209 protein-coding genes and 14 pseudogenes (2 of these 223 only partly in view) are annotated in these 230686 nt (G+C 69.7%); 106 read left to right on the forward strand and 117 right to left on the reverse strand.

Translation table 11 applies throughout. The features are described 5' to 3' along the window. From OG870_RS05575 to OG870_RS05585, 3 genes are all read left to right on the forward strand, one after another. Positions 1-435: the end of an FAD-dependent oxidoreductase gene (locus tag OG870_RS05575; RefSeq protein ID WP_269652471.1), read on the forward strand. The gene continues 996 nt to the left of window position 1, outside the view; 435 of the gene's 1431 nt are visible here — the last part of the coding sequence; its start codon lies beyond the left edge, outside the window; it ends in the stop codon at positions 433-435. A 14-nt stretch (positions 436-449) separates the two neighbouring features. After that, entirely contained in the window at positions 450-800 is a 351-nt protein-coding gene (gene fdxA / locus OG870_RS05580; protein WP_266586726.1) for a ferredoxin, read from the forward strand. Positions 801-867: 67 nt separating this feature from the next. Beyond that, complete coding sequence (locus OG870_RS05585) at positions 868-1062, forward strand: ferredoxin (protein WP_266586724.1); 195 nt, start codon at positions 868-870, stop codon at positions 1060-1062. A 29-nt stretch (positions 1063-1091) separates the two neighbouring features. Here the strand turns inward: OG870_RS05585 and OG870_RS05590 are convergent, their stop codons facing one another. The 6 genes from OG870_RS05590 to OG870_RS05615 all read right to left on the reverse strand — a co-directional run bounded on the left by OG870_RS05590 (position 1092) and on the right by OG870_RS05615 (position 8267). Continuing rightward, positions 1092-1913 carry an NAD(P)-dependent oxidoreductase gene (locus tag OG870_RS05590; RefSeq protein ID WP_266586722.1) on the reverse strand — a complete coding sequence of 274 codons (822 nt, stop codon included), beginning with the start codon at positions 1911-1913 and terminating at the stop codon, positions 1092-1094. Between the two features lie 38 nt (positions 1914-1951). Beyond that, a complete protein-coding gene (locus OG870_RS05595; RefSeq protein WP_266586720.1) occupies positions 1952-2788 on the reverse strand; it encodes a mycofactocin-coupled SDR family oxidoreductase in 837 nt (278 codons plus the stop codon). Between the two features lie 53 nt (positions 2789-2841). Next, on the reverse strand, positions 2842-4086 hold the full coding sequence (locus tag OG870_RS05600; RefSeq protein WP_266586718.1) for an NAD(P)/FAD-dependent oxidoreductase: 1245 nt from the start codon (positions 4084-4086) through the stop codon (positions 2842-2844). 49 nt (positions 4087-4135) lie between these two features. After that, the gene (locus tag OG870_RS05605) at positions 4136-5362 is read right to left on the reverse strand and encodes a CaiB/BaiF CoA transferase family protein (RefSeq protein WP_266586716.1); all 1227 of its coding nucleotides are present in this window, start codon (positions 5360-5362) and stop codon (positions 4136-4138) included. Between the two features lie 89 nt (positions 5363-5451). After that, entirely contained in the window at positions 5452-6930 is a 1479-nt protein-coding gene (locus OG870_RS05610; RefSeq protein ID WP_327690683.1) for an aldehyde dehydrogenase family protein, read from the reverse strand. Between the two features lie 272 nt (positions 6931-7202). Beyond that, the gene (locus OG870_RS05615) at positions 7203-8267 is read right to left on the reverse strand and encodes an enoyl-CoA hydratase/isomerase family protein (protein WP_266586712.1); all 1065 of its coding nucleotides are present in this window, start codon (positions 8265-8267) and stop codon (positions 7203-7205) included. A gap of 37 nt (positions 8268-8304) precedes the next feature. Between OG870_RS05615 and OG870_RS05620 the strand changes: the two genes are divergently transcribed. Both OG870_RS05620 and OG870_RS05625 read left to right on the forward strand, forming a co-directional pair. Continuing rightward, a complete protein-coding gene (locus OG870_RS05620) occupies positions 8305-9582 on the forward strand; it encodes a CoA transferase (RefSeq protein WP_326670783.1) in 1278 nt (425 codons plus the stop codon). After that, positions 9579-11009, forward strand: a complete 1431-nt coding sequence (locus tag OG870_RS05625; RefSeq protein ID WP_266586708.1) for an amidohydrolase family protein — start codon at positions 9579-9581, stop codon at positions 11007-11009. The genes OG870_RS05620 and OG870_RS05625 overlap by 4 nt, the downstream gene beginning before the upstream one ends. Positions 11010-11447: 438 nt before the next feature. Here OG870_RS05625 and OG870_RS05630 read toward each other — a convergent pair whose 3' ends face one another. After that, positions 11448-12140: a TetR/AcrR family transcriptional regulator gene (locus tag OG870_RS05630; RefSeq protein WP_327690684.1), complete on the reverse strand. Its 693-nt coding sequence runs from the start codon at positions 12138-12140 to the stop codon at positions 11448-11450. Between the two features lie 148 nt (positions 12141-12288). Between OG870_RS05630 and OG870_RS05635 the strand changes: the two genes are divergently transcribed. From OG870_RS05635 to OG870_RS05650, 4 genes and pseudogenes are all read left to right on the forward strand, one after another. Then, positions 12289-12960, forward strand: a complete 672-nt coding sequence (locus OG870_RS05635) for an SDR family NAD(P)-dependent oxidoreductase (protein WP_327690685.1) — start codon at positions 12289-12291, stop codon at positions 12958-12960. A gap of 41 nt (positions 12961-13001) precedes the next feature. Beyond that, positions 13002-13469 carry a methylglyoxal synthase gene (locus OG870_RS05640; RefSeq protein ID WP_266586702.1) on the forward strand — a complete coding sequence of 156 codons (468 nt, stop codon included), beginning with the start codon at positions 13002-13004 and terminating at the stop codon, positions 13467-13469. Between the two features lie 13 nt (positions 13470-13482). Continuing rightward, positions 13483-15693 carry an MMPL family transporter gene (locus tag OG870_RS05645; protein WP_269648611.1) on the forward strand — a complete coding sequence of 737 codons (2211 nt, stop codon included), beginning with the start codon at positions 13483-13485 and terminating at the stop codon, positions 15691-15693. A 251-nt stretch (positions 15694-15944) separates the two neighbouring features. Continuing rightward, a pseudogene (locus tag OG870_RS05650) lies at positions 15945-16343 on the forward strand (DDE-type integrase/transposase/recombinase); the annotation flags it as partial. Between the two features lie 233 nt (positions 16344-16576). On the opposite strand, the gene OG870_RS05655 reads toward OG870_RS05650, so the two are convergent. Beyond that, positions 16577-17191, reverse strand: coding sequence for a TetR/AcrR family transcriptional regulator (locus tag OG870_RS05655; RefSeq protein WP_327690686.1), 615 nt, complete (start codon positions 17189-17191; stop codon positions 16577-16579). A 50-nt stretch (positions 17192-17241) separates the two neighbouring features. Here OG870_RS05655 and OG870_RS05660 point away from each other — a divergent pair, with 50 nt between their 5' ends. Continuing rightward, positions 17242-17655, forward strand: a complete 414-nt coding sequence (locus OG870_RS05660) for a limonene-1,2-epoxide hydrolase family protein (RefSeq protein WP_266531529.1) — start codon at positions 17242-17244, stop codon at positions 17653-17655. 363 nt (positions 17656-18018) lie between these two features. On the opposite strand, the pseudogene istB reads toward OG870_RS05660, so the two are convergent. The 3 genes and pseudogenes from istB to OG870_RS05675 form a co-directional block, all read right to left on the reverse strand. Continuing rightward, positions 18019-18813 (reverse strand): annotated as a pseudogene (gene istB / locus OG870_RS05665) (IS21-like element helper ATPase IstB). A 315-nt stretch (positions 18814-19128) separates the two neighbouring features. Further along, positions 19129-19323, reverse strand: a pseudogene (locus OG870_RS48100) (hypothetical protein); the annotation flags it as partial. A 32-nt stretch (positions 19324-19355) separates the two neighbouring features. Further along, positions 19356-20876, reverse strand: a complete 1521-nt coding sequence (locus OG870_RS05675) for an MFS transporter (RefSeq protein ID WP_266586696.1) — start codon at positions 20874-20876, stop codon at positions 19356-19358. Between the two features lie 962 nt (positions 20877-21838). On the opposite strand from OG870_RS05675, the gene OG870_RS05680 reads away from it, so the two are divergent. Beyond that, entirely contained in the window at positions 21839-22465 is a 627-nt protein-coding gene (locus OG870_RS05680; protein WP_266586694.1) for a TetR/AcrR family transcriptional regulator, read from the forward strand. Positions 22466-22583: 118 nt separating this feature from the next. Then, positions 22584-22766, forward strand: a pseudogene (locus OG870_RS05685) (hypothetical protein); the annotation flags it as partial. On the opposite strand, the gene OG870_RS05690 reads toward OG870_RS05685, so the two are convergent. From OG870_RS05690 to OG870_RS05700, 3 genes and pseudogenes are all read right to left on the reverse strand, one after another. Beyond that, positions 22756-23235, reverse strand: a complete 480-nt coding sequence (locus tag OG870_RS05690; RefSeq protein WP_327690687.1) for a DUF2637 domain-containing protein — start codon at positions 23233-23235, stop codon at positions 22756-22758. The pseudogene OG870_RS05685 and the gene OG870_RS05690 sit on opposite strands and share 11 nt — an antisense overlap. Before the next feature lie 845 nt (positions 23236-24080). Beyond that, a pseudogene (locus OG870_RS05695) lies at positions 24081-25852 on the reverse strand (IS481 family transposase). Positions 25853-26005: 153 nt separating this feature from the next. Continuing rightward, positions 26006-26254 (reverse strand): DUF2637 domain-containing protein, encoded by a 249-nt coding sequence (locus OG870_RS05700; protein ID WP_266586692.1) that lies wholly within the window; start codon positions 26252-26254, stop codon positions 26006-26008. Positions 26255-26685: 431 nt separating this feature from the next. On the opposite strand from OG870_RS05700, the gene OG870_RS05705 reads away from it, so the two are divergent. Continuing rightward, positions 26686-27930 (forward strand): IS110 family transposase, encoded by a 1245-nt coding sequence (locus OG870_RS05705; protein ID WP_266586690.1) that lies wholly within the window; start codon positions 26686-26688, stop codon positions 27928-27930. Positions 27931-28415: 485 nt separating this feature from the next. Here OG870_RS05705 and OG870_RS05710 read toward each other — a convergent pair whose 3' ends face one another. Genes OG870_RS05710 through OG870_RS05725 form a run of 4 tightly spaced genes read right to left on the reverse strand, consistent with a single transcriptional unit; the run spans position 28416 to position 32067 of the window. Then, positions 28416-29828 (reverse strand): amidase family protein, encoded by a 1413-nt coding sequence (locus OG870_RS05710; protein ID WP_327690688.1) that lies wholly within the window; start codon positions 29826-29828, stop codon positions 28416-28418. Next, positions 29825-31033 (reverse strand): MAB_1171c family putative transporter, encoded by a 1209-nt coding sequence (locus tag OG870_RS05715; RefSeq protein ID WP_266586686.1) that lies wholly within the window; start codon positions 31031-31033, stop codon positions 29825-29827. Before OG870_RS05715 ends, OG870_RS05710 begins: the two co-directional genes overlap by 4 nt. Continuing rightward, on the reverse strand, positions 31030-31542 hold the full coding sequence (locus OG870_RS05720; protein WP_266586684.1) for a hypothetical protein: 513 nt from the start codon (positions 31540-31542) through the stop codon (positions 31030-31032). The genes OG870_RS05715 and OG870_RS05720 overlap by 4 nt, the downstream gene beginning before the upstream one ends. A gap of 42 nt (positions 31543-31584) precedes the next feature. Further along, a complete protein-coding gene (locus OG870_RS05725; protein WP_266586682.1) occupies positions 31585-32067 on the reverse strand; it encodes an XRE family transcriptional regulator in 483 nt (160 codons plus the stop codon). Between the two features lie 1108 nt (positions 32068-33175). Between OG870_RS05725 and OG870_RS05730 the strand changes: the two genes are divergently transcribed. From OG870_RS05730 to OG870_RS05775, 10 genes are all read left to right on the forward strand, one after another. Beyond that, on the forward strand, positions 33176-34081 hold the full coding sequence (locus tag OG870_RS05730) for a helix-turn-helix domain-containing protein (RefSeq protein WP_266586680.1): 906 nt from the start codon (positions 33176-33178) through the stop codon (positions 34079-34081). 5 nt (positions 34082-34086) lie between these two features. Beyond that, positions 34087-34779 carry a zinc finger domain-containing protein gene (locus tag OG870_RS05735; RefSeq protein WP_327690689.1) on the forward strand — a complete coding sequence of 231 codons (693 nt, stop codon included), beginning with the start codon at positions 34087-34089 and terminating at the stop codon, positions 34777-34779. Positions 34780-34925: 146 nt separating this feature from the next. After that, the gene (locus tag OG870_RS05740; RefSeq protein WP_327690690.1) at positions 34926-35561 is read left to right on the forward strand and encodes a WhiB family transcriptional regulator; all 636 of its coding nucleotides are present in this window, start codon (positions 34926-34928) and stop codon (positions 35559-35561) included. Further along, positions 35558-37264: a hypothetical protein gene (locus OG870_RS05745; protein WP_327690691.1), complete on the forward strand. Its 1707-nt coding sequence runs from the start codon at positions 35558-35560 to the stop codon at positions 37262-37264. The genes OG870_RS05740 and OG870_RS05745 overlap by 4 nt, the downstream gene beginning before the upstream one ends. Beyond that, positions 37261-37452: a hypothetical protein gene (locus tag OG870_RS05750; protein ID WP_327690692.1), complete on the forward strand. Its 192-nt coding sequence runs from the start codon at positions 37261-37263 to the stop codon at positions 37450-37452. Before OG870_RS05745 ends, OG870_RS05750 begins: the two co-directional genes overlap by 4 nt. Before the next feature lie 120 nt (positions 37453-37572). Then, entirely contained in the window at positions 37573-37788 is a 216-nt protein-coding gene (locus OG870_RS05755) for a hypothetical protein (RefSeq protein WP_327690693.1), read from the forward strand. 128 nt (positions 37789-37916) lie between these two features. Beyond that, a complete protein-coding gene (locus OG870_RS05760) occupies positions 37917-38447 on the forward strand; it encodes a plasmid mobilization protein (protein ID WP_327690694.1) in 531 nt (176 codons plus the stop codon). After that, a complete protein-coding gene (locus tag OG870_RS05765; RefSeq protein WP_327690695.1) occupies positions 38444-40168 on the forward strand; it encodes a relaxase/mobilization nuclease domain-containing protein in 1725 nt (574 codons plus the stop codon). The genes OG870_RS05760 and OG870_RS05765 overlap by 4 nt, the downstream gene beginning before the upstream one ends. An 82-nt stretch (positions 40169-40250) precedes the next feature. Beyond that, positions 40251-40688, forward strand: a complete 438-nt coding sequence (locus OG870_RS05770) for a hypothetical protein (RefSeq protein WP_327690696.1) — start codon at positions 40251-40253, stop codon at positions 40686-40688. Positions 40689-40783: 95 nt separating this feature from the next. Beyond that, positions 40784-41476: a hypothetical protein gene (locus OG870_RS05775; RefSeq protein WP_327690697.1), complete on the forward strand. Its 693-nt coding sequence runs from the start codon at positions 40784-40786 to the stop codon at positions 41474-41476. Positions 41477-41555: 79 nt separating this feature from the next. Here OG870_RS05775 and OG870_RS05780 read toward each other — a convergent pair whose 3' ends face one another. From OG870_RS05780 to OG870_RS05795, 4 genes are all read right to left on the reverse strand, one after another. Beyond that, positions 41556-42629: a hypothetical protein gene (locus OG870_RS05780; protein ID WP_266586660.1), complete on the reverse strand. Its 1074-nt coding sequence runs from the start codon at positions 42627-42629 to the stop codon at positions 41556-41558. 179 nt (positions 42630-42808) lie between these two features. After that, positions 42809-43495 (reverse strand): DUF317 domain-containing protein, encoded by a 687-nt coding sequence (locus OG870_RS05785; protein ID WP_327690698.1) that lies wholly within the window; start codon positions 43493-43495, stop codon positions 42809-42811. 78 nt (positions 43496-43573) lie between these two features. Next, positions 43574-43855: a hypothetical protein gene (locus OG870_RS05790; protein WP_266588548.1), complete on the reverse strand. Its 282-nt coding sequence runs from the start codon at positions 43853-43855 to the stop codon at positions 43574-43576. A 104-nt stretch (positions 43856-43959) separates the two neighbouring features. Beyond that, on the reverse strand, positions 43960-44331 hold the full coding sequence (locus OG870_RS05795) for a DUF317 domain-containing protein (RefSeq protein WP_266586656.1): 372 nt from the start codon (positions 44329-44331) through the stop codon (positions 43960-43962). Positions 44332-44644: 313 nt separating this feature from the next. Between OG870_RS05795 and OG870_RS05800 the strand changes: the two genes are divergently transcribed. Together OG870_RS05800 and OG870_RS05805 are read left to right on the forward strand one after the other, a co-directional pair. Next, positions 44645-45403, forward strand: a complete 759-nt coding sequence (locus OG870_RS05800) for a hypothetical protein (protein ID WP_266586654.1) — start codon at positions 44645-44647, stop codon at positions 45401-45403. A 120-nt stretch (positions 45404-45523) separates the two neighbouring features. Further along, entirely contained in the window at positions 45524-46858 is a 1335-nt protein-coding gene (locus tag OG870_RS05805; protein WP_266586652.1) for a hypothetical protein, read from the forward strand. A 373-nt stretch (positions 46859-47231) separates the two neighbouring features. Here OG870_RS05805 and OG870_RS05810 read toward each other — a convergent pair whose 3' ends face one another. From OG870_RS05810 to OG870_RS05920, 23 genes and pseudogenes are all read right to left on the reverse strand, one after another. Continuing rightward, positions 47232-47507 carry a hypothetical protein gene (locus tag OG870_RS05810; RefSeq protein ID WP_266586650.1) on the reverse strand — a complete coding sequence of 92 codons (276 nt, stop codon included), beginning with the start codon at positions 47505-47507 and terminating at the stop codon, positions 47232-47234. 438 nt (positions 47508-47945) lie between these two features. Continuing rightward, positions 47946-48944 (reverse strand): SpaA isopeptide-forming pilin-related protein, encoded by a 999-nt coding sequence (locus tag OG870_RS05815; protein ID WP_266586648.1) that lies wholly within the window; start codon positions 48942-48944, stop codon positions 47946-47948. An 818-nt stretch (positions 48945-49762) separates the two neighbouring features. Then, entirely contained in the window at positions 49763-50308 is a 546-nt protein-coding gene (locus tag OG870_RS48105; protein ID WP_353962334.1) for a DUF317 domain-containing protein, read from the reverse strand. 147 nt (positions 50309-50455) lie between these two features. Further along, positions 50456-50791, reverse strand: coding sequence for a DUF317 domain-containing protein (locus tag OG870_RS05830; RefSeq protein ID WP_266586638.1), 336 nt, complete (start codon positions 50789-50791; stop codon positions 50456-50458). 47 nt (positions 50792-50838) lie between these two features. Continuing rightward, on the reverse strand, positions 50839-51711 hold the full coding sequence (locus tag OG870_RS05835) for a DUF317 domain-containing protein (protein WP_327690699.1): 873 nt from the start codon (positions 51709-51711) through the stop codon (positions 50839-50841). A gap of 45 nt (positions 51712-51756) precedes the next feature. Continuing rightward, positions 51757-52408: pseudogene (locus OG870_RS05840) on the reverse strand (HAD family hydrolase). Next, positions 52405-53568 carry an MFS transporter gene (locus tag OG870_RS05845; RefSeq protein ID WP_327690700.1) on the reverse strand — a complete coding sequence of 388 codons (1164 nt, stop codon included), beginning with the start codon at positions 53566-53568 and terminating at the stop codon, positions 52405-52407. The pseudogene OG870_RS05840 and the gene OG870_RS05845 overlap by 4 nt, the downstream one beginning before the upstream one ends. Next, the gene (locus OG870_RS05850) at positions 53565-54785 is read right to left on the reverse strand and encodes an ATP-grasp domain-containing protein (RefSeq protein WP_327692296.1); all 1221 of its coding nucleotides are present in this window, start codon (positions 54783-54785) and stop codon (positions 53565-53567) included. Before OG870_RS05850 ends, OG870_RS05845 begins: the two co-directional genes overlap by 4 nt. Before the next feature lie 93 nt (positions 54786-54878). Then, positions 54879-55142 (reverse strand): annotated as a pseudogene (locus OG870_RS48110) (hypothetical protein). Beyond that, complete coding sequence (locus OG870_RS05855) at positions 55139-56377, reverse strand: MFS transporter (RefSeq protein WP_327690701.1); 1239 nt, start codon at positions 56375-56377, stop codon at positions 55139-55141. The pseudogene OG870_RS48110 and the gene OG870_RS05855 overlap by 4 nt, the downstream one beginning before the upstream one ends. Next, positions 56374-56889, reverse strand: a complete 516-nt coding sequence (locus OG870_RS05860; protein WP_327690702.1) for a hypothetical protein — start codon at positions 56887-56889, stop codon at positions 56374-56376. Before OG870_RS05860 ends, OG870_RS05855 begins: the two co-directional genes overlap by 4 nt. Then, positions 56886-57776: a winged helix-turn-helix transcriptional regulator gene (locus tag OG870_RS05865; RefSeq protein WP_327690703.1), complete on the reverse strand. Its 891-nt coding sequence runs from the start codon at positions 57774-57776 to the stop codon at positions 56886-56888. Before OG870_RS05865 ends, OG870_RS05860 begins: the two co-directional genes overlap by 4 nt. A gap of 30 nt (positions 57777-57806) precedes the next feature. Further along, positions 57807-58226 (reverse strand): hypothetical protein, encoded by a 420-nt coding sequence (locus OG870_RS05870; protein ID WP_266586626.1) that lies wholly within the window; start codon positions 58224-58226, stop codon positions 57807-57809. An 11-nt stretch (positions 58227-58237) separates the two neighbouring features. Beyond that, a complete protein-coding gene (locus OG870_RS05875; protein WP_327690704.1) occupies positions 58238-58681 on the reverse strand; it encodes a hypothetical protein in 444 nt (147 codons plus the stop codon). After that, on the reverse strand, positions 58678-59133 hold the full coding sequence (locus OG870_RS05880; RefSeq protein WP_327690705.1) for a hypothetical protein: 456 nt from the start codon (positions 59131-59133) through the stop codon (positions 58678-58680). Before OG870_RS05880 ends, OG870_RS05875 begins: the two co-directional genes overlap by 4 nt. A gap of 114 nt (positions 59134-59247) precedes the next feature. Then, the gene (locus OG870_RS05885) at positions 59248-59574 is read right to left on the reverse strand and encodes an SH3 domain-containing protein (protein ID WP_327690706.1); all 327 of its coding nucleotides are present in this window, start codon (positions 59572-59574) and stop codon (positions 59248-59250) included. 199 nt (positions 59575-59773) lie between these two features. Then, positions 59774-60496: a hypothetical protein gene (locus OG870_RS05890; protein WP_266586618.1), complete on the reverse strand. Its 723-nt coding sequence runs from the start codon at positions 60494-60496 to the stop codon at positions 59774-59776. 56 nt (positions 60497-60552) lie between these two features. Next, entirely contained in the window at positions 60553-61242 is a 690-nt protein-coding gene (locus tag OG870_RS05895; protein WP_266586616.1) for a hypothetical protein, read from the reverse strand. Further along, a complete protein-coding gene (locus OG870_RS05900; protein WP_266586614.1) occupies positions 61239-61712 on the reverse strand; it encodes a GNAT family N-acetyltransferase in 474 nt (157 codons plus the stop codon). Before OG870_RS05900 ends, OG870_RS05895 begins: the two co-directional genes overlap by 4 nt. Positions 61713-61741: 29 nt before the next feature. Then, a complete protein-coding gene (locus OG870_RS05905) occupies positions 61742-62476 on the reverse strand; it encodes a DUF3631 domain-containing protein (RefSeq protein WP_327690707.1) in 735 nt (244 codons plus the stop codon). Next, on the reverse strand, positions 62473-62958 hold the full coding sequence (locus OG870_RS05910; protein WP_266586610.1) for a hypothetical protein: 486 nt from the start codon (positions 62956-62958) through the stop codon (positions 62473-62475). The genes OG870_RS05905 and OG870_RS05910 overlap by 4 nt, the downstream gene beginning before the upstream one ends. After that, complete coding sequence (locus tag OG870_RS05915; protein WP_327690708.1) at positions 62955-63605, reverse strand: DUF4913 domain-containing protein; 651 nt, start codon at positions 63603-63605, stop codon at positions 62955-62957. Before OG870_RS05915 ends, OG870_RS05910 begins: the two co-directional genes overlap by 4 nt. Positions 63606-63774: 169 nt before the next feature. Beyond that, positions 63775-64530: a DNA-methyltransferase gene (locus OG870_RS05920; RefSeq protein ID WP_054243551.1), complete on the reverse strand. Its 756-nt coding sequence runs from the start codon at positions 64528-64530 to the stop codon at positions 63775-63777. Positions 64531-65057: 527 nt separating this feature from the next. Between OG870_RS05920 and OG870_RS05925 the strand changes: the two genes are divergently transcribed. The 39 genes from OG870_RS05925 to OG870_RS06115 all read left to right on the forward strand — a co-directional run bounded on the left by OG870_RS05925 (position 65058) and on the right by OG870_RS06115 (position 94953). Next, positions 65058-66173 (forward strand): C40 family peptidase, encoded by a 1116-nt coding sequence (locus OG870_RS05925; protein WP_266586606.1) that lies wholly within the window; start codon positions 65058-65060, stop codon positions 66171-66173. A 142-nt stretch (positions 66174-66315) separates the two neighbouring features. Then, positions 66316-66681: a hypothetical protein gene (locus tag OG870_RS05930; RefSeq protein ID WP_266586604.1), complete on the forward strand. Its 366-nt coding sequence runs from the start codon at positions 66316-66318 to the stop codon at positions 66679-66681. 254 nt (positions 66682-66935) lie between these two features. Continuing rightward, positions 66936-67244, forward strand: a complete 309-nt coding sequence (locus tag OG870_RS05935) for a DUF6112 family protein (RefSeq protein WP_033530972.1) — start codon at positions 66936-66938, stop codon at positions 67242-67244. Then, positions 67244-67927 carry a hypothetical protein gene (locus OG870_RS05940; RefSeq protein ID WP_327690709.1) on the forward strand — a complete coding sequence of 228 codons (684 nt, stop codon included), beginning with the start codon at positions 67244-67246 and terminating at the stop codon, positions 67925-67927. Before OG870_RS05935 ends, OG870_RS05940 begins: the two co-directional genes overlap by 1 nt. A 39-nt stretch (positions 67928-67966) precedes the next feature. Beyond that, the gene (locus tag OG870_RS05945; protein ID WP_327690710.1) at positions 67967-69328 is read left to right on the forward strand and encodes an SCO6881 family protein; all 1362 of its coding nucleotides are present in this window, start codon (positions 67967-67969) and stop codon (positions 69326-69328) included. 87 nt (positions 69329-69415) lie between these two features. Further along, positions 69416-70888, forward strand: coding sequence for an SCO6880 family protein (locus tag OG870_RS05950; protein ID WP_327690711.1), 1473 nt, complete (start codon positions 69416-69418; stop codon positions 70886-70888). A gap of 56 nt (positions 70889-70944) precedes the next feature. After that, entirely contained in the window at positions 70945-71415 is a 471-nt protein-coding gene (locus OG870_RS05955; protein WP_327690712.1) for a DUF6238 family protein, read from the forward strand. A 24-nt stretch (positions 71416-71439) separates the two neighbouring features. Further along, complete coding sequence (locus OG870_RS05960; protein ID WP_327690713.1) at positions 71440-71979, forward strand: hypothetical protein; 540 nt, start codon at positions 71440-71442, stop codon at positions 71977-71979. A gap of 46 nt (positions 71980-72025) precedes the next feature. Next, positions 72026-73540 carry an ATP-binding protein gene (locus OG870_RS05965; protein ID WP_033530967.1) on the forward strand — a complete coding sequence of 505 codons (1515 nt, stop codon included), beginning with the start codon at positions 72026-72028 and terminating at the stop codon, positions 73538-73540. A 44-nt stretch (positions 73541-73584) separates the two neighbouring features. Further along, on the forward strand, positions 73585-74037 hold the full coding sequence (locus OG870_RS05970) for a hypothetical protein (protein ID WP_327690714.1): 453 nt from the start codon (positions 73585-73587) through the stop codon (positions 74035-74037). Positions 74038-74070: 33 nt separating this feature from the next. Beyond that, entirely contained in the window at positions 74071-74376 is a 306-nt protein-coding gene (locus tag OG870_RS05975) for a hypothetical protein (protein WP_327690715.1), read from the forward strand. A 61-nt stretch (positions 74377-74437) separates the two neighbouring features. Then, the gene (locus tag OG870_RS05980) at positions 74438-74854 is read left to right on the forward strand and encodes a hypothetical protein (protein ID WP_327690716.1); all 417 of its coding nucleotides are present in this window, start codon (positions 74438-74440) and stop codon (positions 74852-74854) included. 23 nt (positions 74855-74877) lie between these two features. Further along, complete coding sequence (locus OG870_RS05985; RefSeq protein ID WP_327690717.1) at positions 74878-75417, forward strand: hypothetical protein; 540 nt, start codon at positions 74878-74880, stop codon at positions 75415-75417. Between the two features lie 301 nt (positions 75418-75718). Then, positions 75719-76516, forward strand: a complete 798-nt coding sequence (locus OG870_RS05990; RefSeq protein WP_327690718.1) for a hypothetical protein — start codon at positions 75719-75721, stop codon at positions 76514-76516. Between the two features lie 32 nt (positions 76517-76548). Continuing rightward, positions 76549-77067, forward strand: coding sequence for a hypothetical protein (locus OG870_RS05995; protein ID WP_327690719.1), 519 nt, complete (start codon positions 76549-76551; stop codon positions 77065-77067). A gap of 310 nt (positions 77068-77377) precedes the next feature. Further along, a complete protein-coding gene (locus OG870_RS06000) occupies positions 77378-77650 on the forward strand; it encodes a hypothetical protein (protein WP_327690720.1) in 273 nt (90 codons plus the stop codon). A gap of 77 nt (positions 77651-77727) precedes the next feature. Further along, positions 77728-78465 (forward strand): glycosyltransferase family 2 protein, encoded by a 738-nt coding sequence (locus OG870_RS06005; protein ID WP_266586577.1) that lies wholly within the window; start codon positions 77728-77730, stop codon positions 78463-78465. A 151-nt stretch (positions 78466-78616) separates the two neighbouring features. Beyond that, a complete protein-coding gene (locus OG870_RS06010; protein WP_327690721.1) occupies positions 78617-79018 on the forward strand; it encodes a hypothetical protein in 402 nt (133 codons plus the stop codon). Further along, positions 79015-79365: a hypothetical protein gene (locus OG870_RS06015; RefSeq protein ID WP_266586575.1), complete on the forward strand. Its 351-nt coding sequence runs from the start codon at positions 79015-79017 to the stop codon at positions 79363-79365. The genes OG870_RS06010 and OG870_RS06015 overlap by 4 nt, the downstream gene beginning before the upstream one ends. Before the next feature lie 324 nt (positions 79366-79689). Continuing rightward, positions 79690-80442: a hypothetical protein gene (locus OG870_RS06020; RefSeq protein ID WP_266586573.1), complete on the forward strand. Its 753-nt coding sequence runs from the start codon at positions 79690-79692 to the stop codon at positions 80440-80442. A gap of 119 nt (positions 80443-80561) precedes the next feature. Next, positions 80562-81059, forward strand: coding sequence for a hypothetical protein (locus OG870_RS06025; RefSeq protein WP_269654463.1), 498 nt, complete (start codon positions 80562-80564; stop codon positions 81057-81059). Positions 81060-81168: 109 nt separating this feature from the next. Further along, on the forward strand, positions 81169-81591 hold the full coding sequence (locus tag OG870_RS06030; RefSeq protein WP_266586569.1) for a hypothetical protein: 423 nt from the start codon (positions 81169-81171) through the stop codon (positions 81589-81591). A gap of 547 nt (positions 81592-82138) precedes the next feature. After that, positions 82139-82357 carry a tetratricopeptide repeat protein gene (locus tag OG870_RS06035; protein WP_266586567.1) on the forward strand — a complete coding sequence of 73 codons (219 nt, stop codon included), beginning with the start codon at positions 82139-82141 and terminating at the stop codon, positions 82355-82357. Beyond that, positions 82354-83259 (forward strand): hypothetical protein, encoded by a 906-nt coding sequence (locus OG870_RS06040; protein ID WP_327690722.1) that lies wholly within the window; start codon positions 82354-82356, stop codon positions 83257-83259. The genes OG870_RS06035 and OG870_RS06040 overlap by 4 nt, the downstream gene beginning before the upstream one ends. A 21-nt stretch (positions 83260-83280) precedes the next feature. Beyond that, positions 83281-83991, forward strand: a complete 711-nt coding sequence (locus OG870_RS06045; protein ID WP_327690723.1) for a hypothetical protein — start codon at positions 83281-83283, stop codon at positions 83989-83991. 30 nt (positions 83992-84021) lie between these two features. Continuing rightward, on the forward strand, positions 84022-84780 hold the full coding sequence (locus OG870_RS06050) for a hypothetical protein (RefSeq protein ID WP_327690724.1): 759 nt from the start codon (positions 84022-84024) through the stop codon (positions 84778-84780). A gap of 44 nt (positions 84781-84824) precedes the next feature. Beyond that, positions 84825-85445, forward strand: a complete 621-nt coding sequence (locus OG870_RS06055) for a hypothetical protein (RefSeq protein ID WP_266586560.1) — start codon at positions 84825-84827, stop codon at positions 85443-85445. 20 nt (positions 85446-85465) lie between these two features. Next, complete coding sequence (locus OG870_RS06060; protein WP_266586558.1) at positions 85466-85888, forward strand: hypothetical protein; 423 nt, start codon at positions 85466-85468, stop codon at positions 85886-85888. A gap of 25 nt (positions 85889-85913) precedes the next feature. Further along, positions 85914-86285 (forward strand): hypothetical protein, encoded by a 372-nt coding sequence (locus tag OG870_RS06065; RefSeq protein ID WP_266586556.1) that lies wholly within the window; start codon positions 85914-85916, stop codon positions 86283-86285. 306 nt (positions 86286-86591) lie between these two features. Beyond that, entirely contained in the window at positions 86592-86984 is a 393-nt protein-coding gene (locus OG870_RS06070) for a hypothetical protein (RefSeq protein ID WP_327690725.1), read from the forward strand. Next, positions 86981-87787 (forward strand): DUF317 domain-containing protein, encoded by an 807-nt coding sequence (locus OG870_RS06075; protein ID WP_327690726.1) that lies wholly within the window; start codon positions 86981-86983, stop codon positions 87785-87787. The genes OG870_RS06070 and OG870_RS06075 overlap by 4 nt, the downstream gene beginning before the upstream one ends. Before the next feature lie 164 nt (positions 87788-87951). Further along, positions 87952-88305 (forward strand): hypothetical protein, encoded by a 354-nt coding sequence (locus tag OG870_RS06080; RefSeq protein WP_266586550.1) that lies wholly within the window; start codon positions 87952-87954, stop codon positions 88303-88305. After that, positions 88302-89120, forward strand: a complete 819-nt coding sequence (locus OG870_RS06085) for a DUF317 domain-containing protein (RefSeq protein ID WP_327690727.1) — start codon at positions 88302-88304, stop codon at positions 89118-89120. Before OG870_RS06080 ends, OG870_RS06085 begins: the two co-directional genes overlap by 4 nt. 68 nt (positions 89121-89188) lie before the next feature. Then, on the forward strand, positions 89189-89791 hold the full coding sequence (locus OG870_RS06090) for a hypothetical protein (RefSeq protein ID WP_266586546.1): 603 nt from the start codon (positions 89189-89191) through the stop codon (positions 89789-89791). Then, complete coding sequence (locus OG870_RS06095) at positions 89788-90546, forward strand: DUF317 domain-containing protein (protein WP_266586544.1); 759 nt, start codon at positions 89788-89790, stop codon at positions 90544-90546. The genes OG870_RS06090 and OG870_RS06095 overlap by 4 nt, the downstream gene beginning before the upstream one ends. A 48-nt stretch (positions 90547-90594) precedes the next feature. Then, positions 90595-92388 carry a type IV secretory system conjugative DNA transfer family protein gene (locus OG870_RS06100; protein ID WP_266586542.1) on the forward strand — a complete coding sequence of 598 codons (1794 nt, stop codon included), beginning with the start codon at positions 90595-90597 and terminating at the stop codon, positions 92386-92388. Positions 92389-92465: 77 nt separating this feature from the next. After that, positions 92466-92594, forward strand: a complete 129-nt coding sequence (locus tag OG870_RS06105; RefSeq protein WP_266586540.1) for a hypothetical protein — start codon at positions 92466-92468, stop codon at positions 92592-92594. 5 nt (positions 92595-92599) lie between these two features. Beyond that, entirely contained in the window at positions 92600-93838 is a 1239-nt protein-coding gene (locus OG870_RS06110) for a DNA cytosine methyltransferase (protein WP_266588544.1), read from the forward strand. Further along, positions 93838-94953 (forward strand): DnaB-like helicase N-terminal domain-containing protein, encoded by a 1116-nt coding sequence (locus tag OG870_RS06115; RefSeq protein ID WP_266586538.1) that lies wholly within the window; start codon positions 93838-93840, stop codon positions 94951-94953. Before OG870_RS06110 ends, OG870_RS06115 begins: the two co-directional genes overlap by 1 nt. Before the next feature lie 850 nt (positions 94954-95803). On the opposite strand, the gene OG870_RS06120 is transcribed toward OG870_RS06115, so the two are convergent. Genes OG870_RS06120 through OG870_RS06130 form a run of 3 tightly spaced genes read right to left on the reverse strand, consistent with a single transcriptional unit; the run spans position 95804 to position 100939 of the window. Further along, entirely contained in the window at positions 95804-98533 is a 2730-nt protein-coding gene (locus OG870_RS06120) for a TerD family protein (RefSeq protein ID WP_327690728.1), read from the reverse strand. Then, entirely contained in the window at positions 98523-100592 is a 2070-nt protein-coding gene (locus OG870_RS06125; RefSeq protein WP_327690729.1) for a DEAD/DEAH box helicase family protein, read from the reverse strand. Before OG870_RS06125 ends, OG870_RS06120 begins: the two co-directional genes overlap by 11 nt. Then, entirely contained in the window at positions 100589-100939 is a 351-nt protein-coding gene (locus OG870_RS06130; RefSeq protein ID WP_269649217.1) for a hypothetical protein, read from the reverse strand. Before OG870_RS06130 ends, OG870_RS06125 begins: the two co-directional genes overlap by 4 nt. Before the next feature lie 642 nt (positions 100940-101581). Between OG870_RS06130 and OG870_RS06135 the strand changes: the two genes are divergently transcribed. From OG870_RS06135 to OG870_RS06145, 3 genes are read left to right on the forward strand one after another with little or no spacing between them, the layout of a single operon-like run. Further along, complete coding sequence (locus OG870_RS06135) at positions 101582-102013, forward strand: effector-associated constant component EACC1 (protein WP_269649216.1); 432 nt, start codon at positions 101582-101584, stop codon at positions 102011-102013. 6 nt (positions 102014-102019) lie between these two features. Beyond that, positions 102020-105895, forward strand: a complete 3876-nt coding sequence (locus OG870_RS06140; RefSeq protein ID WP_327690730.1) for a caspase, EACC1-associated type — start codon at positions 102020-102022, stop codon at positions 105893-105895. Positions 105896-105950: 55 nt separating this feature from the next. Continuing rightward, a complete protein-coding gene (locus OG870_RS06145; RefSeq protein WP_327690731.1) occupies positions 105951-107423 on the forward strand; it encodes a hypothetical protein in 1473 nt (490 codons plus the stop codon). A 197-nt stretch (positions 107424-107620) separates the two neighbouring features. Here OG870_RS06145 and OG870_RS06150 read toward each other — a convergent pair whose 3' ends face one another. Both OG870_RS06150 and OG870_RS48115 read right to left on the reverse strand, forming a co-directional pair. After that, positions 107621-111214 carry a hypothetical protein gene (locus OG870_RS06150; RefSeq protein WP_327690732.1) on the reverse strand — a complete coding sequence of 1198 codons (3594 nt, stop codon included), beginning with the start codon at positions 111212-111214 and terminating at the stop codon, positions 107621-107623. Positions 111215-111603: 389 nt separating this feature from the next. Then, positions 111604-112210: pseudogene (locus OG870_RS48115) on the reverse strand (IS481 family transposase); the annotation flags it as partial. A 118-nt stretch (positions 112211-112328) separates the two neighbouring features. Here OG870_RS48115 and OG870_RS06160 point away from each other — a divergent pair. Next, on the forward strand, positions 112329-114170 hold the full coding sequence (locus tag OG870_RS06160; protein WP_327690733.1) for an IS481 family transposase: 1842 nt from the start codon (positions 112329-112331) through the stop codon (positions 114168-114170). A gap of 193 nt (positions 114171-114363) precedes the next feature. Here the strand turns inward: OG870_RS06160 and OG870_RS06165 are convergent, their stop codons facing one another. Both OG870_RS06165 and OG870_RS06170 read right to left on the reverse strand, forming a co-directional pair. After that, entirely contained in the window at positions 114364-115809 is a 1446-nt protein-coding gene (locus OG870_RS06165) for an argonaute/piwi family protein (protein WP_269649209.1), read from the reverse strand. Next, complete coding sequence (locus OG870_RS06170) at positions 115806-117104, reverse strand: HNH endonuclease (protein ID WP_269649208.1); 1299 nt, start codon at positions 117102-117104, stop codon at positions 115806-115808. Before OG870_RS06170 ends, OG870_RS06165 begins: the two co-directional genes overlap by 4 nt. Positions 117105-117776: 672 nt before the next feature. On the opposite strand from OG870_RS06170, the gene OG870_RS06175 reads away from it, so the two are divergent. The 3 genes from OG870_RS06175 (at position 117777) to OG870_RS06185 (ending at position 119057) form a co-directional block, all read left to right on the forward strand. Further along, a complete protein-coding gene (locus tag OG870_RS06175) occupies positions 117777-117932 on the forward strand; it encodes a hypothetical protein (protein ID WP_327690734.1) in 156 nt (51 codons plus the stop codon). Positions 117933-118036: 104 nt separating this feature from the next. Continuing rightward, the gene (locus tag OG870_RS06180) at positions 118037-118237 is read left to right on the forward strand and encodes a hypothetical protein (RefSeq protein WP_266586490.1); all 201 of its coding nucleotides are present in this window, start codon (positions 118037-118039) and stop codon (positions 118235-118237) included. A 529-nt stretch (positions 118238-118766) separates the two neighbouring features. Beyond that, positions 118767-119057: a hypothetical protein gene (locus OG870_RS06185; protein ID WP_327690735.1), complete on the forward strand. Its 291-nt coding sequence runs from the start codon at positions 118767-118769 to the stop codon at positions 119055-119057. Positions 119058-119190: 133 nt separating this feature from the next. On the opposite strand, the gene OG870_RS06190 is transcribed toward OG870_RS06185, so the two are convergent. From OG870_RS06190 to OG870_RS06240, 11 genes and pseudogenes are all read right to left on the reverse strand, one after another. Further along, complete coding sequence (locus OG870_RS06190; RefSeq protein WP_327690736.1) at positions 119191-119382, reverse strand: hypothetical protein; 192 nt, start codon at positions 119380-119382, stop codon at positions 119191-119193. A 4-nt stretch (positions 119383-119386) separates the two neighbouring features. Further along, positions 119387-119572: a hypothetical protein gene (locus OG870_RS06195; RefSeq protein WP_327690737.1), complete on the reverse strand. Its 186-nt coding sequence runs from the start codon at positions 119570-119572 to the stop codon at positions 119387-119389. 54 nt (positions 119573-119626) lie between these two features. Further along, on the reverse strand, positions 119627-119845 hold the full coding sequence (locus OG870_RS06200) for a hypothetical protein (RefSeq protein ID WP_327690738.1): 219 nt from the start codon (positions 119843-119845) through the stop codon (positions 119627-119629). Positions 119846-120233: 388 nt separating this feature from the next. Next, positions 120234-120731 (reverse strand): hypothetical protein, encoded by a 498-nt coding sequence (locus tag OG870_RS06205; protein WP_327690739.1) that lies wholly within the window; start codon positions 120729-120731, stop codon positions 120234-120236. 142 nt (positions 120732-120873) lie between these two features. Beyond that, the gene (locus OG870_RS06210; RefSeq protein ID WP_266527036.1) at positions 120874-121341 is read right to left on the reverse strand and encodes a cupin domain-containing protein; all 468 of its coding nucleotides are present in this window, start codon (positions 121339-121341) and stop codon (positions 120874-120876) included. Between the two features lie 347 nt (positions 121342-121688). Beyond that, positions 121689-122603, reverse strand: a complete 915-nt coding sequence (locus OG870_RS06215; RefSeq protein ID WP_266527039.1) for an NADP-dependent oxidoreductase — start codon at positions 122601-122603, stop codon at positions 121689-121691. 199 nt (positions 122604-122802) lie between these two features. Then, on the reverse strand, positions 122803-123360 hold the full coding sequence (locus OG870_RS06220) for an SRPBCC family protein (RefSeq protein ID WP_266586482.1): 558 nt from the start codon (positions 123358-123360) through the stop codon (positions 122803-122805). A gap of 17 nt (positions 123361-123377) precedes the next feature. Next, positions 123378-123931: pseudogene (locus OG870_RS06225) on the reverse strand (oxidoreductase); the annotation flags it as partial. Between the two features lie 42 nt (positions 123932-123973). Next, a complete protein-coding gene (locus OG870_RS06230; RefSeq protein ID WP_266586478.1) occupies positions 123974-124924 on the reverse strand; it encodes an alpha/beta hydrolase in 951 nt (316 codons plus the stop codon). A 269-nt stretch (positions 124925-125193) separates the two neighbouring features. Then, complete coding sequence (locus tag OG870_RS06235; protein ID WP_266841652.1) at positions 125194-126021, reverse strand: helix-turn-helix transcriptional regulator; 828 nt, start codon at positions 126019-126021, stop codon at positions 125194-125196. 153 nt (positions 126022-126174) lie between these two features. Next, positions 126175-126813, reverse strand: coding sequence for an isochorismatase family protein (locus tag OG870_RS06240; RefSeq protein WP_266586474.1), 639 nt, complete (start codon positions 126811-126813; stop codon positions 126175-126177). A 44-nt stretch (positions 126814-126857) separates the two neighbouring features. On the opposite strand from OG870_RS06240, the pseudogene OG870_RS06245 reads away from it, so the two are divergent. Then, positions 126858-127079: pseudogene (locus tag OG870_RS06245) on the forward strand (helix-turn-helix domain-containing protein); the annotation flags it as partial. A gap of 123 nt (positions 127080-127202) precedes the next feature. On the opposite strand, the gene OG870_RS06250 reads toward OG870_RS06245, so the two are convergent. From OG870_RS06250 to OG870_RS06360, 24 genes are all read right to left on the reverse strand, one after another. Then, positions 127203-128141 (reverse strand): NADP-dependent oxidoreductase, encoded by a 939-nt coding sequence (locus OG870_RS06250; protein WP_266586472.1) that lies wholly within the window; start codon positions 128139-128141, stop codon positions 127203-127205. A gap of 117 nt (positions 128142-128258) precedes the next feature. Beyond that, on the reverse strand, positions 128259-129086 hold the full coding sequence (locus OG870_RS06255) for a helix-turn-helix transcriptional regulator (protein WP_266527060.1): 828 nt from the start codon (positions 129084-129086) through the stop codon (positions 128259-128261). 496 nt (positions 129087-129582) lie between these two features. Then, positions 129583-130407 (reverse strand): maleylpyruvate isomerase N-terminal domain-containing protein, encoded by an 825-nt coding sequence (locus OG870_RS06260; RefSeq protein ID WP_266586470.1) that lies wholly within the window; start codon positions 130405-130407, stop codon positions 129583-129585. Between the two features lie 494 nt (positions 130408-130901). Next, entirely contained in the window at positions 130902-131975 is a 1074-nt protein-coding gene (gene hypE, locus OG870_RS06265) for a hydrogenase expression/formation protein HypE (RefSeq protein WP_323179396.1), read from the reverse strand. Then, positions 131968-133095: a hydrogenase formation protein HypD gene (gene hypD, locus OG870_RS06270; protein ID WP_327690740.1), complete on the reverse strand. Its 1128-nt coding sequence runs from the start codon at positions 133093-133095 to the stop codon at positions 131968-131970. The genes hypE and hypD overlap by 8 nt, the downstream gene beginning before the upstream one ends. Then, the gene (locus tag OG870_RS06275; protein ID WP_266527069.1) at positions 133095-133397 is read right to left on the reverse strand and encodes a HypC/HybG/HupF family hydrogenase formation chaperone; all 303 of its coding nucleotides are present in this window, start codon (positions 133395-133397) and stop codon (positions 133095-133097) included. The genes hypD and OG870_RS06275 overlap by 1 nt, the downstream gene beginning before the upstream one ends. 32 nt (positions 133398-133429) lie before the next feature. Then, positions 133430-135826 carry a carbamoyltransferase HypF gene (hypF, locus tag OG870_RS06280; protein WP_327690741.1) on the reverse strand — a complete coding sequence of 799 codons (2397 nt, stop codon included), beginning with the start codon at positions 135824-135826 and terminating at the stop codon, positions 133430-133432. Then, positions 135823-136578, reverse strand: a complete 756-nt coding sequence (hypB, locus tag OG870_RS06285) for a hydrogenase nickel incorporation protein HypB (RefSeq protein ID WP_327690742.1) — start codon at positions 136576-136578, stop codon at positions 135823-135825. The genes hypF and hypB overlap by 4 nt, the downstream gene beginning before the upstream one ends. A gap of 3 nt (positions 136579-136581) precedes the next feature. After that, complete coding sequence (locus OG870_RS06290; protein ID WP_327690743.1) at positions 136582-136989, reverse strand: hydrogenase maturation nickel metallochaperone HypA/HybF; 408 nt, start codon at positions 136987-136989, stop codon at positions 136582-136584. 142 nt (positions 136990-137131) lie between these two features. Further along, entirely contained in the window at positions 137132-137236 is a 105-nt protein-coding gene (locus OG870_RS48120; RefSeq protein WP_373314921.1) for a DUF6893 family small protein, read from the reverse strand. A 10-nt stretch (positions 137237-137246) separates the two neighbouring features. Next, a complete protein-coding gene (locus tag OG870_RS06295) occupies positions 137247-137798 on the reverse strand; it encodes a hydrogenase maturation protease (RefSeq protein ID WP_266586464.1) in 552 nt (183 codons plus the stop codon). Further along, positions 137795-139225: a hypothetical protein gene (locus OG870_RS06300; protein WP_327666598.1), complete on the reverse strand. Its 1431-nt coding sequence runs from the start codon at positions 139223-139225 to the stop codon at positions 137795-137797. The genes OG870_RS06295 and OG870_RS06300 overlap by 4 nt, the downstream gene beginning before the upstream one ends. Beyond that, positions 139222-139905: a DUF6084 family protein gene (locus tag OG870_RS06305; RefSeq protein ID WP_266527086.1), complete on the reverse strand. Its 684-nt coding sequence runs from the start codon at positions 139903-139905 to the stop codon at positions 139222-139224. The genes OG870_RS06300 and OG870_RS06305 overlap by 4 nt, the downstream gene beginning before the upstream one ends. After that, entirely contained in the window at positions 139902-140543 is a 642-nt protein-coding gene (locus tag OG870_RS06310; RefSeq protein ID WP_266527087.1) for a DUF5947 family protein, read from the reverse strand. Before OG870_RS06310 ends, OG870_RS06305 begins: the two co-directional genes overlap by 4 nt. After that, positions 140540-141079 (reverse strand): hypothetical protein, encoded by a 540-nt coding sequence (locus OG870_RS06315; protein ID WP_266586462.1) that lies wholly within the window; start codon positions 141077-141079, stop codon positions 140540-140542. The genes OG870_RS06310 and OG870_RS06315 overlap by 4 nt, the downstream gene beginning before the upstream one ends. Then, a complete protein-coding gene (locus tag OG870_RS06320) occupies positions 141076-142860 on the reverse strand; it encodes a nickel-dependent hydrogenase large subunit (protein WP_266527089.1) in 1785 nt (594 codons plus the stop codon). Before OG870_RS06320 ends, OG870_RS06315 begins: the two co-directional genes overlap by 4 nt. Before the next feature lie 84 nt (positions 142861-142944). Then, the gene (locus OG870_RS06325; RefSeq protein ID WP_266527090.1) at positions 142945-144033 is read right to left on the reverse strand and encodes a hydrogenase expression protein HypE; all 1089 of its coding nucleotides are present in this window, start codon (positions 144031-144033) and stop codon (positions 142945-142947) included. A gap of 137 nt (positions 144034-144170) precedes the next feature. Continuing rightward, complete coding sequence (locus tag OG870_RS06330) at positions 144171-145883, reverse strand: enoyl-CoA hydratase-related protein (protein ID WP_266527091.1); 1713 nt, start codon at positions 145881-145883, stop codon at positions 144171-144173. Between the two features lie 196 nt (positions 145884-146079). Beyond that, entirely contained in the window at positions 146080-146337 is a 258-nt protein-coding gene (locus tag OG870_RS06335) for a hypothetical protein (RefSeq protein ID WP_266527092.1), read from the reverse strand. Next, positions 146324-146638, reverse strand: coding sequence for a DUF6400 family protein (locus tag OG870_RS06340; RefSeq protein WP_266527093.1), 315 nt, complete (start codon positions 146636-146638; stop codon positions 146324-146326). The genes OG870_RS06335 and OG870_RS06340 overlap by 14 nt, the downstream gene beginning before the upstream one ends. A 291-nt stretch (positions 146639-146929) precedes the next feature. Further along, positions 146930-147616: a GntR family transcriptional regulator gene (locus tag OG870_RS06345; RefSeq protein WP_266527094.1), complete on the reverse strand. Its 687-nt coding sequence runs from the start codon at positions 147614-147616 to the stop codon at positions 146930-146932. Between the two features lie 97 nt (positions 147617-147713). Continuing rightward, positions 147714-148427 (reverse strand): aspartate/glutamate racemase family protein, encoded by a 714-nt coding sequence (locus tag OG870_RS06350; RefSeq protein WP_266841650.1) that lies wholly within the window; start codon positions 148425-148427, stop codon positions 147714-147716. Further along, complete coding sequence (locus OG870_RS06355; RefSeq protein ID WP_266527096.1) at positions 148424-149725, reverse strand: dicarboxylate/amino acid:cation symporter; 1302 nt, start codon at positions 149723-149725, stop codon at positions 148424-148426. Before OG870_RS06355 ends, OG870_RS06350 begins: the two co-directional genes overlap by 4 nt. Before the next feature lie 826 nt (positions 149726-150551). After that, positions 150552-151346: a FadR/GntR family transcriptional regulator gene (locus OG870_RS06360; RefSeq protein ID WP_266527097.1), complete on the reverse strand. Its 795-nt coding sequence runs from the start codon at positions 151344-151346 to the stop codon at positions 150552-150554. Between the two features lie 371 nt (positions 151347-151717). Between OG870_RS06360 and OG870_RS06365 the strand changes: the two genes are divergently transcribed. From OG870_RS06365 to OG870_RS06430, 14 genes and pseudogenes are all read left to right on the forward strand, one after another. Further along, the gene (locus OG870_RS06365; RefSeq protein ID WP_266586456.1) at positions 151718-153085 is read left to right on the forward strand and encodes an ABC transporter substrate-binding protein; all 1368 of its coding nucleotides are present in this window, start codon (positions 151718-151720) and stop codon (positions 153083-153085) included. Then, positions 153082-153996 carry a carbohydrate ABC transporter permease gene (locus OG870_RS06370; RefSeq protein WP_266586454.1) on the forward strand — a complete coding sequence of 305 codons (915 nt, stop codon included), beginning with the start codon at positions 153082-153084 and terminating at the stop codon, positions 153994-153996. Before OG870_RS06365 ends, OG870_RS06370 begins: the two co-directional genes overlap by 4 nt. A gap of 73 nt (positions 153997-154069) precedes the next feature. Then, positions 154070-154975 (forward strand): carbohydrate ABC transporter permease, encoded by a 906-nt coding sequence (locus OG870_RS06375; protein ID WP_266527103.1) that lies wholly within the window; start codon positions 154070-154072, stop codon positions 154973-154975. Between the two features lie 105 nt (positions 154976-155080). After that, positions 155081-157102, forward strand: coding sequence for a hypothetical protein (locus OG870_RS06380; RefSeq protein WP_266586452.1), 2022 nt, complete (start codon positions 155081-155083; stop codon positions 157100-157102). Next, on the forward strand, positions 157099-157446 hold the full coding sequence (locus OG870_RS06385; RefSeq protein ID WP_266586450.1) for an L-rhamnose mutarotase: 348 nt from the start codon (positions 157099-157101) through the stop codon (positions 157444-157446). The genes OG870_RS06380 and OG870_RS06385 overlap by 4 nt, the downstream gene beginning before the upstream one ends. Before the next feature lie 50 nt (positions 157447-157496). Further along, on the forward strand, positions 157497-158399 hold the full coding sequence (locus OG870_RS06390) for an amidohydrolase family protein (RefSeq protein ID WP_266586448.1): 903 nt from the start codon (positions 157497-157499) through the stop codon (positions 158397-158399). Then, positions 158396-159439, forward strand: a complete 1044-nt coding sequence (locus OG870_RS06395; RefSeq protein ID WP_266586446.1) for a zinc-dependent alcohol dehydrogenase — start codon at positions 158396-158398, stop codon at positions 159437-159439. The genes OG870_RS06390 and OG870_RS06395 overlap by 4 nt, the downstream gene beginning before the upstream one ends. Then, the gene (locus tag OG870_RS06400) at positions 159436-160197 is read left to right on the forward strand and encodes an SDR family oxidoreductase (protein WP_266586444.1); all 762 of its coding nucleotides are present in this window, start codon (positions 159436-159438) and stop codon (positions 160195-160197) included. Before OG870_RS06395 ends, OG870_RS06400 begins: the two co-directional genes overlap by 4 nt. Beyond that, positions 160182-160826 (forward strand): bifunctional 4-hydroxy-2-oxoglutarate aldolase/2-dehydro-3-deoxy-phosphogluconate aldolase, encoded by a 645-nt coding sequence (locus OG870_RS06405; RefSeq protein ID WP_266923283.1) that lies wholly within the window; start codon positions 160182-160184, stop codon positions 160824-160826. The genes OG870_RS06400 and OG870_RS06405 overlap by 16 nt, the downstream gene beginning before the upstream one ends. Next, entirely contained in the window at positions 160823-161860 is a 1038-nt protein-coding gene (locus OG870_RS06410; protein WP_266841648.1) for a sugar kinase, read from the forward strand. The genes OG870_RS06405 and OG870_RS06410 overlap by 4 nt, the downstream gene beginning before the upstream one ends. 35 nt (positions 161861-161895) lie before the next feature. Then, complete coding sequence (locus OG870_RS06415) at positions 161896-162951, forward strand: aldo/keto reductase (protein WP_266841647.1); 1056 nt, start codon at positions 161896-161898, stop codon at positions 162949-162951. Then, a complete protein-coding gene (locus OG870_RS06420; RefSeq protein ID WP_266527124.1) occupies positions 162948-163799 on the forward strand; it encodes a fumarylacetoacetate hydrolase family protein in 852 nt (283 codons plus the stop codon). The genes OG870_RS06415 and OG870_RS06420 overlap by 4 nt, the downstream gene beginning before the upstream one ends. 109 nt (positions 163800-163908) lie before the next feature. Beyond that, positions 163909-164388: pseudogene (locus OG870_RS06425) on the forward strand (SDR family NAD(P)-dependent oxidoreductase); the annotation flags it as partial. 26 nt (positions 164389-164414) lie between these two features. Then, positions 164415-165272 (forward strand): WD40 repeat domain-containing protein, encoded by an 858-nt coding sequence (locus OG870_RS06430; protein ID WP_266586440.1) that lies wholly within the window; start codon positions 164415-164417, stop codon positions 165270-165272. A 573-nt stretch (positions 165273-165845) separates the two neighbouring features. On the opposite strand, the gene OG870_RS06435 is transcribed toward OG870_RS06430, so the two are convergent. From OG870_RS06435 to OG870_RS06450, 3 genes are all read right to left on the reverse strand, one after another. After that, entirely contained in the window at positions 165846-166409 is a 564-nt protein-coding gene (locus tag OG870_RS06435) for an MBL fold metallo-hydrolase (RefSeq protein ID WP_266527130.1), read from the reverse strand. 93 nt (positions 166410-166502) lie between these two features. After that, entirely contained in the window at positions 166503-167288 is a 786-nt protein-coding gene (gene trpC, locus OG870_RS06440) for an indole-3-glycerol phosphate synthase TrpC (RefSeq protein WP_266586438.1), read from the reverse strand. A 481-nt stretch (positions 167289-167769) separates the two neighbouring features. Further along, complete coding sequence (locus tag OG870_RS06450) at positions 167770-167955, reverse strand: hypothetical protein (RefSeq protein WP_266588667.1); 186 nt, start codon at positions 167953-167955, stop codon at positions 167770-167772. 987 nt (positions 167956-168942) lie between these two features. On the opposite strand from OG870_RS06450, the gene OG870_RS06460 reads away from it, so the two are divergent. Further along, positions 168943-171252, forward strand: a complete 2310-nt coding sequence (locus OG870_RS06460) for a beta-L-arabinofuranosidase domain-containing protein (RefSeq protein WP_266586436.1) — start codon at positions 168943-168945, stop codon at positions 171250-171252. Between the two features lie 45 nt (positions 171253-171297). On the opposite strand, the gene OG870_RS06465 is transcribed toward OG870_RS06460, so the two are convergent. The 12 genes from OG870_RS06465 to OG870_RS06520 all read right to left on the reverse strand — a co-directional run bounded on the left by OG870_RS06465 (position 171298) and on the right by OG870_RS06520 (position 183002). Then, positions 171298-172020, reverse strand: a complete 723-nt coding sequence (locus tag OG870_RS06465) for a FadR/GntR family transcriptional regulator (RefSeq protein ID WP_266527140.1) — start codon at positions 172018-172020, stop codon at positions 171298-171300. Next, positions 172011-173024, reverse strand: a complete 1014-nt coding sequence (locus OG870_RS06470; RefSeq protein WP_266527143.1) for an aldo/keto reductase — start codon at positions 173022-173024, stop codon at positions 172011-172013. Before OG870_RS06470 ends, OG870_RS06465 begins: the two co-directional genes overlap by 10 nt. 47 nt (positions 173025-173071) lie before the next feature. After that, positions 173072-174109, reverse strand: coding sequence for a sugar kinase (locus OG870_RS06475; RefSeq protein ID WP_266527145.1), 1038 nt, complete (start codon positions 174107-174109; stop codon positions 173072-173074). Continuing rightward, the gene (locus OG870_RS06480) at positions 174106-174738 is read right to left on the reverse strand and encodes a bifunctional 4-hydroxy-2-oxoglutarate aldolase/2-dehydro-3-deoxy-phosphogluconate aldolase (protein WP_266586434.1); all 633 of its coding nucleotides are present in this window, start codon (positions 174736-174738) and stop codon (positions 174106-174108) included. The genes OG870_RS06475 and OG870_RS06480 overlap by 4 nt, the downstream gene beginning before the upstream one ends. Continuing rightward, positions 174735-175496: an SDR family oxidoreductase gene (locus OG870_RS06485; protein WP_327690744.1), complete on the reverse strand. Its 762-nt coding sequence runs from the start codon at positions 175494-175496 to the stop codon at positions 174735-174737. Before OG870_RS06485 ends, OG870_RS06480 begins: the two co-directional genes overlap by 4 nt. Beyond that, a complete protein-coding gene (locus OG870_RS06490; RefSeq protein WP_327690745.1) occupies positions 175493-176545 on the reverse strand; it encodes a zinc-dependent alcohol dehydrogenase in 1053 nt (350 codons plus the stop codon). Before OG870_RS06490 ends, OG870_RS06485 begins: the two co-directional genes overlap by 4 nt. Continuing rightward, a complete protein-coding gene (locus tag OG870_RS06495; RefSeq protein WP_266527155.1) occupies positions 176542-176979 on the reverse strand; it encodes an RbsD/FucU domain-containing protein in 438 nt (145 codons plus the stop codon). Before OG870_RS06495 ends, OG870_RS06490 begins: the two co-directional genes overlap by 4 nt. Beyond that, the gene (locus OG870_RS06500) at positions 176970-177872 is read right to left on the reverse strand and encodes an amidohydrolase family protein (protein WP_327690746.1); all 903 of its coding nucleotides are present in this window, start codon (positions 177870-177872) and stop codon (positions 176970-176972) included. Before OG870_RS06500 ends, OG870_RS06495 begins: the two co-directional genes overlap by 10 nt. Further along, positions 177865-179199: an L-fuconate dehydratase gene (locus OG870_RS06505; protein WP_327690747.1), complete on the reverse strand. Its 1335-nt coding sequence runs from the start codon at positions 179197-179199 to the stop codon at positions 177865-177867. The genes OG870_RS06500 and OG870_RS06505 overlap by 8 nt, the downstream gene beginning before the upstream one ends. A 97-nt stretch (positions 179200-179296) precedes the next feature. Then, on the reverse strand, positions 179297-180340 hold the full coding sequence (locus OG870_RS06510; protein ID WP_266527163.1) for an ABC transporter permease: 1044 nt from the start codon (positions 180338-180340) through the stop codon (positions 179297-179299). Then, entirely contained in the window at positions 180333-181895 is a 1563-nt protein-coding gene (locus tag OG870_RS06515; RefSeq protein WP_266586420.1) for a sugar ABC transporter ATP-binding protein, read from the reverse strand. The genes OG870_RS06510 and OG870_RS06515 overlap by 8 nt, the downstream gene beginning before the upstream one ends. 45 nt (positions 181896-181940) lie before the next feature. Beyond that, complete coding sequence (locus OG870_RS06520; RefSeq protein ID WP_327690748.1) at positions 181941-183002, reverse strand: sugar ABC transporter substrate-binding protein; 1062 nt, start codon at positions 183000-183002, stop codon at positions 181941-181943. Positions 183003-183422: 420 nt separating this feature from the next. Here OG870_RS06520 and OG870_RS06525 point away from each other — a divergent pair, with 420 nt between their 5' ends. From OG870_RS06525 to OG870_RS06560, 8 genes and pseudogenes are all read left to right on the forward strand, one after another. Then, entirely contained in the window at positions 183423-185651 is a 2229-nt protein-coding gene (locus tag OG870_RS06525; protein ID WP_327690749.1) for an alpha-L-fucosidase, read from the forward strand. 288 nt (positions 185652-185939) lie between these two features. Further along, positions 185940-187424 carry an RICIN domain-containing protein gene (locus OG870_RS06530; RefSeq protein ID WP_266842265.1) on the forward strand — a complete coding sequence of 495 codons (1485 nt, stop codon included), beginning with the start codon at positions 185940-185942 and terminating at the stop codon, positions 187422-187424. Between the two features lie 391 nt (positions 187425-187815). Then, a complete protein-coding gene (locus tag OG870_RS06535; protein ID WP_266586414.1) occupies positions 187816-190275 on the forward strand; it encodes a SpoIIE family protein phosphatase in 2460 nt (819 codons plus the stop codon). Between the two features lie 152 nt (positions 190276-190427). Beyond that, the gene (locus tag OG870_RS06540) at positions 190428-190682 is read left to right on the forward strand and encodes a hypothetical protein (RefSeq protein ID WP_266923289.1); all 255 of its coding nucleotides are present in this window, start codon (positions 190428-190430) and stop codon (positions 190680-190682) included. A 271-nt stretch (positions 190683-190953) separates the two neighbouring features. Then, a pseudogene (locus OG870_RS06545) lies at positions 190954-191703 on the forward strand (SGNH/GDSL hydrolase family protein); the annotation flags it as partial. A gap of 646 nt (positions 191704-192349) precedes the next feature. After that, positions 192350-192688, forward strand: coding sequence for a hypothetical protein (locus tag OG870_RS06550; protein WP_266586410.1), 339 nt, complete (start codon positions 192350-192352; stop codon positions 192686-192688). Positions 192689-192733: 45 nt separating this feature from the next. Continuing rightward, entirely contained in the window at positions 192734-194245 is a 1512-nt protein-coding gene (locus OG870_RS06555; RefSeq protein ID WP_266923291.1) for a glycoside hydrolase family 43 protein, read from the forward strand. Positions 194246-194435: 190 nt separating this feature from the next. Continuing rightward, positions 194436-196211: a cellulase family glycosylhydrolase gene (locus OG870_RS06560; protein ID WP_327690750.1), complete on the forward strand. Its 1776-nt coding sequence runs from the start codon at positions 194436-194438 to the stop codon at positions 196209-196211. Positions 196212-196267: 56 nt separating this feature from the next. On the opposite strand, the gene OG870_RS06565 is transcribed toward OG870_RS06560, so the two are convergent. Beyond that, positions 196268-197914: a glycoside hydrolase family 27 protein gene (locus OG870_RS06565; protein WP_266527188.1), complete on the reverse strand. Its 1647-nt coding sequence runs from the start codon at positions 197912-197914 to the stop codon at positions 196268-196270. Between the two features lie 403 nt (positions 197915-198317). Here OG870_RS06565 and OG870_RS06570 point away from each other — a divergent pair. From OG870_RS06570 to OG870_RS06580, 3 genes and pseudogenes are all read left to right on the forward strand, one after another. Further along, positions 198318-198896: pseudogene (locus tag OG870_RS06570) on the forward strand (xylosidase); the annotation flags it as partial. Between the two features lie 53 nt (positions 198897-198949). After that, positions 198950-200014 (forward strand): annotated as a pseudogene (locus OG870_RS06575) (endo-1,4-beta-xylanase); the annotation flags it as partial. A 228-nt stretch (positions 200015-200242) separates the two neighbouring features. Beyond that, entirely contained in the window at positions 200243-201154 is a 912-nt protein-coding gene (locus OG870_RS06580) for an expansin EXLX1 family cellulose-binding protein (protein WP_327690751.1), read from the forward strand. A 96-nt stretch (positions 201155-201250) separates the two neighbouring features. Here the strand turns inward: OG870_RS06580 and OG870_RS06585 are convergent, their stop codons facing one another. The 6 genes from OG870_RS06585 to OG870_RS06610 form a co-directional block, all read right to left on the reverse strand. Further along, positions 201251-201967 carry a GH12 family glycosyl hydrolase domain-containing protein gene (locus OG870_RS06585; RefSeq protein WP_266527194.1) on the reverse strand — a complete coding sequence of 239 codons (717 nt, stop codon included), beginning with the start codon at positions 201965-201967 and terminating at the stop codon, positions 201251-201253. 325 nt (positions 201968-202292) lie between these two features. Then, positions 202293-203219: a carbohydrate ABC transporter permease gene (locus OG870_RS06590; protein WP_266527197.1), complete on the reverse strand. Its 927-nt coding sequence runs from the start codon at positions 203217-203219 to the stop codon at positions 202293-202295. Beyond that, complete coding sequence (locus OG870_RS06595; RefSeq protein ID WP_266586401.1) at positions 203216-204295, reverse strand: ABC transporter permease; 1080 nt, start codon at positions 204293-204295, stop codon at positions 203216-203218. Before OG870_RS06595 ends, OG870_RS06590 begins: the two co-directional genes overlap by 4 nt. Then, complete coding sequence (locus tag OG870_RS06600; protein ID WP_266586399.1) at positions 204295-205962, reverse strand: extracellular solute-binding protein; 1668 nt, start codon at positions 205960-205962, stop codon at positions 204295-204297. Before OG870_RS06600 ends, OG870_RS06595 begins: the two co-directional genes overlap by 1 nt. A gap of 359 nt (positions 205963-206321) precedes the next feature. Beyond that, positions 206322-206549: a hypothetical protein gene (locus OG870_RS06605; RefSeq protein WP_266586397.1), complete on the reverse strand. Its 228-nt coding sequence runs from the start codon at positions 206547-206549 to the stop codon at positions 206322-206324. Positions 206550-206737: 188 nt separating this feature from the next. Next, on the reverse strand, positions 206738-208885 hold the full coding sequence (locus OG870_RS06610; RefSeq protein ID WP_266586395.1) for a beta-galactosidase: 2148 nt from the start codon (positions 208883-208885) through the stop codon (positions 206738-206740). 612 nt (positions 208886-209497) lie between these two features. Here OG870_RS06610 and OG870_RS06615 point away from each other — a divergent pair. The 3 genes from OG870_RS06615 (at position 209498) to OG870_RS06625 (ending at position 214343) form a co-directional block, all read left to right on the forward strand. After that, positions 209498-210916, forward strand: coding sequence for a GH1 family beta-glucosidase (locus tag OG870_RS06615; protein ID WP_266586393.1), 1419 nt, complete (start codon positions 209498-209500; stop codon positions 210914-210916). Further along, positions 210913-213195, forward strand: a complete 2283-nt coding sequence (gene yicI, locus OG870_RS06620) for an alpha-xylosidase (RefSeq protein WP_266586391.1) — start codon at positions 210913-210915, stop codon at positions 213193-213195. The genes OG870_RS06615 and yicI overlap by 4 nt, the downstream gene beginning before the upstream one ends. Before the next feature lie 101 nt (positions 213196-213296). Beyond that, positions 213297-214343, forward strand: a complete 1047-nt coding sequence (locus OG870_RS06625; protein ID WP_266586389.1) for a phosphotransferase family protein — start codon at positions 213297-213299, stop codon at positions 214341-214343. 182 nt (positions 214344-214525) lie between these two features. Here the strand turns inward: OG870_RS06625 and OG870_RS06630 are convergent, their stop codons facing one another. After that, the gene (locus tag OG870_RS06630; RefSeq protein ID WP_327690752.1) at positions 214526-215899 is read right to left on the reverse strand and encodes a hypothetical protein; all 1374 of its coding nucleotides are present in this window, start codon (positions 215897-215899) and stop codon (positions 214526-214528) included. A 393-nt stretch (positions 215900-216292) separates the two neighbouring features. Further along, positions 216293-216790 (reverse strand): GNAT family N-acetyltransferase, encoded by a 498-nt coding sequence (locus OG870_RS06635; RefSeq protein WP_266923302.1) that lies wholly within the window; start codon positions 216788-216790, stop codon positions 216293-216295. 26 nt (positions 216791-216816) lie between these two features. Between OG870_RS06635 and OG870_RS06640 the strand changes: the two genes are divergently transcribed. Then, on the forward strand, positions 216817-217338 hold the full coding sequence (locus OG870_RS06640; protein WP_266527231.1) for a CGNR zinc finger domain-containing protein: 522 nt from the start codon (positions 216817-216819) through the stop codon (positions 217336-217338). 58 nt (positions 217339-217396) lie between these two features. On the opposite strand, the gene OG870_RS06645 is transcribed toward OG870_RS06640, so the two are convergent. The 3 genes from OG870_RS06645 to OG870_RS06655 form a co-directional block, all read right to left on the reverse strand. Beyond that, positions 217397-218941 carry a serine/threonine-protein kinase gene (locus OG870_RS06645; protein WP_266923304.1) on the reverse strand — a complete coding sequence of 515 codons (1545 nt, stop codon included), beginning with the start codon at positions 218939-218941 and terminating at the stop codon, positions 217397-217399. A 91-nt stretch (positions 218942-219032) separates the two neighbouring features. After that, positions 219033-219470 (reverse strand): VOC family protein, encoded by a 438-nt coding sequence (locus tag OG870_RS06650; protein WP_266527238.1) that lies wholly within the window; start codon positions 219468-219470, stop codon positions 219033-219035. A gap of 31 nt (positions 219471-219501) precedes the next feature. After that, a complete protein-coding gene (locus tag OG870_RS06655; protein WP_327690753.1) occupies positions 219502-221964 on the reverse strand; it encodes a SpoIIE family protein phosphatase in 2463 nt (820 codons plus the stop codon). 210 nt (positions 221965-222174) lie between these two features. Here OG870_RS06655 and OG870_RS06660 point away from each other — a divergent pair, with 210 nt between their 5' ends. Beyond that, the gene (locus tag OG870_RS06660) at positions 222175-224226 is read left to right on the forward strand and encodes a SpoIIE family protein phosphatase (protein ID WP_266527246.1); all 2052 of its coding nucleotides are present in this window, start codon (positions 222175-222177) and stop codon (positions 224224-224226) included. A gap of 93 nt (positions 224227-224319) precedes the next feature. Further along, positions 224320-224574, forward strand: a complete 255-nt coding sequence (locus OG870_RS06665) for an EF-hand domain-containing protein (RefSeq protein WP_266527250.1) — start codon at positions 224320-224322, stop codon at positions 224572-224574. Between the two features lie 319 nt (positions 224575-224893). Here the strand turns inward: OG870_RS06665 and OG870_RS06670 are convergent, their stop codons facing one another. Further along, a complete protein-coding gene (locus OG870_RS06670; RefSeq protein ID WP_266527253.1) occupies positions 224894-225517 on the reverse strand; it encodes a DUF6629 family protein in 624 nt (207 codons plus the stop codon). A 159-nt stretch (positions 225518-225676) separates the two neighbouring features. On the opposite strand from OG870_RS06670, the gene OG870_RS06675 reads away from it, so the two are divergent. Further along, positions 225677-226909 (forward strand): PP2C family protein-serine/threonine phosphatase, encoded by a 1233-nt coding sequence (locus tag OG870_RS06675; RefSeq protein ID WP_266527256.1) that lies wholly within the window; start codon positions 225677-225679, stop codon positions 226907-226909. A gap of 335 nt (positions 226910-227244) precedes the next feature. Next, positions 227245-228627: an alpha-lytic protease prodomain-containing protein gene (locus OG870_RS06680; protein ID WP_266586379.1), complete on the forward strand. Its 1383-nt coding sequence runs from the start codon at positions 227245-227247 to the stop codon at positions 228625-228627. Between the two features lie 92 nt (positions 228628-228719). On the opposite strand, the gene OG870_RS06685 is transcribed toward OG870_RS06680, so the two are convergent. Continuing rightward, on the reverse strand, positions 228720-229835 hold the full coding sequence (locus OG870_RS06685) for a serine hydrolase domain-containing protein (protein WP_266586377.1): 1116 nt from the start codon (positions 229833-229835) through the stop codon (positions 228720-228722). Beyond that, on the reverse strand, positions 229832-230686 hold the 3' portion of the coding sequence (locus OG870_RS06690; protein ID WP_266527265.1) for a DUF6895 family protein. 66 nt of this gene lie beyond the right edge of the window; the window shows 855 of its 921 coding nt (coding positions 67-921); the start codon falls outside the window, past its right edge; it ends in the stop codon at positions 229832-229834. Before OG870_RS06690 ends, OG870_RS06685 begins: the two co-directional genes overlap by 4 nt.

Genomic DNA, 230686 nt, shown 5'->3' on the forward strand with positions numbered 1-230686 from the left:
GAGGGCCTTCCGCTGGATCCGCACACCGGCGTCCTGCGCAACGTCGCCGGCCGGCTGGTGGGCCCCGACAGCGTGGCCCTGACCGGTGAGTATGTCGTCGGCTGGGCCAAACGCGGGCCCTCGGGGGTGATCGGCACGAACAAGTCGGACGCCGAGAACACCGTCACGGCCCTTCTCGACGACCTGCGCCGGGGACGGCTCAACGGACGTGCGAGTGCCGCGCCGGACGAGGTGCGGGCATGGATCCGCCGTGGTGTTCCGGCCTCCGTCGACTGGAACGCGTGGCTGTCGATCGACCGTCACGAGCGGGCGAGGGGCGAACCGCTCGGGCGACCGCGCGTCAAGCTCACCTCGCTCACCCAGATGCACGACGTCGTCGACCGGGCGCGCGCCGACGCGGTTTCGGATGCGGCGCGGCTCGCGCCACGAACGTGAGGAGGCAGTCCGTCATGCCGTATGTCATCACCACCAGGTGCGTCGACCTCAAGGACCGCGCGTGTGTACGCGAGTGTCCGGTCGACTGCATCTACGAGGGTGCCCGAGCCCTGTACATCAATCCGGAGGAATGCATCGACTGCGGCGCCTGCGCACCGGTGTGCCCGAACGACGCCGTCTACTTCGATCAGGAAGTGCCGGAAGCCCTTCAGGCGTCGATCGCCGACAACGCCGCCTTCTTCTCCCTTCCGCTGGTCGACGGGGCGCCGCTCGGCAATCCCGGCGGAGCGCGGTCCGTGGGTCCGGTCGACGCCGACACCCCCCTCGTCGTGGCGCAGCCACCGCAGGTCGGCGCCGGGGCCTGACCGACTCGAACCTCACCCGGCGCGGGGCCGACACACGCCCCGCCGCCCCCAGGAAAGGACACAGCACATGAAAGCATCCGTCGACTCGGCCAAGTGCAGCGGTCACGCGCGCTGCAACGCGGTCGCCCCGCAGGTCTTCACCGTGGACGACGACGGCTACAGCGACATCGGCTCCGACAAGGCGGTGCCCCCGGAGCTGGAGGCCGCGGCGCGCGCCGGGGCCACCAACTGCCCGGAGCGCGCCATCACGCTCAGCTCCTGACACGCGAATGCGGCCGCCGGCGTCGTCCTTCAGTCGTCGGCGGCCGCGTCGAGCCCGGCGATCGCCGCTCGGGCTGCCGAGAGCAGAAGCCCGCCCTCGCGGGCGGACACCATCGAGTCGGCCAGCAGTGCGACGTCCTTGCCGAGCGTCGGCCGGGCCTGGGACCGGGCGACGGCCGCCAGTCCGCCGGCACGAGCGTACATTTCGACGCCGAAGCTCCGGCCCGAGCCGCCCGCGAGCACCTTTCCGAAGGCCACGGGATCGATCCCGTGGCCTTCGGCGATCCGGAAGGCGTCCGCCGCGAGGGCGAGGTGCGCGGCAAGCATGGCGTTGTTCAGCAACTTGGCGTGCTGGCCCGCACCCACGGGTCCCACGTGCACGACCTCGGCGGAGAACGTCCGCAGCAGCGGCTCGAAGCGGGCGAACGTGCTCTGCTCGCCGCCGACCATCGTGATGAGTTCGCCCGCCTCCGCGCGGATCCGGCCACCGCTGACCGGGGCGTCCAGCAGGTGCAGACCGTACGTCGCGGCCTCGCGGGCCAGTGCCCGCACCTCGTCGGGCGAGATCGTGCTGTGCACCGCGATCGTCGCGCCGGCCGGCATCGCCGGTGCGACACCGGCCGGCCCGAAGAGGACCTCCCATGTGCCGGCCACGTCGAACAGGCAGGTCCCGAGCAGGTCGACGCCCTCGCCGAGGTCGGCGAGGGCGTCGGCCACCCGGGCCGGACCGGCGCGGAAGGGGTCGAGCGTCTCGGGGCGGCGGGCCCACACCGTGCAGTCGACCCCCGCCGCCGCGATGCGCGCGGCGATGGGCGCGCCCTGGTCGCCCAGGCCGACGAAACCGACGCGCATCAGTCCTCCTCCGCGCTGTGCAGCCGGATACCGCTCGATCAGATTTTGAGATGTCCTCCGGCGTCGCAGTTGATGAACTGCCCGGTGATGTAGCGCGACTCGTCCGAGGCCAGGAAGACGATCACCTGGCTGACGTCCGAGGGTTCCACCCACGGCACCGGTATGGCCTGCATCACCGGGAACGCCTCGGTCGCGTCCTCGCGCGTGGGGTGCTCCAGATCCGGCCGGAACGTCTGGTACATGGCCTCGTGGTGGAGCATGTCGGTGTTGCAGTTGGTCGGGTGCACCCCGTTGAGGCGAATGGAGTGGGGCGCCAGCACGAGCGCGAGGTCATGGACAAGCGAGACGAGCGAGCGCTTGGCCCAGGCGTAGGCCACGCCGCCCGGCTCCTTGCTCGGGCCGCCCTTGACCAGGGCGGCGAGGGAACCGGTGACCACCAGCGAGGCACCGGCACCGAGGTGCGGAATCGCCGCGTTGAGGGTGTTGAGCACGCCGCCGAAGTCGACGCCGCTGACGTCCACCCACGCCTGCAGGGGCTGGTCCTTCGTCATCGCGCAGATACCGGCGTTGGCCACCACGACGTCGATCTTGCCGAACTCCGCGACGCCGTCGGCCACCGCCTTCCGCATGGCGGCCCCGTCGCGGACATCGGCCTGGATGGTGAGGATCCGCCGGCCGAGCGCCTCGACCTCCTTCACCGTCTGTTGCTGATCCTCCTGCGTCGCCATCGGGTAGCTGATGGTGTCGAAGGAGGTGAGATAGTCGACCGCGATGATGTCCGCGCCCTCGCGGGCGAGCTGGACGGCGTGACTGCGTCCTTGCCCGCGTGCGGCACCGGTGATCAGTGCGACCTTGCCCGTAACCCGACCTGTCATGTCGTTTCTCCTCGCCGACGGGGCCTCACCTGGACGGTGACGCGCCGTCTTCCTCATGCTGGTGAATTCGTCCGTGACGGCGCCTGCGGGTGCAGTCCGTCGACAACGTCCAGGGCGTCCCCGAGTGCCGTCCGTTCCGTGACCAGCGCCCGCAGCCGCGTCACGACGCGGGCGAGACCGAATCCGAGGACGCCGGTCAGCTCGCCGTGACGGCTGTAGAGGTACAGCGGCCGGTCTCCGCCCGCACCGGTCATCCGTACGGTGATGTCGGCGCCCGCGTCCGGTTCGCCGACGCACTGGATCTTCGTGCCGTACTGGTCGCTCCAGAAGTACGGCACCTCGTCGAGCACCCGGCGCTCGTGCCCGGCGATGCCACTCGCCACGATCGCCGCCTGCTCGGTCGTGGTGGTCCAGTGCTCGATCCGCCGGTGCCGACCGGTGCGTGCATTGACCCAGCGCGCGACGTCGCCGACGGCGTAGACGTCCTCGTGGGACGTCCGCCCGGACGCGTCGCACACGACGCCGTCGTCGACCGCGATCCCCGAGCCCTCGACCCACTCGGTGTCCGGGACGACGCCGAGGCCGACCACCAACGCGTCGAGCGCGACACTCCTGCCGTCGGAGAGCCGGACCGCGGAAAGGTTCTCACCGTCCAGGACGACCTCGTCGATCGTCACCCCGCACCGCAAGTCGACCCCGGCCGCCCGATGGCGTCTGGCGATCTCGGCTCCCGCTTGCGGACCGAGCGCGTGTGACAGTGGCGCCGAGCGGACCTCTACGAGGGTCACGTCGCAGCCCGTCTCCCGGGCACTGGCCGCCACCTCGCACCCGATGAAGCCGGCACCGAGCACGCCGATGCGGCCCCGGCCCGCGACGGCCGCAGCGATGTGGGCGGCGTCCTGTGCGGTGCGCAGGGACCAGACGTTCGCCGCGGCACCGGCGGCTTCCCACCGGCGGGCCCGTGCGCCGGTCGCGATGACGAGCACGTCGTAGGGCAGCTCTCCGCCGCCCTCCAGGTGGACTCGGCGAGCCGTGGTATCCACGCCCCTCGCCACGGTGCCCAGCCGCAGATCCAGTCCGAGGGCGTCCAGTTCCTTCGGCTCGCGCAGCAGTGGCGGGTTGGCGCGCGTGCCCTTCAGTACCTCTTTCGACAGCGGCGGCCGGTCGTAGGGCGGCTCGGCCTCCGCGCCGACCACGACGACGGACCCGCCGAAGCCGAGCCTGCGCAGTTCCTCTGCCACGGTCAGACCACCGAGGCCGGCGCCCACGACCACCACCTGCCGCACGTCGGCCCTCACGTGCTTTCCTCTCCGCTGCACGCCCCGCTGTGGCCGGTGCTCGGTGCGGTCACGTGACCGCACCGAGGAGTTTCAGATCGATGATCTCCTCCTCGGACTTGCCGAGGTCGCGCAGTACGTCGTCGGTGTGTTCGGCGAACTGCGGAGCCCGTCGGCTCTTCACGGGTGTCTCGTCGAACTGGACCGGGTTGGCGACGAGTTCCCGCTCCACCCCGTCGGCGTCGACGACCTTGGTGATGAAGCCGTTCTCGCGCAGCGCCGGGTCCATGCCGACCTCGTAGGCGTTCTGCACGAGTGCCCACTGTCCCTGCGCGCCCTCCATCCGCCGGCACCACTCGTCGAGGGTGATACCGCCGATGATCTCCGCGACGATGTCACCGCCCTCGGCGCCGTGCTCCAGGACGGCGCCGCCCGCGAAGCGCGGGTCGGTCACCAGTTCCGGCCGTCCCATGCGCTCGCAGAACTCGGGCCAGTACCTGGTGGGCTGGAGCATGGTCAGCAGCAGCCAGCGGCCGTCGGCCGTGCGGAAGGACCCGGCCAGCGGGTTCGACGACGAGCCGTGCCGCGGCTCCTGGACCTTGGGCAACGGGCCGCCGACGAGCAGGGCCTGGTTGACGGAGTACTGGGTCGCCCAGGCGCCGAGGCCCAGCAGGGACACGTCCACGACCGACGGCTCGCCGGTCGCCTTGCGGGCGTACAGCGCGGCCGCGATGCCGCCGGCCATGGTCAGGCCGCCCATTGAGTCGCCGTACGCGCCCGACGGCATCCTGGCCAGCCGGTCGGCGCCGACCGGCGTGACGCCGTCGGCGCTCCCAGCCCTTCCCCAGAACGCCGTGCTGTCATATCCGCCCTTGCCCGCGTCCTCGCCCCGGGCGCCGAAGCCGGTGCCGCGGACGTAGATGATGTCGGGATTGACCGCGCGGATGTCGTCGACGTTGATGCGCAGCTTCTCCCGCGCGCTCGGCAGGAAGTTCGTGACGAACACGTCGGCCGAGCGGATCAGCTCGTCCAGCAGCGCACGGCCTTCCGGCACCTCCAGGGCGATGCCGACACTGCGCTTGCCCCGGTTCGGGCCCTCCATGATCGGGAAAAAGGATGTCGTCGGCACGACGTCGAGGCCGAGCAGTTTCACCAGGCCACGCTGCGCGTCGCCGCGGACCGCGTGCTCGATCTTGATGACCTCGGCCCCCCACTCGGCGAGGACCCCGCCGGACGCCGGCACGAACGTGTACTGGGCGACCTCGACGATCCGTACGCCTTCCATGGGACGTTTCACGGGTACTCCTTGCTTGTCCGGTGCCTTGCTTGCCCGGTGCCTTGTCCGGTGCTGAACGCGGGATCTGTGGCGCGGCGGTCGAGGACCGCTCAGCCGATGTACCCGATGAGCTTGGTCTCGAGGTAGGTCTCGAACCCCTCGACGCCGTTCTGCCGTCCGATACCGCTGGTCTTGTAGCCCCCGTACGGTCCGTCGGCGCCGTACCACCTGCCGCCGTTCACCGAGATCGACCCGGTGCGGATGCGGTGCGCGATGGCCATGGCCCGCTCGGGCGAGGCCGAGAAGACTCCGCCGGACAGCCCGTAGCTGCTGTCGTTGGCGATGCGGATCGCGTCCTCGTCGTCGTCGTAGGCGATCACGGTGAGGACGGGGCCGAAGATCTCCTCCTGGGCGATCGTCATGGAGTTGTCGACATTGACGAACAGCGTGGGCTCGATGAAGTAGCCCTTGCCGAGGTGAGGCGGCCGGCGTCCCCCGACGACCAGTTCGGCGCCCTCCTCGACGCCCTTGTGGATGTACGCCAGGACGCGGTCGCGCTGGTTCGCGCTCACCTGCGGGCCCTGGATGTTGCCCGGGTCGGTCGGATCGCCGTACGGGATGTTTTCCATGACCGACTTCAGGATCGCCACGCCCTCGGCATACCGGGACCTGGGCAGCAGGACGCGGGTCTGCAGCGCGCATCCCTGCCCGGCGTGCGAGCAGACGGCTCTGGCGCCCGGCAGCACCTGGGCCAGGTCGGCGTCGTCGCAGACGATCATCGCAGACTTGCCGCCGAGTTCGAGGAACACGCGCTTGAGCGTGGCGGCGCCCTTCTCCATGATCCGCTTGCCGGTGACCGTCGAGCCGGTGAACGAGATCAGGTCCACCCGCGGGTCGAGGGTGAGGGCCTCGCCGACCAGGTGGTCGGAGGACGGAACGATGTTCACCACACCGGCGGGGATGTCGGTGTGCTCGGCGATGAGCCGGCCCAGGCGGGTGGCGTTCCAGGGGGTGTCCGGTGCGGGCTTCACGACGACCGTGTTGCCTGTGGCGAGGATCGGGCCGAGCTTGTTGGCGGTCACCTCGAACGGGTAGTTCCACGGGATGATCGCGCCGACGACACCCTGCGGCTCCTTGACCACCTTCCGCTTGCTGGCCATCCCGAAGGCGTTCCCGTCGGGCAGTTGCCGCTCCCATGGGAACTGCTCGATGTACTTGGCCGGCCAGCGCAGGGCGTCCTCCAGAGGGGAGTCCAACTGCAGCCGGGTGACCGCCACCGGGGTGCCGGCCTCGGCGACGAGCTCGGCGCGCATGTGCTCGCGTTCGGACTCCAGGGCCTCCTGCAGCTGTTCGAGGCAGCGTCGGCGGAAGGCGTGGTCGGTCGCCCAGTCGGTCTCGTCGAACGCCCGCCGGGCCGCGGTGACGGCCTGCGCCATGTCCTCGTGCCCGGCGTCGGCGACGCTGCCCAGCACTTCCTCGGTCGCGGGGTTGATGTTGTCGAAGAGCTTGCCGGACGCCGCTTCGACGAGCTTGCCGTCGATGAGCATGCGGCGTTCCGGTGTGAACGGACCGACGCTGGTCTCGATCATTTGCGCTACCTCTCCGTGGGTGCGGACATCGCGGGTGACGTCACGGTCGGCAACGGCGGGGGGCGGCGCTTGACCGTGGGTACGCGGCGGCGGTCCCCCCGGCAGGGCTCGGCCGACGCCCGGTTCCTGCGGTGACACCGCAGGTCGCAAGGGCGCCAGCCCCTCCGTCCACGCTAACGAAAGGCTTTCCGGAAGCCATATCGTATGGCTTCCAGGCAGGGGTGTCGAGATCCGTGCACGCCTCAGCTCGGCGTGTGTTCCCGTGTTCCGGGTCAGGCGCCGGTCGGGCCGGACGGGCTCAGTTCGTCGACCAGACCCCAGTCCAGGGCGCGTTCGGCGGTGAGCGGGCAGCCGGTCAGCACGAGATGGAGGGTGCGCCAGCGGCCGATGCGGCGCGGAACGCTGACCGTTCCGCCGGCGCCGGGGATCAGGCCCATGCCCAGTTCGGGCAGGCGGAAGACGGCTCCCGGGTCGGCGACGACCCGGGAGGCGAAGGCGGGCAGCTCGATCCCGGCGCCGATGCAGTTGCCGTGGAGGCGGACGGTGACGCGGTCGCGCAGCTTGTGCAGGGGAAGGGCGGCGCCGGCGCGGGTGCGGATCAGATGTGCGGTGTCCAGGTCGCGGGCGACTCCGAATTCGCCGAGGTCGCCGCCGGAGCAGAAGGAGGGCCCGTTGCCGCTCAGGACGACCTCGGTGAGGGTGTCGTCCAGCAGTGCGAGGTCGAGCGCGGCGACGAGGGCGTCGCGCAGTTCCCGGCCATAGGCGTTGTGCCGTTCCGGCCGGTTGAGGGTCACCCGCAGGACGTCCCCGTCCCGGCACACGAGCACGGGATCGGCCGGGGCGGGCGGCGGCGGCCGGCGGGGAGCGCGGGCGGCCTGCCAGCGGGCGAAGCGACGGCCCGCCAGCAGTGTGGAGTAGGCGAGCGACTCGGCGTCGAGGGCCTGTCCTACGGTCAGCCGCGGGCCGGTGCGCAGCAGACGGCCCAGGATGACGGCCGCCTGGGGGCTGTCCGCGGCCGCGCGCACCAGGGTGCGGGCTGTCGCCTCGGGGTCGTCGACTGCGACCAGACGCCGATCGGCGCTGTCGACGGGCACGAGTGTCAGGTCCAGCGCGTCCAGCAGCGGTGGGACGAGGTGGCGTGTGCCGTCGGTCGTGCGGGTGAGGCCCACCAGCAGGCGGTCGCACTCCGCGGCCCGGCGCACCGCCCGGCGCAGCACTGTCTCGTCGGCGGCCGGCTGGTCCAGGTCGACGACGACCAGCGGATCCTCCACGGTCCCGTCCGCACCGAGCAGCTCCGCCTGTGCCGCGCCCGCGGCCAGGTCCTCGACACGGATCATGGTTGGTGCAGCCACCTCCTCGTTCTACCATCCGGGCATGGTCACTGGGGCACCGCAGTCAGCCGCTGCCGCGGCAGACGCCTGGGCACGCAGTGGAGTGATGTGGCTGACCGGGCACGCCGGCGGGACTCCGCTGGTGCCCATGGGCGAGGCGGCCGCTCTCGCCGCGCGCCTGGCCGCGCACATCGGGCGGGCCGGCGCGGAGGCGGGCCGTCCGGTACGGGTGGACGGAGGGCGGCTGCTGGCCGAGCGGGCGGCGCTGACCGGCGCCACTCGCAGGGGGCGGGTCTCGGTGGGCGGCGGGTGCCGGTTGCTGCCCACGGCGGACGGCTGGGCGGCGGTCTCCTGCGTACGCCCGGACGACCCGCTGCTGTGGAGCGCGCTGATCGGGCATGAGCTGGACGAGTGGCTGCCGCGGCGACTGGCCACCTGGCTCGCCGCGCACAGCACGGCCGAGCTGGAGGAGCGGGTGGCGCTGCTGGGACTGGCGGCCGGGGCGGTACGCGGGTGGCCGGGCGGGGGGCTGGAGGCGGATGCCGTACGCGTGCCGCGCCCTGGCCGGCCCCGCTCGGTGCGCGGCATGCTGGTCGTCGACTTCAGCGCACTGTGGGCCGGTCCGCTGTGCGCGCACCTGCTGGGGCTGGCCGGGGCGGAGGTGGTCAAGGTCGAGGTGCCCTCGCGTCCGGACGGTGCGAGGTTCGGCAACCGGGCCTTCTACGACCTGCTGCACGCCGGGCACCGCGCGGTGGCACTGGACCCGGCCGACCGGGCCGACCGAGCGGCGCTGCACGCGCTGGTGCGCGCCGCGGACGTGGTCGTCGAGGCCTCCCGCCCCCGGGCCCTGGCCCGGTTCGGCCTGGACGCGGCGGCCGAGGTGGAGCGCGGCTGCACCTGGGTGTCGATCACCGCCTACGGCCGGTCCGTGGACCGGGTGGGGTTCGGCGACGACGTGGCCGCGGCAGGCGGCCTGCTGGCCACCGACGACCAGGGAACGCCGGTCTTCTGCGGGGACGCGATCGCCGACCCGCTGACCGGTCTGACGGCCGCCGCGCTGGCGATGTCCGAACCCGAGGGCGGTGGCGGAGTGCTGTGGGAGGTGGCGATGGCCGATGTGGTGGCGGCGACGGTACGCGCGCATACGGCCCCCACGGCGCGCGCGCTGCCCTTGGACGGCGGTGACGGCTGGCAGGTGGACACCGGCGCGGGCCTGGTCCCGGTGGCGGCGCCGGTGGCCCGCACGCCCGCCGGTGCCGCGCCGATGCTGGGCGCGGACACCGGTGCGGTGCTGCGCCGGCTCGGGATCGCCGTACCATGACCGGCCTGCTCATCCGCGGCGCGGAGATCGACGGAGAGCTCCTGGATGTGCGGATCGGACGCGGCCGGGTGCTGGAGACGGGCCGCGCCCTGCCGCGCGCGGGCCGTGCGGAGCACGAGCTCCAGGCGCACGGTGGAGCCCTGCTGCCCGGGTTGACGGACCATCACCTGCACCTGTTCGCCACCGCGGCGGACCTCGCCTCCGCCGCGTGCGACCCGGCCACGGTCCACGACGCGCAGGGGCTGGCGCGGGCCCTGCACCGCGCCGGCCCCGACCGGCACGGCTGGGTCCGGGGGGTGCGCTACCACGAATCCGTGGCGGGCGAGTTGGACGCGGCCCGGCTGGACGCGCTGCGCGCTGACGTGCCGGTGAGGGTGCAGCACCGCAGCGGCGCGCTGTGGATGCTCAACTCCCGTGCTGTCGCGGCCGTCGGCCTGGCCACGGCCGATCACGCCGGGGTGGAGCGGGACGCCGACGGCCGCCCGACCGGACGGCTGTGGCGGGCGGACGCCTGGCTGCGCGGTCGCCTGCCGCCCGGCGCCCCGCCCTCGCTGGCCGACCTGGGCCGACGACTGGCCGGATACGGCATCACCACGATCACCGACGCCACGCCCGGCCTGGACGCCGCCACGGTCGCGGCCGTGTCCGAGGCGATGGCCCGCCAAGAACTGCCGCAACGGGTGCATCTGCTCGGCGCACCGCTCACCGGCAGCCCGCCCGAACGGTCCGGTCCGCGATCCGGCCCGTGGAAGATCGTCATCGCCGACTCGGCGCTGCCCGGCTTCGACGAACTCGCCGAAGCCGTCGAGGCGGCGCACCGGACCGGCCGGCCGGTCGCCGTGCACTGTGTGACCCGCGAAGCGATCCTGCTGCTCCTGGCGGTACTGGAGGAAGTGGGTACGCTCCCCGGCGACCGGCTGGAACACGCGTCCCTGACTCCTTGCGAAGTCCTGCCGACCGTACGGCGCCTGGGCCTGCGGGTGGTGACCCAGCCGGGCTTCCTCGCCGACCGCGGCGACGACTACCGGCGCGGCACACCCGCCGACGAGCACGGCGACCTGTACCGCTGCGCGTCGCTGCGGGCGGCCGGGATCCCGGTGGGCCTGTCCAGCGACGCGCCCTACGGGCCCATCGACCCCTGGGCGGTCATGCGCGCCGCCGTGCAGCGGCGCACCGGCTCGGGCGCCGTCCTCGGCCCCGGCGAACGGCTCACTCCCGCCCAGGCAATTACGGGCTACCTCTCCACTGCCCAGCGGCCGGGCGACTCGCCACAGCGGATCCACCCGGGGGCGCCGGCCGATCTGGTGCTGCTGCGCGCCCCCATAGCCCAGGCACTGGCCCTCTTGGACGCCGAGCTGGTACGGCTGGTGCTGATCGGCGGTCGTCCCGTGGCCGGCGATGACACCGGACCCGCACAGGACGCGTGAACAGCTGCGCGGTTCACCGGCGCCGTGGGCTTGATCCGCTTGGACGGACATCCGAGATCAGGAGTTGTGCGCCGGGTGACGCAGCAGAGCACCGGAAAGAAAGCGGCAGGCATCGACGGGGACGTTGCGCTGAGAGGTCGTTTTCCTCTATTTTGTGCAACTTCACGCGCCACAGGCAGGCGCTTGCGTCTCTCACGTATCGGGTTCCTGCGCAGAGCGGCGGGAGTAATCGCTGATATCAACTCCCCTTGGAATGAGACGGGCTTCCTCGGATGAGACGGGCAATGTGGGCCTCCCTCGCGCCCCGTCAATCGCTCCAACCCCTGAGGTATCTCAAGGCCCACTCCGCCGCGGGGACTTGTTGGGATGAAACGTAATCTATAGAGGAAAACGACCTCTTAGGAGTCATTAGAGCCAGACAACGACGCGTGCCGACGGTCAGGCGCCGCAGGCCCCGTTTCCGCCGAGGCTGGTCATGGCGCGGTACAGCTGCTCCCCGGTGAGCGGCGGTGCCGGCAGCGGGTGGGCGCGGTCGGTTCGGAAGCCGTCGAGCAGGAGGTAGAGGTGGCGGCGCCAGGCGTTTGGGGCGATGGCGTGGGTGGCCTCGGTGACGCGGCTGTGCGACCAGATGACGAAGGCGAGGTCCTGGGGGGTGAGGTCGGGGCGCAGGCTGCCCTGCTCCTGGGCACGCTCGACGATGTGTACGCCGAGTTCGCGGATGCGGGTCTGGGTGCCTGCCAGGCAGGCGCTCTCCGGCAGTCGTATGGAGGCCAGGTCGTTGAACCCCCGGTCCTGTGACTGGAGTTCGCACATGGTCTCCAGGAAGTGGCACAGCCCCGCCCAGGCGTCGTCCATGGTGACGGCCTTCTCGGCGGCCTCCCGCCAGGCGGCCAGCTTCCCGGCGAAGGTTGCCTGCACCAGGTCCAGCCGGGTGGGGAAGTGCCGGTACAGCGTGCCGATGGCCAGCCCGGCCCGCTTGGCCACCTGCTCCAGGGATGCCTCCAGGCCCTGCTCGGCGAAGCAGGAGCGGGCCGCGGTGAGCAGGGCCTCGCGATTGCGCTGCGCGTCGCGCCGCAGGGGGCGGGCAGGGGCCGGGTTTTCGGCGGAGGCGGACGGACGGTCGATGGCCATGCCACTCAGCCTATCAACCGGAGGGCAGCCTCATATTCTCTGCTACGCTCCAGAACATGAGGCCGCCCTCGACTTTCAGTCCTGACCGCTGTCGTGGCGAGAGGTGCCCCTCATCCGTCCAGTCCGTCCGACCACAGGAGCACCACCCATGCCCGTCATCGCCGTCATCGGAGCAGGCCCAGGCCTGGGCCTGTCCATCGCCCGCCGCTTCGGAAGGGAGGGTTTCCAGGTCGCCCTGGTCGCCCGGACCCAGGACAAGCTCGACGCGCTCGCCGCACAGCTCGCCGAGGAGGGCATCGAGGCCGCGGGCTTCGCCGCGGACGTGACGCGTCCCGACTCGCTGCAGTCGGCGCTCGCCGCGGTCGCCGACCGGTTCGGCGCCATCGACGTACTGGAGTACTCACCCGCCGACCCCACATTCGCCGGCGCCGCCGCCGTCGACGCCACCGCGCAGGACCTCCACAAGCAGCTCGACTACTACCTGTACGGAGCGGTCGCCGCGGTCCGTCAGGTGCTGCCCGCCATGCTCGAACGCGGCAGCGGCACCCTGCTGTTCTCCACGGGCGCCTCCTCCATCCGGCCGAGCGGCGGCGCGTTCGGCAGCATCGGCGTCGCAGCGGCGGCCCTGCGCAACTACGCCATGGCCCTGGGCATCGACCTCGCCGAGCACGGAGTGCACGCCGCACACGTGGCGATCGGGGTGTACATCGGCAGCGGTCCCGGCACAGAGCCCGAGACCATCGCCGAGCACTACTGGGACGCGTACACCAAACGCGACCAGGCCGAGATCGTCCACACCGCCCCCGGCGGCACCCGGTGAACACCTCCGGCTTACCCGCGGCGAACACGGCCACGCCACCCATGGTGATAGCTCTCATTGCACACGATGCGAAGAAACATGAACTGGCCAAATGGGCCCAGGCGCAACACGCCTGGCTCATGGGGAAGCGATTGGTAGCCACACGTAGTACGGCGCGCGTTGTGACCGAGTCGACGGGGTTACCCGTCGACTCGGTCGAGTCGGGGCCGTTGGGTGGAGACCAGCAGATCGGCGCGCTGGTCAGCACCGGACAGGTGACCTGCCTGGTGTTCTTCTGGGACCCGCTGGGAGTCCACCCGCACGCTCACGACGTGTATGCACTGCTGCGCCTCGCGACCCTGTACGACGTTCCCACCGCCACAAACCCGGCCACGGCACATGCTCTTGCCGACTCGCGGTTCCCCTCGCGGATGCCGCAGCCAGGGCGATTGCAAAATCATGATGATCCGGTCACCGGACCCGGCTCTCGGCGAGAGCGCCTCGGCACCTACCGAACCACCCACCCCTGAACGTGGAGCCCCATTGTCTACTCTCGCACGCTGGTGCTACCAACACCGGGTCGTCGTCGTGCTGCTCTGGCTCGGCCTGCTCGGCGGACTCGTTGCCGCTTCGCAGAGCGCCGGAAGCGCCTACAACAACAGCTTCTCACTGCCGAACAGCGAGTCCAACAAGGCCCTGAACCTGTTGAGATCGTCCTTCCCCGCTCAGGCCGGCGACACGGACACCGTGGTCTGGCATGTCGACTCCGGCTCCGTCCGCGACAGCGCGACGAGGGAGCGGATGACCGACACCCTGGACAAGATCGCCAAGCTGCCCGAGATCAGCGGTGTCACCAGCCCCTACAGTGCGCAGGGCTCGGCCCAGATCAGCAAGGACGGCCGCACCGCCTACGCCCAGGTGAACTTCGCCAAGGTCCAGCAGGACCTCGACGATGCGGACGTCCAGCGGGTGATCGACACCGCTGATGCGGCCAGGACCGACGGCCTGCAGGTCGAACTGGGCGGCCAGGCGATCAAGAGCACCGAGCAGGCACCGCCGGCCACCAGTGAACTCATCGGCGTGTTGGCGGCCGCCGTGGTGCTCTTCATCGCCTTCGGCTCGCTGTTCGCCATGCTGTTGCCGATCCTGACCGCGACAGCCGGGGTCGGCACCGCCATCCTCGCCACGGGCCTGCTCAGTCATGGGATGACCATCGGTGAGATCGCCCCGACCCTGTCCACCCTCATCGGCCTGGGTGTGGGCATCGACTACGCCCTGTTCATCGTCACCCGGCACCGCAAGGGCCTGCAGTCCGGGCTCGACGTCCAGGAATCCCTGGTCAGGGCGGTGAACACCTCGGGACGTGCCGTACTCTTCGCCGGCGGCACCGTTTGCATCGCCCTGCTGGGCATGTTCGTCCTGCAGACCGAATTCCTCAACGGAGTCGCCGTGGCTTCGGCGCTGACGGTGGCGCTGACCGTCCTCGCCGCGGTGACCCTCCTTCCGGCCCTGCTGGGACTGCTCGGCATGCGGGTTCTCGGCCGGCGGGCGCGGCGCAGGCTGGCAGCCGGCGAGCCACTGCCCGAGAACGCCACATCCGGCCCCTGGGTCCGCTGGGCCGCTGTGGTCGAGCGGCGCCCCCGTGTGCTGTCCCTGGTCGCGCTGGTGGTGATGGTCGCCCTCACCCTCCCCGTCTTCTCCCTGCGCCTGGGGTCGTCGGACGCGGGCAACAACCCGGCGTCCACCACCACCCGCAAGGCCTACGACCTGCTGGCCGACGGATTCGGCCCCGGCTTCAACGGGCCACTGCAGCTCGTCGCCCAGGTCCCCTCGGCCGCGGACAAGGCCGCCCTGACGAAACTGTCCGCCCGGCTGGAGAACGTCGAAGGCGTCGCGAGCGTCACCGCGATGCCCATCCGGCCCGGCTCCACGGTGGGCATCGTCCAGGTCTTCCCCACCGCCTCCCCCCAGGACAAGGAGACCTCCGACCTGATCGACCGCCTACGTGACGAGGTGATCCCCACAGCCGAGAAGGGCACCGCCCTCAAGGTCTACGTCGGCGGACCGACCGCGATGTTCAACGACTTCGCGACGGTACTCACCGGCAAGCTGCCGCTGTTCATCGTGGTGATCGTCATCCTCGGCGGGCTGCTGCTCATGCTCGCCTTCCGCAGTCTGCTGATCCCGGTCGTCGCGGGGGTGATGAACCTGCTGGCCGCCGGAGCCTCCTTCGGCATCCTGATCGCGGTGTTCCAGTGGGGCTGGGGCTCGGAAGCCCTGGGACTCGGCAGGGCAGGTCCGATAGAAGCCTTCCTCCCCGTGATGATGATCTCCATCCTGTTCGGACTGTCCATGGACTACCAGGTGTTCCTGGTCAGCCGAATGCATGAGGAGTGGGTGCACACCAAGGACAACGCCCGCTCGGTGCGCGTCGGCCAGGTGGAGACGGCGCGGGTCATCACCGCTGCCTCCGCCATCATGGTCTGCGTCTTCATCGCCTTCGTCTTCGGCGGCCAGCGCACGATCGCGGAGTTCGGCATCGGCCTGTCCGCCGCGGTCGCCCTGGACGCCTTCGTCCTGCGCACCATCCTGGTCCCGGCATCCATGCACCTGTTCGGCAAGGCCAACTGGTGGCTCCCGGCCTGGCTGGACCGCAGGATGCCCCACCTCTCGGTCGACCCACCCGACGAACCCTTCCCGGCCTCCGCACAGGACAGCCCGGCCCCCGAACCCGAGCCGTCCGCGCGTTCCTGAAGCCCGCCCCTGCGCCACAAGGCGGAACAGGCACCCGTGGTGGGGCGTCCCGGAGATCATGAGCCGGGACGCCCCACCAGAAGGCCATAGGCCGTATGAATCTCTGCCCGAGGTGACGGCGCCCCCGTGCCGCGCCCCGCCCGGTCGCACCACTCCCACGCCCCTGCGCCTATGCCGCCGCCGAGGCAGTCGCCTCCGGACGCGCGGGCGTCATACCCAAGATCCACGCCGGCGCCGCCGAGGGACTGCGAGTCCTGCACAACGCCCGCACCTCGGCCGTGAAGGCCAAGCGGTTCTTCCGCCGTCTGCTCAAGGAGTACGAGTACGTGCCCCGGGTGATCGTGACCGACAAACTGCGCTCCTACGGCGCCGCCCACCGCCAGGTCATGCCCTCGGCCGAGCACCGTCAGTCGAAGTACCTCAACAACCGGGCCGAGAACAGTCACCAGCCAACGAGGCAGCGGGAACGCGCCATGCGGCGCTTCACCTCACCAGGGCACGCCCAGAGATTCCTGTCCGCTTTCAGCGGCATCTCAGCCCACTTCCGCCCTCGCCGCCACCTGCTCACAGCCCGTGACTACCGCACCGAAATGACCCACCGTTTCACCATCTGGCGCACCGTCACCGGCTGCGCCCCCGCGAATGCCTGACGGCACAACACCGGCCACACGAGACCACCCCAGCCTGCCCCAACTACCCCATCACCCACACAAATTGACAGTGCCGGGCTATGGCTTCTGAGCTGCGGTCGACATGTTCGTCAATGATCGTCGCCTGTCGTGCTTCGCCGGTGTCGTGTTGCACGAATGTGGTACAGGGAGTGGGTGCGCTCGATCGCTGGAAGCGTCCCCGGTTGGACTGGGTGATGAGATCGCGTCTGGGGTTATGCGCTGATGCCGCGGAGGAGTCGTTCCATGGCGGTGGCGGATTCTTCTTTGGCTGTGTCGGGGTCGGGGGCGTTGGCGATGTAGAGAGCCGCCTCGTCGAGTGCTGCGAGCAGGATGTGGGCGAGCGCGTCGAGGGGTTGTGGGGCGATGGTGCCTTCGGTGACGGCGCGTTCGAGGAGGGTGCGGATGGCGCCGAGTCCGTACTTTTCCTCCAGGGTGCGCCATTGTTGCCAGCCGAGGACGGCGGGTCCGTCGATGAGGAGGATCTGCTGCACGTCACGGTGGCTGGCGGCAGCGTCGAGGAATCCGATCAGCCCGGATCTGAGCTGTTCGGCGGCGCTGCCGATCTGGTCTGCGCCTGAGGCGGCGGTCAAGAGCTCGGTCTCGACGGCTTCGAATACCGCGTGGAAGAGCGCCTTCTTGCCGTTGAAGTGGTGGTAGAGCGCACCCCTCGTCCCGACCCCCGCTTCGGCCACGATCTCCTCGGTCCCGGTGTTGAAGTAGCCCTTGGTCACGAACAGGCGCCTGGCCGCCTCGAGTAGGGCCGCGCGGGTGGCCTCTGACCGCTGCGCGATCGCGGAGGCCCGGGTGGGGGGTTGCTCGTTCGACATGCCCTCAGTATGGTCCACATACAGGTTGTATGTTGACTGATTCGGAGGACATGATGAGCACCAATACAGCGCTGGTGAGCGAGTTCTGCGACCTGATGGTCAAACGTGACGCGGAGGTCCTGCGCCGTTTCTTCACTGCCGACGCCGTGTACCACAACGTCGGTATGCCGCCGGCGGTCGGCGTCGACGCCATCGTAGAGAACCTGGCTCAGCAGATGACGGCGTTCCCAGACAGCTATGAGTACCGGATGGTCAACCTGGCTGGGGACGGTGATGTCGTGCTCACCGAGCGGGTCGACATGATCCGTACACCGGACGGTATCAAGCACGGGGTTCCGGTGATGGGCACCTTCGTTATCACTGGCGGCAAGATCAGCCGGTGGACCGACTACTTCGACACTGCGCTCCTCGTCAAGATGAACACCGGCGAGGACTACAGCGCCCTGGTCCCGCAATCGTCCTGATCCAGGGGCCGCGCCGCCCTTCTGTGCGCCCGTCGAGGTTTGGCTGTCATCCCGTCGCCTGATGGCGCCTCGGTCACGCCGTGCTGGGACCGCAACCCATTTCCGATCCGCCGGCCGAATTCGCCAAGCTTGCGGTCCCAGGGCGGCGTGATAGCCACCAGATCGGGCGACGGGATGACAACCGAACCGGCCACCATGCCAGCGTGACCGTTCCGCTTCTGCGCGCGTCATCCTGGAGCCTGCCTGCCCGGCGAGGGGAGTTGTTCTTCTCCTGCAGGTGTACGCCGACACCTGCGGGCTCTCCACGTTGACCCGTCCTCCGGTCGGTGTGATCGGCGCCTGGGAAGGAAGGGCCCGGTGCCGTCAGGAGACGGCAGCGGCCTGCTGGCGGGCTTTGGTGTGGGCGAGTCGGTAGGAGTCGCTGCCGGTCTCGATGATGTTGCCGCCGAAGGTGAGGCGGTCCACGATGGCCGCGCAGAGCCTCGGGTCGGTGAACGTCTTGGTCCAGGAGGAGAACGACTCGTTGGAGGCGATCGCCACGCTGTTCTTTTCCTCGCGCTCGGTCAGAACCTGGAACAGCAGCTCGGCGCCGCGCCGGTCCAGCTCCATGTAGGCCCAGCTCGTCAATACAGAGAAGATCGACTCGTCCGTAGCGGGCGATCGTCTCGGTCAGCAGTTTCTCGTCGGCGGCCTCGACGAGCTCGTTGACGAGCTTGGTGGCCGGGACGTGCTTGACCCGGAAGCCGGCCATCGCGGCCTCGGTGCCCAGCGAGATCAGCAGGTGTGACTTGCCGGTGCCGCTGTCGCCGATCAGACACAGGGGCAGCCCTTTGCGGACCCAGTCGCACGAGGCCAGGGTGTGGATGCAGCTGGGTCGATGGCGTGGTTCGCGTCGAACTCGAAGGTGCGCAGTGCCTTCTCGCGGGGGAAGTCCGCGGCTTTGATCCGGCGCTCGCAACGGCGGCGGTTGCGGTCGTCACACTCGGCCATCAGCAGCTCGGCCAGGAACCCGCGGTAGGTCATCTGATCGCGGACCGCGGCGTCGGCGAGCTCGGAGAACTGGCCGCGCATCGTGGGCAGCCGCAGGTTGCGGCAGGCGGCATCGATGGCGGCATCAGCAGCCTGTTCGGTCAGGCCGCGGTGACGGGTGACGCTCATGGCGGGGCTCCTTAACTGGTGGGACGCCCGGCTGACGGCCGAGTGTGACGCAGGAGTTGGTCGTAGGCGGCCACCGACGGCAGCGGACGTGAGTCTGGCGGCAGTGCGGCCAGGCGGCGTTCGGTTGGCCAGGACGTCCCCGCGCACGTCGGTCACGATGACTGCGGCGTCGGCGACCGGGGCCCCGCTGTCGGCGGAGCGCACCACCCCGGTCAGCCCGCTGGTACCGCTGAGCAGGATGTCGAACGCAACCGGCTCGTCGCCCACGGCCACTGTCGTGGCCTGCGGCTGGTATCCGTCTGCGGACGCGATGAGGACGTAGGATCCGGCGCCGGGCGCGTCCACGCCGTACGAGCCGTCGGCGCGGGTGACGGAGCGGCCCACCTGACGTCCTGCGAGCGGGATCAGCGTCATCGAGGCTCCGGCCAGGGGCGTCTTCCCCGCGCCTCGGGCGCGTCCACCGTCCGGTAGCCCTCCGGCAACGGCCGCGGCGGTGGAGGGCACCGGCATCCGCTGGGCGGCGGACGGGAAACGGTGACCCACTACTTCTCCATGGTGTTGGCCCCGGTGGCCGGTACGGCGGCCCTGTCCGGGATCGCGGTCGGTATGGCCGACTCGGCTGCAGTGTCCACCGCCCTGGCGGTGGCGGGGCGGTGGCGCGGGATGAAGGAGGCGAGGACGCACGCGAGGAGGCCGGCGCCGGCGCCGACGGCCATGACCGTCTTGAAGCCGTTCTCCGACGGCAGGGAGACGGAGCCGACCGTCGTCGTCATCTGGGAGAGGATCACGGCGGCGACCGCGCTGGCGGACGACGTGCCGATAGACCGCATGAGGGTGTTGAGGCTGTTCGCGGCACCCGTCTCGGACGCGGGGACCGCGCCCATGATGAGGGCAGGCATGGCGCCGAAGGTGAAGCCGATGCCGGCGCCGACGATGCAGGACGCCAAAATGAACTGCCAGACCTCGTCCATGAGGACGATGTTCAGGCCGTAGCCGGCGGCCACGATCAGAGCGCCGGTCATCAGGGTCGTCTTCGGGCCCCGGGCCTTGGAGAGGAGGGCGGACACCGGAGCCGCGGCCATCATCACCAGGCCCATCGGCGCCAGGACCAGGCCGGCGGTGAGCAGCGACCTGCCCAGACCGTAGCCGGTCGCAGTGGGCAGCTGCAGGAGCTGCGGCACGACAAGCATTATCGTGAACATGCCGAACCCAACGGCGATCGAGGCGACGTTGGTGAACAGCACCTGACGGCGCGCGGCGGTGCGCAGGTCCACCAGCGGTTCCTTGACGCGCAGTTCGAACAAGCCCCACAACAGCAGCACCACGACGGCCGCGGCGAACAGGCCGAGGGTGGTGCCGCTGGTCCAGCCCCAGTCGGCGCCCTTGGAGATGGCAAGGAGCAGGCAGACCAGGCCGGCCGCCATGCCGATGGCGCCGACGACGTCGAAGCGTCCGCCAGTGCGCACCTGCGACTCCGGTACGAGCGCCAGTACCAGGACGGTGGCGAGGGCGCCGGCGCCGGCGGAGGCCCAGAACAGCGTGTGCCAGTCGAAGTTGTCGGCGATGGCCGCGGCGGCGGGCAGGCCGAGGGCACCGCCCACGCCCAGGGATGCGCTCATCAGTGCGGTGGCGGAGCTGAGCCGCTCCGGGGGCAGCTCGTCACGCATGATGCTGATGCCGAGCGGGATGACGCCGGCAGCCATTCCCTGCAGCACCCGTCCGACGATCATTGGTGTCAGTGAGTCGCTGAGTGCGGCGATGACCGAGCCGGTCACCAGCATGACCAGGCTGACCAGAAGCATACGGCGCTTGCCGACCATGTCTCCCAGCCGGCCCATCACGGGGGTGGCGACGGCGCCCGCGAGCAGGGTGGCGGTGATGGCCCAGGAAGCGTTCGACGGCGAGGTTCCCAGCTGCTTCGGAAGGTCCGGGATGATGGGGATGACCAGGGACTGCATCAGCGAGAACACGATTCCGCCGAAGGCCAGGGCCGCCACCACGGCCTGGGGGCGCGGTGCTGTGGCCCTTCCGTCATCGACGGTTCGGGGACGGGAATGGGGCATGGTCGAGCCTCCGTAGGGGCGATCGGTAACAGGGATGGAGGGGACGTCGTGCGATCGTTCATTCGTCAGAAAGCGGGCAGCCCGTCAAGCGCTGCACAAGCGGCCGGGCACCTTGAGTTGAGCGCGTCCGCGAGACCCTGACGGTCGAGGCCTTCGCCGACGAGACCGCGGTCTCCCGGCGCACCCCTCCCGCCACGTCGCCGGCGGAGCAGGCACGGCTGTACGGCGCCCCGGGTGCGCCTCGCCGTCGCAGATCGAGCTATTTCGTACGCCCCCCGAAAAGGCTGCCGCGGAGTGTGCCGCTCCGGCTGCCCGTGAGCATGCGCTCTCCGTGGCCGGACGCAACACGGTGATGTCACCACTGATGCGGCGGAGGCGACCCGGCACGTCCTGCGAGAACACCGAGCGCGCACCCCCATTCGGCCGGCCCGTCGTCCCATGGGGTGCTTTACAGACCCGACGGCCAAAGGCCGACGGGCGGAAGTTGACTCCCCCGTCGACTTCGATGATCTCGCCGGTGACCTGGGAATTCGCGGGTGAGGCGAGGGAGAGGATCGTCGCGCTGTGGGCGATCGCTCCGCCCCCGGTTTCCTGCATGAAGGGCGCGGCCACCGTGGTCAGATCCTCCTCGGTGCGCGAAGCGATGACCCCGTCGGCGCCCGCTTCGGCGAGTGCCACCACCGTCGCGGCGCCAATGACCGGCCGGACCCGGTTGCCACGGCGACCTTGTCTGTGATCTGGAAGAGGTTGCTCATCACACCTGGACCGTAGCACCGCTCTGGCGATAAGTGTTAGTTGGCTTTCACTTATTTTCATGATGGTCACAACCCAGGGAACGGGTCACAACGAAAGCACCGGAGGTGCCGCCGCACTGGCGGTGTACGGCTTGACGTCGCCGCACGTGGCCTGACGGCCAGGTTGTGGACGGCCGACGGCCCGGCAGCGCGTACTACTGTGCAGTCATGGCGACGCAGGGACGGACCTTGAGGGCTGATGCGGCTCGTAACTACCAGCGGATCGTCGGTGTCGCGGTCCAGGCGTTCGAGGAGATCGGGCCGGAGGTGACCCTCGAGGAGATCGCTCGGCGCGCGGAGGTAAGTGTGATGACGGTCTACCGGCGTTTTCGCGCTCGCGACGAGCTGGTCCGAGCCATCCTGGACCACGTTCTCACCACGGAGATCCAGCCCATGGCGGCGGCGCACACCGAAGATCCGTGGCGAGATCTCGTCGACGTGCTCGGGGCCAGCATCGATGTACTGGCTCAACGGCAGGTCATCCTCTCCCTTGCCCGGGAGTCCGACGCGTTCGATGTCGAAAGCGTGCACCGCTACCTGCGCTCCCTTGAACGGCTGCTACGACGTGCCGTCGAGGCGGGGGTGGTGCGACCGGAGCTGGAGATTCGTGACCTGGCGGCGGTCATCGTCATGGTTCTGGCCACGGTGCGTCTAGGCGATCCCGACGGCGCGGGCCGCAGGCGCTACCTCGCCCTGGTCGTCGATGGGCTGCGCATCTCGCCGACCCCCCTGCCCCCTCCCCCGGCACGGGAGTTCCCCGGGTCTGCTGCCTACGCACAGGGACCGGAAGCCTGATCTCCCCATGCCACGACAGAGGGCCGTCGGCGAGGTGCCGGGGTGCGGGCTTGCCTCGGCCGTCTCGCGGCGCGATGAGTCTGCTTCACCTCCGATACGACCGGCCATCTGGTGACGAGTGAGGTCTACCTGGACCGCACCGCCTCGGGTACGACCGACTTCGACCCCAGCTTCTCCAGCACCGAGCGCGCCCCGCCGCACTCGACGGCAAGCCCCCAGCCTGCACATCCTGGCCGACGCGTCCTCCGTCGAGGTCTACGCAGAGAACGCCTCAGGCCAGCAGGACGTCCTCACCCACCAGATCTTCCCCGACCCCTCCAGCACCGGCGTCGACGTCTTCGCCGACAACGGAACCGCCACTCACCCACCGGAGGCCAGCCCGCCACCAACATCGGCCGCCACGCGAGCGCCGGAGCAGCCGCCACATTCGCTGCCAACGACACCGCGATCCCGAGGAGGAACGCCAGCCACACCACCGTCCGCGCCCGACGCCCCGCGCTCCGGGACGAGTTCAGCAGCCCCACAGTCGCCAGCAACAAGAGGCCGTCAACCGACAACGGCCACAACGTTGCGCTCACTGCGTCAGCCCCGCCCTGCAGGGCGAACTCCCGCTGATGCACATACGAGGCGTACCCGGCCACCGACGCCACCACCAACGCACAACCACGCCGCACCCACACCTCAGCCCGGATACCCGCACCAGCGCCACTCGGAGGAGCATCACGGACACTCACAGACGCACCGCGTGGCGTTTCCCTCGGGCCGGTCACCGGGAACCACCCCTACGACGACGCCGACGCACCCGCGGCACCGCGACCGTGCCGGAAAGAACCAGCTCACGGCCGGTACGGGGCCGTACAGATGCTGTCGGTGCCCAGCCGGGGGCTCGAACCTGCGCAGTCTGATCAAATGGGTGCAGCGTTCGCGGCGCTGCTGTGCGTGACGGTTCCCGTAGCACCGCCGAGACCAGGAGGGGGCCCATATCGCGCGCTCGTTCAAGCGCCGTCAAAGCGGAACCCTGCTATCCAGTTCTGGCAAGATATCTACGCAACTCACTCGCTTGCCGTCAGTTCTGTCCGTTCACCGGATCACGAAGCTCGTCAGCACCGCGGCTCTCGCCACGGCTGTCCCGCACAAGCGTGGCCAACCGCCTCGACCGACTCGAACCGACCCGCAGTTCCTTCCGCAAGGTCTCGGCCGAGACGGGTCGCTGATGCAGACGCCGATGCCTGGCATCGATCGTCCGAGCCTGAGCGAGCAAGGGATCATCGCCGTTCGGTTCACCACCGTCCACTCGTTCCGGCCCGGCTTCTCCGATCAGTCGATCGATCGGGCGGTGCACCAGAAGCTCCACCGACAGCAGCAGCGCGACCGGCGGTCACCCGGCCACCAGCACGGGCTTCCACTTCAGAGCTGGTGCCGCCGCGACGTTCGCCGCTAGCGAGACCGCGATCCCCAGCAGAAACGCCGACCACACAGCACCCCGCGCGCGACGTGAACGGGGTCCCGTCGGCTTCAGCAGACCGGCTGTCGCTGACGGTGTGAGGTCCCGCGAGATCTTGGACAGTTTGGTCCCAGGAGACGCTGGACGTCACCGGTAGATGCTGGACAGTCGCTACTTCCTCGTGCGCGCGACCGCCTTGAACTGCCTGATCGGCTTGTCGCTGGTGCGGGCATGGGTGGACAGTTCGACGTCACCGTCCAGGACGCGGAAGACGGTGTCCTCGATGAGGATGGTCACGGCTTTCCCGGCGTGAGCCCGACCGATCCGCAGGCGCTGGCCGCCGACCATCACCACGCCGTCCACCGGCACTTTGCGCTGAGCCCGCAGGGCCTGCGCCGAAGGAGGGATGATCGCCGTGCGCGGGCTGCGGACTCCGCTGATCTGCGCTCGTTGCTCCGGTGGGATGGGCGCGGGCAGCGTCTTGACCACGCGGCCGTCGGCGATGACATGCATCAGCTGGCCGTCGAACCGCAGGGTGACCTGCTGTCCGGCGAGCTGGGCCGCGAGCTTGACGCGCTGCCCGCCGAGGCCGACGTCGCCGTCCCGGCCGACCAGCCGATCGACCTCGACCACGAGCGGGGCCTGCGGCCCGTCGGGCAGGGCGGGCGTCGCTGGTTCGAGGCCGGCAATCCGCCCGCCGCGCTGCACCAGCGCCTTCAGGTCGGCAGCGGTGAACTGGGAGGTGCGGGTGCGGGCGAGTTCGCCGTCGATGAAGACGTGGATGCTGCGCTCATCAGCCCAGACGGTGGCGGTGCGTCCGCCCAGCGCGGCGGGGAACTTCAGCTGCTGGCCGGAGGGCAGACACAGCCTGCCGATCGGCGAGATGAGCGCCTCGAACTCCACTGCCCTGATGTGGGATTCGTCGACGGGCAGCCGCGGTGAGGGCAGCGGCGCGGGCAGCTGCGGCGCCAGCAGCCCGTCGCAGGCGTGGTCTTGTCCTGCGGCTCGGGCAGGTGGACCTCGTGCCGGTCCTGCTGCGGGTCCTTGGCCGCAGGGCGGAACCTGGCGGCGGGCACGGCCATGTCGAGTGCCTGGTGCGGCCGGCTGTGGTTGTAGCCATGCACCCAGGCGTCGATGGCAGCCTGGGCTGTTGCCTGGTCCGCGAACAGACCGACATGATCGAGCAGTTCACGCCGCAGGGACTTATGGAACCTCTCGATCTTCCCGGTGGTGGTCGGTGATCGGGGTTTGGTCAGCCGGGCGGTGATGCCGTTCTCCCGGCAGATCCGCTCGAAGAGGACCTCGGCCGGGACCGGCTTGGTGAAGCGGCCGGTGAACTGCTTGCCGTTGTCGGTCAACACCTCCGACGGCACCCCGTAGGTGGTCATGGCCTCGGCGAAGGCGGTGCACACCGCGCGGCTGGACGGCTCGGCGACCACCTTGGCGATCACGATAAACCGGGAGTGGTCATCGATGCCGGTGACCAGCTTGCACTCGCGCCCGCCAGCCAGGAACACCCCGCCCATGATGTCCAGCTGCCACAACTGCATCGGAGCGTCGCGCTGCCAGCGGCGGTAGACGCGGCGGTGGTTCTGCTCCTGGTGGTTGATCAGCCCCTGTCGGGTAAGGATCCGGTGCACCGTGGACCGGCCGGGCACCGGCACCAGACCACGCTGGCCCAGCTCGTGGACGATCCGGCGAGCGCCCCACCGTGGATAGGAGCGGCGCAGTTCACAGACCAGTGCCTCGACCTCGGCGGGCACCTGGTGCGGCGAGACGTGCGGTCGGCGCGACTTGTCCACCAGAGCGTCCAGCCCGCCGACGTGGTACCGCTCGACCCAGGTGTACACCGACTGCCGCGACGCACCGAACTGCCGGGCCACCTGCGCGACCGGGGCCCCGTCCAGCACTTGGAGCACCGCCCGGTACCGGTGCTCGGCCATCCACCGCCGGTCGTCCACCGGCTCCGGCTCACGCGTTTCCGTCACGGAAGGACCAACGAGCCACGGCCGTCCAGGATGTGCCGAGACCGTCAAAAGTGCCGTGGGACCGTCCAGGAACAGCCGGGACCAAACTGTCCAACAGCCCGTGGGACTTCACACTCCGGGGAGAACTGAGTGGCCGTTGACAGTCGCCAAGAGCAAGAGGCCATCGACAGACAGGGGCCACAACGAAGCGCTGACCACATCCGCTCCACCCTGCATCGCAAGCTCTCGCTGATGCACATACGAGGCGTAGGCCGCCACCCCGGCAACGACCAAAGCGCACAGCGGTCGAATCCACGCATCCGGATCGACGCCTCGGCTCCTGACGGTTCCTTCCTGGGGCTCGGTGTCAGCGCTCATCGAACTCACCGCCCGGCACCTCGCCCCAGTGCACAACGCGTGCACACCTCGACGGGAACTCTCGGGAACTCGCAGGTAGAAGCGGGATGTGCCCAGACACGGCAAAGGGCTCCGACCAGGCTATAAGGGCAGGTCAGCGATCCAGCGCACCTTCGGTGCGCGCCGGGGGCGTGGTAAATCCTGTGGCGCGCGCCGGGATGCCTCCGTCCGCCTCTGACGTGGGCTGATACCGCTGCGGGACGCTGGTGGGGTTCGTTCCGGCCGAAACCGATTGCTCTGTGATGCCGGTGAGCTCGCAGGTCAGCGTGGTACTGAGGGCCGTCCACGGGAACCGTGGAGTGTTGCTGCGAGCACGTGCGTCAGAATTCCTGATTCACCCTGGTCCTCCCGGAACGGCATGCCACTCGGCCGTTGAGGGAGGGGATCGGGACGTGGACGTGCTGCACGAACGCTGCGCCGGTGTGGACATCAGCAAGAAGGACGCCAAGGCGTGCGTCCGCGCCCCGAGCACCAAACGGCGGGGATCGTTCACGACCGAGACCACGACCTGGGGGTCAACGACGAATGCGGTGCTCGCCCTGCGCGATCACCTGCTCGCCGCCGAAGTCACCCTGGTTGTGATCGAGGCGACCTCGGACTGCTGGAAGCCCTTCTACTACCTGCTGGCCGAAGACCTGAACGTGATCCTGGTGAACGCCCGTCAGGTCAAGAACCTGCCCGGCCGCAAGACAGACGTCTCGGACGCGGCCTGGCTGGCCCAGCTCGGCGCGCACGGCCTGGTCCGTCCCTCCTTCGTACCCGATCAGCACGTGCGCGAGCTGCGGGATCTGACCCGGGCGCGCACCCAGATGACCCGTGAACGCGGCCAGATCGTGCAGCGGCTGGAGAAACTGCTGGAGGACACCGGGATCAAACTCGCCGCCGTCGCCTCCGACATCATGGGCGTCTCCGGCCGCGCCATGCTGGAGGCGTTGACCTCCGGGGAACGCGACCCACAGGTCCTCGCGGAGCTGGCCAGGCGCAGGCTCCGCAACAAGATCCCCGAGCTTGCCGAGGCGTTGACCGGACGCCTCCGCGAGCACCACGCGTTCCTGACCCGGCTGCACCTGGACCACTACGACCGACTCACCGACGCGATCCGGCAGCTGGACGAGCGGATCGAGGAGACGATGGCCCCCTTTCGTCCCGCGCTCGACCTGCTCGATACCATCCCCGGGATCAACCGCGTCGTCGCCGAGGTGATCATCGCGGAGACCGGCGGCGACATGAACCGGTTCGCCTCCGCCCAACACCTCGCGTCCTGGGCCGGGGTCTGCCCCGGCCACCATGAGTCCGCCGGCCGCACCAAGAGCGCCAACGTCCGCCCCGGCAATCCGTACCTCAAAGGCGCCCTCGGGCTGGCCGCCTTCGGCGCGGTGCGAATCAAGGACACCTACCTCCAGGCCCGATACAAGCGGCTCACCGCCCGCCGCGGCCCACTCAGGGCCCTGGTCGCCGTCGAGCACTCGATCATCACCGCGATCTGGCACATGCTCACCGACCACAAGCCCTACCACGAACTCGGCGGCAACTACTTCGCCCAGCGCGACCCTCAACGCGCCACCCGCCGCGCGATCAACGCACTCAACCAGCTCGGTTACACCGTCACCCTCAACCCACTGGAAGGCGCGGCCTGACCGACCGAGCCGGCACACCCGGCGACCACCCGGGTCACCCGGCCCTGCCCGAACCTGTCCTGACCTGCACCTATTTACGCGTCAGAGCCCTGCTGGCAGACGAGTCGGGCTGTACGCCGGGTTCTGTGTGCAGACAAATGCCCGCCCTCTGGCTGTCCCCTGTCGGCGGCCGGATGGTTTTGGATCCCCGCGAGCACTCCGAGGTCATTCTGGCGGCCGTTGGCTTCGATCATGGCACCGACGTTGGTGCGGCTCCAGCCAGCAGGTTGTCCAACGCGGCTTGTTCGAAGGCGTCGGCCAACGCCTTCGGGACACTCCCGACACCGACAGACGGCCCCGGCGGGCTCATCGAGCCCACGGCCGCCCGGCGCCTGGCTCGAAGAGAACCACTATCCACCCCCGGAAGTGGATCACCATCCAGTACTCCTCCCGAAGGTCGTCGGCGGGCCGAGGCGGCATCCACAACAGGAACGAGGGTTGCGTTCTCACTCAGAGACACAAAGCAGGGATGCCAGCCTGTCGGCTACTGAAAGCAGAACGCGCTCCGAGTACGGCCGCCCGATGATCTGAATGCCAATGGGCAGCCCCTGAGTGGTCGTGGTCACTGGGACGACCAGACTGGGGAGGCCAATGTGGCTGGTGAGGTTGGCCCAGCCGGTCTGGTCGAAGAAGTTCTGCTCCTGGCCGTCGACCGTAAGGGTGCGACTTCCTGCCGGGATCGCGGGTGTTGGTGCGGCCGGTGTGACGAGGACGTCGTGTTCTGTGAAGAACCGCTGCCAGTCCGATCGGAGTCGGGCGCGTTCTTCGTTCGCACGCAGCCAGCTGCGGTGGGTTTGGGTCCGATGGCGGAGGAAGATCGCGCGGGGGCTGGTGTCGTCGTCCTGCAGTTGTCGTGTGGCAGCGAGTTCAGTGGCAGCGGTTTCGTCGTTGGTGGTGGCCGTCGCGGTGGCGTGCAGAAGCTGTTGGAACAGGCGCGTGGAGTCGGCGAAGCCAACAGGTCCGGGTGTGTGTCGGACCAGGGCTCCGGCTGCGATCAGCGCCTTCTCAAGGGTGATGAGGGCTTGTGCGGTCTCGTGGTCGACGGGGCAGTTCGGGTCCTCGGCCCAGATCGCGATGCGCAGTTCGTCGACGCCCTTCCTGGCCGTCGGCAGGTCTAGGTGCCAGGGTGTTTCCTCGGCCGGTGCCGGTGTGGTGAGCGCGGTGAGGAGCAGGTCGAGGTCTCGGGGGTGGCGAGCCAAGGGGCCCGGTGTGACCATGTCGCTGCTGGTGAGCCAGCCCGGCGGCCGGGGAATGTGGCCGCGGGCCGGGACGAGTCCGTGTGTCGGCCGCAGTCCGTACACCCCGCAGTAGTGGGCCGGCAGACGCAGCGAGCCGGCAAGGTCGCTGCCGAGATCGGCGGGGGTGAGGTGGGCGGCGACCGCCGCAGCAGGTCCACCGGAGGAGCCGCCGACCGTCCGCGCTGGGTCGTGCGGGTTGAGCGTGGAGCCGAAGGGAGCGTTGTCGGTGTGGAGGTCCTGGCAGTAGGCGGGGGTGTTGGTCTTGCCCATAATCACCGCGCCTTGGTGGCGGAGCCGCGCGACAGCGTCGGCGTCCTGGTCGGGAATGTGGTCCGCGAGTTCCTGGGCTCCGCTGGTTGTGCGAAGGCCAGCCGTTTCGAAGCTGTCCTTGATGGTGATCGGGAGGCCGTCAAGGACCCCGCTGGCCTCGCCGCGGGCTCGGCGCTCGTCGGAGGTGTGAGCGGCTTGCCGGGCCGCGTCATCGTCGCGGGTGATGACGGCATTGAGGGTGCTGGCGTCGATCCGATCGAGGTGGAGGTCAAGCAGCTCGCGGCTGGAGATCTCCCGGCGCTCCAGAGCCTGCAGTTGGACATGCGCAGGCTGGCGGGTCAGGTCGGTCATGTGAAGGCTCGCTCGAGGTGGGGGGTGCGGGCGCGTTGGCGGGGAAGGTGGCGGGCGACGGCGAGGAGGGCATCGATGTCGTCCATCGGCTGGCTGGTCTCGGGGTTGGTATCGGCGAAGTCGGTGAGCTGGTCGGGATGGGGACGTTCCCCCGTCTTGCGGGCGGCGATTCCGGCGAGTATCTGGTCAGCAGAGACGGCGGCGTTCAGTTCCTCACCCGAGAGCCCTCGCACCCTGTGATGGGCTTCGCTGCTTTCACGGACGCCCGCTTCGAGGTACTGACGGATCACGAAGCGGCCGTCGCGGATCTCGACCGCCCGTCGGTAGAGCTTGAACCCGATGCTGCGGAAGCGGCGGCTCTGGGCAGGGGCGCCCTGGTCGACCGACAGGCGGATCTCGGGGGCTTCGCTGTAGAAGGCCAGCCACAGGCGGCGCAGGCGGTAGTAGCTGACGTACTGCCTGAACCGGTACTGAACGTTCTTGGCCTGGTCGGTGATCGTGGGCACCAGCCACCCGATCAGGGTGAGCATGGCGCCGACGTCGCCGCACGTCCAGGCGAAGTTCTCCCAGCCGGCGAGAGAGATGCCGAAGGCGCCCGCGATGACGTTGCCGGTCCGCACGCCGCTGTATCCGAAGGTAACGATGGCGCCCAGGGCGACGACCCGCAGACCGGCGCGGACGGAGGGGCGCTTACTGCGCCGGGCCAGGCGCCAGCAGCCGCAGGCGAGGAGTACCTCGCCGATCGTGTACGCGGTGACGTACAGGGTGAGGTACGCGGCGTACGTGTTGTCATGCGCGTAGTACAACGTGAAGTCGATCGGCCTCGGTGCGCTCGGCGTCAGCAGGGCGAAGAGCACCAGCAGCCCCGCGAACACTGCGAGGCCGGCACCTAGCCAGGTCCGCGCTCTCCTGCGGGCGATGTCCGGGGGCGATCCCCAGTAGGTGAGTACCACCTGCTGGCAGGCGATCAGCGCGATCACGCAGCCCTGGGCCAGGGGAACGGAGAGGTTCACGGTGCCCAGGACGCGGTCGAGGTAGTTCCACATCGGAGTGATGGAGAACAGGAACGACAGGCCCGAGAGCAGGAAGACGGAGGCCAGGGCCGTGGTGGCGGGATCGCGGCGACGGGTGGGGATATCCCTCAGAAGGCAGAGGAATCCGAGGATGGCGACCACGAGGCTGATCGGGTGGAGTAGGTCTTTCACGGTCGGGCTACCCGCCTACGCAACAGGGTGTGCGCGACGCGGTCCTGGACCGCGTCGCCGGAGGACTCGTCGCTGCGCAGCCACCGGTCAATGATCCGGCGCTGGAGGAGCGAGGCGAGGAGCTCGGTCTCGTGCTCCTCTGCGTCGTCGTACTTGGTCCGCCCCAGCATCATCCGCACGACGGCCGGGTCCATGGTGGTGACGAGCGCCGGCGCCGCGGCGGACAGCGGGCGGGCCTCGTGGTGTCCGAGGAACAGGTGCATGAACTCGTGAGCGATGATCTGATCTTGATGCAGACAGCTGGTCCGCGGGTCGTAGAACACATAGATAACGGCCTCCAGGACCGCACATGCCCCGCAGACCGACGGCGCCTGCTCTTGTGGCTGCAGTATCACCTCGCGCCCTGTACGGCGGGAGACCTCGTCGCGGAGGTCGCGGATGTTCGTGACGTCGGGAAGCTCCAGCGCGGCCAGGGGGTCATCCTGGCGCCACCGACCCGTGGACCACATTGTCATTCCTTGATCATTTGCTGAACTATAGGTGGAATACAGCTAGTTGGAGGGTGGCAGCCCCTCCATCTTTCGCACGCCATCCACGAGACCGAGGACCGCTTCCTTTCCGTCCGCTGAGACGTCGGACAGACGCAGGAGCACGTTTTTGATCTTCGAATCGCGGAGCAATTCCAGCAACTTCAGTTCCTCCGCGGTCTTTTCGGCGACCTCATCGTCGAACCAATAGGCGGCAGGCACGCCGAAAAAGCTTGCCAGGGCTTCAAGATGACGCTTCGTCGGATTGTCCCGACGACCGGTGCGCAGCATCCAGAGGTAGGTGGACGTCACGGTTTCGAGCCCTCGCTCGGCCATCAGCTCGGCCACTTCAGAGTTGCTGTACGGGCCACGGCCGGGCGGGTGCACCACTTCAAACAGGCGGTTGAGCCGGTCACTGAGCTTCTTCGCGTGAAGACTCGTCGGCTCCTCTGCTGGCTCTTTCATGATCCTTTCCAAGGCGGTGCGGCTTAACGGGCGTTCAGCCACTGTACTCCGCGATTAACACCAGTTGACGCGCCGATCTTGCGTATGAAAAGTTCTACCTCGCAAACGCTCCCCGCGTTTGCGCGTCCACCCTTCGGGATGGTCTGCCCGTTTCTACCGATAGGCGTGCACGGCATGCGTGACGCACGTCACTTTTACCTAGCGGCATTAGTTGCGCCTGTAATTACAGGACGAATTTGATCTTCGAATGGAAGGCGCAGAGGCAACAGTGGGAAGGCTCGATCCCCTTCGCGATGCCCGCGCGAGTATTTCCGTCGGGTCATTCCGGCGCTGCGGTGAGCGGCCAGTCCTCGCCATGCTCGTGGACGGACGACTGACTCTGCGCGGCCGCGCCGGAATGGCACAGCCGTCTGCGCCGGCGGTGCGGGGCGCCGCCCTCGCCGCCATCGCCCACATCCCAGACGCCAGTCGGCGGTACGCCGCCGACAGCCTCGACATGGCGAGTAGCGCCAGGCGCGCCGTCATGGTCGGCGCCGCCGAACCAACACGGTTCGCCGCTGCGCCGCGTTGTGGCACAAGACACGAGGGGGTGCTGTGAGGGTCATCTCCAAGTGGGTCGGGGCGATCAGCCTGCTGCCTGTGTCGCGGCCCGCTGCCTCCACAGGTACGCGCAGGTTCCGCCGCCCTGCGGTGCGACTTGTAGAGAGTCCTTTAGCAAGGTCTGGATCTTGCTGCAGGTCCTGCATATGTTCGTCGTCCCTCGCCGGGCTCCCTGCCCGGCAGTAGACGACGCTAGGAGCCAGATGCGGAACGCCCGATCCAGCCGGGTGAGATAGCCCCGAACACAGCGACGGCGTCCAAGGAGCGGTAACTCCAGGACGCCGAACGCCAAATGGCACTCCTGCCCCGGCAAGGGCGGAGATTTACCCACCTTCACCGCACCGGTCCTTTCCTACGAGGCACACCGGCGCGGGTTTCACTACGGAGGAGAGTCTTACATGCCGCCTGCCCTGCGCAAAGGGCCGGTGTCCCCGGCTCGCGCGGCAGCCGTCCTCGCTTCGCCGTCTGGCTCCCTGGACACGTACCGGTTGCCCTGCGCCCTCGCGCCGGAGCCGGCCCCCAGCGTCCGGCCCGTTTGGGCGGTGACCCGATGAGCCGTGACACCCGCGAATGGGCGTGGGAGTACAGCGCCAGCCGCGGAAACGCGCGCCTGGTCCTATTGTCGATCGCCGACCGGATCCCCGACGAGCAGTGCGTCGCCTGGGCGTCCCTCACCTCGCTGATGAAACGTACGAACGCGAGCCGCAACGCCGTGCGCGGCGCCCTGGTCGCGCTGGCCGAGAGCGGCGAACTCGAGGTGCTCGACGACCTAGGCGGTCCGCAGCACAGCACGGTCTATCGGCTCCCGCGCGCCGCTGCATGGCTGGCCAAGGTCGCGGCGACCCGGGAGAACGACCCCGGCGCGTACGTCGAGCCCCTGACGGACGCCGACCCGGTACCCGCGTTGGACGACGAGCGGCTGCGCAAGCACGGCATCTGGCCGAAGACGGGGTCCGAATCCGACCCCCGTCGTCAGGATCTGACCGGGTCAGAATCTGCACCCCCTCGTCAGAACCTGACCCCTCCCCGGGTCAGAATCCAACCCCCCTCCGGGTCTGAACCTGACCCCCAGAACCCTAGTGAACCGAAGGTGAACCGTAGGTACAGCAGCAGTAGTGCTGCCGACCTCACCTCCGCCGCGGACTGGCAGGTCGACAACGCGAGCCTGTCCTGGGCTCAGCAGCAGGGGCATCTTGCCCGCCTCGGCGAGCACGGCGTACAGGCCGCTGACGCAAAGTGGCGCCACCACCGGAGCACCTGGAGCGCTCGCTCCGCCGCCGCCTGGGCCGCCGACTGGCGGGCCTGGATCGCCCGCGAGCACAGCCCAACCCCCCACCGACCGAACCTCTACGCCCTGCCCGGCGGCACCCCCGCGCCGCAGGCCGGCATGACCCGCGCCGACGCGCACATGGCCGCCCTGCTCGCTGCCGTCGATGAACCGACTGGAACGGAGTAACTGCCTTGGACCGCCGCGAAGTTGCTGCCGTGCTCACCTATGTCGGTCGCCTGGACCCGCGCACCATCCGCACCGACGCGGGCGAGGCCCGCAACCAGCTCGCCATGTGGCACGAGCTGCTCGGCGACGTCCCGATGGCCACCGGCCAGGGCTGGGACGTCCGCGAGATCGTTCGCAAGCGCATCGTGAGTTCGCCGTACCCGATCCTGCCGGCCGATGTGGCCCGCGAATGGCAGGCGCACCGCCGCGACCGTCTGTCTCGGCACACCGACCCGACCCCCATGGCCGACCCGGACAATGCGGAAGCCTGGCGGGCGGAGCTGCTGGCGGCGCGAGATGCCGTGGCTGCCGGAGTGGCCGCACCCTCGGCTCACCGCGGGATCACGGCGGGGCGACACCGGCCGGGGCTCAAGGACCAGCTGGCCGCCGTCGGCTCCTACATCCCGCCGGCCGTGCGCGCCGAGCTGGCCCCGTACCGCCCGGCCCGCGCCGCCCGCGAAGCCGCCATCGCCGCCGGAGGACCCGACGTCCTGAGCGTGCCGTGCGACTGGTGTCACGCCGACAAGGGCGAGCCCTGCCGCCGCCGTCGCATCAGCCTCGACGGAAGTGCCCGGGGCAACGCACCGCGCGTCACGGCCCACCCCGGCCGCATCGACCGCGCCCTGGCTGCGCAGGTCCAGCAGGCATCCGCCGCCTGACCGCAGCCCCCTTCTCCACCAAAACGTTCCGCCTGCGGTACAGCCCCACGCCGTACCCTGAGCCCGCCTCGCAGCGCCCGCCGCACCCCGTCCCGCCACCGGTGCCGAGCGACCCGCACCCGCCGAGGCGACTTCCGGAGACCGTCATGCGCACCATCACCACCAACGACACCCCACCCCCGACGATCCGGGGTATCGCCGACCACAGCTGGCAGGAACGGGGCTTGTGCCACGGCCTGCCGGCCAAGGAAATCGACGAGCTGTTCTTCCACGCGGCCCGCGACCGCGCGGCCATCGACGCGGCCAAGGCGATCTGCGGCAGCTGCCCGGTGAAGAAGGCGTGCTTCGACTACGCCCTCGACAACGAGATCCGCCAGGGCATGTGGGGCGGGCTCACCGAGGACGAGCGCCGCCCCTGGCACGCCCGGGTCAACAAGCGCCTGGACTACAGCCGCGTCAAGGCAGCGTTCGAAGGCCGCGACGTCCACCTCAGCGACGCCGAGCGCGAAGCCGTCACCCGCCACGCCTACGTACGCGGCTGGAGCCCCGAGCGCCTCGCCTACGTACTGCGGCTCGACCTCGACTGGGCGCGCGACCTGATGCGCAACGCCGCCCACGCCGTTGCCGACCGCGACCGCTACTGGGGGCAAATCGACCCGGCCGAAGCAGCCGACGACGAGTACGTCGAGGACGAAGGCGCCGAGGCCGCCGCCTCAACCGTGCAGGTGCCCCGCCAGGCGCAGACCCACGCCCTGATCGCCGCTCTTCGAAAGGCCGCATGACTCACCTCCTCGCCGTGCCCTCCCTCCTCTCTGCCATCGAGCCCGTCCACCTCGTCGCAGCCGTCGGCGTGCTCGCCCTCGTGCTCGGCGGATGGTCGATCCGGCGCAACCGGACCCGGGCGAGCGGCCCGCGCGCCGGCAACCCCGCGGTCTGGGTCGCGGCCCTCGCCGCCCTCAACTGCACCGCCTACAGCGCCGACACCAGCTGGCGGTTCGCCGCCGATTACCTCGACATGGCCGGCGCCTTGGAGCGGGCCATGATGTTCAGCGCGGCCGAGCTGGCGCTGTTCGCGACGGCGCTGATGGCCCGGCAGAACCTGAAGACCCAAGGAGCACCCGGCCTGCCGGGTGGCCTGGTCTGGGTGATTACCGGGGTGCAGGTCATCCCGGCGTACGCAGAGTCGGGCACAGTGGGCGGCACCGTGCGGGCCTTCGTCGGCCCGGTCATGGCGGCCGTGCTCTGGCACCTGGCCATGGGCATCGAGCTGCGACTGCACAAGCCGGACGCCGCCTCCCAAGGGCTCCTGGCCACGCTCGGACGTGAAGTGCGGGAGCGTCTCCTCTCGCGCCTGGGCGTCGCCACGCGCAACCGCGACGCCGCGCAGATCACCAAGGACCGCGCGACTCAACGGGCCGTGGCCCTGGCCTCCCGGCTGGCCGGGATACCAGAGAAGGAGCGTGAGGACGGCCGTGGCAGTCGGATCACGCGTCGGCTCCAGTCGGCTCTCGCACGATCCGGTGTCGGCACCGACCCGCAGCAGCGTCGCGCGCTTCTGGAGCAGCTGGCCGCCCGTCGGCACGCCACGGCGCTCGCCACCGTGGTCCTGCCGTCGCCCTGGATTCAGCTCGCGCGGGACCAGGACGCCGATCACGGGGACCGGTCCCCTTTCCCTACGTCGATCGCGACTCCGTCGGCGAACGGGACGCAGGCGAGTGCGTGGGTGAGCTCGGTCCCCGGCGACGGTCCCCGAAGCACCGCATCGATCGGGGACCGTACAGAGGGGGACCGTGCGGAGCCGGGGACGGACCGTGAGCCCGTCGGGGACCGTCCCCACCCGGACTCCGTCGGCAACGCGGACCGAGCCGCCGAGTCCGGCTCGAGTCTGCTACGCGAGGGCCAAGAGGCGGCAGTCGGGGACCAAGACACCGTGCCCGCCGGGGCCGAGGAGCCCGACGACGGTGCGAGCGGCAGTGCCGCAAATGTGCGCGAAGCCGCTGCTCAGGAGGGCACAGGCCCGTCCCCGGCGGCCATCACCATCGGGGACGAGGGCCGGGAGTACCCGGACGCCGAAACGGGGACCGGGCCAATCGGGGACCGTCCCCACACCGTCCCCAACGACGACGGGGACCGCGAACACCCCGACACCGAAACCGGGACCGAACCCAACGGGAACCGTCCCCACCCCGTCCCCGTACGGCGGACGCAGAAGGCGAGGGCTTCCCGGAATCGGCCGCACGGAGGTCAATCCCAACGGTCCCGGAAGCAGCCGAAGCTGAGCGTGGAGGAGATGGTCGAGCGGGTCCGTCCCCATGTGCCCGCGCTGCTGGAGCGGGACGGCAACGAGTCGCTGACTCGGGTTCAGCTGCGGGAGATCCTCCGTTCCCAGCAGATCCGAGGAGGGCGGAACGAGCGTCTGACGCCGGTTCTGCAGCGGCTCCGCGACGAGGCGGGCACCACCACGGCACGGAGTACGGCCCGATGAAGACCTGCCAGCGTTTCGCACACATCAAGGCCGGCTTCGAGCAGGACATCCGCTTCCTGCGCGCTCACGCCGACCGTCACCAAGGATCCGCGCCGGCGAAGACCAGCGCGAAGAACGCCATGTCGGTGAAGCGGAGCATGGCGCGGGCCTTGAACCGGCACCTCGACCGCTGCCCCGAGTGCGGCTGACGGTCACAAACAAGCAGGTCAGGAGCCTGCTTCCGCCTATCCGTCCGGTGGCCCGGCCGAGGCCGGGCCACCGCCCCCGCACTGAAGGGACCCGCTATTCCTGCCCGTCACCGCCCGCGTATGCACCCACCGTCCACCGCCGAGGCCGCCGCCTGGGCGGAGGTGCTCGTACGCCACCAGCTCCTGTACGCAGCCGTGCTGACCCCGGGCGGCCAGTGGCTCGTCCAGGACCATGCCGAATCCCTTGTCCACGTCCTCCACGGCCCGAGAGCCATGGTCGATCTGGCCGCCGAAATCCAGCACCGCATCCGCACCACGAGGAACCGCACCCGATGACAAACCCGACCACAACCCCCACTCCCGCGCCAGGTGAGCCGGAAACCAACTCGACCTCGTCGCGAGCAAGTTGGTGCAAGAGCATTGCTCCCGGTGGGAGCAATGCTCTTGCGTCTCCCGCCCCGGGGGTGGCGGGAGCGGATCGGCACCAGGGGGCGCCGATCCGTCAGGATGCGACCGAGGGCGGCTCGCATCCTGACGAAGGGGAGAACCACTCCTGCCACAGCACCGACTGCGCCCACACCATGCCGCCGAAGCCCCACGTTCAGCAGCGTGAGCGCCTGCGCGACGAGAAGAAGCGCATGCACCAGCCGAGCTGCCGCATGAACGACGACGAGTACCAGCTCCTCGTCCGTGCTGCTGCCGCCTGCAATATGAGCATCGCCAACTACCTTGCTCGCGCCGCGCTCAAAGCCGCCCGCAACCTCGACCGCACCGCCGCGGAAATCGCCGGCGAACGCGAGATGCTGAAGGAGCTGTTCGGCCTTCGAATCGCACTGAACCGGATCGGCAACAACCTCAACCAGGTTGCGGCAGCCCTGAATTCGGACGAGCCCGCGCCGCAGGCCACGGCGGTTCTCTCTGCCGTCGACCGGATCTCCCTGCGTGTGGACGCCTTCCTCCGGCGCTACCTGGACGGCGAGCGTCCGGCTGCATGATCCCCAAAGTCCACGACATGGGCACGGACACCCGCGGGCTGGTGGCCTACCTGTACGGCCCCGGCAGGGCTGAGGAGCACATCGACCCCCACCTCGTCGCGGCGTGGGATCGTCTGGCCCCCGACCCCGGCCGCGACCCCGAGGCGACATACGGCGACCTGCAGCGTCTACTCGACCAGCCCGTCATAGCACTGCCCGAAAGCGTCAGGCCCGCCGAGCACGTATGGCACCTGTCCGTACGCGCCGCCCCCGAAGACCCGATCCTCACGGACGAGCAGTGGGCGGACATCGCCCGCCGCATGGTCGCCGCCACCGGCATCGCCCCCGAAGGCGACGACGCCGCCTGCCGATGGGCAGCCGTCCGCCACGCCGACGACCACATCCACATCATCGCCACCGTCGTCCGCCATGACGGCCGCCAAGCCCGCATCCGCAAGGATGGCGCCCGTTCCCAGGCGGAAGCACGGAAGATCGAAGTCGACTACGGGCTACGCCGGTTGAACACCGGCGACGGAACCGCCGCCAAACGCCCCGCCAGCGCCGAACGCCACAAGGCGAACCGGCAGGGCAAGGAACGAACACCACGCGAGGAACTGCGGGAGACGGTGCGCCGCGCCGCCGCCGGCGTCGCCAGCGAGCAGGAATTCTTCGACCGCCTGGCCGTCGCCGGCCTCCTGGTCCGCCAGCGCGTCGCACCCTCCGGCGATCTACTCGGCTACAAGGTCGCGCTGCCCGACGACCGCAACGAGGACCAGGAGCCGATCTACTATTCGGGCTCCACCCTCGCACCCGACCTCTCCCTACCGCGCATCCGCGAGCGGTTGGCCGGCAACGTCTCCGGACCCGGCCCCGAAGCCGTCGCGGACCGCTCCTCCGGCTCGGCGCATGTCAACCCGTCGACCGCGCGGCGCCAGGCGACGACGGCGGTCTGGCAGGCCGTACTCGTCGTCGACCAGAGCGACGACGGGCAGATCGCCGCGCAGCTCGCCGCGGCCGGCGAGGTCCTCGACGCGCTCGCCAAGACCTCGGCCGCGCACACCCGGCGCGAACTGCGAGATGCCGCCTGGGCGTTCGAGCGGGCTTCCCGCTCCCACATCCGGGCCGAACGGGGCCACGACCGTGGTCTGCGGCAGGCTGCCCGTGACCTCGTCTACGGCGGGCCGGCGCTCGGCCGTGGGGAGGACGGCGCCACCACCGCCATGTTGATCGACATGGTGTTCTTCCTGGTCACCGCCGCCGCCCACTGGCACGGGAAGAAGGAGCACGCCCAGCAGGCCGCTGCTGCTCGCCAGGCCGCCGAGCACCTACGCGCCGCTTACCAGGCCGCCGCGCCGATGTACCTGTCCGTCATGCACCAGCGCGGTAGGCGACTGTCCCAGCCCCTGCAGCGCAAGCAGGCCGCCTACCTGCGCCAGGCCGTCCCCGAACTGGCCGAGCAGGTCCTCACCGAGCAGGGCTGGTACGCCCTTGCCGCCACGCTCGCCGATGTCGAGCACGCTGGGCACGACCCGGCCGCGCTCCTGGCCGAGGCCGCCGAGCGACGGGAGTTGGACACCGCAGACTCGATCAGCGACGTGCTCGTGTGGCGGCTGCGGCGCATGGCCGATCTACCCGCCGACCCTTCCGCCATGCCCGAGCACACGGCCACCGCGCCCGCCGCCGCCCGCGGTGCTGCGCAGCGTCCGACGCACCGCACCGACCGTCCCGCCAAGTCCCGCTGAATTCAACCTTCTTAGAGTTGCAGCAGGTCAGGGACTTGCGGCACTCTCCTCGTGCAGGCGAGACGACAGAGATGGAGACGGCATGTTCCGACGCAATCGTGCGGACCGAGAGTTCCGTGAAGCCCAGCGTGCCGGCCAGGCCGTGCTGGCGATGCACACCGAGCTGCCGCTGCCGGACGCACCCGGCCCGGTCCCTGCCTCGGCTGCGCCGACGGCCACGGTGGTGCCCGACTTCCTGCCGCCGGACTTCCGGGCGCCGTCCCGCCAGGACGTCTCGGGGTTCATGATGCGCTGGGACCTGCCGCTCGTCATCGACGGCGAGGTCCACGCGTGCCACTGCGGTGCGTACCGAAACTGGATCGTCTTCAACATGAGCGACGACTCGGTGTGGCTGCGCTGCCCGGCCGGCCACGAAACGGAGGAGACCCGACTGGACACCGCCTGGTACAACCGCAACTCCGGTCCGGTCGACCACTTCCACCCCACCCTCGAAGACGGACTGCACCACCTCGGCCACTGAAGCCACGAAACCCCTTCCCTCACCCCTGCGTTCGTCGGCGCCCGGAGGGCCGACCCGGTCAGACCATCCGTCTCGCATCACCAAGGGGTTTCCGCATGCGCCGTTCCACCACGACCGCCCTCGGCCTCGGCACCGTCTTCACCGTCCTCGCCCTGACCGGCTGCTCCAGCCACACCGAGCCCGCCGACGTCTCGGCCGCATCCTCCGCACCCGCACACCGGGGCGGCAGCTCGGCATCCGCGCCGCTGTCCTCGACCCAGCTGAACCAGCGGCTGCTGAACGAGAGCGACCTGGGCGAGGGCTACACCCGCAAGCCCGAGCCCGCTCGCAGCAACGACGACGTCACCGTCATCGGCTGCCCGGCGCTGGAGGAGCTCGGCAGCGACGCGGCCACCGGCTCCGGCCTCGACTTCAGCCGCAAGGCGAAGGCGTCCTTCACCTACACCGGCAGCAGCAGCTCCGAGGTGAGCGAGGAGCTGTACAGCGACAGCGCCGCGAAGTTGTCCAAGGGCATCGGGAAGATCTTCGACGCGATGCTCTCCTGCCCCTCCTACCAGGTGACGTCGGGCAGCACCGTCGTCGACATGGGCACCGCGAAGGCGTCCGCGCCGGGCCTCGGCGACGAGCAGTGGAGCCAGCTGCTCACCTTCTCCGCCGGCGGGCAGCGCAGCGTCGTCAAGCAGACGGCGATCCGCACCGGCAGCATCCTGCTGATCGTCTCCGGCTCGCCGGGCCTCGTGGACGCCCACCTGGGCGAGGCGGTCGCCAAGGCGCGCATCGCACGCTGACCGGCTCCTCCACCTGCCCCGGTGTCCGGGCCTGTCCTCCCGACAGGCCCGGACACCGGGGTGTCGGCGTATGGGGCGATCAGCCGTCGAGACGGAGTTCGCCTGGCTCGTAGCGGAGTTGGAAGGTCTGCGCGTGCTCCCCGTGCATCCAGTACAGGGTCATGGTCGACAGCATGCTGCGCTTGATATACCGGGTTCGCGAAGGCATTCCTTCGTCCTGTTCGACGATCCAGGCTTCCACCCGCTCTGGCAGCCCGAACCGCAACGCGTATGCCTCTGGGTGCTCCGCGGAGCGCAGTTCCCAAACCGGATGTGACGCTGCCTGATTGATGCGACGCAGGCGCACCGCGTGCGTGGGGTGCGCTCTCGCGTAATCCACGAAGGCGTACAGATCATCCGAGGCCAGTCCCAAGACGAACGGCGCGGCAGGGAAGGCCAGGACAAGACCCAGTTGCGACCGGCTGTGCAGGGCCTGCGCCAGGTAATCGAGTGGGCCTCGAATCGCATCGGGCAGGTCCACGTCGCCCGCGTCCATTTCCAACAGCGGGCCACGAAGATACGTCCGTATCTCGTGCACCTTCGGCCGCTCGGCCGCGGGGGTCACTTCGAGCGCTGCGTGAATGGTGTCAGCCGTGGTCTTGACGAGATTCCGCAGGACGGCGAAGTCCGGTGCGGAGAGGTCGATCAGGGATATCTGGTGGGCCAGCGCGTAATCCTGCGCCTCCGGGCTGAAGCCGGACGTAGAGAAGATCGCGTAGCTATAGCGGTATCGCGTCCGCGGCCGGCCTGTCCCCGGAGCGGTGAGCGTGGTGGTCTCGCCCTCGTTCACATCGTGGATCACACCGTGGCCGTTGCGCACAGTGGGCAGACCAACTGGAGCTGTGGTCAGGTACTTTGCCTCGACGAACAAGCGGACCGGCAGCGAGAACGGCGGAACGTACCGGAACTGTCCGAGCGCGTCGACCTGGTGCCACGCCCCGCGTCCACGGACCAGCAGACCGTTCTTGTCCTTCTTCAGCACCTTCCACGGCTCTTTGTCCTTGTCGTCGTCGGCAGTGAGGACTTCGAAGCCGCTGGAGCGCAACAGCCAGGCCAGCACCTCCTCCAGGAGGTAGCCGCGCAAGGGTCCTTTGCCGATCACTTTGCCTGCCACGACGGGGATCCTATGCGCGGTCTGGATCTTCGTTCCAGGGTCCCCTCAGGCGCGCGGCTGCCGGGGTACGGCGAAGGCCCGGCGGTTCTCCTCCCGCGAAGAGAGTGGAACCACCGGGCCTGGAAAAGGGGCATCACCCCGCCGATCCCCCGCCTCGGCCACCGGCTCTGAGCTGCCCGTCAGCCGCGGCGGACGACGGTGAGACGGTCCTTCGCGCCTTCGGGGAGCGTGCGGCGCGGTACCGGGCCGGGTGCGGCGAGCGAGGAAGCGAAGGCGGCGACGAGCTCGTGTGGGGCGCTCGCGCTGAAGCTGGCACACCACAGATACGGCGCCCCGAGCACGGGCTCCGCCCACGCCTGCCAGCCCAGCAGGTCATCGCGGGGGTCGGCGTCGTGGATGAGCGGCGGCAGCATCTCCAGCGAGACGTTCGTGGAGAAGCCCGGGTCGGTGGCGGTCGTACGCGGGCGGTCCATGTCGCGCCGCCAGCCCCGGGTGCCGAGTGCGGTGAGGACCGACTCGGCGTTCTCGAGCCCGGCGTCGGGGGTCTCGCTGGCGTCGAGCGCGAGCAGGAAATCGGTGAGCGCCTCGTGCGGTACGCCGACGGTGAAGTACGCGTTCCACTCGGTCAAGGCCGACGCAGGGTACGGACGGGCCGACAGCTGCCAGGCCACCGGGAGGCCGCCCAGCTCGAACGGGTAGGCGGCGAGGATCCACTCGGCGCCGCGCAGGCCGTCGGGGCTCACATAGAGCAGGGTGCTGCGGGAGGTCGGCCACATGCGCCAGCCGAGCTCGGTCAGAGTGTCGCCGATCCGCTCGGCGAGGACGCCGTCATCACCGGCCAGGTGGCGCGGGGTGACCCAGTACATCGAGTCCGGCGAGTGGGGGTGGGAGGGATCGATGGGGTGGTGCGGGTGCAGGGGCGCCTCCGTCAGTTCGAGGTTGGATCACTGGCTGGTGTTCGGCCCGGTTGCGCCGCGTCGGCGGCGCGAGGGTCCCTCGGCCGGCGGTTGCCAGGTCAGAGCGACAGCCACGGCGGGCGGCAGAGGGCCGAACTGCTCGGCCTCCGGGGACTCGGCGATGTAGACCATCGGCCGGCCGTGCTCGTCCACCGCTTTCTCCACGCCGCCCAGACGGTGGGCCATGGGAAAGAAGGGGTTGACGGCGAGACGGACGGGCGTGTCGCGGTCGCAGACGGACAGCAGATCGAGAATGTCACCGACGGTCATCTCGGGCGAGTGCGGGTCCAAGGCGTTCTCCTAGCGGTAGCGGACGGGGCCACGAGAGCAGGGGCAGGGTACGCGGCGCGTACGAGGGGAAGCGGACGTGCCGGTCACAGGGGCTGGGAGGTGGCCAGGATCTGGGCCACGACAGCAGCGATGATCTCCGCCGGGGTCTCCGTACCGAAGGACATCCGGTAGCCGGGAACGTTCGCGGTGCCGGTGACCGCGATCACCCAGCCCTCGCCCGTCACCCAGTCCTCGTCCGCGCCGCCGGGCCGGCCGTTCGGGAAGTAGCCGAGGTAGAACCGGCCGTCGTGCGAGCTGACGTGCACGTCGGCGCGGTCGTCGACGATGTGGGTGAAATCGGCCTCCGAGAACTGGTCGACCACCTCCATCGCCTGACCGGCACCGAGCTTCCAGGAGCGGAGCCGCAGGGCCCCGACCGTGGTGGCGAATCCGGGTTGCGCCGCATCCAATGCCACAGCATCACCTCTCTGACCTGGGGTTTTTCGGAAGGTCGTTCAGGTTGACATGCCGTTGCAGCGTCCACCAGTCCTTTGGGCGATCTTCTTGTCTGCCACCGGCGAACTTGTCCTTGGACAGCGATGTGGGATCTCTATCTCCGTGGCCGAATCTCACGACCGATGGCCAAGCGGTGGCCGATCGGCCACGGATCTGAGATTGGTTGGTCAGCCCCTGTCCCGTCTCGCTGCTGGGACATGCCGTCTGTGCCAGGCGAGAGCGGATGGCCCGGGCCCTGTGGAAGAGCCACCGCGGCAGCGAGATACTGAGGCCGTGGAGAGCGGACAGGTTCGCACGCTGCACTTTGCGGTCGAGTGGGTCGATCAACACCCGGTGACCTGGCTCGAAGGTGCCTTCCCCGCCTCGTACGAGGTCGAAGGTTGGAAGCTGACGCTCACCGAAACGAGGCTCGCCGCCGCGCCAGCTGCGCGGATGATCGAGGACGAGGCCCGCTCTGCCGTCATGCCGCTACTGGATACTTGGTCGGCCGAGCTTGAAGTTGATCAGCGCCTCGTCGTGATGCTCTACTACCTCGGCGCTGACGTGGAGCCGGATACAACTGGCGCGAGGGGAACAGTTGCCAGCGCGGACTTCGCAACTGCGTCGGCCACAGCGTTCGACGCAACCATCGTCATTGAGCGCGACGCCCCTCCGCAGCCGGACTGGTCCTGGCGGGACACAGACGTGACCAAGGCTGCGCGGACGATGTGCCTGCGTCCTCTGCGGAGCGGGACCCGACCGATTGCAGACGCCGCCTACTGGCTCTCGACCCACCTGAAGAAGTGGGCCGCCGACGGGGATCAGACTGCAGCCGAGCGGCTCAACGTGTCCTCGGGTTACTTCAACAAGGTCAGTCAGTTGGGTGCAAGAAGCGACGAGCGGAAGGTCTCCACGGCCTCACTGGCGCTGGCTGCGGAGGACAAGGAATCACTTAGGAGCGCAGTAGAAGTGCTCATCCGGCGGCTGCACTTGGCAGAGAGTGGCCTCCGCCCGGGCCAGCACCTGGACCTGTCCGATTGGCCGGCTTCGTAGCGGTCCGGGCTGCCCCGGTGACCGGCTCGAAGACGACCCACGGGCAAGCACCTCGATTCGGGCGGGCCAGTCGGCCAAAACCGCTGGTGGGTTTGGGGGCGTAACCGGGATAGTGGCCCGGTGCCTGCGAAGTTGACCGATATGCCGCCTGACCGGCTGGATGCGCTGATCAAGCATCCCTTCCACCGGGAGAACGCCGAGGGGCTGATCAGGTTCATCCGCGATCTGCGGGAGTGTCACGGTCCCGAGGACTTCGTAGCCTTTCAGCACGACCTACTGACCGCCACGCTCGAAGCGAGTCATGCGCGTGCCGCGCGAAATCGGGTGATCAAGCGGCTCAAGAGGGGAGAGAAACTCCCCGCAGACGCGCCCGAGCTGGTAACGGGCAACCACCACGACGTGGACGACTGGCGGCTCGAGTCGGATGTCCTTGAGCGCATAGGCCGACAACTGCGTTCCGTGGGGGATGCCATGGCGTGGCGGGCATTTGGCTACGACCGCCGCTACATCCTCACCCTGCGACGGAACGAAGCGCCCGGCCCGATGACTTTCGCTAAGGAAGGCACCGTCCACGAGGTCCAGTTCATGCAGCAGCAGTGGAGCGAACACCGGCGCTTCGCGATGTTGCATGACCTGACGAACTGCCTGCGCATCGGCGACGCGACTGTCTTCGACACCCCCGACGAGAACAACCTGCAGACCATCTACCTGCATGAGCTCAAAACAAACCCGAAACGGCGTGAGGGCGCCCAGCTCACACGGACCCGCATGGCGGCCGAGGCACTGGACGTGAACGGGCCGCTGCCCGGACCCGACAAAGCCCGTCTCATCGAAACCGGCATACCGTACGCCAGCCACCTGTCGACCCTCCGCGACGCCTTCGCCTACGCCCACCAAGAGGGACTGAAGACGATGCGTGTGCCTGGGCAACGCGCACTGCTCGCGCTCGACATCCCGGCGGCCGGCAACCGTTGGGGCCTACAGGAAGCCACACGACAGTTCCACTCCGCGTACGCGGCATTGCTGCGCCGCACCCGACTGACCGGACAGCAAATCTGCTTCGGCAGCGGTGACAACACCGCCCGCAACACGCTGGCCCCGCCATGGGGCATCTATCCCCTACAGCCTGCGGAGTGCGCCGGCCTGATCGCCGACGTTCTGGTTTTCACCGTGACGATGTCGTCCGACAACTTCATCGAGGAGCTACATAAAGCCGGCCTGAACGCCGAGTGGGTCCTGGCCGAAGGCGCCGACATGGCGCCCCTCCAGCCCGTCGTGGCAATCTACGGACATGGCCACCGCGTCGTGATGGCCCGTGCGGAAATCGAGCGGCTACTGCTGGAACTCACCGACCTTGGCACGTGGGCACGAGGAGTGGAACGTCTCCTTCAACTGGGCGTTGCAGGCTGGCAGCCGTGGCCTTACTTCACTGACGAACACAAAGTCTGGGCATGACACGGGGCGCAGCCCGCGCGCGAGGCCCGTGACCTGGCCGACCAGACCCGGGTGCGGGTCGGCGGACTGGCCAAGTACATCCAAAGGCCCCCGACGGCCAGGGGAGTTGCGTTCGGCGCCCTGGAAGATAAGACCGGCGTGATCAACCTGGTCTTCTCTCCTCCGGTCTGGGAACGCACGCGAGAGGTAGTCCTCGGTGCTGCTGGAGGGGCACATCGAACGTGACCGCGGCTCGGTCAACATGATCGTGCACCGCGCGCACGCCCTGGCGGGCCCCGGTCGGGTCCATCAGCCGGGGCCATTCAGGTGACGATCTACGGGAAGCGGAGGTTCGGCCGCTGCGCCCGCGGCAGGGTCATCGTGATGCCTGCCGTCACGTGCGGCGCTGCGGGTCGGGCGCGAGCGTGATGGACATCCAGTGCGCCGCCGCTTCGCGATAGCTGTGTCCGACCGGGGCCAGTTCGCCGCTGCGGGTGAGGCTGAAGATTGTCACCATGATCATGTCCGAGCCGTCCGCGACGGAGGTGAGCTGGGTGCGGCAACGGCTGCAGGACCCTCGATGCAGCGTCGGCCAGGTGGAGAAGTACGTCGGCTCGCCTGCGGGGCCCGTCCACTTCAGGGCGTCCCTGCGGAACCCGACCCATGCCATCGCCGGCGCCCCGGACAGGCGCGTGCAGTGCTCGCACGAGCACAAGTGGGGGTGTCGTCCGGGATGCCTGACGCCTCATACGTGTGGTCACCGCACTGGCAGCGCCCACTCCACAGGACAGGGACGACGATCGGCTCGGCCACGGAGACGGCTCCTCTGGTGCGGGAAAGCTGATTCCGGCGGCAGTGTGCCGTACCGCCGCGACATCGCGCTGATGTTCGGTACCGCTCGACCCGAACGGGATGGCGAATCCACCCTTGAAGGCGAATGTCAGTACGAGCCCTTACGGCCACGGCGGCTATCGGCGGTACCTCCCAGTCGGGGCGGTGGCGCAGCCTCCAGCGCCTCCATCAGCTGGCCCCACGTGAGCGCCCACGACGAAGCCCCCAGAATCGAACGATCCGATTCCGGGGGCTTTACGGAGAGAAGCGGGTGAGGTCAGCTCGTGGTGGAGCCGTCGTCGGTGGCGTTGTCCGCGCGTCGGCGACGGGCCGCGAAGAGGGCGCCTCCGCCAGCAGCGATCAGGACTCCGGCGCCGCCGATCAGCCACGGGGTGGCGTCGGCGCCGGTGTGCGCGAGAGAGCCCGCAGGGGTGGGGGCCGCAGTGCTCGACGCGGTCTCGTCGGAGGTAGGGGTACCCGAGGCGGACGGCGCCGGGTTGTCCTCATCCTGGCCGGGCTTGTCCGGGGTCGGCCGGTTGCTCGGCTGATCGGTCGGCTTCTCCGTGCGCGGCGGGGTGGTGACGGTCTTGGCATTGGTGACGGCCACGGTGACGGGATCGCCCGGCTTGGCCTTGAATGCCTTCACGGACGGGTAGATCTCGTAGCCAGCGGGCGCCTTCACCTGTTTGAGCCAGAAGTCGCTGCCGCTGCGGGAGTTGATGGGCAGCTTGCCGCTGGCCGTGCCGTCGGAGCCGGTGGTCAGCGTCAGGATGGTCTTGTCGCCGCTACCGATGTTGACCGTGGATCCGGCCAGCAGCTTGCCGGTCTTGTCGTCCTTGGCCTTCAGCCGAACTGAGGCGGGCTTGAACGGGTCGATGATGGTCAGCGGGGTGTCGGCACCGGGGGTGACGATGACGTCCTGGTCGTCGACGACCTCGTGCAGCGGGCTGCCGCTGGAGACTTCCTTGAGCCGGTAGACACCGGGCGGGAGGTCCTGGAAGGTCAGCTGGCCCTCGGCGTCGGTGGTGCCGCTGGCGGCCTGCTTGCCGGTGGAGTCGAGCAGGGTGAACGTGGCTCCGGCGAGAACCCCTCCTCCCGGGTCCTTCTTCAGGATGGTGACGCCGCCGTTCTCGGCCGCGCTCAGCGGAGTGATGGACGTGGACGTGGTCGGCTCGGGGGTGTTCGCGGAGGCGGCTGGGACCAACGCCAACGTGCCGGTCACTGTGGCGACAGTGACGGCCACGGCGGACAGGCGGCGGGCGGAACGGGTAGGCAAAAAGGAACTCTCCTGGAGGGGACACGGGCAGAGATGCCCGTCGGTGCAAGCGGGGTAAGGCCGGTCAGCGGGTACGGGCCGGCGACGGCTGGGGCAGCAGGGGCGGACGGGTTTGCCCTGGAAGGTGCGCGGGGGCGTCGATCGTGGTTCCGCGGGCGGCGGTCTGGACGAGGTGGTGTTGGTCCTCGATGGGCAACGTCACGATGTGCGATAGGCCCTGCGCGACGGAGGCACCGCGCAGTGTGCCCGCTGGCAGGTCGGCGGCATGCACGATCCGGGCTGCCGCCTCGGCTTCGATCAAGAGGCCGAACGCCGGTGGAATGTTGAGCAGTTGGGCAGCCTGCTCGCGGCTGCCGGTCAGTGCTTGAGTGAGGGGAAGTCCGTCGTCGAGGACGCTGTCGACGATGTCCAGCCAGACCGGCGTGGCCTGGTGGAGGCGGGTGAGGAAGTCGGCGTCTGTGAGCCAGCATCCCCGGGACGGCTCAGGATCCGTATCGAGCTGAGCCGGTCGCCGCCGTGCGCTGTCGGCGCTGCTGGGCGGGGACGGTTCGTGCGTCCAGACCTTCAGGTAGTCCTGGATGGCATGGCTCAGGGGTATGACGGCGGCGCCGATCCAGGGTGAGGTGTCGTCGTGGTGCCAGTCCCGTACGACGCCGTAGCCGTCATGTCCGGGCTGTTTGCCGAGGCGGGCGTCCCGGACCACGAACGTGCTGTGGTCGGCGAAGGACAGGTACGCGTGGTCGAGGGCGCCGCGGTCCGGGTGGAGGATGCTCAGGCGCAGTCCGCCGTACTCACGTTCTCGGATGGTCTGGGCGAACTCAATGCGCAGCCGCAGCGGCGAGTCGGGCGAAACGACGGCGTAGCAGGCGTCGCCGATCACTCGTCGTTCGTGGACGGGCAGGTCGAGCAGGTCGGTGAAGAAGTGCTGGGCGTGCAGGGACAACGGTGGTGGTGCTCCTCGGCAGCGGACGGTTCTGCGGGGCGGTTACCTGGGTCGGCTGGCCGACGGGGCGGGACGAACGGTCGGCGCGGGCCCGGTGCCCGGGGCGCTGACGCCGGCGTGCGCGGACGGCAGGGTCGGCGACGAGGGTGCCGACGCGCGGCTCTGTGCCGGCGCCCTGGCGCGCGGCGGCATAGGTCAGAGCGGCGGGGAGGGTGAGATGGAGGCGGGTGTCGGCCGGAATGTTCCCCATGGCGCGGGCGAGCGGCACGGGTGAGGCCAGGGAGGAGGCGAACGCCGCGACCAGGGAGGCGGGCACGGCGGAGGAGAACGTGGCCTTCCACAGCGGGTGGTCCGGTGGCCCGCCCCACGCGGACCAGACGGGTGCGGCCACGTTCTTGTGCACGTAAGCGTGTTGCAGCATGCCGTAGCCGTCTGGGCTGCGGAAGTACTGGACTCCGTCCGTCTTGACCGTGTGGTGCCAGCGGGCGGTGAGCAGCGGCAGGTATACGTCTTGGGGGCGGACGTCGTCTGGGCGCAGCAGGTTGCGTTCGCCCTGTCTGTTCGCCTGTCACAGCGCGAGCACTTCGGCATACAGGTCGCGAACGAGTTCGACGGGGGTACTGGCGTCGAGCGTGGCCGTCCAGGTGGCCGACAGGAAGGGCTCCTTGTGTGCGGCGATCAGCCACTCGCCACCGCGCACGTGGTCCTCGGACGGTACGTGCCCGGCGAGCAGCTGCATACCGGGACTGATCACGATGGCGGGGCCGTCTCCGGAGTGGTGGAGGGTCCAGCCCTGATCGAAAGGGAAGGGCCATACGTCGACGAGGTCGTGGATGCCGGGGCCGGCGAGGTGGCGGGGCAGGACCTCGACCACGTCGAGATCGTCCAGAGGGCTGAGTGACACAAGGTCCGTTCGGCGGGAGGGAGTTGCTGGTCGTGGGTGGCGGCGGATCAGCGGCGCGCGGCCGTGCGTGGGGCGGCGGGCGCCGGAGGAAGGGTGGCCGTGCTCCAGCGCGGGACGCTGCGGGTGCCGAGTGCCGGCGGTCGGCGGGTGAGGGCGCGCTGGACGTCGAGCGGGGTCGGAACCGGGGGCGCGGGCGGTGTGATGGGAGTGAGCTGTGCGGCCTCGCGCAGCCCAGGGAGCATCGAGTCCCTCCAGCGTGGCAGGGGCGCCGGGTCGGACACGCTCTGGGTGATGGCCTTCACCAGAGCGGTGGGGGTGTTGGTGGTGGCGGTGGCGTACCAGCGGGCGTACCTGTTCTTCGGTCCGCCCCACAGGTGCCAGCGGGCCTCCAGAGTGGTGAGTTCCTTCTCCGGGTCGAGGCGGCCGGTGGTGTACTCACAGGTGGCCATCCCGTCCGGGGACTGCAGTTCCATCACGCCCCAGCTCGGGTGCTGGAACTGCCAGCCGTTTTTGATGAGCGGGACGACTGCGTCGAAGGCGCCGAGCTCGGGGTCCTTGAGGTCGGGCTCGGCGAGGTAGATGTCGGGGCCGGCGGTGTACGCCTGAGCGAGGGCGGTGGTGAAGGCGGTGACGAACTCCGTGGGTGCGGTGTCGTTGAAACTGACGCCCCACGCGGGCGGGGCGAAGCGGTCGCGGTAGGCGCTGATCCGCCACAGTCCGTCGTCGTCGCCCTCGGGCAGGAATCCGAGTCGGACGCGGTGGTCGGGCGCAGTGACGTAGGCGTTGGCGAGGTTGTCGTGATGGAGGTCGAAGCCAAGCGCGAGGAGCGGCGCCAGCGCGGGGTCTGCATCGCAAGTGCTGCCTGCGAGGTAGCGCGGGGATACGTAGTTGTCGCCGTCGATCTCTTCGGTGTCGGGCACGAAAGTCCTGAGGTTGAGGCTGGGGAGATGAGCACACGCTTCTGGTCAGGTACGCGTGCTGTTCGCAAGTGCGGGCAGCAGCTGGTGTTCCAGGTCTGCGGGTTGGCCGGCGTAGTGCAGGGCGCGCAGGCCCAACTCGGCGGCGGTCCTGCAGTTGTCCTCGCGGTCGTCGACGAACAGCACGCGTCCCGGGTCGGCGACGCCGGTGGCCGCCAGGGCGTGCTCGTACGCGGCCGAATCGGGCTTGCACAGGCCCAAGCGGGCGGAGTACAGGGCGTCACTCATCAGATCGCGCCGCCAGTTGGTGGCGTCCAGGACGTCGCTGAGGTGGGCCGGGGCGTTGGAGAGGAGCACCATGGGCAGCCCCGCGGCCCGGGCGCGGTACAGGATGTCGAGGACTCTGGGGTCGGTGCGGGTCCACATGGCGGTATCGGCGGCCCGCAGCGTACGCAGCCACCGCGCCGGGATGGTGCCCGAGCACCTTCGCCCAGTAGGCGAGATCGCTCAGTTCGCCTGCGTCGTACGCGTTCCGGGGGGCCCAGAAGGCTTCTTGGAAGGAGGGGAGGTGTCGGTCGGGCCACTCGGCGAGGTCGGCGAGGCGGGTCCACATGCCGGTGCTGGGCTGGAGTCCGAGGACTCCGTTGTAGTCGAGGAGTAGGGCGTCCACGCCGTTCGGGGAGACGGAGGTGTGGGTCAAGGGGTGGGTTTCTCCAGGGCTTTGGGAGCGAGGGCGGCGACGGCGGCTGCGAGGAGGGCGGGCAGCAGCAGCGCGTGCGCCAGGGCGGTGATGGTGGCGAGGGCGCCGATGAGGGCGGGTCCTGCGAGCAGGCCGACGTAGCCGGTGACCGCGACGGTGGCGACGGCGCGGGGGCCGCCGATGCCTGCGGCGGTGATGAGGCTGGGGATGGTGACGGACAACCCCAGGCCGAAGGCTGCCCACCCCAGGAGGGCAAAGGCGATGGTGGAGCCAGCAAGCCCGGTTGCCAGGCCGAGCGCGGCCAGGGCGGCGCCGGCCCGGACAACAGCGGGAGCGCCGAAGCGGGCGGTGAGCCGGTCTCCGGCGAGGCGACCGGCGGCCATGGCGGCGCTGTAGACGCCGTACGCCACGGCGCTGGTCGCGGCGGTCGCACCGAGGTCGTGCAGGTGGACGGCAGCCCAGTCGGCAGCGGCCCCCTCGCCCAGCAGGGTTCCGGCCGCCAGTACGCCCAGCAGCCACAATCGGGACCGCGACAGACCCCCGCGTTCGTCCAAGCCCGGTTCCGCACGGTTGTGGACGGGCTCGAGTCCAGGGCTGGCAAGACAGCGGGTAAGGCGCGTCGCCGCACCTGCCGCCGTGGCGGCGGTGGCGGCGACGCCGGCGAACAGGACGGTGTGCGGGGTGTGGGCGGTGGCTGAGGCCAGCACAGCGCCTGTGAGGCCGCCGAGGCTGAAACTCGCGTGCAACCGGCCCATGATCGGGCGGCCGTGTGCGTCCTGGCAGCGGACTGCGGCGGCATTGACTGCGACGTCGAGGACGCCGTGCGCGGCGCCGAAGACGAACGCCGCCACCAGGAGGCTCTCCAGGCTGCGGCATACCGCGAGGACGGCAAGGCCGACGGCGAGAGCGATGGCACCGCCGGTCAGCAGTGCGGGCAGGCGGGCCGGGTGGGCGAGGCGTCCGCCGGTCTGGAGTCCAGCGACCATGCCGAGGGCAGCGGCCAGCAGGACCAGGGCGAGCCCGGCGGTGCTCACCTCGGCGGTTTTCTGAACGGCCGGCATGCGTGCGCCCCAGACGGCCATCACCACGCCCAAGCCGGCAAAGTACCCGGTCAGCAGACGGCGGCTGCGCGCCAGCTCGGGTCCCGCGGTCTGGTTCACGCGGCGTGCTCCCGGGTGGCCGGGGCCGCCTGCGCGACCGCAGCCACCTGGACGTCGAGGTTGCGGTACGCCTCCTGGGCACGGGCTTGGGCGATGGTGGCGGTCGGCCCGGTGGTGATCAGGTAGCCGATGCGGGCGGTGAACAGATCGCCCCCGTCCTGCGGCAGCACGAGCTGGTCGCCGGCCTGTCGCTGGAAGCGCACGCGCTCCACTCCCCCGGTGGGTGCCGTGACACAGCGGGCGGTGAGGGTGCCGGAGTAGGCCGGGTAGATGAAGCGGATCGCCGCGGCCTGGTGGCGAGTCGGCGTCAGGTCGGGAGTATGTCCGCAGGCGATGTCTGCGGCAGCACGGGCGAGGTCGACGCCGGTGGCCAGGTGAACGAGGTGGCTGATCATGTCGCCGGCGATCCGCGCGTTGACCTCAATGAGGCGGGGGCGGCCGTCGACCACGCGGATCTCGACGTGGCTGACGCCGTCGGTGACACCGAGGGCGTCGATGGCCGAGACGGCGGCCGGGGCCACGGTGGGAAGGAGCGGGTCGGTCGCATCGACCATGTGCGCCAGCTCCTCGAAGTGGGGCGGCATGCCGACGGTCTTGCGGGTGACAGCGACGACAGTGGTCTGTCCCTGGTGGGTGACGCACTCGACACTCACCTCCGGGCCGTCGATGTATTCCTCGACCAGGACCTGGGTGCTCTCCACTCCGTGGCTGGCGGTCTTGGCGGCGAAGGCGTACGCGGCCGGGAGCTGGTCGGCGGTGTCGACGCGGACAACGCCCATGCTCGCGGCGTGGGCGGCGGGTTTGAGGACGATGGGGAAGCCGATGCGCCGGACGGCAGCTGCCGCCTCGTGCTCGGTGCGCACGCTGACGGAGGCGGCGGAGGGCACGCCGTGGCGGGCGAACAGGCTGCGGCTCGTGTGCTTGTTGCGGCAGCCTTGGAGGGCCTCCGGAGCGGTGGTGGGCAGGCCGAGCCGGCGGGCCAGGCGGGCGACGGGGATGAGATACCACTCGGTCCACGTCATCACGCCGGCCAGCGTGTGCCGCTCGGCGAGCGCGTGCCCGGCCGCGGTCAGCGCCGCCTGATCGGCGGGGTCGGCAACCTCGTAGTCGAGGAGGAACTCCTTCTCCCAGGTCGGCGCGGCGCCGGAGATCAGGACGACGTCGTAGTGGGCGGCGACGTTCTGAAGGCAGGTGCCGCGATACGCCTGGGCCTCCATGTCGGAGGTGGCAACGACCAGGACGACGGGGCGAGAGGACAACAAGGCTCCAAACAGTGCGGGGGAACGGAGAGCTGAGGCAGGACGCCTGGGTCAGGGGATGCGGCGGCGTCGCAGCTCGAAGGCAGACGCCCACTGGGGGTGGTCCTCGATCAACTTGCGGGCGTACAGGGCGGTGAAGGAGTTGTTCAGTCCGCGCACGCCCGCGGGCAGCTGTCAGCGCAGGTCCTCGAACAACGTCCTGAGACCAACCCGGTGGCTCGAAGCGACGGGCGAGATACCGGCAGGGCGTAGAGATCGGCAAGGGTGCGGGAGGTGGGTATGGCGGCGTCTCCGTGGGGTGTTCCGAGAGGTCAGGTGAGAGAAGTTCGCAGGGCGGGGGTGGCGCGCAGCCGGGCGAAGGCGGCGAAGAGGCCCAGGGCCTGCAGTGCAGCGCAGAGGGTGATCACGTGGCCGAGCTGAGCGGGCGGCACGGTGGCGACGAGGACACCGGCGAGGGGGAAGGGCAACAGGAGCAGCAGGATGGTCAGCGACAGGGTGGCGCCGAACACCGGTTCGGGGATGAGGCGGGAGCGCAGGGTGCGCAGCACGACGGTCATGCCGCCCTCACCGGCCATGAGGACGGCGATCAGGGTGAGATAGCTGCCGTAGGTGTCGGCGAAGGAGACGGCCAGGCACGCCAAGGCGGCGATCGTTGCGGACACGGCGCCGACCAGCCACAGGCCGAAGCGGTCGATCGCCCGGCGGCACAGGGCGACCGCGAGAAGCGAGCCGACGGCGGCTGCCGACCAGATGAGCCCGACGTCGGCCGCGGAGTATCCGAGCTGTTTGACGATGATCACTGGGGTGGCGGCCTGCAGCAGGCCGACGGTCAGGTTGGAGACGGTCAGTCCGGTCACCAGCCAGCCGAGGGCCGGTAGCGCGCGGAGGGTCGACCAGCCGGTGTGCAGCCCCTTAAGGACAGGCTGCGGCGCGGCGGGCTTGCTCCGGTGGCGCTGGCGCGGGGCCAAGACACTGGTGAGCAGCGAAAAGACGGCGATCACGATCAGTATTCCGGTGGCGCCAGCCTGCTGCAGGAGCAGCCCGGCGAGTGCGGGGCCGACCAGCGTGGCGAACTGGTCAATGCCGAGCAGCACCGACTGAACGCGGTGGGCGCGGGCGCCGGCCTCGCGGCCGGCGACTCCGCCCGCGGTCTCGGCCGCGATGTAGGAGCATTCAGTGAGGATCCCGGTGGACGCGGCGAGCAGCATGACGGTGGCCGTCGCGCTGAGGCCCGCCTGCGTTGGCAAGATGAACGCGGTGGCCAGGACAACCACGGCCCGGCCCGCAGAGGCGAAACGGAGCACGGCGGTGGTCCCGTGGCGGTCGACCAGAACCCCTGCGAAGGCGAACGAACCCAGTCTCGGCACCCATTCCAGCGCGAACGCGAGGCCGGTCAGGGTGACCGAGTTGGTGGTGGCCAGTACCAGCAGCGGGATGCCGTAGGTGGCCATGGCGAACGCGGCAGCGTCCGTGCTGCGCGGCAGGTAGATGCCACGCAGCAGAGTGGGGACCGGCCTGCGGGCATGCCAGGGTCCGACACGGGATCTCACGCAGCGCGCCCCGATTCCTCCGCCGCACAGGACGAGCGGGCAATGTCCTGGTGCAGGACGCGGGGGTACGCCGTAAACCACTCGGACAGCGCCGCGCGCGGAGCCGACGGTTCGGTCGCTGCGCCGGATTGCCCCGGGCTGCCGTCCTGCATCTGGAAGGCGCGCTGGACGCGCGCGACGAAGTCACTGGTGCGGCTGGGGAGTTGGTTAGTTCGGGCCCAGCGTGCTGCGGTGTCGTACACCTCGGCGAGGTCCTTGCCACTCGCGGTGAGCTGGTAGCGGGCCAAGGCGTGTCCGCGGGCATGGATGAGCCCGAGGTCGCGTGCGGTGTCGATGGCGTGGCGCAGTTGTCCGGTGGTGAGGTCGCCGAGGGCGCTCTGCAGGCTGCCGCGTTGGCGGCTGATGGGGCCGTTGTCGTCGATCTCGGTGATCAGGCGTATCAGGCCCGGCAGGGACAGGGTCCGGATCGCTCGGCGTTCGCGCAGGACGCTGGTGGGCAGGGCGGCGGTCATCGGCGCGGGCCTCCCTCCGGTGTGATGGGGCGGGCGGGTATCTGGTGGGAGAAGAGGTCGCTGGACTTCCACTCCGGACCGTTGGGCGGCGGGGTGGCGGCCAGGGCAGGGACGGCAGACTGTGCGGCCGGAACTGGGGGCGCCGGCAGGCGCGTCGGGGTGGTCGCCCACGGGCCGGAGCGGGTCTGGGACGGGGCGGTCCCCGGTCGGCGAAACGGCTCGGCCCCGCCGGACGGGAGGACAGCCCACGCAGTGATGGCCTGGAAGACGGGGGCGAGCGCCTGGCCGCTAGCGGACAGCTGGAAGTCGCCGCTGCCGGTGGCCGTGACGAGGCCGTCGGCGACCAAGCGGTCCAGGGGCTTGTAGACGGCGTTCAGCCCGTAGCCGGACATGGCTTCGGTGGCCAGGGTCTTGGCGCTCGCACGGCCCCGGGCCTGCAGGGTCATAAGGATCGGGGTGGCGTGCCGCGGGGCGATCAGAGTGATCGTGTCGTCGATGTTCTGGGCCGGGGGGATCCGCTCGGGCTCCAGCTCACCGGTGGCCTTGCTGGTGACGAGCTGCTTCTCCAAGTGGGTATCGCCCCAGGAGGCGATCACGGCCAGGACGGGCAACAGCTCGGCGCCGCGGCCAGTGAGGCCGTACGTGACGTGGCGCGGGGCGTACTCCGTGCGTTCGACCACGCCAGCGTTGGTGAGGTGGCGCAGCCGGGGGTGGAGCTGGCCGTCGGCGAGCCACGGAAGCCGGGGTTTGATCTCGGCGTAGCGCAGCGGCTGGGAGGAGAGGGTCATCAGCACCCACACGCTCCAGCGCGGGGCGAGCAGATCCAGCGTCTTGGTGACGCTGGAGTAGTCGTTCGGGGTGGTAGGGGGCTGAGCGGTGGTGGCCAAGGATGGGGCTCCTCAAGCAGTGCGGGCAGATCAGCGGGTGCGGGAGGCGGCGGTCGCCGGGGCGGCGGGTACGGGCACAGCCGGCGGAGTGTCGGGGGCCGGTGCACGGCGCAGTCCTGCCAGGACCGCGCCGGTGTTCTTGGCGTAGGCGTCGCGGGCGGCGACGGACTCGGCGATGCGGCGGGCGCAGTCGACGATGTGACCGGCGGCAAAACGGCCGATCTCCCGCTCAGGAGCGATGAGTTCGCGCAGCCTCTCCAGCTGGAAGGCGATGTTGCGCTCAGCGAGCACCAGATCGCTGTGACTGCCGGTGAGCGCAGCGAGCAGGGTGGCGTCGGAAGTGTTGCCGGCGAGGGCATCGAGTTCGGCGAGGGGCTGTCCGAACAGCGCCTCGATGCGCTGGGCGATGATCTCGGAGATGGCGTGGGCGGTGGCGTCGGGCAGGGGCAATCGGCGGGCTTTCAGGGACGGCGGGTCCGCACCGCCCCGGCACGGCCGGTTGCCGGGGCGGGCGGAGCAGTGGCGGTGATCTTCGGTTGGGCGAACCGCACCGACTGCGCGGGGCGTTGATCGCGAGCGGGCATGGTCCGCAGGAGGTCGTCGAGGGCGGCGACGTAGCCGTCCCGGCCGGCCAGCGCAGCCTCCAGCCACTGGGCGTCCCAGCGCAGGTCCTCGGCGGACAGCTCGCCCAGGTCGCGGTCGCAGGACATCGAGGCGTGGACGCGATCACGTACGCGGACGACCTGTTCCTCGGCGACCGCGAGAAAGCTACGCAGTTCCAGCGCACGGTGGAGGGCGGCGCAGACCTCAAGATGGGCTGCCTGCGCATACAGCTCGGCGACGGAGGCACCGAACGCCTCCTCCAGCGCGGTGTCGCGGCTGGTGGACTTGTCGATGACGCTCATCGCGTCACCCCGCGCGTCGGGATACCCCGCTCGCCGGGCAGTGCGGGCGCCGCGGTGAGCAGCGCCGGAGCGCGGCGCGCGGCGGGGCCGGCACCACGCCAGGCGCCAGGCCCGCGCTTGCCAGGGGCGAGGGGGTCGAGGAGGTAGTTCACGACCATCACGCGACCGTCACGTGCAGTGACAGCGGCGTTGACCTGGTGCGCCAATTCCATGACAGCGTCGTCGAGTTCGCCCGGGTGCGAGCCGAGCGCCTCGACGAGCGCGTCCTCCGCGGTGTCGAGTGCGTCCTGGGTTTCGGCGAGCAGGCCGTACCAGTGCACGACACTGGTGGCATCGGGGTTGGCCTGTGGTGCCGCCTGAACCGCCCGGCGCAGATCGGCGAGAGGCATCTGGAAACGGTCCTCGATCCGCTCAGTGACGACGCCCATCACGTCCTCGCTGAACTCGGGCACGGAGAGGCTCCTTTCATTCGCTTTTCAGGGGCGGGAAAATGCACTGCAAATCCGGTCCGTGCGGGAGCGGTCCGCGAACCCGGATGCCGAAGAGGGGAATTGCGGGCCGGTCTGCTAGTCCAGGCACATGGCGGTGTCGCGGTAGACGTACGTTCCGGACACCCACCCCTTTACGCCGGTGGTCTTGTCCGTGATGTAGCGCCAGTTCCCGCTGCTCTTGTGGACGGTGAACTTGTGGCTGCGGTAGAGCACGCCGAGCGCCGTGGACTTGGCGGACGCCTTGGAGCGGATCGTTACAGCCTTCGTGTGCACCTTGTACGGGAGCGGCTTTGCCGAGCAGCTGCTGACGGTGGTTGCGGCACTGGCGGTGGGGATGGAGACGAGCGGGAGAGCGAGCGCGCCGAGAACGGCGGCGGAGACGGCTATGCGGCTGGTGCGCATGGGGAATTGACCTCCACGAAAATAGGGAAGGGATTGCGGAAGCGGACCCGGGCTGATGCCGTGCGGGCCGAGAACAAGAGTCCGGAGAATCCCCGGTTTCGGTAACCGGGGATTGCGTGCTATGTTCCGCGCCGCCTAGCTCAGGGCAGCCGGCATTTCAGTGGGCGGGGAAGGGGAAATCCGGTGGGTAGCCGCGAATTCAGCGGCCCGGACCGCGCGATGGAGCGGGGTGCGCGGGCAGAGCGGGGACGCCCGGAGCGGTGGTGTGGCGGGCTGGCGGTGACGCGGCCGGCAGCGGGATCGCCTCGCCATCCCAGTGCGCTTCCCACCACTGGGTGGCTGCCTCGAAGGTGGCGAAGGCGCCCTCGCGCAGTGTGTGCGTCCACGCGTCGGTGTCGACCTCTTCGAGCAGTACCCGGAACGGCAGTGGCGCCTTCTCGTCGATGGCGCGCAGCAGCACGGTGGTCTCTATCGGCTCGGCGTCGTGCGTGTAGCTGGTCAGCGGGGCGAAATGGTCGCCGTCGCTGCGCAGTCGCTTCTCCAGGGCGCGGGTGGCCTGGTTGGCGGGTGTGGTGCCCATGCCGTCGGGCAGGAGGATCTTGTCCTCGGGGCAGCCGCGGGCGATCAGCCAGGACTGAGCCATGGACGGCAGCGGCAGTTCCTTGTGCGTGAAGCGGAAGGTGCGCGCCGCCGAGTCGCGTTTGAGGTGCAGGGCGACGATCTGAGGTTCGCCGGGGATGCCCCAGGTGACGGCGCGGTTGTGCATCACGTAGAAGCTGTGCTCGCCGTCCTCGGTGTGGTGCTCGGCCAGCAGGGTGAGCATGTCCTGCTCGATGGTGATGTGCTGCCAGAACTGGTCGGCGACGTGGTCGTTGACGGCCTCATATCCGTCGAGGCGGAAATCCGGTTCGTAGGTGGGCATCGGTGCTTTCGGTGCAACGACGCCATGGACGTCGTGGGCAGGGCGTGTTGATCTGTTCACCGACGCAGGTGTGCGGGAGCGCGTGATGACGCTGACTGGGGCGACGGCGTGGTGCCGGGCGGGCCTGCGGGGCGCGGGGCGGCAAGGACGGCCCGGCCGGCGTCGGTGAGGGTGACGGGCTGGCCGGCGTGCACTGGGTGGGAGGTGTCGCGGTCCACGAGGCCGCTCGCCTGCAGGCGCTGCAGCTGGGCGTAGGAAATGCGGGTACGGGAGGGGGTGACCACGGCGAGCCGGTGGGTGAGGAGGTTCTCGTGCAGTTTGGCGCCCTGGACGATGGCGAGCAGGGCCGCGACGTCTTTCGTCGGCACCTGCCGTGGCGCTCTTCGCGGGGCGGCGGCTTCGATCGGCTCCAGCGCGGCGGCGGCCTTGGCCTGCTCGGCGTCGCGCTCGCCGATGGCGTGCGCCAGCTGGTCGACCGTGCGCTCGATCCGGGCCAACAGCGCCTCATCGACGGGGAACTCGCCGGACACCAGGCGGGCGAGACGGGCGCGGTGGAAGGTGACGTCCCGCTCGGCCCGGACGAGGTCGCGGTGGGCGTCCGCCAGGGCCGCCTGCGGTGCGTCGAGGAGACCGGCCTCGCGGTGCCGCCACAGCGTCTCGATGCTGCACCCTGCGGCCGTCTCGATCCTGTGGTCGAGCACGGTGCGCGGGTGGCGGTTGGGCGAGGGGGCGGGCGGTGAGCTCATGTCGGAGCGGTTCTTGTGTGCGGGAGGGCGTCCGAGGCGCACGCGTCCAGGGCGATGCTGACCTCGACGTAGGGGCCGTCGCGGGTGCGCCGGGTGGGCCCCAGACGCTCCAGGAGCCGGAGCATCGGCGCGTTGGACGCCTGCGTGAACGCGGTGAGGGTGTGTGCCCCGCGCGTGCGGGCCATCCGGGCCGCCTGCCGGGCCAGGGCTGTTCCGATGCCGCGGCGGTGGTGGTCGTCGGCGACTTGCAGTCCGAGGTCGACGACGCCCGGCTCCCGGCTGACGGGCCCGAGGCAGACGAGGGCCAGTGGCCGCTCGTCCGCGTCGAGTCCGAGCCAGCACTGCGCCTGGGCGAGCAGCCGTGTCAGGTCGCGGGGCGTGAGGCGGGTGCGGCCCCAGCGGCGCAACAGGTTCTGTTCGGAACACTGCGCGTGGAAGGCGGCGACCAGGTCCCAGTCCGCCGCCGTCACCTCGCGGGTACGCGCGAGGGCGGGGTGGGTCAGCAGGAGCAGTCCGGGCGGGCGGCCTGCAGGTCGCCGCGCCGGTAGGCCCGGTAGCGGCTGCCGTCGACCTTGCGCGGCTTGCGGGACTGGACTCCGTAGGGGCGCAGGAGCAGAGCGAGGCGGACCGGGGTGAGGTCGGCATAGCGCCAGCGTCCATCGGCCTCGCCGGGCAGCTCGCGCAGGCGCGTGACCAGCTCCGCGGTGCTCACATACTCCGCTGCACCCAGGACGTCGAAGATGTCAAGGCAGGCGTGGACAATCGTCCTCGGCCGGCTCGGGCAGGTCAGGAACTCCTCGCACGTGGCCTTGTGGAGGTCATCGAAGCCGTCGAGGTCGTCGGGACCCTCCAGATCCTCGAAGTCGTCGAGGCCCTCGAAGTCGGGATCGAGGTCCGGATCGAAGTCGGGCTCTTCGTCCTCCACCGGCTCGTACTCGCTGGGCGGTTCGGGCCCGTACGCAGCCGCGCAGCAGCAGGAGGTGGACAGCAGCGCACTCAACTCGGCTCCGGCTGCCATGCGTTCGATCAGCAGGTCGGTGAGCGTGTCGAGCTGCTCGGTGGCACTGACGCCGGCGGGACGGTCGGCGCCGGACAGGGCGGTGAGCTGCCGGTCGAGGTCCTGGATCTCGACGAACACATCGACGATGGCGCGGTGGTGCGGGTTCTCGGTGACCTCGGTCGGCGCCAGTACCGCGGCGGCGACCTGGTCGATCAGGGTGGGGAACTGCGTCAACGAATGGGGCCTTTCAGGGTCGGGGGCAGTGCGGGTCGGGGAAGGCCGGGCATCGCGTAGGGCGGTGGTCCTGGCTTGGGGATGGGCTGGCGCGCGCCCAGCTGCGGCGAGCGGGTGCGGGCCGCGTGGGTGCGCTCGCCCAGGGGCCGCCGGGTGATGCCGAGGCGGGCGCGGGCGGTGTCGTACACGTCGTGCGCCTCCCGCGGGCGTACGGCCACGACGTGGATCTCGGTGGTGTGCGTGGAGTTCGCGGGCGCCGGCCGCTGGGCGTAGACGATGCGCCACGCGTTGCGGTGATCGACGTAGACCTTGCGGCATCCGGCGAGATCGCGGGTGAGTTTGGCGCCGAACAGGCGGGCGTTGACGACGTCCTGGAGCTGGGCGAGCGCCAGGTCGCGGATGTCTGCGGGGGCCTGGAGAAGGTCGTTCAGGGCCCGCGGGTCGAAGGAGAGACCGAAGGCGAGCCGGTCGTGGCCGCTCATCCGGCCCCCTGGCCGGGTGCGCCGTTCTCGTCGGACTCTGCGGTTTCGGCGGTGGTCCGGCTCGAGGGCGGCGGTCCGGGCAGCAGGCGGTGGGCGGGGCGGTCCGGATCGGTCATGCACGCGGACAGCGGCCCGCCGGCAGCCCGGACGGTGGCCATGGCGTGGGTGAGGAAGTCCCGGTGCCAGACGAACAGGCCGGACAGACCGGCCTCGGGATCCTTATGCTGCTGGTAGGCCAGCCACAGGGCGTGGAGCCAGGCGACGACGTCGGCGTGTTCCTGCCACTGCTCGCACCACGGGGCGGCGGTGGTGACCTCCGCCCCGTAGACCCGGACGAGGAAGTCATCCACCCAGTCCGACAGCGCGTCGAGCTCGTCTTCGTACTCCTCGCCCTCCAGCTCCAGGATCGGGCGGGGCTCCGGCAAGGAGCTCTGCGGCGCCAGGCCCGCGAACCCTGGCATGCCGAAGGCGCCGAACGGTGAGTCCGTGGGCGGCGGTGCGGAGGCGAGGCTGTCGAGCTGGCGGGCCTGCTCGGCAGACTGGCCCAGCAGTTTGCGGACGCTCGCCTCAATGCTCTCCAGATCGGACTCCGGCAGCCGGACCGGTTCCGGCTCCCCGCCCTCCGGGGGGACTATGGATTCAGGCACGAAAAGGGGCCTCCTTGAGCCGCAGCCAGTGGGCGTGAATTCCGGCTCAAGCCATCCGGAGAATCCCCGGTTTCGGTAACCGGGACTTTGCTGCTATAACGCCCAGCGCGGCACGGCCATGGCATGACGGGCCACGCACCACAGGCCGTACCACGCTGCACAACAGGGCTCAGGACGTGAGGGTCAAGTCGTCCTGGGACAAAGTCTGTTGCAGCGTTTCAGTGAGCCGGTCGGCTGCTATCGCGGCATAGTGCTTGGTCTTCTCGACGCCGATGAAATCGCGGCCCTCCAGCAGGGCCGCGACTCCCGTCGAGCCGGATCCGCAGGTGAAGTCGAGCACCGTGCCGCCGGGCGGGGAGATCTGCACCAGCTCCCGCATGACGGAGACGGGCTTCTGCGTGATGTGCTGGCGACTCTTGCCCGACGGCTGCGAGGCGCTGTACAAGCCGGGCAGGTAGACCGGGTTCCTGGAGGCGTCGATCGGTCCGTTGCTGGCCCAGACGACGAATTCGCAGTTCTGGGTGAAACGTCCCTTCTGAGGGCGGGCCTGCGGCTTGTGCCAGGCGAGCACGCCACGCCAGAGCCAGCCGGCGGCCTGGATGGCATCCGTGGTGATCGGCAGCTGCCGCCAGTCGGTGAACAGCAGCGCCGTGCCGCCGACCTTGGTGAGCCGGTGTGCCTCGGTCATGATCTGGGTCAGCCAGAAGCCGTACGACCGCTGATCCATGTTCTCACCGGTGAAGTCCGGCAGTTCGTGACCTGCGTCGGCAGAGGTGTACTTCTGCTTCGCGCTGCGGGAGGTGCGCTCCTTGGCCGTTCGCCCGCCGCTGTTGTACGGCGGGTCGGTGATGACGGAGTCGACGCAGTCGTCCGGCAGTTCGGCGAGGACGCCGAGCGCGTCGCCCTGGTGCAGGGAAAAAGGCAAAGAGATACCCCAATTCGGGTCGGGTGAGGTGAGGGAGAGACGCTCCGGCCCGCCTGGATAACCCGCGGGACCGCATGCAGGCAGGAAGGCACTGCGGGCCACGCAGCGGCGGGGGCGAGGGGAGGAGACAAAACTGTAGGGCACGATCCCCGGTTGAGCGCTATCGCCGCCGAAAACCCCGAAATAGAGCCTTGATCAGAGACGATTTCGGCAACCGGGGATCCGCCCTTAGTGTTTTGGAACTGCCCGGCGGACCACGCCGATGGCGCATCCCCGCCCCTGCCTTCGTGGAGGTATCCCCATGTCCTGGCACACCTGACCCGACGCCTCTGCACCAGCGCGAGCGGCAACTCGCCCACGTGCACCTGGGCCCCCGATTTACCCACCACCCCGGCCGTCGCGCCCTTTCCTCAACGACGCACGCGCCGCCGGGACTTCACCAAGGACCTCGCTGTGACATCGCACTACCCTCCCCTGCCCGCGCACCGGTCTCCGGCCCATGACGGCCGCCCGGGAGGCGTCCCCGATTGAAGGGCGTGGCCGCCGGCATCGGCGTCTTCGTCCTCTCTCCTCTCCTCCTCGCCGGCACGGCCATGCTGATGGCCACCAGCAGCGAGGCCGCCCAGACCACCTACTCGTCCTTCAGCTGCGTGGGCGACGTCGACACCGACACGGTCGTCGAGCAGGTCACCAAGATCCTCAACGGTGCGACCGCCAAGGCCGTGCACGTCGAGGGCCTGTCCCTGCCCGAGGAACAGATCCCCAACGCCCGCACGATCGTGGCCACCGGGCTCGGCCTCCACGTGCCGAAGAAGGGCCAGATCATCGCGCTCGCCACCGCGATGCAGGAATCCCGGCTGCGCAACCTGAACGCTGGCGACCGCGACTCGCTGGGTCTGTTCCAGCAACGGCCGAGCCAGGGATGGGGCACCGCTACGGAGATCCACGACCCCGTCTACGCGAGCGAGCAGTTCTACAAGCACCTGCTCGCGGTGGACGGTTGGCAGCAACTGACCGTCGCCCAGGCCGCGCAGAAGGTCCAGCGCTCCGGCTACCCCGACGCCTATGCCGACTGGGAGGAGCTGGCGACCGCCCTGCACAAGGCGATCGCCGCGACGTTCCCCGACGCCGACCATGACACCAGCGAGACGAACACCACCTCCAGTACCGCGCCCTGTGCGGCGGCCAAGGACGGCTCCGGGTACGGCAGCATCCCGGAAGGGTCGGTACCGAAGGGCTACTCGATTCCGAAGGACGCCGATCCGAAGGCGCGCGAGGCGATCGCCTGGGCGATGGCGCAGCTCGGCACGATGTACCAGTGGGGCGGCACCTGCACGGCGCCGCACGGCCCCGACCCGATGGGCCGCTGCGACTGCAGCTCGCTGACCCAGCAGGCGTACAAGCACGTCGGCATCCAGCTCACCCGCACCACGTATACGCAGGTCAACGAGGGCAAGGCCGTGTCCCCCAAGGCGCTCAAGCCCGGTGACCTGATCTTCTCCCGCGGCAGCGCCGCCCGCCCCGAGCACGTCGGCATGTACCTCGGCTCGGGACTCGCGATCGAGGCCCCCCGTACCGGAAAGCCTGTGCGGATCACGCCGCTCGCGGACTGGGACATCCTCGCCGCCCGCCGCGTCATCTGACCCCCGGTCGGGGCGCGGCAGCCCCGGCCCACCGCCCCTGACCGGGATACCCCCTGGGCCTCTTCCGCACTCACCTCGGACGGGCCCCGCAGGACCCGCCGTCCTGCCCACCCTCATTCCCCTGACATCACGGAGCACCTACTTGATAACCCGCCACAGCACCCAGCGCGCCCTCGCGGCAGCTTCCCTGGGCCTGGCCGTCGCCGCCGGCGGCCTGGCCACCGCCAGCACGGCACAGGCGTACGACACCGGCACCACCACGATCAGCTGCAGTGCGGTCAAGATCCGCAAGGCCCCGTCGAAGTCGTCCACCGTCGTGGGCATCGGCTACCGGCACGACAAGGTCGTCTACGACCAGTGGGCCTACAAGAAGGCCGAGAAGACCTGGTACACCCGCGGCACCGTGACCCGGAAGTCCGACGGCAAGAAGATCCGCGGCTACATGATCTACAACTGCGCGAACCCGTACAAGACCAACCCGGCACCGAAGCCGTCGATCCCGAAGTAGCGCACCCCGGAAGCCGGTTCGGAGCCTGAGCCGAAGCGCCATCGACAGCAGCCCCGGCCCGGCCTGTGGCCTCGTCCACCCTCGGCGCGAAACCTGCGTGACCTCGTGCACGCCACACCGCCCCAACGCGGGCGCCGACCGGGCCAGCCGTCTCCCGCACCGCTGCCGGCCTTCCTTCTCGAGGCAGTTGCCTCGCCCTCTCGCCCTTTCTGTGATTCCCGCGCGCCGGGCTTCGGCGTGCCCAAGGAGCCTCATTGCACCTGCTCGAAACCGTGCAGTATCTGGCCTACGACCCCGGCATCACGCCCTCGGGCGGTGGCCTGCCCGGCCTCGCCGTGCTCAAGAACGTCGTCAACTCGATCAACCTGTTCGCGATCGTCGCCGTTGTCGGCGCGCTCGCCGTCTCCCTCGGCGTGTGGGCGTGGGGCCACCACACCGGCGGCCACCAGGCCGAGGCCAACGGCAAGAAGGGCGCGGTGGTCGCGGCGGGCGCCGCCCTTGGTCTCGGCGCCGCGAACGGGGTCGTGGCGTTCTTCTCCGCCCTGGGGTCGCAGGTCCACTGATGCCGAAACGATTCCCCTCCCTGTCCGGCTACGGCCTCGGCTGGTCGACCCGCCAGCGCATCACGGTCCTCGCGACCGGCCTCGCCGTCCTGCTAGCCCTCGCCATCGTCGTCGCCCTGCTCACCGGCCGCACCACAGCCGGCGACAGCCAGGCCGCCGCTCCGTCCTCCGGGCCGAGCAGCAGTACCTCCGCGTCCGCCGGTCCGACGGCGTCGGCCGGGGCCGGTTCGGTGGCCAAGCCCCCGCAGCTGGCGGACCCGGTCGCCTTCGCCAAGGCCGCCGCGGCAACGCTGTGGTCGTACGACACCCGCACCACCAGCCGTGACCAGCAGCTCGCCGGAATGAGGGCGTGGCTGACGTCGGAGACGAAGTACGCCGACTGGTCCTCGATCGACACACAGGTGCCGGATCCGGTGCTGTGGTCGCGGATGGCCGACCAGGACCAGTACGCCACCGCCACCGTCACGGAGGCCCATTACCCCTCGGCGTTCAAGCAGGCCCTGGCGGACGATCCGTCGGCGATCACCGAGGCGTACATCTACGCCGTCACCGTCACCGGCAAGCAGCAGATCGCCTGGAAGGGCGGGGCCGGCGCCGAGGACCGCTCCATCACCCTCGCCGTGCAGTGCCGCCCCAACGCGACCTGCTCGCTGGTCTCCATCGCCCCCCGCGTCGTGCCCTGACCTGCCCCCAGCCCACCGAAGAAAGGAGGGGATTCCCCCTTGGGCTTCTGCGACCTCCCTCTCGCGGACAAACTCTGCGCCGTCGGTGATGCCGTGGATTTCGCCTCCGACCCGGGCACGGCCATCGGCAACTGGATGGCCAAGAGCGCGGGCGAACTCGCCGCAGCTGCAGCCGACTTGGCCGCCGAGGCGGTCAACACCACCACCAAGGTCGACTTGAACGCCGGGTGGTTCCGAGACAACTACGAGATGATCCTGCCGATCGGCCTGGTCGTCCTCGTCGCCACGTTCTGCGCCCAGCTCGTGCGCGCCGCGATCCGCCGCGACGGCCAGGCGCTCACCCAGGCATTCACCGGCACCGCCACCGGCGTGCTGTTCGCGTTCACCGCGATCGCCTTCACCACCGTCGCCATCGAAGTCGTCGACGCATTGAGCGACGGACTCTTCAAGGCCGCCAACCTCGACATCGCCACCGCGGTGCGGCGCATCGTCAAGGTGGGACAGATCGCCGAACTGTCCGGCCTGGGCTGGCTCGTCACCGTCTTCGTCGGCATCGGCGCCGCGATCGGCGCCTTCCTCTACTGGTGCGTGATGATGGTCCGCAAGGTCGGCATCCTCGTCATGGTCACCCTCGCCGTCTTCGCCGGAGCCGGCGGAGGCTGGGAGGTCGCCCGCCGCTGGCGCAAGGGCTGGATCGAAGCCACCGCCACCCTCGTGGTCAGCAAGTTGCTGATGACTGTGATCTTCGTCCTGGGGATCGCCGCGATGGGCAAGACCGAGGCGAAGGACGGCATCGCCGCCCTCGCCGACGTGATGGCCGGCATCGTCATCCTGGCGCTGGTCCTGCTATGCCCGTACGCCACGTTCAAGTTCGTGCACTGGGCCGCCTCCGAGGGCTCCGACGCCGAGACCCTGCACCGCTCCGGCGGAGCCGGTGCGCAGATGGCCCGTCAGCACGCCGAACGCGCCGGACGCAAAGCCGCCGCCGCGGTCGCGACCGCGGGGACTGGCGGTGCCGCGGCCGGAGCAGGCGCCGCTCCCCAGGGCCCGGACTCCGTGCCGGGCGGCTTCCCCGGCGACATCGCCGCCAACCCGGACACCGGCAAGGAAGGCGGCAGCTCAAACGCCCCGTCGTCCGGGAGCGAGGGGATCAAGAACGGTCTGGACAAGGCCGTCCAGCCCCCGCCGACCAGCCCTCGTGACGACACCAGTGGTCAGTTCGGCGGTGCACCCGGACCGGGTGGCGGTTCCGGATCGCCCCCCAGCGGCGGCAGCGGCTTCATGTCGCAGCCCGGCGCCGGCGCCTCGACGCCACCGCCGCAGGGCGCCCCGCCGGCACCGAACTCGGCCGGCACCTCCAGCGGAACTGGGGCACCGCCGCCTCCGCCCGCCGGCCTGTGACCTTGCCCGACTCCGGGGCGGCACGCGCTGCGCATTCCTCGCCGCGTGCCGCCCCGGCCACCGCCCCGCGCACCATCGGAACGGCCCTTGTCTGATCTCACCGTCCAACCGCTCACCGTCAAATTCCCCCACCGGTCCAGGCGCGGCATCCTGCTCGGCCTCTCCCTGCCCCAACTCGTCCTCGTATCCTGCGCGTTGGCTCTGCTGCTGGTCACGGTGGTATCCACCGGGCTCCTCGGCGCCATCGCCCTGGCGCCGCTGTGGGCCGCGGTCGCCGCCCTGGTCGTCGTCCGCAGGCACGGCCGCTCGCTGATCGACTGGGCGCCGATCGTCCTGCGCTTCGCCCGGCGGCGGCGTACCGGCCAGAGCCTGTGGCTCGCCCGGCCCGTCACCCGTCCCCGCCAGGACGGCATCCTGCACCTGCCCGGCACCGCCGCCTCACTGCGCGTGGTCACGCCCGGCGATTCCGCCAACCAGGCCGCCGCCGTGCACGACCCGCACGGCCAGACCCTGACCGCCGTCGCCCGCGTCTCCAGCAGGGCCTTCGCGCTCCTCGACCCGGCGAGTCAGAACCACAACGTCAGCAGCTGGGGGCGGGCCCTGGCGGGCATCGCCCGCACCGGACACGTCGCCACTGTGCAGGTCCTGGAGCGCACCGTGCCCGACAGCGGCGACACCCTCACCCGCTACTGGGCCCAGCAGGGCCACCCCGAAACCCCGGTCGCCGGACAGGTCTACAGCGAACTTGTCGCCTCCGCCGGCCCGGCCGCCGCCCCGCACGAGGCGTACCTGGCGATCTCCCTCGACCTCAAGGCCGCCAAGCGCCTCATCAGTCAGGCCGGCGGCGGGCTGCCCGGCGCCTTCACTGTGATGGAACAGACCACGTCCGCCATCGCCCAGGCCGCGCGCAGCGCCGGACTGATGGTGACCGGCTGGCTCAGCGCCCGCGAGATCGCCGCCGTCATCCGCACCGCCTACGACCCCAGGGCGCTGTCTGCGCTGCAGCAGTGGTCCAACTCCGGCCGGGCCGAAGCCGACCCGGCAGCCGCCGGGCCCGTGGTTCAGGTCGAGGAGTACGACCGGCTCGCCACCGACTCCGCCCGGCACGCCACCTACTGGGTCGAGGACTGGCCGCGCACCGAAACGAGCGCGGGCTTTTTGCACGGCCTGATGTTCACGGCCGGGGTCCGGCGCACCCTCTCCCTTATGTATGTGCCGCAGGGGTTCGAGTCCGCGATGCGCGACGTGCAGCGCAAGAAGGCGGCGATCATCGCCGACGCCAACGAACGCTCGCGTCGCGGGCAGGTGGACTCCGAAGCCGACTCCGTGGAGTACGCGGACGTCAAGGTCCGCGAGCGCCAGTTGATCGCCGGACACGCCGACGTGTCGCTGACCGGGCTGCTCACCGTCTCCGCGGAGACCGACGCCCTGCTCGACGCCGCGTGCGCGCAGATCGAGACCGCCGCCGTCACCGCCCAGGTCGATCTGCGACGGCTCAACTTCCAGCAGCCCGACGCCTTCACGCTCGGCGCCCTCCCCCTCGCCCGCACGGCCCTGTAGCCCCACTCCGGCACCAGCCGACGTCCTGCCCCATGGCAGGAAGGAAATCTCCCCCTTTGACCTCTGCCATCCCCGTCGGCGACGCGTACCCGTACCTGCGGGCCGCCAGCGCCGGTATCCGCCACCACGCCCGCGCCCTCACCCCACGCACCCAGCACACCGCTTCACCCGCGGATCGCGTGCACCTCGACGTGCTGCACGCCCATCTGACCGCACTGCACCACCTGCTCGACCAGCTCGCCGAATCCACCCGTCCGCCGCATCCCGCCGCCGGCCGCCATCTCGCCACCGCGCACACCCGGCTGTGGCAGTCCGCCGCCGCGGTGCACGACGCCTTCCACCTCCTGCCCGCCGCGGATGAGACCCCGACGGACACGGAATGCCGCCCCGAGCGGCTGCCCGAGGGTCCACCCGTCCTGACCATCTGCCAGCGCCACCTCGCCGCAGGTCACGTCGTCCGCCGCAAGACCACGCCCAGCGACCTGAACACCCCGCTGCACGGCCACACCACCACCTGCAGCCAGTAACCCCCGCACCCCGAAAGGCCCTGAATGCGCAACCTGAAGCGCTCCACCTCCGCCGCCGTCGCCCTCGCCGCGCTCGCCGGCACCGCCGCCCTGGCCACGGCCACTCCGGTATCCGCCGCCAGCTACCACTGCAAGACCAGCAGCTACAGCGTCGACGACCCGAGCTATAACGGCCCCGACTCCGACAACTGGGACTTCGACGTGACGCTGTGCGCCATGCGGTCCGGCGGCTACATCTACACCACCGCCACTGTGTACTGGGACGGCCCGTACACGGCCAAGAACCGCAGCACCCTGACCTTCAACAAGGCCAAGTTCCAGCTCCAGACCAAGCGGAGCGTCAGCGGCACGGACCCGGTCGTGAAGTCCGGCGCCTACACCGGCCTGGAGCACGCGCTCGAACACAGCAGCGGCAACGGCAACGGCTCCTACTCGACCGGAACCCTCAAGTCCAAGGCGGGCTCCGGCCGTTACCTCGCCGACGGCTACATCCAGCTGGACTGGTCGGGCGACGGCAAGAGCTATCGCAGCCCGATTCTGTTCACCGCTTCGCCGGTCGTCTGACCCCCGCGCCGCGTCCAGACCGCCGTCACGTGAAAGCCGCCCCGTCATGAGCCACCGGCCTGCGCGCCGAGCCCGCCGCGCCAGCGCCAGCCCCCTGTTCACCCCGCACGGCACCGATCGCGCGTCTCGCAAGGCTGCCCGCCGGCAGCTCGCCGAGGCCGCCGCGAAGGCTCGCCTCGAAGCAGCCGCCCACACCAGCGGCGCTGGCGTAGCAGAACAGGAGATGCCGGCGCCCCTCTTCCCACCCGCCGGGCGACCCGGCCCCGCGTCCTCCCGCAACAACAGGCTCAAGCTGCCCGCCCACCGCATGACCACGGCTACCGCGAGCGGGGCGTACCCGTTTCTCGCCGAAGGCGGCCTCGGCGCCGAGGGCATCTACATCGGCCGCGACGTCCACGCCGAAGCCAGTTTCTGCTTCGACCCGTTCGCGCTGTACGGCAAGGTCGAGGGCTTCACCAACCCCAACGTGCTCCTTGCCGGGGTGATCGGGCAGGGCAAGTCGGCGCTGGCCAAGTCCTTCGCGTTGAGGTCGATCGCCTTCGGGTACCGGGTCTACGTCCCGTGTGATCCGAAGGGGGAATGGACGCCCGTGGCGCAGGCGCTGGGCGGTACCTCCATCGCGCTCGGGCCGGGCCTGCCCGGAAAGCTGAACCCTCTGGACGCGGCACCGCGGCCCAACAGCGTCTCCGAGGCCGACTGGGCTGGCGAGATCCGAAAGCGCCGCCTGCTGCTGCTCGGCTCGCTGGCCCGCACCGTGCTCGGTCGGGACCTGCTGCCGATGGAGCACACCGGCCTCGACGTCGCGCTGGATGCCGTCGTCACCCGCGCCGCCGCCACCGGTCGCACCCCGCTGCTCGGCGACATCGCCGCCACCCTCAACAACCCCGACGAACTCGATGTGGCCGGCGGCATCATGTCCGGCCGCCTCGGCGACGCCTCCCGCGACCTGGCCCACGCCATGCGCAGGCTGGTCCACGGCGACCTCGCCGGGATGTTCGACGCCCCGAGCACGGTGGCCTTCGATCCCAACTCGCCGATGCTCACCATCGACCTGTCCCGCCTGGGCGGATCCGGCGACGACACCGCCTTGGTCTTGGCGATGACCTGCGCGTCCGCGTGGATGGAATCCGCACTGTCCGACCCGAACGGCGGCCGGCGCTGGATCGTCTACGACGAAGCCTGGCGCCTGATGCGCCACCCCGGCCTCCTGCAGCGCATGCAGTCCCAGTGGAAGCTGAGCCGCGGACTCGGCATCGCGAACCTGATGGTGATCCACCGGCTGTCTGACCTGCTCACCGCGGGCGACGCCGGCTCCCGCGGTCGAGCCCTCGCCGAAGGTCTGCTCGCCGACTGCTCCACCCGCATCGTCTACCGGCAGGAGACCGACCAACTCCATGCCGCAGCAGCCCTGCTGGGCCTGACCTCGGTGGAGACCGACGCGATCTCCCACCTCAACCGAGGCCGAGGCTTGTGGAAGGTCGCGGGGCGCAGCTTCATCGTGCAGCACCTCCTGCACCCCCACGAACTGGCGCTCTTCGACACCGACGCCCGCATGCACTGACCCCCCGCTCACCTCGCGTTTCGACGACCGACAGGAGCCTTCCCATGTCCGCCTTCACCCCACGCCGACGTCACCGGGCCGCGGTTTCCGGCTCCGCCCTCCTGGCAGCCACCGCCCTGGTAGCCGGATGCGGCACCACCACCGAGGCCACTGACACCACCTCCGTCAGCGTCTCCCCGGCACCTCGCACCCCTACGCCTGCCGCCACGCACCCGGTTCACGGGCTGGACGGCACGTGGCGGCCGATCAACTCCGACAGCCCCATCGCCTCGCTGACCATTTCCGGCACCGCCGTCACCACGACCGGCACCCTCGCCTGCCCCGGCACTCTCGCCGAGACCACCACGGAAACACCCGTGCTCACCCTGCACTGCACGACACCGGACTCGGACCGCGCCCGGGGCACACTCAAGCTCAAGCCGGACGGATCCGCGCTGGTCATCAACTGGGACGGCCCTCAGTGGGGCGGCGTACTCGACAGCCTGCGCCGCGTCTGACCACATACCCGCCGCAGAGAACCCGAGGAGCCCATGCCCCCGACTCGCACCGACCTGTCCGCCTTCGCCGCCGCGCTCGCCGAACGCCTGCCCGGCACCTGGACGAGCGAGTACCACCGCCACCCCACCTACCAGGACCAGTTCCCCACCATCGAACGGCTCTGGGACGCCGGCCACGTCGACTACATCGTCAGCCAGTACGTCCTCGGTCATGACGCCGTCCTGAACGGCCCCGATGGAGAGCAGCTCTACGTCACCGACCGGCCCCTGTACCGCCACCAGTTCGTGGTGGCCCCACTGGAGCCCGAGGGCTTCAAGACCCACCAGCCCGGTACGTGAGCCGAACGGCATCGCCGTCCCCAACGATCCGGCCCGCGCCACCGCCGCAGTCACCCGACGCGTGCTGCCCCGTTACCGGGCGGCCCTGGACGCGGTCCGTCACAACGCCTTCAGCCAGCCCGAGCCTCCGCACCGCCAGCCCGCGCCCGAGGTCGCCCAGACTCTCACGCTGGTCTGGTACCCGGACGGCGTGGTGGGAGCACCGTACGACTCGGTTCCTGAAGAGGCACGCATGACGCTGTTCGGCTGCAACTTCCAGTACAGGCCGAATGAGTTCGCCTTCGTGCTGCCGGCCTCCTACAGCTCCAAGGAGCGCGCCCTGCTGGTCCAGCTCGCCGCCCAGCGGCTCACACTCCAGGGCATCGGGGTCAACTTCCGCCGCGCCGCTCCCCTCCCGCCTCCTACTGCGGCATCAGCAGCCGCGAGCAAGATGCTGCCGATGGTGTCCTCCTCCCCGAAATCCACTTCCCGCCGGTAGAACCCGGTCCCCGCATCAAGGAGTTGCCACTGTCCGATCCCGACCAGCGGATGCTGCTGCACGACGTGGCCGACCGGCTCAACACCGTTGCCGACCACCTTCCGCTCCCCGACCAGATCCGCCCGGATCCGGCCCTGAGCGAGATCCTGGACGACGAAGTCCGTCACCTGGCCCGCCTGCTGGGATTCCTGGCCGGCGAGAGCGCCTTCCGCCATCGCGCCGCCGCCCGCTCCTCGGGCCGGCCCACGGCCACGGTGCGCCGCACGACCCTCGCGCTCGCGAGCGCCGCCGAACCCACCGGGCTCGCGCTCGCCGCCCTCAGCGCCGCAGTTCATCACCTCGGCCATCTCGCCGACCTCGCACACCAAGCCCCTGGCCCCGCCCGCGACCGGGCGATCACCACCAAGCACCAACGGCTCGAAGACCGCCTCGGCGACAGCCGCATCTACCTCGCCCGCGCCGCGAAGCACCTGCGCACCGCTGCCGACACCCGCACACCATCGGCCGCAACCCCCATGCCCTCCCAGCCGTCGGCCGCCCCAACCCCATCCCGATCCCGCTGATCCCCTCCCCCGGAGCGCCCCCATCCCCTCGCACACCCCCGCCCGCCGCGCCGCCCTGCTGCTCACCACGCTCGCGACCGTCACCCTCACCGCGTCCGCCTGCACAACCTCCGACACCAGCAGCCACGACGCCACGACGAAGGCCACCCGCACCGCCTCCCCCGCACCGGCCGCCGTACCAGCGCTGACGAAGCAGACGGCCCTCGCCCAGATCACCAACTACTCGAAGATCAACAACGAGGCCAACGCCGACAACGACCGCACGCTCCTCGACAGCATCGAGGACGGCCCGCTGTACGCCATGTCCGTGGCGGACTACAAGGAGGACGAGGGCCTGCCCAAGGCCGACCGTAAGCCGTACAAGCCGTGGTCGTACGACACCGCCAACGCCAAGCTGTACATCCCGCGCTTCACCGCCGGCCAAGAACGCTGGTTCGCCGCCGCGCTCTCCGGCCAGAAGGGCAAGGATCCGAGCCGACTTGCGGTCTTCGCCGAGCAGCCGGAGCACAAGCAGTGGGAGATGGTCTCCGTCATCGACCTCGACGACAAGACACTGCCGGACATCGCCCTCGACCAGCACGGCTACGCCACCGCAGTCGCCGCCGACGGCAACCAGCAGCTCGCCGCCGATGCCGACCTGCTGCGCACCGCGGTGATCGACAACTTCGCGACCGGCGGGGTGAACACCGGCACCAAGGTCTTCACCCCGACCACGGCGAGCAAGCAGCAGATCAAGGTCCACGACAAGACGACCAAGAAGTACGGGAAGTTGGGCACCACCGTCTTCGCCGGGGCAGCCAACCGCTACAAGGACGCCTACGCGCTCAAGACCACCGACGGTGGGGCGCTGATCCTGTTCGCCCACACCCACACGCAGACCGACGCCATCGCGCACTCCGGGCTGCAGATCAACCCCGGCAAGGACGACCGCGCCTGGCTCCACGACATCCCGCGCACCTCGGTCACGTACACGTTCGTCTGCTCCGACGCTGCCACCGTGCCGGCCAAGGCCGCCCCGTCCCGCCTCATCGGCTACACGTGCGCCCGCACCGACGCCTCCGGGCCGCCCGTCACCTCCGCACTGACGACCCGCTCGTAACCGCGGCCCGGCTCCACGCCCCGAGGAATTCCTTGTCCCTGCCCCACCCCGACTTCGACCTGTACGACAACGTCGGTCGTACCGGCGCGCAGATCAAAGGCCACCGCGGCAACCGGCCCACCACCGACGACCTGCACCGCTGGGCCGCCCACGACGCCAAGCAGTTCACCGACGGCCTCACGATCGAGGACGCCGGGCAGAGCGTCATCGCCTGGACCCGCCGGCTGTACCAAGTGCGCACGACCGCCGAGTTCCAGGCCGTCGCCACCGCCGTCCTCGGCGACGGACACAGCGCTCTGAGCGAGCTGCACCAGTTCCTTGAGACGGCCGCCGAGTGGTGCGAGCGCAACCACGAACCGAAGATCGCCGAACGGTACCGCCGGCACGCCGAGCAGCTGTCCGAACTCGGAGACGAACTCAGCTACTTGACCGACGACCACCTCGCCGACACCTACCGGCGCACGCACCCGTCAGCCCCGGCACAGCCCACGAGCAGCCCCGCGGCGGCACCCGCGCCACCGGCCGCGCCCGCACGCCGCCCCTCCCGCTGACCCGCCCCGTCGACAGGAAGACTCTCTGTCCACTCGTTCTGTCATCGCCCGCCCCACCGCCACCGGCTACGCCGGGACGTACGTCCACTGGGACGGCTACCCCAGCCATCACCTGCCGCTGCTGCTCACCGCGCACCAGCACCGGTTCGCCGGCGACACCGAGTCCCTGGCCACGTACCTCATCGACGACGCGCCAGAAGGCTGGTCCTCCCTCGGCACCGACCTCCTCGACGGAGCGCCCGACGCCCTGCGCGACCGCCTCGCCGCCGGCCACGACCGGCCCGGCAAGCGATACCCGGCCCGGCCGACCGTGCCGCCTCTGATCTACACGGAGCGGACGGCGTCCCGCCTGAACTGGGGATACGTCCTCCACCCGCACGGCATCGAAGTGATCGGCCTGCTGGCGTACGACCGCGGACCTGTCGTCGAGTGGGACACCGACCCGCGCAGCCGCATCGTCGCCGATCCCGGTGCATGGAACCCGGATTCTCCGGCGCCGGTCGTGCCGCCACGTACCGCCCCGCGCCTGTCCACCACTGCTCCTGCATCGGCGCCGACGCCCCGCAAGGCCGCCCGCCGATAGCCCCGGCAGCCCGCACCGTCCCCACCGAAGCGCGCCCGGAGAAGCCCCTGTCGCCGCACCCTCACCCTAAGATCACCGTGGTCATCGCCACCCAACTCCGCCCGGAGCGACTGGCGTTCCTCACCGCCATGCACGCGAGCCTGTGCCGCCAGAGCGTCCCGTGGGAGGCCGTCGTCGCCCTCGACGGCGCCGACCCCACCCGGCTGCCCGCCGCGCTCGCCGCCGACCCCCGCATCCGCACCCTCGCCCTGCCGCGCCCGGTCGGCGCGGCCTGCGCCCGCAACTTCGCCCTCAACGAAGTGCGCACCGAGTATGTCCAATGGGCTGACGACGATGACGAGTTCACCGACTGGGCCATGGCGCTGCGGCTGCGCACGCTGGAGGAGACCGGGGTGGGCTGGTGTGCCGGATACAGCCAGGACCTGCACGCGGACGGGTCCACGACCCTGTGGCGGTGCCCGACGCCGCCCGGCCGGCATGAGGCCGGGGACGTATGGCGGTACTGGAAGGACCCGGCCGACACCATCCCGCTCGGCCCGACCACTCTCCTGGCCCGAACCGACCTGGTGCGCGCGGCCCCCATGGGCGGTCTCGTACAGGGCGAGGATTACTGCGCTCTCGCGATCACCTGCCTCGCCCCGGGAATCCTGCTGCCCGTTCCGGTCTACCGGTACCGCAAGCACGCCGCGCAGATGACCGCGCAGGACTCCTACGACGAGTTGGAGGGAAAGGCGCGGGTCTTCGCCCACCAGTTCGGAGCCAGCCTGCACGCCGCAGCGCGCGCTCTCCGCGATTCCGCCTCCTCCGCCGCGTAGCTGAGGCGCCCCGTTTCGCGCCCGCTCCCCGATACCACCTGAAGAACCATGCGCCCAACGACCCCGACCAGGACAGTCCCCGACCGCTCAAAGAAAGGATTCGCCTCTGTCTGACCACTTCCGCCTCGGCGCCCATCCCGACCACGGCTTCGTGGCCGCCGCCACCGCGAACATCCCCGCGCACCTGGCCGACTGGTTCCTGGTCCGTGAACAGTTCGAGCCGGTCCCCGAGACCCCGGGCCTGTACCGGCTCACCCACCCCCAGCAGGACGGGGTCCGCCGTACCCGCCAGGCCGTCCTCGACCTTCGCCGACACGGCTACGAGGTGCAGGCCGACTACCCCCTCGACCCCGCCCTCACCTCCGGCCCACCGCAACCGGCCGTGCGCAACAAGCTGATGGAGCGACGCAACCCCATCGCGCAGGCAGCGGCCACCCGCTCCCCGCAAAGGCTCACCGCCCCGACAGCCACCCTCCCTGAGTTTGTGCCGCAGACCGCCGCTGTGCCCGTGGGCGACCGAGCACAGACAGCCGGAAAGGGGCGGAGCCGATGAGCGACGAAGCGATCCGCATCACCCGCGGCCTGGGCGGCGAAGTCGAAGTCGATGGCCCGGTCGATGCCTTCGCCGCGAGCGTCCTGGCCCGTGCTGGATTCGACACCTATCCCACGCTGCGCGGCGTGTGGATCCGGTTGCCGTTCGACCTGGGCCGCACCTGGGAGAACGAACACGCCACCTGGGCTGCGGAGATGCTCACCGCCGCCCGCTACAGCGTCGACCTCGACCCTGACCTGTGCCCCACTCCGGCCGCAGCCTCCGCACCGCCGACGCTGCGCCGCACGAAGACCGCCATGACCGCGCAGCCCTCGCCCGCCGGCACCCCGCGGCGGCCACGGCGCTGACCCAGCGTCCCAAAACGAAAGCCCGCTGCCCTGACTTCCTCCGCCGAGATCACCCTGCACCTCGCCGCCGGCAACACGATCGTCGCGCTCCCCAGCGGGGAGCGGCACCGGTGGGCCACCACCGCCCTGGAACTGGCGGGATTCACCCGGCACCAGGACGAGGTCCACCGGCTGGGCCTCGACAACCACTCCCAAGCACGCGAGGCGCTCACCCAGCTCCACCAGACGGCCCGCGACTGCCAGACCAAGGTCATCACCAGTGAGCGTCCCTATCTCGGCGACATCGCGTATGTCGTCGCCGAGGGCCTTCCCGGTCCGTGGGAGGTGGACATCGAGCACTACCCGGACGGCAACATCCCCACCCACCTGCTGGACTGGGTGTGGGAGGCCGGCCCCATGCTGTCCCCGCTTGTGAAGTACCGCAACTCAGGTGCGGCGATCCTCCGCGACGGCGGCGGCACCGAACTCCTCCTGGCCGAACGCCCGTGGGATGGCCAGTACCTGGTCGCCGCCCTGCTTCCCGCCCCTGACCACCTCCACGTGATCGGCGCAGGGCCACGCACTGTCGCCGCCCCCACCGCCCATGCAGTCGCTGCAGAGGTGCGTTCACGCCTCCTGCCGGAATTCGAGCAGCTGGTGAACCTCGCGCGGCTGCGCGAAGTGCAGGGAGACCTGAACTGGTTGCGGGACGACGTCGAGCCCGGCACCGTGCCTTACCCGTACCCCGCGGACCTGGACGCCGCATTGGAGCGTTTCCTCACCCACGCGCCCTACCTGATCGCGGCAAGTCGTCGCGACGGCGCCAAGCCCCTGGCCGCGCAGGATGCGAAGGTTCTCGACCGCTTCGAGACCCTCCTCGCCTCCGTGACGCAGTCCAGCGACGACGCCGGAAGCGGGCTCGAACCGGGCGGCACCGATGAGGCCATGGCGGTGTGGCTCGAGTCCGGCGAGGCCCTGGTCGCGGTGGTCCGCAGCGCCACCGTCGCGTCGTCCCAGGGACCTTCCCGCCCCACCGTCTCGACCAGCACGCCGCCGAAACCGCCCGCGCCCGCTGCCGCCACCGGGCGGACCCGCTGACCGTCCACCACTGCCGCCTTGCCGAGGCCACTGCCCGGGGTGCTAGCACCCCGCCCAGGTCGCGCCGAACGCCCGGAACACACCGAACCACCCCTGACAATAAGGAGATTCGCCCTCATATGGCCGTCCGAACGACGTGGAACATCGTCCACAGCTGTGGACACGAAATCTCGCATGATCTTTCCAACCGCCCCGCCGACCGGCGGGCCGGATTCGCCCGCTGGCTGGAGGGACGCGACTGCACCGACTGCTGGAAGGCCGCCCGCGACGAGGACGGCGCCGGCAAGGAGGAGTGGCTGGCCGCCAGGCGGGCGGAGGAACAGCAGGCCGCCACCGAGTGGGCCGAGAGGTTCGACATGCCGACGCTCGAAGGACCCGAGAAGGCTCTCGCCTGGGGTGAGCGCTCCCGCCACCAGCTCGTCACGACTGCGTACAGCGCGCTGGTGACCGAAGGCAGCTGGGACGAGGCCGACTGGGCTGCCCTGGAGGACACGATCCGCACCGTCACCCGCGTTGGGTGGTGGATCGATCAGCGCGACGCCGAGGGCACTGACCTGCCCGAACTCCTGGATGCCGCCACCAGCGACGACACCGGAACCGAGAATCCGTTCCGGTAGACACAGGGTCTTATACCCGACGATCACCGGTTACCGAAACCGGGGATCGTCCGGATCCTTGTTCCTCCCACCGCCTCCCCTGCGCGTGATTGTGGAAGGAACCCCTGCTGTGCCCGATGCCGTTTTCCGCCATCCGCATGCCCCAGGTGACGTCGTCACCCCCGAACGGGACATCACCCACCAGCACTTCCGGCCCGGCGACCAGGTCGTCATCCTCAAGGGCACCTCCGGCAGTGAGCTGTGGGGAGACGCCTACAAGGTCGTCACGCCCTCGTGGCACACGCCGACCGACGAGGACGGGTGGCGGCTGTACGACCCGGCCGGCGGCGAGCGCACGTACCTCACCGCTCACCCGCGCTACCTCGTCCATCTCTCCAGCCGCTGCCCGGACTGCCTCATCTACCAGCAGGCGCTGCGCACTTACCTCGTCCCACGCCTGGCCGGCGCCGAACAGGACGTCGACTGCGGCTGGTACTCGGTCAACCACCTCAATCAGGTGGTGCACGTCGCCGACGCCCGAGGCGGGCGATGACCCCCAGCCCCGAGCGCAACGCGGCCCTGGCTCGCGTGGCTTCGATCGCCATCGAGACGGTCGCCGGTACCCAGTGGCCAATGCGCCTGGCCGAGGCCCTGCGTGATCTGGACGCGACGTGGCAGGAGTCAGCCGAGGTGTGCGCTGACGTCGCCTGGCAAGCCCGCGCCGCCGGGAACAGTGCGCTGGTACTTCTCGACCCTGAGCACGTCACCGACCCCGGCCCCGGCCCGGTCATCTGTCGGGCGTACCGGCACCTCTACCTGAGCGCCCTGCGCTACGACTTCCGGTGCCGCTCAATCGAATCCCTCCTGAACCAGGTGCCGTTGAGCGTGCTGAATGCGGACCCGTACAGCTGGGCGCTGTACGCCTTCGCGCGCCTGGGCCAGTCCCGCTCGGATGGCCTGGCCGTGATGGAACAGGTCCTCGCCACCGCATCGGATCACCCCAAGACTGCAGGTCCTGCTGCACGGAGTGTGGCTGGGCGGTCTGCTTCCCGGCCGCGCGGACGCGCTGCTCGCCCTCGTGGACCGGCTGCCCGAGGGCGGTGGAGACGATCCCGATCGCGCAGTTCCGCAAGGCTTCGGCGCTGCGCGCGCTGGGCCAGTACCGCCAGGCGCGCACGGCCATCGAGCGCGCCCTGGAACTCCTGCCGCCGGGCAACCTGGCCGTCCACTCCAACATGGTGCGCGAGCACACCCTGATCACCGCCGCGCACGACCTGACCCAACTCGCCCGTAGGCGCCGAAAGCCCACCTCCCAATGATCATCCGTATCCATCCACGCGACATTAGCCCCAGCGGGCCGTTTGCCGAAGCCCTCGGCCGCTCGGTCAGCGACCAAGAGGGCCTGACCGAGCACACGGTGGTCGCCCACTGGCCGGGGCTGGACTATTGCACGCTCGACGACGAGCAGAAGTCCTGGACGTCCGCCGAGTGGGCCGAGCACCTGGACGACCCCAGCTGGCAGCACGCCTTCGCGGTCTGTGCGCAGGACGACCGACGGGCCATCTGGCACGCGGATGTGCGCCTGCACGCCTGCGACCGCGACCTCACCGGCCCCGAGTGGTCCGAGATCGCCCACCGGATCGCCCGCATCGCGGGCATCCAGCGGCCGGGGGACGACCACGGCTGCCGCTGGATCGCCGTCCAGGCACAGCCCGGCCGCCTCGACCTGCTCGCCAACCTCATCCGCCCGGACGACACCTGGACCACGCAGCCACACCGGCTGTTTCCGCTTCTGGCAGCCGAGTGCCGACGTATCGAGGCCGAGCTGGACCTCCGTTCTCCCCTCCTCGGCCCTGATCCTGGGCAGACCGCCCGCTTCTCGGAGCGCTCCACCGCGGCGGGCGACGGCGCTTCACCAGGCGCTGCCGACGCCACCACTCAACTCGCCGGGCTGCTGCGCCAGCTCGCCGACGAGAACACTGGTCCGCTCGCGACCGTGCGCGGCCTCGTCGAGCACGCAGCCCACCGTCTCGATCGCCTCCCGCATGCCTACGGCCCGGCCGCAGGACACCAACTGGAGCTGATCGCCCGCCGCTTGTACGGCGTCCAGCAGGATCTCGACGCGACCGCTGCCGCCCTGCCCGCTACCGCACGGCCGGTGCCCCTCTCGACCCGGATGACCGCCGCGCCTCCCACGCCCGGCACCCGGCTGACCCACTGACCCGACAGAAAGAACAGCTTCTTGGCCTTTGCCGATCGCTTCCTGACCCTGGGGCGCGACGCGCACTCCGGAGAAGTCCTCGCCCGCGGCGGCGATCCGGAAGCCCACAGCATCCTTCAACGCACCGGCTTTGTCCCCGTCGTCCGCCTCCACGAGACCTATCACCGCCTGCCCATCGGTCTCGACATAGCCGAGGAGGAACGTCTCGCCACCCGTGTCGTGGCCCGGCTGCGCGCTGTGCGCTACCACGTCGACGCCGATGATGCCTTCGACACCGAGACGCGCGAGGCGCACTTCCAGCCACTCGGCTCGCTGGTCGCCGACCTCGCCGAGCGGATCCGTGAAGCCACCACGAGCGGCGAGGTCGCCGACGCGCTGACCGAACTGACTGCCTCCCACGACGGAGTGCTCATCGCGCTGGGCGACGTCCTCACCGCGACCGCCGCCTTCTACCAGGGCCTGGGCCAGGCCCCGGATCCGCACACCGCGAAGCGGCTGCAGTACCTCGGCGAGCACCGGCTCGGCGTCATCCGGTCCGACCTCACCCACATGCGCAACGACCTCGCCGACCGGCACCAGAACCACCCCCAGCGCCGCGCTTGCACCGCCGACGTCGGGCCGGACGAACGCGAAGCCTCCGCCATCTGCGCCTGTCCTGCACCTCCGTCGCGCCTGACCACCAGCCCCGCCCCCGCACCCACCGCAGCGGCCCCGGCAAACAGGCGGCGTTGAGCCCCGCCCCCTATTCCCTTCGAGGAGACCATGCACGACCCCACCCCCGACACCGGTCTCGGCTCGTTCGTTGCCGTCCTCGCCGGCGAACTGCCCGGCGCCTGGACCAGCACGTACCACCCGGACCACGGCGGCACCAACGACCGCGACGCCCTTACCGACCACGTGTGGGACATGAACGATGTCGCCGACACTCTGGCCAAGTACACCGTGGACCACTACGCCGTGCTAACCCGCGACGACGGCAGCCGACTGTTCGTGGCGGACCCGCTCGGGCACGGCGAGGGCTACCTGATCGCCGCTATGGCCCCCACCGACGCACCGGACGAGGCGTTCCGTGGCGTCCGTGAGCCCGACGGGATCGCGGTGGACGCCGACCCGTTCAGCGCCGCCGAGGACATCCATTACGACCTGCTGCCCCGGTACGACAAGGCCCTCGCCCAGGTCCGCGCCAACGCCGCCCGCCTCACGACGCCGCCGGCCACCGAGCCGGAACACGTGGTGATGACCTGGTCCGGCGACGCCCTCGTCGTCGACAAGCCCGACCGCGACGACATCGTCCAGGCCCTGACCGACTACGGCTTCGCCCTCGACGCGGAGAACGACGTCTTCGTCCTGTCCGGTGACGACTCCGCGCACCAGGCCGCGTCCGTACGAGCCGCCGGCCACCGCTTGTCCGAGCTGGGCGTCGGCGTCGTCCTACGTAATCCGCCCGCCCGGCCCGCCCTGGGCACCGCCGCGGTAGCGCCTCCGAGCCCGCCGGTCACCTCTCCGCACCGGGGCCGGTGACTCGCGCACACGGGGACGAGCCGACGTTCCTCGTCCTGGATTACGTGACGATCACCCGAGACCCGAAGACCGCGCTGGTCGTTGCCATCGGGGGCGACCAGCGCGCGGCCGGCCTCCTGCAGACCGCCGGCGGTTTCCGTTCCGCCCCAGGCCCACGCGGCGACTACCACCGCCTGCCGCACGCCCTGCCCGTCGAGGAGCAGCGTCAGGGTGCCACCGCCGCAGCCCATGCCCTGCTTCTGGCTGGGTACAGCGTCCATCTCGACCCCACGCTCAACACCCTGGCCACCCAGGGCAGCGACCGGCAAGCCGCCCACCGCCATCTCGAACAGCTCACCTCACTCGGCAGCGATGCCGGCAATGACCGGCAGGTCGCGGCGGTCCTGACCGAGATCGCGGCACCCGACGACGGCCTGCTGCCCCGCCTGACGCAGTCGCTGCTTGCGACCTGGGCATCGTGGGGCCGGCGTCTCAAGGACACCGGCCGTGACCCGCAGGTGGCGATGCAGCTGGGGGCCATCGTCAACAAACTGTCCACCCTCACCTGGCAGATCGAGCAGGTCCGCAACGACGTCGACCGGACCGGCCCCGCACCACAGCCCCACCCCCGCCCAGTGTCCACAGCGCCCTCGCCACTGGCTGCCCCCGCCGTTCGACAGCGCTGACCCGATCCCAGAACAGGAGCATGCCGTACGTGGGAAACCGCGCCGACGACGAAGGCACCGACGTCGAGATCTACATCAAACCGCTGACCGACACGGTCCACGCCGACACCCCCACCGATGCGCCCGAGGAGCTCCTGGCCCTGCTCGACAGCCTCGGCTTCGAACGCAAGACGGCGGCGACGGCCGGGCCCGTCTATGTCTGGCACGAGGTCCCCCACCGCCTCACCGAGGCCGAGAAGAAGAGGCTCGCCACCAGCGCCGTTCCCTCACTGCTCGTGGCCGGATACCTGGTCAACATCACCAACGCCGTCTGGGACGCCGCCGCCTATCAGGAGGCCGCAGAGGCAGTGCGCCACCAGCCCGTCGCCGCAGCCGCGCCGCACACCGCGACCGCCTCCGTCATCAGAGCCCACGGCACTCCGGCGACACCTCGTCGGCGGTGAGCCACGATCGAAAGGAGTCCCGCTCGTGAGCCTGGCGGACGAGCACGAGGTCGACGTCGAGTTCTATCACCGCGACGGAACGATCTACGTCGATACCCGCACCAGCGCCCCGGAGCAGCTGCTCGTCCTGCTCGACGGCCTCGGGCTCGAACGCCACAGCGACGAGGGCGAGATCTGGCATCAAGTCCCCGACCAGATGGACGAGATCGCCATGAAGGACATGGCCGATCGGGCTGCGTGGCTGCTGACCCGCCACGGCTTCCAGGTCTCCATCGATGCGGGCCTCTTCGGCGGCACCGCCTACCGCGCCGCCCTCGCCCCATCCCCAGCACACCGGCCGGCACCCGCGCCCGCAGCGCCTGCCCCGAGCGCGTCGCGCCCTCGCCGTACGCGCTGACCACCCACCGCGCCGACCCCGCACGGGGGCGGCCCAGCCCTCACCTGGAGTACCTGTCACCCGCGAAACCGACCGCACCCCACCGCCCATCACAGCCGACCGCAAGCCGCGCCTGGTCACCGCCCTCTTCCGCCGCTACCTGCGTGCCGTCACCGCCGGCAGCCGCACACGGACCAACCTGTTGGTCGGCGGGCACCCCGAAGCGGCCCTCGACGAAGCCCGTCGCCGGGACATGTTCCCTCTCGTCGACAGCCACCACATCCGCCACCACAACTAGTAGCCCGACCTGGCCCGTTCAGGAGGCCCATGACCAACCCCCCGCCCCTCACCTCGGTACGGCTCGCTGACGACATCGCACGCCAGCTCAGCCAGCTCACACAGCTCTTGGCCCAGTCGCCGCCGCACGAGGCCGCCCAGATTCTCGGCAAGGTCCTCGACTACGACGAGGGCCTGCTCGGACGAGTCACCGAACTGGTCGCTACCGGATCACGCTTCGCCCAGGACCACTCCCAGCGCGGCATCCTGCACCCCGAGGTGTGGCTGGCCCTGGGACGCGCGGCCAACGAACTCGACAGCGTGGGCGAGGACCTCAACGAGCACACCGGCACGATCAAACAGCTCGCCACGTCCGCCACCCCGTCCACCAGCCCGGCTGCGCGGCCCGCCGGATCGGCGATGGTCGTCAGGCGGCACCGGTGAGACAGAACAAGCAGTGGTCCGGCTGGGGCGCCGCCGGTCAGCAGGCCCAGCAGCACTACCTCGTCGAGCCCCGCTATCTCGCCGGCGGCGGCGACCTGCGCCACGTCACCGAGTACCTGCGCGCCTCCGGGTGGAAGGACAAGTCCAAGAGCGGCGGCCCCATCGTCTTCGACAGCCCGGACAAGTTCGTGCGCATCGGATACGACCCGTTCACCCAGCCCGGCGGCTGGACCATCAGCGGGAAGCAGACCGCGCACCAGGAGGCATGGCACGCCACCTTCGGCCGGCAGACGCCCGTCGAAATCGTCGCCGGTATCACCGACGCCCTGTTCAAGGAGCGCAAGGCGCACGCCCCCAACGTGTGGGAGCCCCTGCAGCAACAGGGCTGGGAGACCGAGCGAGGCCAGCACTTCACCGCCCGCAGCCCGGACGGCGACGCCTTCGTCCGCTTCCACCAGTCCAGCCCCGGGCAGGCGCACTGGTGGGCCGGTGCTCGCAACGAACACGGCCGGGTGTGGGAGGCGATGTTCACGCCGACCACGCCGATGGATCTGGTGCAGGCATTCAGCACGGCGCTCGCGGACCCGCAGCCCGTGCTGCGGCCCCTCGGCCGCGTCCCGCCCTCCCAGCGGATCCGCACCACCTCCGTGTCCGTCCTACCGTCCCAGCTCGGCGCGTGGCAGCAGGCCAGGATCACCGCCGCCAGAGCGGCCACATGGGCCCGCAACTCCTTCGCCACCAACCGGGCCCGCTCCAGCCCCGGCGCTCGCCCGTACGCGACGTCCGACGGCCGACGCCGCTGACCGGCCTCGGGTGGACACGCCCGCCGCCCTGTCCCCAACTTTCCTCGATGGCAAGGAGGTTCATCACCGATCTGAACTGCGACGACACCCTCACCACAGGGGATATCCACAGGGCTGTCCACAGCCTGGCCCCGCTCACCACCACGTTTCACTCAAGGACGCTGATGCCCAACCCCTCACACCCCAGCTCCGACCAGATCGCGCAGGCGATCGCAACCCTGACCCAGCTCAAGGACTATCTACGCAGCAACCCGCCTGTCACCGACGTGCTGCCGCTGCTGGCTCGCCTCCTCGACGAGGACACCGGCGCCCCCATCCTGCTCGGCGACGTCCTGCGCAACGCCGCGCACCTCGTCTCCCAGCAGGCCGCCAGCACCCAGATCGACGAGATCCGCCTGATCATCGACGGGCTCCGGGACGCCGCCCAGGAGGCCACGGACTGGCACGTCCTGCACTGGGACATCCAGCGCGTGGGCGGCCAGGCGTTCGCGCCCGCAGGTCCGCCGACGACTTCGTGACCCGCCCCTACATTGTCAGCAAGGCCGACGCCCCCTGGTCTCGTATCTGGTTCGACACCAGTCCCCGTCATCTCGCCGGGCCCGGCGACCCGCGCCATGTCACCCAGGCGCTGCGGGCCGGCGGCTGGAAGAACTACGCCGACCCCGACTTTCCCCATGTCGTCCTGGCCAGCCCCGACTTCCGCCACACGCTCGTACTCGAACCCGCTGCGGACTCGTACTCTGCCTGGTGGCGGATCTCCTCACAGCGCTGGCACGCGTCGTTCGGCGGCAACACACCCGCCGAGATCATCGCCGGATTCACCGACGCCCTCCTGCACCCCGCCCCGGCCACGGAGCCAGACGTGTGGCCGACCCTGCAAGCGGCGGACTGGACCTACGAGCGCGACGAGCGGGGCAATGAGAGTGCGCGCCATCCGGACGGCATCACCACCATGGAGCGGCGGGCGACGCTGACGAGCGACTACTTCAGCTGGAGCGCCGACGTCGCGCTCCCCACCGGGCTCGGCGGCCACCAGCGGCTGTGGCACGCGTACTTCGACAACCGCACACCCCGCCACCTGCTCGCCGCCTTCTCCACCGCCCTCACCGACCCCGCGCTCGTGCCGCGCGGCCACTACGACGTCCCGCACTCCCACCTGGTCACCCAGGTGGAACGCGGCGCCCATGGCGAGCAACTGGCCGCCGCCCACGAGGCGCGCCTGAAGGCCATCCGGGCCGCCGCCCGCAAGGCCCGCCGCAGTGGCGCGCCGACCACGCACCCCGTCCCGGCACCCGCCGCCGAGTTGGCCGCTGCTGCGGCCCGGGGCCGCTGAACCACGCGGCGCGGCGCCGGCCGCGCCGCGCCCCCTCGCCGTCACACCTGTATGCCCGAAGGCCCTTCTTGACCATTCCAACGGAACCCGCGAGCCCAGAGCACCGCCTCCATCTGAGCCAACTCGCCATCTACCTGCGGGAAAGCAGGCAGATCCTCGCCGCCTGGGACTCCTACTCCGACCAGCACTCCGACCCCGACACGCACCAGCCCTACGACGAGGACGCCTACGGCCTGCGCCAGCGTGACTCCGACACTTTGGTCTCCTTCGGCTGGGTATATGACCACGTCGACGAACTGGTGCACGTCGCCGAACAGCAGCTCGCCCAGCTGCCCACCTCCGTCCGGACCCGGCGCTACGCCTGGCAGGTGCGAGAACTGCGCGACAGCACCAAGGGGCTGTACGCCGTCCACGACGACTGGCTCGCCGTGCGCCGCGCACTGCCCGCGAGTGCCCGGCCCGGCACCGAGGCGTTCGAGGAACGGCTCGCCGAAAGCTACGCGGAAGCCTGGCACTACCTCGACCAGTGGGCGATCCACGGCCAGGCGCTCTTCGCCATCAACGCGCTGGCACAGAAGCGACCGAAGGCATCCGCGCCAGCACTGGTCACGGCGCCCCCCGTGCCCAAGGCCGCCGCAGCGTCGTCTGCGGCCCGGCGGTGGTGCGCGTGAGCGACACCGTCGAGCAGGCGCTCATCACCCCGCGCTATCTCGCGGGCGGCGGAGACCCGGGGTGGATCACCGTGCCGCTGCATCGCGCCGCCGGCTGGAGCTACGGACACGACCCGCTGATGCCGCGCGTCCTGCTCACCAGCCCGGACCAGCTCATCCAGCTGCGCCTGGACCCCGACCCGGACGATCCGGGCTGGTGGACCATCCGGCACGCGCGTACCGCGGATCACCCCGGCTGGACGGCCACCTTCGAAGCCCGCACCCCCGTCGAGATCATCACCGCCTTCACCGACGCCCTGACCGATCCATCCGGCCCGCCCACCGCAGCGCCCGATCCCTGCGCCCCGCTGCGGGACGCAGGCTGGCACACGCCGCCCCACCTCGGCAGCCTCGCCTCCCCCGACAACATCGCGCACGTCTGGCGGATCGGCGCCCCCGGTCGGGATCTGTGGAGCATCGAGACCGCGGTGATCCAGGACCCGACGATCTGGCGTGCCCTGTTCACCGGCACCACCCCGCTGCACCTGATCGCCGCCGTGACGCAGTCGCTCGCCGACCGGACGCCCATCCCCCGCGATCCGAGCCGGATCCCGGGCCTGGCCCGCGACCGCATGACCGTGCACACCCATCACCTCCCCGCGCCGGACATCGCCTTCGCCCTGGAGCGACGCGTCAGCACCCTCGCCGCCCGGCACCGCCCAGCGACCACTGCCCCACCCGCGCCGCACGGCCGTTCGCCGCGCCGCACCCGCTGACCGGCCCCGCCCGCGCCGCGCTCCTCACCCACGTACCTGGAACAGCCCTTGCCCCAGCCCTCCTCCTCGTCCACCGACGGCTACGACATAGCCTTCCGCGTCCTGGGCGTCGTCCTCGCCATCGCCGTCCCGCTGTCGAACGTGGCGTGGCTGGGCGGCAACCTCACCGCCTGGGCCACCGACACCGGTCCCCGTGCGCCGTATCAGCCCGTACAGGCCCTGCTCCATCCCGATCAGCTGTGGCCCCGCCTCGGCGACACATCCCTGCTGCTGGGCACCCGCATCCTGCCCGGCACCGTGCTACTCGCACTCGGGATCACGGCCGCCGTGCTGTACAAGCGACACAAGGACGGCATCGGCGGACGCAGGAAGCGCGTCGCCGGGATGGCCAAACAGCGGGACATCGAGCCGCTGATGTCCAAGGCCATCACCGCCAAGGCAAGATCATTGCGCCCAAGCCTGAAGGACGCCAAGCACCTCAACCCGGCCGACACCGGCATCCTGCTCGGCAACCTCCAGGGCACGAAGCACGAAGTGCGCATGGGGTACGAGGACGTCGCCGTCGCGATCATGGCGCCGCGCTCCGGCAAGACCACATCGCTGGCGATCCCCTCCATCCTCAACGCGCCCGGCCCGGTCCTGCTCACCTCCAACAAGGCGGCGGGCGACGCCTACACGGCCACGCTCGATGCGCGAGCGGCCGTCGGCCGGGCCTGGTCGATGGACCCGCAGCAGATCGCCCATGCCGAACGGGCCATGTGGTGGAACCCCTTGTCCGACGCCAAGACCCTCGACGGCGCCGGCAGGCTCGCCGGCCACTTCCTCGCCGCCTCGGTGGACGCCTCCCAGCAGGGCGACTTCTGGTCCAAGGCTGGCTCCAACATCCTCTCGCAGCTGTTCCTGGCCGCCGCCCTCGCCGAGCGGCCGATCACCGACGTGATGCAGTGGCTGGCCTTCCCTGCCGACCGGACCCCGCTGGACATCCTGCGCGACCACGGGTTCGCCGCCGTCGCCGCACAGTTGAAGGGCACCGTGGAGGGCCCGCCGGAGACCCGCGACGGCATCTACGAGACGGCCCGCCAGTACGCCGCCGCCCTGCTCAACAGCGAGATCGCCGCATGGGTGACCCCGCAGAAGGACGTGGCGGAGTTCAAGCCGGGCGAGTTCGTCGCCTCGAAGGACACGCTCTATCTGCTGTCGAAGGACGGCGGTGGCGGCGCCTCGGCCCTCATCGCCGCGTGCGCGGACTCCGTGATGCGGGCCGCGACCGCCCAGGCCGAACGCGCCGGAGGACGCCTCGACCCGCCCATGCTCGCGATCCTCGACGAGGCCGCCAACGTCTGCAAGATCTCGGACCTGCCGGACCTGTACTCCCACCTCGGCAGCCGCGGGATCATTCCCATCACGATCCTGCAGAGCTACCGGCAGGGTCAGAAAGTCTGGGGCGACGCGGGCATGGACGCCATGTGGTCCGCCTCCACGATCAAGGTCATCGGGTCCGGCATCGACGACCCGGACTTCGCCGACAAGCTGTCCCGTCTGATCGGTGACCACGACGTCGAGACCACCTCCACCTCGACCTCCGAGTCCGGTAAGTCCACGTCCGTCAGCATGCGGCAGGAACGCATCCTGGCCGCCGACGCCATCCGCGCCCTGCCCAAGGGCACCGCGCTCGCCTTCGCCACCGGCATGCGCGCGGCCATGCTCGACCTGCGTCCCTGGTATCTCGAGCCCGGCGCCGGCGATCTATCCGCCGCCTCCGCCCTCGCGTCCAAGGGCATCACCGAACGCGCCGTCGCCAAGGCCGCCCCGAAGCAGACCGACTTCGGCACCGCCGCCTAGTCCGCGCCCGCCTTCCCCCACTCAACTCGCCCACGGAGGCGCCCATTCACACCTACGAGCCCACCGACCTGGACGACATGGAGCCGCACGAAGCCGTGGATGCCGTCCTCGCCGACCTGCGCGACCACCGGATCACCAGTGATGGAAGTTGCCTGTTCGCCGCCACCCGGCACATCGGCCTGCTCTGCTTCGGGTTGCCCTCTTGAGGCGGATCATCCTCGACTTGTTCGCCGGGCCCGGCGGCTGGAGCCACGCGCTCACCGTCCTCGGCGCGCGAGATGTGGGCCTGGAGGGGGATGAGTGGGCCTGCAAAACCCGTGCCCAGGCAGGGCAGTTGACGATCCGGACCGACGTCGCCGTCTATCCGGCTTGGATCTTCTCTGGCCGGACCCTCGGGCTGATCGCCTCCCCTCCCTGTCAGGCATGGTCGATGGCGGGCAAGCGCCTCGGCCTCGTTGACCAGCCCCTCGTTCACCAGGCCGTCGCCAACCTTGCCGCCGGACGCGACACCCGCGAGCAACTGCTCGGCGCGTGCGCGGACCAGCGCTCCCTTCTGGCCGCCGAGCCCATGCGCTACCTGCACGCCCTCAACACGGTGGGCGAGCCCGAGTGGGTGCTCATGGAAGAAGTCCCCGATGTCCTGCCCCTGTGGCGGCAGTACGCGGCGATCCTGCGGGCCTGGGGATTCTCGGTATGGACCGGCATCCTCAACGCCGCCGACTACGGCGTCCCCCAGACGAGAAGGCGGGCGATCCTGCTCGCCTCCCGCACCCGCACCGCCGAACCTCCGCCGCCCACCCACGCACAGTCCGCCGAACCGGAGTCGCTGTTCGGGCCCGGCCGCGCCCGCTGGGTATCCATGGCCGAAGCCCTGGGCTGGGGCGCCACAGACCGTCCTGTGCCCACCGTGTGCGCTGGCGGCGGCCCGGGAGGCGGCCCCGAACCCTTCCCCTCCGGCTCACGCAAGACCCTGACCGACGCCCGCGACCGCGGCACCTGGACACCACACCCCGACGCCGAACTCGTCCTGGCCTCCCGGCCCGGTGAGAACCACACCGAAGATGCTCCGGCATCCACGTTCACCGCCGAGGCGCACCGCTGGTCATGGTCACTGCGCAGCAACAACCAGACCAACGCCACCGTGCGCCGGGCCGACGAGCCCGCCGGCACCCTGTTCTTCGGCCACCGGGCCAACGAGTGCACCTGGGTCTCCAACACCGCCTCCGGCCTTCCGGACGACGAGCAGCGAGCGGCGCCGACCCCGATCAAGATCACCGCCCGGGAAGCGGGCGTGCTGCAGAGCTTCCCCGCCAACTACCCGTGGCAGGGCAACAAGGGCCAGACCTTCTCGCAGATCGGCAATGCCGTCCCCCCGCGCCTGGCAGCCCACCTGCTCGCCCCACACCTGAACAAGCCCTTCAACCCCGACGACTTCATCCTCGCCGCCTGATGCCCCACACCCCCGAACCCGACGACGACCTCGACCGCGTGCCGACGCCGGTCCACTACGCCGAGCAGTCCCTGCTTGGCGCCCTCCTCCTAGAACCTGCGCGTCTGACCGACACCGAGCCGCTGATCGCTCACCACTTCGACAGCCATACCCACGCCGCGCTGTTCACCGCGATCCGCACGCTCCCGCCGCCCGACCTGGCCGACCACGCCAAGGACACTGCCTGGCTCAACGCTGTTCTGGACCATGCGCGTCCGCACGCTCCCGGCCTGAACGCCTCCTACCTTCACACCCTCATCCAGTTCTGCCCGCTGCCGAAGCACGCGGCGGCGTACGCCAGGATGATCCGCGCCGACAATGCCCGCAGGGTTCTGCGCGCCCACGCCGGGCGTCTCGCGTCCACCGCAACGGACCCGAGCCTGCCCTACCCGGTCGCCTCGACGCTCGGCATGGCCGACGACATCGGCCGTGTCCTGGACGCCCTCGCCGCACAGTTCGCCCCGCACCCCGGCTCCTTCCCCCGCACTCCACTCCCTGCGGATGTCCTACGGCCGGCCGGCGAGGAGGACCTCGATGAAGAACGCTTCCTTCTTGCGACCGCCACCGCCTACCCGGCTGAGGTACAGCACATGAGGTGGCTGACCGAGGCGGACTTCCTGCTGCCGCTGCACGCCGCGCTCTGGCAGTCCATCACCTCGCTGGTCCACCGCGGCGACATGGTCGACCCCGTCACCGTCCTCGGCGAGGCCCAGCACCACGGCGTGCTCACCGGCACCCTGACACCCGAGGACCTGATGGCCCTGGTCTCCACGCCCGCCGGCTCACCCGAGTACTGGGGCGAGAAGATCCTCCAACGCGCTCTCCTCGCCCGCGCCCAGACGGTCGCCGCACGGATCACCGCCTACACCGACGACCTGGCCAACACCCCCCACCAGTTCGTCACCGGCAGCCGCCGCGCCCTGGCCGACCTCAACTCCCTGCGTACCCGCTGGATGCGCGCCACAACACCCTCGCCCGCTCCCACCAAAAGCCAGCCGGCACGCCGCGGGCAACTGCCCCACGCGACCGGTCCTCCGCCCCAGCCCGCACTACTCAGCCCGCGCGCCCACCGATGACCCACTATCGGGCCCGGCCGTCCGCCGACCGGGCCGGGACCCGAAACGAGTACGCCTTCCATGCCCGGCATTCCTCCCGACGCCCCATCCGCCTCGACGCCCAGGTCTTCCTCGCGTCCATCCCGCCCACCCCACCGCCGTCGTCGCACGCCCCGGCAGGCGCAGACGCACCGCACAGGCCCTCCTGGCCGCCCACGGCTTCGACTCTCTCGACGAGCGCACCATGGTCCTGGCCCGGATCGACCGTGAGGAGCCGTACTGGGCTGGCACGGATGGTCCTGCAGTCCACCCATGCCCGCGAGCAGGGCCCGGGGCCGCACAACACCGTGGCGGCCTTGGTGGACCCCGTGTGCGGTCTACCGCTCCTCCTCAAGAGGTTCCGCGGAGACACCGACGAGAACTACGGCAGCGATCAACAGTTCGTTCTCCCAGACACCGACAAGACGGCCGTACTCGACCTCCGGGCCACGGTGGAGCGACCTCCCTCCAGCCTTGCGCCCGGCGGCCGAACCGATCCCGCGGCAGCCGCCTCGGAGGCGCGCTCCGCCGGGTTCGAGCCGTTGGAGCCCTATCCCGGGAAAACCACCGACCGGTGGCGCTGCCGCTGCATGTGCAACACGGACATCACACTCACTCTGACCAGCATCAGAGGAGGCCGCACCGCGTGCGGCACGTGCTCCCAAGGCCCGACTCGGTAACCATCGGTCACAACGTGCCAAAGGCAAACGCCACACCCAGACCGTCATGGCGCTCGCCCGCCGCCAGGGTCAACGTTCTCTGCGCTCTCCTGCGCGACAGACGATGCTACGAGCTCACACCGCCAATGGCCCGAGCGGCTTGACAAACGGCACTAGGAATCGACGTTGATGCCGTAGTCCGCGGCCAAGCCCGCCAGCCCGGTGTCGTAGCCCTGGCCGACAGCACGCACCTTCCAGCCCGAACCATGTCGATAGACCTCCACAGCGATGGCGACGGTCTCGCGCGAAACGAAGGGAGCTGCCTCGAAGGACAATCTTTCACCGGAGGGTTGGGTGATGTCCGCGCGCCAAGTGGAGTGCTGGTCGAAGACAGCCATGGGCTGGGATTCGAGGTCGATGCTGGCGATGACTGCCACGGTGTGGATGTCGTCGGGAATCTCGGGCAGCTCCGCGGTGATGGTGTCACCGTCGGTGCGGACTCCTTCGTGGTGGGGATGGTTATAGAAGACGAGGTCCTGGTCGCTGCGGACCTTGCCGTGGCGGGTAAGTAGGACGGCGGAGACATCAACGGGCGTACCGGTGGCGGTGACGCGCACCATTACCCGCTCGGATGCGAGATGGGCATTAGCGCCCTTGCCTAGCACGTTCCCGGCCTCGTGCTGTGCCTCTGGGGCAGCCTTGACCGCATCCGCGTCGGATGCCTCTGCGGGTCGGCTGGTACCGGTTAGCGCGGCGAGGGCGTCCTGGAAGAGGGGCCAGCCTTCGGCTTCTTCACCAGGCCAGGGCCAGGCCAGGCGGTGGGCGCCGAACTGTTTAGGTGTAGGCGGATGTCCGAGGGCCTCGTAGAGCTGCACATAGCGCAGGCTTTCCTCGGCCAGGCGGCTGAGCTGCCACTGCCGTTGGGCTTCTTCAGGCTGGTTCATGCGGAGGTCGTTGTCGACGGCAATGCCGCCGAGCGCCGTGTAAACGCGCTGGGCGAAGACGTGGCCGTCATTCGGCAGTAGACGAGCCGGACGCTGTTGCTGGGCTGCAGCAGGCTCGCCGATCGCGGTGTACAGGGCGCCGAGGTCACCACCGGTCCATTGACTGGCAGCGTTGGTGGCGAACTGGGCGAACTGAATCAAGGTAGGCGGCTTGCCCTTCGCGGCCACGAACCGGTGATGGGCACGGGCAACGTCTTCCAACGCGGCGCGCCACCGCCCCTCCAGGTAGGCGTCGAGATACTGCTCTGCCCAGGCACGGCGATGGCGGGTGACGATGTCACGCACCCGCTCAAAGCCTTCGCGGCGGCTGCCGCTGCTGTGACTCATCGTCAGGGTGAAGGAACCGATCGCCGTGTCCACCGGTAGCTCCCTGCGCTCCCGGACGATCTCCTCCTCCGGCCCCAAATGCCGCTCAGCAATGCGCAGTTCCTCGAACAGATCCGGCGAGACAGGACAGCCGACGGCATGCAGCGCGGTGAGGGGACGGTTGTAATAGTCAGCCACACCAGACAGAGGGGCGCGGGAGTAAGGGCCTTCGCACACGAACCAGGCGGTCAGCGCGACACCGTGCCAGAACTCCAGGGCGGGGCCAATCGTTTGGGCCATCAGCTGGTGGGGCCGGGGATTGCTGACGATGGCGCCAGGGTGGCGCTGCAGCGTCACCGACTGCCAGAGACGGTCCACCTGCTCGTTGACGGAGGCGGGCAGCACCTGCCGGTACAGCTGCTGGGTGATTCCATGGTCGTCCTGCCAGGCGAAGGACATGATCTCGTTGTCGACGAGTCCCCATAGCGGCCGCATGCCAGGGCTTTGGACAGCATGCGTGTGGTCGAAGCCTGTCCACCAGCCACGCAGGGCTGCAACACGTTCTTCGACGGGGGAAAGGGAGGTCGGGCCACCGAGGAAGGCCGCGAGCATGGCATGGATTTCGTCCTCCGGGATGCCCGCCTCAGCGGCCATGCCAGCTGCCTGGGCGGACATCCCCACGTACAGGCGCGGCTCGGGCAGCGCGGTGATGACTTCCTCGTCCGGGTGCGGTGGCGCCTGCAGGTAGTCCAGTACGGTCAGCCAGTTGCCAGCGAAGTAGCCGGAGACCACCGGCTGCAGCGCCCGGGTCAGGACTCGTCTGGCCAGAGCGGTACCGGCCTTGGCCTTCTTGGCGAAGCTGGCAATGAGTGCCTGCGTCTGCTGGATGCGGTGGCGGGTGACGAGTTGCAGAGGATCAGTGGCGGTGAGGGTGTCCAGGAGCCGGAGGCGGGCGCGTTGCTGCCCGCGCCGGTCCAGCCGGTGCCAGCCGCCGCCGAAGCGGAACTCCTCGAGCGCATCCTGGCCCAGGCCCAGCAGACGGTAGCGTTCTTCGATACCGGCCCACTGTTCCTGTTGGTCTTCGACGGTCCCGGCCGGTCCGGCTGCCCGCACCCGGACCGGCTCCAGCAACGCCTCGAACAACGGCACCAGTAGCGCCCACAGCAGTACCGCGTCCGCGCCCTCCACAACGCTGACCCGAGCGGTGTCATCGGTGGCCAACGTCACCGCGTGGGCGGCGCGTTCGCGCAACAGATGCGGCAGGTTGACTGCTCCTGCCTTCACGGAGAGCTTTTGCGGCAGGTACCACGCACCGCGTTGCTGTTGCTCCCGCACACCGAACTTCTCAGCACACCAAGCCTCCTCCGACCCGCTGAGCCCAAGCACTTCAACGCTGTCCGCAGCCTGTGGTCCTTTGCCTCTGATCACCGAAGCCACTCGCTCGCCGCCCAGTGCAGCGGCCAGCAGCCTGGCCGCGAGCGCGTCGAGCTCGGCGAAGCGCTGGTGCTGCCCGGAAGCCGCCTCCAAAGCAAGCCCGTCTTCGGGAGATGCGCCCATGACAGGCTGCCACCAGCGCGGCTCATCACTGGCCACCGGTCAGCCTCCGCATGTACTCGACGAACTGTTCAAACGGCATCGGCGTCGCGGTGTTTTGCGCGTAGACGGCGTAGCGCTGGGCCATCAGCTGCATCTCCCGCTCCGCCCGCCGAGCTTCCACCCGGCCCAAATCGTGCACCACCCGCTGTTCCACACGCCCCTGCTCGTACAGCACGAACGCATCAACCCCGCCTGGGACTGCGCCATCAGAGGCCGCCTCTCCAGTGCCGTTACCGTCCTGTACCTGTTCCAGCGTGACGGGGTTGATCAGCGGGACGTCGAGCAACACTGCTGGATCCATGTCGTTGTCCGCGCACATGGCCTCCAGATGGTCCTCCAGGCCGAGTTCGGCATGGCATACCACGTCCAGGTACTGCTGGTCGACAGCCAGGCCGGGATGCCTCAGTACGCGCACACCACGCCCGATGAACTGGTAGAACTCGCCGAAGCTGCCATAGGGGCGCACCGGCACCACCACGGTGATGGGCGGAAAGTCGTAGCCCTGGCCGAGCATCCGCAGCTGCACGATGCCTTGCAGATCTCCCGCGTCAGACTCGAAACGCCGCCGGGTGGCTTTGATCGTCGAGGCCGACATGCTGTGGTGCAGCGTGCCGCAGGGGATGCCATGCTCTTCAGCGATCCGGGCGATCTGCTGCGCATGGGCCTCACCCATCGCCGCGAACAGCGCCCGGGGTTTGACCGGGGCCAGCAGCTTGGCCTGGGCATCCAGACAGGCCCGCGTCACGGTCATGACGTGCCGGATCGACGCCTCGGACTGCGCCGTGATGCGAGCCATCTTCCGCTCGTCCCCCAACGCCGCCAGCAAGGCATCACGGCCCACGATCTGTTCGCGGCGTCCGTCGGGCCACACCGCCTCGTACACCGTCGTCGCCACCTCCGGGGCGAACCGGTGCACACGCAAGTTCTTCGCGGAGCCGTCCGCGACGGAGTCCACCAGCCGGTAGCGGTAGACGACATCGGCGTCGATCGGTTTGCCGTCCAGGCGCTGGAAACACGCCGACATCAGCAGCGTGCGTGCACCCTCGAAGTGGGCGAACAGCCGCTGGTAGGAGGCACTGGCCGCGATGTGAGCCTCGTCCACGACGATGAAGTCGACATCCTCCGGCTCCAGCTTGGCCAGCAGGTCCCCATCCTTGTCGCCGGTGCCCAGCGCGTGGAAGTTCGTGACCAGCACATCTGCGGCCAGCAGCCGCTGTCTACTCACCCGGCTGATCTGCCCGTCGTCCCTGTCCAGGACCAACGTGGCCGGCGGGCGCGCGCCCGGCAGCAGCGGGCCGCCCGCCAGTCCGTACAGAACATTGCCCGGCATACCCGGATCGAGTGCCTTGGCGAACGTGCCGCGGATGACCGATCCAGGAGTCACCACCAGCGCCCGCCGCCTGCTGAAGGACAACGCGGCCGCCACTCCCAGAGCGGTCTTGCCGGCCCCGACCGCCATCACCGTGGCCGCATGCCGTCCTCCGGACGCGTAGTAGTTGGCCAGCGCGGCCAGAGCCTCGTCCTGGCACGCCCGCAACGGCTCCCGCGCCACCGAAGCGCGCGCACCGGCGAAGTAGGACCCACCGGCCGCTGGCTGGGCGCCCAGAGGCGGATCGGCCGCCCTCAAGGGATCCCCCGCCATCTCCGGGACCTCAATACGCGGTACGGCGACCACGAACGGCGCAAGCGCCGCATCCTGGCGCAGCATCGCCTGCAGCTGGGCAACGCAGCGCGCGGTGTCCAGGCGCACCGCATCATAGGAAAACCGCAGCACCGTCAGCCCCGTAGCGGCCAGGTCGTTCTGCCGCAGCCGGTCGTAGGTGAAGGCCCCCCGGTCACTGTGGAAGGTGAACCCGTCCAACTCGACGGCCAGTTGCAGCGACGCGCCTGAGATCAGGTAGTCCAGCCGGTAGGTGCGTTCATTGACCGTCACCGGATGCTGGCTGCGTACATGCGCCACGATGCCCCGCTCCGCAGCCGGAGTGAGCACCCAGCGCAAGAACGCCTCTTCCAGATACGACGCCGAAGGGATCACCTGGTGCAGTCCCGTGCTCATGCAGCCCCGCCAACCGCAGCTTCCTGCACCAACGCACCGACCTTCTCCGACAGCCGGGCCACCGCGTCCTCGCCCTGTCCGAAACGGGCCAACCGCCATGCCACGCCAAGAGCTTCTTCGAGAGCACCTTCGCGTTCCAGCAGCACAATGAGCCGAGACACGGACGTCACATGCACGAACGACTCCGGGACGGGACCGGTGTCGAAGGACACCGCCTGAGGGGCTGCCTCCATCAACTCCAGGTCCAGCAGCGCGAACACCTCGAGCAGCTCAAGCCCTTCAGGATAGGAGCGCCGACCGCTCCACAAACGGTCCACCGCGCCCTGCAGGACGAAGTGGTAATCCATCGCCCCACCGGGAAGCTCCAGCGCCTCCCAGACCCGTGCGACCAGGTCCGCTCCGCCCGCCTCTATAGGCACATGCCGACTGGCCGGCGTTGCCGACGTACTTCCCTCAGCAGTCGGCCACATCGGTGATCCATACGACACCTCCGGGCGGACTCGTGCCTCTGGCAGTGCCTCGCGAACAACACCAGGACTACCCGTGAAATGCATGCCGGGAACCGCCGCCATCCGCTCAAACCACGTCGCCACGTACCCCGCTCTTCCCGCTTCCGCTGCGTCAGCCGCCAGGTAACTGCCATACCACTGCTGGGCATCCCCCGGATGACACGTCTCCCGTGCCCCGCCAAAGTAGTGCCACCTCGCGAACCATATGCCCGCCAGCCGAAGTAAGTGGCGATATCAACGATCGGCTCCCGCTCTGCCAGTTCCATTCCGACCTGGGCCTCGCCCTGACTGATCCACGGTGCTGGGAGGAGCCTGGTCGACCGAAGGCGGCATCGTCCGCGGGGGAGGGTGTCGTATGCGAGGGCGAAGTAGCTTTCGCGTCAACTAACGGCAGATTCCGGAAAGTTCACGCTTCTATACCGTTCCGTCAGGTACTTTCCCTAGGCATCTGAGGCGACAGCTGACAGCGCAGGGGGACGCGTGAGCAACGACGGCGAAGACCTGCCGCGCCTGTTGATCTCCGTGATCGACGATGATCCGTTGCGGGCTCGCAGCGACGCCCGCGAACTGCTGACCGAGGTGTCGGAGACAGATCCCGCGGCCTCCCTATGCCTGCCCTCAGCCGGTGCCTCAGTGAGCACCGACAAAGGCGGCGACGTCTCGGAGGTCGTCAGCCTGGCCCTGAGTGCCGGTTCGTTCGCCGCGGCCTGCGTCCAGGTATGGCTGGCCAAGGTCCCCCAGCGCACCATCATCGCGACCCGCCCCGACGGAGCCACCCTACGCATCACAGGCCGCGAAGCGCGTGAGGAAGACGCACGCCTCGAACGGTTCCTGGCCGAGCGATCCCTGCCACCAGACGGGAGCACGGCTCACGGCGCGCCGGGCCAGGACGACACCCCCACGGCGGACTGACCGAGAGTGCGAAACAACGATCGGTACGCCCTCCTGATCGGCGCCTCCACGTACGACAGCGAGCACTATCACGACCTTCCGGCGGTCCGTGCCGATCTGCACTACATGCAGGCCGTTCTGCAGAGCACAGAGATCGGCCAATACAACGACTGCGCGATGGTGCCGGACCCGACACGTGCGGAAATGCTGCACGCCATCGAGTCGTTCCTCGGAGAGCGCCAGCAAAGTGAGAGCGCACTGCTGTACTTCAGCGGGCACGGCGAGTTCTGCGAGGCCGACAACCAGCTCTACTTCCTCACCCGCGACAGCGACCCGGCCGATCTTCCCCGTACGGCGGTGTCGGCGGAGTTCCTGGAGCGGACTCTGCAGTCCTGCCGCGCCGCGTCCAAGATCGTACTGCTGGACTGCTGCGCAAGCGGTTCCGTCGTCCAGGGCTGGCATGCCAAGGGCCGGGAGAGTTCGGAATCGGACGAGGCGGAGCACAGCACCCTGTTGCACCCCACTGGCGTCTACTTCATCACCGCCTCGGACGCGCTGCAGGCCGCCTCCGCCATGGCTCCCGAAGGATCGACGCTCGGTACTTCGCGGTTCACGGGTGAAATCGTCGAAGGACTGCGGAACGGGCGGATCAAGGACAGCGGCTGGATATCGCCGGAGGATCTCTTCGAGTATCTGACCGCGCAGATGGTGCGCAAGGGTGTGCCGGAGGAGCAACGCCCGACGAAGTCCACCATCCGCGCCACCCACACGCTGCACTTCGCCCGGTCCGTGGCCCGCCCGGTCAATCTCCCTGCCCCGCCCCATGAACCGCCCCCGCCGTCGGCCGCTCACCTCAAAGCTCGCGAGCGGGTCGCGGCTGACCGTGAGAACGCCAACGACTGGCAGCACCTGCTGCGCTACTACGCACAGTGCCTGAGCGCCCAGGCCGCAGCGAGCATGCTGCCCGACCGGCGGGCGGGCCGGAACTCGCAGTATTTCCTGATAGATGAGGGGCCCGAGACCATTCAATCCGGTCTGAGCCCGGCACTGCCGGCGCCCAAGAACCTGCCCGGTGCGCACGGCTCAGGCGGCACCACGGCGAAGAACGGGGCAGGTCGCGCTGCCGATCAGCACGAGTACTGGTACGGGTATCCCGCCGTCACGCTCCCCTCCCGCGGTGAGGGCAGCCAGCGCACGGATGTCGGGATCGCTCCGCTGTTGATCCAGCAAATGGAGTTGGCTCCTGACGAGAGCGGTCGCGCGGTGCTCCGTCCGAGCGGGGTTCCGTCGCTGCACACCAAGCTGGTGACGGAGCTTCTCTCGGAGGACGAGGCTGCCCAGTTGCTGGCCCGTTGGCAGCCGACGTGGCAGCACGGCAATGACGCGCAGATGATCAAAGCCGTACGGGAGTTGCTCGGCGTCCTGGGACTTCCGGAGCTTGAACCGCTCGACGCCTCCGCCTTGAGTGCGGACTCGGTGCACGAGGCCCTGCGCCCTGGCGCGCACAACGCCGCCGTGCTCCTGGCTCCGTCGAGTGCGGAGCGATTCGCCACCGACGGCGTTGTGGAGAATCTCCTGGCCATCTCCACCCGCACGGACGAAATTCCGGGTACGGCACTGGACGCGCTCTTGAACGGCGGCACCCCCACGCCCACAACGAATCCCGTGCTCGTGGTGTCGGCAGGGCCCTCCAACGAGAGCCAGGAGCAGGTGGTCATCTCCGCGATGACGCAGCCGCTGACCGTGGCCACCGGTCCGCCTGGAACGGGAAAGAGCGAGGTCGTCACCTCGGTGGTGGCCACCTGCGTCGCGGCAGGTGAGTCGGTTCTGGTGGCGTCGACCAACAACGAGGCGGTGAACGTCGTCGCCCAGCGCTGCGACGACATCGCTCCGGGGCTGCTGATGCGTACTGGCAACGTCGATGCCTTGGTCAAGGAGGCCGAGAAGCTAGAGCAACTGCTGTCCGAACCGCCTGCCCAGCCCGGGCGCAGCTCCGCCACCGTGGCAGGTGAACTGCGCAACCTCCGCTCGCGCGCCGCCGCCCTGCGCGACCAGGCCGGACGGCAGGTCGAAGGTGAGGTACGGCTGGCCCAGGTGCTGTCGCAGCGCGCCGAGTTGGCCAGCAAAGTCGAGCTTCCGGTGCCGCTCCTGTCACGGTTGTGGCAAGTCGGCGACCTCTCGGCGCTGGCCCGCTGGGAAATGAGGGCCCGCCGGGCGGCAGCGGCGGGCAGCTGGTGGGGGCGCTGGCGCCGGACACGGGCCATGAAGGCGTTCGTCGCGGCTGCCGGTGCCGACGCAGCGCCGCAACTGCCGCCATGGACGAGGGAACGGCCCGTTGTCTCAGACCTGCTCGACGACCTGGCGGACCTGACCGGCCTGGAGCGCCAGGTGCGTGACCTCACGCCGGCTCAGCTCGCCTACGACGAGGAAACCGTGCGCCAGGCGCGTTCAGGCTGTGCCGCAACACGGGCCCAGCTGTCCGCAGAGCTGTGCGAGGCCGTGTCGGCGGAGGTGCTCGACCGCGGGCGATCGCTGTTGGACCAGCGGCTTCAGACGTTGCGTCAGCGCAAAGGGACCCAGCGGAGCCAGCTGAACCTGCTGCGCCACCTGAAGGGGTGGGCAATCACCACCCATGCGGTGCGCCAGCTGAGGCCTGATCCGAAACTCTTCGACTTGGTCGTCATCGATGAGGCCAGCCAGTGCTCCATCGCGGCGGTGCTGCCCCTGCTGTTCCGCGCCCGCAGGGCCCTGATCATCGGGGACCCGATGCAGCTGACGCACATCCCCGGTATCTCGCCGGAGCAGGAACGTCAGGCCCGCGTCAGGGCGGGGCTGAGCGCGGCCTGGCTGGAGGACCGTCGGCTCGCCTATCACGCTCACTCCTCCTACCACGCCGCCGCGCAGAACGGCGAGAGTGCACTGCTGCTCGACGAGCACTACCGCTGCCACCCGGAAATCGCCGACATCGTCAACGGCCATTGCTACTCCGGCGCGCTGGAGATCATGACCGACGTGCGCCGGCAGGTACCCGCAGTCGATCTCATGGACACCGGGGAAGTGGCCCCCGTACTGGCCTGGGCGAATGTGCCCTCAAGCAAGTCGGCACGCGGCCCGGGAGGAAAGTCCTGGCGCAACCCGTCCGAGGCCGCCGCTGTTGCCGACATCGTGCGGGCGCTGCTTCGCCGCCTGCCCGAGAGCGCGACCGTGGGCGTGGTGACACCGTTCCGTGCGCAGAAGGACGCCCTGGAAAGCGTGATCGGCAGCGACCGGGTCCGGGTGGGAACGGTGCACGCCTTTCAAGGCGGTCAGCGCGATGTCATGATCCTCAGCCCGGTGGCCACCACCAACACCCCGCAACGAACGGCCCACTGGGTGTCGAGCCAGGTCAATCTCTGGAACGTCGCGATCACCCGCGCCAAATCCCAGTTGATCACCGTGGGCAACCACGCCTACTGGCAACAGGAGACAGGTCTCCCCCATCTGCTGTCCTCACGCTCACTCCTGTGGGACCAAACACAGCGCACCGGTGTGCAGCCAACTCCCATGCCAGGGCCTCGCCTGCGTCAGGAGCGGCGCCGCAGAGATCTCACCGACGCTGTGCAGCAGGTTCTCGCCTCGCGCGGTGTTGTCGAGCTGGAACGCGCTGCGATGGTCGGTGGACAGCGCATCGACCTGCTGTTCACCGCGCCCGACGGCAACACCGCGGTAGTCGTCGACACCGGCCCCGGGCCAGACCGTGATCCGGCACGACACCTTCGGCTGGTACACGAACGGGCCGGCTTGCTCGTCGGGCTTCCCTCCGGCGGTCGAGGCGCGAAGGCCGGTCCTGTCACGCGCGTGGTCCGTATTCCCGCATGGCGCATCCTTGTCGGCCCGAACGCACTGGCGCCGCTGTTCGACTGAGTGACCGATCGGCCGCCGGTGGTCGACCGGGACATCCGACGTGGGGAGGGCAGTCGTGGCAAGCACTCCGAAGACTGAAGAGGTCCTGAACAGTCTAAGGCAGCAGGTATCCGTGGCGGTTCACTCGACGCGGGAGCTCGTGGGCAAGGTTGACGAGGCTGCCGCCGACAAGGAACGGGAGCGTCGCGAGACGTTCGAAAAGCGGCAGGAGGAGGGCAAGACCAAGATGGGAGAGACCTACGAGCCCCTGCGGCGCAAACCAGGCCTGCGCCCGCTCCCCGGCACGGAGGTCGGCCTGTCCGTGACGTTGACGTTCTGGGACGTCCTGCACCACCTGGGCCGCGGGCTGGCACTGTCCCAGCGCGGTGCATCACGCGGACTGGCCGAGCACTGGGGCAGCCTGAAGTACTGCCAGGCGCTCAGTGCCCATACCGAAACCCAGCTCGGCCTGTCACAGGAGGGCAACCTGCTCGGCCTGTCCGACGAGGGCAAACGGATCGCCATGTACTACAAGGCGCTGCAGTCAGAGGAGTTGGGACACGCATTCGCACTGGCCGTCAGCGAACAGATCCTCACCCGTCGCTATCCGGACCACAGCATCTCGTTCGTCCGTGCCGACACCGCCCTACGGGCCGGCTGGACGCTGACCAGTCGCGACAAGGCGAAAACAAAAACCGTCGGCTACCCCTACCGTCCGCAATTCTTCGCCGAGGTCTGGAAACCGGGTGAGTCCTCACGCGTCATCCCCATCGCCTGCAAAGGCAACCACAGCGACCGGCAGAAGGCCTACGAGCAGCTCGCCTCCGCAGCCGTCCACGCCGACGGAGTGCACATCGGAGCCTGGGACGAAACCCCGGCATTGCTGTTCAGCACGGAGATCGCCCTGGCCGACCCGCTCGCTGTCCACGTCCTGCATGCCGACGGCCCCGGCGGCTGGCTGCACATTCCTGACGACACCCCCGCCGCCGACATCGGCCTGGGCCTAGGCGGCAAGAACCCGGATATCGGCATCCTCAAACCAGGACAAGGCAAGGACCCCGACTCCTCCGAGCCCGGCTGCCAAGTCGGCCCCAAGGACTACGAGTGGTTCCAGCGTGCCCTGGCCCGCGTCGGAGCCGCCGGCCTGACGGCCTTCGCCGGGGACGGCGAATCCACCGCCGCGCTCCTCACCACCCGCCAGGGCAGCGACTTCTTCCAGGGCTTCGCCCACGCCGCCTCCGGCAGCGTCCAGGACCAGGAATACACCCTGCTGGGCGAGAAATTCGAGGGCACGGATCATGTCTTTCGGCTCAACGGCAAACGAGTACAAGCATTCTCCGGCGTCGCCGCCGACGTCCTCGATTCCCTCATCACCAGGCAAGAGCCCAAACGTCAGGCCGACTTAGCCGCCTACCGACAGCGGGTCCATGCGAGAAGGGCCAAGGAACATGGGACATTCTGGGACCACGCCTGGGGCGGCGTTGTCTCGATCGGCCGGCACGGCACAGTGCTGGCCATGCGTCAGATCCCACCTTTCCGAGACGAGTAGTTCCTGTATGCGTGCCACCAGCTACCGGCCCATTTGGGGCCGGTAGCGGTGGCATTACTCACCTTTGTGTAGCCGATCACCCGTCTGATGCCTACGCTTCGCCGTCGTTCGGCACATACTCGCTGCGGGCCGCTTCGTGATCACCGCTGATCCCGGCTAGGGGGACTGGTCCCGCCGGGAGCAGTTGCTCCCGGCGGCTAGCTGGTGGCGCCGCCCAGAGCAGCCGCCAGATCCCTCAACGTGTGGAATGTGAAGGGGCCCCCGACGAATCCCGCCGGCACCGGCGCACGGGTGACAAAAATTGCCCTGACCACACGCGGCTCAGCTGACGTCGGCAAGCCAAGGGCCGCCGTCACCTCGTTGGCATAGGGTGCGAGGTCTTCGAGTTTCCGCTGGAGTTGTGCCGCATAGCACGGTTTTCGGTGGTCGACGTAGAAACGGTCCAGATGGCGTCGGATCTCTGGTGTCACGTGGACGTCGGCTGGGTCCTTCACCTCGATCAGCCAGATAACCGAGTCAGCCCCGCGCCCAGCGACTACATCGATCTCGGTCTGGAGCGAGGGAACCCCTAGGCGCTGGGGATCCTGCTCCCGGATGCGCTCCTCGACCACGTAGCCAGCCCCCCGTAGCGTTTGTGCCACCTCGGTCTCAAGGGCTCTGTTCTTGCGGTCACGAACCGCCTCCAAAGCGTCTGCCACCCGGCGCGGGGGCGGAGGCTGTGTCCAAGGCAGGATTCCTTGAGCCACGAAGTTGCCGTAGATGCCTGCACTCGCGTAGCAGAGCTGCGGGCTGACGACGAGCTGCCCATCGCTGAGTTCGGCCAGGGGCTGGACGACGAGTCGTTTCTGCCTGCTGCGCGCATGCCACGGCTTCCAGTCGGCAGCCTGCAGCGCGGAGGATGTACTGGTGAGGAGCCCCTGAGCAGCAGCGATACGGGCATGTCCGTCAGGTTCCGCCGCGAGACGCAACGTGTCGTGCAGGTGTTGCCGGACGGTATCTGCGGGGACGGCCACCGCATCCGGATCGTCAGGCTCCAGCGGCCATTGGGCCATAGAGAACAGGACTTGCAAGATATCGCTCACTGATGCTCCGTATGCGGCGAGCATGGCGGCATCAACAGCTGGATCGACGAGTTCGTCGATCTGTTCCTCGTCAACGACTTCGGCTGCTGCGCCAACCTCGTCAGTCTGCTCGTGACTGCCGAGCATCGCCGGAGCCGCGAGCATGTGAGCCGCTCGGGCCCGTCTGAACGCGCTGAGGTCCAGATCGAACACCCGGGAGCCTGCGCTCCCCGACTCGGCATCGGCATCGGCATCGGCATCGGCATCGGCATCGGCCAAGTCGGTCACCACGGTGATCTCATATGCGTCGCTGATTCTCAGTCCGGTGGGACGAACTTGATGATGAATCGCTTCGCTCCGCATCGTCGCGGCCAGATAAGCGGAGGCCGCAGCGGTGATCTCCATCCACGCGTACTGATCCACGCGGCGGATTCCAGTGGGTTGAGCGCGCAGAGCTGCTTCGATCGCGATTTCGTTGCTGCGCCTCAACCACAGATGCTCTTGCTCGAGTTCTGTCTGACGCTCCAGTGGGTCCCAGGCCACCGAAAGAAGGCGGGAGGACTGTTCGAGATCACGGAATTGCTGGTTCTTCGTCGCCAAGGTGCGTTCGATCTGCCGCATCCCGACAGTGACAAGGTCGTCAGCGGAGTGTTGAGCGAGACGACGGTTCAGAGCATCCAACGCGGCTGGCGCCAGCACATCACGGTCAAGCACTTTGGCCTGTGGGCCCACGTACGTTCCGGGTGCGATGCCAGCTGCCTGCACAGCACGGGCCACCTCCTGGTCCATCATGCCTACCAGATGGGCATCTACCGGCCACGGACGGGCAAGGTGTGGACGGCTCACCGGCGCTGTCATGATGCGGATCGCAAGTGTGGGCGGAGCGACGTGCCAGGCCGTTGCCACCGTGTCGACCGTACTCGCCGGCAGATCGCTCTGCTCCAGAAGAGACTTGATCGTCTGCGCCATGACATCCCGCGTAGTTGCGGCGTCACGGTCGGTCTGCTCCGCGAGCAACTCACAGTCAACGAGGAACTCAGCATGGATCACCCGGCCGTACGCACTGGACTGTGCTTCGGCAGATCCGACCCGGATGGAATCGGCGCGATCACGATCGTCCGGCGTAACGGGCCGCATTTCGAGGATGTAGCCGACCGGTGAGGCTTCGTCATGCGCCGCTCTCCACGCATCATTCACCTGCTCGAAGCCGAAGGCGTACGAGCCTGCGAGGTCGTGGAGAAGTTGGTGATGGATGTCGCCCCACGCCGGGTGCGCGGAACGTATGGCCACAGCAGGGGCGCCGGCCCGGATCCGCCAGCCGTACAGGTCAGGGCGGTCGTGGTCCGGCGGTCGGGTTACCTCATCCGCATGCGCTCGGCGCCACTCGTAGATCCCGTATGGGCCCTGTCCAACAGGGTCCAAGGCATCCCAGGAGTCGATTCCCGGCAGGGTGAGCAGGGCCAGCGCCTGCTCGAGTTCCTGCAGGCGCTGGCCGCGTTCCCACTCGGCGGCGCTGTGGTGAGGGCTGACCATCATCAAGTCCGGGGCCCTGCCGCCACTGAAGAACGTCTTATTGTTGCCGCGCCACCACTCCCATAGGTCAAACGCCTCCCAGACGACCATGTGGGGTCTGTCCGGCGCCGCAAGTTCACGGCAAAAGGTATAGAGATCCGTGTCGCTGTCGGCGGTGGTCGAGGCCCAGAGCAGATCCTCAAGGGACATGGCGGCAAGCCCCGGTCGCTGGGGCGCAACCAGATGTCCGGCAGATGCGACGAGGAGAAGGGGAACTACCTCCGTCCCTGCGGGAAGGGTCAGGGACCCACCGGGCAGCGGCACACGAACCTCTTCGTCCGGATGGGCACGGGCATGCTCGCTGATCCGCAGCACTGCTGGTTCCTCCCGGAAGGGAGCATCCGTCAGATGAGGGCGGGCGAACAGCTGTACCAGCAACGCCCTGGCAGGGCCGAACATCACCACCCACTGCACAACGTCGCGAGGGGAGACAGCCGGGCCGCTGCTTGTGTCAGGGGGACCGACAATCTTGTCCGAGAACCGCCACAGAGCTCGGCGTGCACGTTCAGCTGCGAGCTGGGCAAATCGCAGGCTGACGTTCGCTTCTGCCGAGGCGGCGTGCCGAGCGAGATCAACGACGCCCTGCCCCATGCTTTCGGGCAGGAAGCCCAACGGTAGCCAGAATCTCGCTGCGCCACCGTCGGACTGCTGATGGGAAACGGCCAGGTACTTGCCGAACGTACTCTGCGGGGAACGGGGGTCGTAAATCGGCTCCCCCTGTTGTGCGGTAGCCCAGTCGAGCGCGGCCCGGAACGTCTCGGAAGGGGCGACCCTCGCGTCCACCTGACTACTCACAAGCACCTGCGCCGCCACGAGTTCCTCGTCGGTCAGCGTTGCAGGACCCTCGGTCGGCACGTCCCCATCGGGCCACGATGAAGCTAGTGCCCGCATGGCCAGATCGGCGTACCGCAATCCCACCTCGACGTATTCGGAGATCCCGAATCCCAGCTCAGGCACAAGAACCGAATCTGTCGCCTGAGCCACCGTCTTCCACCGCGTGACGTCGGCCAGTGGCCTCTCCACCTGGCCCGGAGCCAGCCGCAGCACCTCGTCACCGAGCCGCGCGAGCACAACCTGACGGGGATCGGACGGAACGAAATCTTCCAGTCCAGCCAGCCAGGGCGCTTCCCGTCGACAGGCATCCAGTAGCCCGCCCACGGTCACAGCCTTGGCGGACGACCGCCCGGTTGGCGGCACAGCAAGCACTTGCTGAAGGAGGTACCCGACAGACGCCCACCTGTGCCGGGTCCCGGGACTGGCGCCCGCCGCAGTGAGCAGAGCCTGCATACTCGCCATGTCCATACCTGCGAGTCGTCGGCCCAACCCTTGAGGAGCTGTCCGCCCCGTCTTCTTCCGGCCCTTGCCCACATCGCCCCCGTTCTCTTGAGTACGCCAGCATAGAAAGCTGGTGTCCGAAAACCCACTTCAAAATTGTCGTGTGCAGGTGGCTGTGCAGTATCAGGACTTCCTTGACCCGGATGTCGCTAGAGTCGCTGGGCAACTGACGATCACCAATTACGCCTGGGCCGTGGTCTTCTGCTTGAGGCGCTGTAGTAGTCCTCCCACTCACGCAGCTTGTCGTTGAAGACCTCGGCGTCGTCGATGATGGCGCCGTCGAGGAGCCGGTAGACCTCCTCGGCGTCGACCCGCTGGGAGCGTTCGGCCTTGCCGTTCAGCCGTGGTGTTCGGGGCTTGATGTAGGTGGGGCGATGCGCTTGTCGAGCACGTGCCGTGGAAGGCGGACTGGAACTCGGCGCCGTTGTCCGTCTGGATGACCTCGCCTGGAACGGCAGGCGCTGGATGACGCAGTCGAGGAACTGGATGGCGGTGGCCTGGTTCAGCGTCGGGTAGATCCGCGGCACGCGCAGCCGGGTGCAGTTGTCGATGGCAGTGAACTGGAAGTACTTGTTGCGGCCTCCGCGCCGCCCTGGGGCATCGAGGCGAGCGGCTCGATGAACTTCACGTCGATCTACACCCGGGGGCCTGGCAGTTGCTTCTCGTACCGGTTCCATCGGCGGTCGTGGCGCTTGTAGCGCTGCGAAGTCGGCAGCCGGCCCATGTCCAGTCGGTTGAAAATCCGCCGCACACCCGACTTGCTGATGGTGACCCTCGTGGTACGGCTTGAGGCATCGCGATCTTCCCGGGCCCGAAGTGGCAGCCTGCCTCAGGCAGTGTCGGTGTGAGGTCTCAGGAGATGCTTGACCCTTTGTCCTCCGGACATGGTTGACACGTTCGGCTGAACGTCGGTCATCTCCCGAACATCGGTGTGGCCGTGGTGGTTTCGTCGGTCGTCGTGGATGTGCAGCAGCTGGCCGAGTACCGCTACCGGGCTGTCCGCGAGGTGCTGGGCGGGTCTCCAATCGGTGAGGTCGCAGCCCGGTACGGCACCTCGCGTCAGACTCTCCACAGCTGGCGACGGCGGTTCGAGCAGGAAGGCATGCCCGGCCTGCTGGACCGCTCCCGGCGCCCGCGGAACAGTCCCACCCGCCTGTCGGCCGAGGTGGAAGCCGAGATCTGCGAGCTGCGTCGCCGGCATCCCCGGTGGGGTGCCCGCCGGATCGTTCACGAACTCGCGGGCCGGGGGCTGGAGTCGGCGCCGTCGCGGGCCACGGTCCACCGGGTGCTGTCCCGCAACGGCTTGGTCCGCACCCAGGAACAGCAGCACCCGCGCAAATACCGCCGGTGGCAGCGTGAGGCGCCGATGCACCTGTGGCAGATGGACCTGGTCGGCGGGGTTCCGCTGGTCGACGGCCGGGAGTGCAAGATGGTCACTGGCATCGACGATCACTCCCGCTTCGTCGTGATCGCCTCTGTCGTGGCCGTGCCCAGCGCCCGCGCGGTGTGCTCGGCCTTCACCGCCGCGATGCGCCGCTACGGGGTGCCCTTCGAGGTCCTGACGGACAACGGCAAGCAGTTCACCGGCCGCCATACTCGCCCCCAGCCGGTGGAGGTGCTCTTCGAGCGCATCTGTCGGGAAAACGGCATCACCCAGCGGCTGACCAAGCCGCGCTCGCCCACCACTACGGGCAAGATCGAACGCTTTCACCGCACCCTGCGCGAGGAATTCCTCGATCACGTCGTCCCGTTCGAGTCGTTGGCCGCGGCCCAGGAAGCGATCGACGGCTGGGTGCACGCCTACAACCACCAGCGCCCGCACCAAGCCCTGAACATGGCCACCCCCATCAGCCTCTTCCGGCCCCACACCGCCGCCGGCCGCGATCACCAGCATCCTGAACAGGCAGTCGCCGAACCGGAGGTGTCCGTCGAGGTCGTCGAACCGCCCGTCCTGCCGCCGCAGGGCACCGCGATCGAGTTCGAGGTGCGGGTGCCTCCCAGCGGCGAGATCACCCTGGTGTCGGGCAGGCAGCGAGTCGGTATCCACCAGGCACTGGCCGGCAGGACGCTGACGGTCTGGGCGAACCACCGCAGCGTCCACTTCCTCCTTGACGGGCACCTCGTCACCACGGTCCCGTCCCGGCTGCGGCCGGAGGATCTCGCCTACCTGACCATGCGCTACGGCGCCCGCCCGGCCGGTCCCGAGCCCGCACCCGCCGCCCTGCCCAGGGCCCGCAGCGGCACGGCCATCCTCGCCGCCGGCGAACCCGTCGAGGTCGACCGCAAGGTCCATCGCGACGGGATCGTCGCCCTGGCCGGCGGCCGCTACCAGGTCGGATTCGCTCTCGCCGGCCGCACGATCACCCTCCGTCTCGACGGACACCTCATGCACGCCATCGCCGACAACGCCCTGACGGGAACGTGGCCCTGTCCCGTTCCGGCCGACCGTCTGGGGCAGATCGACGGGGCACGGACGGCGACGTCTCCGCTGCCGCCTCCGCCCCTGCCGACCGGTTCCATCCGGGCCCAGCGCAAGGTGCATGCAAGCGGACGCTTCATGATCAACGGCCAGTTCATCAAGCTCGGCCCGCGGCATGCCGGAAAGATCGTCACCGTCGTCATCGAGGACACCCACTACCGGATCCTGCACGGAGAGGACGAACTCGCTGTCCGCCCCCGCAAGAACCTCGGACCGATCACCAGGCTCTACGTCAAAGGCATGGGCACCCAGAAGGACCGTCAAGGATCTCCTGACGACGAACCGTCAAGGAAGTCCTGAGACCTCACACCGACAAGGCAGATGATTTTCCCGACCACTCGACGTGCGTCGCGTTCGGGCTGTGCTTGGGTGCCTTGGAACAGGTGCGCAGGCCCTCCGCGCCTCGGCGTCGCAGGCGCGCGATGCGCGCGCTGGAGGCGAGACTGGGAGGTAGACCCGCGCGTCCCAGCGAGCGCGACCCACACCTGCGCATTCAGATGTAGAACTTGAATTGAGGCAGTGGCTCCCGGTCAGATGGGATCTCCCTCATGATCTCGCCAACCAGCCCGGAGAACTTGATCGTGATCGGCAGGAGCCCGCCCAGTGCGGCCGAGTTCCAGTTGAGCTTGGTGAGCGCGAGAACTTCCTTCAATAGGGCGTCCCGTGAAGAGTCCTGCCCGACGTGATCAGCAACCTGGAGCGGCGCCGGAACGTGCATCCCGTGGAATTCGTTGAGCGCGGATATGTAGCCCGTCGTGTACAGGTAGTCCAGCTCCCCGAAGCTGAAGCGGGTTCCGCGCAGCGGCGGATACTTCGAGGTGGTGATGAGACGAACCCGGCTCTGCGCCTCGAGCGCCATCAGATCGTAGCGCCGCACGCGGGACTCGATTGCTGCGCGGAAGCCATCACGTTCGTCTGGCCAGTATCGCGAGGTTTTGTGGACCACGACGCGAGCGGGGGTCTGCTTCATCACCGCCTCGTACCGGTCGAGTACCAGTGCCATCAGCTGGTGCGCGCCGTCGGCCGTCAGGTGAGGCGAGCGGCTCCCGGTCTTGTTCGGATCCCACTCGAATTCGTGTCCCCGTAGAACGAGCCCTTCCCCTCGCTCGTCAAACGCCTGCACGAGGCTGGTCTGCATCGTCGCAGCGGCGCTGCCCAGCGGCCGGTAGAAGCCGATGCCGACGTAGCAGGTCCCCGGTGTGAGTCCGTACGGACTCCACGGATAGCCTCCCGCCTTGCAGTACATCGCAGTGAAGAAGTTCCACGCGATGCGGGAGGGCGGTGTCCTGTCGCGCCCGTCGAGGGTGGGAGCCCGGACGATCTGCGTCGGCAGGCGGAACTTCATCGCGCTTGCCTTGAGGGCACGGCGCAGGTCCCGATGGACTGCGCCGGTCTCTTTGCTGGCGTAGTCGGCCGTGCCGCAGCGCGTCACGATCTGGTCGGACAGCGCGATCACCACGTAGTCGGGGACGCTGTCACGCTCTGCCAACTGCCGGAACTTGGTCTCGAACAGGGTCAGGGCAGCGTGGAAGCGCTCCTTCTGTGACTTGATCTCCAGTACCTGCCGCAGTTCGGCCTGCCCGAGTTCTTCATTCCACGCATCGTCGAATTCCAGCGACGAGAAGAACCCGCGATCGGGCATCCACCCGGGGAACTCCGGATTGTGCACGTCTCCGCGTACGCCCTCGGCGCGACTGCTCATCCAGGTACGGGCCGCCTCGACGAGCTCTGCGGTACCGATCAGCCCCACGCGCAGCCGGGTGGGGTGGCGGCCTGATGCCGTCCAGGAACGCGGCCCGTAGCGTGCGATGCCGGCCTTGGGGTCGATGTGCAGACCGTCGTCGGCGAACTGCAGCAGCGGTTCAGGAAAGTAGGTACTCGCGATGAGGGACGGCGAGCCGACCGGCGAGACACTCGGTGGAGCAGGGCGTGCCGTCATCGCAGCGTCTCCTCCGCGTCCTCGTCGTCTTCGCCTGCGGGATCATCGTCCTCGCCCAGACCTCCCGCCTCGGCCCAGGTAAAGAGGTCGTCCACGTACTCGACGTTCTTGAAGGGCATGTCGTGCTCGGCGGGAATGCCCGGCCAGCGCACCTGCCCGCTGCCAAGCGACGTCGAGACGATCAGATTCTGCCTGTCTGTGCCGAAGGGGAAGAAGATCCGTGGAGTGCTCCTGCCGAGGAAGTCCCGCCAGAACTGCACTTCGCCCAGGAGATCGTGGTTGAACAGGCGGGACTTCTTCCGGGTCACCTGCCGCCCGATGTACTTGGCATGTATTGACTCGAAGCCGTCGGAGGTCACACGAAGCTCGGGTCTGACGCTCAGGCACCACTGGTTGTCACCGACGAGGAAGAAGCGCAGCGAAACAGCACGGTGAAGCCAGTAGTTGCGAGGCTCTCCGGTCGCTCGCTTCTTGGGCTGCCATACGACGCCCCGGGTCGCCCTGCTGGCGTTCAATGGCCGGTACGGAACGGAACGTTCAACGCCGGCCTCCTCAGGTTCGAAGTAGTAGCGGTGGTGGTCGTGGTCAAGCCGCAGTCCCAGACGTCCGGTGAGTTTGTTCAGCGACCGGTTCAGCAGCGCGACGTACCATCCCAGTCTGTCGGGATCCGTCCACCACTCCTTGGTGGAGAAGCGCTCGGTCTCCGTGCACGCCACCACGCCAGCGAACGGGTTCCTTGTGTCACGCAGGTCCTGGAAAGCCCACAACCGCCCCTCACGCAGGATGAACGGCGTCATCATTCCGGCAGACGCCGGGGCCGACCGTACCTCGTTCTCCCGGCCGGAAGAGCAAGGGGCTCCGTAGATATATCGCGGCATCTGCGTGACCGGCAGCACATTGCTGTACACGGTGTCGCTGACCATCGGAGGCAGCTCCGACGGCACATTGGAACGCCCGCCGAGCCTGCGCTCGATCCGCTGCTCGTGTGTCTCCTTCATGGCCTGCAGACGCTCCACTGTGTACTTCGCAAGCGCACCATCGGAGTCGATCAACTGGTGATGCTGATTGCACAGCAAGATCAGATTCTCGTACCGGTTGCGCTCCTCCGGCGTCAGCGGCGAATCGCCTCGCGGACCGTTCGGGCTCTCCGCGACAATATGGGCCATCTCGCCAAGCACCACAACGGGGTCCTGCGGCGCCCCCTGGGCCGTCAGAAGCAAGCCACATTCGGGAAAGGCACAGATATTGCCAGAACGCTGAGTCAACTTGCGTTGCTGCGCGACAGGTACGGCCACAACACCTCCTCCGGGTATCCACATGCTACGGACGACCTCTGACAATGGCCCTCCCTCGCACAACAAGCGAACCCCCGGGACTCGGCCGCTTCGCGGCACCCACTGCGCAGCCATTGCCTGAACGAGTCCTCACCAACTCCGCCCAGAGGCCACTGAGAGTAGAGGGTCACGACACGCCGAAGGCACTCAGTAGCGCTTGCTCTGAATCACCATGCTCCGGCAGTCCGGCAGACGCATCAGCACATCCGCGCCATCGTCGTGCGAGCCACCATCCATCACCCATCAGGAGTGCCCAACTCGAACTCGTCCTGGCCACTGGCCCGTTGGCGTGGAGCGATCCGTGTGGCGACGCGGAACATCCATCTGCTCACCCACCGGGTTGAAGCCTGCGGCGTATCTACGCGCTCTTCGCCCTCGACAATCCACGTTCAAGATCCGGACCATACGCGGACCACCGTCCGTCAACTCCCCTACGAACTACGCGTTTACCCTGGTCAGGGGCATGCAATGGCTGTACCACCAACAGACCAAGAACATTCTTGTTTCGTACAGTCCGAAGAAACTTGGGTTCTTCTAGAGCCTGAAGTCGGTTGCCTGGAGGCATCGTTGCGCTCCAGGCAATCCGACACGCCAGCTACCCGCTGTAATGAGTTGGATTCTTGCCGTCACTCTATGGCGTCCCGCGGAGGTCCGTCCGGACCAGTCGCGGACCAATTGGCGCCGGAGAACATCACCCCCGCGAGCCGTCGCGACGACATCTGCCTGGGGCGCCTCGTCATCCAGGCCCACGCCGACGACGGCTGCACCACCGTGGCCGTCAGGACCTAACGCGACACCGGCAGGAGCGTCTACCTGCACGGCGTGAACCACCTGCAGCAGATCGCCGACACCTTCGGCCGCACGCACGGAACCGCCGCACGCCCCGGCCCCCCATGACCGACACCGAACGCCAGACCGCCCACGCCCGCACCAGCCTGGCCCCCGCACCCGGCAATGCCCCCACCGCGCCGCAGACCGAGCAGGTCCCCGCGTACGCCCTGCACGGCAACGCTGAACGCCTGCGCGACCTCGCCGACGCTCAGCCCGCGCCCGGGTCACCCTCCAGGACGGAACCGTGTGACCCACGCACCTGACGAACGCGACCGTACCCGCGCGGCCATGGACCGCATCCTGCAAGGGACGCCGCAGCACTCCAACGGTGCTCTGACGGTAGTCGCCTTGGCCAAGGAAGCCGGCGTACCCCGCGACGCACTGACCCAGCGCCACACCGACCTCGGGTGCACGCGTTGACGGGCGCCCCGCCGGACCACCCCCGCGCCTCACCGACCGGCGAGTCTGGCGTAGTCCCCCTGGAAGAAGACCAGCGGACGGGGATCACCGGCGACCGCCAGGTCGAGCACCCGGCCCAGGACGCGCCACATCGGAGGCCTTACGGGAACTGGCCGCCGCCCACCGCATCGACCTGGACTCCTCCACCGCCTACGGCGACCACGTCTCCGACGCCCCGCTGCTCTCCCTGACCGGCCGCGCCGTCATCGTCGGCGACGACCAGGACCTGCGGCGTCTAGCCGCCCACCACGGCTGGGACCGGCTGCCCAAGGCCCCCGCTCCTCCCGCCGTCCCCCTGCCCGATCCGAACCCTGTCCCACCAGGAGCGATGCTGTGAGGATCGCCGTCGTCGGCGCCTACGGAGCCGGCAAGACCACCCTGATCACCGCCGCCACGGCCCGCATCGGCCTGCCCGCCGCCCACGGCACCCCGATGCGGGACCCCGCCGGCAGCCGGCCCAAGCCCCTGGAACAGACCACCGAGTCCGAACTGATCCAACTCGTCGTCCGCCGCCACGCCGAGCGGCTCCTCGCCGAGGCCGCCTACCCGGAGGGATTCCTCTCCACGACGACCCGTCCCCCATCAGCGAACACTTCCGCCCCCTCTCGGACCGCCTCCTCCTGACCACCCTTCACACAACAGGCATCCCGGTCCACACAGTCACGGGCCCCCTGGATACCCGCCTGCACACACTGCTCACCCTGACCCCCGAGCACGCCCCCGTGCCCCCGTGACCGACGCAGGATGACAGCGTCGGTCACGGGGGCACGGTGACTCCGCTGCTCGGGGACTCCGCGGTCAGCTGCGGCGGGATGCTCACCGAGGAGAGTCTGACGCCCGCGCCGGGCACACCGGCGGTGGTGAAGCGGCTGACACCGACGTCGTCCATCGTCCACACCACCGAATAAGTGGCCGGCGTCAGGGGTGCGATCTTCGCGTCCAGGATCACGCTGTCACCGGGCGGTGATCTCCTTGCCGTCCGCGTCGAACAGGTTGTACCGCAGTTGGTAGTTGCCGCCCGCCGGCCAGGTCTCCTGGCCCTGGTTGGTGACCGCGACCGGCTCGGCACCCTCGGTGGTGGCCGTCACCGGGGCGGTGAAGTCGCCGAGCTTGTAGGCCGCGCCGTACTTGGTCGTCATAACTCCCAGTTCCTCCCACCACCGTCCCGATCCTGACCAGTACTTCCGGACCAGTCACGGACCGAACTTGGCGTAGTGGCGGAAGAGGACCTCGATGTTCTGGCCCGCGCGACGAGCGAATTCGGCGGGGTCCACACCGGAGTACAGCCAGAACGAGATCCCGGCGTGCCGGAGATCGGAGTGCCGCTTGACCGGCTTGGAGGCGAGTTCTGTACGGGTCAGGACGTACTTCCGTGCCCGCGCCCACGTTGTGCCATATGCAGCTGCGTCCACATAGCTGCCGGCCTCGTTCCGGAACGGTCGGCCGTCCGGCGCCACGCGGAAGGGTTCAATGAGCCCCTTCCAACCTGGCTGTGAGATCGAGGGGTTGCGGTGACAGGACAACGAAGCCCAGGTAGATGGGTGGTCGGCTAACAGCAACCTTCTCCGCATAGAGCCCCGGCTCATTGCCCACCCATCCGGGCTGCATCTGTCCAGTTCCGCGCTGCGGCTGCTGCGGCGGGGGTCGGCCGCTCGGCGACGACAGATGGCACCCGGTGGCGGCTGACCTGCAGCCGCCAGGCGCTGACGAGGCTGGCGCACCTGCGCTGCAACCACACCTTCGCCGAGCTCGCATCCAGATTCCGCGTGGGCCTACCCCCAGCCGTACCGCCGCGCGAAGTCAAAAACCAAGCTGCGGAGGAACGTCTGATCGCACGAGGCGCACTCGCGCGGCTGGTATGCGGCCGGGCAGGTAGACGAATCCGTTGCCGTTGTCGAGGAGCGACCCCTCATCGACGCCGTTCACGGACCAGAGATCAACCGGCCCACCGGTGTTGTTGATCTGAAAGAAGAACTCTGCTTCCTCCTCGCCCCGACAGACGAAGATCCCCTCCACCTCAGGACGGCGGCTGCCGGCGATTCCCCGTGCGGCCCTCATCCGGTCCCAATCCAGACCATGCTGTGCGATCGACCGGCGATTGAGCACGGACGAAACGTGGAAGAGGTTTGGCGTATCAAACACGCCAGGAGTATAGGAGCCGGTGAGGCTTCTCCTCAGGTTGAGGCGGTCAGCTCCAGGGTGAGGACGGCCGTCGATGAGTAGTGCCTGCTCACTGGAGCGGCCGACGGGTAGGGCGTTCGGCTCTACGTTCGCGCCGAACAGGACAGGGAGGGGCATGAAGGTCTCCTGAGCAACCGGCTTTCGACGCCGGGCGGCGGTGGTCGCAGTGAGGAAGGGAACGGACCCGCTGTGGTCCCGGAGGCAGCGCTTTCAAGAGCAGGCGGCAGCCGGGGCGGCACCGCTTGGGTCCGTGAGCGGTTCAGCGCGGCGGGCCGAGAATGACGCCGCCGTACAGCTCGGATGCCTCCGCCAGGAGGGACTTGGGGATTTCGAAGCCGTCGGGGCGCGGGCTGGTGAGGTCGCGTCCGGCGTGGCGGAACATGCCCTCGATGCCTCCGGGCGTGGCGATCATCAGAAGGTCGGCGCGGTCGGAGGTGATGCGGTAGCCGTGCGGGACGTTGCGGGGCAGGTAGACAATCCCGCCTTCACGTAGCTCGTGTTCCTCCTCCCCGGACCACACCAGGGCCGTGCCCTTGATCAGCATGAACACCTCGTCCTCGCGGGTGTGCAGGTGGAACGGCGGGGCTTCGCCCTTGGCGACGTCGAAGCGGCCCACGGTCAGCTTGCCCTCGGTGGCTTCCTTGTCGAGCAGCACGGAGAACGTTCCCCCGTCGAGCCATTCCAGCTTCTGCTGCTGTTCGGGCTGCGCCAGATAGGCCATGGTCATCGGAGACCTCCAGGGAAACTCCGGCCTTCAGGCCGGGGCGGAATCGGACTCCTGCGGAGCGGGGCAAGGGGTCGGGATTCGCCCCCCCCAGAGCGAATCCCGGTGCTCTGACTCGCAGGCCTGAACTTGACTGATGCTGTGAGTTGGTGAGTGGGACCGCACACCGTGTGAAGCTGGCGTTCACCTCCGGTGAGGTAGGGAGGGACATAGGAGGGACATGGGCGGAGCAGGGGACGGTGTGGGCCGCACACGGCGTATCCGCGTATCGCGTGGATACGGACTGACTGGAGATGGAATTGACCGGCTGGTTGCAGGCGGCCGTGCGGGGCCGGCCCCTGCGGGGGAGGTCAGTCGACGGTGAGGACGAGCTTCCCGCGGCTGTGGCCGGCGTCGCTGGCCTGCTGGGCCTTGGCAGCGTCGGTAAGCGGGTAGGTCGCGCCGACCGTGATCGCCAGCGCGCCGTCGGCGGCCTGCCGGGCCAGTTCGGCCAACCGGGCCGCCGAGCGCCGCGCCGGGCCCTCGGCGAAGACGACACCGAGTTCGCGGGCCCGGAAGTCGGCGGTGGTGACGACCCGGTCGGTGCCGCCGCGCAGGGTGATGGAGTCCTCCAGCGCGCCCTTGCCCGCGGCGTCGAGCACCGCGTCCACTCCGCCTGGGGCGAGCGCACGCACCCGCTCGACCAGGCCCTCGCCGTAGACCAGCGCGGTGGCGCCGAGCGAGGTCACATACTCCTGGTTGGCCGGGCCGGCGGTGCCGATGACGCGGGCGCCGAGGGCGACGGCGAGCTGGACGGCGACGGTGCCGAGCGCGCCGGACGCGCCGTGGATCAGCAGGGTCTCGCCGGCTTTGACGTCGAGCAGGTCCAGGACCCGGTCGGCGGCGTCGCCCGCCACCGGCAGGGCGGCCGCGTGCGTCCAGTCCAGACCGGCCGGCTTGAGGGCGAGGACGGTCGCAGTGGCGAGCGCGTACTGGGCGTAGGCGCCGGTGTCGGACCAGCCCAGCACCTCGTCGCCCACCTTCAGATGGTCGACGCCCTCGCCGACGGCATCGACGGTCCCGGCGATCTCCCCGCCGGAGATGGCGGGCAGGGTGGTGGGGAAGATGGCTTCCATGATCCCTGAGCGGATCTTGCCGTCCACCGGGTTGACGCCGACAGCCTGTACACGTACGCGGACCTGGCCGGAGCCGGGCTCGGGGACCTCGGTCTCCACCTCGTGCAGGACCTCGGTGCCGCCGAACGTGTCGAAAACGATGGCCTTCATAACTGTGTCTCCTTCAATGAGTTGATCCGGTCCAATGAGTTGATCCGGCGAACCAGATCAGGTGGCCAGACGCCAAAAAACATGCCGCCAATCATGTGGCTGGCCGATTAGCTGTTAGATGAGCTCGTTTGCGGGCTGGAGCCGCGGAACTTCGGGCCGCCTGCCCGCGCCCGGCGCTGTTGGCAGCCTCCGGGCCTGATCAGGGGCTGCCAGTCACTGTCCGTGCAGCTCCAGCACGCCCACCTCGGGATGTCGGCAGCGCTCGGATTTCGATGACGTGGACGCACCGGTCGAGGGCGGCCACCATGTAGCGGCGCCAGAGCGGGGCGAAGGGACCGGCCAGGATCCAGCGGCGGCCGGGCAGCGGCTTGAACTCGTAGGTCCAGCGGATGAGTGTGCCGTCACCGTCGGGGTTGACGTTGAACTCGCCCCGGACGCCGGCCGCGAGGCGGGAGAGGACATTGGTGAAGCCGGTCAGCTGGTAGGCGAAGCCGGAGCCCGGTACGTACTCGGTGAGTTCTTCGTCGGCCTGGGAACCGTCGTCGAACTGCGGGTTTCTTCGCGATCCCGCGTGGTCCCAGGCTTCGGTCTGGTTCTTCACGCTGCTGATGCCGGGGAACGGGGCCACCGGGCGGAAGACGGTGGGGAGGTCGATGGGCACCAGGATGCGGAAGGTGTCCTGGGGTGCCGTGCGGGTCCGCTGCTGGACGGTGATGGTGACGGTCTTGTCGGCTGGGCCGATGAGGAGTGTGGTCATGGTTCAGCTCTCCGTGGCAGGTAGGCGAGGCCGAGCGGGTCGATGGCATCGAGCAGCGCCGGGTGGACGTCGTGGGTGTCTGTCTTGGTGATGTCGTTGTAGGGGTTGCCGGTAGAGATGCGCAGGCCGGTGCGGTCGGCGCCGATCTCGGCGGCCACCGCGGATGTCGCCTCGATGGCGAAGCGGATGCGTTGGGCGACGGAGCTGCCGTACTGGTCGGTGCGCTTGTTGGCGTTGGAGGAGAGGGACTGGTGGACGAGGTAGCCGTTGCCGCCGTGGATCTCCACGCGGCCGTATCTCCCACCCGGACAACACCCCACACCAGCGTGCATCAGCTGGACCACGATGCGCCCGCCATCGGCATGGACGGCGTCGGTGACCTTGCGCCAGCCGGCGATGTGCGCGTCGGTGTGGATTCCCGGCGTCAGCGGGTAGCCCTGACCGTCTTCGGACGGCTGGGTGCCCTCGGTGATGATCAGGGCCATGGAGGCCCGCTCTGCCGGTGGTACTCGACATTGAGCTCGCTGGGAAGGCCGTCCGCCAGGGAGCGGTCACGGCTCATGGGCGCCATGACGAGCCGTGCGGCAGTTTCGAGTTGGAGGGTGGGGAAGGGCTAGAGGGAGGCGAGGGCGCGTACGCGGTCGGCGATGGCGCGGCGGGCGACATCGGTGGTGAAGGCGATGGAGTCGAACTCATGCGGGACACCGGGGTGGAGATGGAACTCCACGGGTACGCCGGCCCGGCTGAGTTTGAGGGCGTAGGCGAGGTCCTCGTCGCGGAAGACGTCGAGCTGGCCGACCTCGATGTAGGCGGGAGGCAGACCGCTCGCGTCGTCGAGGCGGGCCGGGGCGGCCGTGGCGGGTACGTCGGGTCCGCCCGCGGCAGCGCCGAGCAGGGCCGGCCAGGCGGTGCGGCTGTCGTCGTAGGACCACAGCAGGTAGGGCTCGATGTGCGGGTCGGGCGTGGTGGTGCGGTCGTCGAGCATCGGCATGAGCAGGATCTGCCGGGCGATCGCCGGGCCGCCACGTTCTCGGGCGAGGATCGACAGCGCCGCGGCCAGTCCGCCTCCGGCGCTGTCGCCCATCACACCGATCCGCGCGGGGTCGACATCCAGCTCGCCGGCGTGCTCGTGCAGCCAGCGCAGGGCGGCGTACGCGTCCTCGACCGGTGTGGGGAAGGGGTGTTCGGGTGCTCGGCGGTATTCGACCGACAGCATCGGCACCCCGCTGGTGGAGACGTAGCGGGCAACTGGGCCGTCAAACAGGTCGATGTGGCCGAAGATGTAGCCGCCGCCGTGGAAGAACAGCGCGGCCGGACCGCTGGGAGCGTCCGTCTTGGCGTACCAGCGCATGGTGATCTTCGTGCCGTCGTCCGCGGTCGCGTAGTACTCGGTGGTCGTGACGTCGGCCGGGACCGGTTGGGCCGCCGAAGCGGCACCGATGATCGGTTCCCACATGGCGCGGCGCGCGGCGACATCGCCGACCGGCGGAGGGGTGGCGCCCGCCATGGCCTCGGCCATGGGGGCGAACACCTGGGCGAACTCGGGGTCGAAACTGAGCGACATGACTGCCCTGCCTTCTTGGCTGGTTGGGTCTGATCTGGTCATTCGTGGAATCAGCGGGCCCGGAAGATCCGGGTTTGGCGGGCAAGGGTGCACCGTTGGACGGTTCAGGAGACCTGGCCGTCTGGAGTCCCGCGCCGGCTCGACCGTCGGCCGGGAGACACGACCTCAACGTTCGCTCCACGTAATGTGCTTCAGTTTTGAAGCGTTGGGGGCTGAACGACACCCCGGTTTCGAAGCGGCATTACAGGGTGAGAGGGCGGCGACTGCTGCTAGGGACCGACAGCGAACAGCATCTGCAGCTTGCCCTGGCTCGGAGAACCGGGTACGGCGGTGAAGACCAGCAGCTGCTGGCACTGCTCGGGATCCACCAGCATCTCGGAGTAGAGCTCCAGTTCCCCCAGCTCGGGGTGCAGGTAACGCTTGAGGTCGTGGTGATGTGTCACCCCCACCTCGTGCAACCGCCAGATCTCCGCGAACTCCGGACTGACTTCGAGGAGGGCCGCGACGATCTCACCGGCCTTCCCCGTGGGATCGGCCGTGTAGGCGTCCCGGATCTCCGCGGCGAAAACCCTGCCCCGCTGCGGATGGTCCTCCGCCGGATGGAGGCCGCGGACCTGCAGATCGCCGGTGAACCAGCGGTAGACCAGGTACCGGGACAGGCCCGAGTAGCTGGTGAAGTCACCGAGCAGTGCGACCGCCGGAGGTGTCTGCAGCAACGCCTCACCGAACCGTGACAGCACGATGGCGGGCACGTCCGAGAGGCCGCCGACGATCCGCATCATCGTGGGACCGACATGGTCATCTCGTATGATCCGCCGGGGCGCAGGGATGCCGCCGAGGGTGAAGAGGTGGTCGCGCTCGCTCAGGCTGAGCCGCAACGCCCGGGCCAGCGCGACGAGCATCCGCTCCGACGGGGCCGGACCACGCTGCTGCTCGATCCGGCTGTAGTAGTCGGCCGACATACCGGCCAGCGCCGCCACCTCCTCGCGCCGCAGCCCACCGGTGCGGCGCCGCTGCCCGCGAGGAAGCCCGACATCCTCCGGCTGCAACACCTCACGACGTGCGCGGAGAAAATCCGCCAGCAACACCCGGTCCATCGTCCGTCCTCCTCGTTTCGACAAGCCCATCCTGGCGGGGACGGGAGAGCGGATGAAGGGCCACTTCATCAGGGGACGAGTTGTCCGTGGCTGGGCCGACAGCCGTGCAAAAGGACAGCCGGACGGCCCTCATCCGCCCCCGGGCGGCGTGCCTCATGCCGAACTCGGCTCAGTCTGCTGGAGGGCGGACAGGTAGGACTGGACACCCATGGCCATGGTCGGCACGTGCTCGCGCATCAGCCGCTGGAAGTGGGGTGCGGTCGCGGAACGGTGGTCCACGGTGAACTCCCCGGCCAGGGAGAACCAGGTGACCGGGGAGGCGCCGGCCTGCACCATGCGCTCGACCGCGACGGCGTGGGTTTCGGCTGTCAGGCTCGCTGTGGCATCCACGACCAGGTAGACCTCGTAGTCCTCGCGCAGCGCGCCCAGCACGGTCTGCAGGACGCATCCCTCGGTGGACACCCCCGCGATGGCGAGCTTGCGGCGCCCGGTCTCGCGTACGGCTCGTGCGAAGTCCGGGTCCAGAAAGCCGTTGAAGTTGCCGCCCCGCTCGACCACGGGGTGGTCCCCGATCGTCTCCCTCAGTTGCGGGTAGAGCGGCCCGGACGGCTTGTCGGGCCGGCCGTTGGTCACGACCAGGCCGCTTTCGTACCACAGGGCTGTCTTTGCCAGCCCGACCACGTTGTTGATGTGCTCCGCCGTGTCGTGCGACCGCAGCACGTTGGCGAAACCGACGGCGTGGTCCACCAGGACGATCGTGGTGTTCTCGGGGGTCAGTGGTTCGAGGTTCACGAGGTGCTCCGATGGCTGGCGACGGCACTGATGGCCGTCGCGGCATGAGTGGATTCAACGTTGCCGATGACCGGCTGTGCGCCGGGTCGGCGAGTGCGGAGAACCGGATCAGTAGACGACGGGATCCTGAGGCCAGTGAGGCGGCCATCTTGGAGGCCGGACGCTCCGCGTTCGCCGAACGCGGAGACAGCCGCGCCGTCATCCGGGAGATCGCCCGGCGGGCCGGCGTCGCCCGCGGCCTGGTGATGCGGAACTGTCCGTCGAAGGAACAGCTGGTCATCGTCTCGATGGCCAGAGCCGCCGGGCCTGTCCGAGCGTTCCCAGGGCCGCGTCGCGAGCAGGGAGCAGGGAGCAGGCTGACGGCAGCACCCTGTGAAGGGCAATACTGCCTAGGCGAGCGAGGCGGGGGGAAGGACGATGGCCTTTCCGGAGATCGGGCCCGCGGCGGCTTCGGCATGCAGGGCCGGCAGGTCGGCCAGTGGCACCCGCCGGGCGATGTCGACGCGCAGCTCGCCGGAGTCGACCAGTGCCACCAGCTGCGCCAGCTGGGCGGCGTCGCTGTTGACGAAGAGGTCGATGCCGCGCACGCCGCGTTCCTCGTCGGACGGAGCGGGCATCCACACCGTCGTGTTCACCACGACACCGCCGTCGCGGACCACACCTGCCAGCGCGGCCAGCTGCGCCGGATCGACCGGCGCGAGGTTGAGCACGACGTCGGCCGGCTCAGCCAGTTCGGGAAGGCCGTGGCCGAGAAGCTCATCGGCGCCGGCCGCCTTGACACGCTCACTGCTGCGCGGCCCGGCCGTGGCGATCACGTGGGCGCCGGCGTGCTTGGCCAGCTGTACGGCGTAGCCGCCGACCGCGCCACCCGCGCCGTTGACCAGCACGCGCTGGCCGGCGCTCAGCCCGGCGTGGTCGAAAAGGGCCTGCCAGGCGGTGAGGCCGACCAACGGCAGCCCGGCGGCATCGGCCAGCGGAATGCTCGTGGGCGCCCCCGTCAGGATTCCAGCCGGCGCGAGGACGTATTCCGCGGCCGCGCCGGCGCCGGTCATCGGCAGGAATCCGACCACACGGTCACCGACCTCGACGCCGTCCGCGTCCTCGCCCAGCGCGTCGACCGTGCCGGCGACGTCGATGCCGGGGGTGTGAGGCAGAGCCACCGGGATGGGGCCCTGCATGAAGCCGGCACGGATGTTGCCGTCGACCGGGTTGAACGATGTCGCAGCCACCCGGATCCGGACCTCTCCGATGCCGGGGACCGGCTGTTCCACCTCCTCGTAGCGCAGGACGTCCGGGGTGCCGTACCTGTGGAAACGCACTGCCTTCATGGCATGCCTCAACTTTCACAATGCGGGAAACGAACTGATTCAGATTTGAATCAGTTGTGGTTGGAGCACGCTTCGACTTCGAAACGATGCTCAGAGGTGTGAGAGAGCCGAAAACCGCTAAGGGGCGACAGCGGCCAGGAGCTGGAGCTTGCGATGGCTCGGAGAACCGGGTACGGCGGTGAACACCAGCAGCTGCTGGCACTGCTCGGGATCCACCAGCATCTCGGAGTAGAGCTCCAGTTCCCCCAACTCGGGGTGCAGGTAACGCTTGAGGTCGTGGTGATGTGTCACCCCCACCTCGTGCAACCGCCAGATCTCCGCGAACTCGGGACTGGCATCGAGGAGGGCCGCGACGATCTCACCGGCCTTCCCCGTGGGATCGGCCGTGTAGGCGTCCCGGATCTCCGCGGCGAAAACCCTGCCCCGCAGCGAATGATCCTCGACGGGGTACAAGCCGCGGACCTGCGGGTCATGAGTGAACCAGCGGTAGACCAGGTAGCGGGACAGACCCGAATACCGGGTGAAGTCACCGAGCAGCGCAACCGCCGGACGCGTCTGCAGCAACGCCTCACCGAACCGTGACAGCACGATGGCGGGCACGTCCGAGAGGCCGGCGACGATCCGCATCATCGTGGGCCCCACATGGTCATCACGCACGATCCGCCGGGGCGCCGCGATCCCGCCGAGGGCGAAGAGATGGTCACGCTCGCTCAGGCTGAGCCGCAACGCCCGGGCCAGCGCGACGAGCATCCGCTCCGAGGGCGCCGGACCACGCTGCTGCTCGATCCGGCTGTAGTAGTCGGCCGACATATCGGCCAGCGCCGCCACCTCCTCGCGCCGCAGCCCACCGGTGCGGCGCCGCTGCCCGCGAGGAAGCCCGACATCCTCCGGCTGCAACACCTCACGACGTGCGCGGAGAAAATCTGCCAGCAGCGCCCGGTCCATCGTCCGTCCTCCCCTGTTCGACACACCCATCCTGGCGCAAACCGAAAACCAGATGAAGGCCGACTTTAACCGCGGACAAGTTGTCCCTGGCTGGGCTTCAGTCGGCTCGCCCGGGCCTGCGTATCTGCCTGTCGGACGGGTACCGTCCCCAACTCCACGGGCCCTGCATCTCGATCAGCTCGGCCTTGAAGGTGCCGTTCAGTGGCTCGGCCATCGCGTTGCCATGGCTGTCGGAGTGCCTCACCAAGATCCGGACCAGGCGCGGACCAACTCGGCTTCACAGCAGACGACTCCATCCTTTTAACGCAGGTCAGAGCGAGGTCAGGCGTGTACCACCAGCAGACGAAGAACCTGCTGGTGTCGTATTCGCCGAAGAAGCTGGGCTTCTTCTAGAGCCTGAAGTCGGTCGCCTGACCGTGCGGTCAGCGTCGATGGGCTCGGACTTCTGCCGCAGGAGCTCCCGCGGTCGAGCCGGGCTCATCGAGGAAGGCAGTGGTCAGGGTGCGTTGAACAGGGTGGGGAAGCGGGGGGCGAGCCAGGGTTTGCGGCCCCAGGCGAGCACGTCTCCGCGTGCCATGGCCTGCCACGGGCCCAGACGTCCCAGCGCGATGAGAAGGAAAGCAACCGGCGCGGTGAGGATGGTGCAGTCCGAACGCTCCGGCAGGTCAGGAAGCACCTCGACCGTGCCGTCGGTGAAGGTGACGCCGAATGCCGCGCCGCCCCGGATGCGCAAGGTGTAACGGGCCGTCAGCGCGGAGGCGGCGGCGATGCGCGGCATTGCCGTCTTCAGGAACGGCAGGCACAACCCGACCCGCATCTCGTTGATCATGTGCGGCCGGCGCAGCCCGCGGGCAAGATCGTAACCGTGGCCCAGCATGTGGGTCAGCAGGTACGAGGCGAGTATGTCCTGGTCCATGGGACCGAGCGGGGTCAGGAGCGTCCGGCCCGCGGTCCCGTCCGCCACCGCTCGGTCCACCGCGTCCAGGAACACGTCGGCCTGTTCCACGATCATCGCGGCCAGCGGTTGCGCCCCGCGCTCGGGAAACTCGAGGAGACTCTGCGCATTGGCCGCCGCGAGGCTCTGCGGCGTGCCGTCCCCGTAGAGGCGTTCTCGGCCGGCCGCGAGATCGGCCATCAGGCCGTTGGCCAGTACCAGGTGGGCGGCCGTCTCGCCGACGGTCCACTCCAACCCCGGTACAGGGACGGTCATGTCCGTCGCGCCGTCCAGGAGCGCGGCGACGGCACCGGCGGTCTCCCGTATCGCCTGACCGAGCCCTTCCGGCAGGGAGTCCCTGGTGCCCGTCCGCGTTCCCCGCTCCACGCCGCTCGTTCTCCTCGTGTCTCCGTGATCACGCACTTGTAGCGCGGTACAAAACCAGACCCTCAGGTCCAGGGCAAGGTCCTGACACCCCCATGTCGGGCACTTCAAGAACCGAGACCACCGGGAGAACGCACTCACCGACCCGGTGCCCACGCCGAACGGTCCGCAGCCGCACCACCTTCACAAACGCGGTCACCGTCATCACCGCCCCGGGCGTCTCCGGCACCGCCACAGTTTTCTCCGCGGACATCGTTCCGGCGCCGGCGGGCGACACGGCCAAGAGTCGCGGTGCGAGCGGCGAGAAGTACGGCGACGCGGACGAGAAAGGCGGACGCGACAGCGGACGCAGGGGCCGCTCCCTGCGCCTCAGCGGCACCAAGGACGCATCCGCCACGACCAGCGCGGATCCACGGCCCCGCCGTCCGGGCACCGACCGGGTTGACGGTCCGATCGCGCCTGGACGGCCTGGCCTGCTCCTGGACGCGACGCCTCTGTCAGCAGATCCGCGGCAGCTGCTCCCCGATGGGTAGATCGACCACCCGCGTCCCTCCCAGGCCGGTCCGTGCCACGACCATGCCGGGATGCGCCTCCACGGCCTCTCCGATGATCACGGAGTCCGCGCCCAGAGGATGGGCACGCATCGCCTCAAGGACGGCGTCGGCCTGTTCGCGCGGGACGAAGGCCACCAGCTTGCCCTCGTTGGCGATGTACATGGGGTCCAGTCCGAGAATGGCACAGGCATTGGCCACGGCCGCGGGGACCGGAACGGCGCGTTCCTGGATGACCACCCCGGTCCCGGACGCCTGCGTGATCTCATTGAGCGAGGCCGCCAGGCCGCCCCGGGTGGGATCGCGCAGGACGTGCAGGTCATGGGTGACGGCGAGCATGGCGTCGACCAGCCCGCCGAGCGCCGCGCAGTCGCTCTTGATCTCCACTCCGAATTCCAGGCCCTCGCGAACGCTCATGACCGCCACCCCGTGGACACCGATGGCGCCGCTGACGATCACCACGTCGCCGGGGACGACCCGCTGAGGGCGGAGATCGACGCCCTCCGGGACGAGACCGATGCCTGCGGTGTTGATGTAGATCCCGTCGCCGTGACCGGCCTCCACCACCTTGGTGTCCCCGGTGGCCACCTCGACGCCGGCGGTGCGCGCAGCCGCCCCCAGTGCCTGGGACACCCGGGTGACCACATCCAGCTCTACGCCCTCCTCCAGGATGAATCCGCAGGAGAGGTAGGCGGCGCGGGCGCCGCTCATGGCGAGGTCGTTGACGGTGCCGTTGACCGCCAGGTCGCCGATGCTGCCGCCGGGGAAGAACAGTGGCCGCACCACGTATGAGTCGGTTGAGAACGCCAGCCGGGCACCGCCCAGGGCGAGGACGGCGGCGTCACCCATCTGGGCGAGTACCTCGCCCCCGTAAGCGGGCGCGAAGATCTGCTGGACCAGTTCGGCGGAGAGCACTCCACCGCCACCGTGGCCCATGACGACGCGCGGCCGGTCCCGCAGGGGCGCCGGACACGTCCACGCCTCGACGTCCAGGACGGGGAGATCGGTGGTGTCAGACAACGGGGGTCGCCTCCTGGGCCCTGGTGGCGGGCATGTCCAGCCGCCGGTAGAGGTAGTACGCGGCGCAGGCGCCCTCGCTGGAGACCATGGTGGCCCCCAGCGGTGTACGAGGCGTGCACAGGGTGCCGAAGGCCTCGCACTCGTGCGGCTTGAGCAGCCCCTGCAGGACCTCTCCGCTGCGGCACTCGGCCGGTTCCTGCGTGCGGATGCCCTCGACGGAGAACCGGTGCTCGGCGTCGTGCGCGCGGTACTTCGGCGCGAGCCGCCAGCCGCTCCGTGGGATCACCCCGATGCCGCGCCAGGCACGGTCGGTGACCTCGAAGACGTCCTCCAGCATGGCCCGGGCGGCCGGGTTGCCCTCCGCGCGGACGGCACGGGCGTAGGCGTTGTCGACGGTGTGCTCACCGCGTTCCAGTTGCCTGACGGTACGGCGCACGCCTTCGAGGATGTCCAGTGGCTCGAAACCCGTCACGACGATCGGCACCCGGTGGCGCTCCGCCAGTTCCGGGTACTCCTCCATGCCCATCACGCTGCAGACATGGCCGGCCGCGAGGAAGCCCTGCACCCGGCAGCTCGGCGACGACATGATGGCCTCGATGGCGGGCGGTACGCGGACATGGGAGACCAGCATGCTGAAGTTCTGGATGCCCAGCTTCCGGGCCTGATGGACCGTCATGGCGTTGGGGGGTGCGGTCGTCTCGAAGCCGATGCCGAAGAACACCACCTCGCGGTCCGGGTTCTGCTGGGCGATCCGCAGCGCGTCCAGCGGTGAGTAGACGACGCGCACGTCACCGCCCTCTCCACGGACCTGGAACAGGTCCCGTCCGGTGCCCGGCACGCGCAGCATGTCACCGAAGGAGCAGAAGATCACCTCCGGCCGGGAGGCGATCTCCAGAGCCTTGTCGATGACCTCCAGCGGGGTCACGCACACCGGACAGCCGGGACCGTGGATCAACTCGACTTCCTTCGGAAGGAGTTGATCGATTCCGTGGCGGATGATGCTGTGCGTCTGCCCTCCGCACACCTCCATCAGGGCCCACGGCCTGGTCACCGTGGAGTGGATGTCGTCGAGGAGCCGACGCGCCAGCTCCGGGTCCTGGAACTCGTCGATGTACTTCACTACTTGCGCACCTCTTCCACCGGGTCGACGCCCGCCTCTGCCGCCGCCATCTCCCAGGCGTCGCCGAACTCCTCCTGCAGCATGCCGAGTTCGGCGAAGAGTTCGAGTGTCTGCCGCGCCGACTCCTCGTCCAGCCGTTGCAGGGCGAACCCGACGTGGACGATGGCGTACTCGCCGACCTGGAGGTCGGGCAGGTACTCCAGGCACACCTCCTTGACCACGCCGCCGAAATCGACGGTGGCCATCCGGGTGCCGTCCCGTTCCTCGATGTCCAGCACTCTGCCGGGTACCGCCAGGCACATGAGCCTCTCCTCGCTGTGGGTCGCGCGTTTGCTCAGTCGGTGGGAGTGGGAGCGGGAGCGGCGCGGGCGGCCACCATCAGCTGGCCCAGCGCCAGGCCACCGTCGCCCGGCGGCACCAGGTGGTGCCGCAGGACCGTGAAGCCGTCCTCCCGCAGGGCGGCGGCACAGGCCGAGGAGAGCAGCGTGTTGGCGAACACGCCTCCCGTCAGGGCGACCGTGTCCAGCCCGTACTGCTCTCGCGCCCGCGCGCACATCCGGTGCACCAGGCCGGTCACGCCCCGGTGAAAGCGCGCGGCGACCAGGGCAGGCTCGACGCCCACGCGCAGGTCGCCGACGATCTCCGCGAGTACGGGTGCCGGATCGGCCCGTACGGCGCCGTCCCGGTTCTCCTCCGACGTGTGCAGGGCGAACGCGTACGCGGTGGTGTCCTCGGCGGGTGCGTGCAGGGCCGCCCCCTCCAGTTCGACGGCGGCCTGTGCCTCGTATCCGGCTCGGTGGCACACCCCGGCGAGAGAGGACACGGCATCGAAGAGCCGGCCCATGCTGGACGTGGGGACACAGTTGAGGGCCCGCTCCAACTGCCGTTCCAGGAGGTGGAGTTCATCGGGCGGGCAGGCGGTCGTACAGGCGAGCTCGTCGGACCAGTCGATCCCGGCCGCCCTCAGATGGGCCAGCGCCATGCGGTACGGCCGGCGCACCGCGGCGTCACCACCGGGCAGTGGAACATATGCGAGATGTCCGAACCGGGTGAAGCGGTCGTAGTCCGCGAGCAGGAACTCCCCGCCCCACACGGCGCCGTCGTCGCCGTGGCCCGTGCCGTCGAAGGCGACACCGATCACCGGCCGGGTGCCGTCCAACCCGTGCTCGGCCATGGCGGCGGCGATGTGCGCGTGATGGTGCTGGACGCGTACGACGGGCCGGTGCACCGCGTTCCGGTCGGCCCATCCGGCGGAGCGGTAACCAGGATGCCGGTCGGAGACCAGGGCCTCGGGCCGCACTCCCGTGATGGACTCCAACTGCGCCGCCGCGTTCTCGAAGGCCCGTTGGGTGCCGACGTCGTCCATGTCGCCGATGTGCGCCGACAGCCAGGCCTGACGGCCCGCCCCCAGACAGAAGGCGTTCTTCAGGTCTCCGCCGACGGCGAGGGCCGGCCGCACGGGCAGCGGGAGGGAGAGTGGCAACGGGGCGTAACCGCGCGAGCGGCGGATCACCAGTGGCTCCCCGTCGCAGACGCGGACCACGGAGTCGTCGCACGGGACGTGGATCGGCCGGTCGTGTGTGAGCCAGGCGTCGGCCAGGTGCGCGAGCCGCTCCAGCGCCTCGGTGTCGTCGGTGACGATCGGCTCACCGGACACGTTGCCGCTGGTCATGACGAGCAGCCGGGGGCCGTCCGGGTCGCCGCGCAGGCCGAGCAGCAGATGGTGCAGGGGCGTGTAGGGCAGCATCACGCCGAGGTCGGGGCTGCCGGGTGCCACGGCCTCGGCGGGCCGGAGGTCCCCGGGGGCGTACGACGGGTGCGGGCGCCGCCTCACCAGGACGACCGGCCTGGCAGGGCCTTCGAGCAGGCTCCGCTCCGCCGGGCTCAGCCGTACGAGGTGACGGACGTCGTCCGCGGTCCTGGCCATGACGGCGAACGGCTTGTCCCCGCGCGCCTTGCGTCGGCGCAGGAGGGCGACCGCCTCCTGGTTCGAGGCGTCGCAGGCCAGGTGGTAGCCGCCCAGGCCCTTCACGGCGAGGATCGCACCCCGCGTCAGCAGCGCCCGGGCCTCGGTGACCGGGGCCGCCCCCTCGACATTCCCGAGCCGTGTCTCCTGGGCGACGACCAGCCGCAGACGCGGCCCGCAGGCCGGGCAGGCGACCGGCTGCGCGTGGAACCGGCGGTCGGCCGGATCTGCGTACTCCCGGGCGCAGTCGGGGCACATCGCGAAGCCGGCCATGGTGGTGTTGGCCCGGTCGTACGGCACGCCGGTGACGATCGTGAAGCGCGGGCCGCAGTGAGTGCAGTTGACGAACGGGTGCCGGTAGCGCCGGTCCGCCGGGTCGGCCAACTCGGCGAGGCAGTCGGCACAGGTGGCGGAGTCGGGGGAGACCAGGGTGCGGGCCGGTCCGCCGCTGCGGGAGGTGAGGATGGTGAACGCGGTGCCGCCGACGGGAGGCATCTCCCGGTGGTGAACGGACTCCACGCGGGCCAGCGGCGGTGCCTGGGCGGCGATCAGGTCGCAGAACCGGGCCACGGCCGACGCGCTGCCCTCGATCTCCGCGACGACGCCCTCCGGGGTGTTGGTCACGTGTCCGGCCAGGGCGAGTTCGGTGGCGAGGCCGTAGAGGTAGGGCCTGAAGCCCACGCCCTGCACCACTCCCCGGACGGTGACCCGGCGGCGTCGTGGGGTGTTCTCGGCGACGGCGGTCGGAGCCTGCGGACCGCTCACGAGTGGATGTGGGCCATGGTGCCGGTGGCCTCCGTGTGCGCGTGGGTGTGACCGGGATGATGGGGCGGCCGGGCCATGACCGGCAAGTGGACGGGGGCACCGTCCGCGGCAGCCAGCGACCGGTCGAGCAGCGTGCCGAGCCCCTGCCCCCGGCGCGCCGAGGTCAGGACCACCTCGACTCCCGGGTTGACCTGCTCCACGTTCGCGCGGAACGCGGCCTCGTCGAATTCGACGGCCTCCGCGATGTCGGTCTTGGTGACCACCACGAGATGGGCGAGGCCGAAGGCGGTGGGGTACTTGAGCGGCTTGTCCTCACCCTCCGTCACGGAGGCGAGGGTGACCCTCAGTGTCTCCCCCAGGTCGTAGGAGGCCGGGCAGACCAGGTTGCCGACGTTCTCCACGAACAGCAGCCGGGTGTCGTCGGGCAGCCACCCGTCCAGGTGCCCGGCGAGCATCCCCGCCTCCAGATGACACAGTCCGTCGGTGAGCACCTGCTTGACCGGGACGCCCGAACGCGCCAGGCGTGCCGCGTCGTTCTCGGTGGCGAGGTCGGCGCTCAGCGCCGCGACGGGAACGGACCGCTCCCGTGCCCGCAGCAGTTCGCGCTCCAGCAGCGCGGTCTTGCCGCTGCCCGGACTGGACAGCAGGTTGACGACCGCGGTGCCGCGAGCCGCGAGGTGAGCGCGCAGGTCGTGGGCGCTCGCGTCGTTCTTCGCGAGTACGGCCTGCCGCAGGTCGACGACACGACACATGGTTCAGCGCTCCTCGGAGATCGGTTCACGGGCGGGCGTGTGCGTGGGGCTGTGCTTGTGGCCGGCCTCCCAGTGCACGTCGAGGATCTGCAGTTCCCGGCCCGCGAGCAGGTCGGTCTGCGTCCCGCCGCACGCGGGGCAGGTCAGCCGGGGCGGCATGCCGACGGCCCATTCGTGTGCGCAGGGCATGCAGTGGGCCCGCCCCGGCACCGCTTCGGTGACGAGTTCGGCGCCTTCCAGCAGGGTTCCGGCACAGGCCAGTTCGAAGGAGAAGGCGAGCGCATCGGGTACGACACCGGCCAGTTCGCCGACCTGGAGCCGTACCGATCGCACCGCCGTGATCCCTCCGGCCCGCGTGGCGGCCTCTGCCACCTGGTCGACGACGGCCAGCGCGACGGACATCTCGTGCATGGGTCTCCGTCCTTCCGCAGGCTGCCTCCGCCGGGCTTCATTAGAGGCGGGCGCTCACCGGTCGCACGGCCCGGCACGCCGTCACCGGCTCGGAGGTACGCCGTTCGACGCAACCGCACGGCACACCCGGGGCGTCCACGGTTCACATCCGCCGGATCCGCAGGTAGCGCCGGAGGTCGGGAAGCACCTCGGCGACAACAGCGACCAGGGCGGCGAGGGCCGCTCCGCCGATGACGATCTTCTTCATCCCACTCTCCTCATGTCGAGATCCCACCGGCCGTGGCCCGCGGCGCGGACTCTCCCGGCTCCCCGTGCCTCAGCAACTCTTCGATCAGCCGGACGGCCTCCGGCACGGCGTCGGACACCGGCGGGCTGAGACCGATGCCCTCGTCCACCGAGGCCGGTTCGCATCCCACGACCAGGACGCGGCGTGGTGGCTCGCCGCCGGTCCCGGCGCACAGGGTGCACAGCAGCGCCAGGACGGTGTCGGGGGTCATCCGGTGGCCGTCCAGTGCGGGGGCGGCCGGTGCAGGGCTCCCTCCGCCGACGTCGTGTTCGATCACGTACAGCGTGCCGGGGGCCTCGCCGCGTGCCGTGGCGTCCACGAGGACGAGGGTGTCGTAGCCGTCCAGCAGCTGATAGGCGAGGTGCACCCCGCGCACCCCGATGTCCACGACCTCGACGTGTCCGGGCAGGTCGCGCTCGGCGAGCCGGCGTGCGGTCTCCACCCCGAAGCCGTCGTCTCCGAGGAAGACGTTGCCGATGCCCGCCACGAGAGTCCTGGGACCTGGCGGTGGGGGAAGGCTCATCCGTCGTCCTCCAGCGGGGTGATCTCGTCGGGCTGGAAGTACAGGAACCGCCCCTGCTCGCGGCGGATGTCGGCGCCCGGGTCGCCCTCGACGGTGACCGCCAGGTGCACCCCGCCGTCCACGTCGTGCAGCACCGCCTCGACCTTCGCCGTGCGGCCCCGCAGGAAGAGGTCCTGCGCGTCGGTACGCCGCAGCCCCGGACGCAACTCGACGCGGCTGCCCTTGCGCACCGACCGGCCGTCCACGACCACCCGGTCCTGCGCCGGGTCGAAGCCCGCCTCGCTCGCGGGGTCCCACCAGGGGGTGTCGGGCCGCTGCACCCCGTACTCGTCGGGGAAGCCGCCGTCCGATGCGGTGGGGCCCGGACCGGTCACCTCGCGCAGGCTCCGCACCGCACCGTGCAGACGTTCCAGAACCTCGGGCGGCATCGAGTCCGCCAGCTCGATCACGGCGGCCGCCCGCTCGTCGGTACCCCGGGCCTCGCGTTTCTCCTCGTCGGTGAGGGCCGCGGTGCGCAGCGCGAGGATCTCGTCGATCTCGGTGGCGTCGTAGAGCGCGCCGGGGCTCTCCGGCGCGATGGCCGGATGGTCCTCCAGGATGATCGGCGAGGACAGCACGAGGTCGGCGCGGCCGGGTTCGCCGGCGAGTACGGGCCAGGTGTGCAGGTTGCGGCAGGCGGCGACCGCGCCCTTCGCCCACTCGGGGGGATCGGTCATCGACAGGAACGATCCGGCGCTGAGGGCCATGAGGAGGTGGGTGGCCACCAGGGAGTGCGACAGCGCCGCCTCCCGGTCGGCGCCGCGGCCCTCGGGCGGTGTCCAGTCGCTGGTGTTCTCGACGACGGCGGTCAGCCGCACGGCCCGGTAGGGGCCGTCGAGTTCGCGGGTGGACAGCCGGATCGTCCCGCTGATCTCCTCGCAGCGCCGGACCAGTCGGCCGACGGTACGGCCGGCCTCGTCCAGGACCGGCACGGTGTCCTCGCGGGCGGGAAGCCGGAAGGGATACGTGACGCCGTCGCCGAGGAGTTCGTCCACCGACGCGACCACCTCGACGCGCTCCTCGCTTCCCTCGTCCCAGGGCACCAACACCCGGTCGTCGAGGCGGAGTTCGGGCACGGTGTCGAAGCCGCCGTCCGGACGGGCCCGCTGCACCGTGCGCCTTCGGGCGTGCAGGAAGCGCACCTCGACCGAGAGGGTCGCACCCGCCTTCGGTTCCATCAGGCATTCGGTGTGCTGGAAGTCGTGCTCCTCGCATTCGGTGCCCCAGCCGGGCGGCACGAGCACCCCGAACTGCCAGCGCAGCCGGTTCTTGGCCGCCGAGGCACGGTAGGGGTAGAGCACGTAGCCCTCGAAGAGGACGGCGTCGGCCACCTGCCGGGCGCGGGCGAAGCGCTCCTCGGTCTCGGGGGCGAACGCGGTCACGGTCACGGATCGGTCCTTCCGGTGGTGGCGGTGAGGGCGCGCAGCGGGTCGTGCGCGGGCGGGTCTGCACCCTCCAGCAGCGCCGCGACGGTCGCCTCCCAGGAGGGCAGGGCGTGCCGGGAGCGGTAGGCAAGGAGGGCGTCCATGGTGTCGCGGGGCAGCCGGATCCAGCCGCAGCCGGGGAAGTGCTGCTCGACCATTTCCCGCCAGACGGTGACGGGCATCCGGAAGGCTGCCTCGCGGTCCCACGGGACGGGCTCCACCTGGAAGCCGCCGGTTCCGGTGAACGCCGTACCGGAGAAGAGCATCAGCAGGGGGACCTCGCCGTCGGTGAGGGCGTCGAGGTAGCGGGTCGCGGCGATGTCCATGTCGTAGGTGCAGGGAACGACGAGGTCCGCTTCGGTCTCTCCGATGAAACCGGGGACCATCAGCGAGACCTGGGCGAACTGCACCGGCTGGAGGGTGCTGCCCCAGCGTGAGCGCTCGCCGAACAGGTCCGCGAGGCCGTCGGCCTCGTCGGACGCGTAACCGCGGCGGGCGGGTTCGATGCGGATCTGGCAGCGCAGTGCGAGGGCGTGCACGGGGGTGTGTCCGGAGGCGGTGACGCGCAGCCGGAAGACGAGGGTCGGTCCGGCGGCGTACCGGTCGGCGCGAACGCCGGTGCAGGTGAAGGAGAACTCGGTCACCGGCGCACCGCCTCGTCCACGGGCCGGGCGCGTTGCGCGACGTCCGCGAAGAACGCGTCCAGCGCGGCGCGGGCCTCGGCTCCGCCGTCGAAGCCCTGCCACAACAGGCGCATGCGGCCGACGAGTTCGTAGCAGACGTCGATCGGTACGAGGTTGCACTCGCAGCCGCCGTCAGTGCGGCGCAGCAGCAGCGCCTCCACATCGGCTTCGAGCAGTCCGGCGAGGCGGCTGCCACCGAGGACGTCCGTCCACGTGGCCGGTTCGAGTTCGCTCTCGGTGGCACCGGCCGGGCTCGGGTAGAGGGCGACCAGCCGGTCGAGCGCCGCGTTACGGAAGAGGAAGGCGACGCCGACCGGGATCTGCAGCGCCTCCCACGCGCTCTCGTCGAGGCGGTGTCCGGGGTCGGTGAGGTAGCGGGCCGGGACCGTGCGGAAGCGGCCCGCGGCGGCGCCCGGCTGCTCCATCAGCAGCGCGCAGGGGGTGCAGGCGCAGACGAGGGCGCGTTTCTCGGTGTCGACGAGATGACGGTGGCCCGCCTGCACCGCCGCGGCGCACAGTTCGCACCGTTCGGGCTGCGGAGGCTTCTCGGTGAGGAACCTCCGCAGGCCGGGCGTGCGCGTCGCCGGGGACGCCGTCATCGGGCCCCCGCCGGTGCCGTGCCGATCTGCAGGAGCGTCGGCCCCGCGGGTGCGGTCTGTACGTCGACCGCCCTGACCTCCGGTGCGAAGCAGGCGAGCGCCGCCTCCGCGGCCTCGCGGGCGCCCGCACCGGAGCCGGAGCCACAACCGCAGCCACCGGTCTCCCGGGCCCGCAGTGTCAGCGTGCCGCTCTCCTCGTCGAAGTCCACGACGTCCAGGGCGTGTTCCCGTACGACGTCGAGGGCGCGGGCGATGCGGGTGTCGCGGTCCTCGGGGTGCAGGTCGTGCAGGACGAGCAGGCTCGCGACCAGTTCGTCACCGAGCAGCCCCGCCGACGCTTCGCCGGGAGCGGAGGACAGCAGGTGGAGGATGCGGGCCAGGCCGGCGCCGTAGAAGTCCATGAGGGAGCGGACGAGTTCCTCCGCCGCCGCGACGGCGGCCCGGTCGCCGCTCGCGGTCAGCCGCTCCAGCACCTCCTCGACGCGGCGTCCGGTCTGCTCCGCGTTCACCGCCACTGCCGCGGTCGCCCCGCTCATCCGCCCAGTCCGCTCAGGCCGGTGGGCACGTGCATCGACTTCACCGTCTTGCCACCGCCGACGTACATGTGGACGCCACAGGGCAGACAGGGGTCGAAGCTGCGGACGGCGCGCATGATGTCGATGCCCTTGAAGTTCTCCGGGGTGTTCTCCTCGAAGATGGGCGTGTTCTGCACGGCGTCCTCGTACGGGCCGGGCGTGCCGTAGGTGTCCCGGACGCTGGCGTTCCAGGGGGTCGGCGGGTACGGGTGGTAGTTGGCGATCTTGCCGTCCCGGATCACCATGTGGTGGGAGAGGACACCGCGGACCGCCTCGGTGAAGCCGACGCCGATGCCCTCGTCCGGAACCTCGAACTTCTCCCAGGTCTGGGTGCGTCCGGCGCGGACCTCCGCCAGGCCCTTCTCCGCGAAGTGAAGAGCGACGGCGGCGGAGTACGCCTGGAAGTACGTGCGGGCGCGGTTGCGCTCCAGCGCGTTGGACCACTTCGGGATCTTCCACTCGAAGGTGGTCTCCGGTTTGGTCATGGTGCGGGGCAGGTTGATGACCACGCTCTGGCCGGTGGCCTTGACGTACCCGATGTCGACGAGACCGGACAGGGCGGTCGACCACAGGCGGGCGATGGGGCCGCCGCCGGTGTCCAGGGCGAGGTGGTCCTTGCCGTCGAACCAGCGCGGGGACATGACCCAGCTGTACTTGTCGTCGAAGTTCCGCTTCTGCGGGGTGGGGATGGTGTGCTGGTTCCACGGGTGGCGCGGGTCCACCGGGTTGCCGAGCGGGTCGTGGGTCACGAACTGCTCCTGGCCCTGCCAGTCCTCGTAGTAGGAGCTGCCCAGCAGGATGCGGATGCCGAGGTTGATCTCGGTGAGGTCGTTGGTGACGAGCTTGCCGTCGACGACGATGCCGGGCGTGACGAACATGCGCCGACCCCAGTCGGTCATGTTGGCGTAGGTGAAGTCGCAGTACTCGGGGTCGTTGAGCGCGCCCCAGCAGCCGAGCAGGACGCGTCGGCGGCCTACTTCCTCGTACCCGGGCAGCGCCTCGTAGAAGAAGTCGAAGAGGTCGTCGTGGAGAGGCACGACGCGCTTCATGAACTCCACGTAGCGCATCAGCCGGCTGAGGTAGTCCGTGAAGAGCTGCACGGAGGCGATGGTTCCGACGCCGCCCGGGTAGAGCGTGGAGGGGTGCACATGGCGGCCCTCCATCAGACAGAACATCTCGCGCGTGTAACGGCTGACCTGGAGGGCCTCGCGGTAGAACTCCCCCTCCAGGGGGTTGAGCGAGCGCATGATGTCGGCGATCGTGCGGTAGCCGTGCTCCGCGGCGTGCGGAGCCTCGGTGCGCTCGGCGAGTTCGAGGACGCCGGGGTTGGTCTCCTTGACCATCTTCTCGCAGTAGTCGACCCCGACCAGGTTCTCCTGGAAGATGTTGTGGTCGAACATGTACTCGGCGGACTCGCCGAGGTTGATGATCCATTCGGCGAGGTGCGGGGGCTTCACGCCGTACGCCATGTTCTGCGCGTACACCGAGCAGGTGGCGTGGTTGTCACCGCAGATGCCGCAGATGCGGCTGGTGATGAAGTGGGCGTCGCGGGGGTCCTTGCCGCGCATGAAGACGCTGTAGCCGCGGAAGACCGATGAGGTGCTGTAGCACTCGGCGACTCGCTTCTGCTTGAAGTCGATCTTCGTGTGGATGCCCAGGCTGCCCACGATCCGCGTGATCGGGTCCCAGGCCATCTCCACCAGGCCACTGCCGTCGCCGGCCGCCTTCGTCTTCGGTGCCATCTGTGTGCCGTGCCCTTCTTGCGCGGGAGGTTCGTGTGGGGGGTGCATGCACGGAGCGGGGAGCGGATCATCCGCGGCGGATGCTCACCACGGGGGGCGGTATCCGGTGGTGATCTTGTCTCCGGTACGGCGCCACTTGGGTTCCTTGTCCACCGTCTTGGCCGTGATCGACCGCAGCTTGCGGACGACGGCGCCGTAGGCTCCGCTGGCGCCGCTCGACACCTTGGCGCCGGGGGGCTCGTCCATGAACGGCATGAACTTGTCGGGGAACCCGGGCATGGTGCAGGCGATGCAGATGCCGCCGACGTTGGGGCAGCCGCCGATCCCGTTCATCCAGCCGCGCTTGGGCACGTTGCACTTGACGACCGGACCCCAGCAGCCCAGCTTGACCAGGCACGTCGGCGAGTCGTACGACTGGGCGAACTCGCCCTGCTCGTAGTAGCCCGCGCGGTCGCAGCCCTCGTGCACGGTGGCCCCGAACAGCCAGGTCGGGCGCAGTTTGTCGTCCAGCGGGATCATCGGGGCGGCGCCGGTCGCCTGGTAGAGCAGATAGGTGAGCGTCTCGGAGAAGTTGTCGGGCTGGATCGGACAGCCGGGGACGCACACGATGGGGATGCCCGCGTGGGACTTCCAGTCCCAGCCGAGGTAGTCCGGCACGCCCATCGCACCGGTCGGGTTGCCCGCCATGGCGTGGATGCCGCCGTAGGTGGCGCAGGTGCCGATGGCGACGACCGCCAGCGCCTTCGGGGCGAGCCGGTCGATCCACTCGCTGGTGGTGATCGGCTGGCCGGTCTCCGGGTTGTCGCCGAAGCCGCACCAGTAGCCCTCGGGCTTGATCGCCTCGTTGGGGACGGAGCCCTCGACGACCAGGACGAACGGGTCGATCTCGCCCCGCTCCCCCTTGAAGAACCATTCGATGAACGTGTCCGAGCCGCCGACCGGACCGCACTCGAAGTCGATGAGCGGCCAGTGGACGGCGATCTTCGGAAGCCCCGGCAGCACACCGAGCACGATCTCCTCGATGCTGGGCTGCATGGCCGCCGTCAACGCGACCGAGTCGCCGTCGCAGCTCAGGCCGGCGTTGATCCAGAGAATGTGGATCGTGGGTGTCTCGTCGGCGGGCGCGCCGCTTGCGTCCGCAGCGCCGACCGTGTCCGGCGTCGCCTCAGTCATGGGACCGCCTCCTGGGGAGGTAAGGGATGAAGGCCTGTATTTCGGCCATCACTTCTTTTCGTATCAGCCGTTCGACCGTGATGAGACGCCATCGAGGGCCATTGCGGTGAATCGGTGGCGGAGGGGATCGGACCGGTTTACGCAACCGCGGCGGGACCGGGCCCCAAGTGCGGCGGGGTGCACGCCGGCCGCACCTTGTGCACGAAGGAACGACGCAGAGCGTGGTACGGGGCATCCGGGTCGTCGAAGGTCCGGCGCATCCGGGCCAGCTCCTCCTCACGGAAGCCGGCCAGCGGGGTCGCGCTCTCCAGCCGGTCCAGCTCCGTCTTCTTCGCGGTGATCCGTGACGCCGTCGCCGGAAGTGACGCCAGACGCGCCGCCAGGCCACCGGTCTCCCGCGCGAACTCATCAGGACCGCAGTCGACCACCCTGTCGACGAGCCCGAGGCGCAGTGCGCTCGCCGAGCTCACCGGCAAAGCCTCACGCATGAGCCGTTCGGCGGTCGCGGGACCCACCCTGCGCGGCAGGGTGTACGTCCAGTACTCCGAGCCGTACAGGCCCATCAGACGGTAGTGAGGGTTCAGTACGGCGCCCGAGCGGCACCAGACCTCGTCGGCCGCCAGGGCCAGCATCACCCCGCCCGCCGCGGCGTTGCCCGCGACCGCCGCGACCACCAGTCGGTCCGTCGTCGTCAGGACCGCCTCGACCAGATCGTCGATGGCGTTGATGTTCGCCCAGGACTCGGCAGCGGGGTCGTCCGCGGCCTCGATGACGTTGAGGTGGATCCCGTTGGAGAAGAAGTCCCGTTCGCCGCCCAGCACCAACACCGACGTGGGCCGCGCGCACGCTTCCCGGTAGGCGTCCAGCAGGCGTCGACACTGCTCCGCGCTCATGGCGCCGCCGGGGAAGGAGAACGAGAGGAAGCCCACGTTCCCGTCCTCCCGGTAGCGGATGTCCGTCCAGGTGCGGTGGCTCACCTCGGGCAGCAGGGGCAGGGCGTGCTCGGGCAGGGGCGGCAGCCGGTCGCCCAGGGCCCGCACGGCGGGCAGTTTGAACGTGGGCGGCTGCCCGGGGCCGCGCCGGGGTCGCAGTTCGGGGATCCACACGGCGCCGTCCTTGGTGGCCCGGCAGACCGCGCCGGCACGGGTGGCCAGCAGCTCGCCCGGGCGGCCACGCAACACGCTCTCGGGGTGACCGCCGTGCAGATACCACTCACCGCCGAGCAGTGTGTCCAGCACACCGGGCTGCGAGTCCGCCGCCCTCAGCTTGAGCAGGACATCCTGTGTGGAGTCCTCGGCCCAGTCGATTCGCCGGATGCTCTGGTCGAGGTAGGGGCGGGGACGCAGGCGGGCGTCGGCCGTGCGTGCCACGTCCTGCTTGCGTGGTACGTGGGTTCCCTCGGCGAAGCGCTCCACCGCGAGCATGACCGCCTCGAGCGCGGCGTCGGCGATCTCGCCGCGGTACAGCTCGCTCTTGGGAACCGGAGGGACCCGGCACGGCACGCAGGCCCACACGTCTCCGGCGTCCATTTCCCCGTCGGCCTGCAGGACGGTGACGCCCCACTGCTCGACGCCCTCGTGAATCGCCCAGTCCAGGGAGGAGGGTCCGCGGTCGCCCACCGGCCCCGGATGGACGATGAGGCAGGTGTGCGCTGTCCATACCTCCTCGGGAATCGCCGTCTTCAGCATCGGCGCCACGATGAGCTGTGGTGCGTGCCGCCGCACGGTTTCGGGCAACGAGCCGCCGGGCAGGGCGAGTTCCACCGCCACGGCGTGGCCACGGTCGCGCAGCTCGGCGTGGACACGCTGGGTGAGGCTGTTGAACGCACTGGCTAGGAGCAGGATGTGCACGGCTGCCTCCGGGGCGGACGAACGGCAGGCAGCGATGGCCGCCGAACGCGATCCTCGGGCAACGCGACCTGCCGTCCCCGACGGCAGGCGGTGAGATCATCCGAAAGCGGGCGCCGATCCGCCGTCCGGCCTCACCGGCCACGGCCGGCGGTGGCACCGACGGCCCGGCTCACCGAGTCGGCCGCGCGGTAAACGATCATGTTCGTCGCAGGCCGCTGGTCATGCGCTCCCACCGGGAGCGGGTGGCGCCGAAGTGGGTCTCATGTGTCCAGATGTGGGTGCACGAGCGGCACTGCAGGTGGAGCAGGCTGCCGACGTGGGAAAGCAGGTAGCGCCAGTGCTCGGAACAGGTGCGCCCCTGTTCGCAGGTGGCGCACCCGCGACGGTCGTCGCAGTTCGGGCAGGCCACCCAGGCGCGACGCCCGATGTCCGCCTGCGGGTCAATCGGCAGCATCGCCGCCCCCTCTCCGCGGCAGCACACCGGCAAGGACCAGCTCGTCGTACATGCGCTGTTGTTCGGCGCTGAGGCCGGAATACAGCAGCTCATACGCCGCTTCCTCGCCGCGCAGCGCGGCGACGGGGTCCCAGTCGGGTCCGAGTGCGTCCAGGACATGAACCCGCCGGAGCAGTTCATGGGAGCTGAGGTCGACGTCCAGGTCGACCGTCGGGAACGGGTCGGGGCGGTCCGCCGCGGGCGTGCTCTGCGCGGCGGGTTCGTCCGGTTCGCCTGGGACGGCGCGGCCATGGGAGGGCATGCGACCGAACGTAGGCAAGTGCTTCTCGCCCCGGCAAGAGCAGGTGGGAGAAGTCACAGCAGGCCCCGCGTCCCCAGGCGACGCGCGATGGCTACCCGTACTTGCCGGGTGGAGCCGGGCGCGTTCCCCGCGCAGCACGGATACGCGCCGGGAAGAGGACCCTCTGCGGACCTCGGCCCGATCCCCTGGCCGACGCACCGGATGCGGCTCAGTGCGGATCCCTCGAACACGCTGCGGCGCAGGCCCACGTCCCTTTCTGCAGGCGCCTGGCTCCAGCGCCCTCGGCGACCCTCAGGCGGTCGGCTCGTCCGCGAATTGGTTGGTGTCGAAGAGCTGGTTGATGTGTCCGCCGAGTTCGGACCAGTGCTGTCCGGAGAGTTCGGCGGCGGCGCGGGCGTTGCCGGTGGCGCAGACGTCGACGAGCTGGTCGTGGTGCTCGATGGTGTTGCGGCCGCCGAGCAGGGTGGAGAACTTGCGGTAGAGGATGCGGTGGATCTGGGGGTGGAGCTGATCGACGATCCGGCTGAGTACGGGGTTGTCCGCCGCCGTGATCGGAACGGCGTGGAAGTGGTCGTCGGCGGCGAGGGCAGCCGTGGTGTCGTTGCTGGCGACGGCCTGTTCGAAGGCGCGGTTGGCGTCGCGCATGCGCTTCAGGTCCTGCTCGGTCATGACCGGTACGGCGGTCTCTATGGCGAGTTGGTCGAGGGAGCGCAGGACGGCGAGGGTCTTTCCGACGTCGCGGCGGTTGAGGGTGGTGATGCGGGTGTAGACACCCGGCTTTGCCTCGACCAGGCCGATGTCGGCGAGCCGGGCGAGCGCCTCGCGCACCGGGGTGCGGCTGAGCCCGAGACGCTCGGCGAGCTCGCCGTCCTTCACCTTCTCTCCCGGGACGAGTTCGCCGCGCACGATGGAGTCGCGCAGGCGGTCGAAGACCTCGTCACTGAGGAGGCGGCGGGAGACAGGACTGTCGAGTGACATATTGCGTACGATACATCGCTTGCGATCCCGGTCCATCCGCCTCGCTCTCACTTCGACTCGCCTGCCCTCCTTCTCATGCGGCTCCTCATGCAGCTCCTCATGCGGCACGGGCCCGGCGGACGAGGGCCCGGGCCAGGATGACCGCCGGGTCGATGAGGGGGACGTCGACGGCGTCGGCGGGCAGGCCGAGGGGGATCTCGGTGCAGCCCGCGATGATGGCTTGCGCGCCCTGTCCGGTCAGCTGCAGTGCGGCGTCGGCGAGGGGTGCGGTCGCCGCGCCGTTCTTGCCGGCCTTGACGGCGCGGATGGCGGCCATGACCTCGTCCTGCCGGCTGGTGGGGTCGGGCAGGGCGAGGCGGATGCCGTAGCGGTCGAGCCATTCCTGGTAGAGGCCGGCCTGGACGGTGCCGGTGGTGGCCAGCAGCCCCGCGGTGCGGACGGTCGGCCGCAGGGTGGCGAGATGGCGCGCGACTTCGCCGATCATGTGGACGATCGGCAGGCCGACGTGGTCGGCGATGCGGGGCACGAAGGCGTGCGCGGTGTTGCAGGGGATGGCGATGACGGTGGCGCCGGCCTCGCGCAGGACGCGGCTGCCGTTGAGGAGCCAGGGGGTGGGGTCCGTGCCGTTGCCGAGGAGGGCCTCGGTGCGGTCGGGGATGGTGGGATCGGACCAGATGACCGTTCTGAGATGGTCCTGGTCGCTGTGGCCCGGAGTCATCGACACCAGCTTGGCGTAGAAGTCGGCGGTGGCCGCCGGTCCCATGCCGCCCAGGATGCCGATGACCTCCGTGGTGCCGGTCGGGCTGGTCACTGCGCGGTGTCCTTCTGGAGGGTGCGTTCCAGCGACGGCTCGGGGCTGGTGGCGGCGTCGCCGGGTGCGGCCGCCTCGTCGGCTTCGTGGGCGGTCTCGCCGGAGCCATGTTTGACCTCGCGCCGCTTCTCGGAACTGTCGACGACGGCGGCGGCGAGCGAGTTGCCGACGACGTTCACACCGGTGCGGGCCATGTCGACGATGAAGTCCACGCCGAGGAGCAGGGCGATGCCCTCGGCGGGCAGCCCGATGCTGTTGCCGGCCGCGATGAGGACGACGACGGAGGCGGAGGCGACGCCGGCCATGCCCTTGGAGAGGATGACGAGCACGCCGACCATGAGGAGCAGGGCGGGCAGGGAAGTGTCCGCGCCGTAGGCGTTGGCCAGGAAGACCAGGGCGGTGGCCTGGTAGAGGACGGAGCCGTCGGTGTTGAAGGAGTAGCCGAGGGGGACGACGAACGAGGTCGTGGACCGGCTCAGCCCGAAGGCTTCCAGCTTGACCATGAGCGGGGCGAGGACGGATTCGGAACTACGGGTGACGAAGGCGATCCCCGCCAGATTGGCGATGGACTTCAGCAGTTCGACGTAGCGGATGCGGAAGATCGCGGCGATGAGGGGGAAGAGCACGCCGATCACGATGACCAGGCCCGCGTAGACGACGGCGATGAAGCCGGCGAGGCTGCGCAGGTTGGCGAAGCCGTAGTGGGCGACGTCGTAGGAGATGAATCCGAGAACGCCCAGGGGCGCGACACGGATGACGTAGCCGACGACCTTGAACATCACTGCGGCGACGGACTCCAGCACGGAGGCGAAGGGGGCGGACTTCTCCCCGACCGCGGCCATGGCCACGCCCACCAACAGCGCGAAGACGATCGCGCCGAGCAGGTTGCCCTCGCCGAACGCGGCGAAGATGTTCTTGGGTACGGCGTTCAGGACCAGCGCGTGGAAGTCGATGCCCTGGCCCAGACCGCTCAGGTCCTTGGCGTCAGCCCCATGGACGGGGGCACCCTTGCCGATGCCGGTGAACTTGGCCAGGCCCACCGCGATCAGGAGGATGACCGTGGTGACGAGTTCGAAGTAGAGGATGGCCTTGCCCGCGATCCGGCCGACCTTCTTGACCGACTCCATGCGGGCGATGCCCAGCACGATGAGCGGGAACACCAGCGGCAGGACCACGACCTGGACCAGGTTGAGGAAGACGTCGCCAAGGATTTTCATCTGCTCGCCGGCGTTCGGCGCGAGGGAGCCGATCAGGGCTCCGAGGCCGACGGCGATGATCGACTGAACGCCGATCGGCATCCGAAGACATCGCCGCAGAAGTCCTCGACGGGGCGCGGTGCGGGTGCCGGGGCTGGCGGCTGGGGCGTGTGGTGCGGCCATGGCTACCTCCTGGGGTATCCAATATATTGCGCTCTGCGTATTGGCCAGTAGATTGGTCCTCAGAACAGACACCTGTCAAGGGGGTTCCGGGCGTTCCGGGGGTTTGGGGTTCCGCACCCGGCACGCCGCAAGAAGCCGGCGGCTATGACGAGGGGCGGAGAAGCAGAGATGGCACCCGCCAGGCGTGTCGAGCACGAACTCGTCGGGGACAAAGGGGTTCCGGCCACCGGCTACTACGGCGTGCACACGAGGTAGCCGCGGAGAAGTTCGTTCGCGGTAGAGACGATCTTCCGGACCGGACCGGGCCGGACCAGATCGGACCGAATCGGGCGGCGCGGAGCTGTCAGGCGCGCGTCCCTGCCCGCCGGGCACCCTGGACGACTCGGGCAGGGACGTACGCCTGCTCATGGTCACCGTGGCGACCGGTCGCCGAACGCAGCGGCGTGATCAACCGGTCGCACCGGCATCTGCACGGACTGGACCCGGCATGGGAAGCACGGGCCTACCGGGAGTGCCGCCGCCAAGCCAGGGGCACCACACCGAATCGACCTGCGTCCTCAAACGCAGGCATTGCGCAACGGCCGCTCGGCATCCCTTGGCATGGCATCGCTTGGCAGGAGCAAGCGGACGTGGCCCACGACCGTGGGTTCACTCCCCCGCAGCTCGGGTCATCGCGCGGGCGACCCGGCTGCCCGCGGGTTGTCCCCGTTGGGGATCTTGCCTGAGGGGGTTCCGACCCTGAGCGCTATCCGAACAGGCGGCGCTGGATCTCCCGCCGGTACTCCTCCAGCGTCCTGTCGAGATGTGCCGCCGTGGCCTCGGCCGCCTCGTCGGGCCGGCCGTCGCGAATGGCCCGGTAGATCACCTCGTGCTCCACGACCGCGGACTCGGTGCCTTCGCCGAGCGAGTCGTGGATCCCGATCGCGCTGGACTGCCGCTGCAGTCGTCGCGCGTCACGCACGGCGCTGACGAGGAAGGTGTTGTGCGAGGCCGCGGCCACGGACATGTGGAAGTCCTCGTCCGCCTGGTTGAATTCCTCGACCTGCCCGTGGACGAACCCGTGGCGGCACTGTTGCATGGCCACCTCGATGGTCCGCAGCTCGGCGGGCGTGGCACGGGTGGCGGCCAGACTGCTCGCGGCCATCTCCTGAACCCTGCGGAACTCGAACAGCATGAGTACGTGATCGAGGTCGACGGGGCGGAAGAAGCCGCCCCAGCGACTGGTGATGAGCATGCCCTCGTCGTCCGCGACGAACAGTCCACGGCCCTTTTGGGCCTTGACCCGGCCGAGCGCCGAAAGGATCTTCACGGCCTCCCGCACCACCGCCCTGCTGGTGTCCAGAGTCTGGGCCAGATCATTCTCGGTGGGCAGCCGATCGCCCGCCACCAGACGGGACTCGGCGATGAACTCAAGGATCCGCTCCGCCACGATCTCGTAGCCGGGCCGGTAGTCACGCCGCTCGTCCGCGCCGTTCACCGCCGCCGCAACGGTGGGTGCCTGCGTCGGCAAGGCCGCCTGGGCCGCGGGCGTGTCGTTCATCTGTCCTGCCTCCTGGCTGACGCAACTCTGCGGCTTATCGCTGTTGAGCCGCGGTAATCGTAGCGCAAGCATCAATGAGTCGTACTCATTTGGCAAGTAGATCCACATCGTGGAGCCCGATCTTCCATCCCTACATAGGGTGACTTATCAGGAATTTAAGGCCATCGCGTTGCGTCATCACTCGCAAATCGATGAGAAGAAGGCCGCACAAACCCTTGACGGCCCCCTCGATAAGGCGCCTAATTTCTTCCGCAGCGGCATGCGGAACGGCCGCCGCGGTATCCGACGCCCGACCGGTTCGGCCAGGTGTCGCCCATTCCTCGCGCCACCTGCCCGTCTCGGGGCGCCCTGTACAAGCAGTGGAGTCGCACATGACCGTCAACAAGCCTTCGTCCGGCCGGGAGAGAGTGTCCGGCAAGAGGCGCGCGGCGCTGCTGGCCGCCGGCGCCGCCGCCGCGGCGCTGACCCTGACCGCCTGCGGCGGTGGCACGACGGGTGCGGCGACGAGCAAGGACGGCTTCGCTCAGGCGCCGCAGAAGAAGGACGGCGCGCTGACCGTCTGGGTTGACGCGACCCGCATGGACGCCGCGAAGCTGTACCAGAAGCTGCACCCCGAGGTGAAGCTGAACATCGTCAGCTACGACGGTGACGCCAACGGCTCGAACTACCTCCAGACCAAGGTCCAGTTGTTCAACCGCACCGGCAAGGGCTGGCCGGACGTCGTCTTCAGCTCCCAGAACAACGAGGCCAGCTGGGCGGTCGACGCCGGCTTCGCCGCACCGCTCAACAAGGGCCTGGTCGACGACGCGACCCTGGGGCAGTTCGCGAAGGGCGCCAACGACGTCTGCACGGTCGACGGCAAGGTCTACTGCCTGCGCAACGACCTCTCCCAGGCGGTGCTCTGGTACAACGCGCCGCTGCTGAAGAAGTTCGGCTACTCCGTGCCGACGACCTGGGAGGAGTTCCAGGCGATCGGCGAGAAGGTCGCCAAAGAGCACCCCGGCTACCTAGTGGGTGACGCCGGTGACTCCTTCACCCCCGAGATCTACCTGTGGGCGAGCAAGTGCGGCGCCAACCACATCACCGGCCCCAAGGCCGTCTCGGTGAACACCAGCAGCGAGGCCTGCACCAAGATGGCCAAGCTCCTGGACGTGCTGATCAAGAACAAGTCCATGTCCATCAGCGGCGTCTTCAGCACCGACTTCGGCAAGAACGAGGCCGACAAGGTCCTGCTCATGCCTGGCCCGGCCTGGTTCGGCGGCGCGGTCTTCCGCGACACCCTGAAGGTCCCGGCGAAGCAGATCGCGGCGGCTCCGATCCCGCAGTGGCAGGGAGACAGTTCGACCTCCACCGGCAACGTCGGCGGCGGTACCTGGCTGCTGTCCCAGCACTCCACCCACATCAAGGCGGCGACCGACTTCCTGAAGTGGGTCACCACCGACAACGCCTACCAGGGTGAGAAGGCGCCGGGCTACCCGGCCTACGCGCCCGCGGCCGAGGTCTGGCTGAAGGGTCAGGGCACCGCCGGCTACTTCGCCAGCGACCTGAACGCGCTCAAGACCGGGTCCTCCCAGGTCTGGCCCGAGTGGGGTTCCGGCCAGTTCAGCCAGGAGGCGATCTGGGCCGCCACCGTCAAGCCCGCCATCACCCAGGGCAAGACCATCGAATCCCAGCTGCCCGCGTGGCAGGACTCCATCGTCAAGTACGCCAAGTCCAACGGATACAAGGTCTCCCAGTGACGGTCGTCAACTCCTCGACCAGCTCTGCCGGTCGGCGCCCCCGTGGCACCGACCGGCGGAGCCGGGCCGGCATCGCTTTCGTCGCCGGCTACGTGATCCTGCTGATCGCGTTCGGTGTCCTGCCCACCGGGTACGCCGTCTACTTCGCGTTCACCAACGCCGGCGGCACGTTCAGCGGCTTCAGCAACTTCATCACCACGGCGCAGGACTTCCGCTTCATGGATGCCGTGGGCCATGTCGCGGTGTACCTCCTGTTCTGGCTGGTCTCACTCGTGGTGTTCGTGGTCGGCCTGTCGCTGCTGCTGCACCGCCTCTCCTCGGGCGTCGCGAGCAAGAGTCTGCGCTTCCTCTACTACATCCCCGGAGCCCTCGCCGGCGCCGCGAGTGTGCTGGTGTGGCTGTTCATGCTGGACCCCTCGGTGAGCCCGGTCAGTTCACTGCTGGGCACGCTGGGATTCCACACCTTCGGTGAGGTCATCGCGCCGGGCAACCTGGCTCTGCTGTTCACGATCATCGCGTTCTGGACCGGGGCGGGCGGCTGGATAGTCGTCATGTACGGCGCGCTCAACAACATCCCCAAGGACGTCATGGAAGCCGCGCACATCGACGGCGCGAACGCCTGGCAGACCGCATGGTGCGTGCAGATCCCGATGCTCCGCAAGTGGATCGTGTACATGGTGATCCTGGCCTTCGCGGCCGGTGCCCAGCTGTTCGTGGAGCCGCAGTTGCTCTCGCTCGCCAGCGTGGGCGTCGCCGGACGCGACTACTCGCTGAACCAGCTGACGTACGACTTCGCCTTCCAGATGAACAACATCAACGGCGCCGCCGCGGTGTCGGTGGAACTCCTCGTCGTCAGCGTGTCGGTCGCCGGGATCTTCGTCGCACGGTCCGGGTTCTTCGATGCCGACTGACACCACCACCGTCGGACAGACCGCCGTCGGACCGGCGGCCGCCACACCACCCACGAAACAGGGACCAGGTTTCATGAGCCGAACACATCTCCAGGCCCCTGCGCGGCGGCGTCCCACGCGTAACCTGGTGCCCCGCCTGCTGACCGGCTCCTTCCTGGTCGTCTTCCTGGTGTTCTTCGTGCTGCCGGTGCTCTGGCTCGTCCTCGCGGCGACCAAGACCGACCAGCAGCTCGTCCACGGCAACCCGCTGTCCATCGGCTCCTGGCACGCCTTCAAGGCCAACTGGGACGCCCTCACGGGGTTCCAGGACAACGCCATCATGCAGTGGCTGGGCAACTCCACGCTCTACGCGGTGATCTCGCTGGTCATCACCCTGTGCGTGACCATTCCGGCGGGGTACGCCCTGGCGATGACGGAGTTCCGCGGCCGGCACAGCCTGCTGGTCGCGACCCTGGTCGTGATGCTCATGCCGACCGCCACGCTGGTGGTGCCGCTGTTCCTTGAGGTCAACGCCGTGCATCTGATCGGCTCGATGTGGTCGATCATCCTGCCGTACTCGTTCTACCCGTTCGGCGTGTACCTGACGTACATCTACTTCAGCACCGCCGTACCGAAGGACCTGCTGGCGGCGGCACGGATGGACGGCTGCTCGGAGTTCGGCGTCTTCCGGCACATCGCGCTGCCGCTGGCGACACCGGTCATCGCGCTCGTGGGCTTCTTCAGCTTCGTCGCCAACTGGACGAACTACTTCCTGCCGTACGTGATGCTCCCCGAGAGCAGCCAGATGCCGATCCAGGTCGGTGTCGGCAGCCTGCTCAGCAATGTGCCGTCCTTCAACCCGGCCGTCGGCACGACCGCGATCGAGCGTCCGCAGCTGGCGCTGGCCACGCTGGTGGCCATCACACCCGTGCTCGTCGTCTTTCTCTTCGCCCAGCGCTTCCTGGTCAGCGGGATGCTCGCCGGCGCCACCAAGGAGTAGGCCGGGCCGACGGCTCCGGCATGACGCCCCGAGCCGACGCCCGTCCACCCGCCCGCTGTACCCGGCGCGCGCTCCGCGCCGCCGCCCCGAACGGAGAACCTCGCCATGCCCTTCAGCCCTTCCGACAGCACGTCGGGTGACGACGCTGCGGCCGCCGGCCGGCCGGCACCATCCGAGGTCCAGGCCCAGGTACCGGTGCTCGAACCACCGGGCTGGGCCGTGTCCCAGCGAGCCCTGTTCGACCTGCTCGACCACTCCTGGCGCCGCTTCGACCGTGACTTCACCGGCCCGGACGGACGCTTGAACTACACCCAGCCGCTCACCTCACGCGACGGTGTGGACGACTTCTACGAAGTGTTCTTCAACTGGCCCCAGTTGTACCTCCTCGGCGGCGCCGACGATCTACTCCCCGCCAGTGAGAAGCACTGGGAGGGCGTGACGAAGCAGCTGACCGAGCTGGACATGCTGCGCGACGAGTACGAACGCGGCTACGACTGGTTCCACCAGGGCGAGAGCCTGCTCCTGCTCTTCTTCCTGTGCATGGCCGCCCCGGACCGCTGGTCCGAACGCGCCCTGCGCTTCGCGGAGTTGTACGTCGACCCGGCCAAGGGCAACTACGACCCCGAGCACCGCATCATCACCCGCCCCCACAACGGCAGCGACCCCGACCGCACGGGCCTCTTCGACGGCGACGTGTACCCCTGGCTGCAGAAGGAGGCCGACACCTACGGGTATCCGCTGGAGTGGATCCCCGAGGCGGAGGGCGGTCCGTTCCCGCTCTCGGCGGATCCGCGTCTGGGCGCGCAGATGCGCGACCGGATGGGCGTCGGAGACACCGCGCTCAACCTCGGCGCGGCCGGACTGGCCCTCAACGCCTGGATCCTGTCCGGCGACGACCGCTACCGCGACTGGATCGTCGAGTACGTGGGCGCCTGGCGTGAGCGCACGGAGGCGAACGACGGTCTCATCCCCGACAACGTCGGCCCTGACGGGGTCGTCGGCAGCCTGCTGGAGGGCCGCTGGTACGGCGGCCACTACGGCTGGTCCTGGCCGCACGGCTGGCACAGCATCGGAAGCGCGGCCTGCGTGGCGGCACTCGCGGCGGCGACGGTCACCGGGGACGACGACTACCTGTCCATGGTCCGTACCTCGCTCGACGCCCTCATCGCCCGCGGCAAGGTGATGCCCCACACCGAGGCCGACTCCAGTCTGCCCTCCAAGTGGCGGGTCGAGCTCGGCCCGGACGTCACCACGCCCACGCTCCACCTTCCGTTCCGGCGCAACGACACGGGCTGGTTCGACTACAACCCCGCCACCCCGCCCGTACCGGTGGCCCTGTGGCACCACTCGTCCTCCGACGCCGACCGCAAGCGGCTGGAGGGACTGCGCGAAGCCGAGGGGATCGACTGGCGCACCGTCCGGCCGTTCCGCGCCAAGGAGGAGTCCGGGCACGAGAAGGCATGGTTCGCCTTCCTCGCCGGCGACGACCCCGACTACCCGGAACGCATCCTCGCCACCGCCCAGGCCCAGATCCGCCACCGCCTCAAGCGCATCGACCGCTACCGCGACCTGGACGTCCCCGAGGCCGACATCCACGTGTGGCAGCAGTCCAACCCCGTCGCCACCGAAGCCCTCGTCCAGCTCACCTGGGGCGGCCCCCAGGTGCTCTACAACGGCGGCCTGCAGCAGGCCCGGCTGCGCTACCACGACGCCGAGGCCCGCCGCGCCGGACTGCCGCAGGACGTGGCCGCGCTGGTCACCTCCATCGACCCCGAGGCAACCACCGTCGAACTCGTCAACCTCGCCCCCGAGACGGACCGCACGGTGATCGTCCAGGCGGGCGCCTTCGCCGAGCACACCATCACCGCCGTCCGCTACACGACCGCGGACGACGGCTGGATCGGCGACATGTACGACTACGGCCACACCGAGCCCGTCGTCACCGAGGCGGAACTGCCGTGCGACAGCCCGTTCCTGACGGTGCGTCTGCCCGCGTCCACCCGGATCAAGCTCGTCCTGCGCCTCGACCTCCGTGCCAACACCCCCAGCTACCGCACCCCGTTCGACACCCCGGCCGACGAGTCCGTCCCGAGCACGGATGAGAACACGGGGGGAGACAGCGCATGAAGCGCATCGCCCAAACCATCAGACTCCGGCCCGAGCACCGGGAGAAATACCTCGAACTCCACTCCGCCGTCTGGCCCGGAGTCGAAGCCGCCATGCACCGGGCGCAGATCCGCAACTTCGGGATCTTCCTCCACGGTGAGGTGCTGTTCGCCTACCTGGAGTATCACGGCGACGACTTCGAGGCCGACATGGCCACCCTCGAAGCCGACCCCGAGACCCAGGAGTGGTGGAAACTCACCGACCCCTGCCAGGAACCCTGGCCCGACCGGGGCGACTCACGCCAGTGGACGGAACTCACCGAGATCTGGCACCTCAGCCCGCCGCCCGGTGACGCCACCGTCTGACCTGGCCCGCTCCTGACCGACCCGATTTGGAACCTCGCCGTGACTCCATCATGACTCCATCCCCCACACCCGTCCTCATCGACGCCCACCACCACCTGTGGGACCTCGACCAGCGTCCGCAGACCTGGCTCGACGACCCCGCCCTGGCAACGATCAACCGCACCTTCACCCCTGGCGACCTGCGGACCACCGCCACCCGGCCCATCGCGGGCCGCCGTCTGCACAGCACGGTGGTCGTGCAGTGCGTACCGGAGGTGCCCGAGACGGAGGACCTTCTGGCGCGCGCGGAGCGGGAGCCGCTGATCGGGGCCGTGGTCGGCTGGGCGGACCTGACGTCCCCGGCGATCGGTGAGGTGCTGGACCGACTTCTCGCCGGGCCCGGCGGTACGTATTTGCGGTCCCTGCGTCATCTCGTGCAGGGCGAGACGGATCCGGGATGGCTGCAACGCCCAGATGTCGAACGCGGGTTGACGGCGGTCCGGGACCGCGGGCTCTGCTACGACGTGCTGGTCCGCAGCCACCAGCTCGACCAGGCGATCCGGCTGGCCGAGCGGTTCCCGGACCTGCCCCAGGTGCTCGACCACGCCGGCAAGCCGTCGATCGCCGACGGTGAACTGGCCGACTGGGAACGCCAGTTGCGCCTGCTGGCCGCACACCAGCACGTGGTCTGCAAGGTGTCTGGCCTGATCACCGAGGCGGACCACGACAAGTGGACCGTCGACGACATCCGCCCGGTGTGGGACGTCCTGCTCTCCACCTTCGGCCCCGACCGCCTGATGTTCGGCTCCGACTGGCCGGTGGCGAACCTCGCGGGCGGCTGGAACCGCTGGGCCGCCACGGTGGACGAACTGCTCGACGGATCTTCCGCCGACGAGACCTCGGCGATTCTCGCGGGCACCGCGACCACCTTCTACCGCCTCACTCGTACTGAACGGACCTTGGGATCACGATGACGCTTGCTGCCCGCTACATGGCCGCCCGAACCCTGGACACGGCTCCGGTCGAGTTCTCGGAGCCGGGTCCCGGGGAGGTGTTGCTGGCTCCCGCCTACGTGGGGATTTGCGGTACCGATCTGCACATCTTCCACGGCGATATGGATGCGCGGGTCCAGACGCCCGCTGTTTTGGGGCATGAGATGTCCGGGCGGGTGGTGCGGGTCGGGCCGGGTGTGGAGGGCTGGGCGCCCGGTGACGCCGTGACGGTGATGCCGCTGCGCTGGGACGACACCTGCCCGGCCTGCCAGGCCGGGCACCAGCACATCTGCCAGCGCCTGGACTTCATCGGTATCGACTCCCCGGGTGCGATGCAGCAGCGCTGGACGGTGCCCGCCTCGACGCTGATCCGGCTGCCGGGCTCACTTGCTCTGGACCGGGCCGCGCTGGTGGAGCCGACGGCGGTGGCTGTGCACGACGTGGGCCGGGCGAAGGTCGCCGAGGGTGAAAAGGTCGTGGTGGTCGGTGGCGGGCCGGTGGGTGTGCTGATTGCGTTGGTGGCGCGGGCGGCGGGTGCCGAGGTGCGGGTGGTGGAGCTGAGTGCTCACCGTCGTCTGCTGGCCGAGGAGTTGGGGCTTGCCGTCTGGGACCCGGCCGCGGACGACATCGGCGCCCTGGTCGGCGAGTGGACTCGGGATGCGGGTGCGGATGTCGCGTTCGAGGTGTCCGGTGCGGCGGGCGGCGTGGACACGGCGGTGGACGTGCTGGGCGTGCGCGGCCGGCTCTGCCTGGTCGCTATTCATCCGCGGCCTCGTGAGGTGAACCTGCACCGCTTCTTCTGGCGCGAACTGACCCTGATCGGCGCCCGGTTGTATGACCGCTCCGACTTCGAGCGGGCGGTGGTGCTGGTCGCGGACGGCACGGTTCCGGCCGAGCGGCTGATCAGCAAGGTGGTCCCGCTGACCGAGGCGCCGGCGGCGTTCGAGGCGCTGGAGGGCGGCGGTGACGTGATGAAGATCCTGGTGGACTGCACCGACGACGCGCAGGGACTGGCCGTATGACCGCCTTCGACCTGACGGGGAAGCTTGCCGTGGTCACCGGGGCGCGGCGGGGTATCGGCCGGGCGATGGCCCGCGCGCTGGCCGGGGCGGGTGCGGACGTGATCGGTGTGAGTGCCTCGCTGGAGGAGTCCGGCAGCGAGGTGGAGAAGGACGTCCTCGCCGCAGGCCGCACATTCGAGGCGATCCGGACCGACTTCGCCGACCCCGCCGCAGTACGCGCGCTGGGCGCTGACCTGGCCGGGCGCGAACGCCCGGTGGACATCCTGGTCAACAATGCGGGCACGATCCGCCGTGCTCCGGCGGCCGAACACAGTGACGCGGACTGGGAGTTGGTGCTCCAGGTCAACCTGAGTGCGCAGTTCGCGCTGACCCGGGCGGTGGGTGCGGCGATGGTGGCCCGCGGCCGGGGGAAGGTCATCTTCACCGCGTCGCTGCTCAGTTTCCAGGGCGGTATCACGGTGCCCGGTTATACCGCGGCCAAGCATGGCATCGCGGGTCTGACGAAGGCGCTGGCCAATGAGTGGGCCGGGCGCGGGGTGAATGTCAACGCCATCGCCCCGGGTTACATCGCCACCGACAACACCCAGGCGTTGCAGGACGACCCGGTGCGCAGCAGGGCGATCCTGGAGCGGATTCCGGCCGGCCGCTGGGGTGACGCCGATGACCTGGCGGGTGCGACGGTGTTCCTGGCCTCGGACGCCGCGGCCTACGTGCATGGCGTGGTGCTGCCCGTCGATGGCGGATGGCTGGGCCGGTGACCGGCGCCGACCTGGCCGGCGTGCTGGCCGGAGCCCGTCTGCTGCCGGTGCTGACCGTGCCGTCCACGGCGACGGCCGACCCGCTGGCCGACGCGCTCGCGGCGGGTGGCGCGCGGTGTGCCGAGGTCACCTTCCGCACGCCGGGCGCCGAGCGGGTGCTCAAGACGATGGCGGCGCATGGGGAGCTGGCCGTGGGGGCGGGCACGGTCCTCACGCCGGAGCAGGCGGAGGGGGCGGTGGCGGCCGGGGCCCGTTTCGTGGTCTCGCCCGGCTTCGACGAGGACGTCGTCGCCAGGTGCCGGGAGTTGGGGGTGCCCGTGGTGCCGGGTATCGCCACCGCCACCGAGTTGATGCGTGCCCTGAAGGCGGGCCTCGACACCGTCAAGCTTTTCCCCGCCGAATCCCTTGGCGGCCTGCGTGCGCTGCGGGCGCTGGCGGCGCCGTTCCCGGGCGTGCGTTTCGTGCCGACCGGCGGGATCGACGCCTCCCGCATGGCCGGCTATCTCGCCGAGCCGGCGGTCCTTGCGGTGGGCGGCAGCTGGATGGCACCCGTCGCCCATCTCGACAAGGGCGACTACGCGGAGATCCGCCGCCTGACGGCCGACGCGGTGGAGAGGAGCACGACGTGATCGACGTGGTGGCCCTTGGTGAGGTGATGCTGCGTTTCGATCCGGGGGAGGGGCGGATCCGCACCACCCGCTCCTTTCAGGTCTGGGAGGGTGGCGGTGAGTACAACGTGGTACGCGGGTTGCGGCGCTGCTTCGGCCTGCGCACGGCCGTCGTCACTTCGCTCGCCGACAATGCGGTGGGCCGGCTTGTCGAGGATCTGATGCTGCAGGGCGGTGTCGACACGTCGCTGATTCGCTGGGTGCCGGACGACGGCATCGGCCGCACCGCCCGCAACGGCCTGAACTTCGTCGAGCGCGGCTTCGGTATCCGGGGCGCGCTCGGGGTCAGCGACCGCGCGCACAGCGCCGTCTCCCAGCTCCGCAAGGGGGACGTGGACTGGGACGCGGTGTTCGGGGCGGGGGTGCGCTGGTTCCACACCGGCGGCATCTTCGCGGGTTTGTCCGACACCACGGTGGATGTCGCCGACGAGGCGATGGCGGCGGCCCGCCGTCACGGTGTCACGGTTTCCTACGACCCCAACTACCGCCCGAGCCTCTGGGCCGGCCGCGGTGGACCGGAGCGGGCCCGCGAGGTCGATCTGCGGCTCGCCCGGTACGCCGACGTCGTCGTGGGCGCCCTGGGCCTGGCCGGGGCGTACCCGGGACAGGCGCGCGTCGGGGCCGACGAGGTGGCGGACGCGCTCGCCGAGGTGGCCGGCCTGCTCCCCGGCGCGCAGGTGCTGGCGACGACCCTGCGTGAGGTCCCGTCGGCCGGAGTGAACGACTGGTCCTCGGCCGCGTGGTCGGCGGAGACCGGCTTCGTCAGCGGCCCGCGGATGCCCGGGCTGCAGGTCCTGGACCGCATCGGTTCCGGTGACGCCTTCGCCGCGGGCCTGATCCACGGCCTGCTGGGCGGCACCGGCCTGGAGCGCGCCCTGGCCTACGGCACCGCCCACGGCGCGCTCACCATGACCACGCCCGGAGACGTCTCCATGGCCTCGCTCGCCGAGGTCGAGGCACTGATCGCGGGTGCCTCCGCTGCTGTCAGACGCTGACCGGCGTCTCCACCCGTACCAACAGGGAGCATCACTTGCGCCTCCGGAAGATCCAGAACACTCCGGTCGCGGTCACCGAGCTCGGTTTCGGCGCCTCGGTGATCGGCAATCTGTACCGCGTCACCCCGAGTTCCGACGCAACTGCTGCCATCGACGCGGCCTGGGAGGCCGGCCTGCGGTATTTCGACACCGCACCGCACTACGGCCTCGGCCTCTCCGAACGACGCCTGGGCGCCGCTCTGAAAGGCCGTCCCCGAGAGGAGTACGTCGTCTCCTCGAAGGTGGGCCGGCTGCTGGTGCCCAACGAGGAGCCACGCGGGGTCGACACCGACGGCTTCGTCGTCCGCGACGACCTGCGCCGGCAGTGGGACTTCAGCCGCGACGGCGTACTCCGCTCCATCGAGGACACGCTGCAGCGCACCGGCCTGGACCGGCTGGACATCGTCTACCTGCACGACCCCGACGACCACTGGCGGCAGGCCGCGGAGGAGGCCATGCCCGCTCTCGCGGAGTTGCGCGACCAGGGTGTGATCGGTGCGATCGGCGCCGGCATGAACCAGTCGGCGATGCTCGCCCGCTTCCTGCGAGAGACCGCCGCCGACGTGGTGATGCTCGCCGGGCGCTACAGCCTCCTCGACCAGTCCGCGCTGGACGACGTCCTGCCCGCAGCGCAGGACCTCGGCAAGAGCGTCGTCGCGGTGGGTGTCTTCAACTCGGGACTGCTCTCCCGCGACCGGCCCGCCGAGGGCATGAAGTACGACTACCAGGACGCCCCGGTCGACCTCGTCCACCGGGCGTCGGCCATCGCCGAAGTCTGCGAGCAGCACGGCACCACGCTGCCCGCCGCCGCCATCGCCTTCCCGCACACCCACCCCGGCGTCGTCAACGTCACCCTCGGCATGCGAACCGCCGAACAGGTCGAACGCAACGCCGAGCTCCATCGTCGGCCCGTCCCCGCCGGCCTCTGGGACCATCTCCGCGCCGAAGGCCTGATCAGAGCCGACGTACCGAGCTCGGGTTCTCGGGTTGCGCCGACTCCTATGGTCGCGACGCCGCAATTTCATCCGATATCTAGAGGGGAGTCCCTGTGAAACTGCTTCGAATCGGGGCAACGGGAGAGGAAATCCCGGCAGTCCTCGGCGAGGACGGACGCATATTCGCCCTTGCGGAGCTGACCGGTGACATTGACGGGGAGTTCCTCGCCACCGGCGGGACCGAAAGAGCCGCGGCTGCGCTGGCCGCAGGGCAGTTGCCCGAGGTCGACCCGGCCGGGCTGCGCATCGGCGCGCCCGTCGCCCGCCCGGGCAAGCTGGTGTGCGTCGGCCTCAACTACCGCGACCACGCGGCGGAGACCGGTGCGGTCGTCCCCGAGCGGCCGGTGGTGTTCATGAAGGACCCGGCGACCGTCATCGGCCCGTACGACCAGGTGCTGATCCCGCGCGGCTCGGTGAAGACCGACTGGGAGGTGGAGCTCGCGGTCGTGATCGGCCGGGAGGCCCGCTACCTGACGAGCCCGGACGAGGCGGTGGCCCACATCGGCGGATACACCATCAGCCACGACGTCTCCGAGCGTGAGTTCCAGCTGGAGTACTCGGGGCAGTGGGACCTCGGGAAGTCCTGCGAGACCTTCAACCCGATGGGGCCCTGGCTGGTCACGCCGGACGAGGTCGCCGACCCGCAGGCGCTCGGCTTGCGACTGGCCGTCAACGGTGAGACGAGGCAGGCCGGCGACACCAAGAACATGATCTTCGAGGTCGGATACCTGGTCTGGTACCTCAGCCAGTACATGGTGCTGCGCCCCGGCGACGTCATCAACACCGGCACCCCGGCCGGCGTGGCCCTCGGCCTGCCCGGCACCCCGTACCTGCGCGAGGGCGACACGGTCGAGCTGTCCATCGACGGCCTCGGCGCCCAGCGCCAGACGTTCATCAACGCGTGAAGGGCGCCGTGATCCCCGGCTCCGACCAGTCCTCCGCCCGCGTGGTGTCGTGGACCTCGGCCGACGGTCACGAGGACCACTTCACCATGCACCAAGAGGAATCCCAGGCATGACGACTACCGACCTCGAAGGGCTCACGGCACTGGTCACCGGAGGCGCCTCCGGGATCGGCCTTGCCACCGCGTCCCTGCTCGCGGAGCGCGGCGCGCGGGTCGCCGTCCTCGATCTCGACCCCGCATCGCTGAAAGAACCGCTACGGGGCTTCACCGCCGACGTCTCCGACGACACCTCCGTACGCGCGGCGGTCGACGCCGCGGCCGCGGCACTCGGCGGGATCGACATCCTGGTCAACAACGCCGGCATCGGTGCGACCGGCAGCATCGAGGACAACCCGGACGAGCAGTGGCACCGCGTCCTGGACGTCAACGTGCTCGGGCTCGTCCGTGCCACCCGGGCCGCCTTGCCGTATCTGCGCCGATCCGCCCACGCCTCGGTGGTCAACCTCGGCTCCATCGTCACCACCACGGGTCTGCCGCAGCGCGCGCTGTACTCGGCGAGCAAGGGGGCTGTGTTCTCGCTGACCCTCGCCCACCGGACGAGACGGAGCCGCTCCTCGTGTTCAGCACGGACAGCACCCGCTTCGGCTACGGCGTCTCGGCGCCCGGCAACATGGTGAGCACCCAGCCGTTCACCGTCTGGGACCTGCCGCACAAGCGCGTTGTCAGCACACTCGACCTGCCCGGCGCACCGGTGGTCGGGGCCGCTCTCGGCCCGCTAGGGCGCACCCTGCACATCACGCGTCTGACAGCCGCCGACCGCATATTCGACGAGGTGTGGGACACCCGCAGCCGACGGCGCGTGGCCGTGCCGGCAGGCCCGGCCGCGCAGGTTCCGACGCTCCGCGGCGACGGACGGCTGCTCGTCGGCGACAGCGCGGTGTCCCGGCCCCCGAGCTGGCGGGGGGCCGCTGCGGACCTCGTCCATGGCAGCCCGCTCGGCGCCCTGGCCTTCGCCCCCGACGGCTCACGGCTGGCGGCCGGTGACCGGACCGGCCGGGTCATCCTGTGGGACGGGGACCTGCGCCACCGCACCGGAATGCTGCCCAGCACCTTCCAGCCCCCGCTCGACGGCTGTCTCGAAGCGGTGACGGCCCTCGCCTTCAGCCCCGACGGACGCACCCTGGCGGTCGGCGGGGACAACGGCGGCCTGCAACTGTGGGACGTGCCCACGGGGCAGCCGATCGGCGGACTGCTCACCACCCCCGGAGAGGCCGTGTACACCCTCGCGTTCGGCCCCGACGGCACCACCCTGTACGCGGGCAGCGCCCACGTCCCGCTCCAGCGCTACGACATCGACCCCGCACATGCCCTGTCCCGCGTGTGCGCCCGCGCGGGCGGGCCGGGGCCCAGCCGCGCCCAGTGGCACACGTACGTGCCGGACGCCCCGTACCGGCGAGTGTGCCGAGCCGGGTGAGGCAGAGGGCCACGGCGGGAAGGGCCCTTGCGCTGTGCCCGCCCGGACGGGAGGAACGGACGGCGTAATCCATGAAGTGGGTGAGGGCCTCCGGCGGCACAGGGGGGTGTGCGGCCGGAGGCCACGGGCCCGACGGCCGGCACAGGGGGGAAGCGTGCCGCCGTCGGGCGCCTGGTGCCCGCTCACCGGGCCGCCCAGCGTGGTCGACGCCGGGTGGTCCGGGCTGGCGAGGCCTACTTTTCCGTGCACGGCGTTGATCGGCACCCCGGTTCGATGACGGAAATCAATCGGCGTGGGAGGGACGCCTGCCGGTTCTCATGGGGGCAACCCCGCTGCTATGCCGAGACGATCCGGCCAGTGGCGCCTGGGCTTCGATCCGCAACCTGGAGGTCTACGACCGGCCCTTGAGCACGGCGCGATGTCCGCGACGGCTCGGACGCCGACTTCCCGCCGTCACCAAGTGACCCGTCAAGTGGCCTTGGAACGGAGGCAAGTCGGCCTCGGCGAGGGTTCGTACCGCGATGCGCGGGCGATCTCGTCCGCCGGACCGCGTGGACGAAGGTGGGAGGCAGGCTAGAGGGGCGTCGACGCCGACGGCACGAACGGTGCCCCGTGTCCCGGCACGATCAGCGCCGGGCCGAGGGCCAGGACCTTCTCCCTGGCCGCCCGCAGTTGCTCGCGGTCGGGCGCGAAGGGGTCGTCGGCGGGTCCCTCGGAGGTCCACCACAGATGGGTCAGGACCACCAGGCCCTCGGTGGCCCTGACCAGGGTGCTGACGTCCTCGGCGGTGTGGCCCGGGGTCGTCATGAGCGTGATCGACGGCGACAGCTGGTAGCCGTCGGCATCGCGGTCCTCCCAGATGTCGTTCTGGTAGATCGCCATGTGGTCGTGGAAGCGGGCCTCGGGGAACAGGGCCGCGTTCAGCGTGTGGTCCGGGTGGTGGTGGCTGAAGATCACGTCGGTGACGTCTTCGGGGTTCAGTCCGTGCTGCGCGAGCGGGTCCAGGATGAGTCGGCGGTCCGCGACCATGCCGGGATCGGAGATCGCGACCGTCGCGCCGTCGACGAGCAGAGTGACGGTACCGGCCACCCGCTCGTCGGCGTAACCGGTGGTCAGGACGTGGAAGGCAGCGGTCACGGGGGGCTCCTCGGGTAGGGGTGCGTGCGAACGGCTGAGGACGACCCGGCCTCCGGCGCAGCCGGAACCGGAACGGGAACCGGGCACGCCCCTCTACGCCCCGGCTGCCTCGATGAATGCGCGTACGGCGGTGCTCGGGTCCCCCGAGCGGACCAGCGCCTCGCCGACCAGCACCACTTCGGCTCCCCAACCGCGGTACTCCGCTACGTCCTTCGGGCCGGTCACTCCCGATTCCGCGACCCTGACCGTGCCTTCGGGGATGCCCGTCACGAGGTCGGCGAACACCTTGCGATCCACGTCCAGCGTTGTCAGGTCCCGCGCATTGATGCCGAGGAGCTCGGCTCCCGCAGCGACAGCGCGCCGCACTTCGTCGGCCGTGTGCGCCTCCACGAGCGGCGTGAGACCCAACTCCTTGCACAGCCCCATCAAGTCGGCGAGCTGACCGTCGTCCAGCGACACGACCATGAGAAGCGCAAGATCGGCGCCGTGCGCGCGGGCTTCCCACAGCTGATAGGGGTCGACGATGAAATCCTTGCGCAGGACGGGCACATCGACCCGTGCGCGTACGGCGTCCAGATCGGCGAGGGAGCCGCCGAAACGCCTGCTCTCGGTGAGCACGCTGATCGCAGCGGCACCGCCGGCCGCGTACTGGGCCGCGAGGGACGCAGGGTCGGGAATGTCCGCCAGCGCGCCCTTGCTGGGGCTCTTTCGCTTCACCTCGGCGATGATGGACACCCCGGGCGCGCGGAAACCGGGCAGCGGGTCGAGCGCGGGTGCCGCGTCCGCGACCCGGGAGCGCAGCTCCGCCAACGGCGTCGCACGCTTGCGCTCCTCCAAGTCCTCGCGAACTCCCTCAAGGATCCCATCAAGTACGCTCATCGTCATCTCCCTGTCGAATCGTCTGCAGCTGCGGACGTCCCCCGGCTTGAGTGAGGCCGTGCATCACCCACGTCCAAGTGGTGCACGAAGAAGGTTATTCGGATCGATCATGGCGTGCGTACCGGCCGGCCACGGGGCGCGGAAGTTGAACTTCTCGCGGATGGTCCGTGAAGTGGGTCGTGATCTTGGAGTCCGGCTCGTACACCTGCCTGACGGCCGCGGTCCGGCTCAGGCGGGTGTACCGGGCGGGGTCAGGCGCACCAGGGCCGCCCCGTGAGCGGGCAGTTCGAGACGCAGGTCACGTCTGTCGTGCGGGATGTGGCTGTGTGATCGACCTGGTGCAGCTCAACACCGCGGCCGCCATCCCCTTCCTGTACTCCTCGCGCGGCTACGGACTGCTGTGGAACAACCCCGCCACCGGCCGCGTCGAGCTGGGCTCCGACACCACCCGGTGGACCGCCGACGGCGGCGGGCGCGTCGACTACTGGGTCACCGCGGGCGACACACCGGCCCAGATCATCGACGCGTACCCGACCGTCACCTCGGGCCGGACCCAGGACGTCACGCTGATCAGCCGCCGAGGCATCACGGCCGTCACCACCTCCGCGCAGGTCGGCCCTCCGTGCTCGGCCCGCAGGCGCGGAACATCTCCCTCGGCGCCGGGCAACGCACCCCGATCACGGTCTCCCTGCCGACGGGCACGTAGCCCCAGCCGCGCCGCAGGCCGGAGCAGAGTGTACGCAGCAGGGGCATCCGTGGCCACTGTCCCGCTCCCCCGGCCTGCCCTCCCCTCCACCACACTCAGGAGCGTTTGTGTATCAGCCGAGACCGGTCCACGTCGGCTATCTGCTCGTCTATTTCGTCGGCAACCCGTCAGCCGACGACGAACGGATCCGGATGGCACTGAGCCACGGCAACGACCCGTTGCGCTACCGGGAACTGAACGGCGGAGAGCCCGTCTTGGCCTCCGGCGTCGGCACCCGGGGACTACGCGACCCGTTCGTGATCTGCTCCCCCGATGGCGACCGCTTCCATCTGATCGCCACTGATCTGCGGACGTCCGGCGGGGACCACGACTCCGGGGAGAGCGTCTGGGACAGAGCCGAGCGCGCCGGCAGCAAGTCCATCGTCGTCTGGGACTCCACCGACCTGGTGAACTGGACCGACGAGCGCCTCGTCGAGGTGTCCCCCGACAACGCCGGCAACACCTGGGCGCCGAAAGCCTGTTACGCGGACGAACTCGGCACGTACGTCGTCTTCTGGGCCTCGAAACTCTTCGCGGAGGACGACCCCGATCACACGGGCACGACGTACAACAGGATGCTGTACGCCACCACCTCGGACTTCCGCACCTTCAGCGAGCCCAGCATCTGGCACGATCCGGGGTACGCAGTGAACGACTCGGCCGTGATCAAGCACAACGGGGTCTACTACCGCTACACCAAGGACGAGCGGGAGCAGACACCTTCCGTGCCCACTGCGAAGCTCCTCATCGCCTCGCGCGGATACGCGAGAGCATGGCCACGCGGCGGCGACCGATTTCAGACCACGACGGCTCGCCCCGGTCGACCGGTATCGAGCAGTCGCACGGTCGGTCGGGATCCTCTCCACCGCAGGCCCGCACGCTTCGAACGAAGGAAGACGAGCACCACCCATGCAGTCGCTCCCCCGCAGCGCGGTACGCCTTCTCCCCGGCCCGTTCCTGGACGCACAGGCCACCGCTCTCGACTACCTGCTGTCTCTCGACACCGACCGGCTCCTGGCGCCCTTGCGGCGCGAGGCCGGCCTGCCGCCGACTGCCGAGTCCTACGGCAACTGGGAGAACTCGGGTCTCGACGGACACACCGTCGGGCACGCCGTGTCGGGTGCCGCTCTCATGAGCGCGGTGACGGACGATCCCCGGCCGAAGGCCATGGTCGAACGTCTGGTTGAGGGCATCGTCGAGTGCCAGGACGCCCTGGGCACCGGCTACGTAGGGGGCATTCCCGACGGCGCCCGGCTGTGGCAGCGGGTCGCCGCGGGGCAGGTGGAGCGGGACTCGTTCGAGCTCGGTGGCGCCTGGGTGCCGTGGTACAACCTGCACAAGCTGTTCGCGGGCCTGCTGGACGCGCACCGGCACACCGGTTCGGACCTGGCGCTGACCGCCGTCCGACGGCTGGCCGACTGGTGGGACCACCTGGCGGCGGGGATGGACGACGACACCCACGAAGCCATGCTCCGCACGGAGTTCGGCGGGATGTGCGAGGTCCTGGCGGACCTCGCCGACGTCACCGGCACGGACCGCTACGCCGACCTGGCGCGGCGCTTCCTCGACCGTTCCCTGCTCGGCCCGTTGACTGAGCACCGCGACGTCCTCGACGGGATGCACGCCAACACCCAGATCGCCAAGGCCGTCGGATACCAGCGGCTCGGCGAGGTCGACGGCGACCCCGGCCTGCGGGACGCCGCCCGGTTCTTCTGGCAGACCATGGCCCGGCACCGGACGTACTCCTTCGGCGGCAACTCCGTACGCGAACACCTGCACCCCCGCGACGACTTCAGCTCCGCATTCCAGTCGCCGGAGGGCCCCGAGACCTGCAACACGTACAACATGCTCAAGCTGAGCCGCGCGCTGTTCCTCGAAGAGCCGGACGCCGAGGTGCTCGACCACTACGAGCGCGCGACGGTCAACCACATCCTGTCGTCCCTGCATCCCAAGGGCGGGCTGGTGTACTTCACACCGGTGCGACCGGGCCACTACCGCGTGGTGTCAACCCCCCAGAGCTGCTTCTGGTGCTGCGTCGGCACCGGGCTGGAAAACCACGCGAAGTACGGCGAGTTGGTCTACACCGCCGAGGGCGGCGACGTGTTCGTCAACCTCTTCATCGCCTCCCGCCTCAGCCTGCCCGAACAGAACCTGGTGCTGGAGCAGACCGGGACGGCCCCCTACGACCACGAGGTCGAACTCGTCGTACGCGGGGTTCCCACCACCCCGATGGCGATCCACGTACGCGTCCCCAGCTGGCACGAAGGGACGCCACAGGTCCGTATCAACGGTGCACCGCCCGAGGACGGACCCGCCCCGCTCACGACGCGCCGCGGAGCAGGCGGACAGCCTCTGACCTACGTGCGACTGGAGCGGGCGTGGCACGAAGGGGACACGATCACCATGCCGCTTCGTCCGCGCATCAGCGCCGAGCTGCTCCCCGACGGCTCGCCGTGGGTGTCGTTCCGCTTCGGGCCCACCGTCCTCGCGGCCGAGGGCGACCGGAACGACCTGGTCGGGCTGTTCGCCGACGACTCCAGGATGGGACATGTCGCCGACGGCCCGTTGCGCCCCCTGGAGCACCTGCCCGTCGTGCTCGCTCCGAGCGCCTCGGATCCGGCGGCCGGCGTACGCCGACTCGCCCCGGACCGGCTGGCGTTCACTCTGGAGCACGTGGACGCGCGAGCGGGCGAGTCCGTCACCCTCGTCCCGTTCGCCGGCATCCACGAATCCCGCTACCACCTCTACTTCCCCCTGACGGAACCGGAGCGGCTGCGCGAGCGGCGGGCGGAGCTGCGCGCGGCCGACGCGGCGACACTCGCGCTGCACGACCGCACCGTTGACGCCGTTGCCGTCGGCGAGCAACAGCCCGAAAGCGACCACCGGTTCGAGGGGCGGGACACGTGGTCGGGCCTCACCGACGGGCAGAGGTGGCGGGCCGCCACGGGATGGTGGTCCTACCGCCTGACAGACGCGGACGGCACAGCCACCGGCCTGCAGGTGACCCACCTCTCGGACCCCGGTGCCGGATCGACCCGCGTGCTGGTCGACGGCCATGTGCTGGCCACGCTCACGCCCTTGTCGCATCCCGAGGGCGAGGAGATCTCCCAGGTACTCCCGCTGGACGCGAACCATGGTGCCGGGACCGCCGAGATTCGTTTCGAAGCGGTTGGCTCCGCAACCACGATCCGGCTGCGCGAGGTACGCCTGGTCCGCTGATGCGACCGCCGATCATGGGCGGGTGCGCGTGGTCGGCGGCCTCCGTCACCTCAGCGTTGTCGTTCCGAAGGGGAGGGGTTCGCCGGAGCGCAGGTGTTCCCTCAGCCACCGCTCGGTGTTGCTCACGTGCAGCAGTGCGGCGGCCTGGCTGAGGGCGGCGTCCCGGGTGGACAGCGCGTTGAAGATCGCCTCGTGCTCGGCGAGAGTGCGGGCCGCGGCCTTGTCGTCGACCAGACCGCGCCAGATACGGGCGCGCAGGGTGCGGCCGGAGATCCCTTCGAGAAGGGTGAGGAGGGTCTCGTTGCCCGTGGCCGCGACGACGGCGCGGTGGAAGGCCGCGTCGTGGGCGTTGAGCTCACCGACGTCGTCGCGAGCCTCGCGCATGGCGTCCAGATGCCGCTTCACCTCGGCCAGTTGGGCGTCGGAGATCCGGGTGGCGGCAAGGGCCGTGGCGATCGGTTCGAGGAGCCGCCGTACCTCCATGAGGTCCTGCAGGGCGACCGAGTCGCCCTGCAGCAGTTCCACCGCACCGCCGAGCCCCTCCAGGAGCAGGCTCGGCTGGAGGCTGGTCACATACGTGCCGTCGCCCCGCCGGACCTCCAGGACCCGCGCGACGGCCAACGCCTTGACCGCTTCCCTGGCGAGGTTGCGGGACAGCCCCAGCTGCGCGGCCAGGTCCGGCTCCGGCGGGAGCTTCGAACCCGGAGGCAGGGCACCGGTCCGGATCAGCTCACGGATCTGCTCGATGGCCTTGTCCGTCAGAGACACCGTTCATCCCTCCCCCCACCGTGCCCCATGAGCACGTCCGACCTGATCAGCCCCTGCGCGCGGAGATCGTCCCAGAGGCCGTCCGGGATGTACTGACCATGGAGTTCCACGTTTCGTCCGACCTGTTCCGGAGTTCGCATGCCGAGGGTGACGTTGATGATACTGGGGTGGGTGTGGGGGAAGGCGATGGCGGCGGCGGGCAGGGTGGTGCCGTGCTGCTCGCAGACGTCGGCGATGGCTTGTGCGCGTGCGACGAGTTCGGGTGGGGCGTCCTGGTAGTCGTACTTCATGCCCTCGGTGGGGCGGTCTTGGGAGAGGAGTCCGGAGTTGAAGACGCCGACGGCGACGACGCTTTTGCCGTGTTCTTGTGCGGCGGGCAGGATGTCGTCCAGTGCGGACTGGTCGAGGAGGCTGTAGCGGCCGGCGAGCATGACCATGTCGGCGGCGGTCTCGCGCAGGAAGCGGGCGAGCATCGCCGACTGGTTCATGCCGGCGCCGATCGCGCCGATCACGCCCTGGTCGCGGAGGTCGGCGAGGGTGGGCATCGCTTCCAGGGCGGCTTGGCGCCAGTGGTCGTCGGGGTCGTGCAGGTAGACGATGTCGAGGCGGTCCAGGCCGGTGCGCTCAAGGGTGTCCTCGATGGAGCGCAGTACGCCGTCGCGGCTGAAGTCCCACTGGCGGCGCAGGTCGTCGCGGACGACGAAGCCCTCGGTGTCGACGCCGCGCGGCTCCTGGTTGGGCACCAGCAGCCGGCCCACCTTGGAGGAGATGACGTACTCGTCGCGGGGGCGGTGGCGCAGGGCGGCGCCGAGGCGTTGTTCGGACAGGCCGAGGCCGTAGTGGGGTGCGGTGTCGAAGTAGCGGATGCCGGCGTCCCAGGCCGTGTCGAGGGCGGCTGCCGCGTCGGCGGCGGGGGTGACCCGGTACAGGTTGCCGATCACGGACGCCCCGAAACCGAGCTCGGTCAGTGAGACGGACGTTTTCTGGATCTTCCGGAGGCGCAAGACGTGCTCCTGGGATACGGGTGACGGGCGCCGGCCTGGGGCGCCGGTCAGCGACTGACGTGGGCCGATCCGCCCGCGATGAGTGCCTCGACCTCGGTGAGTGTGGCCATGGAGGTGTCTCCGGGGGTGGTCATGGTGAGGGCGCCGTGGGCGGTGCCGTAGGCCAGGGCGCGTTCCAGGCCGGTGCCGGCGAGCAGGCCGTGGATCAGGCCGGCGGCGAAGCCGTCGCCGGAGCCGATCCGGTCCAGGACGTGCAGTCCGGGCATCCGCGGGCCGGCCACGTAACCGGTGTCGGCGGACCAGGCGGCCGAGGTCCAGTCGTTGACTCCGGCCGAGGGGACCTCGCGCAGGGTCGTCGCCAGCACCTTCGCCTGGGGCAGCAGGCCGGCCACCTCGGCGAGGGCGTTGGGTACTGCGTCGGCGCTGATGCGGGTCTGTCCGGGATACGTTCCGGCCAGGCCTAGGGCGCCCACGATGACGTCGGCGTGCCGGGCCAGCCGCAGGTCGACCTCGCGGGCGGCCCGTGGGCCGCCCCGGCCCGCCCACAGGCTGGGACGGTAGTTGGGGTCGTAGGAGACGCTGACACGGTGGCGGCGGGCGGCGGCCATGGCCTCGTCGGCGACATCGACGGTGGTGTCGGACAGGCCGGCGAAGATGCCCCCGGTGTGAAACCAGCGCGGCCCGCTGGAGAACACGTGGTCCCAGTCGATGTCGCCCTTGCGCAGCTGGGATGCGGCGGTGTGGGCGCGGTCGCTGACACCGAGCGCGCCGCGGATGCCGTAGCCGCGTTCGACGAAGTTCAGCCCGTTGCGGGCGCTGCGGCCGATGCCGTCGTCGGGGATCCAGCGGATCAGGGAGGTGTCGACGCCGCCCTGCAGGATGAGGTCCTCGACCAGCCGGCCCACCGCATTGTCGGCGAGCGCGGTGACGACGGCGGTGCGCAGGCCGAAGCAGCGGCGCAGGCCTCGGACGACGTTGTACTCACCGCCTCCTTCCCAGACCTGGAAGGTGCGGGTGGTACGGATGCGTCCCTCGCCGGGGTCGAAACGCAGCATCACCTCACCCAGGGCCACCACATCACTCACGGCGAACCCACCTCCACGGCCTCGGCCGTCAGGCGGCGGATCCCCTCGTAGTCGCCGTCCTCCAGGAGGGCGGGGGTGGCCAGCCAGCTGCCGCCGACAGCGAGGACTGCCGGCTCGGCGAGGTAGCCGGCCAGCCGGCCGGGGCCGATCCCGCCGGTCGGCACGAAACGCACCCCGGGAAACGGTGCCGCGAGCGCCCGCAGGGCACGCAGGCCGCCCAGCACCTCGGCGGGAAACAGCTTCACCGTGGTGATGCCGGCGCGGAGGGCGCGCATGAGTTCGGTGGCGGTGGCGATGCCGGGCACCACCGGCACCCCCAGCTCCCGGCACTTCGCGATCACGTCCTCGTCAAAGCCGGGCGAGATGACGAAGCGGGCCCCGGCCGCCACCGCCCGCTCCGCCTGCTCGGGCGTGAGGACCGTGCCCGCCCCGACAGCCAGCCCCCCATGGGCGGCCATGGTCTTGAGTACCTGTTCGGCGCCGGGGGTGCGGAAGGTGACCTCGGCGCACCGGGCACCACCCGCCACGAGTGCCTCGGCCAGCGGACCGGCCGTCGCGGGTTCGGGCACGGTCAGCACCGGCAGGATGCGCGCCCCGGCCAGCACGTCGGCCGGGCCGGTGCCATTCATCGGCCCAGCCATCCGCCGTCGACGGGCAGCACCACGCCGTGGATGTAGGCGGCGGCGTCCGAGGCCAAAAACACGGTGGCGCCGGCCAGGTCGTCGGCGGTGCCCCAGCGGCCGGCCGGGATCCGGTCCAGGATGGCCTTGCTGCGGGCCGGGTCGTCCTGCAAGGCCTGGGTGTTGTCGGTGGCGATATAGCCGGGTGCGAGGGCGTTGACGTTCACCCCGTGTGAGGCCCACTCGTTGGCCAGGGCCTTGGTCAGACCCGCGATGCCATGCTTCGACGCGGTATAGCCCGGCACGGTGATGCCGCCCTGGAAACTGAGCAGCGACGCGGTGAAGATGACCTTGCCCCGGCCACGGGCCACCATCGCCCCACCCACCGCCCGGGTCAGCGCGAACTGCGCACTCAGGTTGACCTGGAGCACCAACTCCCAGTCCGCATCCGAGTGTTCGGCCGCCGGAGCACGACGGATCGTGCCCGCATTGTTGACCAGGATGTCCACCGGGCGTTCGCGCCCGGCAAGGTCCGCACCCAAAGCGCGTACCGCCTCCGGGTCGGCGAAGTCGGTGCGGATCGCCTCGAAGGAACGGCCCGCGGCCAGGACGTCCTTCTCCACCGCGCTGCCGGACTCCTCCAGCGAAGCGCTCACACCGATGACATCCGCACCCGCCCCGGCAAGCGCACGGGCCATCGCCCGGCCAATCCCCCGCCGCGCACCCGTGACCACGGCAAGCTTCCCCGTGAGGTCGAAGACGGTCATACAGCCACTCCCTGAACATCGTCGGTGTCGGTGGTGCAGTCGACGAGGATCTTCATCACGTCGCCGCCACCCTCCAGGGCCTCGAACGCGGCCGGTGCCTCGGTGAGGGGGACGACCTTGCTGATCAGCCGCTCGGCCGCGATCGTGCCGTCCGCGACCAGCGCCACCGCCTTCTCGAAGTCGGAACGGTCATACAACCGGGCCCCCACCAACGTGAGTTCACGCCAGAAGAAGCGGTGCAGGTTCACCTCGCGGGGACGGGGATGGATAGCGACCAGGCACAGCCGGCCGCGCACACCCAGCACATCGACGGCCGTGTCCACACCGCCCGCCGCGCCCGACACCTCGAACGCCACGTCCGCGCCCGCATCGGCGGTCCACTCACCCACCAGCGCGGGCACATCCACGTCAGCCGGGTTCCACGCCGTCAGCCCCAACTCCTCGGCCAGCAGCCGACGATGCGCGCTCAGCTCCACCACCCGCACCTCTGCCCCCGCGGCCCGCGCCACCAGCGCGATCAGGATGCCGACCGGCCCACCACCGACCACCACGACCCTCTCGCCCCCGGCGACCTGGGCGCGGCCCACGTCGTGCACGGCCACCGCCGTCGGCTCCACCAACGCCGCCCGGTCCAGAGGAAGAGTGTCGGGCAGCCGGATCAGGGTGGCGGCAGGCACAACCCAGCGCTGCTGCATCGCACCCGGCGAATCGATACCGATGAAGTCCAGGTTCTGACACACATGCTGATGCCCCGCACGACAGGCCGGGCAGGAGTCGTCCCAGCGCAGCGGCATCACCGTCACCGCATCCCCGGCCCGCCAGCCCTCCACCCCCGCCCCGACCCGCACCACACGGCCGGACATCTCATGCCCCAAAACAGCCGGCGCACCCACCCGGGCATCCATGTCACCGTGGAAAATATGCAGATCAGTACCACAGATACCGACAAAAGCAGGAGCCAACTCCACCTCACCCGGGCCCGGAGCCGAAGCATCCACAGGAGCCGTGTCCAAAGTGCGGGCGGAAACGTAACGAACGGCGAGTGTCATCGGGTCGTCAGGGTCCCTTCGGCGCGGACGCCAATGGTCAGCAGCAGGTTGGCGTAGGTACGTGTGTCGGCGGTGACGATCGCCAGTGCCAGGTCGGGTGAGCGGGCGGCGTCGTAGAACTCGAAGCGGCCGAGCGTGTCGACCGGGACGGGTGCCAGCTTCGAGCGGTACTCGGCGATGGCCGGCGGCTCCGGTTCGCCCTCGGGCGGCACCATCACGTGGGCGGCCTCGACGGGCAGGGCGCGCAGCAGGACGTCGAGCACGGTGGTGACGTCGAGCAGGCCGGGGGCCAGGTTGAGGTGGACGGTCCTGGCGCGCTCGCCGGTGGCGGTGCTCGCGGGATAGTGGCCGTCGGCGAGCAGGACGCGGGCGCCGTGGCCCGCTCCGGCCAGGGATTCGAGGATCCCGGGGTGCAGCAGTTCTGTCAGGAGCACGAGGTCCCCTCCTTCGTCGGGGCGGGCGTCAGGTGGTAGAAGGCGGTGGCGTTGCCGGCGAGCACCGCGTGGATCTCGGGGTCGGAGCAGCCGTCCAGGAGTTCCTCGACGGTGGCGGCCCAGCGGTTCCATCCGCCTGCGAGGACGCAGACCGGCCAGTCGGAGCCGAACATCAGCCGGTCGGGGCCGAAGGCGGAGAGCAGGACGTCCCAGGCCGGGCGAATGTCCTCGATCGTCCACTTCTCGTGATCGGCCTCCGTGACCAGGCCCGACACCTTGCAGCGAACCTGGGGATGGCCGGCCAGTGTCCGCAACTGCTGTGCCCAGTCGGTCAGTTCTCCCTGTGCGAGGGGCGGCTTGCCCGCGTGGTCCAGGACGAGCGGCAGCTCCGGGAGTCGTTCCGCGAGACGGATCGCCTGCGGGAGCTGGTGGCTGCGGACCAGCACGTCGTATCCGAGCCCGCGCTCGCCGACCGCCGCCAACCCCCTTTCCACGTCCGGTCGTTGAAGCCAGTGCGGGTCCGACTCGCCCTGCACGACGTGCCGTACGGCCCGCAGGTGCCTTCCGCCCAATCCCGCCCGCAGGTCGTCGAGCATGTCGCCGACCGCCGGGGACGTCAGGTCCGCCCAGCCGACGACGGCGCCGATCAACGGGTCGCCGTCGGCCAGGGCGAGGAGGTCGCGGGTCTCGGGCACGGACGTGACGCACTGGACGACGACCGTGCTCGTCAGCCGCCGTCCGGCGATCGGCCGGGTCGCGGCCGATCGCAGGGCGTGCGAGCTGAAGCTGCGGCGGATCGGCTCGTGTCCGGGTTCGTCCAGCCAGGGCTGCGGCCGCTGGTCCAGGTCCCACACGTGGTGGTGGGCGTCGACGAGGGCCGGAGCGTCAGACACGGGCGGTCCAGACGGGGCCGTCGGGGTAGGTGTACTCCTTGAGGGACTCGACGTGCATCTGCGCGCTCAGTCCCGGGAGTGTCGGCGCCAGGTAGTGGCCGTCCGCGATGCGCACCGGGTCGACGAAGTGCTCGTGCAGGTGGTCGACGTACTCGATGACGCGGTCCTCGGTCGTGCCGGATACGGCGACGTAGTCGAACATCGACAGGTGCTGGACCATCTCGCACAGGCCGACGCCGCCGGCATGCGGGCAGACGGGGACGCCGAACTTGGCGGCGAGCAGCAGGATGGCGATGTTCTCGTTGACGCCGCCGACCCGTGCGGAGTCGATCTGCACGATGTCCACCGCGCCGGCCTGGAGGAGTTGCTTGAAGACGACCCGGTTGGCGATGTGCTCGCCGGTGGCGACCTTGATGGGGCTGACGGCCTTGCGGATGGCGGCGTGGCCGAGGATGTCGTCGGGTGAGGTGGGTTCCTCGATCCAGTACGGCTCGTAGGGCGCCAGGGCGTGCATCCACTCGATCGCCGGCTGGATGTCCCACCTCTGGTTGGCGTCCACGGCGATGCGGATGCCGTCGCCGACCGTTTCGCGGGCCGTGCGCATGCGGCGTACGTCGTCCTCCAGGTCCGCGCCGACCTTCAGCTTGATCTGGGTGAAGCCGTCCGCGACGGCCTCGCGGGCCAGGCGGGCCAGCTTCTCGTCGGAGTAGCCGAGCCAGCCGGGAGTGGTGGTGTAGGCGGGGTAGCCGCGCTCCAGCAGGCGGGCGATGCGCTCCTGGCGGCCCGGTTCGGCGCGGCGCAGGATCTCCAGCGCCTCTTCGGGGGTGATCGCGTCGCTGAGCCAGCGGAAGTCGACCTGGGCGACCAGGTCCTCGGGCGACATCTCGCCGAGGAACTGCCACACCGGCTTGCCGGCCCGCTTGGCGGCCAGGTCCCAGGCGGCGTTGACGACCGCGCCGGTGGCCATGTGGATGGCGCCCTTCTCCGGGCCGAGCCAGCGCAGTTGGGGATCGTGGACGAGGGTGCGCGAGAACGCACCGAGGTCGCCGCAGACCTCTTCGACCGACAGGCCCACCACGTGCGGGGCCAGGGCCGCGATGGCAGCGGCCTGGACATCGTTGCCGCGGCCGGTGGTGAAGGCCAGGGCGTGGCCCTCCAGTCCGTCGCCGGCGTCGGTGCGCAGGACGACGTAGGCGGCGGAGTAGTCGGGTTCGGGGTTCATCGCGTCCGACCCGTCCAGGTGCTCGGACGTCGGGAAGCGCACGTCCAGCACGTCGAGGGCGGTGATGCGGGCAGAGGCCGGTGAAGAGGACAGGGCGGATGACATGGAGGCAACTCCTGTGAGGGCAGGGGCCACAAGGGCCCGTGCGACGAGATACGGGGCGGAAGAGGAAGGTGGCGGGCGGCCTGGACGGCCGCCCGGTTCATTCCTGGACCTTGCCGCCCGTGATGCGGGAGATGGTCAGCGCGACCAGGATGATCAGGCCGTTGAGGGCGCCGATCCACTGCGCCGGGACGCCCGCGAGGGTGAGCACGTTCTGGATCATGAAGAGGAGGAGGATGCCGCTGAAGGCCCCGAACATGGTGCCCTTGCCGCCGTTGAGGCTGATTCCGCCGATGACGGCGGCGGCGAAGACGGTGAAGATGTAGCCGTTGCCCTGGGCCGAGGCGACCGAGGCCAGGCGTCCGGAGAGCATCAGTCCGGCGAGGGCGGCGAGCAGGCTGCCTGCGACGATGACGATCCACAGCACCCGGTCGGTGCGGATGCCGGCCGCCTTCGCGGCGTCGACGTTGCCGCCGATGGCGTACAGCGAGCGGCCGAAGCTGGTCCAGCCGAGCACCACGATGGCCACGGCGAACAGCACCAGGCAGATCCAGATGGAGGCGGGCATCCCGAACCATTCGGCGGTGCCCAGGTAGAGCATGGACTCCGGCAGTTGGAAGAAGGTCTGGCCGCCGGAGATGCCCGTGAGGACGCCGCGCAGCACGATCAGCATGCCGAGGGTGACGATGAAGCCGTTGAGGCCGAAACGGATGATCAGCAGGGAGTTGATGACGCCGACGAGCGCACCCACGGCGAGCGTGACGGGAATCGACCAGGCGCCGGGCAGCAGCCCGAGCCCGTGTCCGGCGCCGGCCGGCACCACCAGCCAGGCCGCCACACCGGGTGCCAGGCCCATGGTGGACTCAAGGGACAGGTCCATTTTCTTGACGATCAGGATCATCGCCTGGGCGAGGACCAGCAGAGCCATCTCGGACATGGTCTGCAGGACGTTGATGAGGTTGTCGGCCTGGAGGAAGACCGGGTTGACGATCTGGCCGACGATCGCGATGACGACGATCGCCGGGACGAGCGCGAGGTCGCGCAGGCGTGCCACGGGTATCCGGCCGCCGAACAGCGCGACCCGCTTCGCTTCCGGTTCCTTCTCCGGAGGGGCGGTGGTGTCCGCGAGGACGGTTTCAGGCATTGAGGGCCACTCCTTCCATCGCGGCCACGAGGTCGTGGTCGTGCCAGCCGCGGGCGATCTCTGAGGTCACACGGCCCTGGAACATCACCAGGACCCGGTCACACATGCGCAGGTCGTCTAGTTCGTCGGAGGCGATGAGCACTCCGGTGCCGGTCTGCGCGGTCTCCTCGACCTTGCCGAGGAGGAACTCCTTGGAGCGCACGTCCACGCCCGCGGTCGGGTTGATCAGCACCAGCAGACGCGGGTCGTCGGCCAGGGCGCGGGCCATGACGACCTTCTGCTGGTTGCCTCCGGACAGGGCGGAGACGGGCAGGTCGGGACCGGGAGTCTTGATCGCCAGGTTCTCGATCATGCCTTCGGCGAGCCGGTCCCGGCGGTTGCGGCTGAGGAACCCGTTCGAGCCGAGGCGCTTCGGCACGGACAGTGTGGCGTTGTCCGCGATGGACATGTCCGGAACGAAGCCCTGGTGGTGCCGGTCCTGGGGGACGAATCCGGCGCCGGCGGCGAGCGCCGCGGGCACGCTGCCCGGCCGGGGCCGGTTCCCGGCGATCTCCACCTCGCCGGCAGCGGCCGAGCGCAGCCCTACGACGGTCTCGGCGACCTCGGTGCGCCCGCTGCCGGCGGCGCCCGCGAGGCCGACGATCTCGCCGGCCCCGACCTGGAGGCTGACCTCGTCGTAGGTGTCGCCTCGCAGAGCACGGACGTTCAGTGCGGCCGTGGCGCCGGGGGTGAGGGTGCTCGCCCGTTGCCCCTGCCGGTCGGCCGCCGCCTCGCCGGTCATCGCCGCGACCAGATCGGCGCGGCCGAGTTCCGCGACCGGCGCCGTGACGATGTGCCGGGCGTCGCGGAAGACCGTCACCATGTCGCAGATCTCGTAGACCTCCTGGAGATGGTGACTGATGAACAGGAACGTCACGCCCTGGCGCTGCAGGTCGCGGATGCGGCCGAAGAGCCGGTTGATCGCCGCGCCGTCGAGCTGGGCGGTGGGCTCGTCGAGGATGATGAACCGGGCACCGAAGGACAGCGCGCGGGCGATCTCGACGAACTGCTTCTGCTCGACGCTCAGTTCACCCGCTGAGGTGTGTGGGTCGACGTCCACCGACCAGGTCGCCAGGAGTTCCTGGGCGCGCCGTCGGGTGGCCTGCCAGCTGATGAGCCGGCTGCGTCCGTGGTCGTGCCGGTTCAGGAAGAGGTTCTCGGCGACGGTCAGGGTGGGGATGATCGTGGACTTCTGGTACACGCAGGCCACGCGTTGCCGCCAGGCGTCCCGGTCGGCGGGCCGGGGGGCGCTCTCGCCGCCGAAGGTGACCGTTCCCTCGTCGGGGGTCTGAAGGCCGGTGAGGACCGACACCAGGGTCGACTTGCCGGCTCCGTTGCGGCCGACGAGAGCGTGGGTCTCGCCGGGCCTGATGGTGATCCGGGCGCCGTTGAGCGCCACGGTCGGACCGAATCGCTTGACTATGCCCGTCGCCTCGACGACGGGCGGGTCCGCCGGGACCCGTCCGCCGTCCGCCGGGGCGGGCGCGGGGGTGACTGCTGGCTCCCCGTCGCTCATCTCAACCGCCTTGTTCTCGTGAGCCGTCGCGTTCCTGGTCGGGGATCAGCCGAGGTTGTTGCCCCACAGCGCCTTGTCGTCGCTCTTGACGCTCGGCACACCGCCGTAGGTGCCGCCGTCGGCGGTGACGAGCGGTGCGGAGAGCTGGTCCTCCAGCACACCGTCACGGACCTGGATGATGGTGCTGTCGTGGTCGGTCTTGCCGGGCTTGAACGTCTTCCCGTCGATCGCGGCCTTGAGGTAGTACAGGGCGTACTTGGCGTAGAGGTCGGCCGGCTGGGAGACGGTGGCGTCGATCTTCCCGGCGGCGATGGACTTCAGCTCTTCGGGGATGCCGTCGTTGGAGACGACGAAGACGTGCTTCTTGTCCGTCGGGTCGACCAACAGGCCCTTCTGCTTGAGGACTTGGAGCGTGCCGGACAGGGCGAAGCTGGCCTCCATGTAGACACCCTTGATGTCCGGGTGGGCGGTCAGGTCGGTCTGCAGCTTCTGCGCGGCGACCGCACCGTCCCAGTTGGTGGCCTCGCCGAACACCTTGATGCCGGGGTAGTTCTTCTTCATGCAGGCGTTGAACGCCTCGGTGCGGTCACGGCCGTTGATGGAGTCGAGGCCGCCCTCCAGCATCACGACCTTGCCCTTTCCGCCGAGCTTGGTGCCGAGGTACTGACACGCCTTCTCGCCGTAGGCGCGGTTGTCGGCGCGCACGACCATGAACACCTTGCCGCTGTCGGGGCGCGTGTCCACGGTGACCACCGGGATCTTCTTCGCCTCCAGCTGCGCCAGCGTCGGCGCGATGGCGGCGGTGTCCTGCGGGGCCATCGCGATGCCCTTGACGCCCTGGCTGATGAACGTCTGCGCGTTGGCGGTGAGCTTGGCGACGTCGTTCTGCGAGTTGGTGGTCTTGAGCGAGAGGCCGAGCTTCTTGCCGTACTCCGGCGTGTACTTGATGTAGGAGTTCCAGAAGTCGGTGTCGGAGCGCGGGTAGTCGACGCCGACCAGCGGCGCGTCACCAGAGGCCGATGTGCTGGAGCCGCTGCTGCAAGCACTGAGCAGCGCCAGTGCGGACAGGGTGGAGACGGTAGAACAGAGGGCGGTTCTGAGTCTCATCGGTGCTTCCTTGCGCCGGTCCCATAGGGGAGATTTTCGCTCGACGACGTCCGTCCATCGCCTGTAGCAGAGATGGGATGTTTATAGAGCGGCTTCCGGCGGCCTGTCCACCCCTCTGCGCGAAATCGCGGCGAAATTGACCACTTCGCAAGCCGCCGGGAGGACGAGTGGCGCCTCCAAGGGAATATCCATCCCATCAATCGCCGTCGCTTGATGACTCGTGTCGATCATGGAGCGCATGCGGGACATGCCATGTTTACGCGGTCGCAACACGTCTGAGGTCGGAACAAAAACGGCAATTCACCCGCCGCGATGGCCACTTTCATCCCTGCACGCTGGTTGACATCCCATGGCGAAATGGCCGACCTTCATCTGTGGCCCTGCCTTCCCCCTGTCCCCTTCCGCACCAGGGATGTGTACATGCCTAGCTCGACCAACGGTCAGCCGTTCCTGGCCTCCGAGGCCCCCGTGGCCACGGCGGCCGCTGACGGAGGTGCGTCCGGCGCCGGCCCCGCCGAGGCGGCACCCGGCACCTACACGCCCGACTGGGACTCGGTCGACCAGCACCCGCCGGCTCCGGAGTGGTTCCAGGACGCGAAGTTCGGAATCTACTTCCACTGGGGCGCCTTCAGCGTCCCCGCCGCCGACAACGAGTGGTACCCGCGCAACATGTACGAGGCGGGCAGCAACGCCAACCAGCACCACATCGCGACCTACGGCGAGCCCTCGGCATGGCCGTACCACAACTTCATCGACGGAGCTCAGAACCCGGCGGGTGACACCGTGCAGTTCGCCCCGAAGCTGAAGTCGACCGGTGGGAACTTCGACCCCGAGGAGTGGGTGCAGCTGTTCGTCGACGCCGGCGCCAGGTTCGCCGGCCCGGTCGCCGAGCACCACGACGGTTTTTCCATGTGGGACAGCCAGGTCAACGAGTGGAACTCGGTGAACAAGAGTCCCGGTCTCGACCTACTGCGGCTCTTCTCCACGGCCATCCGCGCCAAGGGCCTGAAGCTGCTGGTGGCCATGCACCACGCGTACCACATCAACGGCTTCTACGAGTACGTCCCCGCCCAGACGGACCCCCGCCTCAAGAGGCTCTACGGGCAGTTGGGCGCGGCCGCGGAGAACGAGCGCTGGTTCGACAAGCTCAAGGAGGTCATCGACCGCTCCCAGCCCGACATCCTGTGGCAGGACTTCACGCTGGACGGCGTCGACGAGGCACAGCGCCTGAACTTCCTGGCGTACTACTACAACCAGGCGGAAAGCTGGGGCCGGGAAGTCGTCGCCACCTACAAGGACGGCATGAACGGCAAGGGCGAGGTCTTCGACTACGAGCGCGGTGGTCCGGGCGACCTCACCGCCCCGTACTGGCTGACCGACGACAGCGTCTCCAGTTCCAGCTGGTGCTACACCGAGGGCATCGGCTACTACACCGTCGAGGAGATGCTGCACTCGTTCATCGACCGGGTCAGCAAGAACGGCAACGTGCTGCTGAACATCGCGCCGATGGCCGACGGCACCATCCCCCAGGCGCAGAAGGACATCCTGCTCGGCATCGGGGACCACCTGAAGCGCTTCGGCGAGTCGGTGTACGCGACCCGCGCCTGGACGGCGTACGGCGAGGGCCCGACGAAGATGGGCGGCGGCTCGTTCACCACGCCACACGCCGGCACGCCGCAGGACGTCCGCTTCACCCGCAACAAGGACGGCGACGTCCTGTACGCCAGCGTCCTCGGCTGGCCCGGCGACTCCCTGACGATCAAGACCCTGGGCTCGGACCGGATCGACCTCTCCTCGCTCACCTCGGTGGAGCTGCTCGGGAACACCGCCGGCACCTACATCGACCTGCCGGCGCCGGCCCAGAACTCCTCCGGCCTCACGGTCACCCTGCCGTCCTCGGCGCCGTACAGCGCGGGCGCCTACGTCCTGAAGCTCACCTTCTCCGGCACGATCCCGGGCCTGCGGCCGCTCGCCGGCGCCATCGCCTTCGCGAAGGCCGACTACACGGGCAACTCCGCCGTCCTCACCATCGGCGACCACACCGCGGCCGACCTGACCGAGGCCGGACTGAACCCGGGCACCGCCTCCTCCCTCCAGCCGGCCCCCGGCTGCCAGGTGACCGGTTACTCCGGAGACGACTTCACCGGCAACTCCTGGACCTTCACCGCCGAAAACCCCGACCTGCGCGTCGCCGGCGACGACGACCGGATCACCTCGCTGAAGGTCCAGTTCGACCCGGCCGCGTACTTCCGGATCACCAACGTCGCCAACGGACTCGCCCTGCACAGCGATGTCGACTCCGGCTCCGGCCTCACGCTGTACACCTCGGACAGCAGCACCAACCAGCAGTGGCAGCCGGTGGCCGTCGACGGCGGCTACTACAAGCTGGTCAACCGCACGAACGGCATGGTCGCCGACGGCTCGGGCGCCACCGCCGACGGCTCCTCGGCAGGGCAGGCCGCCTGGAACGGCGGTGCCGACCAGCAGTGGACGATCACCCAGCGGGGCGGCGACACCTTCTCGATCGTCAACCGCACCACCGGCCTGGCCCTCGACGGCGGCGGCCCCGACGTCGAGTCGGGTTCCCCCGCCAGGCAGTGGACGTACGTCAGCAGCAACAACCTGCTGTGGACCTTCACCGCGCTGTAGCCGGCGGGCCCGCCGCCGCGGGGCGGCCGTCGTCGGCCGCCGGCGGTGCGAACCTCCAGCCGTACGACCGGTGTGATTTCTAAGGGAATCCGCAGGCGCAGCACTGTTCCCGTGTGCCGCGGCGCAGCGGTCCGATCGCGTCCGGGATGCCACCCGTGCCCCTGGCGCGGGTGGCCAGACTCAGCGAAAGGGTCACGAATGCAAAAGAATGGCATGCATATGACATCAAGCGGGTCGTGGTGGGGCCGTGGGAGGCGTGCGGGGGTACTCACCGCGGTGACCGCCCTGATGACGGGGCTGTTGACCGGGTTGGGTGCCGCCGGGTCGGCGCAGGCGGCCACCGTGGACACGAACGCCTCGTACGTGCTGGTCAACCGTGGCAGCGGCAAGGCGCTCGACGTGGCGGGCGCGAGCACCGCCGACGGGGCGAGTGTGACGCAGTGGTCGCGCACCGACAGCACCAACCAGCGGTTCCAGTTCGTCGACTCGGGCGGCGGCTACTACCGGCTCAGGGCGCAGCACTCCGGCAAGGTGCTGGACGTGCTCAACGTCTCCGCCGCCGACCACGCGGACGTCGTGCAGTGGGGCGACACCAACGGCACCAACCAGCAGTTCCGGCTGGCCGACTCCTCGGACGGCTACGTCCGGCTGCTCAACCGCAACAGCGGCAAGGCCCTCGAAGTCGACAACGCCTCCACCGCGGACGGCGCCAAAGTCGTGCAGTTCACCGACTGGGGCGGAGCCAACCAGCAATGGCAACTCGTGCGCTCGGCAGGTGTGCTGGCACAGGTGCACACCGCGGGACGGGTCAAGGACGCCGGAAGCACCGTGCAGTACAGCTGGCCCGGCGTGTACTTCGAGGGCCGGGTCAGCGGCACCGGCGTGGGTATCGTGCTGAACGACTCGGCCGCCGACTACGACGTCCAGATCGACGGAGCCACCGTCGCCACGCTCGTCACGCCCGGCAACACCACGCACTGGATCAACGGCCTGTCGAACAGCACGCACACCGTCCGGCTCGTCAAGCGCAACGACACCCCGGGGGACACCAGCACCTTCGGAGGCTTCGTCGCCGCGCCCGGCGGTGCCGTACTGAGCAAACCCGCCGCCCGCAGCCGCCAGATCGAGTTCATCGGCGACTCCCTCACGGTGGGCTACGGCAATCTCTCGACCTCCCGCACCTGCACCTCGGACCAGCTCAAGCGGAACACCAACACCGATGTGAGCTACGGCGCCCTCACCGCCCGGCAGCTGAACGCCGACTACCAGATCAACGGCTACTCGGGCCTCGGCATGGTGCGTAACTACAACGGAGGCCGGACGGACGTCACCTACCGGTCCTTCTACGACCGTGCCCTGCTGAACGTGCCCGGCGACGTCTGGCAGAACCCGGGCACCTGGCGCCCCCAGGTCGTGGTGATCAATCTCGGCACCAACGACTTCTCGACGGCCATCAACCCCGGTGAACCGTGGACTCCGGACAGCCTCGCGGCCGGCTACCGCAACGCCTACGGCGACTTCATCCAGAAGCTGCGCACGCGCTACGGGCCCGACACGACCATCGTGGCGGTGGGTGCCGGCCAGTACGCCGGCCATGTCCAGCAGGTCGTCAAGGCGCGCAACGACGCCGGCGACAGCCGGGTCCGCTACTGGGCCCTCGACGACTCGGGCCTGGACTTCCTCGGCTGCGACTGGCACTACTCGGCCCACGACGACCGACTCATCGCCGACCGGCTCACCCCGTTCCTCACCGGTCTGCCGACAGGCTGGTGACGGCACCGAAGGCCCACGAGCACCACGGTTCCGGCCACGGGACATCCCGCTCCTGAGCGACAGCGGCCCGGCCCTTAGGGGTCGGGCCGCTGCTTCCTTTCCCGTCCGGATGCGGTGCCGGTCCCGTGCGAGTACGGTGCCGGGCACGCCGACCCGTCGTCCCCCGTTCACTCCTACGGCGTCGGCGTGCGGCCGGATCCACTTCGGCGGACGCGCCGAGGCCGTGGTCGAGCGGGGCGCCAGGCGCCGGCCCCGCTGAGCCCCGCACCCGGCGGTCGGGAACGCATCGGCCGGGGCGCCGTCGAGCAGAAGCGGACCTAGGCTGAGAGCTGGTGGCTGGACACCAGCCCTGGCGGGCACAGCTGTCCGGACGGAGGCGAGGCGCGTGAACATGGCCGGCAACCAGGATGCCCGCGCTGCCGCGCTTGTGGTGGGCCCGGACGGCGTGGTGAGCGGCTGGAGCGAGAGCGGGCAGCGGCTGCTGGGCTGGACGGCGGAGGACGCCGTCGGGCGCCCCGTGACCGACCTGCTGGCCGCTCCCCCGCCCCCCGGCTTCCCTGACAGCGACGGCAGCGGCCCCGACCATCCGAGGCTCATCCCCCTGCTCCGCCGGGACGGTTCCACGCTGGACGCTCTGGTGTCCGCCCACCCGCTGTTCGACGCCGACGGCCGGGCGCTGGGCCACGCGGTGACAGTCCAGCGCTGGGAAAGCCGCCCGGTGATCGCCGACCTGGCCTTCGAACAGTGCCCGTTCGCTCTGGGCGTCTACGACCCTGAGCTGCGGTTCCTGTGGATCAACGCCTCCTCGGGCCGGGTGATCGCGCACTCCGAGGAGCAAGTGCTCGGTAAGAAGTACCGCGAGGTGCTTCCCGAATTCGACCGGTCCCTGTTTCCCGAAAGGGACGACAAGCCCTACACCGACCAGCTCGCCGAAGTGGCGAGGACGGGCAAGGCCGCGCGTCTCATCACCGTCTTCCAGCCACTCGGCGGTGACTACGCCAACGCCTGGGCCACCAGCATCTGGCCCGTCCGGGACGCCGAGGGCAGGGTCCGCGCGGTCGCCAACTGGGGATTCGACATGAGCGCCGAGTACTGGGCCCGGCAGCGCCTGATCATGCTCAACGAGGCCAGCGGCGGCATCGGACGGACACTCGACGTGATCGGCACCGCCCAGGAACTGGCCACGACGCCGGTGCCGGCATTCACCGACCTCGTCACCGTGGATCTCTTCGACGAGGTGCTGCGCGGAGAGGAGCCGCCGTCCGTGTCCGGGTTCACCTCCGGCGAGTCCATCGTGCTCAGCCGTGCCGCCCAGCACAGCGCGAAGGAGGACACCGACCAGGCTCCCGGGCCCACGACGCCGGTCAGCCACGCTCCCGGTTCCGTCGCCGCCCGCTGCATGGCCACCGGCAGGTCCACGGTCCAGCTCGCGGCCGACCCCGGCGAGGGCGGCGAATGGGCCTTCGGGCCCGGCCTCGCCTCCGACCCGGCCCACTGGCCACCGGGCAACCCGTTGATCGACGGGTCCATCGCCGCGGACGGGCTCACCGGCCGGATCACCGTGCCCCTCCGGGCGCGCGGCGCGCTGCTCGGCGTGGTCGCTTTCTCCCGCCTCGACCGGCCCGAGGCCTTCACCGCCGACGACCTGATCCTCGCCGAGGAGCTGACCGCCAAGGCAGCCGTCGCCATCGACAACGCCCGCCGGTACTCGCGCGAGCGTACGACCGCGCTGACCCTGCAACGCAGTCTGCTGCTGCAACAGCTGCCGAGCCAGGAGGCGCTTGAGGTGGCGTCCCGCTACCTGCCCGCCGCGACCGACGCGGAAGTGGGTGGGGACTGGTTCGACGTCATTCCGCTCTCCGGTGCACGGGTCGCCCTGGTCGTCGGCGATGTGGTCGGTCACGGCCTGCACGCCTCAGCCAGCATGGGCCGGCTGCGCACGGCGGTCCGCACGCTCGCCGACGTGGACCTGCCGCCGGACGAGTTGCTGACCCACCTGGACGACCTGGTCATCCACCTCGCCAGCGACCTCCAGCCCGCCGGCCACTTCCAACCGACCGGCGAGTTCGGGGCCACCTGTCTGTACACCGTCTACGACCCGGTCTCCCGCCGCTTCACACTGGCGAGCGCAGGTCATCCGCTGCCGCTCATCATCTCCCCGGACGGCACCAGGACCTCGGCACCCGCACAGCCGGGACCACCCCTCGGCATCGGCGGGCTGCCCTTCGAAGCCACCGAGATCGAGCTGCCGGAGGGCAGCCTGCTCGCCCTCTACACCGACGGACTGGTGGAAAGCCGCGAGCGGGACGTCGACCAGGGGATCGCCGAACTGCTGCGAGTCCTGAACCACTCGGCCACCTCACTGGACGACCTCTGCGACACGGTGCTGGACGCCATGCTTCCGGTACGCCGCACCGACGACGCCGCCCTGCTGCTCGCTCGCACCCACGCGATGGATCCCCAGCACGTCGCCTACTGGGACGTCGAACCCGACCCCGCGCAGGTGCCGCGCGCCAGGAAGTTCGCCCTCGACCAACTGGAGGCCTGGGGCATGGAGGAGGAGTCGTTCGTCACCGAACTGGTGGTCAGCGAGCTGGTCACCAACGCCATCAGATACGGCGAGCCGCCGATCAGGCTGCGGCTGATTCGCGACACGTCCCTGATCTGCGAGGTCTCCGACGCCAGCAACACCTCACCGCACCTGCGCCGAGCGCGCGCCTTCGACGAGGGCGGCCGGGGCCTGCTCCTCGTCGCCCAGCTCACCCAAGGCTGGGGCACCCGCCACACCACCGACGGCAAGACAATCTGGTGCGCCCAAACCCTCACCGAGCCGGAGCCGGAGCCGCAATGAGACCCGACCCCGCCGGGCCTCGCCGGCCTTCCGGCAGGGCGGCGACAGGTCGAATCCCCCGCGCTGACTCCGCGCGAGGAGCTCCTCGCGAATACGCCGAACTCCCTGGTGAGTGAACCCGTTCGGGCCGATCGTCGAGTTGTCGTCACCGGATGCCTGAAGCTCCCGAGACTTTCGACACCGCGATGGCCACCTGGCAGGAATGGCAGGACGCCCCCTGGGGCCGTCTGCGGTACGCGATCGCCGAGGCGAACCTCGCCCGTCATCTCGACGACCCGGGCGGCGGGCCGTTGCGGGTACTCGACCTCGCCGGCGGTGACGGCGGCGACGCGATGCGTCTGGCCGCCCGCGGGCATCACGTCACCATCGTCGACCACGCACCCGCCATAACAGACATGGGATGTTAAAGCGTCAGCGTTGGTGAGGGGAGAGCGGCGAACAGCCGCCGGAACAGCGGCGACAGGACGAAAGTGCGAAGAAGTCGCTCAGTCACCGATCCCAAAATCTGGCATCCATGGGATGTCCAGGCCGAGTTTGCGTGATACTTGTACGAGTGCGCGCTTGAAGGGACGAGGCGGCCGCCGATGCCAACGAGACGGCACGGAGGCCGAGTTGCTCACTCGAACGGCGTTTCTGCCCCGTTGACTCGACGCTCACTCGTCATGAGAGTACGCCTGCATGAAAGAGCCTTGGACGTTGCCCCGCATCACTCTCGCCACAGCCACGCCCTTGCGGGTCATGCCGTTGGGTGACTCCATAACCTGGGGTGAGGGAAGCAGCACGGGCAACGGCTACCGGGGCCCGTTGTGGGACAGGCTCACGGCGGACGGGCATCCCCTGGACTTCGTCGGTACGTTGCGGGGCGGTTCGATGTCCGACCCCGCCAACGAAGGCCACTGCGGACACCGCATCGACGAGATCGCCGCACTCGCCGACGCCTCGCTCACCCGCTACCGGCCCAACCTCGTGACGTTGGAGATCGGCACCAACGACCTCAACGGGAACTACCAGCCCGCCACCGCCACCGCCCGGCTGAAGTCGCTGATCGACCAGATCACCGGCGCCGTTCCCGACGCAACCGTCCTCGTGGCCTCCCTCGTCGTGTCCACCAGCGGCGCGGTGGAGCAGTACCGTGCCGCCTACAACCGGGCCATCCCCCAGATCGTGAGCGAGGCACAGGCCGCGGGCAAGCACGTCGCGTACGTGGACATGAGCAGCCTGACCGCGGCCGACCTGGTGGACACGCTGCATCCCAACGACTCGGGGTACCAGAAGATGGCGGACGCCTTCCACCGCGGCATCCAGGCCGTGGACAAGGCCGGGTGGCTGAGGAACCCCGCCCCCGCCGCCGCACCCGTGGAGTCCGGCGACGCCGCCAAGTTCCTGGATGTCAACGGCGTCGGCACGGCCGACGGGATCGCCGTCCAGATCTGAGGCTGAACGCCGGATGACCCCCACTCCACTCCCGGGACCTGAGCCCCTTTCCGGGCTCCGGCCCCGGGAGAGCCTGCGTGTGGCCGTACAGCGGACGTTGCATCGCCTGGCGCGTTCCGAGCCCGTGGGTCAGCCGAACGCCAATCGGCCCATGAGCGGGCCCACTTCATGCCAAGGCGAGTGCGTACGCCGACTCGCCGGCTCGCTGACTCGCTGAGCCCGTCAAGCCCCGTGCGGCGGCTCGCCGGCAGCAAGAAACGCCGCCTGTCGCCCAGGCGCGGAAACGGCCGGGACGTACGAGCCCTAAAAGCCCTAAAAGGGCTACGGGCCCACGAGCCCCACGGAAACCCAGTGCGGAGCTGGCCCTGCGCAATATGGGTGTCGAAGCGCTTCGACAATGCCATTCCCCCCGACGCGCTGTCAATGGACCAGCAAAGGAAAGCGTCTAGGGGTAGAGACCCTTGTTTCGCATGAAACATGTCCGTTAACTTTTCGCCTGCAAGTGAAGCGCTTCGACAGCCTCCGCAGGAAGGCCGCCGCCATGAGTCATGAGTTGAACCGCAGACGCTTCGTCAGCGCAGCAGCCCCGGTCGCGTGAGCAGCCGAACCGCCGGAGGCCCGCGCCCTGGTCCACGAGGCGGTGGCGGCGTACAAGGCGATCCGCGCCGATCTGCCGCAGGCCGTGCCGTCGTGGCCACTGGGCCTTCCTGCCTGGGACGACCCCTGGATCGCGCTGGCCCTGTGCACTCCCGCGACCACCTACCTCACGGCCTGGCGCCGGCCCGGAACCGACGACACGGCGACGCTTCACCTGCCCCACCTGCGGGGCACCGCCGCCCGTGTCGACCTCCTCTACCCCTCGGTCAGCCGAGCCGTCTCCGCCTGGACGCCCGGAACGGCCGAGCTGGGCCTGACCCTGCCCACCGCCCCCTCCGCCGTCCTGCTCCGCGTCACCGCCACCGACCCCAGCGCTCCCTGAACCACCCCACGCCCGTCTCACGCGTCAACGAGAGGACCCATCGAGGTGCCCCCTCCGCTCCAGCCGGACACCCGCTCCACCAACCCGGTGCTCCCCGGCTTCCACCCCGACCCCAGCGTCTGCCGCGTCGGCGACGACTACTACCTGGCCTGCTCCAGCTTCGAGTACTTCCCCGGGGTGCCCCTGTTCCACAGCCGTGACCTGGTGCACTGGACCCAGATCGGGAACGCCCTGGACCGGCCGGAGCAGCTGCGTCTGACGAAGTCGTGGTCCTCCGGCGGGATCTACGCCCCCACCCTGCGCCACCACGACGGCCGTTTCTGGCTGATCGTCACCAACTGCAGCGAGGGCGGCGGCAACTTCATCGTCACGGCCACCGACCCCGCCGGACCCTGGTCGGACCCCATCTGGGCGCCGGGTGTCCCCGGCATCGATCCTGACCTGGTGTGGGACGAGGACGGCACCTGCTGGTGCACGGTCGCCGGGGTGTCCCAGGTCCGTATCGACCCCTCCACCGGGGAGACGTACGGCACTCCGCACAAACTCTGGTCCGGCGCACCCGGCGCCAAGGCCCCCGAGGCGCCGCACCTGTACCGGATCGGCGACTACTGGTACCTGCTCATCGCCGAGGGCGGCACCGAGCGCTGCCACGGCGTCTCGATCGCCCGTGGCCGTACACCCGCCGGCCCGTTCGAGCCGTGCCCGGCCAACCCGATCCTCACCCACCGCGGCACCGACCACCCCGTCCAGAACACCGGGCACGCCGACCTGGTCCAGGGCCCCGACGACTCCTGGTGGATGGTGTTCCTCGGCGTCCGGCCGGGCGGCGGCACACCGGGCTGGCACGTCCTCGGCCGGGAGACCTTCCTGGCCCCCGTGACCTGGGTGGACGACTGGCCGGTGGTCGGCGAGGTCACCCTGGACCTGCCCGAGCTCCCCTGGCCGCTCTCCCCCGGCGCTGTCGAGGAGAACCGGGACGACTTCGAGCTCGCCGAACTGCGGCCGGCCTGGATCTCCCTGCGTGACCGGCCCGCCGAGCACGTCACCACGAAGGAGCGCCCGGGCTGGCTGACGCTCCGCGCGCGGGGCGACTCCCTGGACGAGCCCGACGCGGTGTTCACCGGCCGGCGCCAGCGGCACCTGAGGTGCCGGGCGCGCACGCTGGTCGATGCCGCGGAGGGAAGCGGTGGCCTCGCCGTGCGGATCGACGAGCGGCACCACTACGACATCGAGGTGTCCGGCACGCGGGTGCAGGTGCTCGCGCGCGTCGGCTCCCTGCGCACGGTCGTGGCCGAACAGTCCGTGCCCGCCGGGCCGGTGGTCCTCGCCGTCACCATCGCGGAACCGCCGTCTCCGCACGGGCCGTGCACGGGACCCGACGTCATCTCCCTCGGCGTCGAGCAGCCCGACGGCACGTTCACCGAGCTGGCGACCCTCGACGGCCGCTATCTGTCGACCGAGGTCGCCGGCGGCTTCACCGGTCGGGTCATCGGCATGTACGCCGCGGCGGGCACCGTCCACTTCGACTGGTTCGACTACGAGCCCCTCGACGGCTGAACCAAACCGCCGCCTCCGCTGACAGGGACACCGGACGCTCCGTCATGGGGCGGCCAGGGCCTGAACCCGGGAACGGCACGACACACATCGCCCCATGAACCTGCGGCGACAGGCGCGGTCGCCGGTGGCGCCTGGTCGCCGCCCGACCACGGACCGGATCACCCGTACCGCTCACCGAAAGGCACGACTCATGAAGGACATACGCAGACCCGAACACCACCGCAGCCGCGGCCCCGGACGCCTGGCCGGCCTGCTGATGGCGCTGCTCGTCATTCTGGGGCTGTCCGGCACCACCGCGCTCGCGGCGCCCGGCGGCACGGCACAGCAGGCAGGCGCCACGGTCAAGGTTCCGGCCCGCGCCAAGGACGCAGTCGCGGCGATGCAGCCCAGCTGGAACCTGGGCAATACCCTGGACGCGATCCCGGACGAGACGTCCTGGGGCAACCCCAAGGCCACCAGGGAGCTGTTCAAGACCATCCGGGCGGAGGGCTTCCGCAGTGTCCGCATCCCGGTGACCTGGAACGCACACCAGGCCACCACCGCGCCCTACGCCGTCGACGCCGCGTACATGAACCGCGTCAAGCAGGTGGTCGACTGGGCACAGGCCGAGAACCTCTACGTCGTGCTCAACGTCCACCACGACGCTGAGCTGTGGATCTCGAAGATCAACACCGACCACGACAACGTGCTCGCCCGCTACGACGCCCTGTGGACCCAGATCTCCGCCACGTTCCGCAACGAGCCGCGCACCCTGCTCTTCGAGAGCATCAACGAACCGAGCTTCGAGGACGCCACGGCCGCGCAGAAGGCCCAGCTCATGAACGAGCTGAACACCTCGTTCCACAAGATCGTCCGCGTTGCCGGCGGCGGGAACAAGAACCGCCTGCTCGTCCTGACCACACAGGGAGGCACCCCCTCCCAGGAGCTCATGGACGACCTGTACACCACGATCAAGTCGCTGCACGACAGCAACCTGGTCGCCACCGTGCACTTCTACAGTTGGTACCCGTTCAGCATTAACATCGCGGGCGGCACCCGGTACGACGACGCCGCCCAGAACGACCTCAACGACGCCTTCGCCCGCATGCGCGACATTTTCGTCGCCAGGGGCATCCCCGTCTACGTCGGCGAGGTCGGCCTGCTCGGCTACCCCGACCACAACCATCCCTCCCGTGTCGAGCGGGGCGAGGCGCTGAAGTACTACGAGCACCTCGGATACGCGGCGCGCCTCGTCGGTGTCACCACCGCGCTGTGGGACCCCGGAACTTGGGCCTACCTGAACCGGGAGACCCTGAAGTGGTCGGACCCCGCTCTGATGGCCTGGATCAAGTCCAGCTGGACCACCCGTTCGGCAACGGCCTCCTTCGACAAGGTCTTCTTGGAGAAGAAGGAGCCGATCACGGCCCAGGGGGTCACCCTGAATCTGAACGGGACCACCTTCCGGGGCCTGTGGCACGGTGAGACGAAGCTCGTCGAGGGACGGGACTACACCCTCTTCGACAAGACGCGGCTCACCCTCACGGCCGGCGCGCTGACCCGGCTGTCGGGCGACCGCGAGTACGGGGTGAACGCCACGCTCCAGGCCCGGTTCTCCCGCGGGCTGCCCTGGCAGATCGAGGTGGTCACCTACGACGAGCCGGTGCTGTCGGACGCCACGGGCAAGACCGACGCGTTCACGATCCCCACGCAGTACAAGGGTGACGCGCTGGCGACCATGGAGGCCAGGTACGGAGACGGCAGCTACGCCGGCCCGACGAACTGGACTGTGTACCAGGAGTTCAACGCGACATTCTCGCCGGACTACCCGAACGACACGATCATCCTGACGCCCGAGTTCCTGAACTCGCTGCGCGACGGCGAACTGGTGACACTGACCTTCGACTTCTACAGCGGCAAAAAGGTCATGTATCACGTCAAGAAGTCCGGAGACTCGGTCACCGGCACTCACGTCCCACCCCTCCCCTGACCGATTGCCCCTCGCCCTGGTTGCCCACCTCCCGGGCGACCAGGGCACCGGCATCCCTACGCGCGGGTCCACTTCTGGCCGGCCTGGCCGTTGCAGCTCCACAGGACCAGCGGGGTTCCGTTGGCGGTGCCGGCCCTGTCGAGGTCGAGGCACAGCCCGGCGTGGACGTTGCGGATCGACCCGTCAGTGCCGACGGTCCACTTCTGGTTGTCCTGGCCGTTGCAGGGCCAGGTGATGACTCGGGTGCCGTTGGCGGTCCCCTGGTCGTAGGCGTCCAGGCACTTGTCGCCGAAGACGCGGATCTCACCGCCGGCCCATGTGGTCCACAGCTGGTTGGCGGCCGTGTGGCAGTCCCAGATCAGTACCGTGGCCCCGGCCGCCGTGGAGGCGTTGTCCACGTCCAGGCAGCGGCCGGACGCGTTGCCGCGCAGGCGCGAGGTGGTGGCGGCGAGCGGGCTGCCTCCGCTCACCCGGAACACGGCCACTCCGTGCGCGGGGACAGTCGCCGAGATCTGCCCGGACGTACTCGACGTGCCGCCGGTCCACAGGTCGGTGAGGGTGAACGGCCCCCCGGACAGGCCGACTTGTGCGGCCGTGGTCGTGACCGTCGCCGTGTCGCCTCCCCGGTTGAACAGGCCCACCGCGACCGAGCCGTCGGACAGCGGCTTGGCGAAGATCTCGGTGCCGCCGTCGTCGCGCACTCTGCGCCCGCCGGCCCCCACCGGATCCTGGTTCACCGCCAGCAGACGCGGGTTGCGCAGAATCGCGCTCACGTCGGCGGACATGGTGCGGATGTCGTTGCCGGCCATGAGCGGGGCTCCCAGCAGTGCCCACAGGGCGAAGTGGGAGCGGGACTCGGTCAGTGACAGGCCGGGGCGGCCGACGACCAGCATGTCGGGGTCGTTCCAGTGTCCCGGGCCCGACTGCGCCGCCAGCGGCGCGGTGACGTCCAGGACGTTGCCGACGCCCATCGGATAGCTGTTGGTGTTGCCGTTCTGCCAGACGTCCAGCAGGTCCTCGGTCGTCCGCCACAGGTCGGCGACCTCACCCCAGTTGTAGGTGGCACCGGTGATGGCGTGGAAGCTGTTGGGGTTGATGCTGTAGACGATCGGCCGCCCGGTGGCGCGCAGGGCGTCGCGCATGAGCGTGAAGCGCGCGATCTGCTCGTCGCGGGTACCGCTGGAGGAACACCAGTCGTACTTGAGGTAGTCGACGCCCCACGAGGCGAACGTGGCGGCGTCCTGGGCCTCGTGTCCCCTGCTGCCCGTCGACCCGGGGTAGGCGCCGCTGGTCTGCGCGCAGGTACGGTCGCCCGGCACCTGGTAGATGCCGAACTTCAGTCCCTTGCCGTGGATGTAGTCCCCGAGCGCCTTCATCCCGCTCGGGAACTTGGCCGCGTTGGCCCGCAGGTTGCCCGCCGCGTCACGCTGCGGGTCGAACCAGCAGTCGTCGACCACCACGTACCGGTAACCGGCGTCCCGCATGCCCGAGGACACCATCGCGTCGGCGGCCTGGCGCACCTGGGACTCGGTGATCCCGCACCCGAAGCTGTTCCAGCTGTTCCAGCCCAGCGGTGGGGTGAGCGCCGGGCTGCCGGGCGCGGCCGAGGCGGTGGAGTGGGCGGAGGCCGTCAGGGACGCGGTGACCGTCAACGCGGCCGCCGCGAGGAAGCGGAACAGGCGTCCGACTGATCGTGTGGGCACCCGGGCTCCTTTCCAGGAAGAGGAGTTTCGGCGTTCGAAATTTCGATGGCTATTCGGAAAGTCTGAGCCTCACGGATACTAGAGAGGCGTCCGGGCATGTCAACACCGCCCGCCTTACGGGCTCCCCGATGCGCCCAGGAGTGCGGTCACCCCGCGCCGAGCTGCCATTTCCGGACGAACAACCGCGCCAGTGGAGTCGCCGAGGTCTTCGAATGTTTCGACGCTCGTGACGAATCATGCGAGAGGTATTGACGGGTCCGGCCAGGCTCATAGCATCCTGGATGCGCGACAAGCCGATCCGCGTTCGACATCACGGACCTTGATGGATCCACCGGGTCACTTCACGCCGCACGAACCAGGGGCCGCACAAGGGAGGAATACATCATGGATATGTCATGCCCTGATCAATCCAAGGTGGGAGTGGAACCACAACCCGGACAACACCAAGTGGTCGGTGGACAACGGCCTGACGCTGCGGACCGCGACCGTCACCGATGACCTCTACTGGGCCCGCAACACCCTCACGCACCGCATCCAGGGACCCACCTCCACCGCCACCGTCCAGCTCGACCACTCCACGATGCGGGACGGCGACCGGGCCGGGCTCGCGCTGCTGCGTGACTCCTCCGCGTGGATCGGTGTCAAGCGCGACGGCGCCGGGACACGGGTGTCCATGGTCAACGGGCCGGCCATGGACGGCAACTGGAACACCACCGGCACCGGCACCGAGGTCGCGAGCGCGCCCGTCTCCGGCGGCCGGATCTGGCTGCGCGCGAGCGCGGACATCCGCCCCGGCACGCCACGTCCCGGCACCTTCTCCTACAGCACCGACGGCACCCACTTCACCCGCCTCGGGCCCGCCTTCTCCATGGGCAACGACTGGCGGTTCTTCATGGGCTACCGATTCGCCCTCTTCAACCACGCCACGCAGGCACTCGGCGGCGCGGTCCGCGTCCAGCGGTTCGAGCTGTCCACGCCCTGAACGATCGGAGGATCGCACACCTCCCCCCACCACCCAACCGTACGAGGAGAACCATGAACCCGCTGAAGCGGCTCGGCGCTCGCCGAGCCTCGGTGTTGTCCCTGCTGGCCATTGGCGCCCTGGTGACGCCCGGCGCCGCGAGCGCCGCACCCGACGCCGTCCGGGCCTCCACGCTCGGGGCCCAAGCAGCCCAGTCCGGGCGGTACTTCGGGACCGCCGTGGCCGCCGGAAGGCTCGGCGACGGCACGTACTCCGCGATCCTGGACCGCGAGTTCAACGCGGTCACACCCGAGAACGAGATGAAGTGGGACACCATCGAGCCGTCCCGCGGCAACTTCAACTTCGGGCCCGGTGACCAGATCGTCAGCCACGCCGCCGCGCACGGGCAGCGGATGCGCGGACACACGCTGGTCTGGCACTCCCAACTGCCCGGCTGGGTCAGCTCCATCAGGGACGCGAACACCCTGCGCAGCGTGATGAACAACCACATCACCACGGAGATGAACCACTACAAGGGCAAGATCTACGCCTGGGACGTGGTCAACGAGGCCTTCGCCGACAACGGCAGTGGCCAGCACCGCAGTTCGGTGTTCCAGGACGTGCTGGGCAACGGCTTCATCGAGGAGGCCTTCCGCACCGCACGCTCGGCCGACCCGGCGGCCAAGCTCTGCTACAACGACTACAACATCGAGAACTGGTCGGACGCCAAGACCCAGGGCGTCTACAACATGGTGCGCGACTTCAAGGCGCGCGGTGTGCCCATCGACTGCGTCGGCCTCCAGTCCCACTTCGGCGCCGGCGGCCCGCCGTCGAGCTTCCAGACCACACTGTCGAACTTCGCCGCGCTCGGCGTCGACGTACAGATCACCGAGCTGGACATCGCCCAGGCGTCGCCGACGGCGTACGCCAACACCGTCAAGGCGTGCATGAACGTCGCGCGCTGCACCGGCATCACCGTCTGGGGCATCCGCGACAGCGACTCCTGGCGCAGCGGGGACAACCCCCTGCTGTTCGACCGCAACGGCACCAAGAAGCCCGCCTACCAGTCGGCGCTGAGCGCGCTGGGCGGCACGGCCGCGACACGGAGCGCGACCGCTCTTTCGGCCGGGTCCACGGCCGGCCGCTGACCATGTGGGCCCCGCCACTCGTGCGGGGCCCACGCCCGCTCTCCCTCCGCCATTGCGGCGGCACCGCGAGACTCGGCCGATTCCTGTGAGAAATCGTCGGCAACCTTTGTGCTTCCGGCGGTCACTGCACAGTGGACCATCGGGCTCGATCTTGCGAACGGACAGGAAATGAACACACCGAGGCAGGCCGCGCGGCAGCGGAGACAAAGACGCAAGCTCATGCTGGGCGGCACTTCGGCGCTGATCGCCGTGGGCGTTCTCACCTACCTGGTCATGGCGTTGCTCCCCGATCGCAACGCCGATGCGGCACCCGCCGCCGCCACACCGCTCGCCACCTCCCAGGTGAATGCCTCCGCCGCCGGCAGGACAGGCACCCCGACCGCGAAGGCGAGCCCGACCGGCTCCCCCTCCCCGACCGGCTCCGCCTCCCCGAAGGGTGCCGCGGCCAGCACGTCGGCACGACCGTCACCCAAGGACACACCGCGGTCCCAGCAAAAGCCCGCCACGACCTCCCAGGCGGGACGGCTCCAGCCCCACACCAGCTACAAGGGCGTCGCCACCGCCTACGAGGCCGCGGACGGAAACGGCGCCTGCCTGTTCGGCCCGAGCCCCGATCTCATGATCGCGGCCATGAACACCACGGACTACGAGACGTCCAAGGCGTGCGGCGCATACGTGCTCGTCCGCGCGGCCAACGGCAAATCCATCACGGTGCGGATCACCAACGAGTGCCCCCTGCCCTGCGCACCCGGGCAACTCGACCTCAGCCAGCAGGCATTCGCCAAACTCGCCGACCTCAAGGTCGGCCGGATCCCCATCACCTGGAGCCTGGTGAGCCCCAGCATCTCCGGCACGATCTCCATGCGGTACAAGACCGGCTCCAGCGCCTACTGGTGCGCCATCCAGGCGATCGGCCACCGCAACCCGGTCACCAAGCTGGAGGTCCGCACCTCAGGTGGCTGGCGGCAACTGCCCCGCACCGCCTACAACTACTTCCTCTCCGCGGACGGCACCGGGTGCGGCGGCACGATCAGACTCACCGACATCTACGGCGAACGGCTGACCATCACGGGAATAGCGGTGCGCCCGAACGTCGTGCAACCCACCCGCGTCCAGTTCGCCCAGCACTGATCCCACCGCCCGCCCAGGGCCGGCCACAACGCACCGCGGGCCGAGGTCGACCGCGTCCGAGGAAGGACGCGGACCGACCTCGGCCCTGATGTCGGGTCAGCCGCCGCTGACGGTCAGGTTGTTGGTGGTGAAGTTGAGTCCGCCGGACGACGAGGTGACCTCGTAGCCGAACTGCACGTCGCCGATGGTCTCGCTGCCGGGCATCCAGCCCTTGGTGTGGGCGATCCAGCTGAGGATCGGCTTGACGTCCACGGTGCCGGAGTTGGAGTCGGACGTCCGCAGGAACGAGAACACCTGGTTCGACCCGTTGGTGCCCTTGTAGACGTTCCAGTTGCTGCCGCCGACCGTGACGTTGTCCTGGTAGCTGCCGATCGGGCCGACGGATCCGTTGTAGTTGACCCAGAGCATGATCTCGTACTTGTGGTTGGTGTCCCAGATGTCGTACGACGTGTTGTACGCGCCGGACGACGGGACACTGACGTTGTAGTTGCTGGTGAGCCAGCTGAGGGAGTCGATCGACTTGTTGATCGACTTCGTCGAGTTGGCGTAGGACTTGATGCCGCCGGTGTTGGGGTGGTTGGCCGAGATACCCCAGTTGGTCCCGGAGTTGGCCCAGATGCACTGGGCGCCGGCGCCGGAGCCCCAGATGTTGTTGTAGAGCTTGTAGCCATCCAGGCTGGTGCTGCCGTACTGGTCACAGGTGTTCCAGACGGCGGCGGAGGCGGGGGCGGAGGCCAGACCGACGGTGGCACCGAGAGCCAGTGCCGGCGCCAGCGCCGCCATCGTGATCTTGCGTATCGCGCTTTTAACCATGGTGTCCCTTCCACGGGTGGGGGGATTGTGGGGGTGCTCCCACGTCCCCTGGCTGGGGACGTGGTCCTCTCCGGCGACGAAGTGGATCGGCTACGCGTCACCGGAAGAAGTCCTGGTTCAGGGACGGACGGGGCGAGGCGGTCGCGGAACCGCCGTCACTCCGTCGGGCGCCCAGGTCAGTTCGGTCTTGAGGACCAGTCGGTGGGGGCGACTGGAGAATCGGCTCGGTCAGTACGGCGGATCAGCGGTGCGGGACCGCATCGACGCGAGGCACTGCGCAGGGACGGGGCCTGCGAGACTGCGGAGAGATTCGGGCCAAAGGGCTTCAGCCCTTGATGGCGCCGGTGAGCATGCCCTTCTTGAAGTGCCGCTGGACGAAGGGGGAGGCCACCGCGACCGGGATCAGCGCGAGGACCATGACGGCCATCTGCAGTCCCAGGGCGGAGAGCTGGCCGGTACGGACCGCCTGCTGCAGACCCGTCGGCGCCTCGGTGTTCTTCTGCACCAGCTGGATCAGCACGTTCTGCAACGGCATCATCTGCTGGTCGGTGAGGTAGATCGAGGCGTTGAACCAGGCACTCCAGTACCCCACCGCGTAGAACAGCGAGATCACCGCCAGCACCGCACGCGACAACGGCATGACGATCGTCAGCAGGATCCGCAGATCACTGGCCCCGTCGATCCGGGCCGACTCGGTCAGCTCGGGAGAGATCCCCATGAAGAAGGCCCGCAGGACCAGAATGTTGAAGACACTGACCGCGCTGGGCAGGACCAGCGACAGATAGGTGTCCGTCAGCCCCAGCGACTGCACCAGCAGATACGTCGGGATCAGCCCGGCCCCGAAGAACATCGTCGCCATCATCGTCATCAGGAAGAACCGGTGGCCCAGGCTCCCCGGCCGCGACAGACCATAGGCCGCCAGCACCGACACCGCCATCGAGAACAGCGTGCCGAACAGCGTCACCCCCACCGACACCATGATCGCCCGGCTGACCTGGCCACCACTGAGCAACTCGGTGTAGTTGACGAAGGTGATGCCCTCGGGGATCACCACCAGGCCGCCGACCCGGTCGATCACCGGCTTCGGGGACAGGCTGGTGACGATCACGATCCACAGCGGACCGAGCACCCCCAGACAGCACAGCACCAGAAAGCCGCTCTTCGCGGTCAGTCCCACCCGGCTGGGCGACTCCTCCCACACCGGCCGGGCCGGAGCCTGCAGACTGCGGATGAGCTGCGTGTTCAGGCTCATTTCTTGTACACCCCCTGCTCGCCCAAAAGGTGCGCGAACTTGTTCGCACCCAGCACGAGACACACTCCGATGAGCCCCTTGGCCAGACCGACCGCGGCCGCATAACTGAAGTCGCCGTTTTGGATACCCATGTTCCACACATAGGTGTCCAGGACCTCGCTGGCCCCCGCACCGACCGCGGACCGCTGCAGCAGGAACTGCTCGAAACCGACACTCAGCGCGTCACCCACCCGCAGCACCAGCAGCAGCGCGATCACCGGGCGCAGCGCGGGCAGCGTCACATGCCACATTCGCCGCCAGCGTCCCGCCCCGTCCATCGCGGCCGCCTCGTACAGGTCGGTGCTGACCGCGGACAGCGCCGCGAGGAACACGATGATCCCCCAGCCGGCGTCCTTCCATACCGCCTGCGCGGTGACCAGGTACTTGAACAGGTCCGCGTTGGTCATCAGGTCGAACCCGCTCCACCCGTGATCCTCCAGGGTCTGGGCGATGATGCCCGCCCCGCCGAAGATCTGCTGGAAGACGGTGACCACCAAAACCCAGGAGAAGAAGTGCGGCAGATACATGATCGCCTGCGCCACCGCCCGCACCCGGGGCCGGATCACACTGTTGATGACCAGCGCCAGCACGATCGGGACCGGGAAGAACAGCACCAGCTGCAGCACGAACAGCATGATGGTGTTCTTTGTCGCGCTCCAGAACAGCGGATCGTCGATCACCCGCGAGAACTGCTCCACGCCCATCCACGGGCTGTGGAAGATCGCCGTGACGCCGTTGCTGGACGCATACGGGTCGTAGTCCTGGAAGGCCACGACGTTACCCAGCAGCGGAACATAGTTGAACAGGAGGAGCAGGAGGATGACCGGCAACGTCATCAGGATCAGCGCACGGTCCCGGCGCAGCCGGATCCGCAAGGGAACCTTCCCCGCCCTGCTCGCCCTTCCCGCCTTGTTCGTCCTTGCCGCCTTGCGCGGGGTCCTCTCCTTCGCCTCGGCTGTGGCGACGGCGGCTACCGGTTCCTCGACGGCCGCGGGGGGACGAGTCCCGTCGGGCCTGCTCCCGGCCGTGATGGACATCAGTTTCCGCTGCCGTTCTTGTCGATGAGCTGCTTGTACCAGTCGCGCAGCTTGTCACCGCCGGAGGACTTCCAGGTGGCGATGGCGGCCTGCACGTCGGACAGCTTCTTGTGGCCCCGCACGTAGTCGATCTGCAGCTGCTCGAACTGGCTGGCGAGGTTGGCGTAACGGGTCGGCTCGACGATGGTCATGCCGTACGTGGACGTCTTCTTCATGAAGGCGCCCATCCGCTGCTGCCACTCGACCTGCTTGCGGGCGACGTCCGGGAAGTCGGGGTGGGCGAAGTAGGCAGCCGGCGCCGCCAGCATCCCCCAGGCGTTGATCACCTCGGAGTTGCCCTGGTCCGTCTTGACCGGGACGCCCTTCTTGACCGTGTAGTGGGTGCCCTCGACGCCGTAGTCGACGAGCATCCGCTCCTTGGTGCCGTAGGGCGCGGCCGCGAAGTCGGCGGCGGCCAGCGCGTTCTCGACCGTCGTCTTCGAGGCGCCCTTGCGGATCATCGACCAGATGTTGGCGGGCGAGGACGCCCACAGCGTGGGGTGGCCGCCGTCGGCGCCGAAGATGTCCATGGCGTCGATCTGGAAGTCAGGGTTGGCCTTGGCCTGTTCGGCGGTCTTCTGGTACCAGGCGGAGGCGTCACTGACGTAGACCAGGATCTGTCCGGCGGTGAAACGCTGGCCCGCGTCGCCGGTTTGGGCCTTGTCGTCGGGGTGGACCACGCCCGCGTCGAACAGCTTGCGGGTCCACTCCAGAGCCTCAAGGTATTCGGGCCGCTCGACCTGGTACCTCAGCTTGCCGTCGTCATCGATGTTCCAGCCGGGGCGGACACCGAAGATGCTGCCCGAGACCCACGCCATGTCGCCGCATGCCCACACCTTGGCCTTGGAGCTGGTGGCGTCCTTGGCCCAGCTGAGGAACTCGTCGGCCGACTTGGGTACCGAGTAGCCCTTCTTGTCGAAGATGTCCTTGCGGTAGTAGGGCACGATGAAGCTCGCGGGAGCGGTGGGCATCGGGATGCCGCGCAGCGCGCCGCCGAAGATGCCCATGCGCCAGGCGTCGGACGGTATCGCGGCCAGGTTCGGGTACTTCTTGACCTTGTCGGCCGCCAGATAGGGGCCGAGGTCCATGAACTTCGCGGTGACCGCGTTCGCGATCTTGCCGACCAGCTCCCAGCTCGGCACGACCACCATGTCCGGTATGGAGCTGGAGGCGAGGACGGCGCCGAGCTTCTGGCCGTAGGTGTTGCCGTCCTGGTTCTGCCAGGTGACCTTGGTGCCCGCCGCGGCGTCGACCGCCTTGTAGTACGCGCACCCGGGCTTCGGCGGGGTGCCCCAGAGCGGGGACATGATCTTGAGGGGGGCGCCGGTGCCGAGCTTCTTCGGGACCGAGGTTTCGAGGGTCGCGAGGTTGACCTTGCCGGTGTAGCCGGCCGCCGAACCGTTCTTCGCCGGAAGATCCGGCTTGGCGACCGTGCTGGCCGTATAGGCCGGGAGAAGCTTGTCGGCGGCCTTGCCCGACGTGGCGCCCTCTCGCGACCCGCTGTCCGAACCGCCGCAGGCGGCGAGCAGGGGCATCCCGCCCGCCACTGCTGCGGTGGCGACCGCAGTCGAGGCGAGGAAGCTTCTCCGGCTTGGCCCGGAGGAGGCGGAAGCGGCGTTCGGCGTCATTGCGTCAACCCTTCATGGCGCACCAGGACACCCGGCGGTGGGCCGTCGGCTGCGGTGTCTTGACTGGAACTGGCTGAGCTGAAAACGAACATCCAACCACTGCGACATGTCTCACAGTCGAAGCGCTTCGATGTTGCTGTGAGGTTAAGTGAACACACATGGGTGCACAAGAGTCGCTTCCAAGATTCCTCCGTGGTATAGGAGGGGACTCTCTGCTTGCCCTGCTTGATGTAATGGTGTCGAAGTCTTCACATTCGCCCTGGAGCCCTATGGGCTCCGAAGGCATCGAAGCGCTTCGAAAGCGCACGTCGCCCCATCTCAAGGGATCCCACCTGTCCGCACAGGTCCTGCCCTCACCATCACCTTTCCGTGATCAACAGCCGCCGTTCGAGAACACCGGCCGGGAACGTGAACAGCGGGGCGCGGAGGGGTCCGGCCACCGTCTTCCCGTGAGCGATGTGCCTGGGCGGCGCGATCTGGAACACGGATCTCGTACGACGGGTCGACGCGGTGCGTATCCGGGCGCCCTGGAGTCGGGCCTGCCCGCTGAGGATGCGGGCGGCCTGGCAGGCGGTCGTGCTGGTCAAGAGCTGTCGTCCCGCTCAGGAACTGCGGTGGCCTGCTGCCGTTCTCGCCCGGCGCCCGGCTCGTGGAGGGCGCGGACCGGATCCCGCTGAAGACCCCGGCCGTGACCTTGCCGCACGTCTTCGAGGGGGACGCCCGCGACGAGGTGCGCGGTGCCGAGGGCGCCCTCCATCCGGCCCTGCGGTGGATGTCACCGGTCCTGAGCGGCGGGCCCCGGTGCGGCTGCGAAGACACGGACGTCCCAGGCACCGAGCTGCACGGGCGTACCGGTCGGGATCACGTGCCCGCTCTCGTCCAGGGCGTCGGTCAGGTCCGCCGGGGCCTGGGCAGTGGCCGGCTGCCAGCTCCAGTTGTGCACGACATGGACGCGCCGCCCGTCGGGGGCAGTGCCGGTGGCCACGGTGACCGAGTCCGGCAGGCCCTGCCAGCCGCCGCCCGGGGTGGGGGCGAGCCAGGTGGCGAGCGCTCGGGCCAGATCACGGCCGGGCACGGTGCCCACGCACGTGACGCGGCCCGCGCCGTGACGGCGGGTGGTGACGGCGGGCCAGCGTCCGAAGTGCGGGTGGTCGTACTCGGCCAGGACGTCGGCGTCCTCGACGGCCAGGCCCTCCACCCAACGGGTGGCCACCGCGTCGCCCGACAGCCGCAGCGGGCTGTCCGGTGCGGCGCGCAGCGGGACGTCGACATGCAGGTTGCTGAACTCGTCGTAGCGGACGCCCGCGGCCCGCACCAGTCGCGCCGGTGTCACCTCGTGGCGTGCCCGCGCCTCGTGATCGCCGTAGCCGGTACGGGGACCGAGCACGACGTGACCGCCCGCCTCCGCGTAGGCACCGAGCCAGTCGAGCATCCCGTCGTCCGCCACGTACAGCGCCGGAGCGATGAGCACGGGGTGCAGTTCGGCCGCCGCCTCCGGCACCAGTCCTGGGCGTTCGCCCCGCGGGTCGTGCAACTGGCGCGCGTGCAGGATCCGTACCTGGCGCCCCGCCTCGAACGCGCCCCGGTAGAACGGCTCGAAGATGCCCTCGTACGCACCCCCGTCCGGACCGCCGTCGGGGCCCGCGAGCGGCGGATACTTCTGCATCAGCCACCTGCTCGGCGCCGAGTACACCATCGCGATGTCCGCGTCCGGCGTGATCCCGGCGACCAGATCCCCGGCGCGCTCGAACTCGGCGCCCAGTCGGGCGAGTTCGCGGTAGGCGCGCCCGGGTTGTCCGCTGTGCGGGAGGATTCCGCCCCAGTACGTCTCGGTGCCGAAGTGCAGCGTGTGCCAGTGCCAGTACTCGATCATGCGGGCCCCGCGTGCGACCAGCGCCCACGCGGCCTGCCGCCACTGCCCGTCGAAGGCGGGCCGGTTCTCGTAAGTGCCGCTGATGGCCTGGGCGTTGGTCTCGGTGATCAGGAACGGCTCCTGGCGCGAGGAGTAGATCCTGTCGGCGCTCTGGTGCAGCGCCCACGCCCCGTACGCCATCCACTGCTGCGGCAGCTTCTCCCGCGGCGGCTCGGGCATCGTGAGGCTGTCCTGCATCTCGTAGTACGGGTTGCCCGCGGTGATGTCGAGGCTGTCGGTGAGCTCGTCGTCCTCCAGGCCGGGCAGGCCGTAGGCGAGGCAGGTGGTGACGAACTGGTCCGGCCTCGCGTACTCGCGCACGATGCCGGCCTGCCAGGCGATGAACTCGGTGGTCAGGCGTGCCTGGAAGGCCCGCCAGGCCAGGTCGTACTGCGGCTGCGCGTTGCCCTCCGGGGTCCACAGGTCGGCCCAGGTGGACAGCCGGTGCGACCAGTAGACGAGCCCCCACTCGCGGTTGAGGGTCTCGACATCGCCGTACCGCTGCCGCAGGTCGTCCACGAAGCGCTGGAAGACGCCGTGGTTGTGCGGCAGTCGCCCCCCGGGCTCGTTGTCGACCTGGAAGCCGATGACCGCGGGGTGGGCGGCGTAGCGGGCCGTGATCGCGCGGATCACCCGTTCCGCGTGGAAGCGGAAGGCGGGGTGCGTGAAGTCGACCTCCTGCCGGGCGCCCCACCCGGCGCGGCGCCCGGCCGCGTCCTCGGCGGCGATCTCCGGGTACTGCCGGGCCAGCCACGGCGGCACCGCGTAGGTGGGAGTGCCGAGGACGACGGAGATGCCGCGCTCGTGTGCGCCGTCGAGGACGGGTCGCAGCCAGTCGAGTTCGAACCGGCCGTTCTCCGGTTCCCAGGTTGACCAGACCGACTCGCCGACGCGGATGACGCTGAACTTCGCCTCCGCCATGAGATCGAGGTCGGTCTTGAGCCGCTCGTACGGCTGGTACTCGTGGTAGTAGGCGGCGCCGAACAGGACGCGCGCGGGCAGATCAGTCATGTGAGGCCCTCGATGAGACGGATGGGTCCCGGCGGCCGGAATCCGGCCGTGAATCCCCGGCTGCCGGAACGGGGAGGCAGTGGGTGTCAGCGGTCAGGTGCTCAAGTGTGAGGTGCCAGGTGTCGGGAGGTCGAGCCGGTCACGGACGTACCGGACCTGGTCCGAGGTGCTCATTCTCGTCGCGTTCGCCTGTCGCCGAGTGCGTACGTCGTCCCGGATGACCGGGATGATCAACGTGGCCCGGGTGCGGCTCCCTGTGGAGCCCGCGGGCGGCAACAACGGCTCTCTGGTGACTCACGGCAGCGGCCCCCTCGGCGGCATCGTCGAAGCGCTTCACTTGATTACGCAAGTTAATGAGGAATTTCTGAGCGAAGCAAGGGGGTGCAGACAAGGAAGCTTGTTCCTTGCCAGGCATTGACATCACATCTCGGGCGGTGGCAGCGTCGAAGCGCTTCACCAACCGATGTCTCTCCCGCTCCGTCGAGGTGTCCCTCCCGTGGGTTCTGCTTTCCTGCCCGCCGCCGGCCGGCTGCTTCACCAGTGCGCGCGGTCCGCGCCCACCCGACTGGCCCGGCCGCGCCCGCGCTGCCTGGCGCCGGAGCTCTGACACACATGTCCAACGCATCCGGGCCCACCGCGCGCCCGTTCCCCGAACTGCCCGCCGGGTTCCGCTTCGGAGCCGCGACCGCCGCCTACCAGATCGAGGGCGCCCACGACCAGGACGGCCGCGGCCCGTCCATCTGGGACACCTTCAGCCACACCCCTGGCCGCACCCTCGGCGGCGCCACCGGTGACACCGCCTGCGACCACTACCACCGCTACCCCGAGGACATCGCCCTGCTGCGCGGGCTCGGCGTCGACGGCTACCGGTTCTCGATCGCCTGGTCCCGCCTGCTGCCCCAGGGCACCGGGCCGGTCAACGCCAAGGGCCTCGACTTCTACGACCGGCTGATCGACGATCTGCTGGCCGCTGGCGTCGCCCCCGCCGTGACGCTCTACCACTGGGACCTGCCGCAGGCCCTGGAGGACCGAGGCGGCTGGCGCGTCAGGGAGACCGCCGAGGCGTTCGCGCAGTACGCGGCCCTCGCTGCCGAGCGTTACGGGGACCGGGTGGAGCGCTGGATCACCCTCAACGAGCCGTACTGCTCCGCCTTCGTCGGCTATGCCGAGGGCCGGCACGCACCCGGTGCCGAAGAGGGCCGGGGCGCGCTGGCCGCCGCCCACCACCTGCTGGTCGGCCACGGCCTAGCGGTACGTGAGCTGCGCGTCGCGGGCGCCCGCGAGACAGGCATCACCCTCAACCTCGACCGCCTCCACGCCGCCTCCGACCTCCCCGAGGACCGGGCCGCCCTGCGCCGGGCCGAGGTCCTCCACAACGAGGTCTGGGCCGAGCCACTCCTCGCCGGACGCTATCCGGAATACGAGGACGAGACCTGGGGCGGTCTCGCCGCCGGTGCCTGGCGGTTGCCCGGCGACCTGGAACTGATCGGCGCCCCGCTGGACTTCCTCGGCGTCAACTTCTACCGCCCCGTGACGGTCGCCGCCGCCCCTCACCGCGAGGCCGACCCCGAAGTGCGCACCGCCGTGGACATCGGTGTCACCGAGCTGGACCCGTACGGGACCCGGCACACCACCATGGGCTGGCCCGTCGTCCCGGAGGCGCTGACCGAGCTGCTCTGCGGACTCGACGCCCGCTACCCGCACCTTCCGCCGGTCTGGATCACCGAGAACGGCTCCGCCGAGACCGACACCGTCGGCCCCGACGGCCGGGTCCACGACGCCGAGCGGATCGACTACCTCACGGACCACTTCGCCGCCGTCGCCGCCGCCGTCGCCGCCGGGGTGGACGTGCGTGGCTACTACGCCTGGTCGTTGCTGGACAACTTCGAGTGGGCGCGCGGCTACGACCAGCGCTTCGGTCTTGTCCACGTCGACTACGACACGCTGACTCGAACGCCCAAGGACAGCTACCACTGGTACCGGGGCCTGATCACCGCGCATCGCGCGCGGACGGAGGAAACCACCCCATGAAGTTCACCGACGGCTACTGGCTGATGCGTCCGGGCGTCACCGCGCGCTACGCCACCGAGGTCGCTGACGTCCGGGCCGACGAGCACCGGATGACCCTCTACGCGCCGGTGAAGCACGTCGACCGCCGCGCCGGAATCCTCAACAGCGCGCTGCTGACGGTCGAGTGCTGGTCGCCCGCCGAGGGCGTGATCGGGGTACGTGCCACCCACCACGCCGGTTCGGTGCGGAAGGCGCCGGAGTTCGCGCTGCCCGGCGCGCAACCGGATGCGGGGAAGGTGGGCCGGGACGGCTCGGTGGTCGAACTCAGTGCGGGTGAGCTGTCGCTGCGGGTGGACACCTCGCAGCCGTGGAACCTGGAGTTCACCGCCGGCGGACGGCTGCTGACCTCCGTGGGCGAGCGCGGCACCGGCTTCGTCACCGACGCCGGCGGCCGGCACTTCATGCTCGGTCAACTCGCCCTGGGCGTAGGGGAGTCGGTGTACGGGCTGGGCGAGCGGTTCACCCCGTTCGTCAAGAACGGGCAGACGGTGGACATCTGGCAGGCGGACGGCGGCACCAGCAGCGAGCAGGCGTACAAGAACATCCCCTTCCATCTGACCAACCGCGGCTACGGCGTCTTCGTCAACCACCCCGGCAAGGTCAGTTACGAGGTCGGCTCCGAGTCGGTCGGGCAGGTCCAGTTCAGCGTCGAGGACCAGTCGCTGGAGTTCTTCGTCGTCCACGGCCCGACCCCGAAGCAGATCCTCCAGCGCTACACCGCGCTCACCGGCCGCCCCGCCCTGCCCCCGGCCTGGGCGCTCGGCCTGTGGCTGACCACCTCCTTCACCACCGACTACGACGAGGCCACCGTCAACCGCTTCGTCGACGGCATGGCCGAGCGTGGCATCCCGCTGAGCGTCTTCCACTTCGACTGCTTCTGGATGCGCGGCTACCAGTGGTGCGACTTCGACTGGGACTCCGAGACCTTCCCCGACCCCGAAGGCATGCTGGCCCGGCTCAAGGAGCGGGGGCTCAGGATCTCCGCCTGGATCAACCCGTACATCGCGCAGAAGTCCCCGCTGTTCGAGGAGGGCATGCGCGAGGGTCATCTCGTACGCCGCCCCGACGGCAGCGTATGGCAGTGGGACCTGTGGCAGGCCGGCATGGCCCTGGTGGACTTCACCAACCCGGCCGCACGCGACTGGTACACGGGCAAACTGAAGACGCTGCTCGCCCAGGGCGTGGACTGCTTCAAGACCGACTTCGGCGAGCGGATCCCCACCGATGTCGTCTGGCACGACGGCTCCGACCCGGAGCGGATGCACAACTACTACACGCACCTCTTCAACCAGGCGGTCTTCGAGCTGCTGAGGGAGGAGCGTGGCGAGGGCGAGGCGCTGCTGTTCGCCCGCTCCGCCACTGCGGGCGGTCAGCAGTACCCGGTGCACTGGGGCGGCGACTGCGAGTCCCACTTCGGCGCCATGGCCGAGTCGCTGCGCGGCGGACTCTCCCTGGGTCTGTCCGGCTTCGGCTTCTGGAGCCACGACATCGGCGGCTTCGAGGGCACGCCGACTCCGGCCGTCTTCAAGCGCTGGGTGCAGTTCGGGCTGCTCTCCTCGCACAGCCGTCTGCACGGCAGCAAGTCGTACCGCGTGCCGTGGGACTACGGCGAGGAGGCCGTCGACGTCACCCGCCAGTTCACCCTGCTCAAGCACCGCCTCGCCCCGTACCTCCAGCGCGCCGCGCAGCAGGCGCACACCACCGGTGTCCCGGTGATGCGTGCCATGGTGCTGGAGTTCCCCGACGACCCGGCCGCCGCGACCCTCGACCGGCAGTACATGCTCGGCGACGACCTGCTCGTCGCCCCGGTCTTCACCGACGACGGCACGGTCGAGTACTACGTGCCGGAAGGCGCCTGGACCAATGTGCTGACGGGCGCTCAGGTCACCGGTCCGCGCTGGGTCCGTGAGCAGCACGACTTCCACACCCTGCCGCTGCTGGCCCGCCCGGACTCGGTCATCGCGCTGGCCGCCGACGATCAGCAGCCGGTCTCCGCCTGGGCGGACGGCGTCGAACTACGGGTGCACGCCTTCGCCGACGGCGCCGAGCGCACCGTGGTGATCCCCCGCATCGACGGCCCAGGTGAGACGGCCCGCTTCCACCTGCGGCGCCGGGGCGACCGTCTGCACGTGGCCACCGACAGCCCGCACCCGTGGCAGCTGCGGATCGGCGGCCCGAACGCAACGGTGCACACCCGGCCGGCCGGCACCTCGGAGGCCGAGCTGCCGTACCCGGCCTGAACCGGACAGTCAGGGCGGGGTCCCAGTGGGGGCCGCGCCCCAGGCGCGGTTCGCCGCCGACATCGCCGATCTCCACGCCCACCGCCCGAAGGCATGCCGCCATGCAGAGCCGGACCAAGCGACACCTGGCCCCCGATCAACTGGACGCCCTGCTGCGCGCCGGCACCGGCGTCGGATGCCGCGTGGAGAGCGAACTGTCCGACGGCTGGTTCAGCACCGTCTACCGAGTCCGGCTCGACGACGGCCGACCCGCCGTCGTCAAACTCGCCCCGCCGGACGAGGCCGCCGTGCTGCGCTACGAGCAAGGCATCCTCGGGACCGAGGCCATGGTCTACCGACGGATCGCGGATCTCCCCGGCGGCGAGGCACCGACACCGATATCGACACCGATACCGATACCGATACCGATACCGACCGCTGAACTGCTGTACGTGGGAAGGGAGTTCCTCGTCCTCTCGGTCGTCGAAGGGACCACGTGGGACAAGGCAGCCGGCCGCCTGACCCACCCGGCCGAGGCGGCGGCGCGCCGCGAACTGGGCGCGATCACCGCACGCCTGCACACCCTGGCGCCCGAGGACGGCCGGTTCGGCTACCCGGCCGCGCAGTCCGGGCTCTTGGCCACCGACTGGCGGACGGCGTTCACCGCGATGGTCGAGGCGCTCCTGGAGGATGCCGAGCGCCGGCAGTCCCCGCTGGACGCGCCGCCCGCCGAGATACGCAGGCTCGTCGCCGAGGGCGGCGACGCCCTCGAAGAGGTCACGGAGCCCAGGCTGGTTCACTTCGACCTGTGGCCGGGCAACATCTTCGTCGCCCCCGCCGACGACGGGAGCCACGCGAGGATCACCGGCCTCATCGACCACGAACGGGCCTTCTGGGGCGACCCGGCCGCCGAACTGGTCTCGCTCGCTTTCGGCGGCGACGCCGGCCCGGACAGCGACCTCGTCGTCGGCTACACCGAGGCGGGCGGAAGCCTCGACTTCGGCCCGGCCTTCCAACACCGGTTGGCCCTCTACCAGCTCTACCTGGGCCTGCTGCTGGTCGTCGAGTGCGGGCCCCGCGGCTACGGCCCCACGCACGTCGCGTTCTGCCGCCGCATGCTGACCGACGCCGTCACCCGCCTCCGCACCGCCGCCCGGACGGCCCCATAACGCTCCAGAAGCAGAAGAAGGACGCCTGACCAGGTCAGATCCCTGTCAGGCGTCCTTCTCACGTCCCATTCGCCGCTACCCTGACGGCCACGCCGGACAGCCCGGAGGCCGCTCGGCCGTGGCCACGGGAGCCCCCGGGCAGGGGGAACCGTGCAGGTACTCCGGCGCTCAGCGGTGCGGAGTTACCACGACGACTTCGACGAGTGTTCCGGGGAGTCGGGTTTCGATGGGTGCTCGGGGTACGCGGGCTTCTCCGGGTGCTCCGGATAGGCCGGCTTCTCCGGGTGCTCCGGGTATACCGGCTTCTCCGGGTGCTCCGGATAGGCCGGCTTCTCCGGGTGCTCCGGATAGGCCGGCTTCTCCGGGTGCTCCGGATACGCCGGCTTCTCCGGGTGCTCCGGATACGCCGGCTTCTCCGGGTGCTCCGGATACGCCGGCTTCTCCGGGTGCTCCGGATAGGCCGGCTTCTCCGGGTGCTCCGGATAGGCCGGCTTCTCCGGGTGCTCCGGATAGGCCGGCTTCTCCGGGTGCTCCGGGTACGCCGGCTTGGCCGGGTGCTCCGGATAGGCCGGCTTCTCCGGGTGCTCCGGATACGCCGGCTTGGCCGGGTGCTCCGGATAGGCCGGCTTCTCCGGGTGCTCCGGATACGCCGGCTTCTCCGGGTGCTCCGGGTACGCCGGCTTGGCCGGCTGCTCGGGGTAGGCGGGCTTCTCCGGGTAGGCGGGCTTGGCCGGGTGCTCCGGATAGGCGGGCTTCTCCGGGTAGGCGGGCTTGGCCGGGTGCTCCGGATAGGCGGGCTTCTCCGGATACGCAGGCTTCACCGGATAAGCAGGCATCTCCGGCTTCACCGGATAAGCAGGCTTCACCGGATACGCAGGCATCTCCGGCTTCACCGGATAAGCAGGCTTCACCGGATACGCAGGCATCTCCGGCTTCACCGGATAAGCAGGCTTCACCGGATACGCAGGCATCTCCGGCTTCACCGGATAAGCAGGCTTCACCGGGTACACAGGCATCTCCGGCTTCACCGGATAAGCAGGCTTCACCGGATACGCAGGCATCTCCGGCTTCACCGGATAAGCAGGCTTCACCGGGTACACAGGCATCTCCGGCTTCACCGGATGTGCCGGATACTCGGGCTTCACCGGATGCTCCGGATACGCGGGCTTCACCGGATGCTCCGGATACGCGGGCTTCACCGGATGCTCCGGATACGCGGGCTTCACCGGATGCTCCGGATACGCGGGCTTCTCCGGATGTGCCGGGTACTCAGGCTTCACCGGGTGCTCCGGATAGGCGGGCTTCTCCGGATGTGCCGGGTACTCAGGCTTCACCGGGTGCTCCGGATAGGCGGGCTTCTCCGGGTGCTCCGGGTGCTCCGGCTTCGCCGGGTGCTCCGGGTGAGCCGGGTGAGCCGGCTTGTCCGGATGCGTTGCCGTTGACGGCTGTGCCGTTTGGATGGGGGGGCCCGGGTAGGGCGGGGGTGGGGTGGTGTGGTCCTTGGCGTCAGCGGTTACCGCGTACGCCAGCGAGGTTCCGGCGAGTGCGGCAACCATGGTGGCTGACGCCAGAACAGATCGCCATCTCGGCGATGTTGTCATTGTTTCCACTCTCCTCGACTTGGCTCAGGGCTTCGTGACGGCTGGTCAGCACCAAAGAGCCGGATAGTGGAATGATCAGTAAATCGGACACATGAATAACGCTGCCGCGCCCATAAGCCACCGGATGGGGTAGCGCGGGACGCCACTTGGCCCGGGTGGTGGTGAGAGTCGGGCCTGGGTGGGTACATGCGCGCGCTCAAGATCAACCGACCGGGAGGCGGGCACGCCCGGTGAGTGAGTACCGCCGGCCATGAGGGCGGCGGGATCAAAGGCGCTCATGCCAGCCGGTCGGGTCAGCGGCTGTCTCATGCGAGGACGCGTTGCGGGGCTGCGACGCTGCGACTCCCCTCACGGGCGCCAGTACAGCGAGGGGTCGGGGTGGGCGGTGAAGCCGAGGTCGCGGTACAGGGGTTCGCCTTCGGTGGAGGCATGCAGGTCCACCCGGGCGACGTCGCGTTCGCGGAACCAGTCGAGCAGGGCCCGCATGACGGCGCGGCTGTGGCCTCGCCGTCGGTGGGCCGGGTCGGTGACCACGCCGATCACCTGCCCGATCCTGCCGTTGCCCAGATGCGGCCCCGGCAGCCGTTGCTCGATCGTGCCGATGCCGCAGGCCGCCAGGCCTCCGTCACCGTGACCGTCCACCACGAGGATGCGCACGGTGTCCGCGGTGAGTTGCTCCTTGAGCACGACGGCCAGGGCGTCCAGCCAGCCGTCGTCGGCCGACGCGGGAGCGAAGAAGTCACCGCCCAGGTCTTCGAACAGCAGGGCCCGCAGACGCAGGAGCTCCACGAGGTCGTACTCCACCGCCTGGCGTACGGCGAAAGGGTGTCCGGTGCGTTGTCGCATGCTGTCCAGATTGATGTAATGGTCTTATGCACCTCAACCCTTACGGCGAGGATGCGGTGAATCTCGCCGCCGACCTGGCCAACCGCCGCCCCGCCGACGCCGAGGAACTCGCGGACCGCTGCCGGGCCGCCGGACTGGTGCTGGAGGGCCCGGCAGCGCCGGAGGACCTGGCCCGCACCACGGAGGCGCTGGACGCGTGGGAGAAGATCGTCGACGCCACCGATGACCACGAGCGGGCCGACCTGCTCAACGCGATGCTGGCGACGGCCTCCGCGTATCCGCGGATGACCAACCACGCCGCGAGCGGCTGGCATCTGCACTACCGCGACGAGCGACAACCCCTCGCCACCGTGCTGATCTCCGTGATCTCCGTGGGCACCGCACTGCACCTGGCGGGACGCGGGATGCACCGTCTCAGGCGCTGCACCGTCACCGAGTGCACCACGATCTTCGCGGACACCTCCCGCACCGGACGGCAGCGTTACTGCTCCCAGCGCTGCGCCAACCGCGACGCGGTACGCCGCCACCGGGCCCGTACGACCGTATGAGTCCGCCCGCGCGGCGGCCGGGCACCCGGTCTCGTGCGCTCACGGCCTGCGGCAGGGTTCACCGCTGCTGTTCGGTGAACCCGTCCCTGACGGTGTCGAAGACCGGACGGTAGGTGCCCCAGTCGGCGTCGGGGGCCGACAGATAGATGTCGTACTCGCGGCCGCCGGCGGTGCCGTAGCCGAGGTCGATGGCGCGGAAGAGACGGGCCCGGCCGTGGAAGGTGAACTCCCACACCGCGGCCGGCTTCCCGTTGAAGGTGGTCTCCTGCATGCGCAGCCTGCGGTACGTGGCGTAGTTGACCTTGGTGTTCGCTTCGATGTCCTTGAAGTGCTCCACCGGTCGCGAGCCCGCCGGGTCCACCATGCCGACGGTGAGGCCGGCGAGGCCGGTCGGATCGGTGTAGGTGACCTCGTCGTCGCTCGACTCCTTCTTCTGCTTCCAGCCGTCCGGCACGGGGAAGGCGACGTCGAGTCCTCCGTCGCGGACCAGGTGGTAGCCGTCGGGGACGGGCGAGGCGGACCGAGTGGGCATGTCGCCGGCCGCGTCGTGGCCGCCCCGGTGCGCGTACGCATAGAGCCCGGCGGCGGCGGTGGCGGCCGCCACCAGGACGGCGACGACCGGCACGAGGACACGGCGCTTACGGCCGGTACGGCGGCGGCGCGCGCTCTCTTCCGGCGGCAGGGGTGGGACCGGCCTCGTCCCGGAGGTGCGGGTGGACGGGTGTCCGTCCTCCGCGACGGGCCACCCTGCGTCGGCGACGGCGGACGTCCGCGTGGTGGGCGTGCCGTCGGACCAGGTGGCTCGCAGCGCCCGTTCCGTCTGCTCGGCCGTGGGCCGGTCCTCGGGGTCCTTCGAGAGCAGCGCGTCGATGAGTGATTCCAGGGCACCGGCCTGCCGCATCGGTTCCAGCGGGTCGACGGCGATGGCGTACGCGGTCTCCATGGCGGTGTCGCGGCGGTACGGCAGGCGCCCCTCCACGGCCTGGTACAGCATGGTGCCCAGCGACCACAGGTCCGAGGCAGGACCGGGTTTCTGGCCGCGGATCCGTTCCGGGGCCATGAAGTCGATGGAGCCGATCATCTCCCCGGTCCGGGTGAGCGTGGAGGTCCCGGCGGTCTGGGCGATACCGAAATCGGTCAGGACGACGCGGCCCTCGGCGCCGAGCATGACGTTGCCGGGCTTGATGTCGCGGTGCAGGACGCCGACGGCGTGCGCTGCCCGTACGGCGGAGATCACACCAAGGCCGATGCGTGCGGCCTCCTGCGGCGGCAGCGTCCGGCCGCCCTTGAGGACGTCGGCCAGAGTGGGGGCGGGGACGTACTCCATGACGATGCACGGCTGCCCGCCGTCGTCGACGACGTCGTGGACGACGACCACGTTGGGGTGCACGACGCGGGCGGCGCTGCGCGCCTCACGGCGGATGCGCTCGTAGAGCGTGGTGATCTCGCCGTCGGACAGGTGCGGCGGTGTGTGGAGCCTCTTGAGCGCGACCTGCCGGGCGAGTTCCTCGTCCTCGGCGCGCCAGACCGTGCCCATACCGCCGCGCCCGATGAGCTCGACGAGCCGGTAACGCCCGGCGACGAGCCGCCCTTCGTCCGACACTGCTGACCCTCCGCCGACTCTGCCCCCTTTTGCATCACTCAGCCATGCACACTAACCGACCTTCGTGACGAACCGGGACGAGGTCCGTCTGTCAGACCAGGCAGAACTCGTTTCCCTCCGGATCCGCCATCAGCATGTGGTCGGGCCTGCCGTCCAGGTCTTCCCGACGGACCACGGTCGCGCCCGCGGCGGTCAGCCGCTCCACGGCCTCCGCCACGCGCGGCCATCGCAGCTCCCAGGGTGTCTCGCGGCCACCGCCGACCTGTACGTCGAGGTGCACCCGGTTCTTCGCCGTCTTCGGCTCCGGAACCCGAAGGAACGAGATATTGGGTCCCACTCCTTCCGGGTCGCAGAGGTAGGCGCCCTCGTCCCATTCGTCCTCCGGGACCCCGTGATGGGCGAGCCACTCCTCCCAGCTGCCGAATCCGACGGGTGCGGGCCGCTCCGCGTATCCCAGCGCCAGAGCCCAGAACCCGGCCAGCTTCGCCGGTTCCGCACAGTCGATGGTCACGGTCCACCTGGTCGCCATGTGCCCTCCCCTGTCGCGGCCGGTGCCGCCGTCACGGTATCTCCTGCTCGGCCCAGATGATTTTCCCGGCGGTCGTGTGCCGAGCGCCCCAGCGGTCGGTCAGCTGGGCCACCAGGAAGAGGCCGCGGCCGCCCTCGTCCATGCTCCGGGCATGCCTCAGCCGGGGGGCCGTACCGCTGGCGTCGGAAACCTCGCAGGTCAGGCGGGCGCCGCGGATCAGCCGTAGCCGGATGGGCGGCTCGGCGTAGCGGATCGCGTTGGTGACCAGCTCGCTCACCACGAGCTCCGTCGTCATGGCCAGCTCCCCCAGCCCCCAGGCCTCCACCTGGCGGGTCGCGCGGGCCCGGAGGTCGGCCACGGCGGACGGGTCCACGGGTATCTCCCAGGACACGACGCGGTCGGCGCCCAGGGCGTGGGTGCGCGCCAGGAGCAGGGCGATGTCGTCGGGCTGCGGCACGGGCACGAGCTGCCGCACCGCGGACGTGCACAGGGTGGAGAGATCGGTGTCGGATCGGGCCAGCACGTCGGCGAGCCGGGACATGCCCAACTCCATGTCGCAGTCGGCCCCTTCGATGAGGCCGTCGGTGTACAGCCCGAGCAGGCTGTTCTCGGCGAGTTCGATCTCGGTGGCTTCGAAGGCCATGCCGCCCAGCCCGAGCGGCGGCCCTGCCGGGGGCTCCGGGAAGGACACCTGTCCGTCGGGTGCGATGACGACGGGGGGCGGGTGTCCGGCGCGGGCCATCGTGCACCGCCCGGTGACCGGATCGTAGACGGCATACAGACAGGTCGCCCCGAGGAAGGCGGACGTGTTCCGGTGATCTGTGTCGTCGTCGGTCTTCTCGGCGCTCAGCCGGAGCACGAGGTCGTCGAGGTGGGCCAGGAGCTCGTCGGGCGGCAGCTCCATGTCGGCGAGGGTCTGCACCGCGGTGCGTAGCCGGCCCATGGCCGCCGCGGCGGTGATGCCGTGCCCCACCACATCGCCGACCACGAGGCCGACCCGCGCCCCGGACAGGGGGATCACGTCGAACCAGTCCCCGCCGACCCCGCCCGTCGGGTCGGCCGGCAGATAGGCGGAGGCCACGTCCAGCGCTGTGCCGCCGGTCAGGGCCTGCGGCAGCAGGCTGCGCTGCAGGGTGACCGCCGCCGTGTGTTCCCTGGTGTAGCGGCGGGCGTTGTCGACGCACAGCGCGGCGCGCGCCACCAGCTCCCGGGCCAGCAGTACGTCGTCGGACTGGAACGAGACGGGGTTGAGCGACCGGATGAACGTGGTGAGGCCGAGGACGGTGTCGCGCGCCCGCATCGGCACGGAGATGAGGGAGTGCAGTCCGAACTCCCGGATCCTCTGCGCTCGTTCGGGCTGTTCGGCCACCCACAGCTCGTCGGACGGATCGAGGACCGCGGTGAGGATCGGCTCGCCGTGGATGAGCAGGTTCACGTCGTGCGACGGAGGGAGGAAGTCCACCCTGTCCCCGACCCGTGCCACGGCCTCCGGGCAGCCCTCGTGCACGGAGTTCAGGCCGGCGCGGCGCATCAGCGGCCTCACGGACGCCGGCCCGGCGTCCGTGAGCCACGCGCCGTGGCCTTCGCTGCTCAGGACGGGCTCCAGAAGGTCGACGACGACGAAGTCCGCCAGACGGGGTACGGCGAAGTCGGCGAGCTCCTGCGCCGTCCGCATCACGTCCAGGGTCGTGCCCACGCAGGCGCCGGCCTCGTTGACGAGCGTCAGGAGGCGGCGGGCGTTCCACCGCTCGGTGACGTCGAGGACCATGTAGCAGACCCCGGTGACGGAGTCGCCCGCGTCCACCAAGGGGAAGAAGGACGTGGAGTAGGCGTGCTGACGGTGGGGGTCGGCCCAGCTCCACCCCAGGTACTCGTAGTCGGTGACCGGGGTTCCGGTGTCCAGGACCTTGCGCATCAGCCCTTCGAGGGTGGCCGCCTGCAGCCCAGGCAGCAGCTCGCTCAGCCGGCGTCCCAGCCGCTGTTCACGGGGCACACCGCCGAACCGTTCGAGGGTGTCGTTCAGCCACACGTAGCGCAGCTCCAGGTCCATCACCGCCATGCCGACCGGGGAGCGGGTGAGGAACCCGTCGAGCACGGACTGGCCCATCGCCCACTGCTGCCGCAGCTCCCGCGCCGAGATCAGGAAGCACTCCTCCCCGCCCATCCGGAAGGACGCGGAGACCCGCAGGTCGACGTCGACCACCCGGCCGTCGCGGTGGCGTACGGGGATCAGACCGCTCCAGCCCATGCCGGCGCGGCACCGCTCCGCCACACCGGCCACCCGGGCCGGGTCCGACGGCATCGCCACCAGGCGTGCGGCGGGGCCGCCGACCATCTCGGACGCCGGGTGTCCGAGCAGTGCCTCGGCGCCCCGCGTCCAGCCGACCACGACGCCCTCGGCGGACACGACCGCCACCGCGTCGGTGGACGCGTCAAGGGCGTCGCGCAGTCCTGCGGGCGTCGGCCCGTCGGGTGCTTCTCGCACAGGATCCATGGATGCCGTCCGGGTGCCGTTCCGTACAGAACCATGTTCCTGCTTGTCCGTCGGTTGTGCACGGCCCCGGCGGGCACCCTGCCGCCGCCCGCTCCGCTTCCGCCCGGCCCGAAGCGGAGGGAGCATGGAAGTGCCGCTGGTCAAAACCCAGGTCCCGGGCGACACCGACAGGTTCGCCGGATCCCGCGGCACGGTGGAGGTGATTACCGGATGACAGCCGAATCCTTCCGGTCCGAAGGTGAGGCGCACGGCCTCGATTCGCCTCCACCGACCGGTCTGCTGGATCTCCTGAGCGTGGCCGCGACGGTCGTCGACGCCGACGGGCGCATCGTGTTCTGGACCCCGCAGGCGGAGGAGCTGTTCGGGTACACCGCGCAGGAGGCGCTGGGCAAGTACGCGGCCCGGCTGCTCATCCACCCGGAGCATCTGAAGGCCGTGGTCAGGCTGTTCACGGAGGTGCTGGAGACGGGCCGGAGCTGGGCCGGTGCCTTCCCCATCCGGCACAAGGACGGCAGCAGCCGGCTGATGGAGTTCCGCAACATGCGGCTCCAGGACGATCTCGGGGACGTCTACGCGCTGGGCATCGCAGCCGACCACAACCTCCTCCAGCGCGTCGAGACCGATCTGGCCCTGTGCGAGCGGCTGATCAACCAGTCTCCGATCGGCCTGGCCCTGCTGGACCCGGAACTGCGGTATGTACTGGTCAACCCGGCGCTGGAGCGCATCGACGGCTTCCCCGCCGAGGACCACGTGGGCCGCGGCCTCAGGGAGACCCTGCCCCTGCCCGACGTCGACACCATCGAGTCCGCGCTGCGTCAGGTGCTCACCACCGGCACCCCGCTGCTCGACCAGTACCACGTCGACCCCGATCACGAGCACGCCTGGTCCCTGTCCTTCTACCGCCTGGAGGACCCCGGCGGGCGGGTCCTGGGGGCGGCCGCCTCGGTCGTCGACGTCACCGAACGGCACCGCGCCGCCGCCGAGGCCGACCGGGCCCGGCGCCGCCTCGCCCTCATCGCCGACGCCTCCGTGCGCGTCGGCACCACGCTGGAGGTGGAGGAGACCGCCCGTGAACTGGCGGAGATCGCCGTCCCGCAGCTCGCCGACGTGGTCGCCGTCGACATCCTCGACTCCGCCCTGGCCTGCCGCCGGTCACGCAGACCGGACGACGGCCCGGAGCTGTTCCGCGCCCTCGCGCTCAAGGCGGCACACCCGACCGTGGCGCTCCGCGCCGCAGACCCTCCCGGCGGTCTCGCGGCCTACGAGGGGGACCGCCTGGTCACGCTGTGCGTCCACACCGGCCGGCCGGTCCTGGTGCGGCACGTCAGCGAGGACGATCTGCCGCGCATCGCCCGGGACGCCGAGGCCGGTTCGCTGCTGGCCCGGGCCGGCGTCCACTCCTATCTCGCCGTGCCGCTGATCGCGCACGGCGAGGTGCTGGGCGCCCTCGATCTCAAGCGCACCAACAACCCGCTCCCGTTCGACCAGGACGATGTCGTCCTGGCCTCCGAGCTGGCGGGCCGTGCGGCCGTTGCCATCGACAACGCCCGCTGGTTCCAGAGCGTGCGCAACACCGCCCTCACCCTGCAGCGCAGCCTGCTGCCCGACCACCCGCTGCAGCACTCGGGGCTCGAACTCGCCTCCCGCTACCAGCCCGCCCAGGCCACCAGCGAGGTCGGCGGCGACTGGTACGACGTCATTCCGCTGAGCGACGACCGGACCGCCCTGGTCGTCGGCGACGTCATGGGCAACGGCATCGACGCCGCCGCCACCATGGGCCGGCTGCGCACCGCGACCTGCGCCTACGCGGAACTCGACCTCGACCCCGGCGCCGTGCTCCAGCACCTCGACAAGATCACCTGCGATCTGGAGCACTACATCGTCACGTGCATCTACGCCGTCTACGACCCGCGTACGAGGCTGTGCCGCATCGCCAACGCCGGACACATGCCGCCCGCCCTGGCCGGCCCGGACCACGCCCCCGAGCTGCTCGACCTGCCCTCCGGCGCACCGCTCGGCGTAGGCGGCATCCCCTTCGAGGCCACCACGGCCCGTCTCGACCCCGGTGACCTGCTGGTCCTCTACACCGACGGCCTGGTCGAGACCCGTCACCACTCGATAGACGACCGTCTGGACGTCCTGCTCAGCTTCCTCGACGAGCCCCACCGGCCCCTGGAGGAAACCTGCGACCTCCTGCTGTACGGCCTGCGCCACCCCGACGACTACGACGACGTGGCCCTCCTCATCGCCCGGGCGCTGTAGGGAACCCGGGTGGCGGGACAGGCGTTCTCGTTCATGAGTTCGCGACCAGGGCAGCCCCGCCTGCCCGCCGGTGACAGGAACCAGGGGGACACGATGAGCGAAAAGGCCCGCAAGCTGTTCGAGGCGCTCGACCTCGACCACAACGGGACCCTGACCCGCGACGAGGTGATCATCGCCCTGCGGACGAAGGGCCCGACGCTCGCCGCGTCGGGGGATCTGCCGTTCTGGGCCCTGGGAGACGCCGACGCCTCGTCCGCCCTGTTCGACGCCGCCGACCAGAACGGGGACGCGGTACTGACCCTGGAGGAGTTCGCGGCGGTGGTGGACCGCCGTTTCGGCTGGCACTGAGGCGAGGAAGTGCGGCACGGGGGCAGTTCCGTTCAGCTCCCGTCAGTCAGCTCCGAGCCGGGGTGAGCGCCCCGTCCGGCACGCGCTCGTCGGGCTTCCTTCCGTCGAGGATTCGTCCCCGTGCCGATACCGCGGCCGGAGTGAGGTCGTCCGGTCGGGGAGGTAGGTGCGCCCCATCAGGCGGCGCAACGGGGTGACGCGGCTGCGGATCTGTGCGGACTTGCCGGTGTTCATGGAGCCACCCTGCGTCGCGGCAGCCCGGACAGCCAGGTCCCTCCGGCGCGCAGGATCACCGGTCCCGGTAGCAGTGCCACCACGATCACCGGGAATACGCCGGCCGCCGACGTTCCACCCACCCGAACACCATCACCGATCCCGCCGCCGCGAACGCGCACCAGGTGGAGACGAACTCCAGCCGCCACAGCGTCCAGCTCACCAGCGCACCCGCCGCGGCCAGGACGCCGAGCCTCCTCAGCAGGCGGTCGCCGGAGAGCAGGAACGCGCCGACCGTGGCCAGCAGATAGCCCGCGGCAAGTAATCCGGCGTGCGGCAACCCGATGACGTAGCCGACGGTGTGACCGCGGATCTCGGCCCGCACCGGTCGGGTGGCGATGCTGTACGCAAGCGCGGCGGCGGTCGCGAGGCCGGCGACGAGGGGAATCGCCGACCGGGCTCCGGCCTGCCGCGGCACGGCGCAGGCCACGGCCACCGGCACCCACACCGCCAACAGCGGAAAGGCGATCACGGCCCAGGCGACGGTGGCCGGTCCCGTGCCCCCTCCGACATGCCAGACCCAGGCCTCGACCAGCTGATGAACCCCGAGCAGCAACGGCAGCGTGGCAAGCGGCAGATCCCCCGTCCGCTGCGTCCGCGCCACGCAGGCCACACCGACGCAGGCGATCCCGGCACCCGCGACGAGATCGGCCGTAGCACTCCAGCACATGGCACCACCATGGCGTCGACCGTGCCGCGACGCCATGAGACGCCGATGTGTCCAAGGAGCGGCCCACTCTTCGAAAAGAGCACGAGCCCAGGCCACCCACCGCGTTCGCTTCTATGGTGGGGACCACACACTGACGGCCGGCGCCGAGGCAGGCAGGGCATGAGGGAACCGCAACAGATCGACTACGCGGCGGTCTTCCAGGCCCTGCCCGGCATGGTGGCCCTGCTCACCCCCGACCTCGTCTACGTCGACGCCAACGACGACTTCGTACAACTGGCCGGGCGCCCCCGTGAGCAGCTGCTGGGCCGCTACATCTTCGACGTCTTCCCCGAGAACCCGAACGATCCGGCCGCGGCCGGCATGCGGGAGACCCGGGAGTCGATGCTGCGCGTGGTGGCCACCGGCGAGCGCGACACCATGGCCGTGCTCCGCTACGACATCCAGGACGCCGAGCGCCCCGGCCACTGGCGGGAGCATTTCTGGAGCCCGGTCAACGCCCCCGTCCTCAGCCCCGACGGGCAGGTGGCACTGGTCCTGCACCGGGTGGAGGAGGTCACCGAGCTCCTTCACGCCACCGGCGTCCGGGCCGACAGCGGCCGGGCGCGCGTGCTGGAGGCCGAGCTCTACACCCGGGCCCGGGAACTGCAGGACGTCAACGAACGGCTGCGCAAGGCCCACGCCCATGAACGCGAGGTCGCCCTCGCCCTGCAGACGGCGATGATGCCCGCGCCGAGACACACCGGACAGCACCCGGCGGCCGTGCGCTACCGGCCCGCCGTCGGCGGCCTGAACGTGTGCGGCGACTGGTACGACCTGGTGGACCTGCCCGTCGGCCGCATGGCGGTCGCCGTCGGCGACGTCGTCGGCAACGGCCTGGCGGCCGCCTGCGCCATGGGCCAGCTGCGCAGCGCCCTGAGTGCGGCCACGCGTGTCGCCGAGGGCCCGGCGCAGGCCCTGGAAGTCCTCGACATGTACGCCTCCTCGGTCGACGGGGCCGAGTCCACCACGGTGGCGACGACCTTCATCGACTGGAACAGCCGCACCATCACCTACAGCTGCGCCGGCCACCCGCCGCCCGCCATGCTGCGCTCCGACGGCACCGTGGTCTTCCTGGACCAGGCCACCGACCCGCCGATCGACGCCCGCCCCGAGCACGTCGAGCGCCCCCAGGCGCGCGCCCCCTTCGCCGAGGGCGACACCCTGGTGCTGTACACCGACGGCCTGATCGAGCGGCGCGGCGAGGACATCGACACCGGCCTGGGCCGCCTCGCCGACTGTCTGGCCCGCCACGGCCGGGCCGCGAGCGAGCCCCTGGCCGACGCCCTGCTGGCCGACCTCCTGCCCGCCACGGGCAACACGGACGACACCGCCCTGGTCGTCGTCGGCCTGTGACCCGTTCGCCGGGCACGCCCGGGTCAGTACTGCACATGGCACCTCCGGCGTCCCCCAAAGCGCGAAAGACCTCCTCCTTTGACATCGTCGCGGGTCTTTGCGGCTAGGGCCTGTTGCGAAAGTGGCGTCTGCCTCACGACGCCCGGCCACGCACTCTCGCCGCACCGCCCGAAAGCCCGAGTACGCCCAGTACGAGGGCTTCCGGGCGGCCCGCCGAGAGCACGCACCGGACGCCGCGCGGCCGCCCTTCGGGCGACGACGCCACTTTCACAACAGGCCCTAGGCCGCCTACGGATTGGCCGCAGTCTCACCCGTCACTGAAGGAGGTACACCGCATGGTCGGCAGACATGCCGCGGGCACGCGCCGCGCAGCCCTGACCGCACTCGGCGCACTCGTACTCACCGGACTCCCCGCCGCCGCGGAGGCCGCGCCGCCCCCCGCGCCGGGGCCCGCGCGCACCACCACCGCCGCACACACGCTCGGCGCCGACAGGCCGTCGGCCCAGGTGCTGCGTGCGATGGTGCGCGACCTGAGGCTGACGCGGTCGCAGGCGGTCGCCCGGTTGGTCAACGAAGCCGAGGCGGGCGCCCGTGCGGGCCGCCTCCACAACGCCCTGGGCGGGCACTTCGCCGGGGCCTGGGTGAGCGGCGCGACCTCCGCCGAACTCACCGTCGCCACCACCGACGCGGCGGACGTGACCGCCATCCGGGCCCAGGGCGCGAAGGCCACGGTCGTCAAGACGCCGTTGAGCACGCTGCAGACCGTCAAGGAGAAGCTGGACGCGGCCGCGCGCCGCGTCCGGAGCCGCGACACACCGGTCTGGTACGTCGACGTACCGACGAACCGGGTCGTGGTCGAGGCGAGGAGCCGGTCGGCCGCCACCGCCTTCGTCAAGGCCGCGGGCGTCGAGGGGCGGGGCGTGGCCGTGCGGGTGACGGCGGTCCGGCCCCGGCTGATGACGGACATCGTCGGCGGTGACGCCTACTACATCGACGCCACCGCCCGCTGCTCCGTCGGCTTCTCCGTCTCCAAGGGCCAGCAGCAGGGCTTCGCCTCCGCCGGCCACTGCGGCACGCCCGGCGCGAAGACCACGGGCTACGACAAGGCCGACCAGGGCACGTTCCAGGCGTCCACGTTCCCCGGCAAGGACATGTCCTGGGTGGGTGTCAACAGCAACTGGACCGCCACGCCCGACATCAAGGGACAGGGCGGGCAGCGGACGCAGATCGCCGGCTCGGTGCAGGCACTGGTCGGGGCGTCGGTCTGCCGGTCCGGTTCCACCACCGGATGGCACTGCGGCACCATCCAGCAGTTGTCCGCGACCGTCGACTACGCCGAGGGCACCGTCAGCGGTCTGACCCGGACCAACGTGTGCACCGAGCCGGGTGACTCCGGCGGCCCCTTCGTCTCCGGCGCCCAGGCCCAGGGCGTCACCTCCGGAGGTTCGGGTGACTGCACGAGAGGTGGGACGACCTTCTTCCAGCCGGTCAACCCGATCCTGAGCGACTTCGGCCTGACCCTGAAGACCGCGGCCGGCCAGGCCGGTGCCCCGGCCCCGCAGGACAACGCGGCGGCGGACGCCTGGTTCGCCGGTCGCGTCTACGAGGTGGGGACGACGGTGACCCACGCGGGCGTGCGCTACCAGTGCCTGCAGAGCCACCAGGCGCAGGGAACGTGGTCGCCGGAAGACACTCCGGCCCTGTGGCAGCGGATGTAGCGGTCATACGACTCGTACGGCCCATACGGCACTGCCGGTGCGGGGGCGTGGCTCCCGCACCGTCCGCCTCTCCCCCACAGCTCCCGCATCTCCTACAGCTCCGCGAGGAGTTCGTACGCGATGGTGACGAACGGGTCGTGGGCACGGAAGCGGCGCGTGCACAGTGCGGCCAGGGCCGTGCCGGTGTCCGGCCTGAAGCCCAGGAAGGCCTGCTGGCCCAGGGTGGCCCCGCCGTGGAAGTACATGGGTCCGGCGTCGGTGGGGTGCCTGAACCACGCCATGGTGTGTACGTGCACGTGCCCCGGACCACGTCGTAGCACCGGTGTGCGGACCGACCACAGGGCGCCCGGCAGCGGGGAACCGGACGGGTCGAGGTGGGCTTCGAGGAAGGTGAGCAGGTCGTGGGGGGTGGCCCGGACGGCACCCGCCGCCTGGAAGCCGCCCGCGTCGAAGGCGGGCACGGGTGTGCGGCCGTCCTTGCCGTGCCCCACGGCGTCGGTGTCCGGGCCACGGGCTCGCAGCGCGGTGTCGCCGAGGGCGAGCGGACGCAGGACGTGTTCGGTGAGCAGGTCCTCCCACGGCGTGCCGGTCGCCGCCGCGACGGCGTGACCGAGCACGGCGACACCGAAGTTGGAGTACCGCCAGCGGGTGCCGGGCCGGTGCCCGGGCCGATGGCGCAGGAACGCCTCGACCACACGCCCGGCCGGGTAGCGGGCGTAGGGGGCGGTGTGCCAGGCGGGCAGGGCCCGGACGTAGAAGTCGGCGGGCAGCCCGGGCAGTCCGGAGGTGTGGGTGAGGAGGTGGGCGAGCGTCACCGGGGACGCTTCGGTCCGCCTGGCCGGGTCCAGGCAGGCGGCGGCCGGCTCGCCGCCGGACAGCAGACCGCGCCGGATCAGCTGTGCCAGCGCCAGTCCGGTGAACGTCTTCGAGGCGGACCCGAGTTCGTAGCGCAGGTTGTGACGGGGCGTCGACGTTGGCGGGGCGCTGCCGCCGCCGTGGAGGGTGCGGCGACCGTGCCGGGAGACGGCGAAGACGGCGTCGGGTGCGTCGACGGCGGCCACGGCCGCGACCAGCCGCTGGTGCAACTCCGCGTCGGTGGTGCCCACTTCGCCGCTGCCGGGCCGATCGCCCGCCGGGAGGTCCGCCTCGTCGTGCGGGTCTCCCGGCCAGGGCTCTGTCCGGGTGGCCGCGAGGATCCGGGTGGTCATGAGGGGGCGTGCGCCAGCTCGGTCAGGGCGCGGGAGGTGGCCAGTACGGAGGCGAAGGCGGCGACCAGTGTGGGGTGGTACACGAGGTCGAAGACCTCGTCGGGATCGCCCTCGGGCATGTCCCGTACGGCGGGCATGGCGCCGTCGGGCCGCTGCGCGGCGGCGAACGCCTCCCAGGCCCGCTCGTCGAGGGTGGGGCGGGGCAGACAGGCGTCCACGACGAGGAGTTCGCCGAGCAGGTCCCAGCGCTTCAGGTCCAGCCAGTCGTCGATCCAGACTGGCAGCCAGGTGGCGAGGTAGTCGGCGATGTCCGGCGGCAGCCCGTCGGGGTTCTCGCCCCAGTCGGTGAGGTGGAACACCGTGTGGGTGACGTCGTAGGCGATGTGCCCGGAGACTGTCCAGGGCTCGGGTGTGCGGGCCAGCCAGGTCGCGCCGACGAGGTCCGCCTCCGGCGGGCGGGGCGGGAGGCCGAAGCGGCGCTGGAACGCGGACATTCCCAGGCGCCGGGTCGGGTCGAGTTCGAGGGACGCCCAGCTGCGCAGCCCGTGGTTAAGGACGGTGGCGCGCTCCACCTCTGGCTCGCTGTACCCCAGTTCCTTGTAGGGGAGGTACACCTCGAACGGGACGGGTGAGAGCGGCTCGATGCGCTGGCCGCGGGCCAGCATGCGGCCGCCGTCCAGTGTGTGCCGCCAGGTGTGGTCCACCAACCGCCGTGCCAGTTCGGCCTGTTGTGATCCGGCGACGCCCTCGCGGAACAGAACCCGGCAGATCAGGGCGAGTTCACCGACCGGCTTGAACCGCTCCAGGAATCCCACTTCCGGATCGACGTCGGCTTCCAGACGGAATCCGTC

Origin of the sequence: Streptomyces sp. NBC_00461, assembly GCF_036013935.1 — a bacterium.
Lineage (GTDB): Bacteria > Actinomycetota > Actinomycetes > Streptomycetales > Streptomycetaceae > Streptomyces.

Bases quoted from the DNA above. Each gene is read 5' to 3' on its own strand.
- fdxA (WP_266586726.1), top strand. From the start codon at position 450: ATGCCGTATGTCATCACCACCAGGTGCGTCGACCTCAAGGACCGCGCG.
- OG870_RS05585 (WP_266586724.1), top strand. From the start codon at position 868: ATGAAAGCATCCGTCGACTCGGCCAAGTGCAGCGGTCACGCGCGCTGC.
- OG870_RS05590 (WP_266586722.1), bottom strand. From the start codon at position 1,913: ATGCGCGTCGGTTTCGTCGGCCTGGGCGACCAGGGCGCGCCCATCGCC.
- OG870_RS05595 (WP_266586720.1), bottom strand. From the start codon at position 2,788: ATGACAGGTCGGGTTACGGGCAAGGTCGCACTGATCACCGGTGCCGCA.
- OG870_RS05610 (WP_327690683.1), bottom strand. From the start codon at position 6,930: ATGATCGAGACCAGCGTCGGTCCGTTCACACCGGAACGCCGCATGCTC.
- OG870_RS05615 (WP_266586712.1), bottom strand. From the start codon at position 8,267: ATGATCCGTGTCGAGGACCTGGCCGCGGGCGCGGCACAGGCGGAGCTG.
- OG870_RS05620 (WP_326670783.1), top strand. From the start codon at position 8,305: ATGGTCACTGGGGCACCGCAGTCAGCCGCTGCCGCGGCAGACGCCTGG.
- OG870_RS05625 (WP_266586708.1), top strand. From the start codon at position 9,579: ATGACCGGCCTGCTCATCCGCGGCGCGGAGATCGACGGAGAGCTCCTG.
- OG870_RS05630 (WP_327690684.1), bottom strand. From the start codon at position 12,140: ATGGCCATCGACCGTCCGTCCGCCTCCGCCGAAAACCCGGCCCCTGCC.
- OG870_RS05635 (WP_327690685.1), top strand. From the start codon at position 12,289: ATGCCCGTCATCGCCGTCATCGGAGCAGGCCCAGGCCTGGGCCTGTCC.
- OG870_RS05640 (WP_266586702.1), top strand. From the start codon at position 13,002: ATGGTGATAGCTCTCATTGCACACGATGCGAAGAAACATGAACTGGCC.
- OG870_RS05655 (WP_327690686.1), bottom strand. From the start codon at position 17,191: ATGTCGAACGAGCAACCCCCCACCCGGGCCTCCGCGATCGCGCAGCGG.
- OG870_RS05660 (WP_266531529.1), top strand. From the start codon at position 17,242: ATGATGAGCACCAATACAGCGCTGGTGAGCGAGTTCTGCGACCTGATG.
- OG870_RS05675 (WP_266586696.1), bottom strand. From the start codon at position 20,876: ATGCCCCATTCCCGTCCCCGAACCGTCGATGACGGAAGGGCCACAGCA.
- OG870_RS05680 (WP_266586694.1), top strand. From the start codon at position 21,839: ATGGCGACGCAGGGACGGACCTTGAGGGCTGATGCGGCTCGTAACTAC.
- OG870_RS05700 (WP_266586692.1), bottom strand. From the start codon at position 26,254: ATGAGCGCTGACACCGAGCCCCAGGAAGGAACCGTCAGGAGCCGAGGC.
- OG870_RS05710 (WP_327690688.1), bottom strand. From the start codon at position 29,828: ATGACCGACCTGACCCGCCAGCCTGCGCATGTCCAACTGCAGGCTCTG.
- OG870_RS05720 (WP_266586684.1), bottom strand. From the start codon at position 31,542: ATGTGGTCCACGGGTCGGTGGCGCCAGGATGACCCCCTGGCCGCGCTG.
- OG870_RS05730 (WP_266586680.1), top strand. From the start codon at position 33,176: ATGAGCCGTGACACCCGCGAATGGGCGTGGGAGTACAGCGCCAGCCGC.
- OG870_RS05740 (WP_327690690.1), top strand. From the start codon at position 34,926: ATGCGCACCATCACCACCAACGACACCCCACCCCCGACGATCCGGGGT.
- OG870_RS05745 (WP_327690691.1), top strand. From the start codon at position 35,558: ATGACTCACCTCCTCGCCGTGCCCTCCCTCCTCTCTGCCATCGAGCCC.
- OG870_RS05750 (WP_327690692.1), top strand. From the start codon at position 37,261: ATGAAGACCTGCCAGCGTTTCGCACACATCAAGGCCGGCTTCGAGCAG.
- OG870_RS05755 (WP_327690693.1), top strand. From the start codon at position 37,573: ATGCACCCACCGTCCACCGCCGAGGCCGCCGCCTGGGCGGAGGTGCTC.
- OG870_RS05765 (WP_327690695.1), top strand. From the start codon at position 38,444: ATGATCCCCAAAGTCCACGACATGGGCACGGACACCCGCGGGCTGGTG.
- OG870_RS05770 (WP_327690696.1), top strand. From the start codon at position 40,251: ATGTTCCGACGCAATCGTGCGGACCGAGAGTTCCGTGAAGCCCAGCGT.
- OG870_RS05775 (WP_327690697.1), top strand. From the start codon at position 40,784: ATGCGCCGTTCCACCACGACCGCCCTCGGCCTCGGCACCGTCTTCACC.
- OG870_RS05785 (WP_327690698.1), bottom strand. From the start codon at position 43,495: ATGTACTGGGTCACCCCGCGCCACCTGGCCGGTGATGACGGCGTCCTC.
- OG870_RS05790 (WP_266588548.1), bottom strand. From the start codon at position 43,855: ATGACCGTCGGTGACATTCTCGATCTGCTGTCCGTCTGCGACCGCGAC.
- OG870_RS05810 (WP_266586650.1), bottom strand. From the start codon at position 47,507: ATGGCATGGGTCGGGTTCCGCAGGGACGCCCTGAAGTGGACGGGCCCC.
- OG870_RS48105 (WP_353962334.1), bottom strand. From the start codon at position 50,308: ATGCTGCAACACGCTTACGTGCACAAGAACGTGGCCGCACCCGTCTGG.
- OG870_RS05850 (WP_327692296.1), bottom strand. From the start codon at position 54,785: ATGGAGGCCCAGGCGTATCGCGGCACCTGCCTTCAGAACGTCGCCGCC.
- OG870_RS05860 (WP_327690702.1), bottom strand. From the start codon at position 56,889: ATGACCGCCGCCCTGCCCACCAGCGTCCTGCGCGAACGCCGAGCGATC.
- OG870_RS05875 (WP_327690704.1), bottom strand. From the start codon at position 58,681: ATGAGCGTCATCGACAAGTCCACCAGCCGCGACACCGCGCTGGAGGAG.
- OG870_RS05885 (WP_327690706.1), bottom strand. From the start codon at position 59,574: ATGCGCACCAGCCGCATAGCCGTCTCCGCCGCCGTTCTCGGCGCGCTC.
- OG870_RS05890 (WP_266586618.1), bottom strand. From the start codon at position 60,496: ATGCCCACCTACGAACCGGATTTCCGCCTCGACGGATATGAGGCCGTC.
- OG870_RS05895 (WP_266586616.1), bottom strand. From the start codon at position 61,242: ATGAGCTCACCGCCCGCCCCCTCGCCCAACCGCCACCCGCGCACCGTG.
- OG870_RS05910 (WP_266586610.1), bottom strand. From the start codon at position 62,958: ATGAGCGGCCACGACCGGCTCGCCTTCGGTCTCTCCTTCGACCCGCGG.
- OG870_RS05940 (WP_327690709.1), top strand. From the start codon at position 67,244: ATGCCGAAACGATTCCCCTCCCTGTCCGGCTACGGCCTCGGCTGGTCG.
- OG870_RS05960 (WP_327690713.1), top strand. From the start codon at position 71,440: ATGCGCAACCTGAAGCGCTCCACCTCCGCCGCCGTCGCCCTCGCCGCG.
- OG870_RS05965 (WP_033530967.1), top strand. From the start codon at position 72,026: ATGAGCCACCGGCCTGCGCGCCGAGCCCGCCGCGCCAGCGCCAGCCCC.
- OG870_RS05970 (WP_327690714.1), top strand. From the start codon at position 73,585: ATGTCCGCCTTCACCCCACGCCGACGTCACCGGGCCGCGGTTTCCGGC.
- OG870_RS05975 (WP_327690715.1), top strand. From the start codon at position 74,071: ATGCCCCCGACTCGCACCGACCTGTCCGCCTTCGCCGCCGCGCTCGCC.
- OG870_RS05990 (WP_327690718.1), top strand. From the start codon at position 75,719: ATGTCCGTGGCGGACTACAAGGAGGACGAGGGCCTGCCCAAGGCCGAC.
- OG870_RS06015 (WP_266586575.1), top strand. From the start codon at position 79,015: ATGAGCGACGAAGCGATCCGCATCACCCGCGGCCTGGGCGGCGAAGTC.
- OG870_RS06025 (WP_269654463.1), top strand. From the start codon at position 80,562: ATGGCCGTCCGAACGACGTGGAACATCGTCCACAGCTGTGGACACGAA.
- OG870_RS06040 (WP_327690722.1), top strand. From the start codon at position 82,354: ATGATCATCCGTATCCATCCACGCGACATTAGCCCCAGCGGGCCGTTT.
- OG870_RS06050 (WP_327690724.1), top strand. From the start codon at position 84,022: ATGCACGACCCCACCCCCGACACCGGTCTCGGCTCGTTCGTTGCCGTC.
- OG870_RS06060 (WP_266586558.1), top strand. From the start codon at position 85,466: ATGCCGTACGTGGGAAACCGCGCCGACGACGAAGGCACCGACGTCGAG.
- OG870_RS06070 (WP_327690725.1), top strand. From the start codon at position 86,592: ATGACCAACCCCCCGCCCCTCACCTCGGTACGGCTCGCTGACGACATC.
- OG870_RS06080 (WP_266586550.1), top strand. From the start codon at position 87,952: ATGCCCAACCCCTCACACCCCAGCTCCGACCAGATCGCGCAGGCGATC.
- OG870_RS06105 (WP_266586540.1), top strand. From the start codon at position 92,466: ATGGAGCCGCACGAAGCCGTGGATGCCGTCCTCGCCGACCTGCGCGAC.
- OG870_RS06115 (WP_266586538.1), top strand. From the start codon at position 93,838: ATGCCCCACACCCCCGAACCCGACGACGACCTCGACCGCGTGCCGACG.
- OG870_RS06125 (WP_327690729.1), bottom strand. From the start codon at position 100,592: ATGAGCACGGGACTGCACCAGGTGATCCCTTCGGCGTCGTATCTGGAA.
- OG870_RS06130 (WP_269649217.1), bottom strand. From the start codon at position 100,939: ATGGATTACCACTTCGTCCTGCAGGGCGCGGTGGACCGTTTGTGGAGC.
- OG870_RS06165 (WP_269649209.1), bottom strand. From the start codon at position 115,809: ATGACGGCACGCCCTGCTCCACCGAGTGTCTCGCCGGTCGGCTCGCCG.
- OG870_RS06175 (WP_327690734.1), top strand. From the start codon at position 117,777: ATGGCGTCCCGCGGAGGTCCGTCCGGACCAGTCGCGGACCAATTGGCG.
- OG870_RS06180 (WP_266586490.1), top strand. From the start codon at position 118,037: ATGACCGACACCGAACGCCAGACCGCCCACGCCCGCACCAGCCTGGCC.
- OG870_RS06195 (WP_327690737.1), bottom strand. From the start codon at position 119,572: ATGACGACCAAGTACGGCGCGGCCTACAAGCTCGGCGACTTCACCGCC.
- OG870_RS06205 (WP_327690739.1), bottom strand. From the start codon at position 120,731: ATGCCCCTCCCTGTCCTGTTCGGCGCGAACGTAGAGCCGAACGCCCTA.
- OG870_RS06210 (WP_266527036.1), bottom strand. From the start codon at position 121,341: ATGACCATGGCCTATCTGGCGCAGCCCGAACAGCAGCAGAAGCTGGAA.
- OG870_RS06215 (WP_266527039.1), bottom strand. From the start codon at position 122,603: ATGAAGGCCATCGTTTTCGACACGTTCGGCGGCACCGAGGTCCTGCAC.
- OG870_RS06220 (WP_266586482.1), bottom strand. From the start codon at position 123,360: ATGACCACACTCCTCATCGGCCCAGCCGACAAGACCGTCACCATCACC.
- OG870_RS06230 (WP_266586478.1), bottom strand. From the start codon at position 124,924: ATGTCGCTCAGTTTCGACCCCGAGTTCGCCCAGGTGTTCGCCCCCATG.
- OG870_RS06235 (WP_266841652.1), bottom strand. From the start codon at position 126,021: ATGGACCGGGTGTTGCTGGCGGATTTTCTCCGCGCACGTCGTGAGGTG.
- OG870_RS06250 (WP_266586472.1), bottom strand. From the start codon at position 128,141: ATGAAGGCAGTGCGTTTCCACAGGTACGGCACCCCGGACGTCCTGCGC.
- OG870_RS06255 (WP_266527060.1), bottom strand. From the start codon at position 129,086: ATGGACCGGGCGCTGCTGGCAGATTTTCTCCGCGCACGTCGTGAGGTG.
- OG870_RS06275 (WP_266527069.1), bottom strand. From the start codon at position 133,397: ATGTGCCTGGCGGTACCCGGCAGAGTGCTGGACATCGAGGAACGGGAC.
- hypB (WP_327690742.1), bottom strand. From the start codon at position 136,578: ATGTGTCGTGTCGTCGACCTGCGGCAGGCCGTACTCGCGAAGAACGAC.
- OG870_RS06290 (WP_327690743.1), bottom strand. From the start codon at position 136,989: ATGCACGAGATGTCCGTCGCGCTGGCCGTCGTCGACCAGGTGGCAGAG.
- OG870_RS48120 (WP_373314921.1), bottom strand. From the start codon at position 137,236: ATGAAGAAGATCGTCATCGGCGGAGCGGCCCTCGCCGCCCTGGTCGCT.
- OG870_RS06295 (WP_266586464.1), bottom strand. From the start codon at position 137,798: ATGAGCCTTCCCCCACCGCCAGGTCCCAGGACTCTCGTGGCGGGCATC.
- OG870_RS06310 (WP_266527087.1), bottom strand. From the start codon at position 140,543: ATGACGGCGTCCCCGGCGACGCGCACGCCCGGCCTGCGGAGGTTCCTC.
- OG870_RS06315 (WP_266586462.1), bottom strand. From the start codon at position 141,079: ATGAGCGGGGCGACCGCGGCAGTGGCGGTGAACGCGGAGCAGACCGGA.
- OG870_RS06320 (WP_266527089.1), bottom strand. From the start codon at position 142,860: ATGGCACCGAAGACGAAGGCGGCCGGCGACGGCAGTGGCCTGGTGGAG.
- OG870_RS06325 (WP_266527090.1), bottom strand. From the start codon at position 144,033: ATGACTGAGGCGACGCCGGACACGGTCGGCGCTGCGGACGCAAGCGGC.
- OG870_RS06335 (WP_266527092.1), bottom strand. From the start codon at position 146,337: ATGCTGCCGATTGACCCGCAGGCGGACATCGGGCGTCGCGCCTGGGTG.
- OG870_RS06340 (WP_266527093.1), bottom strand. From the start codon at position 146,638: ATGCCCTCCCATGGCCGCGCCGTCCCAGGCGAACCGGACGAACCCGCC.
- OG870_RS06345 (WP_266527094.1), bottom strand. From the start codon at position 147,616: ATGTCACTCGACAGTCCTGTCTCCCGCCGCCTCCTCAGTGACGAGGTC.
- OG870_RS06355 (WP_266527096.1), bottom strand. From the start codon at position 149,725: ATGCCGATCGGCGTTCAGTCGATCATCGCCGTCGGCCTCGGAGCCCTG.
- OG870_RS06360 (WP_266527097.1), bottom strand. From the start codon at position 151,346: ATGAACGACACGCCCGCGGCCCAGGCGGCCTTGCCGACGCAGGCACCC.
- OG870_RS06365 (WP_266586456.1), top strand. From the start codon at position 151,718: ATGACCGTCAACAAGCCTTCGTCCGGCCGGGAGAGAGTGTCCGGCAAG.
- OG870_RS06375 (WP_266527103.1), top strand. From the start codon at position 154,070: ATGAGCCGAACACATCTCCAGGCCCCTGCGCGGCGGCGTCCCACGCGT.
- OG870_RS06380 (WP_266586452.1), top strand. From the start codon at position 155,081: ATGCCCTTCAGCCCTTCCGACAGCACGTCGGGTGACGACGCTGCGGCC.
- OG870_RS06385 (WP_266586450.1), top strand. From the start codon at position 157,099: ATGAAGCGCATCGCCCAAACCATCAGACTCCGGCCCGAGCACCGGGAG.
- OG870_RS06390 (WP_266586448.1), top strand. From the start codon at position 157,497: ATGACTCCATCCCCCACACCCGTCCTCATCGACGCCCACCACCACCTG.
- OG870_RS06395 (WP_266586446.1), top strand. From the start codon at position 158,396: ATGACGCTTGCTGCCCGCTACATGGCCGCCCGAACCCTGGACACGGCT.
- OG870_RS06400 (WP_266586444.1), top strand. From the start codon at position 159,436: ATGACCGCCTTCGACCTGACGGGGAAGCTTGCCGTGGTCACCGGGGCG.
- OG870_RS06405 (WP_266923283.1), top strand. From the start codon at position 160,182: ATGGCTGGGCCGGTGACCGGCGCCGACCTGGCCGGCGTGCTGGCCGGA.
- trpC (WP_266586438.1), bottom strand. From the start codon at position 167,288: ATGAGCGTACTTGATGGGATCCTTGAGGGAGTTCGCGAGGACTTGGAG.
- OG870_RS06460 (WP_266586436.1), top strand. From the start codon at position 168,943: ATGCAGTCGCTCCCCCGCAGCGCGGTACGCCTTCTCCCCGGCCCGTTC.
- OG870_RS06480 (WP_266586434.1), bottom strand. From the start codon at position 174,738: ATGAATGGCACCGGCCCGGCCGACGTGCTGGCCGGGGCGCGCATCCTG.
- OG870_RS06485 (WP_327690744.1), bottom strand. From the start codon at position 175,496: ATGACCGTCTTCGACCTCACGGGGAAGCTTGCCGTGGTCACGGGTGCG.
- OG870_RS06490 (WP_327690745.1), bottom strand. From the start codon at position 176,545: ATGACACTCGCCGTTCGTTACGTTTCCGCCCGCACTTTGGACACGGCT.
- OG870_RS06505 (WP_327690747.1), bottom strand. From the start codon at position 179,199: ATGTCATCCGCCCTGTCCTCTTCACCGGCCTCTGCCCGCATCACCGCC.
- OG870_RS06510 (WP_266527163.1), bottom strand. From the start codon at position 180,340: ATGCCTGAAACCGTCCTCGCGGACACCACCGCCCCTCCGGAGAAGGAA.
- OG870_RS06515 (WP_266586420.1), bottom strand. From the start codon at position 181,895: ATGAGCGACGGGGAGCCAGCAGTCACCCCCGCGCCCGCCCCGGCGGAC.
- OG870_RS06520 (WP_327690748.1), bottom strand. From the start codon at position 183,002: ATGAGACTCAGAACCGCCCTCTGTTCTACCGTCTCCACCCTGTCCGCA.
- OG870_RS06525 (WP_327690749.1), top strand. From the start codon at position 183,423: ATGCCTAGCTCGACCAACGGTCAGCCGTTCCTGGCCTCCGAGGCCCCC.
- OG870_RS06530 (WP_266842265.1), top strand. From the start codon at position 185,940: ATGACGGGGCTGTTGACCGGGTTGGGTGCCGCCGGGTCGGCGCAGGCG.
- OG870_RS06535 (WP_266586414.1), top strand. From the start codon at position 187,816: ATGGCCGGCAACCAGGATGCCCGCGCTGCCGCGCTTGTGGTGGGCCCG.
- OG870_RS06540 (WP_266923289.1), top strand. From the start codon at position 190,428: ATGCCTGAAGCTCCCGAGACTTTCGACACCGCGATGGCCACCTGGCAG.
- OG870_RS06560 (WP_327690750.1), top strand. From the start codon at position 194,436: ATGAAGGACATACGCAGACCCGAACACCACCGCAGCCGCGGCCCCGGA.
- OG870_RS06580 (WP_327690751.1), top strand. From the start codon at position 200,243: ATGCTGGGCGGCACTTCGGCGCTGATCGCCGTGGGCGTTCTCACCTAC.
- OG870_RS06585 (WP_266527194.1), bottom strand. From the start codon at position 201,967: ATGGTTAAAAGCGCGATACGCAAGATCACGATGGCGGCGCTGGCGCCG.
- OG870_RS06590 (WP_266527197.1), bottom strand. From the start codon at position 203,219: ATGAGCCTGAACACGCAGCTCATCCGCAGTCTGCAGGCTCCGGCCCGG.
- OG870_RS06595 (WP_266586401.1), bottom strand. From the start codon at position 204,295: ATGTCCATCACGGCCGGGAGCAGGCCCGACGGGACTCGTCCCCCCGCG.
- OG870_RS06600 (WP_266586399.1), bottom strand. From the start codon at position 205,962: ATGACGCCGAACGCCGCTTCCGCCTCCTCCGGGCCAAGCCGGAGAAGC.
- OG870_RS06610 (WP_266586395.1), bottom strand. From the start codon at position 208,885: ATGACTGATCTGCCCGCGCGCGTCCTGTTCGGCGCCGCCTACTACCAC.
- OG870_RS06615 (WP_266586393.1), top strand. From the start codon at position 209,498: ATGTCCAACGCATCCGGGCCCACCGCGCGCCCGTTCCCCGAACTGCCC.
- yicI (WP_266586391.1), top strand. From the start codon at position 210,913: ATGAAGTTCACCGACGGCTACTGGCTGATGCGTCCGGGCGTCACCGCG.
- OG870_RS06625 (WP_266586389.1), top strand. From the start codon at position 213,297: ATGCAGAGCCGGACCAAGCGACACCTGGCCCCCGATCAACTGGACGCC.
- OG870_RS06630 (WP_327690752.1), bottom strand. From the start codon at position 215,899: ATGGTTGCCGCACTCGCCGGAACCTCGCTGGCGTACGCGGTAACCGCT.
- OG870_RS06635 (WP_266923302.1), bottom strand. From the start codon at position 216,790: ATGCGACAACGCACCGGACACCCTTTCGCCGTACGCCAGGCGGTGGAG.
- OG870_RS06640 (WP_266527231.1), top strand. From the start codon at position 216,817: ATGCACCTCAACCCTTACGGCGAGGATGCGGTGAATCTCGCCGCCGAC.
- OG870_RS06650 (WP_266527238.1), bottom strand. From the start codon at position 219,470: ATGGCGACCAGGTGGACCGTGACCATCGACTGTGCGGAACCGGCGAAG.
- OG870_RS06655 (WP_327690753.1), bottom strand. From the start codon at position 221,964: ATGGATCCTGTGCGAGAAGCACCCGACGGGCCGACGCCCGCAGGACTG.
- OG870_RS06660 (WP_266527246.1), top strand. From the start codon at position 222,175: ATGACAGCCGAATCCTTCCGGTCCGAAGGTGAGGCGCACGGCCTCGAT.
- OG870_RS06665 (WP_266527250.1), top strand. From the start codon at position 224,320: ATGAGCGAAAAGGCCCGCAAGCTGTTCGAGGCGCTCGACCTCGACCAC.
- OG870_RS06670 (WP_266527253.1), bottom strand. From the start codon at position 225,517: ATGTGCTGGAGTGCTACGGCCGATCTCGTCGCGGGTGCCGGGATCGCC.
- OG870_RS06675 (WP_266527256.1), top strand. From the start codon at position 225,677: ATGAGGGAACCGCAACAGATCGACTACGCGGCGGTCTTCCAGGCCCTG.
- OG870_RS06680 (WP_266586379.1), top strand. From the start codon at position 227,245: ATGGTCGGCAGACATGCCGCGGGCACGCGCCGCGCAGCCCTGACCGCA.
- OG870_RS06685 (WP_266586377.1), bottom strand. From the start codon at position 229,835: ATGACCACCCGGATCCTCGCGGCCACCCGGACAGAGCCCTGGCCGGGA.